Origin of the sequence: Microbacterium sp. NPDC055988 (assembly GCF_042269505.1) — a bacterium.
In the GTDB taxonomy this organism is placed as follows: Bacteria; Actinomycetota; Actinomycetes; order Actinomycetales; family Microbacteriaceae; genus Microbacterium.
In genome coordinates, this window is sequence record NZ_JBHJXY010000001.1 from 2,435,289 (window position 1) to 2,663,279 (window position 227,991).

At 68.6% G+C, this 227,991-nt stretch carries 206 protein-coding genes, 2 tRNA genes, 1 pseudogene and 1 riboswitch (2 of these 210 running past the window's edge); of the genes and pseudogenes, 130 read left to right on the top strand and 79 right to left on the bottom strand.

From position 1 onward, the window contains the following. From ACFC14_RS11670 to ACFC14_RS11725, 12 genes are all read left to right on the top strand, one after another. On the top strand, positions 1-545 hold the 3' portion of the coding sequence (locus ACFC14_RS11670; RefSeq protein ID WP_376104483.1) for an ABC transporter permease. The gene continues 451 nt to the left of window position 1, outside the view; the window shows 545 of its 996 coding nt (coding positions 452-996); its start codon lies off the left edge, out of view; its stop codon occupies positions 543-545. Beyond that, the gene (locus ACFC14_RS11675; protein WP_376104486.1) at positions 538-1,524 is read left to right on the top strand and encodes an ABC transporter permease; all 987 of its coding nucleotides are present in this window, start codon (positions 538-540) and stop codon (positions 1,522-1,524) included. Before ACFC14_RS11670 ends, ACFC14_RS11675 begins: the two co-directional genes overlap by 8 nt. After that, positions 1,521-2,372 (top strand): ABC transporter ATP-binding protein, encoded by an 852-nt coding sequence (locus tag ACFC14_RS11680; protein WP_376104489.1) that lies wholly within the window; start codon positions 1,521-1,523, stop codon positions 2,370-2,372. The genes ACFC14_RS11675 and ACFC14_RS11680 overlap by 4 nt, the downstream gene beginning before the upstream one ends. Next, the gene (locus tag ACFC14_RS11685; RefSeq protein ID WP_376104492.1) at positions 2,369-3,247 is read left to right on the top strand and encodes an ABC transporter ATP-binding protein; all 879 of its coding nucleotides are present in this window, start codon (positions 2,369-2,371) and stop codon (positions 3,245-3,247) included. The genes ACFC14_RS11680 and ACFC14_RS11685 overlap by 4 nt, the downstream gene beginning before the upstream one ends. Before the next feature lie 74 nt (positions 3,248-3,321). Next, positions 3,322-3,416, top strand: a riboswitch (glycine riboswitch). A 154-nt stretch (positions 3,417-3,570) separates the two neighbouring features. Next, positions 3,571-4,770, top strand: coding sequence for a glycine cleavage system aminomethyltransferase GcvT (locus ACFC14_RS11690; protein WP_376104495.1), 1,200 nt, complete (start codon positions 3,571-3,573; stop codon positions 4,768-4,770). After that, positions 4,767-5,144: a glycine cleavage system protein GcvH gene (gcvH, locus tag ACFC14_RS11695; RefSeq protein ID WP_136043559.1), complete on the top strand. Its 378-nt coding sequence runs from the start codon at positions 4,767-4,769 to the stop codon at positions 5,142-5,144. The genes ACFC14_RS11690 and gcvH overlap by 4 nt, the downstream gene beginning before the upstream one ends. 61 nt (positions 5,145-5,205) lie before the next feature. Beyond that, complete coding sequence (gene gcvP / locus ACFC14_RS11700) at positions 5,206-8,061, top strand: aminomethyl-transferring glycine dehydrogenase (protein WP_376107183.1); 2,856 nt, start codon at positions 5,206-5,208, stop codon at positions 8,059-8,061. A 219-nt stretch (positions 8,062-8,280) separates the two neighbouring features. Next, positions 8,281-9,915, top strand: a complete 1,635-nt coding sequence (locus ACFC14_RS11705; RefSeq protein WP_376104498.1) for an ABC transporter substrate-binding protein — start codon at positions 8,281-8,283, stop codon at positions 9,913-9,915. Between the two features lie 99 nt (positions 9,916-10,014). Continuing rightward, positions 10,015-10,941: an ABC transporter permease gene (locus ACFC14_RS11710; protein WP_136043562.1), complete on the top strand. Its 927-nt coding sequence runs from the start codon at positions 10,015-10,017 to the stop codon at positions 10,939-10,941. Further along, a complete protein-coding gene (locus tag ACFC14_RS11715; RefSeq protein WP_136043563.1) occupies positions 10,934-11,878 on the top strand; it encodes an ABC transporter permease in 945 nt (314 codons plus the stop codon). The genes ACFC14_RS11710 and ACFC14_RS11715 overlap by 8 nt, the downstream gene beginning before the upstream one ends. Next, the gene (locus ACFC14_RS11720) at positions 11,875-13,548 is read left to right on the top strand and encodes a dipeptide ABC transporter ATP-binding protein (RefSeq protein ID WP_376104502.1); all 1,674 of its coding nucleotides are present in this window, start codon (positions 11,875-11,877) and stop codon (positions 13,546-13,548) included. The genes ACFC14_RS11715 and ACFC14_RS11720 overlap by 4 nt, the downstream gene beginning before the upstream one ends. A gap of 2 nt (positions 13,549-13,550) precedes the next feature. Then, complete coding sequence (locus ACFC14_RS11725) at positions 13,551-14,117, top strand: PH domain-containing protein (protein ID WP_136043565.1); 567 nt, start codon at positions 13,551-13,553, stop codon at positions 14,115-14,117. A gap of 14 nt (positions 14,118-14,131) precedes the next feature. On the opposite strand, the gene ACFC14_RS11730 is transcribed toward ACFC14_RS11725, so the two are convergent. Next, a complete protein-coding gene (locus ACFC14_RS11730) occupies positions 14,132-14,938 on the bottom strand; it encodes a CPBP family intramembrane glutamic endopeptidase (RefSeq protein ID WP_376104505.1) in 807 nt (268 codons plus the stop codon). A gap of 102 nt (positions 14,939-15,040) precedes the next feature. Between ACFC14_RS11730 and typA the strand changes: the two genes are divergently transcribed. The 4 genes and pseudogenes from typA to ACFC14_RS11750 all read left to right on the top strand — a co-directional run bounded on the left by typA (position 15,041) and on the right by ACFC14_RS11750 (position 20,816). Continuing rightward, complete coding sequence (gene typA / locus ACFC14_RS11735; protein WP_136043567.1) at positions 15,041-16,954, top strand: translational GTPase TypA; 1,914 nt, start codon at positions 15,041-15,043, stop codon at positions 16,952-16,954. A 189-nt stretch (positions 16,955-17,143) separates the two neighbouring features. Then, complete coding sequence (locus ACFC14_RS11740) at positions 17,144-18,049, top strand: phospholipase (RefSeq protein ID WP_376104509.1); 906 nt, start codon at positions 17,144-17,146, stop codon at positions 18,047-18,049. A gap of 97 nt (positions 18,050-18,146) precedes the next feature. Next, positions 18,147-19,194, top strand: a pseudogene (gene glsA, locus ACFC14_RS11745) (glutaminase A). Beyond that, positions 19,191-20,816 carry an MFS transporter gene (locus tag ACFC14_RS11750; protein ID WP_376104512.1) on the top strand — a complete coding sequence of 542 codons (1,626 nt, stop codon included), beginning with the start codon at positions 19,191-19,193 and terminating at the stop codon, positions 20,814-20,816. Before glsA ends, ACFC14_RS11750 begins: the two are co-directional and overlap by 4 nt. A 3-nt stretch (positions 20,817-20,819) precedes the next feature. On the opposite strand, the gene ACFC14_RS11755 is transcribed toward ACFC14_RS11750, so the two are convergent. After that, on the bottom strand, positions 20,820-21,368 hold the full coding sequence (locus ACFC14_RS11755; RefSeq protein WP_376104514.1) for a helix-turn-helix domain-containing protein: 549 nt from the start codon (positions 21,366-21,368) through the stop codon (positions 20,820-20,822). Between the two features lie 104 nt (positions 21,369-21,472). Here ACFC14_RS11755 and ACFC14_RS11760 point away from each other — a divergent pair, with 104 nt between their 5' ends. The 6 genes from ACFC14_RS11760 (at position 21,473) to ACFC14_RS11785 (ending at position 25,889) form a co-directional block, all read left to right on the top strand. After that, positions 21,473-22,195: an AzlC family ABC transporter permease gene (locus ACFC14_RS11760; RefSeq protein ID WP_376104517.1), complete on the top strand. Its 723-nt coding sequence runs from the start codon at positions 21,473-21,475 to the stop codon at positions 22,193-22,195. Beyond that, positions 22,192-22,506: an AzlD domain-containing protein gene (locus tag ACFC14_RS11765; RefSeq protein ID WP_029262903.1), complete on the top strand. Its 315-nt coding sequence runs from the start codon at positions 22,192-22,194 to the stop codon at positions 22,504-22,506. Before ACFC14_RS11760 ends, ACFC14_RS11765 begins: the two co-directional genes overlap by 4 nt. A 40-nt stretch (positions 22,507-22,546) precedes the next feature. After that, positions 22,547-22,957: a hypothetical protein gene (locus ACFC14_RS11770; protein ID WP_029262902.1), complete on the top strand. Its 411-nt coding sequence runs from the start codon at positions 22,547-22,549 to the stop codon at positions 22,955-22,957. A gap of 9 nt (positions 22,958-22,966) precedes the next feature. Then, positions 22,967-23,287, top strand: coding sequence for a ferredoxin (fdxA, locus tag ACFC14_RS11775; protein ID WP_136043573.1), 321 nt, complete (start codon positions 22,967-22,969; stop codon positions 23,285-23,287). 9 nt (positions 23,288-23,296) lie between these two features. Beyond that, complete coding sequence (gene dapC / locus ACFC14_RS11780; protein WP_376104521.1) at positions 23,297-24,409, top strand: succinyldiaminopimelate transaminase; 1,113 nt, start codon at positions 23,297-23,299, stop codon at positions 24,407-24,409. Between the two features lie 190 nt (positions 24,410-24,599). After that, on the top strand, positions 24,600-25,889 hold the full coding sequence (locus tag ACFC14_RS11785) for a citrate synthase (RefSeq protein WP_081859847.1): 1,290 nt from the start codon (positions 24,600-24,602) through the stop codon (positions 25,887-25,889). A gap of 70 nt (positions 25,890-25,959) precedes the next feature. Here ACFC14_RS11785 and ACFC14_RS11790 read toward each other — a convergent pair whose 3' ends face one another. Next, positions 25,960-27,360 carry a DEAD/DEAH box helicase gene (locus ACFC14_RS11790; RefSeq protein WP_376104524.1) on the bottom strand — a complete coding sequence of 467 codons (1,401 nt, stop codon included), beginning with the start codon at positions 27,358-27,360 and terminating at the stop codon, positions 25,960-25,962. Positions 27,361-27,633: 273 nt separating this feature from the next. Continuing rightward, positions 27,634-28,581 carry a 2,3,4,5-tetrahydropyridine-2,6-dicarboxylate N-succinyltransferase gene (gene dapD, locus ACFC14_RS11795; protein WP_376104526.1) on the bottom strand — a complete coding sequence of 316 codons (948 nt, stop codon included), beginning with the start codon at positions 28,579-28,581 and terminating at the stop codon, positions 27,634-27,636. Positions 28,582-28,645: 64 nt separating this feature from the next. Between dapD and dapE the strand changes: the two genes are divergently transcribed. The 3 genes from dapE (at position 28,646) to ACFC14_RS11810 (ending at position 31,186) form a co-directional block, all read left to right on the top strand. Continuing rightward, a complete protein-coding gene (gene dapE, locus ACFC14_RS11800; RefSeq protein WP_376104529.1) occupies positions 28,646-29,719 on the top strand; it encodes a succinyl-diaminopimelate desuccinylase in 1,074 nt (357 codons plus the stop codon). Then, complete coding sequence (locus ACFC14_RS11805; protein WP_376104532.1) at positions 29,701-30,918, top strand: hypothetical protein; 1,218 nt, start codon at positions 29,701-29,703, stop codon at positions 30,916-30,918. Before dapE ends, ACFC14_RS11805 begins: the two co-directional genes overlap by 19 nt. A 94-nt stretch (positions 30,919-31,012) precedes the next feature. Further along, a complete protein-coding gene (locus ACFC14_RS11810) occupies positions 31,013-31,186 on the top strand; it encodes a DUF3117 domain-containing protein (RefSeq protein WP_017203323.1) in 174 nt (57 codons plus the stop codon). 98 nt (positions 31,187-31,284) lie between these two features. Here the strand turns inward: ACFC14_RS11810 and ACFC14_RS11815 are convergent, their stop codons facing one another. Next, positions 31,285-31,923, bottom strand: a complete 639-nt coding sequence (locus ACFC14_RS11815) for an O-methyltransferase (RefSeq protein ID WP_376104537.1) — start codon at positions 31,921-31,923, stop codon at positions 31,285-31,287. Positions 31,924-32,013: 90 nt separating this feature from the next. Here ACFC14_RS11815 and ACFC14_RS11820 point away from each other — a divergent pair, with 90 nt between their 5' ends. Both ACFC14_RS11820 and ACFC14_RS11825 read left to right on the top strand, forming a co-directional pair. Next, entirely contained in the window at positions 32,014-32,388 is a 375-nt protein-coding gene (locus ACFC14_RS11820; protein ID WP_376104539.1) for a Sec-independent protein translocase TatB, read from the top strand. Beyond that, on the top strand, positions 32,385-33,026 hold the full coding sequence (locus tag ACFC14_RS11825; RefSeq protein WP_376104542.1) for a hypothetical protein: 642 nt from the start codon (positions 32,385-32,387) through the stop codon (positions 33,024-33,026). Before ACFC14_RS11820 ends, ACFC14_RS11825 begins: the two co-directional genes overlap by 4 nt. A gap of 13 nt (positions 33,027-33,039) precedes the next feature. Here ACFC14_RS11825 and ACFC14_RS11830 read toward each other — a convergent pair whose 3' ends face one another. Genes ACFC14_RS11830 through ACFC14_RS11840 form a run of 3 tightly spaced genes read right to left on the bottom strand, consistent with a single transcriptional unit; the run spans position 33,040 to position 35,938 of the window. Then, positions 33,040-34,161 carry an Mrp/NBP35 family ATP-binding protein gene (locus tag ACFC14_RS11830; RefSeq protein ID WP_376104545.1) on the bottom strand — a complete coding sequence of 374 codons (1,122 nt, stop codon included), beginning with the start codon at positions 34,159-34,161 and terminating at the stop codon, positions 33,040-33,042. Further along, a complete protein-coding gene (locus ACFC14_RS11835) occupies positions 34,158-34,670 on the bottom strand; it encodes a DUF1003 domain-containing protein (RefSeq protein WP_136043583.1) in 513 nt (170 codons plus the stop codon). Before ACFC14_RS11835 ends, ACFC14_RS11830 begins: the two co-directional genes overlap by 4 nt. After that, positions 34,670-35,938, bottom strand: coding sequence for a magnesium transporter MgtE N-terminal domain-containing protein (locus ACFC14_RS11840; RefSeq protein WP_376104549.1), 1,269 nt, complete (start codon positions 35,936-35,938; stop codon positions 34,670-34,672). Before ACFC14_RS11840 ends, ACFC14_RS11835 begins: the two co-directional genes overlap by 1 nt. A gap of 85 nt (positions 35,939-36,023) precedes the next feature. On the opposite strand from ACFC14_RS11840, the gene ACFC14_RS11845 reads away from it, so the two are divergent. Then, complete coding sequence (locus tag ACFC14_RS11845; RefSeq protein ID WP_376104552.1) at positions 36,024-36,743, top strand: general stress protein; 720 nt, start codon at positions 36,024-36,026, stop codon at positions 36,741-36,743. A gap of 25 nt (positions 36,744-36,768) precedes the next feature. Then, positions 36,769-37,419, top strand: coding sequence for an alpha/beta family hydrolase (locus ACFC14_RS11850; protein WP_376104555.1), 651 nt, complete (start codon positions 36,769-36,771; stop codon positions 37,417-37,419). Here ACFC14_RS11850 and ACFC14_RS11855 read toward each other — a convergent pair. Genes ACFC14_RS11855 through ACFC14_RS11870 form a run of 4 tightly spaced genes read right to left on the bottom strand, consistent with a single transcriptional unit; the run spans position 37,416 to position 40,966 of the window. Further along, positions 37,416-38,321 carry a phosphotransferase gene (locus tag ACFC14_RS11855; RefSeq protein ID WP_376104558.1) on the bottom strand — a complete coding sequence of 302 codons (906 nt, stop codon included), beginning with the start codon at positions 38,319-38,321 and terminating at the stop codon, positions 37,416-37,418. The two genes, ACFC14_RS11850 and ACFC14_RS11855, sit on opposite strands and share 4 nt — an antisense overlap. Before the next feature lie 3 nt (positions 38,322-38,324). After that, positions 38,325-38,480: a hypothetical protein gene (locus ACFC14_RS11860; protein WP_167381614.1), complete on the bottom strand. Its 156-nt coding sequence runs from the start codon at positions 38,478-38,480 to the stop codon at positions 38,325-38,327. Positions 38,481-38,484: 4 nt separating this feature from the next. Then, positions 38,485-39,906 carry an aminopeptidase P family protein gene (locus ACFC14_RS11865; protein ID WP_376104561.1) on the bottom strand — a complete coding sequence of 474 codons (1,422 nt, stop codon included), beginning with the start codon at positions 39,904-39,906 and terminating at the stop codon, positions 38,485-38,487. A gap of 37 nt (positions 39,907-39,943) precedes the next feature. After that, positions 39,944-40,966, bottom strand: coding sequence for an endonuclease/exonuclease/phosphatase family protein (locus ACFC14_RS11870; RefSeq protein WP_136043586.1), 1,023 nt, complete (start codon positions 40,964-40,966; stop codon positions 39,944-39,946). A 99-nt stretch (positions 40,967-41,065) separates the two neighbouring features. Here ACFC14_RS11870 and ACFC14_RS11875 point away from each other — a divergent pair, with 99 nt between their 5' ends. Together ACFC14_RS11875 and ACFC14_RS11880 are read left to right on the top strand one after the other, a co-directional pair. Beyond that, positions 41,066-41,938 (top strand): PHP domain-containing protein, encoded by an 873-nt coding sequence (locus ACFC14_RS11875; protein WP_376104565.1) that lies wholly within the window; start codon positions 41,066-41,068, stop codon positions 41,936-41,938. A 63-nt stretch (positions 41,939-42,001) separates the two neighbouring features. Continuing rightward, positions 42,002-42,889 (top strand): DUF817 domain-containing protein, encoded by an 888-nt coding sequence (locus ACFC14_RS11880; protein ID WP_376104568.1) that lies wholly within the window; start codon positions 42,002-42,004, stop codon positions 42,887-42,889. A 77-nt stretch (positions 42,890-42,966) separates the two neighbouring features. Here ACFC14_RS11880 and ACFC14_RS11885 read toward each other — a convergent pair whose 3' ends face one another. Then, positions 42,967-44,487 carry a DEAD/DEAH box helicase gene (locus ACFC14_RS11885; protein WP_376104571.1) on the bottom strand — a complete coding sequence of 507 codons (1,521 nt, stop codon included), beginning with the start codon at positions 44,485-44,487 and terminating at the stop codon, positions 42,967-42,969. Positions 44,488-44,683: 196 nt separating this feature from the next. Between ACFC14_RS11885 and ACFC14_RS11890 the strand changes: the two genes are divergently transcribed. Then, on the top strand, positions 44,684-45,397 hold the full coding sequence (locus ACFC14_RS11890) for a ferritin-like fold-containing protein (protein WP_376104574.1): 714 nt from the start codon (positions 44,684-44,686) through the stop codon (positions 45,395-45,397). A gap of 33 nt (positions 45,398-45,430) precedes the next feature. Here ACFC14_RS11890 and ACFC14_RS11895 read toward each other — a convergent pair whose 3' ends face one another. Then, positions 45,431-45,718 carry a hypothetical protein gene (locus ACFC14_RS11895; RefSeq protein ID WP_376104577.1) on the bottom strand — a complete coding sequence of 96 codons (288 nt, stop codon included), beginning with the start codon at positions 45,716-45,718 and terminating at the stop codon, positions 45,431-45,433. 7 nt (positions 45,719-45,725) lie between these two features. Further along, positions 45,726-45,950, bottom strand: coding sequence for a DUF3107 domain-containing protein (locus tag ACFC14_RS11900; RefSeq protein ID WP_136043592.1), 225 nt, complete (start codon positions 45,948-45,950; stop codon positions 45,726-45,728). A 140-nt stretch (positions 45,951-46,090) separates the two neighbouring features. Here ACFC14_RS11900 and ACFC14_RS11905 point away from each other — a divergent pair, with 140 nt between their 5' ends. After that, a complete protein-coding gene (locus ACFC14_RS11905; RefSeq protein WP_376104580.1) occupies positions 46,091-49,312 on the top strand; it encodes an ATP-dependent helicase in 3,222 nt (1,073 codons plus the stop codon). Further along, positions 49,276-52,803 carry a UvrD-helicase domain-containing protein gene (locus ACFC14_RS11910; RefSeq protein ID WP_376104583.1) on the top strand — a complete coding sequence of 1,176 codons (3,528 nt, stop codon included), beginning with the start codon at positions 49,276-49,278 and terminating at the stop codon, positions 52,801-52,803. The genes ACFC14_RS11905 and ACFC14_RS11910 overlap by 37 nt, the downstream gene beginning before the upstream one ends. Here the strand turns inward: ACFC14_RS11910 and ACFC14_RS11915 are convergent. Continuing rightward, a complete protein-coding gene (locus tag ACFC14_RS11915) occupies positions 52,749-54,113 on the bottom strand; it encodes a hypothetical protein (RefSeq protein ID WP_376104586.1) in 1,365 nt (454 codons plus the stop codon). The genes ACFC14_RS11910 and ACFC14_RS11915 overlap by 55 nt on opposite strands. Positions 54,114-54,177: 64 nt before the next feature. Between ACFC14_RS11915 and nudC the strand changes: the two genes are divergently transcribed. Together nudC and ACFC14_RS11925 are read left to right on the top strand one after the other, a co-directional pair. Next, positions 54,178-55,059 (top strand): NAD(+) diphosphatase, encoded by an 882-nt coding sequence (gene nudC, locus ACFC14_RS11920; protein WP_376104589.1) that lies wholly within the window; start codon positions 54,178-54,180, stop codon positions 55,057-55,059. Then, positions 55,056-56,777, top strand: a complete 1,722-nt coding sequence (locus tag ACFC14_RS11925) for an ATP-dependent helicase (RefSeq protein ID WP_376104591.1) — start codon at positions 55,056-55,058, stop codon at positions 56,775-56,777. Before nudC ends, ACFC14_RS11925 begins: the two co-directional genes overlap by 4 nt. An 832-nt stretch (positions 56,778-57,609) precedes the next feature. Here the strand turns inward: ACFC14_RS11925 and ACFC14_RS11930 are convergent. Next, positions 57,610-59,052 carry a zinc-dependent metalloprotease gene (locus tag ACFC14_RS11930; RefSeq protein ID WP_376104594.1) on the bottom strand — a complete coding sequence of 481 codons (1,443 nt, stop codon included), beginning with the start codon at positions 59,050-59,052 and terminating at the stop codon, positions 57,610-57,612. Between the two features lie 117 nt (positions 59,053-59,169). Here ACFC14_RS11930 and ACFC14_RS11935 point away from each other — a divergent pair, with 117 nt between their 5' ends. Then, positions 59,170-60,261: a PDZ domain-containing protein gene (locus ACFC14_RS11935; RefSeq protein WP_376104597.1), complete on the top strand. Its 1,092-nt coding sequence runs from the start codon at positions 59,170-59,172 to the stop codon at positions 60,259-60,261. Between the two features lie 75 nt (positions 60,262-60,336). Further along, a complete protein-coding gene (locus ACFC14_RS11940; protein WP_376104599.1) occupies positions 60,337-63,246 on the top strand; it encodes a UPF0182 family protein in 2,910 nt (969 codons plus the stop codon). Positions 63,247-63,410: 164 nt separating this feature from the next. Here ACFC14_RS11940 and ACFC14_RS11945 read toward each other — a convergent pair. Next, positions 63,411-63,484 (bottom strand) — tRNA-Met (locus tag ACFC14_RS11945). A gap of 94 nt (positions 63,485-63,578) precedes the next feature. Between ACFC14_RS11945 and ACFC14_RS11950 the strand changes: the two genes are divergently transcribed. Then, on the top strand, positions 63,579-64,388 hold the full coding sequence (locus ACFC14_RS11950; RefSeq protein ID WP_376104602.1) for a carbon-nitrogen hydrolase family protein: 810 nt from the start codon (positions 63,579-63,581) through the stop codon (positions 64,386-64,388). Positions 64,389-64,413: 25 nt separating this feature from the next. On the opposite strand, the gene ACFC14_RS11955 is transcribed toward ACFC14_RS11950, so the two are convergent. Next, positions 64,414-65,616 (bottom strand): aminotransferase class I/II-fold pyridoxal phosphate-dependent enzyme, encoded by a 1,203-nt coding sequence (locus tag ACFC14_RS11955; protein ID WP_376104605.1) that lies wholly within the window; start codon positions 65,614-65,616, stop codon positions 64,414-64,416. 96 nt (positions 65,617-65,712) lie between these two features. Here ACFC14_RS11955 and ACFC14_RS11960 point away from each other — a divergent pair, with 96 nt between their 5' ends. From ACFC14_RS11960 to ACFC14_RS11970, 3 genes are read left to right on the top strand one after another with little or no spacing between them, the layout of a single operon-like run. Further along, complete coding sequence (locus ACFC14_RS11960; protein WP_376104608.1) at positions 65,713-67,302, top strand: trypsin-like peptidase domain-containing protein; 1,590 nt, start codon at positions 65,713-65,715, stop codon at positions 67,300-67,302. Between the two features lie 47 nt (positions 67,303-67,349). Continuing rightward, positions 67,350-68,603: a CDP-glycerol glycerophosphotransferase family protein gene (locus tag ACFC14_RS11965; protein ID WP_376104611.1), complete on the top strand. Its 1,254-nt coding sequence runs from the start codon at positions 67,350-67,352 to the stop codon at positions 68,601-68,603. Continuing rightward, positions 68,600-70,036, top strand: coding sequence for a CDP-glycerol glycerophosphotransferase family protein (locus tag ACFC14_RS11970; protein ID WP_376104614.1), 1,437 nt, complete (start codon positions 68,600-68,602; stop codon positions 70,034-70,036). The genes ACFC14_RS11965 and ACFC14_RS11970 overlap by 4 nt, the downstream gene beginning before the upstream one ends. A 27-nt stretch (positions 70,037-70,063) precedes the next feature. On the opposite strand, the gene ACFC14_RS11975 is transcribed toward ACFC14_RS11970, so the two are convergent. Then, positions 70,064-71,089 (bottom strand): glycosyltransferase family 2 protein, encoded by a 1,026-nt coding sequence (locus tag ACFC14_RS11975; protein WP_376107185.1) that lies wholly within the window; start codon positions 71,087-71,089, stop codon positions 70,064-70,066. A 170-nt stretch (positions 71,090-71,259) separates the two neighbouring features. Between ACFC14_RS11975 and ACFC14_RS11980 the strand changes: the two genes are divergently transcribed. The 6 genes from ACFC14_RS11980 to ACFC14_RS12005 all read left to right on the top strand — a co-directional run bounded on the left by ACFC14_RS11980 (position 71,260) and on the right by ACFC14_RS12005 (position 77,213). Further along, positions 71,260-72,543, top strand: a complete 1,284-nt coding sequence (locus ACFC14_RS11980) for a CDP-glycerol glycerophosphotransferase family protein (protein WP_376104617.1) — start codon at positions 71,260-71,262, stop codon at positions 72,541-72,543. Next, on the top strand, positions 72,540-73,316 hold the full coding sequence (locus ACFC14_RS11985) for a biotin--[acetyl-CoA-carboxylase] ligase (protein ID WP_376104620.1): 777 nt from the start codon (positions 72,540-72,542) through the stop codon (positions 73,314-73,316). The genes ACFC14_RS11980 and ACFC14_RS11985 overlap by 4 nt, the downstream gene beginning before the upstream one ends. 86 nt (positions 73,317-73,402) lie before the next feature. Continuing rightward, the gene (locus ACFC14_RS11990; RefSeq protein WP_376107188.1) at positions 73,403-73,921 is read left to right on the top strand and encodes a PH domain-containing protein; all 519 of its coding nucleotides are present in this window, start codon (positions 73,403-73,405) and stop codon (positions 73,919-73,921) included. 104 nt (positions 73,922-74,025) lie between these two features. Further along, positions 74,026-75,150: a 5-(carboxyamino)imidazole ribonucleotide synthase gene (locus ACFC14_RS11995; protein ID WP_376104623.1), complete on the top strand. Its 1,125-nt coding sequence runs from the start codon at positions 74,026-74,028 to the stop codon at positions 75,148-75,150. Positions 75,151-75,294: 144 nt separating this feature from the next. Next, positions 75,295-75,762 carry a 5-(carboxyamino)imidazole ribonucleotide mutase gene (gene purE, locus ACFC14_RS12000; RefSeq protein ID WP_376107190.1) on the top strand — a complete coding sequence of 156 codons (468 nt, stop codon included), beginning with the start codon at positions 75,295-75,297 and terminating at the stop codon, positions 75,760-75,762. Then, the gene (locus tag ACFC14_RS12005) at positions 75,759-77,213 is read left to right on the top strand and encodes an LCP family protein (protein ID WP_376104626.1); all 1,455 of its coding nucleotides are present in this window, start codon (positions 75,759-75,761) and stop codon (positions 77,211-77,213) included. The genes purE and ACFC14_RS12005 overlap by 4 nt, the downstream gene beginning before the upstream one ends. A 202-nt stretch (positions 77,214-77,415) precedes the next feature. Here ACFC14_RS12005 and ACFC14_RS12010 read toward each other — a convergent pair whose 3' ends face one another. Then, positions 77,416-78,003, bottom strand: a complete 588-nt coding sequence (locus ACFC14_RS12010) for a hypothetical protein (RefSeq protein ID WP_376104628.1) — start codon at positions 78,001-78,003, stop codon at positions 77,416-77,418. A gap of 143 nt (positions 78,004-78,146) precedes the next feature. Beyond that, a complete protein-coding gene (locus ACFC14_RS12015) occupies positions 78,147-79,910 on the bottom strand; it encodes a DUF4012 domain-containing protein (protein ID WP_376104631.1) in 1,764 nt (587 codons plus the stop codon). Positions 79,911-80,031: 121 nt separating this feature from the next. Here ACFC14_RS12015 and ACFC14_RS12020 point away from each other — a divergent pair, with 121 nt between their 5' ends. The 5 genes from ACFC14_RS12020 (at position 80,032) to ACFC14_RS12040 (ending at position 86,918) form a co-directional block, all read left to right on the top strand. After that, complete coding sequence (locus ACFC14_RS12020) at positions 80,032-81,105, top strand: glycosyltransferase (protein WP_376104634.1); 1,074 nt, start codon at positions 80,032-80,034, stop codon at positions 81,103-81,105. A 100-nt stretch (positions 81,106-81,205) separates the two neighbouring features. Then, positions 81,206-83,278 carry a cell wall-binding repeat-containing protein gene (locus ACFC14_RS12025; RefSeq protein WP_376104637.1) on the top strand — a complete coding sequence of 691 codons (2,073 nt, stop codon included), beginning with the start codon at positions 81,206-81,208 and terminating at the stop codon, positions 83,276-83,278. An 81-nt stretch (positions 83,279-83,359) separates the two neighbouring features. Continuing rightward, positions 83,360-84,298, top strand: a complete 939-nt coding sequence (locus ACFC14_RS12030) for an ABC transporter permease (RefSeq protein ID WP_376104640.1) — start codon at positions 83,360-83,362, stop codon at positions 84,296-84,298. Next, positions 84,295-85,032, top strand: a complete 738-nt coding sequence (locus ACFC14_RS12035; protein ID WP_372467203.1) for an ABC transporter ATP-binding protein — start codon at positions 84,295-84,297, stop codon at positions 85,030-85,032. Before ACFC14_RS12030 ends, ACFC14_RS12035 begins: the two co-directional genes overlap by 4 nt. Further along, a complete protein-coding gene (locus ACFC14_RS12040) occupies positions 85,029-86,918 on the top strand; it encodes a DUF6541 family protein (RefSeq protein WP_376104644.1) in 1,890 nt (629 codons plus the stop codon). The genes ACFC14_RS12035 and ACFC14_RS12040 overlap by 4 nt, the downstream gene beginning before the upstream one ends. Here ACFC14_RS12040 and ACFC14_RS12045 read toward each other — a convergent pair. Together ACFC14_RS12045 and ACFC14_RS12050 are read right to left on the bottom strand one after the other, a co-directional pair. Then, positions 86,902-87,255 (bottom strand): DUF2304 domain-containing protein, encoded by a 354-nt coding sequence (locus ACFC14_RS12045; RefSeq protein WP_376104647.1) that lies wholly within the window; start codon positions 87,253-87,255, stop codon positions 86,902-86,904. The two genes, ACFC14_RS12040 and ACFC14_RS12045, sit on opposite strands and share 17 nt — an antisense overlap. Before the next feature lie 3 nt (positions 87,256-87,258). Beyond that, positions 87,259-87,957, bottom strand: coding sequence for a glycosyltransferase family 2 protein (locus tag ACFC14_RS12050; RefSeq protein ID WP_376104650.1), 699 nt, complete (start codon positions 87,955-87,957; stop codon positions 87,259-87,261). A gap of 129 nt (positions 87,958-88,086) precedes the next feature. On the opposite strand from ACFC14_RS12050, the gene ACFC14_RS12055 reads away from it, so the two are divergent. Genes ACFC14_RS12055 through wecB form a run of 11 tightly spaced genes read left to right on the top strand, consistent with a single transcriptional unit; the run spans position 88,087 to position 100,443 of the window. Further along, positions 88,087-89,193, top strand: coding sequence for a glycosyltransferase (locus ACFC14_RS12055; RefSeq protein WP_376104652.1), 1,107 nt, complete (start codon positions 88,087-88,089; stop codon positions 89,191-89,193). A gap of 47 nt (positions 89,194-89,240) precedes the next feature. After that, on the top strand, positions 89,241-89,852 hold the full coding sequence (locus ACFC14_RS12060) for a DapH/DapD/GlmU-related protein (RefSeq protein WP_376104655.1): 612 nt from the start codon (positions 89,241-89,243) through the stop codon (positions 89,850-89,852). Next, entirely contained in the window at positions 89,849-90,946 is a 1,098-nt protein-coding gene (locus ACFC14_RS12065; RefSeq protein WP_376104658.1) for a DegT/DnrJ/EryC1/StrS family aminotransferase, read from the top strand. The genes ACFC14_RS12060 and ACFC14_RS12065 overlap by 4 nt, the downstream gene beginning before the upstream one ends. Continuing rightward, the gene (locus ACFC14_RS12070; RefSeq protein WP_376104660.1) at positions 90,943-91,929 is read left to right on the top strand and encodes a Gfo/Idh/MocA family oxidoreductase; all 987 of its coding nucleotides are present in this window, start codon (positions 90,943-90,945) and stop codon (positions 91,927-91,929) included. Before ACFC14_RS12065 ends, ACFC14_RS12070 begins: the two co-directional genes overlap by 4 nt. 49 nt (positions 91,930-91,978) lie before the next feature. Then, complete coding sequence (locus tag ACFC14_RS12075; protein ID WP_376104663.1) at positions 91,979-93,187, top strand: glycosyltransferase; 1,209 nt, start codon at positions 91,979-91,981, stop codon at positions 93,185-93,187. Then, positions 93,184-94,980 (top strand): ABC transporter ATP-binding protein, encoded by a 1,797-nt coding sequence (locus ACFC14_RS12080; protein ID WP_376104666.1) that lies wholly within the window; start codon positions 93,184-93,186, stop codon positions 94,978-94,980. The genes ACFC14_RS12075 and ACFC14_RS12080 overlap by 4 nt, the downstream gene beginning before the upstream one ends. Beyond that, positions 94,973-96,106 (top strand): glycosyltransferase family 1 protein, encoded by a 1,134-nt coding sequence (locus ACFC14_RS12085; RefSeq protein ID WP_376104669.1) that lies wholly within the window; start codon positions 94,973-94,975, stop codon positions 96,104-96,106. The genes ACFC14_RS12080 and ACFC14_RS12085 overlap by 8 nt, the downstream gene beginning before the upstream one ends. Before the next feature lies 1 nt (position 96,107). Then, a complete protein-coding gene (locus ACFC14_RS12090) occupies positions 96,108-97,169 on the top strand; it encodes a glycosyltransferase family 4 protein (protein WP_376104672.1) in 1,062 nt (353 codons plus the stop codon). After that, on the top strand, positions 97,166-98,281 hold the full coding sequence (locus ACFC14_RS12095) for a glycosyltransferase family 1 protein (RefSeq protein ID WP_376104675.1): 1,116 nt from the start codon (positions 97,166-97,168) through the stop codon (positions 98,279-98,281). Before ACFC14_RS12090 ends, ACFC14_RS12095 begins: the two co-directional genes overlap by 4 nt. A 2-nt stretch (positions 98,282-98,283) precedes the next feature. Then, on the top strand, positions 98,284-99,372 hold the full coding sequence (locus tag ACFC14_RS12100; protein WP_376104678.1) for a glycosyltransferase family A protein: 1,089 nt from the start codon (positions 98,284-98,286) through the stop codon (positions 99,370-99,372). A 9-nt stretch (positions 99,373-99,381) separates the two neighbouring features. Further along, a complete protein-coding gene (gene wecB, locus ACFC14_RS12105; protein ID WP_376104681.1) occupies positions 99,382-100,443 on the top strand; it encodes a non-hydrolyzing UDP-N-acetylglucosamine 2-epimerase in 1,062 nt (353 codons plus the stop codon). Here wecB and ACFC14_RS12110 read toward each other — a convergent pair. Continuing rightward, complete coding sequence (locus tag ACFC14_RS12110; protein ID WP_376104684.1) at positions 100,389-101,681, bottom strand: hypothetical protein; 1,293 nt, start codon at positions 101,679-101,681, stop codon at positions 100,389-100,391. The two genes, wecB and ACFC14_RS12110, sit on opposite strands and share 55 nt — an antisense overlap. Before the next feature lie 84 nt (positions 101,682-101,765). On the opposite strand from ACFC14_RS12110, the gene ACFC14_RS12115 reads away from it, so the two are divergent. Together ACFC14_RS12115 and ACFC14_RS12120 are read left to right on the top strand one after the other, a co-directional pair. Continuing rightward, positions 101,766-102,839 carry an acyltransferase gene (locus ACFC14_RS12115; protein ID WP_376104685.1) on the top strand — a complete coding sequence of 358 codons (1,074 nt, stop codon included), beginning with the start codon at positions 101,766-101,768 and terminating at the stop codon, positions 102,837-102,839. 60 nt (positions 102,840-102,899) lie between these two features. After that, entirely contained in the window at positions 102,900-104,195 is a 1,296-nt protein-coding gene (locus ACFC14_RS12120) for a nucleotide sugar dehydrogenase (protein WP_376104688.1), read from the top strand. A gap of 50 nt (positions 104,196-104,245) precedes the next feature. Here the strand turns inward: ACFC14_RS12120 and ACFC14_RS12125 are convergent, their stop codons facing one another. Both ACFC14_RS12125 and ACFC14_RS12130 read right to left on the bottom strand, forming a co-directional pair. Next, positions 104,246-105,211 carry a glycosyltransferase family 2 protein gene (locus ACFC14_RS12125; protein WP_376104691.1) on the bottom strand — a complete coding sequence of 322 codons (966 nt, stop codon included), beginning with the start codon at positions 105,209-105,211 and terminating at the stop codon, positions 104,246-104,248. Then, on the bottom strand, positions 105,204-105,632 hold the full coding sequence (locus ACFC14_RS12130) for a GtrA family protein (protein ID WP_376104693.1): 429 nt from the start codon (positions 105,630-105,632) through the stop codon (positions 105,204-105,206). The genes ACFC14_RS12125 and ACFC14_RS12130 overlap by 8 nt, the downstream gene beginning before the upstream one ends. Before the next feature lie 61 nt (positions 105,633-105,693). Here ACFC14_RS12130 and glf point away from each other — a divergent pair, with 61 nt between their 5' ends. From glf to ACFC14_RS12145, 3 genes are read left to right on the top strand one after another with little or no spacing between them, the layout of a single operon-like run. Further along, entirely contained in the window at positions 105,694-106,830 is a 1,137-nt protein-coding gene (gene glf / locus ACFC14_RS12135) for a UDP-galactopyranose mutase (protein ID WP_376104696.1), read from the top strand. A gap of 10 nt (positions 106,831-106,840) precedes the next feature. Then, positions 106,841-107,659, top strand: coding sequence for an ABC transporter permease (locus ACFC14_RS12140; RefSeq protein WP_376104699.1), 819 nt, complete (start codon positions 106,841-106,843; stop codon positions 107,657-107,659). Then, positions 107,659-108,393 (top strand): ABC transporter ATP-binding protein, encoded by a 735-nt coding sequence (locus ACFC14_RS12145; protein ID WP_376104702.1) that lies wholly within the window; start codon positions 107,659-107,661, stop codon positions 108,391-108,393. Before ACFC14_RS12140 ends, ACFC14_RS12145 begins: the two co-directional genes overlap by 1 nt. A 34-nt stretch (positions 108,394-108,427) precedes the next feature. On the opposite strand, the gene ACFC14_RS12150 is transcribed toward ACFC14_RS12145, so the two are convergent. From ACFC14_RS12150 to ACFC14_RS12160, 3 genes are read right to left on the bottom strand one after another with little or no spacing between them, the layout of a single operon-like run. After that, positions 108,428-109,033, bottom strand: coding sequence for a hypothetical protein (locus tag ACFC14_RS12150; protein WP_376104704.1), 606 nt, complete (start codon positions 109,031-109,033; stop codon positions 108,428-108,430). Positions 109,034-109,035: 2 nt separating this feature from the next. Continuing rightward, positions 109,036-109,998 (bottom strand): glycosyltransferase, encoded by a 963-nt coding sequence (locus ACFC14_RS12155; protein ID WP_376104707.1) that lies wholly within the window; start codon positions 109,996-109,998, stop codon positions 109,036-109,038. Next, complete coding sequence (locus ACFC14_RS12160; protein ID WP_376104709.1) at positions 109,995-111,905, bottom strand: glycosyltransferase; 1,911 nt, start codon at positions 111,903-111,905, stop codon at positions 109,995-109,997. Before ACFC14_RS12160 ends, ACFC14_RS12155 begins: the two co-directional genes overlap by 4 nt. Before the next feature lie 148 nt (positions 111,906-112,053). Between ACFC14_RS12160 and galE the strand changes: the two genes are divergently transcribed. Further along, positions 112,054-113,043 carry a UDP-glucose 4-epimerase GalE gene (gene galE / locus ACFC14_RS12165; protein ID WP_376104712.1) on the top strand — a complete coding sequence of 330 codons (990 nt, stop codon included), beginning with the start codon at positions 112,054-112,056 and terminating at the stop codon, positions 113,041-113,043. A 21-nt stretch (positions 113,044-113,064) separates the two neighbouring features. Here galE and ACFC14_RS12170 read toward each other — a convergent pair whose 3' ends face one another. Both ACFC14_RS12170 and ACFC14_RS12175 read right to left on the bottom strand, forming a co-directional pair. Beyond that, on the bottom strand, positions 113,065-114,363 hold the full coding sequence (locus tag ACFC14_RS12170) for an O-antigen ligase family protein (protein WP_376104715.1): 1,299 nt from the start codon (positions 114,361-114,363) through the stop codon (positions 113,065-113,067). Further along, complete coding sequence (locus ACFC14_RS12175) at positions 114,360-115,775, bottom strand: O-antigen ligase family protein (RefSeq protein ID WP_376104718.1); 1,416 nt, start codon at positions 115,773-115,775, stop codon at positions 114,360-114,362. Before ACFC14_RS12175 ends, ACFC14_RS12170 begins: the two co-directional genes overlap by 4 nt. 68 nt (positions 115,776-115,843) lie before the next feature. Here ACFC14_RS12175 and manA point away from each other — a divergent pair, with 68 nt between their 5' ends. From manA to ACFC14_RS12195, 4 genes are all read left to right on the top strand, one after another. Continuing rightward, a complete protein-coding gene (manA, locus tag ACFC14_RS12180) occupies positions 115,844-116,974 on the top strand; it encodes a mannose-6-phosphate isomerase, class I (protein ID WP_376104721.1) in 1,131 nt (376 codons plus the stop codon). A 162-nt stretch (positions 116,975-117,136) separates the two neighbouring features. Beyond that, complete coding sequence (locus ACFC14_RS12185; RefSeq protein ID WP_136043639.1) at positions 117,137-117,457, top strand: WhiB family transcriptional regulator; 321 nt, start codon at positions 117,137-117,139, stop codon at positions 117,455-117,457. Between the two features lie 106 nt (positions 117,458-117,563). After that, positions 117,564-120,599, top strand: a complete 3,036-nt coding sequence (locus ACFC14_RS12190) for a glycosyltransferase (RefSeq protein ID WP_376104724.1) — start codon at positions 117,564-117,566, stop codon at positions 120,597-120,599. After that, a complete protein-coding gene (locus ACFC14_RS12195; protein ID WP_376104727.1) occupies positions 120,596-121,978 on the top strand; it encodes a DUF5719 family protein in 1,383 nt (460 codons plus the stop codon). The genes ACFC14_RS12190 and ACFC14_RS12195 overlap by 4 nt, the downstream gene beginning before the upstream one ends. Before the next feature lie 29 nt (positions 121,979-122,007). On the opposite strand, the gene ACFC14_RS12200 is transcribed toward ACFC14_RS12195, so the two are convergent. After that, positions 122,008-122,436, bottom strand: coding sequence for a hypothetical protein (locus tag ACFC14_RS12200; protein WP_240745172.1), 429 nt, complete (start codon positions 122,434-122,436; stop codon positions 122,008-122,010). Between the two features lie 78 nt (positions 122,437-122,514). Between ACFC14_RS12200 and ACFC14_RS12205 the strand changes: the two genes are divergently transcribed. From ACFC14_RS12205 to ahcY, 5 genes are all read left to right on the top strand, one after another. Then, the gene (locus ACFC14_RS12205) at positions 122,515-122,721 is read left to right on the top strand and encodes a DUF3499 family protein (protein WP_029261978.1); all 207 of its coding nucleotides are present in this window, start codon (positions 122,515-122,517) and stop codon (positions 122,719-122,721) included. Positions 122,722-122,820: 99 nt separating this feature from the next. After that, positions 122,821-123,747, top strand: a complete 927-nt coding sequence (locus ACFC14_RS12210; RefSeq protein WP_376104731.1) for an efflux RND transporter periplasmic adaptor subunit — start codon at positions 122,821-122,823, stop codon at positions 123,745-123,747. Continuing rightward, positions 123,744-124,544 (top strand): ABC transporter ATP-binding protein, encoded by an 801-nt coding sequence (locus tag ACFC14_RS12215; RefSeq protein WP_376104734.1) that lies wholly within the window; start codon positions 123,744-123,746, stop codon positions 124,542-124,544. Before ACFC14_RS12210 ends, ACFC14_RS12215 begins: the two co-directional genes overlap by 4 nt. Continuing rightward, complete coding sequence (locus ACFC14_RS12220) at positions 124,544-125,758, top strand: ABC transporter permease (RefSeq protein ID WP_376104737.1); 1,215 nt, start codon at positions 124,544-124,546, stop codon at positions 125,756-125,758. The genes ACFC14_RS12215 and ACFC14_RS12220 overlap by 1 nt, the downstream gene beginning before the upstream one ends. A 43-nt stretch (positions 125,759-125,801) precedes the next feature. After that, positions 125,802-127,247 (top strand): adenosylhomocysteinase, encoded by a 1,446-nt coding sequence (ahcY, locus tag ACFC14_RS12225; protein WP_376104740.1) that lies wholly within the window; start codon positions 125,802-125,804, stop codon positions 127,245-127,247. Between the two features lie 34 nt (positions 127,248-127,281). Here ahcY and ACFC14_RS12230 read toward each other — a convergent pair whose 3' ends face one another. Continuing rightward, positions 127,282-128,091 (bottom strand): RDD family protein, encoded by an 810-nt coding sequence (locus ACFC14_RS12230; protein WP_376104743.1) that lies wholly within the window; start codon positions 128,089-128,091, stop codon positions 127,282-127,284. Between the two features lie 16 nt (positions 128,092-128,107). On the opposite strand from ACFC14_RS12230, the gene ACFC14_RS12235 reads away from it, so the two are divergent. Beyond that, positions 128,108-129,100, top strand: coding sequence for a stage II sporulation protein M (locus tag ACFC14_RS12235; protein WP_376107193.1), 993 nt, complete (start codon positions 128,108-128,110; stop codon positions 129,098-129,100). 37 nt (positions 129,101-129,137) lie between these two features. Here ACFC14_RS12235 and ACFC14_RS12240 read toward each other — a convergent pair whose 3' ends face one another. From ACFC14_RS12240 to ACFC14_RS12260, 5 genes are read right to left on the bottom strand one after another with little or no spacing between them, the layout of a single operon-like run. Then, the gene (locus ACFC14_RS12240) at positions 129,138-130,445 is read right to left on the bottom strand and encodes a DUF58 domain-containing protein (RefSeq protein WP_376104746.1); all 1,308 of its coding nucleotides are present in this window, start codon (positions 130,443-130,445) and stop codon (positions 129,138-129,140) included. Continuing rightward, positions 130,446-131,369, bottom strand: coding sequence for a MoxR family ATPase (locus ACFC14_RS12245; protein ID WP_240745165.1), 924 nt, complete (start codon positions 131,367-131,369; stop codon positions 130,446-130,448). Positions 131,370-131,413: 44 nt separating this feature from the next. Then, a complete protein-coding gene (locus ACFC14_RS12250; RefSeq protein WP_376104749.1) occupies positions 131,414-132,622 on the bottom strand; it encodes a DUF4350 domain-containing protein in 1,209 nt (402 codons plus the stop codon). Beyond that, positions 132,619-133,260: a DUF4129 domain-containing protein gene (locus ACFC14_RS12255; RefSeq protein WP_376104752.1), complete on the bottom strand. Its 642-nt coding sequence runs from the start codon at positions 133,258-133,260 to the stop codon at positions 132,619-132,621. Before ACFC14_RS12255 ends, ACFC14_RS12250 begins: the two co-directional genes overlap by 4 nt. Continuing rightward, positions 133,257-134,666 (bottom strand): hypothetical protein, encoded by a 1,410-nt coding sequence (locus ACFC14_RS12260; RefSeq protein WP_376104755.1) that lies wholly within the window; start codon positions 134,664-134,666, stop codon positions 133,257-133,259. Before ACFC14_RS12260 ends, ACFC14_RS12255 begins: the two co-directional genes overlap by 4 nt. 79 nt (positions 134,667-134,745) lie before the next feature. Here ACFC14_RS12260 and mtrA point away from each other — a divergent pair, with 79 nt between their 5' ends. From mtrA to hpf, 5 genes are all read left to right on the top strand, one after another. Continuing rightward, positions 134,746-135,426 (top strand): MtrAB system response regulator MtrA, encoded by a 681-nt coding sequence (gene mtrA / locus ACFC14_RS12265; protein ID WP_376104758.1) that lies wholly within the window; start codon positions 134,746-134,748, stop codon positions 135,424-135,426. A 7-nt stretch (positions 135,427-135,433) separates the two neighbouring features. Continuing rightward, positions 135,434-137,116 carry an MtrAB system histidine kinase MtrB gene (gene mtrB, locus ACFC14_RS12270; protein ID WP_376104761.1) on the top strand — a complete coding sequence of 561 codons (1,683 nt, stop codon included), beginning with the start codon at positions 135,434-135,436 and terminating at the stop codon, positions 137,114-137,116. Then, entirely contained in the window at positions 137,113-138,831 is a 1,719-nt protein-coding gene (locus ACFC14_RS12275; protein WP_376104764.1) for a GerMN domain-containing protein, read from the top strand. The genes mtrB and ACFC14_RS12275 overlap by 4 nt, the downstream gene beginning before the upstream one ends. 266 nt (positions 138,832-139,097) lie before the next feature. Beyond that, a complete protein-coding gene (locus ACFC14_RS12280) occupies positions 139,098-139,577 on the top strand; it encodes a ComF family protein (protein ID WP_376104766.1) in 480 nt (159 codons plus the stop codon). A gap of 135 nt (positions 139,578-139,712) precedes the next feature. Beyond that, positions 139,713-140,369: a ribosome hibernation-promoting factor, HPF/YfiA family gene (gene hpf / locus ACFC14_RS12285; RefSeq protein WP_376104769.1), complete on the top strand. Its 657-nt coding sequence runs from the start codon at positions 139,713-139,715 to the stop codon at positions 140,367-140,369. Positions 140,370-140,442: 73 nt separating this feature from the next. On the opposite strand, the gene ACFC14_RS12290 is transcribed toward hpf, so the two are convergent. Beyond that, a complete protein-coding gene (locus ACFC14_RS12290) occupies positions 140,443-141,768 on the bottom strand; it encodes a hypothetical protein (RefSeq protein WP_376104771.1) in 1,326 nt (441 codons plus the stop codon). Positions 141,769-141,923: 155 nt separating this feature from the next. Beyond that, on the bottom strand, positions 141,924-142,544 hold the full coding sequence (locus ACFC14_RS12295; RefSeq protein WP_376104774.1) for a PadR family transcriptional regulator: 621 nt from the start codon (positions 142,542-142,544) through the stop codon (positions 141,924-141,926). A 189-nt stretch (positions 142,545-142,733) separates the two neighbouring features. On the opposite strand from ACFC14_RS12295, the gene secA reads away from it, so the two are divergent. Together secA and ACFC14_RS12305 are read left to right on the top strand one after the other, a co-directional pair. Beyond that, entirely contained in the window at positions 142,734-145,532 is a 2,799-nt protein-coding gene (secA, locus tag ACFC14_RS12300; protein ID WP_376104777.1) for a preprotein translocase subunit SecA, read from the top strand. Between the two features lie 65 nt (positions 145,533-145,597). Beyond that, positions 145,598-146,824, top strand: coding sequence for a pyridoxal phosphate-dependent aminotransferase (locus ACFC14_RS12305; protein WP_136043422.1), 1,227 nt, complete (start codon positions 145,598-145,600; stop codon positions 146,822-146,824). Here the strand turns inward: ACFC14_RS12305 and ACFC14_RS12310 are convergent. Then, the gene (locus ACFC14_RS12310; protein ID WP_376104781.1) at positions 146,748-147,995 is read right to left on the bottom strand and encodes a CpaE family protein; all 1,248 of its coding nucleotides are present in this window, start codon (positions 147,993-147,995) and stop codon (positions 146,748-146,750) included. The two genes, ACFC14_RS12305 and ACFC14_RS12310, sit on opposite strands and share 77 nt — an antisense overlap. Next, positions 147,992-148,615, bottom strand: coding sequence for an SAF domain-containing protein (locus ACFC14_RS12315; protein WP_376104784.1), 624 nt, complete (start codon positions 148,613-148,615; stop codon positions 147,992-147,994). The genes ACFC14_RS12310 and ACFC14_RS12315 overlap by 4 nt, the downstream gene beginning before the upstream one ends. A 98-nt stretch (positions 148,616-148,713) precedes the next feature. Between ACFC14_RS12315 and ACFC14_RS12320 the strand changes: the two genes are divergently transcribed. Beyond that, positions 148,714-148,992, top strand: coding sequence for a helix-turn-helix domain-containing protein (locus ACFC14_RS12320; protein ID WP_376104787.1), 279 nt, complete (start codon positions 148,714-148,716; stop codon positions 148,990-148,992). Here ACFC14_RS12320 and ACFC14_RS12325 read toward each other — a convergent pair. Then, positions 148,980-149,603, bottom strand: coding sequence for a hypothetical protein (locus ACFC14_RS12325; RefSeq protein WP_376104790.1), 624 nt, complete (start codon positions 149,601-149,603; stop codon positions 148,980-148,982). The two genes, ACFC14_RS12320 and ACFC14_RS12325, sit on opposite strands and share 13 nt — an antisense overlap. A 129-nt stretch (positions 149,604-149,732) precedes the next feature. Between ACFC14_RS12325 and ACFC14_RS12330 the strand changes: the two genes are divergently transcribed. Beyond that, positions 149,733-150,119 (top strand): Rv3235 family protein, encoded by a 387-nt coding sequence (locus ACFC14_RS12330; RefSeq protein ID WP_136043417.1) that lies wholly within the window; start codon positions 149,733-149,735, stop codon positions 150,117-150,119. Between the two features lie 24 nt (positions 150,120-150,143). Beyond that, positions 150,144-151,628, top strand: a complete 1,485-nt coding sequence (locus tag ACFC14_RS12335; protein WP_376104794.1) for a sensor histidine kinase — start codon at positions 150,144-150,146, stop codon at positions 151,626-151,628. A gap of 66 nt (positions 151,629-151,694) precedes the next feature. On the opposite strand, the gene ACFC14_RS12340 is transcribed toward ACFC14_RS12335, so the two are convergent. Continuing rightward, positions 151,695-151,943, bottom strand: a complete 249-nt coding sequence (locus tag ACFC14_RS12340) for a WhiB family transcriptional regulator (protein ID WP_017203224.1) — start codon at positions 151,941-151,943, stop codon at positions 151,695-151,697. A gap of 228 nt (positions 151,944-152,171) precedes the next feature. Between ACFC14_RS12340 and ACFC14_RS12345 the strand changes: the two genes are divergently transcribed. Further along, positions 152,172-152,558 carry a hypothetical protein gene (locus tag ACFC14_RS12345; RefSeq protein ID WP_136043415.1) on the top strand — a complete coding sequence of 129 codons (387 nt, stop codon included), beginning with the start codon at positions 152,172-152,174 and terminating at the stop codon, positions 152,556-152,558. A 34-nt stretch (positions 152,559-152,592) separates the two neighbouring features. Here the strand turns inward: ACFC14_RS12345 and bcp are convergent, their stop codons facing one another. Genes bcp through aroA form a run of 3 tightly spaced genes read right to left on the bottom strand, consistent with a single transcriptional unit; the run spans position 152,593 to position 155,465 of the window. Next, positions 152,593-153,066 carry a thioredoxin-dependent thiol peroxidase gene (bcp, locus tag ACFC14_RS12350; RefSeq protein ID WP_376104800.1) on the bottom strand — a complete coding sequence of 158 codons (474 nt, stop codon included), beginning with the start codon at positions 153,064-153,066 and terminating at the stop codon, positions 152,593-152,595. 9 nt (positions 153,067-153,075) lie between these two features. Further along, entirely contained in the window at positions 153,076-154,146 is a 1,071-nt protein-coding gene (gene rsgA / locus ACFC14_RS12355; RefSeq protein ID WP_376107196.1) for a ribosome small subunit-dependent GTPase A, read from the bottom strand. 2 nt (positions 154,147-154,148) lie between these two features. Continuing rightward, entirely contained in the window at positions 154,149-155,465 is a 1,317-nt protein-coding gene (gene aroA / locus ACFC14_RS12360) for a 3-phosphoshikimate 1-carboxyvinyltransferase (protein ID WP_376104803.1), read from the bottom strand. Positions 155,466-155,535: 70 nt separating this feature from the next. Between aroA and ACFC14_RS12365 the strand changes: the two genes are divergently transcribed. The 3 genes from ACFC14_RS12365 to ACFC14_RS12375 are packed head-to-tail and all read left to right on the top strand — an operon-like array spanning position 155,536 to position 157,777. Beyond that, positions 155,536-156,198, top strand: coding sequence for a sigma-70 family RNA polymerase sigma factor (locus tag ACFC14_RS12365; RefSeq protein ID WP_136043411.1), 663 nt, complete (start codon positions 155,536-155,538; stop codon positions 156,196-156,198). Then, positions 156,195-156,440 (top strand): zf-HC2 domain-containing protein, encoded by a 246-nt coding sequence (locus tag ACFC14_RS12370; RefSeq protein ID WP_136043410.1) that lies wholly within the window; start codon positions 156,195-156,197, stop codon positions 156,438-156,440. Before ACFC14_RS12365 ends, ACFC14_RS12370 begins: the two co-directional genes overlap by 4 nt. A gap of 32 nt (positions 156,441-156,472) precedes the next feature. Beyond that, the gene (locus ACFC14_RS12375; RefSeq protein ID WP_376104807.1) at positions 156,473-157,777 is read left to right on the top strand and encodes a GNAT family N-acetyltransferase; all 1,305 of its coding nucleotides are present in this window, start codon (positions 156,473-156,475) and stop codon (positions 157,775-157,777) included. A gap of 55 nt (positions 157,778-157,832) precedes the next feature. On the opposite strand, the gene ACFC14_RS12380 is transcribed toward ACFC14_RS12375, so the two are convergent. Beyond that, positions 157,833-161,507: a multifunctional oxoglutarate decarboxylase/oxoglutarate dehydrogenase thiamine pyrophosphate-binding subunit/dihydrolipoyllysine-residue succinyltransferase subunit gene (locus tag ACFC14_RS12380; RefSeq protein ID WP_376104810.1), complete on the bottom strand. Its 3,675-nt coding sequence runs from the start codon at positions 161,505-161,507 to the stop codon at positions 157,833-157,835. A gap of 161 nt (positions 161,508-161,668) precedes the next feature. On the opposite strand from ACFC14_RS12380, the gene ACFC14_RS12385 reads away from it, so the two are divergent. From ACFC14_RS12385 to ACFC14_RS12395, 3 genes are all read left to right on the top strand, one after another. After that, entirely contained in the window at positions 161,669-163,123 is a 1,455-nt protein-coding gene (locus ACFC14_RS12385) for a GuaB1 family IMP dehydrogenase-related protein (RefSeq protein WP_376104812.1), read from the top strand. Positions 163,124-163,235: 112 nt separating this feature from the next. After that, positions 163,236-164,552: a hemolysin family protein gene (locus tag ACFC14_RS12390; RefSeq protein ID WP_091033878.1), complete on the top strand. Its 1,317-nt coding sequence runs from the start codon at positions 163,236-163,238 to the stop codon at positions 164,550-164,552. Next, positions 164,549-165,610 carry a hemolysin family protein gene (locus ACFC14_RS12395; protein WP_376104815.1) on the top strand — a complete coding sequence of 354 codons (1,062 nt, stop codon included), beginning with the start codon at positions 164,549-164,551 and terminating at the stop codon, positions 165,608-165,610. The genes ACFC14_RS12390 and ACFC14_RS12395 overlap by 4 nt, the downstream gene beginning before the upstream one ends. A 61-nt stretch (positions 165,611-165,671) precedes the next feature. On the opposite strand, the gene ACFC14_RS12400 is transcribed toward ACFC14_RS12395, so the two are convergent. Beyond that, entirely contained in the window at positions 165,672-166,739 is a 1,068-nt protein-coding gene (locus tag ACFC14_RS12400) for an NADH:flavin oxidoreductase/NADH oxidase (protein ID WP_376104817.1), read from the bottom strand. 56 nt (positions 166,740-166,795) lie between these two features. Here ACFC14_RS12400 and ACFC14_RS12405 point away from each other — a divergent pair, with 56 nt between their 5' ends. Genes ACFC14_RS12405 through ACFC14_RS12430 form a run of 6 tightly spaced genes read left to right on the top strand, consistent with a single transcriptional unit; the run spans position 166,796 to position 171,533 of the window. Continuing rightward, on the top strand, positions 166,796-167,635 hold the full coding sequence (locus tag ACFC14_RS12405; protein ID WP_376104820.1) for an NAD(P)H-hydrate dehydratase: 840 nt from the start codon (positions 166,796-166,798) through the stop codon (positions 167,633-167,635). Then, positions 167,632-168,870 (top strand): hypothetical protein, encoded by a 1,239-nt coding sequence (locus tag ACFC14_RS12410; protein WP_376104822.1) that lies wholly within the window; start codon positions 167,632-167,634, stop codon positions 168,868-168,870. The genes ACFC14_RS12405 and ACFC14_RS12410 overlap by 4 nt, the downstream gene beginning before the upstream one ends. 4 nt (positions 168,871-168,874) lie before the next feature. After that, the gene (locus ACFC14_RS12415; RefSeq protein WP_136043402.1) at positions 168,875-169,204 is read left to right on the top strand and encodes a thiamine-binding protein; all 330 of its coding nucleotides are present in this window, start codon (positions 168,875-168,877) and stop codon (positions 169,202-169,204) included. Next, positions 169,197-169,673 carry a GNAT family N-acetyltransferase gene (locus ACFC14_RS12420; RefSeq protein ID WP_376104825.1) on the top strand — a complete coding sequence of 159 codons (477 nt, stop codon included), beginning with the start codon at positions 169,197-169,199 and terminating at the stop codon, positions 169,671-169,673. Before ACFC14_RS12415 ends, ACFC14_RS12420 begins: the two co-directional genes overlap by 8 nt. 9 nt (positions 169,674-169,682) lie before the next feature. After that, positions 169,683-170,912 (top strand): MFS transporter, encoded by a 1,230-nt coding sequence (locus tag ACFC14_RS12425; protein WP_376104828.1) that lies wholly within the window; start codon positions 169,683-169,685, stop codon positions 170,910-170,912. Positions 170,913-170,921: 9 nt separating this feature from the next. Then, complete coding sequence (locus ACFC14_RS12430) at positions 170,922-171,533, top strand: NUDIX domain-containing protein (RefSeq protein WP_376104831.1); 612 nt, start codon at positions 170,922-170,924, stop codon at positions 171,531-171,533. A gap of 10 nt (positions 171,534-171,543) precedes the next feature. On the opposite strand, the gene ACFC14_RS12435 is transcribed toward ACFC14_RS12430, so the two are convergent. The 3 genes from ACFC14_RS12435 to ACFC14_RS12445 all read right to left on the bottom strand — a co-directional run bounded on the left by ACFC14_RS12435 (position 171,544) and on the right by ACFC14_RS12445 (position 175,231). After that, positions 171,544-172,749, bottom strand: coding sequence for a homoserine O-acetyltransferase (locus ACFC14_RS12435; protein WP_376104833.1), 1,206 nt, complete (start codon positions 172,747-172,749; stop codon positions 171,544-171,546). A gap of 97 nt (positions 172,750-172,846) precedes the next feature. After that, complete coding sequence (locus tag ACFC14_RS12440) at positions 172,847-173,779, bottom strand: endonuclease/exonuclease/phosphatase family protein (RefSeq protein WP_376104835.1); 933 nt, start codon at positions 173,777-173,779, stop codon at positions 172,847-172,849. A 129-nt stretch (positions 173,780-173,908) separates the two neighbouring features. After that, positions 173,909-175,231 (bottom strand): bifunctional o-acetylhomoserine/o-acetylserine sulfhydrylase, encoded by a 1,323-nt coding sequence (locus tag ACFC14_RS12445; protein WP_376104838.1) that lies wholly within the window; start codon positions 175,229-175,231, stop codon positions 173,909-173,911. A 195-nt stretch (positions 175,232-175,426) separates the two neighbouring features. Between ACFC14_RS12445 and ACFC14_RS12450 the strand changes: the two genes are divergently transcribed. The 5 genes from ACFC14_RS12450 (at position 175,427) to ACFC14_RS12470 (ending at position 178,640) form a co-directional block, all read left to right on the top strand. Continuing rightward, positions 175,427-176,209 (top strand): SDR family oxidoreductase, encoded by a 783-nt coding sequence (locus tag ACFC14_RS12450; RefSeq protein ID WP_376104841.1) that lies wholly within the window; start codon positions 175,427-175,429, stop codon positions 176,207-176,209. 1 nt (position 176,210) lies between these two features. Further along, positions 176,211-176,930 carry a uracil-DNA glycosylase gene (locus ACFC14_RS12455; RefSeq protein WP_376104844.1) on the top strand — a complete coding sequence of 240 codons (720 nt, stop codon included), beginning with the start codon at positions 176,211-176,213 and terminating at the stop codon, positions 176,928-176,930. Between the two features lie 39 nt (positions 176,931-176,969). Continuing rightward, entirely contained in the window at positions 176,970-177,536 is a 567-nt protein-coding gene (locus tag ACFC14_RS12460; protein ID WP_376104847.1) for a hypothetical protein, read from the top strand. A gap of 148 nt (positions 177,537-177,684) precedes the next feature. After that, positions 177,685-177,957, top strand: coding sequence for a hypothetical protein (locus ACFC14_RS12465; RefSeq protein ID WP_376104849.1), 273 nt, complete (start codon positions 177,685-177,687; stop codon positions 177,955-177,957). A 71-nt stretch (positions 177,958-178,028) separates the two neighbouring features. Beyond that, on the top strand, positions 178,029-178,640 hold the full coding sequence (locus ACFC14_RS12470) for a GNAT family N-acetyltransferase (RefSeq protein WP_376104852.1): 612 nt from the start codon (positions 178,029-178,031) through the stop codon (positions 178,638-178,640). A 121-nt stretch (positions 178,641-178,761) separates the two neighbouring features. Here ACFC14_RS12470 and ACFC14_RS12475 read toward each other — a convergent pair whose 3' ends face one another. The 6 genes from ACFC14_RS12475 to ACFC14_RS12500 all read right to left on the bottom strand — a co-directional run bounded on the left by ACFC14_RS12475 (position 178,762) and on the right by ACFC14_RS12500 (position 184,784). Then, on the bottom strand, positions 178,762-179,571 hold the full coding sequence (locus ACFC14_RS12475) for an ABC transporter ATP-binding protein (RefSeq protein WP_376104855.1): 810 nt from the start codon (positions 179,569-179,571) through the stop codon (positions 178,762-178,764). Then, positions 179,568-180,359, bottom strand: a complete 792-nt coding sequence (locus tag ACFC14_RS12480; RefSeq protein WP_376104858.1) for an ABC transporter ATP-binding protein — start codon at positions 180,357-180,359, stop codon at positions 179,568-179,570. The genes ACFC14_RS12475 and ACFC14_RS12480 overlap by 4 nt, the downstream gene beginning before the upstream one ends. Next, a complete protein-coding gene (locus tag ACFC14_RS12485; protein ID WP_136043389.1) occupies positions 180,356-181,225 on the bottom strand; it encodes an ABC transporter permease in 870 nt (289 codons plus the stop codon). The genes ACFC14_RS12480 and ACFC14_RS12485 overlap by 4 nt, the downstream gene beginning before the upstream one ends. Beyond that, complete coding sequence (locus ACFC14_RS12490) at positions 181,222-182,172, bottom strand: ABC transporter permease (RefSeq protein WP_376104862.1); 951 nt, start codon at positions 182,170-182,172, stop codon at positions 181,222-181,224. The genes ACFC14_RS12485 and ACFC14_RS12490 overlap by 4 nt, the downstream gene beginning before the upstream one ends. A gap of 17 nt (positions 182,173-182,189) precedes the next feature. After that, positions 182,190-183,710, bottom strand: a complete 1,521-nt coding sequence (locus tag ACFC14_RS12495; RefSeq protein ID WP_376104865.1) for an ABC transporter substrate-binding protein — start codon at positions 183,708-183,710, stop codon at positions 182,190-182,192. Positions 183,711-183,803: 93 nt separating this feature from the next. Beyond that, the gene (locus ACFC14_RS12500) at positions 183,804-184,784 is read right to left on the bottom strand and encodes an alpha/beta fold hydrolase (RefSeq protein WP_376104868.1); all 981 of its coding nucleotides are present in this window, start codon (positions 184,782-184,784) and stop codon (positions 183,804-183,806) included. 117 nt (positions 184,785-184,901) lie between these two features. Here ACFC14_RS12500 and ACFC14_RS12505 point away from each other — a divergent pair, with 117 nt between their 5' ends. The 3 genes from ACFC14_RS12505 to ACFC14_RS12515 all read left to right on the top strand — a co-directional run bounded on the left by ACFC14_RS12505 (position 184,902) and on the right by ACFC14_RS12515 (position 186,633). Continuing rightward, positions 184,902-185,378 (top strand): carboxymuconolactone decarboxylase family protein, encoded by a 477-nt coding sequence (locus ACFC14_RS12505; RefSeq protein ID WP_136043385.1) that lies wholly within the window; start codon positions 184,902-184,904, stop codon positions 185,376-185,378. Continuing rightward, the gene (locus ACFC14_RS12510) at positions 185,375-186,088 is read left to right on the top strand and encodes a tyrosine-protein phosphatase (protein ID WP_376104872.1); all 714 of its coding nucleotides are present in this window, start codon (positions 185,375-185,377) and stop codon (positions 186,086-186,088) included. The genes ACFC14_RS12505 and ACFC14_RS12510 overlap by 4 nt, the downstream gene beginning before the upstream one ends. 74 nt (positions 186,089-186,162) lie before the next feature. Continuing rightward, complete coding sequence (locus tag ACFC14_RS12515) at positions 186,163-186,633, top strand: SIP domain-containing protein (RefSeq protein WP_136043383.1); 471 nt, start codon at positions 186,163-186,165, stop codon at positions 186,631-186,633. A 16-nt stretch (positions 186,634-186,649) separates the two neighbouring features. Here ACFC14_RS12515 and ACFC14_RS12520 read toward each other — a convergent pair whose 3' ends face one another. The 4 genes from ACFC14_RS12520 to ACFC14_RS12535 all read right to left on the bottom strand — a co-directional run bounded on the left by ACFC14_RS12520 (position 186,650) and on the right by ACFC14_RS12535 (position 190,797). Beyond that, entirely contained in the window at positions 186,650-187,093 is a 444-nt protein-coding gene (locus ACFC14_RS12520) for a Fe-S oxidoreductase (protein ID WP_376104875.1), read from the bottom strand. Continuing rightward, positions 187,090-187,893, bottom strand: a complete 804-nt coding sequence (locus ACFC14_RS12525; RefSeq protein ID WP_376104878.1) for an arginase family protein — start codon at positions 187,891-187,893, stop codon at positions 187,090-187,092. Before ACFC14_RS12525 ends, ACFC14_RS12520 begins: the two co-directional genes overlap by 4 nt. A gap of 65 nt (positions 187,894-187,958) precedes the next feature. Beyond that, positions 187,959-188,702, bottom strand: coding sequence for a PspA/IM30 family protein (locus tag ACFC14_RS12530; RefSeq protein ID WP_029261911.1), 744 nt, complete (start codon positions 188,700-188,702; stop codon positions 187,959-187,961). A gap of 58 nt (positions 188,703-188,760) precedes the next feature. Further along, the gene (locus ACFC14_RS12535; RefSeq protein WP_376104881.1) at positions 188,761-190,797 is read right to left on the bottom strand and encodes a TPM domain-containing protein; all 2,037 of its coding nucleotides are present in this window, start codon (positions 190,795-190,797) and stop codon (positions 188,761-188,763) included. A gap of 122 nt (positions 190,798-190,919) precedes the next feature. Here ACFC14_RS12535 and ACFC14_RS12540 point away from each other — a divergent pair, with 122 nt between their 5' ends. From ACFC14_RS12540 to ACFC14_RS12560, 5 genes are all read left to right on the top strand, one after another. Continuing rightward, a complete protein-coding gene (locus tag ACFC14_RS12540; RefSeq protein ID WP_376104884.1) occupies positions 190,920-191,759 on the top strand; it encodes a DUF3097 domain-containing protein in 840 nt (279 codons plus the stop codon). Between the two features lie 55 nt (positions 191,760-191,814). Next, a complete protein-coding gene (trmB, locus tag ACFC14_RS12545) occupies positions 191,815-192,540 on the top strand; it encodes a tRNA (guanosine(46)-N7)-methyltransferase TrmB (RefSeq protein WP_376104887.1) in 726 nt (241 codons plus the stop codon). Beyond that, positions 192,537-193,427 (top strand): CPBP family intramembrane glutamic endopeptidase, encoded by an 891-nt coding sequence (locus tag ACFC14_RS12550; RefSeq protein ID WP_376104890.1) that lies wholly within the window; start codon positions 192,537-192,539, stop codon positions 193,425-193,427. Before trmB ends, ACFC14_RS12550 begins: the two co-directional genes overlap by 4 nt. Positions 193,428-193,439: 12 nt before the next feature. Next, on the top strand, positions 193,440-193,832 hold the full coding sequence (locus tag ACFC14_RS12555; RefSeq protein ID WP_376104893.1) for a DUF1304 domain-containing protein: 393 nt from the start codon (positions 193,440-193,442) through the stop codon (positions 193,830-193,832). Between the two features lie 64 nt (positions 193,833-193,896). Continuing rightward, positions 193,897-194,973, top strand: coding sequence for a DNA polymerase IV (locus tag ACFC14_RS12560; protein WP_376104896.1), 1,077 nt, complete (start codon positions 193,897-193,899; stop codon positions 194,971-194,973). Positions 194,974-195,007: 34 nt separating this feature from the next. Here the strand turns inward: ACFC14_RS12560 and ACFC14_RS12565 are convergent, their stop codons facing one another. From ACFC14_RS12565 to ACFC14_RS12575, 3 genes are read right to left on the bottom strand one after another with little or no spacing between them, the layout of a single operon-like run. Then, positions 195,008-195,409 carry a RidA family protein gene (locus ACFC14_RS12565; RefSeq protein WP_376104898.1) on the bottom strand — a complete coding sequence of 134 codons (402 nt, stop codon included), beginning with the start codon at positions 195,407-195,409 and terminating at the stop codon, positions 195,008-195,010. Between the two features lie 55 nt (positions 195,410-195,464). Then, a complete protein-coding gene (locus ACFC14_RS12570) occupies positions 195,465-196,442 on the bottom strand; it encodes a zinc-binding dehydrogenase (RefSeq protein WP_376104900.1) in 978 nt (325 codons plus the stop codon). Positions 196,443-196,467: 25 nt separating this feature from the next. Continuing rightward, positions 196,468-196,935: a MarR family winged helix-turn-helix transcriptional regulator gene (locus tag ACFC14_RS12575; RefSeq protein WP_376104902.1), complete on the bottom strand. Its 468-nt coding sequence runs from the start codon at positions 196,933-196,935 to the stop codon at positions 196,468-196,470. A gap of 168 nt (positions 196,936-197,103) precedes the next feature. Between ACFC14_RS12575 and ACFC14_RS12580 the strand changes: the two genes are divergently transcribed. From ACFC14_RS12580 to ACFC14_RS12590, 3 genes are all read left to right on the top strand, one after another. Next, positions 197,104-198,777 (top strand): SulP family inorganic anion transporter, encoded by a 1,674-nt coding sequence (locus tag ACFC14_RS12580; protein ID WP_376104905.1) that lies wholly within the window; start codon positions 197,104-197,106, stop codon positions 198,775-198,777. 124 nt (positions 198,778-198,901) lie between these two features. Next, on the top strand, positions 198,902-199,882 hold the full coding sequence (locus ACFC14_RS12585; RefSeq protein ID WP_376104907.1) for an FUSC family protein: 981 nt from the start codon (positions 198,902-198,904) through the stop codon (positions 199,880-199,882). A gap of 98 nt (positions 199,883-199,980) precedes the next feature. Further along, entirely contained in the window at positions 199,981-202,572 is a 2,592-nt protein-coding gene (locus ACFC14_RS12590) for a LuxR C-terminal-related transcriptional regulator (RefSeq protein WP_376104909.1), read from the top strand. A 26-nt stretch (positions 202,573-202,598) separates the two neighbouring features. On the opposite strand, the gene ACFC14_RS12595 is transcribed toward ACFC14_RS12590, so the two are convergent. The 6 genes from ACFC14_RS12595 to ACFC14_RS12620 all read right to left on the bottom strand — a co-directional run bounded on the left by ACFC14_RS12595 (position 202,599) and on the right by ACFC14_RS12620 (position 210,376). After that, a complete protein-coding gene (locus ACFC14_RS12595) occupies positions 202,599-204,941 on the bottom strand; it encodes an arylsulfatase (protein ID WP_376104912.1) in 2,343 nt (780 codons plus the stop codon). Positions 204,942-205,089: 148 nt separating this feature from the next. After that, positions 205,090-205,806, bottom strand: coding sequence for a GAP family protein (locus tag ACFC14_RS12600; RefSeq protein ID WP_376104915.1), 717 nt, complete (start codon positions 205,804-205,806; stop codon positions 205,090-205,092). Positions 205,807-205,841: 35 nt separating this feature from the next. Beyond that, complete coding sequence (locus ACFC14_RS12605; protein ID WP_376104918.1) at positions 205,842-206,513, bottom strand: GAP family protein; 672 nt, start codon at positions 206,511-206,513, stop codon at positions 205,842-205,844. Then, the gene (locus tag ACFC14_RS12610) at positions 206,513-208,192 is read right to left on the bottom strand and encodes a SulP family inorganic anion transporter (protein ID WP_376104920.1); all 1,680 of its coding nucleotides are present in this window, start codon (positions 208,190-208,192) and stop codon (positions 206,513-206,515) included. The genes ACFC14_RS12605 and ACFC14_RS12610 overlap by 1 nt, the downstream gene beginning before the upstream one ends. 118 nt (positions 208,193-208,310) lie before the next feature. Next, positions 208,311-209,471, bottom strand: coding sequence for an AI-2E family transporter (locus tag ACFC14_RS12615; RefSeq protein ID WP_376104923.1), 1,161 nt, complete (start codon positions 209,469-209,471; stop codon positions 208,311-208,313). A 71-nt stretch (positions 209,472-209,542) separates the two neighbouring features. Then, positions 209,543-210,376 (bottom strand): mechanosensitive ion channel family protein, encoded by an 834-nt coding sequence (locus ACFC14_RS12620; protein ID WP_376104925.1) that lies wholly within the window; start codon positions 210,374-210,376, stop codon positions 209,543-209,545. A 146-nt stretch (positions 210,377-210,522) separates the two neighbouring features. Between ACFC14_RS12620 and ACFC14_RS12625 the strand changes: the two genes are divergently transcribed. The 3 genes from ACFC14_RS12625 (at position 210,523) to ACFC14_RS12635 (ending at position 214,894) form a co-directional block, all read left to right on the top strand. Next, positions 210,523-211,152, top strand: a complete 630-nt coding sequence (locus ACFC14_RS12625) for a hypothetical protein (RefSeq protein WP_376104927.1) — start codon at positions 210,523-210,525, stop codon at positions 211,150-211,152. Positions 211,153-211,224: 72 nt separating this feature from the next. Beyond that, positions 211,225-212,292 (top strand): DUF998 domain-containing protein, encoded by a 1,068-nt coding sequence (locus ACFC14_RS12630; protein WP_376104930.1) that lies wholly within the window; start codon positions 211,225-211,227, stop codon positions 212,290-212,292. Positions 212,293-212,440: 148 nt separating this feature from the next. Next, positions 212,441-214,894, top strand: coding sequence for a LuxR C-terminal-related transcriptional regulator (locus ACFC14_RS12635; RefSeq protein ID WP_376104933.1), 2,454 nt, complete (start codon positions 212,441-212,443; stop codon positions 214,892-214,894). A 37-nt stretch (positions 214,895-214,931) separates the two neighbouring features. Here the strand turns inward: ACFC14_RS12635 and ACFC14_RS12640 are convergent, their stop codons facing one another. Both ACFC14_RS12640 and ACFC14_RS12645 read right to left on the bottom strand, forming a co-directional pair. Then, positions 214,932-215,375: a DUF6325 family protein gene (locus ACFC14_RS12640; protein ID WP_376104936.1), complete on the bottom strand. Its 444-nt coding sequence runs from the start codon at positions 215,373-215,375 to the stop codon at positions 214,932-214,934. A 4-nt stretch (positions 215,376-215,379) separates the two neighbouring features. Continuing rightward, a complete protein-coding gene (locus ACFC14_RS12645) occupies positions 215,380-215,766 on the bottom strand; it encodes a PLDc N-terminal domain-containing protein (protein WP_376104939.1) in 387 nt (128 codons plus the stop codon). Between the two features lie 175 nt (positions 215,767-215,941). Between ACFC14_RS12645 and ACFC14_RS12650 the strand changes: the two genes are divergently transcribed. From ACFC14_RS12650 to ACFC14_RS12670, 5 genes are all read left to right on the top strand, one after another. Further along, the gene (locus ACFC14_RS12650; protein WP_376104942.1) at positions 215,942-217,084 is read left to right on the top strand and encodes an AI-2E family transporter; all 1,143 of its coding nucleotides are present in this window, start codon (positions 215,942-215,944) and stop codon (positions 217,082-217,084) included. 87 nt (positions 217,085-217,171) lie between these two features. After that, the gene (locus ACFC14_RS12655; protein WP_136043360.1) at positions 217,172-217,606 is read left to right on the top strand and encodes a DUF6325 family protein; all 435 of its coding nucleotides are present in this window, start codon (positions 217,172-217,174) and stop codon (positions 217,604-217,606) included. 1 nt (position 217,607) lies between these two features. Next, a complete protein-coding gene (locus ACFC14_RS12660; protein ID WP_376104944.1) occupies positions 217,608-217,955 on the top strand; it encodes an SHOCT domain-containing protein in 348 nt (115 codons plus the stop codon). Positions 217,956-218,013: 58 nt separating this feature from the next. Further along, positions 218,014-219,399, top strand: coding sequence for a hypothetical protein (locus ACFC14_RS12665; protein WP_376104947.1), 1,386 nt, complete (start codon positions 218,014-218,016; stop codon positions 219,397-219,399). Positions 219,400-219,514: 115 nt separating this feature from the next. Further along, positions 219,515-221,848: an arylsulfatase gene (locus ACFC14_RS12670; RefSeq protein WP_376104950.1), complete on the top strand. Its 2,334-nt coding sequence runs from the start codon at positions 219,515-219,517 to the stop codon at positions 221,846-221,848. A gap of 52 nt (positions 221,849-221,900) precedes the next feature. On the opposite strand, the gene ACFC14_RS12675 is transcribed toward ACFC14_RS12670, so the two are convergent. Further along, entirely contained in the window at positions 221,901-222,854 is a 954-nt protein-coding gene (locus tag ACFC14_RS12675; RefSeq protein WP_376104952.1) for an HAD family hydrolase, read from the bottom strand. Between the two features lie 288 nt (positions 222,855-223,142). On the opposite strand from ACFC14_RS12675, the gene ACFC14_RS12680 reads away from it, so the two are divergent. After that, positions 223,143-223,487, top strand: a complete 345-nt coding sequence (locus ACFC14_RS12680; protein ID WP_376104955.1) for a hypothetical protein — start codon at positions 223,143-223,145, stop codon at positions 223,485-223,487. Between the two features lie 132 nt (positions 223,488-223,619). On the opposite strand, the gene ACFC14_RS12685 is transcribed toward ACFC14_RS12680, so the two are convergent. Together ACFC14_RS12685 and ACFC14_RS12690 are read right to left on the bottom strand one after the other, a co-directional pair. Continuing rightward, positions 223,620-223,692 (bottom strand) — tRNA-Arg (locus ACFC14_RS12685). Positions 223,693-223,708: 16 nt separating this feature from the next. Next, positions 223,709-224,524 (bottom strand): SGNH/GDSL hydrolase family protein, encoded by an 816-nt coding sequence (locus ACFC14_RS12690; protein ID WP_376104957.1) that lies wholly within the window; start codon positions 224,522-224,524, stop codon positions 223,709-223,711. A 92-nt stretch (positions 224,525-224,616) separates the two neighbouring features. On the opposite strand from ACFC14_RS12690, the gene argS reads away from it, so the two are divergent. Together argS and ACFC14_RS12700 are read left to right on the top strand one after the other, a co-directional pair. Beyond that, positions 224,617-226,281, top strand: a complete 1,665-nt coding sequence (argS, locus tag ACFC14_RS12695; protein ID WP_376104959.1) for an arginine--tRNA ligase — start codon at positions 224,617-224,619, stop codon at positions 226,279-226,281. A 40-nt stretch (positions 226,282-226,321) separates the two neighbouring features. Further along, entirely contained in the window at positions 226,322-227,170 is an 849-nt protein-coding gene (locus tag ACFC14_RS12700) for a DUF2993 domain-containing protein (RefSeq protein WP_376104962.1), read from the top strand. 18 nt (positions 227,171-227,188) lie between these two features. On the opposite strand, the gene ACFC14_RS12705 is transcribed toward ACFC14_RS12700, so the two are convergent. Further along, the gene (locus ACFC14_RS12705) at positions 227,189-227,926 is read right to left on the bottom strand and encodes an alpha/beta fold hydrolase (protein ID WP_376104965.1); all 738 of its coding nucleotides are present in this window, start codon (positions 227,924-227,926) and stop codon (positions 227,189-227,191) included. Beyond that, positions 227,923-227,991 carry the end of a TetR/AcrR family transcriptional regulator gene (locus ACFC14_RS12710; RefSeq protein WP_376104968.1) on the bottom strand. Its footprint extends 516 nt past the window's final position, so 69 of the gene's 585 nt are visible here — the last part of the coding sequence; its start codon lies off the right edge, out of view — the gene reads right to left on this strand; its stop codon occupies positions 227,923-227,925. The genes ACFC14_RS12705 and ACFC14_RS12710 overlap by 4 nt, the downstream gene beginning before the upstream one ends.

The window sequence follows — 227,991 nt, forward strand, 5'->3', positions numbered from 1 at the left end:
TCTGGCTGGCGTTGATCCTGGTCTCGATCTTCGCGGTGGGTCTCGGCTGGTTCCCGATCTTCGGGGGCTACGACGTGTTCGACTTCCCCGACGGGCCGGAGCCCACCTGGGCCTTCTTCTCCGACGCGCTCGCGCACTCGCTCCTCCCGGCGATCACGATCGTGATCAGCTCCGTGGGCGGCTGGCTGTTCGGCATGCGCAACATGATGGTGGCCACCCTCGCCGAGGACTACGTCCTCACCGCCGAGGCCAAGGGGCTCCGGCATCGCCGCATCATGACGACCTACGCCGCGAGGAACGCGGCCATCCCGTCGATCGCCGGATTCTCGATCACGCTCGGCTTCGTCGTCTCCGGCTCCATCGTCATGGAGCAGGTGTTCACGTATCCCGGCATCGGCAAGCTGATGTTCCAGGCCGTCACGAACAACGACTATGCACTCATGCAGGGCCTGTTCCTGGTGATCACCATCACGGTGCTCGCCGCCAACTTCTTCATGGACCTCGTCTATGGCTTCATCGACCCGAGGGCGCGCCAGAATGTCTGATCCGCAGAACACCGCCGGTCTCCTGACCGTGGAAGACGCGCCCATGACGGCGCCGGCCAGCACCGTCTCACTCGCCACTCAGAGCCGAGGCCGCAAACGGCGCATCCTGCCGAGCACATCGCCGAAGTTCATCGTCGGCTCGCTCCTCGTGCTCGCGATCGTGCTGTTCGCGATCATCGCGCCGTTCTTCACGCAGAACCCGCGCAGCACGGCCAACCCCGCACTGCAGCCGCCGTCGGCGGAGCACTGGTTGGGCACCACCAAGCTCGGCAACGACATGTTCGCCCAGCTCGCGATCGGTGCTCAGGGATCGCTCATGGTCGGGTTGATCGCCAGCGTGATCGCGATCGTGCTGTCGCTCGTCTTCGGTGTCCTCGCCGGATACCTCGGCGGCTGGCGCGAAGACGGACTCGCCCTCATCACCAACGTGATGATCGTCATCCCCGCCCTGCCGCTGGTCATGGTGATCGCCTCCTTCGTGCCGCAGCGCACCTGGCAGCTGGTCGCGATCTTCCTCGGCATCACCTCCTGGGCCGGGGCCGCCTACGTCCTGCGCCTGCAGACCCGTTCCCTCCGCACCCGCGACTATGTCTACGCCTCGAAGGTGGCAGGCGAGCGATCGCTGCGTGTGATCCTCGTCGAGATCATGCCCAACCTCCTGCCGCTGCTCACGGCGCAGTTCCTCTTCGCCCTGATCTTCGCGATCCTCGGCGAGGCCGGGCTGTCGTACCTGGGACTCGGGCCGACGGACTCGATCACCTGGGGGACCATCCTCAACGATGCGCAGTCCGGTCAGGCTCTCGGACGCGGAGCGTGGTGGTGGTTCGTCCCGCCGGGAATCATGATCGCCATCCTCGGCGCCGGTCTCGCACTGATCAACTTCGCGATCGACGAGGTCATCAACCCGAAGCTGCGCAACGCGCCCGATGCCGCGCGCCGGCTGCGCAAGGCCGCGAAGACCAAGGGGGTCACCGCATGAGCGAGCCGGTGCTGACGGCGCGGAACGTGTCGATCGAATACGAGGTCGACCCGCCGGTGAAGGCCGTGCGCGACGTATCGCTGACGCTGAACCGGGGCGAGATCCTGGGTCTCGCCGGGGAGTCCGGCTGCGGCAAGACGACACTGGCCTATGGCATGAACCGACTCCTGAAGGCGCCTGCGCTGATGACGGGCGGGGAGATCGTCTTCCATGACCGCGATGGTCATGACATCGACATCGTCGGTCTCGACGGCGAGGGCCTGCGGGCATTCCGATGGGACAAGATCTCGATGGTGTTCCAGGGCGCGATGAACTCGCTGAACCCGGTGATCTCCGTCAAGGCGCAGATCTTCGACATCTTCGACACGCACCGTCCCGGCATGAGCAAGAAGGCGAAGACCGCGCGGGCGGAGGAGCTGCTCACCCTGGTCGGTGTCGACCCCAACCGCCTGACGAGCTTCCCTCATGAGCTCTCTGGTGGGATGCGCCAGCGGATGATGATCGCGATGGCACTCGCCCTGGATCCGCAGGTGATGATCATGGACGAGCCCACGACCGCGCTCGACGTGGTCGTGCAGCGAGGGATCATCCGCGAGATCATGCGGCTGCGCGAGAAGCTCGGGTTCGCGGTGATCTTCATCACCCACGACCTGCCCATGCTGATCGAGATCAGTGATCGGATCGCGATCATGCTGCAGGGGCAGATCGTCGAAGAGGGCACGGCGGAGGAGATCTACCGGGCGCCGCAGCACGAATACACGAAGCGACTGCTGTCGAGCTTCCCCTCGCTCAAGGGCGAGCGGGGCGATTTCGTCCGCACCGGTGTCAGCCAGGAGGGCGTCCGATGAGCGCGAACACCACGACCACCACCGGGACGGGCGTGTCGGAGCCGGCGCGGTTGGAGGCACGGAACCTGGTGAAGGACTTCCACCTGCGCTCCGGCTTCAAGTCGAGCGTCCTGCACGCGGTGAAAGACGTGTCCTTCACGATCGAGGCGGGCAAGACGGTCGCCCTGGTCGGCGAATCGGGATCCGGGAAGTCGACCATCGCGCGCATGCTCATGAAGCTGGAGACCCCGACATCCGGGGAGATCCTGCTGGACGGGAAGCCGTCCGGGACCCGCGGTCGCGCCCTGGAGCGCTACCGGGCGGATGTGCAGATGGTGTTCCAGGACCCGTTCGCGTCGCTGAACCCCTTCCACACGATCGTGCATCACCTGGAGCGGCCGATCCGTCTGCACCACCCGGAGCTGTCTCGTGGCGAGGTGCGCGAGCGCGCAGTCGAGCTGCTGGAGCGCGTCCGTCTCATCCCGGGGGAGAGCTACGCGGATCGTCGCCCGCATGAGTTGTCCGGTGGGCAGCGTCAGCGGGTCGCGATCGCGCGGGCACTGGCTCCGGGGGCCCGGTTCATCGTCGCGGACGAGCCGGTATCGATGTTGGATGTGTCGATCCGTCTCGGGGTGTTGAACCTGCTCGCGGATCTGCAGCGCGAAGAGAACCTCGGTGTGCTCTACATCACGCACGACCTGGCGACGGCCCGACACTTCTCGGACGAGATCATGGTGCTCTACAAGGGCGATGTCGTGGAGCGCGGTCCTGCGGACGAGGTCATCCTCAACCCGCAGCACGAGTACACCAAGACGCTCCTCGGAGCCGCACCCGAACCCGACAACCTCGGCCGCCTCCGCGACGAGGTGCGGGCCGAGCTCGGCATCGCGCACTGACGGACCGATCCACCGTCGTCTCGGTGCGCAGGAGGGGACCGGCTAGACTTGCAGCACAACTGAAGACAGGCCGAATGAACCACGCGGGAGAGCCCCGGCGAACGCAGCCGGGCACCGAAGGAGCAAGCCTCCCCGCCAATCTCTCAGGTACGCGTACCGCGCGGTTCCGGCCACTCTGAAAAGCGATCCCGCGAGACTGCGGATCCGCCGACGGTGAAAACCCCGCCTCCGTGCACGGGTGAAGCTCTCAGGCCTATGACAGAGGGGGAGTTCCGAGGAGCGGCGATGCCGCCGTTCCGCCCGTCACCGCCCGGGAGAACTCCATGTCCGACCCCCGCTACACTCCGCTGCGTGAGCGCCATGAGGCGCTCGGCGCGTCGTTCACAGACTTCGGCGGCTGGCAGATGCCGGTGCGCTACACCTCCGACCTCGCCGAGCACCACGCCGTACGGCAGGCCGCCGGCCTCTTCGACATCTCGCACATGGCGGAATTCCTCGTCACGGGCGAGAAGGCCGCCGAATTCCTCGATTTCGCACTCGCCGGCCGCATCTCCGCGATGCCGGTGGGTAAAGCGAAGTACTCGCTGATGCTGGCCGCGAACGGCGGCATCGTCGACGACGTGATCGCGTACCGGCTGGCGGACGACCGCTACCTCGTGATCGCGAACGCCGGCAACCGGGGCTTCGTGGATTCCGCGTTCGCGAAGCGCGTGCGCGACTTCCCTTCGCTCGTCGAGCGCGAGCAGCCGCCGCTCACGCCGGGGGAGGACCGCACCTTCGCCGGTTTCCTCGGTGATCGCGGCGTCGATGTGGAAGATGTATCGGACTCGTACGCGCTGCTCGCCGTGCAGGGTCCCGCTGCGGAGACGATCCTCGAAGCGACCTCCGGCATCACCGAGCTGAGCACGCCCTGGCCAGATCAGAAGTATTACGCCTGGGCCGACGGACGCTTCCTCGGTGAGTCCCTGCTCATCGCCCGCACGGGATACACGGGCGAGGACGGCTTCGAACTGCTCGTCTCGGCGGCGGACGCGCCCGCACTGTGGGATGCGCTGATCGCGGCCGGCGAACCGCACGGTCTCGTGCCCGCCGGCCTCGCGGCGCGCGACACCCTCCGTCTCGAGGCGGGCATGCCGCTGTACGGGCACGAGCTGAGCCTCGACACGCTGCCGGCACAGGCCGGACTCGGACGCGTGGTCGTCACCGCGAAGGACGAGTTCGTCGGCAAGGAGGCGCTCGTCGCCGGCGAGCAGGCCGGAGTCTCTGCTGCCCCCGTGCTGGTCGGCCTCGTCGCCGAGGGCAAGCGCGCCGGCCGTGCCGGCTACGCCGTCGTCGACGCGGAGGGGGAGAAGCTCGGCGAGATCACCAGCGGAGCCCTCAGCCCGACTCTCGGCCATCCGATCGCGATGGCCTACGTGCATCCTTCTTCCGCTGAAGAGGGAACCGCAGTATTCCTTGATGTGCGGGGGACGAAGATCCCCGCGACCGTGACCGCCCTGCCTTTCTATCGGAGGACCAAATGACCGACCTCGCCGCCCTCAGCTACACCGAAGAGCACGAGTGGATCGCCGCCGACGGCGACACCGTGACCATCGGCATCACCGACTACGCCGCCGAGAAGCTGGGTGACGTCGTGTTCGTCGAGCTCCCCGCCGTCGGCACCGAGGTCACCGCCGGCTCGGTTGTGGGAGAGATCGAGTCCACGAAGTCGGTGGGCGAGCTCTACGCGCCGGTCACCGGCACGGTCGTCGAGATCAACGACGCGGCCGTCGACGACCCGTCGCTCGTCAACGCGGCACCGTTCGAGGGCGGCTGGCTGCTCAAGGTCTCCGTCGCCGCCGGTGCGCTTGACGGACTGCTCGACCGCGACGCCTACGTCGCGCTGACGGAGGGCTGATCCACCAGTGGTCACTTTCGCCGATCGTCACATCGGACCCACGGATGCCGCGCAGCGCACGATGCTCGACGCCCTCGGTCTCGACACCGCCGGAGCGGACGACGCGCTGAGCCCGGTCGAGGCGCTGATGCGTCAGGCCGTGCCGGCGTCGATCTACACCGGCCCGTCTCCCGAGGCCGATGGGGCGACGCCGTCGCGCATCCCTGCGGCAGCGAGCGAGACCGAAGCGCTCGCGGAGCTGCGGACCCTCGCGTCGCGCAATGCCGTGAACCGCCCGATGATCGGCCTCGGCTACTACGGGACCATCACGCCGCAGGTGATCCAGCGCAACGTGCTGGAGAACCCGTCCTGGTACACGGCGTACACGCCCTACCAGCCGGAGATCTCGCAGGGCCGCCTCGAGGCGCTCATCAACTTCCAGACCATGGTCGCCGAGCTCACCGGACTCACCACGGCCAATGCGTCGATGCTCGACGAGTCCACCGCGGTCGTCGAGGGCATGCTGCTCGCACGCCGCGCCTCGAAGTCGTCCTCGAACGTGTTCGCCGTCGACGCCGACGCCCTGCCGCAGACGAGGGCGATGCTCGCGACCCGCGCGGAAGCCCTCGGGATCGAGCTCGTGTCCGTCGACTTCGCCGCGGGAGAGGAGCTGCCCGGGGATCTCTTCGGTGTCTTCGTCCAGTACCCGGGCGCATCGGGTCGGGTCTGGGACCCGTCGGCCGTCTTCGACGCCGTGCACCTCGCTGGCGGACTGGCCGTCGCGGCGGCCGACCTGCTCGCGCTCACACTGATCTCCTCGCCCGGCTCGCTCGGCGCCGATGTGGCGGTCGGCACGACGCAGCGCTTCGGTGTGCCGATGGGCTTCGGAGGACCGCACGCCGGCTACATGGCCGTCCGCTCGGGCCTCGAGCGGCAGCTGCCCGGGCGTCTCGTCGGGGTGTCGGTGGATGCCGACGGCAAGCCCGCGTACCGCCTCTCGCTGCAGACGCGCGAACAGCACATCCGCCGTGAGAAGGCCACGTCGAACATCTGCACCGCCCAGGTGCTGCTGGCGGTGATGGCATCGATGTACGCGGTCTATCACGGCCCCGACGGGCTCCGCGAGATCGCGACCCAGACGACCGCGAAGGCCGCGCTGCTGCGCGACTGGCTGACCGAGGCCGGCGTCGAGATCGTGCACGCGAACTTCTTCGACACCCTGCAGGTGCGCGTGCCCGGCCGTGCCGTCGAGTACGCCGCGCAGGCACACGACGGCTACGGCATCCTGCTGCACGTCGCAGACGCCGACACGGTCGGCATCGCGGTGGACGAGACCACCACGCTCGGCGAACTGCACCAGGTCGCCATGGTCTTCGGCGGCAAGAACGAGCGGGCGTTCGGCCTCTTCGGCAACGAGAAGCTGCGGGCGCTCCCTGAAGACCTGCGGCGCCAGGACGAGTACCTCACACACCCCGTGTTCCAAGCGCACCGCTCGGAGACCGCCATGATGCGGTACCTGAAGAGCCTCGCCGACCGCGACTACGCGCTCGACCGCGGCATGATCCCGCTGGGTTCCTGCACGATGAAGCTCAACGCGGCCACCGAGATGGCGGCGATCACGTGGCCCGAGTTCGCGGGCATCCACCCGTTCGCTCCGGCGGCCGATGTGCAGGGTTACCTCGAGCTCATCGATCAGCTCGAGGGCTGGCTCGCCGAGGTCACCGGGTACGACGCGGTTTCGCTGCAGCCGAACGCAGGCTCGCAGGGTGAGCTCGCGGGTCTGCTCGCGATCCGCGGCTACCACCACGCGAACGGCGATCAGCACCGCACGGTCTGCCTGATCCCGTCTTCGGCGCACGGCACGAACGCCGCATCGGCCGTCCTCGCCGGCATGAAGGTCGTGGTCGTCGCGACCGATGAACTCGGCAACGTCGACCTCGACGATCTGCGCGCGAAGATCGACCAGCATGCCGACGATCTGTCCGCTTTGATGATCACGTACCCCTCCACGCACGGCGTGTACGAGGAGCAGGTGGTCGAGATCACCGCGGCCGTGCACGACGCGGGCGGGCAGGTCTACGTCGACGGCGCGAACCTCAACGCTCTGCTCGGCTACGCGCGCTTCGGCGACCTGGGCGGCGACGTCTCGCACCTCAACCTGCACAAGACGTTCGCGATCCCGCACGGCGGCGGCGGCCCCGGCATCGGTCCGGTGGCGGCGAAGTCGCACCTCGCCCCGTTCCTGCCCTCGCACCCGCTCGCCCAGAGCACGGAGCACTTCGGCGGGTACACGTTCGAGGGCGGTGTGATCTCCGCTGCTCCCTACGGCTCTGCCGGGATCCTGCCGATCTCATGGGCGTACGTGCGGATGATGGGCGCCGACGGACTCCGCCGCGCCACCGCGGCAGCTGTCCTCTCCGCGAACTACATGGCAGAGCGGCTCGGCTCCCACTTCCCGGTGCTCTACACGGGCGAGAACGGGCGGGTGGCGCACGAGTGCATCCTCGACCTGCGTCCACTCAAGGAGGCGACCGGCATCACGGTCGACGACGTGGCCAAGCGCCTCATCGATTACGGCTTCCATGCCCCGACCATGTCGTTCCCGGTCGCGGGCACGCTCATGGTCGAGCCGACCGAGTCGGAGGACCTCGACGAGATCGAGCGCTTCATCGAAGCCATGGTGATGATCAAGGCCGAGGCGGAAGCCGTCGCCGCCGGTCGCTGGCCGGCCGACGACAACCCGCTCGTGCACGCGCCCCACACGGCGGTCTCGCTGATCGCGGGGGAGTGGAACCACGCGTACTCGCGAGAAGAGGCCGCGTACCCGGTGCGCGCCCTCGTCGCGGGCAAGTACTGGCCGCCGGTGCGTCGCATCGACCAGGCGTACGGAGACCGCAACCTGGTCTGTGCGTGCCCTCCGGTGGAGGCATTCGCCTGAGCCTCGTGCTCATGTGAGCAGACGGTGCTGCGCCCCTGTTGAGGGGCGCAGCACCGTCTCGTATTTCCCGGTGTTTCAGCCTTGTTACGTATGGTCACCACTCAGTAACAGTTCGTTAGCTGAGGGCGGGCGCGACGCGGGTGCGGGTTACTCTCGACTATCCCTACGCGTTCAACGATGAGCGCGCAGTCTGAGTAATAGTCCACAGGAGGACACAAAGTGAAGCGCAACAAGATCGCCCTTGCGGGCTCCGCGTTGTTCGTGATCGGCGCCCTGACGCTCGCGGGCTGCGCGAGTGGTGGCGGCAACGAGGGCACGGAGGAAACCCCTTCCGGTGACCCGACGGCAGTGATCTCGGTCAACAACACCGAGCCCCAGAACCCGCTGATCCCGACGAACACCAACGAGGTCGGTGGCGGCCTCGTCCTCCAGAGCATCTTCGCCGGTCTCGTGTACTACGACGCCGAGGGCGCCGTGCACAACGACCTCGCAGAGTCGATCGAGACCGACGACGCGCAGACCTACACGATCAAGATCAAGGCCGACCAGAAGTTCGCGAACGGCGACCCGGTCGACGCCGAGTCGTTCGTCAAGGCCTGGAACTACGGTTCGGCGCTCGACAACAAGCAGCTCTCGAGCTACTTCTTCGAGTCCATCGAGGGCTTCTCCTATGACGAGAACGTCCCGGAGCTCTCCGGCCTCGAGGTCGTCGACGACCTGACCTTCACGGTCAAGCTCAAGCAGCCGGAGTCCGACTTCCCGCTGCGTCTCGGCTACACCGCGTTCTTCCCGCTGCCGGCTTCGGCTTGGGAAGACCTTGCGGCCTTCGGCGAGAACCCGGTCGGCAACGGTCCGTACGTCTTCGCCGAAGAGGGCGCCTGGAAGCACAACGAGAGCATCGAGCTCGTCAAGAACGAGGACTACACCGGTCCTCGTGAGGCACAGAACGGTGGCGTCGACATGAAGCTCTACGCCAGCACCGAGGCGGCGTACGCCGACCTCCAGGGTGGCGACCTCGACATCATCCAGGAGATCCCGGACACGGCGCTCCAGACCTTCGAGACCGACTTCCCGGACCGCACGGTGAACCAGCCGGCCGCCGCGAACGCCACCATCACCATCCCGGAGCGCCTCGAGCACTTCAGCGGTGAAGAGGGCCAGCTGCGCCGTGCGGCGATCTCGCACGCGATCAACCGCGAAGAGATCACGGATGTGGTCTTCAGCGGCACGCGCACGCCGATGAAGGACTTCACCTCTCCGGTGATCGACGGCTACTCCGAGGACATCCCCGGATCCGAGGTGCTCGACTTCGACGCCGACAAGGCGAAGGAGCTGTGGGCCGAGGCCGACGCCATCGCCCCGTGGACCGGTTCGTTCCAGATCCAGTACAACGCCGACGGCCCCAACCAGGGCTGGGTCGACGCCATCGCCAACCAGCTGAAGAACAACCTCGGCATCGAGGCATCGGGCAACCCGATCCCGACCTTCGCCGAGCACCGGACGCTGATCACCGAGGACCAGACGCAGACCGCCTTCCGCACCGGATGGCAGTTCGACTACCCGTCGATGTTCAACGGTCTCGGCCCGATCTTCGGTACCGGCGCGGGCTCGAACGACGGCGACTACTCGAACCCCGAGTTCGACGCACTCCTCGATGAGGGCGCGGCAGCGGCGGATGTCGAAGAGGGCATCACGAAGTTCCAGGAGGCGCAGGAGATCCTCTTCCAGGACCTGCCCGCCATCCCGCTCTGGTACACCAACGCCATGGGCGCCTGGGGCGAGTCGGTCGAGAACGTCCAGTTCGGATGGGACACCTGGCCGATCCTCTACCAGGTCACGAAGGACGGCGAGTAAGCCTGACGGCACTCACCTGTGAGGCGGTGACGATTCTTCGTCACCGCCTCACAGGCTGTGTTCGTCACGCTCTACCGCCCTCTCGTTACAGGACTACCGATGTTCGGCTATATCGTCAGACGTCTCCTGCAGGTCATCCCGGTCTTCTTCGGGGCCACCCTGCTCATCTACTTCCTCGTCTTCGCCATGCCAGGCGACCCGATCCTCGCCCTGTTCGGCGACCGCACCCCGAACCCTGCGGTCGTGGAGCAGCTCCGTGAGCAATACCACCTGAACGACCCGTTCCTGGTGCAGTACTGGTACTACATCACGGGCGTGTTCCAGGGCGACCTCGGAAACACCTTCTCCGGCCGCCCGGTCTCGGAGGTGCTCGCAGAGACCCTTCCCGTCACGGGCCGTCTCGCGGTCATGGCGATCGCCATCGAGTTCGTGCTCGCGATCATCATCGGCACGATCTCGGCGCTGCGCAAGGGCAAGATCTTCGACCACACGATGCTCATGGTCGCGCTCATCGCGATCGCGATCCCGATCTTCGTCGTGGCATTCCTCGCGCAGTACTTCCTCGCGATCAAGCTCGGCTGGTTCAAGCCGACCGTGGGTGCCGACAACGACTGGGGCGGATTGTGGCTGCCCGCCCTGGTTCTCGGCTTCAGTCTCTATGCCGTGAGCATGCGACTCATGCGCAGCTCCGTGATCGACACGCTCAATCAGGACTGGGTGCGCACCGCGTACAGCAAGGGCCTCTCGCGAGGCCGGGTGATCCCGGTGCACGTGCTGCGCAACTCGCTGATCCCGGTCATCACGAACTCGGCCACCAACTTCGGTGTGCTGCTCGTGGGCGCGACCGTGACCGAGGGTATCTTCAACGTCCCCGGCGTCGGCAACACCCTCTATCAGGCCGCGATCCGCAACGAGGGCCCCACCGTGGTCTCCTTCGTCACCGTGTTCGTGATCCTGTACGTCCTGGTCAACCTCGTCATCGACCTGCTCTACGGTCTTCTCGACCCAAGGATCCGTTATGCCTGACCCCACTACGCACAATCACTTCGTCGCGCCGGTCGAGACGGAGACCATCGCCGTCGACGCCGTGCGCATCGCCGAGAAGCCGCGCAACCTCTGGCGCGACGCGTGGGCCGACCTGCGGCGTCGTCCGCTGTTCTGGTTCTCCGTCGTGCTCGCACTGGTCTTCATCCTGATGGCCGTGTGGCCCTCGCTGTTCACCTCGACTCCTCCGGACAGCAACTGCCAGCTGTCGAACAGCAACGGTGGTCCCACGGAGGGACACCCGCTGGGGTTCACGTTCCAGGGCTGCGACATCTACTCGCGGATCGTGTGGGGCGCCCAGACCTCGCTCTCCGTCGGTCTGCTGGCCACGGCGATCGGCTCGATCCTGGGGCTCATCATGGGGGCGCTCGCCGGGTTCTACGGCGGCTGGCTCGACTCGCTGCTGTCGCGCATCGGTGACATCTTCTTCGCCATTCCCTACATCCTCGCGGCCGTGGTCGTGATGACGGTCTTCTCGCAGTACCGGTCCGTCCCGGTGCTCGCACTGGCGATCGGAGGGTTCGCGTGGGCATCGACAGCGCGAGTCGTGCGTGCGGAGGTGTTGAGAGTCAGGCAATCCGACTTCGTCGTCGCCTCCCGGGCGCTCGGACGGTCCAAGTTCGGCACACTCGTCGGACACGTGATCCCCAACGCTCTCGCGCCGCTGCTCGTGGTGTCGACGTTGGCCCTCGCCGCCTCGATCGTCGCCGAGGCGACTCTGTCGTTCCTCGGCGTCGGGCTCGGTGGCACGGTGATGTCCTGGGGCAATGACATCAGTGCGGCGCAGTCGTCGCTCCGGGTGGCGCCCATGGCGCTCATCTATCCGTCGATCGCGCTCACGCTCGCCGTGCTCGCGTTCGTGACCCTCGGCGAGCTCATCCGAGACGCCATCGATCCGAGAGCGAGGGCACGGCGATGAACGAACGTGAAACCGCGCGAGTTCCACTCCTGAGCGTGCGCGACCTGAAGGTCGCGTTCCGTACGCAGGAGGGGGACCGCGAAGTCCTACACGGGGCGAACTTCGATATCTTCCCCGGGGAGACCGTCGCGATCGTGGGCGAGTCGGGGTCCGGTAAGTCCACGACGGCGAGCGCCATCGTGAACCTGCTGCCGGGCACGGGAACCATCACGGGCGGATCGATCACGCTCGACGGACGCGAGCTGACGACGCTCGGACGTCGGGAGATCGAGGCCATCCGTGGCCGCGAGATCGGCTTCGTCCCCCAGGACCCGATGTCGAACCTCAACCCGGTGTGGAGCATCGGCTTCCAGGTGAAGGAGGCGATCCGCGCCAACGGGATCGCGCGCGGCCGGGATGCCGTCAAGAAGCGGACCGTCGAGGTGCTGCAGCAGGCGGGTCTGGCCGACGCCGAGCGGCGCCTGCATCAGTTCCCGCATCAGTTCTCGGGCGGAATGCGTCAGCGCGCGCTGATCGGGATCGGCCTCGCGGCCGACCCGAAGCTCCTCATCGCGGACGAGCCGACCTCGGCACTCGATGTCACGGTGCAGCGCGTCATCCTCGACCACATGGCCACTCTCACGCGGGACAAGGGCACCTCGGTGCTCCTGATCACGCACGACCTCGGTCTCGCGGCCGAACGTGCGGAGAAGATCATCGTGATGAGCAACGGCAACATCGTCGAAGCCGGCCCGAGCAGGCAGATCCTCGAGAACCCGCAGCATCCGTACACCAAGCGCCTGGTGGGAGTGGCTCCCAGTGTGGCGTCGCAGCGCATTCAGGCCGTGGTCGAGGATCGCGGCATCGAGACGCTCGAGGACCTGGCCGACATCCCGCCCACCGTGCGGGTCGCGGGTCTGACGAAGGACTACAAGATCCGCCAGGGGAACTTCCGCAGTGAAGCGTTCCGTGCGGTGGACGATGTGACCTTCGACATCCCTCGCGGCAAGACCCTCGCCCTGGTCGGGGAGTCGGGATCGGGCAAGTCCACCGTCGCGAAGATGCTGCTGAAGCTCGAAGAGCCCACCAGCGGCACGATCGAGATCGACGGTCAGGATGTGTCGAAGCTGTCCAACGCCCAGGCGTTCGGACTGCGTCGCCGCATGCAGCCCGTGTTCCAGGATCCGTATGGGTCGCTCGATCCGCTCCGCAACATCGGGAACACCATCTCGCAGCCCCTGCAGATCCACAATGTGGGCGATCGCGCCTCGCAGCGCGCCCGCGTCGAGGAGCTCCTCGATCAGGTGGCTCTGCCGAGGGCGCTCGCCACCCGGTATCCGAACGAGCTCTCGGGTGGTCAGCGGCAGCGAGTCGCGATCGCGCGTGCGCTCGCGCTCAAGCCGGACATCGTCGTCCTCGACGAGGCCGTGTCGGCGCTCGACGTGCTGGTGCAGGACCAGATCCTGCAGCTGCTCGCCGACCTGCAGTCGGAGCTGAACCTCACGTATCTGTTCATCACCCACGACCTCGCGGTCGTTCGGGTGTCGAGCGACCTCGTGTGCGTCATGGAGCGCGGAAGGGTCGTCGAGCAGGGCACTGTCGACGAGATCTTCGCCAATCCGCAGCAGGAGTACACCGATCGCCTCCTCAAGGCGATCCCGGGAGCATCGATCCCGCTCGGCGGACGCTGACAGTGTCGAACGACTCAGGGCCGGGAGCCGCACGGACGTTCCGTGCGGCTTCCGGTCCCGTGTTCCTGATCGGCTGCGGGCTGCTGGCGCTGTTCCTGCTCGGCGATGCCGTGCTGCGCGCCGGCTGGGGGCAGACGCTGCTGCTCGCCCCCTGGATCCTTCTCGCGCTCTGGGTCGTCTACGAGGTCGCTTTCGTCTCCTTCGTCCGCATCGACGACGCGGGTGGCACCGTGCAGAACATGCTGCGGCGCACGACCTTCGGGTGGAGCCGCGTGCGGGATGTCGACCTGAAGTGGCAGCTCGTGTTCTCGCTCGATGACGGCTCCGACATCACCTGCTACGGAGGTCCCGCTCGCGCGCGACAACCGCGTGCCCGCGCCGGCAGGGATGAGGAGCCGAAGGCCCCGACGGGTCTGCGGGACATGACCGCGATCCGCGACCGGTGGGAGAGTGCCTCCGCCACGGCGGACGCCCCGATCCGCCGCAGTTGGGACCTTCCTGCCCTCATCGCGCTCGGTGCGATCGTCGTGTGGGCCGTGCTGGCCGTGCTCGTGGCCAACGCGGGCTGACCGCGAACCTCCGCTCAGCCCGGCAGCCCGAACAGGTCGGGCCACATCGCCGCCGCCCACGGGTAGCCCACGAACGCGGCGGCATCGATCAGGAAGTGCGCCACCAGGAACGGCATCAGGCGTCCTGATCGCTGATACAGCCAGCCGAACAGCAGCCCCATGGCGAGATTCCCGAAGAACGCGGGATAGCCCTGGTAGAGGTGGTAGCTGGCGCGCAGAACAGATGTGCCGATGATGATCGACCACGGTCCCCAGCCGAGTTGCTTCAGCCGGGTGAAGAGATAGCCGAGCAGGACGAACTCCTCTTGCAGGGAGGCGCGTGCCGCGGCGAGCAGCAGCACGGGCACCGTCCACCAGTACGCGTCGATGCCGGCGGGGTCGATCGCGACGGTCATCCCGAGCGCGCGGCCGGCGAGGTAGAGACCGATTCCGGGCACACCGATCGCCAGGACCAGCAGGATGCCGCGGCCGACATCGCGCCCCGTCCGGGTGCCGTCGAGCCCCAGACGTCCTAGATGTGGACGATGTGACTGCCAGAGCAGGAAGCACACCAGCAGCACGGGGACGAGGGAGAACCCGATCGCGAGCACCTGGTAGATGAGGTCGAAGACCTCCCGGTCGCTGCGGGAGGGATTCAGCTTCGCGACCTGATCGGCGATCGGGATCTCGTCCGTGAGGCGGTAGGCGAGCTGCACGATCGCGTACACGGCGGACTGGCCGAGCCCGAGCGCCAGGACGATCGCGATCTCCCACCACAGCCGTGCGCGGGAGGGCGCGGGGGAGAGGTCGGGAAGTTCTCCGGAGGCCTGCGGTCGGGTCACGATCTCGATGCTACGACCTGTTTTCAGGAACACGCCCTGAGCTTGCGTTATCCTGGAACGTCGGCTTCCCGGCGAAACCCCACACTCTTTTAGGACACCTGCATGGCGCACGCCCTTCGCTCTGACCTCCGCAACGTCGCAATCGTCGCCCACGTCGACCACGGCAAGACGACTCTCGTCGACGCCATGCTGCGTCAGACGGGCTCCTTCGGCGAGCACGCCCACGTCGATGAGCGCGCCATGGACTCCAACGACCTGGAGCGTGAGAAGGGCATCACGATCCTCGCCAAGAACACGGCGATCACGTACAAGGGCAAGCACGCCGGCGGCAAGGAGATCACGATCAACGTGATCGACACCCCCGGCCACGCCGACTTCGGTGGCGAGGTCGAGCGCGGGCTGTCCATGGTCGACGGCGTCGTGCTGCTGGTCGACGCCAGTGAGGGCCCGCTGCCGCAGACCCGCTTCGTGCTGCGCAAGGCGCTTGAGTCGAAGCTGCCGGTCATCCTGCTGGTCAACAAGACCGACCGTCCCGACGCGCGCATCGCCGAGGTCGAGGAGGAGGCGCACGACCTGCTGCTGGGTCTCGCCTCCGACCTGGTCGACGACGTGCCCGACCTCGACGTCGACGCACTTCTCGACGTGCCGGTGGTATACGCCTCCGGTCGTGCCGGCGCCGCATCGCAGAACCGTCCTGCGGACGGCTCGCTGCCCGACAACGACGACCTCGAGCCGCTGTTCGAAGCGATCCTCGAGCACGTGCCTGCTCCGGCCTACGACGACGAGCACCCGCTGCAGGCCTGGGTCACGAACCTCGACTCCAGCCCGTTCCTCGGCCGTCTCGCACTGCTGCGCGTCTTCAACGGCACGCTCAAGAAGGGCCAGACCGTGGCCTGGGTCCGCGCCGACGGCACGCACCAGAACGCGCGCATCACCGAGCTCCTGAAGACCCGTGCCCTGGAGCGCTACCCGGCCGACTCCGCCGGCCCCGGTGACATCGTCGCCATCGCCGGCTTCGAGAACATCACGATCGGCGAGACCATCGCCGACCCCGAGGACGTGCGTCCGCTGCCGGCCATCACGGTCGACGACCCCGCCATCTCGATGACGATCGGCACCAACACCTCGCCGCTGATGGGCAAGGTCAAGGGCCACAAGCTCACCGCTCGCATGGTCAAGGACCGCCTCGACAAGGAGCTCATCGGCAACGTCTCGCTCAAGGTCGTCGACATCGGACGTCCGGATGCCTGGGAGGTGCAGGGCCGCGGAGAGCTCGCCCTCGCCATCCTCGTCGAGAACATGCGCCGCGAGGGCTTCGAACTCACCGTCGGCAAGCCGCAGGTGGTCACGAAGAAGATCGACGGCAAGACCTACGAGCCGTTCGAGCATCTCACGATCGATACGCCGGAGGAGCACCTCGGCGCGATCACCCAGCTGCTGGCGAACCGCAAGGGCCGCATGGAGAACATGACGAACCACGGCACCGGCTGGGTGCGCATGGAGTTCATCGTGCCGTCGCGCGGTCTGATCGGCTTCCGCAGCGAATTCCTCACCACCACCCGCGGCACCGGCATCGCGAACGCGATCTCGCACGGTTACGAGCCGTGGGCCGGCTCCATCACCACGCGACAGAACGGATCGATCGTCGCCGACCGCCAGGGCGTCGTCACCCCGTTCGCGATGATCGCCCTGCAGGAGCGCATGTCGTTCTTCGTGCAGCCGACGCAGGAGGTCTACGAGGGCATGGTCATCGGCGAGAACTCGCGCGCCGACGACATGGACGTGAACATCACCAAGGAGAAGAAGCTCACCAACATGCGTGCGGCGAGCTCCGACACCTTCGAGTCGATGACGCCTCCGCGCCAGCTGACGCTCGAGGAGAGCCTCGAGTTCGCGCGTGACGACGAATGCGTCGAGGTCACGCCCGAGGTCGTCCGCATCCGCAAGGTCAACCTCGACGCGAACACCCGCGCCCGCGAGACCGCGCGGCTGAAGCGCCAGGACGCCAGCGCCTGAGTCCGAGTCTGCTCCGAGAAGAGGGCCTCGTGCCGCCGAAAGGCGTGCACGAGGCCCTCTTCTCATGTAAATCCCAGGTCAGGGATGGTTTTCACTCAGGTTGATGGTGCAGACTCGTTGGCTTGCGCCCGGGACGAGCTCCCGATGAGTCTCCTGCAAGGGCGTACGACAACCCGAAAGTCGAACCCGATGCTTCAGAAAACCCGTGCGCTTCGGCGCGCCTCGGACGCGGCGTCCGCCCGCGCCGCCGTCACCGCCCGCCGCCCGATGACCATCCTCGGAGTGACCGCGGCCACCCTGGTCGGTATCACGCTCAGCGTGGGGCTGGCATCCACCTCTGCTGCGGCCGCCATGAGTCCGGCCATCGCCGTCGCCGCGCCCGCACTGTCGGGTGCCGAGCCCCTGGCACAGATCACCCGAGACGCCTCGTCCACGCGCGTGGAGGCTCGGAGCGCTGTCGCGGCAGCCGAGGCGGTGACTGCCGACGTCGCGGCATCCGGCCTCGACGTCGGCGCCTCGACGTCGGTGGAAACGGCCGAGCTGGAGCGCGGCATCGACAAGCTCGCCGACAGCGAGGTGACGCCGTTGCTCCTCGTGGGCATCGTCACCGACGACGTGGAGACGGAACTGGCGAAGGTCGTCTCGGACACGGAGGATCTCCGCAGCGCGCTGACCGCGGCACAGGAGAAGCGAGCTGCGGAGGAAGCTGCCGCAGCGGCAGCCAAAGCTGCGGCAGAGCATGCGGCCGCCGAGCGCGCAGCCGCCGCGGCGCTCGCGTCCGCGAACACCGTCGAGGGCGCGAAGGCCTCCGCTCAGCAGCAGATGTCGAGTCGGTACGGCTGGGGCGGGGATCAGTTCTCGTGCCTGGACTCGCTGTGGACCAAGGAATCCGGCTGGAACTACCAGGCGTACAACGCCGACGGCGGGGCCACCGGCATTCCGCAGGCTCTTCCCGGCAGCAAGATGGCATCGGCGGGAGCCGACTGGCAGACCAGCGCCGCTACGCAGATCGCCTGGGGGCTCGAGTACATCTCGGCAGCGTACGGAACCCCGTGCAGCGCCTGGTCGCACTCGCAGGCGATGAACTGGTATTGATGACGGTCGAGCATCCGAGGATCCTCTAGGCGGAGGTGACGGTCGAGCGCTACGGTGACTCTGACGGCTGGGGCGTCACCGATCCGTGGAGGAAGATGTGCTCGACCCGACCGCATGGCGAGATGTCCCGCAGATCGCCTCGACCGGCACCCTGCCGGCGTGGGATCGCGTGGAAGAGATCGTGCGGGATGCCCACTCCCGTTATGTGCAGGAGCGTGGGGGCCGGGTCGCCGATTACATCCCCGTGCTCGCGGAGGTCGACCCCGAGCTCTTCGGCCTGGCGGTGATCGAAGTCGGCGGCGGGTTGCATGATGCCGGTGACGCCCTGCACCCCTTCTCCATCCAGTCGATCTCGAAGATGTTCGTCTACGCTCTCGCGATCCAGGAGCACGGGCACGAGCGTGTGCGCGAGATCGTCGGCGTGAACAACACCGGGCTTGCCTTCAACTCCGTGATGGCGGTGGAGCTCAACGACGGCCACCCGATGAACCCGATGGTCAATGCGGGAGCCATCGCCACCACCGCGCTCGTGCCGGGGAGCACCTCGGTCGAGCAGTGGGAACGTGTCCGGGAGGGACTGTCGGCGTTCGCAGGTCGTCCGCTGAAGCTCGACGGCGTCGGTGTACGCGTCGGAAGCGCAGACGAACGACCGCAATCGTGCGCTCGGTCGTCTGCTGCGAAGCTACGGGCGGCTGACGGGCGACCCGGACGAGGTGGTCGACGTCTACACCCGCCAATGCGCCCTCAGCGTGGCCGCCCATGACCTGGCGGTGATGGGAGCGACGCTCGCCGACGGGGGAGTGAACCCGGTCACCGGGGAGCGCGTGGTCTCGGCGGAGGTGTGCCGCGACACGCTCGCGGTCGTCGCATCGACAGGCCTGTACGAACGCTCCGGCGACTGGCTGTTCGAGATCGGGCTGCCCGCGAAGTCCGGCGTCTCCGGAGGCATCGTCGCCGTCGCCCCGGGCAAGGGCGCTGCGGCCGGGTTCTCCCCGCGTCTCGACGAGGCCGGCAACTCCATCCGATCGCAGATGGCCATCGGCTACCTGTCGCGCGTGCTCGGGCTCAACCTGTTCGCCTCCGCACCGGCGCAGAGCAACCCCGCCACGATCGCAGCCTCATCCGCAACTCGGGAGCAACCATGACCCAGACGCAGCACAGCCCGACGAAGACCTCGTGGTTGCCGATGGTCAGCCTGTTCCTCGCGCAGGTGCTGATGTCGTTCAACGTCGCGGCGCTGCCGATCTCGCTCGGCGGCATGGTGAGCGAGTTCGGCGTTCCGCCGACGGTGGCGAGCACGACCATCGTCATGTACGGTCTCGCCGTCGCCGCGCTCGTGATGACCGGCGCGAAACTCGGACAGCGAATCGGCTGGGTCGTCATCTTCCGGATCGTGATCGCGCTGTTCGCGGCCTCGTCCGTGATGATGATCCTCGCACCCACGGTGTGGTGGGCCATCGCCGGGCAGGCGGTCGCGGGAGCGGCGGCGGCGATCATCGTCCCGTCGATCGTCGCGCTCATCGCCGAGAACTACCGCGGCGCGCAGCAGGCGACCGCCATCGGGGCGATCGGCTCGGCGCGCGCGATCTCCGGTGTCAGCGCCTTCCTGATCGGCGGCACCCTGGGAACGCTGGTGGGCTGGCGGCCGATGTTCTTCATCGTGTTCGGGATCGCCGTCGTCGTGTTCGCGCTGAGCTTCACCCTGCGCGGCGACCATGGTGACGCGTCGATCCGGATCGATCTCGTGGCGTCGCTGCTCATCGGTGCCGGCATCGTCCTCCTGACCCTCGGATTCAACAACCTGAACTCCTGGGGTGCGGTCGCGGCGACCGCCGATGCCCCCTTCTCCGTGTTGGGGCTCTCTCCGGCGCCGATCTTCATCGTGGTGGGACTGGTCCTCGGGCAGGCGTTCTTCCTCTGGACCAGGAAGCGGATGGCAGAGGGGAAGGTGCCGCTCATTGACCTGAGCGTCCTCGGCTCCTCACGGGAACGGGCAGCCGTGTACGCGATGTTCATCGTGGTCGCCCTGGAAGCGTGCGTGAACTTCACGATCCCGCTCTACATCCAGATCGTGCAGGGACGCACTCCGTTCGACACCTCCATCGCGATGATGCCGTTCAATCTCACGGTGTTCGTCACGGCCACCCTCGTGGTGCGGCTGTACAAGCGCTTCCCTCCTCGCACGATCGGCGTCGCCGGCTTCATCCTCACCACGGTGGCACTCGTGTGGCTGTCGTTCGTCGTGACCAACAACTGGGAGACCGTCCCCACGATCGCAGGCCTCATCGTCTTCGGAATCGGACAGGGCGCACTCGTCACGCTGGTCTTCAACGTGCTCGTGACCGCAGTGCCCGCCGAGCTCGCCGGCGATGTCGGATCGTTGCGCGGCACCACGCAGAACCTCGCCTCGGCAGTCGGCACGGCCCTCGCCGGCGCGCTTCTGGTCTCGCTCCTCGGGCTCAGCATCGGCCGGGCCGTGGTGGAGCACCCCGAACTGCCGCCGTCGCTCATCGCCCAGGTCGACATGGACAACCTCAACTTCGTCAGCAATGACGACCTCCGCGCCGCCCTCGAGAACACCGATGCGACACCGGCTCAGGTCGACGCCGCTGTCGCCATCAACGAGGAGTCTCGGCTGGGGACGCTCAAGCTCGGCCTGCTCCTCCTCGCCGGGATCAGTGCGCTGGCGATCCTCCCGGCCTCGCGGCTGCCGCAGTACCGACCGCACGAGATCCCCGACCCGTCGCCTGCGCCCGGCGGGGAGTGAGACTCAGCGGAGTTCGGAGATGAGCACGGCGCTCGTGCCGGGGGCGGCCGCCTCGAAGATGTGCGGGTCGTCGCCCGCGTACGTCAGATAGTCGCCGGGGTTGAGGAGTACCGGCTCGTCGACCGGTCCGATCCGGGCCTGGCCGGAGATCAGGATGACGTGCTCGATCGTGCCGGGGTGGTGCGGGTCGGAGCGTCGGGCGTCGCCCGGTTCGGCCTGGATCAGGTAGACGTCGCGACGGGCGCCGGGAGGGCTGGCCGACAGCAGCGTGGCGCTGTATGCGGCTGCGGAGGAGGGGACGCCGGCGAGGTCGTCGGCGCGGATCAGAGTAGGAGCGTTCGTCTGCTGGTCGACGAGCACGGCGAACGGTACTCCGAGCGCGACGCCGAGCGCCCACAGAGTCTCGACACTCGGATTGCCTGCGCCGCTCTCGAGCTGCGACACCGTCGCCTTGGACACGTCGGCGCGACGCGCAAGCTCGGAGATCGAAAGGCCGACGGCCTCTCGTTCTCGGCGCAGAGTGCGAGCGATGCGCGTGCGGAGGTCTTCCATGCGTTCATCATGCCAAACGTTCGTTCGCTTGACTATCCTTACCTCGGTGTTCAGAATTATCATCATGTGTTCAGCGAAGCGAACAAAGGCCGGCCGGGTGGGCGATGACCGCCGAGCGTGAGGTCTGGCGCGAGGCGCTCGGTGTCGTGCTCGCGACCAGCGCCTATGGCGTCTCCTTCGGCGCGTTGGCCGTGGCGTCCGGGCTCGATGTCTGGCAGACCTGCGTCCTCAGTCTCTTGATGTTCACCGGGGGATCCCAGTTCGCCTTCGTCGGCGTCTTCACCGCCGGCGGTCTGGCCGCGCTGCCATCCGCAGTCGCATCCGCCGCCCTGCTCGGCGTGCGCAACGTCGCCTACGGAATGCGCATGTCGCCGATCGTGGGCGGGGGACCGGTGCGCAAGGCCGCCGCCGCGCACTTCACGATCGACGAGTCGACGGCCGTGGCGATCTCGCAAGGGGACCCGCGACTGCGGCAGGTGGGTTTCTGGGTGACCGGCATCGGCATCTTCGTGGGCTGGAACATCACGACCCTCGTCGGCGCGCTCGTCGGTGACGTGCTCGGCGACCCCCGGACCTGGGGATTGGATGCCGCGGCCGCAGCCGCCTTCCTGGCACTGCTGTGGCCGCGGCTCCGGCGGCGGCAGGCCATCGCGGTGGGGGTGGCGGCCGCCGTGGTCGCCGCGGCGTTCACTCCGCTCCTCATGCCCGGCCTCCCGGTGTTGGTCGCGGCCGTCGTCGCGATCGCCGTCGGCTGGTTCAACTGGCTGGGCGGGCGCGGGACGCCGCCGGATGATCGCGCCCGGGTCGGATCGGAGGGAGCGCCATGAGTCTGTGGAGTGCGATCCTCCTCGCGGCCCTCATCTGCGTCGCGCTCAAAGCCGCCGGGTACCTGGTGCCGCCCAAGGTCCTCGAAGCACCTCGCACTGCTCGCATCTCCGACCTGCTCACCGTCGCGCTGCTGGCAGCGCTCGTCGCGGTGCAGACCCTCGGCGACGGGCAGGCGATCACGGTGGACGCGCGCGTGCCCGCCCTGCTGGTCGCGGGAGGGCTCCTGTGGCTCCGGCAATCGTTCCTCGTGGTCGTGGCAGCGGCCGCACTGGTCGCGGCGCTTCTGCGGCTCTTCGGCCTCGCCTCGTGACGGACTGCTCCGTCACAGGGGGCGCCGGTAGGATCGACGGGTGCGCGTGAGCTGGGTGTCGAGAGTGTTGTCGTGGGTTGCTGCAGCTCTGGTGGGCGGCGTCTACGGCATCGCCGGCACGATCGCGCACAGCGTGATGTGGGGGCCGATCCCGGTGGGGCTCATCGTCGCCGCCATCGCCTGCGCGGCGATCCTGGTCGCTGTGCGCGCACTCACCCACGACCGGGGAGCGGCGGTCGCAGCCGGCCTCGGCATGATCGGCATGCTGGTGCTGATCTCGGGCGTGGGGCCTGGCGGATCCGTCGTCGTCCCGGACTCGCTCAGCGGACAGATCTGGACCTACCTGGTCGCGGGAATCGTGCTGCTCGTGATCGCCTGGCCTTCCTTCTCACGCGTGCCCGTGCGCACGGTCGCGCCTGCCGCGCAGGAACCCGAGCGCCACGAGTCGTAGACTGGAGGGGTGACGTATGTGATCGCCCTCCCGTGCGTCGATGTCAAGGACCGCGCCTGCATCGACGAGTGCCCCGTTGACTGCATCTACGAGGGTGAACGCTCGTTGTACATCCATCCCGATGAGTGTGTGGACTGCGGCGCCTGCGAGCCGGTGTGCCCGGTCGAGGCCATCTACTACGAAGACGACCTGCCCGACGAGTGGCAGGACTACTACAAGGCCAACGTCGAGTTCTTCGACGAGATCGGCTCGCCCGGCGGCGCCGCCAAGGTCGGCGTCTACGACTTCGATCATCCGATCATCGCCGCGCTCCCGCCCCAGGGCGAGTAGGCGTCTTCTGTGAGCGTCCGCGACCTCGCCGACTACCCGTGGGATGCCGTCGTCCCGTTCCGTGAGCGTGCCGCGCAGCATCCGGAGGGTCTCGTGGATCTCTCCGTGGGGTCGCCGGTGGATCCGACGCCGGAACTCATCCGCCGTGCTCTGGCCGAGGCCACCGATGCACACGCCTATCCGCAGACGGTCGGCACGCCGACGCTGCGCGAGGCCATCGTCGACTGGTACGCGCGGCGCAGGGGAGTGCCCGATCTCCGGGTCGACAACGTCCTGCCGACGATCGGCTCCAAGGAGCTCGTCGCCCTGCTGCCCACGCTCCTCGGCCTCGGCGAGGGCGACATCGTCGTCCACCCGCGAGTGGCCTACCCGACCTACGAGGTCGGCGCGCGAGTGGTCGGCGCGACGCCCCTGCCGGCCGACGACCCCGCGGAGTGGCCGGAGGGCACCAAGCTCATCTGGATCAACACCCCGGGCAATCCGGACGGCCGCACCTGGACGGTCGATGAGCTCGCTGCAGCCGTGCGCCGTGCGCGTGAGCTGGGGGCCGTCCTCGCGAGCGACGAGTGCTACGCCGAGCTGGGATGGGCCGGAATCTGGGCGACCGAGCCGATTCCCTCGATCCTCGACCCGCGGGTGACCGGTGGCAGCAGGGCGAACTTGCTCAGCGTGTACTCGCTGAGCAAGCAGTCGAATCTCGCCGGCTATCGCGCCGCGTTCGTCGCCGGCTGCGCGCGCGTCGTCGGAGAGCTGCTCACCGCGCGCAAGCACCTCGGACTCATGCCGCCCGCCCCCGTGCAGCACGCCATGGCGGTCGCGCTCGGCGACGACGAGCACGTCGCCGTCCAGAAGGAGCTGTACCGCACCAGGCGCGAAGCACTGCGCCCGGCGCTCGAGGCCGCCGGCTTCCGCATCGACGGTTCGGAGGCCGGGCTGTATCTCTGGGCGACGGAAGGGCGCGATGCCTGGGAGTCGATGGGCCGCCTCGCCGATCTCGGCATCCTCGCCGGCCCCGGTCCGTTCTACGGTGCGGACTCCTCGCAGCACGTGCGCCTCGCGCTGACCGCTCCCACCGAGCGGGTGCGAGAAGGCGCGCGCCGGCTCACCGCCTCGGCTCTGTAGGTTTTCTCCGTGAAGAGGGCATCTGTTTGGCGGATGTCACAGTAGGCCTGTGTGCCTACTAGGCTGTAAAGGCGATTCGGTCGTGTCTCGACCTGGTGCCACAGCGCCGTGAGATCGCCAGTTCCGACTTGATCAAGATCTTGTCCGATACACCGCGACCAGCGGGGTCGGACGCCAGGAGGAGGACCGCGTGAGCGCAGCGGCAGAGCAGACGGCGAAGCTGACGATCGGCGATACGACCGCCGAATTCCCGGTACTGCGCGGCACGGCAGGGCACGACAGCATCGACTTCTCGACGCTGACCCGGCAGACCGGCTACACGGGCCTCGACTACGGCTTCGTCAACACCGCGTCCACGAAGTCCGACATCACCTTCATCGACGGTGACAAGGGGATCCTCCGCTACCGCGGATATCCGATCGAGCAGCTGGCAGGGTCCACGAGCTACCTCGAGGTCGCGTGGCTCCTGATCTACGGCGAACTGCCCTCGGCCTCCGAGCTCGCGGAGTTCGACGAGAAGATCCGTCGTCACACGCTGCTGCACGAAGACCTCAAGCGCTTCTTCTCGGCGCTGCCGCACACCGCGCACCCCATGTCGGTGCTCTCGTCGGCCGTCGCCGCCCTCTCGACGTACTACGAGGGGCAGACCGACCCGCACAACCCCGAGCACGTCGAGCTCAACATGGTGCGCATGCTCGCCAAGCTGCCTGTGATCGCGGCGTACGCGCACAAGAAGAGCGTCGGTCAGGCCTTCCTGTACCCCGACAACTCGCTGAGCTTCGTCGACAACTTCCTCAAGCTCAACTTCGGCGTGCACAGCGAGGAGTACGAGGTCAACCCGGTCATGTCGAAGGCTCTCGAGCTTCTCCTGATTCTCCACGAAGACCACGAGCAGAACGCCTCCACCTCGACCGTCCGCCTGGTGGGCTCCACCGGCGCGAACCAGTTCGCCTCGGTCTCCGCCGGCATCCAGGCGCTCTCCGGTCCGCTGCACGGCGGTGCGAACGAGGCCGTCCTGACGATGTTGGGGCAGATCCGCGACTCCGGCCAGAGCGTCTCGCGCTTCGTGGAGCGGGTGAAGAACAAGGAAGAGGGCGTGAAGCTCATGGGCTTCGGGCACCGCGTCTACAAGAACTACGACCCGCGCGCCAAGCTGGTCAAGGATGCTGCCGATGAGGTGCTTTCGTCTCTCGGCGTCACCGACCCGCTCCTTGACCTCGCGAAGGAGCTCGAGGAGCTCGCCCTCGCCGACGACTACTTCCGCGAGCGTCGCCTGTACCCCAACGTCGACTTCTACACGGGCGTCATCTACAAGGCGATGGGCTTCCCGACCCGGATGTTCACGGTGCTGTTCGCCATCGGTCGTCTGCCCGGCTGGCTGGCGCAGTGGCGCGAGCTGCAGCTCGACCCGCAGACCAAGATCGGCCGCCCGCAGCAGCTGTACACGGGGTCTCCCGAGCGGTCCTTCCCGACTCGCTGAGCGCAGAACGAGAAAGCGCCCCTTCCGCCGAAGCGGAAGGGGCGCTTTTCTGTCTAGTGGAGTCGGCGGGTCAGCGACCCTGCGAGCTGCGGCCGCCGCCCTGACGGGACTGGCCGCTCTGCGTGGAGTAGCCACCACCCTGGTAGCCGCCGCCCTGGCCGCCGCTGCCACCGGCGCGGGGACGGCGACGACGACGTGCGGGCGGGTTCGCCGCGCCGCTCTTCTCGCCGCCGGCGGGACGCTGCTTGGAGGACTGGCGCTGCTGCTGCTGCGGAGCCTGCACCGGGGCCGGGCGCACGTGCGGTGCGCGCTCGGGAACCAGCGCGGTGATCGCCGCCGTGGTGACGTCTTCGAGGGGAGCGGTGATCGCGGCCTTGCGGAGCAGGTCCTTCACATCGCGGCGCTGCTCGGGCAGCACGACGGTCACGACGGTGCCGGCGGCACCGGCACGGGCCGTGCGTCCGGAACGGTGCAGGTACGCCTTGTGCTCGACGGGCGGGTCGACATGGACGACCAGGTCGACGTTGTCGACGTGCACGCCGCGAGCCGCGACGTCGGTCGCGACCAGGACGCGCACTCCGCCGTCTTCCGGGGCGGCCGAGAACGCGCCGAGGTTGCGCTCACGAGCGTTCTGCGACAGGTTTCCGTGCAGGTCGACGGCCGGGATGCCGGCTGCCGTGAGCTGCTTCGCGAGCTTCTTCGCCTGGTGCTTGGTGCGGGTGAAGAGGATGCGGCGACCGGTGCCGGAGGCGAGCTCCTTCACGAGGGCGGTCTTGTTGTCGGTGGAGTCGACGACCAGCACGCGGTGGGTCATCTCGCCGACGGGTACGCTCTCCTCGTCGACCTCGTGGCTGACCGCGTTCGAGAGGAAGCGGCGGGCGAGGGTGTCGATGCCGCGGTCCAGCGTCGCGCTGAACAGGAGGCGCTGGCCACCGGCCGGCGTCGCGGTGAGGATGCGGGTGACTCCGGGGAGGAAGCCGAGGTCGGCCATGTGGTCGGCCTCGTCGAGCACGGTGACCTCGATCGCGCTGAGGCGCACGACCTGCTGCTTCATGAGGTCTTCGAGTCGACCGGGGCAGGCCACGACGATGTCGACGCCGCCGCGCAGCGCCTGCTCCTGCGGACGCTGGCTGACGCCGCCGAAGACGGTCGTGACGCGCAGGCCGGCGGCCTCGGCGAGCGGGGCGATGGTTGCGGCGATCTGCGTCGCGAGCTCGCGGGTCGGTGCGAGGACGAGCCCGCGCGGGAGACCTGCGCGGCGCTGTCCGCCGGAAGCGGCGAGGCGCGCCACGAGCGGCAGGGCGAAGGCGATGGTCTTGCCGCTGCCCGTGCGTCCGCGACCGAGGAGGTCGCGTCCTGCGAGGGAGTCGGGAAGGGTGTCGCGCTGGATCGCGAAGGCCTCGGTCTTGCCGGAATCGGCGAGAACGGCGGCGAGCTCGGCGGGAACGCCGAGTTCAAGGAAAGTAGACATGCAGAAACTCCGTCAGCGCACGAGTGATCGGCGCGAGATAAGGGGTGAGGTGGGCGACGGCGCAGGAATTGCGCATCGGTTCGCCGTTCGAAATGCCAGCTCATGCTGGTGGTGGGAGCAGCTTCTGCTCGCTTCGGTCCTCGGAGACCCCATGACGACGACGATGTTGCAGCACCGGCGGTGCAGACAACGGTGTCAGTCTAACAGTGCGCGTATGTGATCAGCTGCATGTCGACTGCGGACGCGGGTCGAACCTGCCAGCTGAGGCGGCTCTCAGGCGTGGAGAGCCTCGTTGAGCGTCACCCCCACGCCGGCGCGGCGCACGGCCTCGACGGCGCCGCTGAGGGAGTTCCGGCGGAAGAGCAGCCCGTCCTGGCCGGAGAGGTCTCCGCCCTTCACGGTCTTCCGTCCACCGTCCGGTGTCACCGGGCCGTCGACCAGCACGATCTTCGTCCCGGCGGTCACGTAGAGGCCGGCTTCCACGACGCAGTCGTCGCCGAGCGAGATGCCGATGCCCGCGTTGGCCCCGAGCAGGGTGCGCGCGCCGATCGACACCCGATGCGTGCCGCCGCCCGAGAGCGTGCCCATGATCGAGGAACCGCCGCCGATGTCGCTGCCGTCGCCGACGACGACCCCCTGCGAGATGCGGCCCTCGACCATGGAGGAGCCGAGCGTGCCGGCGTTGAAGTTGACGAAGCCCTCGTGCATGACGGTGGTGCCGGGGGAGAGGTGTGCGCCGAGCCGAACGCGCGAGGCGTCGGCGATCCGGACGCCCGCGGGCTGCACGTAGTCGGTCAGCCGGGGGAACTTGTCCAGGCCCTGCACCTGGATGCCGGCACGCTGGAGGTGCGGTCGCAGGCGGGCGGCGTCGACGGGGAGCACCGGGCCGGCGTTCGTCCAGGCGACGTTCGGCAGATGGCCGAAGATGCCGTCCAGGTTCAACTCGTTGGGGCGCACGACGAGGTGCGAGAGAGCGTGCAGGCGCAGGTATGCGTCGGCCGTGGAAGCGGGAGCCTCGTCGAGGTCGATCTGGAGCTGGATGATCTCCACGGTCACGTTCCGTCGCACATCGGCACCGACGAGGGGCTCGAGGGCCGAGACCGCGGCATCGTCTGCCGTGAGGATTCCCGCCCGTACGTCCGGGAACCACGCATCGAGAACCGTGCCATCGCCGGCGATCGTGGTCAGGCCGATACCCCATACAGTGCGTGCGTCGCTCATGCCTCCACGCTATCGCGCCGTGGGGTGGGGACTTCACGCATGACGGGGTAAGTAGGCTTGACCCATGGTGCTCGATCTGACCGCGTCCTCCGTCGACCTCACTCGTGCGATCTGCGACATCCCGAGCGTGTCCGGCGACGAGAAGACACTCGCCGACGCGATCGAGGCGGCGATCACCCCGCTGTCCCACCTCGAGGTGTTCCGCCACGGGAACACGATCGTCGCCCGCACCGATCTCGGTCGTGCCCAGCGCGTCGCCATCGCCGGACACATCGACACCGTACCGATCAACGCGAACCTGCCGACTCGGGACATGGAGATCGACGGCGTGCCCTACCTCTGGGGGCGCGGAACCGTCGACATGAAGGCGGGCACGGCCGTGCAGCTCAAGCTCGCGGCAGAGCTCACCGATCCCGCGATCGACATCACCTGGATGTGGTACGACAACGAAGAGATCGAGGCGTCCAAGAACGGCCTCGGCCTGCTCGCCGCCGTACGACCGGACCTGTTCCAGGCGGACTTCGCGATCCTCGGCGAACCTTCCAACGGCGAGGTCGAGGGCGGATGCAACGGCACGCTGCGCGCGATCGTGCGCACCACCGGTGTTCGCGCGCACAGCGCACGCGCCTGGATCGGCGAGAACGCGATCCACCGTGCAGCGCCGATCCTGACCCGGCTCGCGGAGTACCGGGCCAAAGAGGTGCCGGTCGAGGGACTGCTGTACCGGGAGAGCCTGAGCGCCGTGCGCATCGCCGGTGGTGTCGCGGGCAACGTCATCCCCGATGCGTGCGAGGTCGAGGTCAACTACCGCTTCGCTCCGAGCAAGTCCGCTGCAGACGCCGAAGCGCACCTCCGCGGGGTTCTCGCCGGCTTCGATGTCGAGATCACCGATGCCGCCGAGGGGGCGCGCCCCGGACTCGACGCCGAGATCGCGAAGCAGTTCGTGGCGGCTGTCGGCGCCGAGCCCCGCCCGAAGTACGGCTGGACCGACGTCGCCCGGTTCTCGGCGCTCGGCATCCCGGCGGTGAACTACGGCCCAGGTGACCCGCACCTCGCGCACCACGACGAGGAGCGGGTGCCGCTCGCGCAGATCGACGCCGTGGAGCGAGGCCTGCGCGCATGGCTCACCTCGCGCTGAGCGCGGTTCGACGGTGGGCGCAGACGCCTGTCGCGCTGAGAATCGCGGTCATCTACCTCGCCGCGCGGGCGACGACCACGATCTTCCTGTTCATCGCCGCGTCGCTGTCGACGTCGTTCTCGCGCTTCGGGGCCGACGCTGGACTCGATGACTTCGTCCTCGGGTGGGACGCCCAGTGGTACTGGCTGGTTGCCGAGACCGGGTATCCCACCGAGCTTCCCCGGACGGAGTCGGGCGAGGTCGCCGAGAATGCCTGGGCTTTCATGCCGGTGTTCGCATTTGCGGCGAAGGCGGTGGGCTTCGTCTTCGGATCGTGGGGAGTCGGCGCTCTCCTGATCTCGTTGGCGGCCGGATACCTGGCCTGTCTCGCTCTTCATCGTCTGCTCCGTGACCGTATCGGCGCGTCCGCCGCTCTCTGGGCGGTCGTGTTCTTCGCTGCCGGGCCCATCGCCGCGATGTTTCAGGTCGGCTATGCCGAGACCCTCTTCCTGCTTCTGCTGTTCCTCGCGCTCGACGCGACGATCAGACACGAGTACGGCCGGCTCTACCTGCTGATCCCGGTGATGGCCTTCACACGCCCGGGTATCCTCGCGTTCGCCCTCTACCTCGGGTTGCACGGTGTCGTGCGCTGGTTCCGTCGCAGAGAGGAACCGCTCTCCGCACGGGCGATCGGGCACATCATCGCGCTCGGGGCGCTCGCGACCGCGGCGGGCTTCGCCTGGCAAGTGATCGCGGGCATCGTCACGGGCGATCCCGGCGCCTACCTCGCAACCGAACTCGCGTGGCGCCGGCATTGGGTCACCGGAGGCGTCGACGGGTTCGTTCCGTTCGAGGGATGGCTTCAGGCTTCGGAGTTCTGGTTCGCCCTCTGGGGCCTGCCGCAGTGGTGGGGGCCGGTGGCGCTCGTGCTGCTGGTCGCGGCTGTCGGAGTCGCCCTCCTCCGCTCGCCGCAGGTGCGTGCACTCGGCAGCGACTTGCGTCTGTGGAGCGCGAGTTATCTTCTGTACCTTCTGGCGGTGTTCTTCCCGCAGTCGAGCACCTTCCGTCTGCTGCTACCGCTCAGTCCGCTCTGGGGGGCCGTCGCGGTTCCGCGATCGCGGTGGTGGCGGGTGGGAGTGGTGGCCCTCTGCCTCCTGGGTCAATGGTTCTGGATCTACCACGTCTATGCGCTCGGGAGCACGTTCTGGCAGGTGCCCTGAGGCCGCCGGGCGACCCAATTGTTGCCCGGTGACCTCCAGGTCCCGGTGACACCCGATAAACTCATTCCATACCACCGGAGGAAAGGGAGCCACGATGGCAGCGATGAAGCCGAGGACCGGAGACGGACCTATGGAGGCCGTGAAAGAAGGACGACTCATCATCGTGCGCGTTCCGCTCGAAGGCGGCGGCCGTCTGGTCGTCTCCGTGAACGACGCCGAGGCCAAGGAGCTTCACGACGTGCTTGCCGCCGTCGTGGCACCGGCCTGATCGATCTGGGGTCCGCATCCGCGGATCCGGAAGGGCGGCGGATCTTCGGATCCGCCGCCCTTCGTCGATTCCGGGGCACACCCGGAGCGAGGTTCTCGTCAGTCGCTGTCGGCGAGTCTGATCAGCTGAAGCAGTCCTTCACCCGCGGGTGACACGGTCGCCAGGACGGCCGAGGACTCCTGGGTCTCCTGCACCAGCGAGCGGTAGGCCGACGTGACCTCGTCGCGCTGTACGGGGTCGGCGACGCGGCCGCCGCCGAGGATCCGCGGGACCAGGACCATGCCGCCGGTGCGGGCGAGGCGGAGTCCGTGCTCGACGTACTCGATGATGTGGTCGGGGTCGGCGTCGACGAGCACGATGTCGTACGAGGACTCATTCATGCGGGGGAGCACGTCGATCGCGCGACCGGTGATGAACCGCACCTTGGTGGACGGCACCTTCGCGTCGGTGAAAGCCTGTCGTGCAGCCGCGAGATGCTCGGGCTCGTTGTCGATGGAGGTGAGCACGGCCTGCGGTGCTCCGCGCAGCAGCCAGAGTCCGGAGACTCCGGCTCCCGTGCCGATCTCGACGATCGAGCGTGCACTGGTCGCTGCCGCGAGCACGGCGATCTGGGAACCGACGACGGTGCTGATCGGCATCGCGCCGAGCTCGACCGCGTGTGCGCGCGCCCGTGCGATGGAGTCGGGTTCCACGATGGACTCGCGAAGGAATCGCGCGTTCGCGTCGTGCTCGCTCATGACCTGTCTCTCCCTGCCTGCCCGGTGATTCCCTCCAGAGTATTCGCTCGGTGTACCTGCGGACCGCAGGCGCGACGGTAGCCTGTAGAGATGACGTTCGGGCTCACCTTCGAGAAGCTGTTGCTGATCGGTCTCATCGCGGTGCTCATCATCGGCCCTGAGCGTCTTCCGCGAGCAGCCGAGGGCTTCTCCCGCATGGTCCGCAAGGCCGGCGAGTACCTTCGCTCGACCAAGTCCCGCATGCGCGAGGAGATGGGCCCGGAGCTCGACGACGTGGACTGGCGCAAGCTCGATCCGCGTCAGTACGATCCCCGACGGATCATCCGCGACGCGCTCTTCGAGGAGCCGCAACCGGCGACTCCCGCCCAGGCGAAGGAGACGATCGCCGAGCCCATCTCTCCCCGTGCGCTTCCGCAGGAGTTCAGCGCGAGCAACCGGCCTCCGTTCGATCCCGAAGCCACGTGACCCGAGGGCGGCTCGCCGATCGCGACGCCGTGGCATTCGGATTCTCCGCTCTGTGCGCGTGCATCGGCGTCCTGATCTGGACGCTGTGGGTGATGCCTGTCGCAGCATCCGTGGGAGAGGCGGACCCGCTTCCGCTCGGACGAGGGCAGACGGTCGAGCTGAATGCGGGCGAACGCGTCGGCATCTGGGGAAGCGGTGTCTCCGCGATGCTCGGGACGCTGGAGTGCTCGGTGTCGGGTCCGGGTGGAGACTCGCTCGCTCAGCGCGGAGGCCCCTCGCTGTCCTGGGATGACACGCTCTGGTGGATGACCCCGAAGCGCGGGTTCGAACAGCACACCCAGTTCACAAGCATGGATGCGGGTGTTCACACCGTCACCTGCACCGACTCGCTCGACACCTACGACGGCGAGTTCCTCATTGCCGGAGACGTTTTCGGAAGCGGCTCCATCGGGCTCGGCCGCACCGGCGGGAGCGACTTCGCCACGGGGACGCTCCTGGCGTTCGGCGCGGTGTTCTGTCTCCCCGTCGCCGTGCTGCTGCCCGTCGTGATCCTGATCCGACGACTGGTCACCAGACGCAGGAGCGCACGGAATGCGCAGCGCGCCGGCGCATCCTGGGCAGCGCCGCCGGGGTCTTAGATCACCCGCACCCTCAGCCGATCGTCATCGGCAGTGAGCGGCCGGAAAGGCCCCGCCCCTGCCGAGCGAGCGTGCGTGCGAGGGCGCGGATCGTCGCGGCTGCGGAATCCGTCGTCTCACCGGCGACGATCGGGAGGCCGGCATCGCCACCCTCGCGGAGCGCGGGGCTCAGTGGGATCGAGGCCAGCAGCGGGACCGTCGTTCCCGGCTCGGAGAGAGCCTCGGCGACCGCGGCGCCTCCACCCGAGCCGAACAGATCGATGACCGTGCCGTCGGGGAGCGTGTATGCCGCCATGTTCTCGATGACGCCGATCACCCGCTGCCCCGTCTGCCGTGCGACGAGTCCGCTGCGGATGGCCACCTCTGCGGCAGCGGTCTGCGGGGTCGTCACGACCAGCACCTCCGCATGCGGGAGGAGCTGGCCGATCGAGATGGCGATGTCGCCGGTGCCGGGCGGCATGTCGATGAGCAGCACATCGAGGTCGCCGAAGAACACATCGGTGAGGAACTGCTGCACCGTGCGGTGCAGCATCGGTCCGCGCCATGCCACCACGGACTCGCCGTCTCGGAGGAACATGCCGATCGAGATGGTCTTCACGCCGTGCGCCACCGGGGGCAGCATGAGATCGTCGATACGTGTCGGCTGCGTGCCAGCCGGGATGCCGAGGAGCCCCGGGATCGAGAATCCGTGCACGTCGGCGTCGACGAGGCCGACCGACAGACCCTGGTCGGCGAGAGCCACGGCGAGATTCGCGGTCACCGTCGACTTGCCGACGCCGCCCTTGCCGCTGGAGACGAGGATCACGCGGGTGAGCGAGTCCGGGCCGAACGGCATGTGGCGGGCCGGCCTGCCGTCGCGGAGCTTCTCGGTGAGGGCCTTGCGCTCTGCCGGAGTCATCACGCCCACCTCGACGTCGACCGACGTGATGCCGGGCACGGAGGCGGCAGCCTCGCGCACGTCGGACTCGATGCGCGTCGCGGCCGGGCAGCCCACGATGGTCAGCACGATGCCGACCTGAGCCCGGTCGCCGTCCACAGCGATCTCGCGGACCATGTCGAGCTCGCCGATCGGGCGGCGCAGCTCCGGATCCGTCACCGCGGAGACGGCGGCGCGGACGAGGTCGGCCTCGGTCACGAGGCGGCGCCTGCGGTCGGTTTGTCCCCGTCGTCCTCGAGCTCGGCGAGGAGGGCCTTCAGCTCCTGCCGCAGCACGTCGCGCGTCACGGCCTGCGCGTTGCGTTCCTCGAGCGCCATGCGCAGCGCCACGATCTCACGGGCGAGGTACTCGGTGTCGGCGAGGTTGCGCTCCGCGCGCTGCCGGTCCTGCTCGATCTGCACCCGGTCGCGGTCGTCCTGGCGGTTCTGCGCGAGGAGGATGAGCGGTGCGGCGTACGAGGCCTGCAGCGAGAGCATGAGCGTCAGGGCGGTGAAGCCGAGGGCCGCATCGTCGAAGCGCAGGTTCTCGGGCATCAGCGTGTTCCAGACGATCCAGACCACGCAGAACAGGCTGAGGATGACCAGGAACGCCGGGGTGCCCATCGCCCGGGCGACCCACTCGGTGAAGCGGCCGAACCGGTCGCGCGAGGTCGCCCGGGGCCGTGTCGTGGTGCGGCCCGGCGCATCGAGGCGCGGGGAGCGGGGCATCAGCGTGCCTCCTTCGCGGGAGACGGTGTGTCGTCGCTGTCGTGCGATCGCCAGTCGTCGGGGAGCAGGTAGTCGAGCACGTCGTCGATGCTGATCGCACCCACCAGGCGGTGGGCTGCGTCGATCACCGGCAGCGAGACGAGGTCGTAGCTCGCCAGCAACCGCGCCACCTCGGCGGCGGATGCGGTGACGGGAACGGGTTCGAGGCTGTCGTCGAGGATCGCGCCGAGTCGCTCGTGCGGCGGGTAGCGCAGCATCCGCTGGAAATGCACGAGGCCGAGCAGACGTCCGGTCGGTGTCTCGAACGGAGGCAGGGTCACGAAGACTGCGGCGGCCAGCGCGGGGTGCAGCTCGTGGCGGCGGATCAGGGCCAGCGCCTCCGCGACGGTCGCGTCGGCGGAGAGGATGATCGGCTCCGGGGTCATCAGACCGCCCGCCGTGTCGGGACCGTACCGCAGCAGCATCCGGACGTCTTCGGCCTCTTCGGGCTCCATCAGCTCGAGCAGCTGCTCGAGCCGGTCCGGGGCGAGCTGGGCGAGCAGGTCGGCGGCGTCGTCCGGTTCCATCTGATCGAGGATGTCGGCCGCGCGCTCGTCACCCAGTCGATCGAGGATGTGCACCTGCTCGTCCTCGGGCATCTCCTCGAGGGCGTCGGCGAGACGGTCGTCCGACAGCTCTTCGGCCACTTCGATCATGCGCTGCTGCGGAAGATCGAGCAGGGTGTTGGCGAGGTCGGCGGCGTGCAGCTCGGAGTACGAGGCGACGAGCTGCTCGGCGGACTGCGATTCACCCGGTGCGCGCTGCTCGGCCACCTCGCTCCAGCCGGCGAACGTGGTCGGGCCCTTCGCGAACGGCGAGGCACTGGTCTTCGGGCGGCGGAGGAACAGCTGGCTGATCGCCCATTCGCCGAGGCGGTTGGGCTCGATCGCGACGTCTTCGATCACGGCTGTGCCGCTGCCGTCCACGAAGCTCACGCGTCGTCCGAGCATCTCGGCGAGCACACGCACCTCGCCGGCACGGGGAGAGAAGCGGCGCACGTTGATCAGGCCGGTGGTGATGACCTGTCCCGACCGGATCGAGGTGACCCGGCCGATCGAGAGGAACACATGGCGTCGTCCCGGGATCTCCACGACCAGACCGATCACGCGGGGCGCCGCCGTACTTCGGTACACGACGACGACATCCCGGACTTTGCCGAGCCGGTCGCCGAGGGGGTCGAAGACGGCGCACCCGGCGAGGCGCGCGGCGAAAACCCGTTGTGTGCTCACTTCTCCAGAGTAGTCGGCGGGTCCGCTCGGCGGCGGGATGGTCGCGTCTCGGGCCCCCGGACGATGCGCATGGAAGAATAGCCGGATGAGCATGCTGAACCGCCCCGCGAGCGGCACCGAGACCGGCGAGATGGTCGCTTCGACGCGCGACTACGAGAGCGCGCAGAAGACGGTGTCGAAGCTGATCGCGGGGGAGGTGCCAGCACGGGACATCGCGATCGTCGGGCAGAGCGTTCGCACGGTCGAGCGCGTGACCGGGAAGCTCGGGTATGCGGCGGCCGCGCGTTCGGGTGCAATCAACGGGGTCCTGATCGGTCTGTTCCTCTCGGCCATCCTCGTGATCGGCAACCCCGAGGTGCCGATCCAGCTCTTCGTCGGGTTCGTCTTCATCGGCGTCGCACTCGGCATGCTCCTGAGCCTCGTCACCTATGCGATCGTGCGCCGCCGGCGCGATTTCGCGAGTGTCACGCAGTTCGCTGCCGACCACTATGAGGTCACGGTGCAGGCGGCATCGCTCGCCAAGGCCCGACAGGTGCTCGGATCGACGAAGGTCGCGCCGGTGCGTCCCCCGGTGAACCTCGACGAGCCGCCGCGCTACGGCGAGCGGATCACCCCCGGCGCGGCAGCACCCGTGCCGACCCCCGCGCCTGAGGAGCCGGCCATCCCGCCGCGTCCAGCCGACCCGCAGCCAGGGGCCGACACCATGCCGGAGCCCGATGCCACGCCGGAAGAGCCCCTGTCGCCCCCGGCCGCCGAGCCGGACAGTGCTCCCGGCGCTGAAGGCCTCGAGGGCGGACGAGCGTGACGCTCCGGTCGCCGCTCGACGACTGATGGTCCAGATCCCGGTCGATCTGCCCACGGGGGCCACGACGGTCTCGGCAGACTGGACAACCGGCGGGAACCGGACGGTCATCGCCATCGCGCACGGTGCGGGCACGGGCAAGGACCATCCGTTCCTCACCGGCTTCGCGGCAGCACTCGGCGAACTCGGTTTCTCGACGCTGCGCTTCAACTTTCCCTACGTCGAGCAGGGCAGGAAGATGCCGGGCCCCGCGGCACACGCCATCGCGACGTGGAACGCCGTCGTGGAGTTCGCGCGGGCGAACGAGCCGTCCGCGAGCGTCTGGGTGGCCGGCAAGTCCTACGGGGGACGCATGGCGTCCATGGCCGTCGCTGACGGTCTCGTCGTCGACGGGCTGGCGTACCTCGGCTATCCGCTGCACCCACCAGGACGGCCGGAGAAGCCACGAGCGGAGCATCTGCCCGCCATCTCGGTTCCGCAGCTGTTCGTCGAGGGGACGAACGACCCCTTCATCCAACCGATCTCGCAGTTCGAAGAAGCGGTCGCCAGCTGCCAGGATGCCCGAGTCGTGTGGGTCGAGGGCGGAGGCCACACCTTCGAGGTGAAGGGACACAAGCGTCCCGCTTCCGAGATCGGCTCATCCCTCGCGCCGCTCGTGGCCGAGTTCGCCCGCCGCTAGGTGAAGGCCGACAGCTCCTCGTCGGTGAGCAGCCGGCGCAGCGTCGAGAGACCCAGGGCGCTCATCGTGGGGTTCGACTCCTCGTAGTACCAGGCGAGTCCTATCGCCTGTTGGAACGCCCACGCGGCGCCCCGCAGCCACTCCACGTCCTCGGCACCGACGCTGGAGCGGAGAACCTGTCGTGCGGGAGCGTCGAAGTGGTGCCACGCGGCGACCAGATCGAGCCCGGGATCGGCTGGTCCGAAGCTGCCGCCGTCGAGCACGCCCGAGAGTCGGGTCTCGCCGGCCCGAACGTCGATGAGCAGGTTGAACGGTGTCAGGTCACGGTGGCTCATGACATCGGGCCCCGACCGAGGGAGCACCCGCAGTGCCTGCCACAGCCTGGCCGCTTCGGGAACGTCGAGCAGGTGTGCGCCTCTGTCCAAGCACTCGGCGACCCACTCGTCATGGTCCGGGAGGATGCCTCCTCGCCCCCGGCCGTCGAAGACACGTCCAGCGGGATCGACGGCGCGCAGCGCCCGGACCAGCGCGGCCAGATCCTGTGCGAGTGACACCGAACCCGCGTGCGCATCGAAATGCGCGGTGATTCCGGGCAACCAGGTCTGCATCGACCATGCCGACGAGTACGTCTCTCCGCCATGCGCGAGACCGTACGGCAGCGGCGCCCGGACCGGACATGCGTCCGCCAGCGCCGTCATGGCCGCTGCTTCCCTCTGCAGCTCCTCGTACGAGGCCGGGAGGAGAGGGAACCGTGCGACCAGGTCGTTTCCGACGCGAACGATCGAGTTCACCGTGGCGGCGGTGCGGACCCGGCGCAGTTCTCGCTCGTCGAGCTCCGGGAACGACTCGGTGACCAGCGCCCGTGCGAGCGCATCGTCGACTGCGAACTCGCCGTCGTGCATACGTCAGAAGGGCCGGGACCGGCCTGGTTTCCCCTGGTCCACCCAGCGCGTGTGCGACTTGAGTGCGAGCAGCACGGCGAAGTAGATCACCGCGCCCGCGATGAGTGCCGCGACGGCGTAGATCAGGACGATGGCGAAGAAGCTGACGACTCCGAACACGGCGTCAGCCCTGCAGTCGGGCGATCCAGGCCTCGACCTCGTCGGCCGTGCGCGGGATGTCCGCCGACAGGTTCACCGGGCCGTCCTCGGTCATCAGGATGTCGTCCTCGATGCGCACACCGATCCCGCGGAGTTCTGCCGGGACCGTCAGATCGTCGATCTGGAAGTACAGGCCGGGCTCGATCGTGAACACCATGCCGGGGGCGAGGATGCCGTCGTAGTACATCTCCCGGCGGGCCTGCGCACAGTCGTGCACGTCGATGCCGAGGTGATGCGAGGTGCCGTGCACCATGTACCGGCGGTGCTGGCCGCCCTTGTCGGCGTCGAGGGCCTCGTCGGCTGTGACGGGCAACAGGCCCCACTCGGCCGTGCGCTCGGCGATGACCTTCATGGCGGCGCCGTGCACGTCGCGGAACCGCACGCCGGTCCGCGCCGCCGCGAAGGCCGCATCCGCTGCTTCGCGCACCGTCTCGTAGACACGGCGCTGCACCTCGGTGAACGTGCCGGAGACGGGGAGAGTGCGGGTGATGTCGGCCGTGTACAGGCTGTCGGCTTCGACACCGGCATCGACCAGGATCAGGTCGCCGGGAACGACCGTGCCATCGTTGCGCGTCCAGTGCAGGTAGCAGGCGTGCGGGCCGGAGGCCGCGATCGTGTCGTAGCCCTCGCCGTTGCCGTCTTCGCGTGCCCGGCGGTGGAAGACCCCCTCCACGACGCGCTCGCCGCGGGCATGGGTGACGGCGGCGGGAAGCTCGCGGATGATGTCGTCGAACCCGTCGGCCGTGATCTCGACCGCACGGCGCATCTCGGCGATCTCGAACTCGTCCTTGATGAGACGCAGTTCGGAGACGAAGCGGGTCAGCGCGTCGTCGTCGTCGAGCACCAGTTCGCCCTCGACGGCCTCGAGCTCGTCGAGGTGGGCGGTCGCGATGTCGAGGTCGGCGGCAACACCGGCCAGCGACGGGCGGGGCCCGATCCAGAACTCGCCGACCGTGGCGTCGGCGTAGAACTCGGTCGTCGTCCGGTCGGCGCGCTCGCGGAAGAAGAGCGTGATGTCGTGTCCCGCGTCGGTCGGTGCGAAGACCAGTACCGAATCGGGCTCCGCATCCGACGCCCATCCGGTGAGGTGCGCGAAGGCGGAGTGCGCGCGGAACACGTAGTCCGTGTCGTTGCTGCGCTGCTTGAGCGACCCGGCGGGGATCACCAGGCGCTTGCCGGGGAATGCGGCCGAGACGGCAGCGCGTCGGACGGCGGCGTAGGCGGCCTGCTCGCGCGGACTCGGAAGAGTCTCCGGACGCTCGGCCCAGCCGGTCGAGATGGTGTCGAGGAAGCCCTGGGGGAACGGCTGCTTGCGGTTCGTGGTGCTGTTCTCGGCCGATGCTTCGACGGTGGGTTCTGCGATCGTGTCGCGCTCTCCGGTGCTCATCCCTCCAGTCTGTCATCTGGAGAGGATGCACGGGAGCTCAGCCGGCCGGCTCGAGCTGCACGACCAGCGCGCGGTGGTCGCTGCCGCCGGCATCGTCGAGCACGACGGAGCCGGTCGGCGTCCAGTTCTGCGATGCCATGACGTGGTCGATCGGTGCGCCCGCGAGCGTCGGGAGCGAGCTCGGCCAGGTGCCGGTGACACCGTTGCCGGTGCGCGCCGCCACGTCACGGCAGTAGCCGATGTCGCCGCCCTCCACACCGAGACCGGCCATGTGGTCGATCGTCGCGTTGAAATCACCGGCCAGGATGAAGTCGCCTTGCGGGCACTGGTCGGCGATCCACTGCAGGTCGCTCTGCCACTGCTGCATCTCTTCCATACGCGGTGCGACCGCGTGCACGGCCACGATCGTGGGGCCTTCGCCGTCGATCGGCATGAGGACGACGCTGGGAACGGAACCCGTGTTGCTGGTGCCGTCCTTCGCCGACTCGATCACCGAGTACTCGCCGAGGTCGGGGGCGACCAGGACGGTGGTCTGCCAGGACTGCGGACCGTCCTGCACGTCGGGACGGAACTGCACGTGGTGCACCCACATCGGGTGGCCCTGCTCCCGAAGCATGATCGCGATGCGCTCGCCGACCTCCTCGGTGGTCTCGGGAAGTGCGACCACGTCGGCGCCCTGGTCGAGGATGCGCTGCGCGATCACGTCGGCGGACACGGCCTCGCCCGCGGTGTTCCAGGTGAGCACCCGCACGCTGCTCTCGGTCTTCTCCGGAAGGGCGGTAGCCCCGAAGCCCCTGCTCGCTCCGATCAGTGCGGTGGCGCCGGCGCCCAGCAGTGCGACGATCAGCACCGAGGCGGCGAACCCGCGAAGCGGCCGCGCGAAAAGCAGCAGGAGGGCGAGCACGACGACGATGAGGAACCCGCCGAGGACCAGGCCTCGCACCGAGACGAGCTGCGCGAAGGGATAGGTCTGCTCGAGGTGGAAGAACTGCGGCCACACCACGATCGCCGTCGCGATCGCGAGCAGGACGGTGAAGAGGATCCCCAGTAGTCGAAACATCCCCTCCAGCCTAGAAGCGGCTCCTGTGAAGTCCCTGCCCCGACATCCCCTCCGTGCGCCTCCGCGCCCGGTGCGGGTGACGCTGGGTACGCTCGGAGGATGGCCACTCCGTCCACCGGGTTCGCCGGTCCCGCCGACCTGCACCTGCACTCCAATCAGTCCGACGGTACTGAGTCCCCGGCCGAGGTGATGCGGCAGGTCCACGCGCACGGAATTCGCACGGCCGCCCTCACCGACCACGACCGCTCCACGGGGTGGGGCGAAGCCGGCGACGCGGCCGTCGCGCTCGGCATGACGTTCATCCCCGGTATGGAGCTCTCGGCGAAGCACGAATGGCGCAGCGTGCACGTGCTGGGCTATCTCTTCGACCCCGAGGATGAAGCCCTGCGCGCCGAGACCGATCGCATCCGCGGCGACCGGATCGGCCGCGCCGAGCGGATCGTGCGCAACATCGGGCGGGACTACGACCTGGACTGGGCCGATGTCGTCGCGCAGACGACTCTGGATGCCACGGTGGGGCGCCCCCACATCGCCGACGCACTCATCGCTCGCGGCATCGTGCGCGACCGGACAGAGGCGTTCGACGGCATCCTGCACCCGCGCGAGGGGTACTACGAGCCGCATTACGCGCCGGACCCCCTCACTGCCGTGCGGTTGATCACCGAGGCCGGGGGAGTGGCCGTCATCGCGCATCCCGTGACATCGGGCCGCGACCGGATGATGCCTCTGCCGTTCATCGAGCGGTTGATCGCCGCCGGTCTCGGCGGCTTCGAGATCGACCATCGCGAGAACACGGAATCGGGCAAGCGGAAGCTGCGCGAGATCGCCGCCGAGCACGATCTCATCGTCACGGGCTCCAGCGACTACCACGGCAGCGGCAAGCCGAACCTTCCCGGCGAGAACACCACGTCCGACGAGATGGTCGCGCGGCTCATAGCACGCGCCACCGGCAGTTCTCCGCGGTATCCCTGATCCTCGGCATTCTGTCGGTCATCTCCCGGCGGGCTGTCGACGGCGACCGATACCGTCCGAGGCATGCAGCGAGCGACTTCTCTGGAGCAGCGGGTCGATGCGGTCGCGCACCGCGTGCTGCTCGGTGCCCCGGCGAACGGCATCCGCGCGGGCCTGATCGAGTTCGCGGTGTTCGTGCTCAAGCAGGCATGGGCGTGCATCTTCGGGGCGGCGTTGCTCGTCGTGATCGTCGCAGCGCGTCTCTGGTATCCCGATGATGCGGTGCTCGCCCGCAACGATGCGCTCACGATCGCCGCGGTGCTCATCCAGCTCGCGATGCTGGCCTTTCGACTGGAGAGCGGTCGTGAGCTCTGGGTCATCGTGCTGTTCCACATCACCGGCACCGTGATGGAGCTGTTCAAGACCGATGTCGGATCGTGGGCCTATGCCGCGGACGGATTCCTGCGCATCGGCGGGGTGCCGCTGTTCAGCGGGTTCATGTACGCGGCCGTCGGGTCATACATGGTGCGCGTCTACCGGCTGTTCGATCTCGGCTTCGAGAGGTATCCGCGACGTTGGTTGACGGCGATCCTCGCGGTGGCGATCTATGCCAACTTCTTCACGCACCACTGGTGGTGGGACGCGCGATGGGTGCTGCTGGCCGGCGTCGTGATGCTGTGGCTGCCCACGGTCATGCATGCCCGCATCTGGAGGCGCACGATCAGACTTCCTCTTCTGGCGGTGTTCGTCGGCGTCGCCGTGTTCATCTATCTCGCCGAGAACATCGGCACCTGGGCGGGCGCCTGGGCTTATCCCGACCAGGCCGAGGGCTGGCAGCCGGTGTCGTCGAGCAAGCTGACCTCGTGGTTCCTCTTGATGATCATCTCGGTCGTGCTCGTCGCGTGGGTGTATCCGCCGCAGGTCCCGGCAGCGTTGCTGCAACGGGTGCAAGCCGCTCAGGCGCCGCTCTGACCACGCGTGCGCGACGAAGGGCGCGAGATGCAGACGATCGTCCGCTTCTCGCGCCCTTCGTGAGGTGCTGAGGTCTGTCAGGCCCCGGCGACCGGAGCCGCTCCCGCGCCGGAACCGCCGCGGCGACGCCGGCGACGACGTGCGGGGGCCGGCTTGCCGTCGTGGTGCTCCTTGCCCGCACCGTCGTGCGTGCCGGCGCCCTCGGCGCTGCGGTCGGCTGCCGGAGCGGACTGGCCCTCGGCGGAGGCCGTCTCGGCAGCACCTTCGGCGAAGGTCGAACCGACCGGGGTCGTACTGTTGCGGCGACGGCGGCGACGGCGCGTGCCGCCCTCGTCGGTGCCTTCAGCCGCGGCATCCGCCGCACGCTCGGGACGACGCGCGCGCTCGGTCTTGACCGACTCCGTCTTCGGTGCCGATACCAGACGGCCCTTGGTGCCCTGCGGGATGTCGAGGTCCTCGAACAGGTGCGGGCTCGACGAATAGGTCTCGATGGGCTCCGGCTGACCGAACTCGAGGGCGCGGTTGATGAGGGCCCACTTGTGCAGGTCCTCCCAGTCGACGAAGGTGACCGCGATACCGGTCTTGCCGGCGCGACCGGTGCGGCCCGCGCGGTGCAGATACGTCTTGTCCTCGTCCGGGATCGTGTGGTTGATCACGTGCGTGACATCGTCGACGTCGATGCCGCGGGCGGCGACGTCGGTCGCGACCAGCACGTCGCGCTTTCCGGCCTTGAACGCCGCCATCGAGCGTTCGCGCTGATCCTGTCCCATGTCGCCGTGCACGCCGCCGACGTTGAAGCCGCGGTCGCTCAGCTCGTCGACGAGGCGCTGGGCTGCACGCTTCGTGCGGGTGAAGATCACGGTCTTGCCGCGGCCCTCGGCCTGCAGGATGCGGGCGATGATCTCGTCCTTGTCCATCGAGTGCGCGCGGTAGACCAGGTGCTTGATGTTCGCCTGCGTGAGGCCCTCATCGGGGTCGTTCGCCCGGATGTGGATCGGGTTGGACATGAACCGGCGGGCGAGCGCAACGATCGGGCCGGGCATGGTCGCCGAGAACAGCTGCGTGTGGCGGACGGCCGGGACCTTCTGGAAGATCTTCTCGATGTCGGCGAGGAAGCCGAGGTCGAGCATCTTGTCGGCCTCGTCGAGCACGACCTCGGTCGCGTTCGAGAGGTCGAGCAGCCGCTGGCCCGCGAGGTCGATCAGACGCCCGGGGGTTCCGACGACGATCTGCGCGCCGGCCTTGAGCTGGTCGATCTGCCCCTCGTACGCCTTGCCGCCGTAGATGGCGACGACGCTGGTGGAACGGTTGCTGGTGAGCAGGTCGATGTCTTCGTAGACCTGCACTGCGAGCTCGCGAGTCGGCACCACGATGAGGGCCTTGACCCCGTGCTCCGGGTCTTTGCCGAGGCGCTGGACGACGGGGATGCCGAAGCCGAAGGTCTTGCCGGTTCCCGTCTTGGCCTGACCGATGATGTCCTGGCCGGGAAGGCCGAGGGGAATGGTCTGCTCTTGGATGGGGAACGCGTCGACGATGCCTTTGGCGGCGAGTGCGTCGACGATGTCCTGGTCGATGCCGAGATCGGCGAAAGTTGTCACTTTATTCAGATTGCCTGTCCGGCGAGCCTGGGGGATCGCCACGTTAACGGATCCACGCCGTCTCTTGTGCCACAGGCGCGGGGCCCCGCTCCGACGGCGGGGACACGCCCAGCCTACCCGAGGGGCCGTCGAGACCCGGAAGGAGGTCCGGGCGCGGGTATTGTGAACGACGTGGCGGACTCGGGAGGAAGACCTCGTGGTTAAGTGGTTCTGGCAGCGCGAAGATGCGCCGCGGCGTACCCTCGCCCTGCGCAGTCGAGGGGAACAGGGCGATGCCACGCGCATCGACTTCGCCGAACTCGCGCCCGAACTCGATCGCTTCCTCGGCCAGGCGGCCTACCTGCAACTGGGGTATTTCGAGACGCTCACCCGACTCATCCGAGCGACGCCGGAGCTGTCCGAGAAGGAGTCGCTGTCACGCGCCGCCGGGGCAGCACTGACCAAGCACCGCGGCATCGTCGAGGTCATCGCCGAGCGCGGCGGGGATCCGACGCAGGTGATGCTGCCGTTCCGCGAGCACCTCGATGCGTTCCGGCGCAAGACGATCGGTGCGCGTCCGCGCGAGACCCTGCTGGCGGTCTACATCACCGCGGGGATGCTCGACGACTTCTATCTCGCGCTCGCCTCGAGCTATGGGGACACCGGCCGTCGGGTCGCGCAGATCCTGCGGGAGGATGACGCCGGCCACGAGATCGTCGCGATCATCCAGGAGACGATCGAGAGCGACGAGGAGTGGCGTTCGCTGCTGTCGATGTGGGCTCGCCGACTGGTCGGAGACACGATTCTCGTCTGCCGTTTCGCCCTGCGGCCCGAGCTGCTCGACGTCGACGACGCGCGCATCGAGCCGGTGTACACCGAGCTGATGGGCGCGCACGCGCGACGCATGGATGCGATGGGCCTCGCGTCGTAGACGCTGATGCCGAGGTGGCCCGGGCCGCTTCGGTCAGATGCCCAGTGCGGTTCTGGCCGCCGCGTCCGAGCGCTTGCGCAGTGTCGTGACGGCCACGGTCGCGCCGGCCGCGATCACGGCGGCGCCCGGAACGCTCGCGAGCCACAGCCAGATGCTGTCCTCGCCGACGCCCAGCCACTGCAGTCCCGTGTAGAGGATCGCCGACATGGCCGTCGCGATGGCAGGTGCGAGGGCGACCCCGCGCAGCTCGCGGTCGGCGATCAGGAAGTGCACCGCGATTCCCAGCGCGCACGCCCCGACGAGTGCGAGGAGGATGTACATCGTCGGATCAGGCGACGAAGCCGACGCGGCGCGATTCCTCGGAGCCCAGCTCGATGTAGGCGAGGTTCGCGGTCGGGACGATGTAGGAGTTGCCCTTCACATCGGCGAAGCTCACGTGCGTCGCGTTCTGCTCCAGCGCCGTGGCGACCTGGGTGCGGACCTCGTCTGCGCTCGCGCCGGTGTCGAAGCTCAGTTCACGGCCGGTGTTGATGATGCCGATGCGGATTTCCACGCGTGCTCCTTGAAGTTCGGGGACTGGCCCAACTCTACCCCGCGCGCCTCGTGCCGGATCGGCCTGCCGCCGCCGTTTCGCCCTGAGCGCACAGGCGGCGACGCACGCCGATGTCCGCGCGTCCGGATAGCGTGGATGACATGACATCGGATGCCGCGCAGCGAGCTGTGATCGCCGCAGAGTCGTCGGCATCCGGCATCATCATCGGAGCACCGGGAACGGGGAAGACCCGTACCCTCGTCGACCGCGTCGTGCATCTGCTGGACGCGCAGGGGCTGCGACCGGAAGAGGTGCTCGCGCTCACTCCGAGTCGACAGGCGGCTACGGCGCTGCGAGATCGGATCGGCGTGCGCATCGGTCAGGCCACACCCGGGCCCCTGGCGCGATCCCTCGGATCCTTCGCCTTCCAGCTCGTGCGCGGGGCGATGGTGCGACAGGGGTCGGAGCCGCCCGCGCTGCTCACCGGTGCGGATCAGGACCGGATCATCGCCGAACTGCTCGCCGGTGACGCGGAAGACGGGCGTATTCCGTGGCCGGACGCTCTCAGCGCCTCCGTTCGCGCCTCGAAGGGATTCCGTTCCGAGCTCCGAGCCTTCCTGGCGGAGTGCACCGAGAGCGGCGTCCATCCCGACGAGCTCCGCGCGTCGGGCAACGATGTGTGGGCCGCAACGGCGGAGTTCCTCGTCGAGTATCGAACGGTGCTCGATGCGCTGCGATCCGCACACCGCGATGCCGCAGATCTGCTGAGTGAGGCGAGCACGATCCTGCAGGAGGCGGACGCGGCGACCCTCGGCCCTCTGGCGCCCCTACGGGCGGTGCTGATCGACGACGCGCAGGAGCTCACACGCGGCGGGATCGCGATGGTCCGGGGTCTGCGTGAGCGAGGCATCGCCGTCTTGGCCTTCGGCGACCCCGACATCTCGTCCGGTTCCTTCCGCGGGGCGAGCCCGGAGCTGTTCGCCCAGCTCGCAGGCGCGCTCGGGGAGGTGCATGTGCTCGACGGTGCACATCGCCAACAGCCGGCGCTCACCGCTCTCACCAGGACGGTCACGCAGGCGATCGGCGTCTCCGGTCGGGTGGAGCACCGGCGTGCTCCCGTGCCGGTGCCATCGGAGGAGATCGAGGCCCGGGTCTCGACCTTCATCGCTCCATCGCCCTACGAAGAGCTCGATCGCATCGCCGGCGTGATGCGGGAATGGCATCTCTCCGAGGGGATCCGCTGGGATCGGATGGCTGTCGTCGCGCACGACACGCGACAGGTGACCACGCTGGAGACCGAGCTCGCGGCCCGCGAGATCCCCACGCGGGCCGCCGGAGTGCAGCGCCCGCTCGGGAGCGAGGGTATCGTGCGCGACATCGTCGGCATCGTGCGCCTCGCGCTGACCCCGACCCAGGAACGCACATCCGACGCGCTCGAAGAAGCCATGCGCACCCCGTTCGGAGGGATGGACGCGATCGGACTGCGCCGCCTCCGTGCCCGGCTCCGGCACATCGAGCTCGAGCAGGGCGGCGCGACGCCCGCACGAGAGCTGCTGCGGCAGGCCATGGCCAACCCTGCCCACCTGACCCTCATCGACGCCCCGGAGTCGCGTACGGCCGAGCGCTTCGCCGAGACGATCGAAGCCACGGCCAGAGCGGCCGCCGAAGGGGAGACGATTCACGACCTGCTGTGGCGGGTGTGGGATCAGGCCCGCGCCGTGGACGGTCGCCGACTCCAGGTCGCCTGGCGCGAGATCTCGCAGCTGCCCACCGGTGCCGAGACGGCCCGCGCACTCGATGCTCTCGTCGCCCTCTTCGACGCCGCGAAGAGGTTCGTCGAGCGCACCCCCAACGAGAAGCCGCATACTTTCGTGCGCGACATCCTCGACAGCGAGGTCCCCGAGGATTCGCTGTCGACTCCTGATCGCCCGGGCAAGGTCACGCTCCTGACTCCCGCCACCGCCCTCGGCACGGAGTTCGACGCGGTCGTCGTCGCGGGGGTGCAGGAGGGCATCTGGCCGAACGTTCGCCTGCGCGGCGGGCTGCTGCAGACCTGGCGGCTGGCAGATGCGATCCACGCGTCGCGCACCGGCATCAGCACTGAACCTCCGGGCGTGCTGGATCGGCGGCGGGCGGCGCTGCACGACGAGCTCCGGCTGTTCGTCCGGGCGGTCTCGCGTGCGCGTGACCGCCTGCTGATCACGGCGGTCGACGATGACGACCTCACGCCGAGTCCCTTCTTCGGGTTCCTGCCCGCTCCGGAACCGCCCGAACGGCACGCGTCCGCCGAGCATCCCCTCACCCTGCGCGGACTGGTCGCCCGGCATCGTCGCGCCCTCACCGCCGCGCATGCGGAGCCGATCAGACGCGACGCCGCCGGGCAGCTCGCCGTGCTCGCCCGGGAGGGTGTGCCCGGCGCAGATCCGGCCGAGTGGTACGGGGTGACCCCGACCTCGACCGATGCGCCGCTGCGAGACCTCGCGGTCACCGGCGCAAGGGTCTCGCCATCGAAGATGGAGTCCTATGAGGAGTGCGGTCTCAACTGGGTCGTCTCCGCGCTCGGCGGCGACACCGTGATGCCCCCGACCGCCGGCATCGGCACGATCGTGCACGAGGCGATGGAGCGCGTTCCCGACGGTGACCTGGAGCGCATGCGCGCGATCGTCGCCGAGCACTGGCCGGAACTCGACTTCGAGACCGAGTGGATCGGCCGCAAGGAGCGGCGGCGGGCCGACGTGCTGGTGGATCGCCTGCACACCTATCTCGGCGACGTGCGCCGCGAGGGCGGTCGGGTGATCGGCAGCGAGATGGAGTTCCGCTTCGCCGTCGACGTGGCCCCCGACGCGGAGCTCGAGACCGTGCCGACGGTGCATCCGGTCGGGGAAGACCGGGCGAACAAGGCGATCATCCACGGGTACATCGACCGGGTCGAGGCGTATCCGCCCGAAGCCGGTGAACACTCCCACGCCCGGGGCCGGGGATGGGAGCGGATGTCGGGCGGAACGGAAGGGCCCGTGGTCGTCGTCGACTTGAAGACCGGAAAGAACGACCCGGAATCCGACTCCGGCGTCGCCGAGCACGCGCAGCTGGCCGCCTATCAGGTCGCCGTCCAGGAGGGCCTCGTCGAGGGAGCCCCGCCGACGTCGCTGGCGGGGGCGCGGCTGGTGATCGTCTCGAAGACGCTCTCGAAGAGCGACTATCGCATCGCGCATCAGCACACGCTGAGCGACGAGTCGCGCTCCGCCTTCCTCCGGCGGGTGTCGGATGCGGCGCGCGGCATGTCGGCATCGAGCTTCACCGCGCAGGTGGAGTCGCACTGCGCAGACACGCAGCGCCGCGTGCATCCGTGTCGCATCCACACGGTGCCGGCGGTGAGCTCGTGACGGGGTGGAGCGGTGGCGAGGGTATCTCCGCCACAGACATCGCCGCCGCCCTCGGCCAGCCGTCGCCCACAGCCGCCCAGCAGCGCGTGATCGAGGCCCCACCGGAGCCGGCCCTGGTCGTTGCCGGCGCCGGCAGCGGCAAGACCGAGACGATGTCGGGGCGCGTGGTGTGGCTGGTCGCGAACGGACACGTGCGCAGAGATGAGATCCTCGGCCTGACGTTCACGCGGAAGGCGGCGGGCGAGCTCGCAGAGCGGATCGGTCATCGGCTCGCGGTCATCGACGAGTACGGACGCCGGGGGCTTCTGCCGCATCTGCCCGAGATCGTGCGGACCGGTGCGCTTCGTCGTGTCGACGAGGCGGTGCCGGGCCGCCAGCGCGAGCTCGTGCGCACGCATGTGCTCGATGAGCTGGCAGCGCGCGTCGGCACCGGGTGGGATCCGGCGACGCCGCGATCGGCGGAAGACCTCATGGTCCGGCCGCGCGTCTCGACGTACAACGCGTTCGCCGACGGCATCGTCCGCGAACACGCGGCACGGATCGGGCGGGATCCCGATGTCGCGATGCTCAGTCAGGCAGCCTCCTGGATGCTCGCGCGGGAAGTCGTGCTCCGCAGCGATCTGCCGGAGCTCGAGAACATCGACTACGCGCTCGGGACGATCATCGACGCCGTGCAGCGGCTCGCGGGTGACGCCCTCGACCATCGTGTCGACCTCGATTCGGCCGAGCGGATCGCGCGGGAGCAGGCGCTCGCCTTCGAGCCTTATCGCAGCAACGCCGATGTCGAGAAGGCGGCGGTCAACCTGCTCAGTCTGCCCACCCTCGCACGCCTGGTGCGCGACTACATCGACGCGAAGGAACGCCGTGGCGTACTTGACTTCGCCGATCAGGTCAGCGGGGCCTACGACATCGTCGAGTCCGCGCCCGATGTCCGCGCGGAGCTCCGTGAGCAGCACCGCGTCGTGCTCCTCGACGAGTATCAGGACACCTCGGTGATCCAGACGCGGTTCCTCGCCGAGCTCTTCCGTGATTCCGCAGTGATGGCGGTCGGCGACCCCCATCAGTCCATCTACGGCTGGCGGGGCGCGAGCGCCGACAACCTGTACGCCTTCGCGGCCACGTTCTCGGGCACGGGAACAGCGACGACCTACAGCCTCATGACGAGCTGGCGGAACGATCGGGGCATTCTCGGCATCGCGAACCGTGTGCTCGAACCGTTGCAGCGGCCAGGACTCGACGTGCCGCCGCTCGAACCTCGCCCTGGAGCCGGAGAAGGCACGGTCGCCGTGCGATTCCCGTTCACGGTCGACGAGGAGGCCGCGGCCGTCGCGGACTGGTTCGCCGATAGGCGGGCGGAGCACGATGCCCGTGCGGCCGGTGCGGGGCAGGCTCAGACGCCCCACACCGGCGCGATCCTCTTCCGCTCCAAGCGGCATATGCAGACCTTCGCGGCTGCACTCGCCGGCCGAGGCATCCCGCACCGCATCCTCGGCCTCGGCGGACTCCTGGCGACACCGGAGGTCGTCGACGTCGTCTCGACCCTTCGTGTCGTGCACGACCCGACGGCCGGGTCTGCACTGATCCGGCTGCTCACCGGTCCCCGATTCGGCGTCGGTGTCGCCGACATGGCTGCCCTCTACGACCTCGGCCGCACCCTGTCGGAGCGTGACACCGCGATGGCGCCGCTGCCGGAGGAGGTGCGGGCACGGCTGCGCTCTTCCCGCGGCGCGGACGAGGCGGTGTCGATCATCGACGCGGTCGACGTGGTGCGAGCAGTGCGCGACGACTACCGGCTGCTCGAATCGATCACCCCTGACGGGCGCGCGCGGGTCAGAGCAGCGGGGGAGATGCTGGAACGGCTCCGACGCGCCTCGTCGCAGCCGATCCCGGAGCTGATCCGGCTCATCGAGCTCGAACTCCGCCTGGATATCGAGCTCGCGGCCAACGAGACCCGCGGCCCGGCACGCATCGCGGCCACGCAGCTGCGCGCCTTCGCCGACGAGGTTCGTGCGTTCCTCGCCGCCGACGAGCGGGGGAGCATCGGCAGCCTGCTCGCCTGGCTCGACAAAGCCGAGAGCACGGATGAGCTGATGCCGCGTCCGGAGCCGCCGGAGGCCGGTGTCGTCCAGCTGCTGACCATCCATGGCTCGAAGGGACTGGAGTGGGATGCGGTCGCCGTGGTCAGACTGGTTGCCGATGAGCTCCCGAGCAGGGTCTCCGACACATCCGGGTGGTTCGGGTTCGGCGTCGTGCCGTTCGCGCTTCGGGGTGACCAGGACGCGTTGCCGCACTTCGAGTGGGACCCCGTCGAGGCCATGGGCGGCGAGGCCGACTCCGCGAAGCGGCAGAAGCTCGCGCAGGCGTCGCTCTCGGGCGGCGCGACGAAGGCGAATCCGCACGGGGGCGCGCTCAAGCGGTTCAAGGACGCCTACCGCGCCTACCAGCAGCAGGAGGAGCGACGCCTCGCCTACGTCGCAGTCACCCGAGCGCGGACGGATCTGCTCCTCAGCGGTGCGCACTGGGCCGGGCAGAAAGCCCCTCGCACGCCGAGCCCTTTCCTGGTCGAGGCGATCGAGGTGCGCGGCCTCGAGCCGATCGAGGCGGTGGACCCGGAAGACAACCCCTACGACGGTCCAGGGTCCACCCTTCGATGGCCCCTCGATCCGCTGGGCGCCCGGAGGCACGTCGTCACCGCGGCAGCCGTAGCCGTCGACGACGCGATTCACGCCGGGACCGCCCGGCCGACGATCGAGCTCGAACGCCTGCTCGCCGAGCGTGCCGCGCGCCAGCGCGGGACGGATGCCGAGGCCCCGACACGCGTGCCCGCTTCGCGATTCAAGGACTACGTGACCGATTTCTCGGGAACACTGTCGTCGATCGTGCGCCCCATGCCGGAGCGACCCTATCGGCAGACGCGCCTCGGCACCCTGTTCCACGCCTGGGTGGAGCAGCGGTCCGAAACCGTCGGAGTCGGCAGCCGCGTCGACGAGGCACTCTGGGAGATCGACGAGGACGAAGCCGCGTCAGATCTCGTGCGAGAAGGGTCGGGCGCTGCCGCTGACGCCGCCGACCTCGACGCCCTGCAGAAGACGTTCGAGCGCAGCGAATGGGGCGGGTTGAAGCCGATCGCCGTGGAGATCGAGATCGACTTCGCGCTCGGGGCCGGCCTGCCCGGGGCGGACGAGCGCGGAGGGGCACACATCGTGATCTGCAAGCTCGACGCGGTGTACCGGCGTGCCGACCGCGGCGACCGCATCGAGATCGTGGACTGGAAGACCGGCCGGGCACCGCGCACAGCGCAGGAGCGCGACGAGCGGATGCTGCAGCTCGCGCTCTACCGCCTGGCCTATCACCGGCGCTTCGAGGTGCCGCTCGACGACATCGACGTGGCGTTGTACTACGTGGCCGACGATCTGATCATCCGCGGCGACCGCGTCTATTCGGAGGAAGAGCTCTTCCACCGCTGGAGCGCCGCTCGCGCGGCGCGCTGAGCCTCGTCGGAATCGTCCCCGTCGTCGTCGGTGTGCTCGCGAGGGGCGAGCGGATGCGAATCCTCGCGCGCTCCGGCGGCTCCGCTGGTTCCCGCGAACAGGCTCGCGACACCCGAGAGGTCCTCGGTCTCGATGTTCAACATCTGGGCCCGGTGCGCGCTCTCATCGGTGCGACGGTCGGCGCCGGTGCCCGGGACCGGGTCGTGGGGCGCCGTCTCGCTCTGCGCGGGGTCCGACTCGTCGTGGGTGGTCGCCCACAGTTCTTCCGGGTTGTACGCGTCGGTGTGCATCGACGTGTCGATCTCGGCGGCGGCGTCCTGGGGAACACGGTCGAGCGCCTCGAGGGCGGAGTCGACAGCGTCCCCACGGGCATCGACGATGTTCAGGTCGTCGTCGCGGATGCCTTCGGCGAGTGCATCGAGCAGGGCGGCGGCGTCGTCGACGATGTCCGGTCGGTGCATCGAATCGCCGTGGACCAGCCACCGGGCGAACTCGAGCTCGGCGAGCAGGCGCGCTCGTACTTCCAGCCCGCCGTCGGGAGCGCGATCGACCGCGCGCGCGTATGCCGCGTGCACGTCGGAAGCGGCATCGGGAGCGGCCGAAAGCCAGGAGAGGTCGAGGGCCGGATCGCCGACGGAGAGTCCGTGCCATCCGACCAGTGCGACCACTTCCGGGCCGCGCTCGGCATCGTCCTCGAACAGGAACGAGGTCGCCTGGGCGCCGCCCAGGATGACGGTAGACTCGAAACGCCACAGCTCGTCGTCGGCGACGGCATCGCGCCAGCGGACCGTGAGGCGGGCGGGCACGCGACCGGTGGCGGCGGCGGTGTCGATCAGGCGTTCCAGCTCGGCGCGGCTCTCTTCGGCGCTGCGCGTGGCGAGCCCTGCGCCGCGGACGACCGAGGTCGGAAGACCGTGTACGGCGGCGATCGACGCCCCCATCGATTCGGCGGCGCCACGCCCGGCCGGCACCAGGGCGGCCTCGATCTGGAATCCGGGGAGGAGCTCGGTGACGAGGGCGCGTGCGTCGCCGAGACGCGTCTCCCCGACGTAGGCCGGGGCGCGGAACGGGAGCATCGCCCGTGCGCCGTCGGTCAGTGCGCGCAGCGCGAGCGCCTCGGCAGCGAGTTCACGCGCGGTCTCGTCGTCGTCTGCCACGCGGATCGCGAGCTCGCGACCGTCGGCGAGCGAGGCCACCGCAGAGTCGAACCGCGCGTCGCCATCCGCGCTCAAGCGGCGGGCGCCCGTGACCTCCGCCCCGGGCAGAGCAGCGGTCACTGCCGCGGCTAGAGTGAAAGGAGAGCGTCCCATGCCCCCAGGGTAGGTCGGCTCAGGGGCGGTCCCGCCTCCGCCACGCCCGTGAAAGAGGGAGTCGATGACCATTCAGCGCCCGTCCCTCGACCGCGCAGCCGAACTCCGCGATGAGCCGGACGTCATCGGTCGCCTCCGTGACGACCCGGCCACCCGGGCGATCGTCGTCCGCGAAGGGCGTGTCAGAGTCGTCGATTCGGCGCTCCTCCGGGTGACCACGGAGACCGTTGTCGAGGCGACCTGGGCTCTCCTCGGACGCGACGTCGACGGCACCGTGCTTCTCCTGGCCGCCGCGCCGCCTGAAACCGACGCGCTCGACACCGCGCCCGACGAGGTCTGGCTCGGGCTGCGCGATCTCGGCGGCCGCATCGACGGTCAGGAATCGGAGTTGCTCACCGGTGCTATCGCACTCGCCGGGTGGCTCCGCGATGCGCCGTTCTGTCCCACGTGCGGCGGGGGTACCGAACTGCGCAACGCCGGGTGGTCGCGACGCTGCCTGGTGTGCCGGCGCGAGCACTTCCCGCGTACGGATCCGGCCGTGATCGTCGCGGTGGAGAGCCGTGACGGGGAGCGCCTGCTGCTCGGCGCCAATGCGAACTGGGGCGGCCGCATGTACTCGTGCTTCGCCGGCTTCACCGAGGCGGGGGAGTCGCTGGAGTCGACCGTCCACCGCGAGATCGAGGAGGAGTCCGGCGTGCGCCTGTCGTCGCTGCGCTACATCTCGTCGCAGGCCTGGCCGTTCCCGCGGTCGCTCATGGTGGGGTTCCGCGCCGTCGTCGACGATGAGTCCGCAGCGCTCGCAGACGGCGAGGAGATCGTCGATGTGCGCTGGTTCACCCGTGCGGAGATCGGATCCGCGCTCGCCGGGGACGGCCCGGTCGGGCTCCCGGGGCACGCGTCGATCGCCCGCGCACTGATCGTCGACTGGTACGAGGAGCGCGCGTGAGCGCACTCGATGCCCTCGACGAGCGGCAGCGGGCGGCAGCATCCGTTCTTCGCGGTCCCGTCGTCGTGCTGGCCGGAGCCGGTACCGGGAAGACACGTGTCATCACGCATCGCATCGCGCACGGCGTCGACACCGGCGCCTACTCGCCCTCGCGCGTCATGGCGGTCACCTTCACCGCCAAGGCGGCGGGGGAGTTGCGGGGGCGACTGCGGGCGCTCGGGGTCGATGGGGTCGCTGCTCGAACCTTCCACGCGACCGCGCTCGCGCAGCTCAACTTCTTCTGGCCGACGCTCGCCGGCTCGCCGGCGCCGTCGATCATCGACAACAAGGTGCGGATGCTCGGTCAGGCCGCCGACGCGATCCGGCTCCGCCCGAGCACGGCCACCCTTCGCGACATCGCATCCGAGATCGAGTGGCGCAAGGTCTCGATGCTGTCGATCGACCAGTACGCGGCGCTCGGGCGTCCGATCAGCGGTGTCGACGCCGGTCAGCTGGTCGAGCTCATGCGCGGCTACGAAGCACTGAAGGACGACCGTCGGCAGCTCGACTTCGAAGACGTGCTGCTCGCATGCGCGGGCATGCTGGAGGCGGAGCCGCGGGTCGCGGCATCCGTCCATGAGCAGTACCGTCACTTCACGGTCGACGAGTTCCAAGACGTCTCGCCGCTGCAGAACAGGCTCCTGGAGCTGTGGCTCGGCGACCGGCACGACATCTGCGTCGTCGGCGACGCCAGCCAGACCATCTACTCCTTCGCCGGGGCGGAGCAGCGGTTCCTGCTCGAGTTCGAACGCCGTCACCCCGATGCCACCGTCGTACGGCTCGAGACCAACTACCGATCCCAGCCGCCGATCCTCACGGTCGCCAATGCGCTCATGCAGGGCCGTCCCGGAGCGCTGGAGCTCGTACCGGCGCGCGAGCAGTTCACCGCCGACGCCCCCACCGTCACCGCCTACGACACCGAGGGCGAAGAGGCCGCGGGCATCGCTGCCGCCATCTCCGCTCAGATCGCGGCGGGAGCGTCGCCCTCGGAGATCGCCGTGCTCTACCGTGCCCATGCGCAGTCCGCGATGCTGCAGCAGGCGCTCGCCGCGGAGGGCATCGCGACGACGGTGCTGGGCGGGACCCGCTTCTTCGCGATGCCTGAGGTGCGACAGGCGATCCTGGCTCTGCGTGCGGCGGCGGTCGCACCCACGGAGCAGGGCTTCCTTCCCGGTGTGCAGCGAGTGCTGCGCGAGCTCGGACTCACCGACGAGCCGCCCGCGGCAGGCGGGGCGCAGCGCGGCGGCTGGGAGGCGCGGCGCGCGATTCTCCGGCTCGCCGAGGAGGCGGGGCCCGACGCGAACCTGCGCAGCTTCAGCGACGCACTGATGGCGCGAGCGAAGGACCAGCACGAGCCCACGATGCGCACGGTGACTCTCTCGACCCTTCACGCGGCGAAGGGCCTCGAATGGCCTCATGTGCATCTCGCCGGCTGGGCCGAGGGCTCCCTCCCGATCTCCTACGCGACGAGCTTCGAGTCGATCGATGAAGAGCGGCGTCTGGCCTACGTGGGGGTTACGCGGGCCGCGCGAACGCTCTCGCTGTCCTGGTCGAGATCGGCAGGACGGGGGGAGCGTGCTCCGTCGAGGTTCCTCGCTGAGATGGGGACCACGGGCCGCGGCACCGGCATTCTTCGTGAAACGTCACCGAACGCCACACGCGGGAACCGCCCTCGCTGACACGCACGACGCGGCCCTCAGCGCCGCCGTCGTCGGCGAGGAGCGCGGCGGCGAGCCGTCCGGCCTCGGCGACCTGCGCGGCGCGGATCGGGCCGGGGTCGCGCCCGATCATCTGGGTGTGCAGCAGCGGCCACGCCGGGTCGAGGGCGGTCGCATGCGCATCACGGCAGGCGAGGCAGGCGGTTTCGCCGGGGATCACGAGCGGCCCGAGGGTCACCCTGCCCGGCTCGAAGGAGACGGGCAGATGCGGGGTGTCTTCGCGCAGGTGGCGTGCGAACTGCAGGGCCGCCGCGGCACCTCGCACGAGCACGACGCTCACGCCCGGTCGCCGGCCCGGATCGACGAGGGAGACGCCCTCATCGGCGAGAGCCTCGCGGATGCGGTATTCGCTGCGCCCGTCGTCGATGCCGATGCTCTCGATCCACGCCGGGCGGGGCGTGGTGGGCTCGTCGACAAGAACCGGCTCCAGGCGCGCGAGCAGATCTCTGGCCGCCTCGCGCGGTGCTCCGGCGGCGTGTGCGATCACGTCGAACGCCCCCCGGCGGAAACCCGTGCGCAGGCGGCTGAGCAGGAGCTCCACCCAGGCGGCATCCGCCTCGATGCGCAGTCCGTCGTCGTCGCCGAGCTGCAGTGTGCGCTCGTCGCGCCACAGCAGGGGCGCACTCGGATCGAGGCGCGTGAGGATCGGCGGTGTGAGGGGCATCTCTCCGATTCTGGAGGGACACCGGAGTCCGCGGGGTGCTCTCGGACCATCCGTGGACAACTGCCGGCCATGCCCCCGACGGGGGAGGAGAGGTGTGGACCTCCTCCCGCTCCGGCCGACGGCGGATCCTCAGACGGGGCGGTCGCCTTCCGGGGCGCCACCGTCGTCCGCGGTCCCACCGTCGTCCCCGGTCCCACCGTCGTCCCCGGTCCCACCGTCGGCTCCATCGGCAGGCGTCTCTTCCGAGAAGTCGTCGCCGTCGAGCAACCGGGCGAGCGCCTCGTCGAACTCGTCCGCGACGGGCTGTTCGCCGCGCTCCACGGCCTGCAGGCGGGCGACGAGTGCGCTCGGATCGTCGATGTCCTCGGCCGTCGGCATCAGGTCGGGGTAGTCCCAGAGCGAGTCGCGGGCGCTGATGCCCACGGCATCGGTCACCGCCTGCCACATCGCAGATGCTTCGCGCATGCGCCGCGGTCGCAGCTTGAGCCCGACCAGCGCACCGAGCGCGTCCTCGGCGGGACCGCCGACGGCTCGGCGTCGACGGGCGGCCTCGGCGATCCGCGCGCCGTCGGGGAGGCGGGAGGTCGCCTGTGCGGTCACCACGTCGACCCAGCCGTCGATCGTCGCGATGAGGTTCTCGAGTCGGGTCAGGGCCTCGCGCTGCGCTTCGCTCTGCACGGGCAGGAGCGCGCCTCCTTCGATGGCCGCGCGCAGCTCCTCAGGGTTGGAGGGATCCAGCCGGCTCGCGACATCTTCGAGCGCGTCCACGTCGACGGTCACGCCGCGGGCGAAGTCGGTGATCTGCGCCATCACGTGCAGGTGCAGCCACTTCGCGTGCCGGTAGAGCCGGGCGTAGGCGAGCTCCCGGGTGGCGAGATAGAGCGCGATCTGGTCTTCCGGGATCTCGAGGCCCTCGCCGAACGCCGTGAGGTTCTGCGGGATGACGGCGGCTGTGCCCGCGGGCAGCACGGGGATCCCGACGTCGCCGCCGGAGACCACCTCGAGCGACAGGTTGCCGAGCACCTGGCCGAATTGAGCGGCGAACACCGATCCGCCGAGGCCGCGCATGAGCTTGCCCGCACCTTGGACGACGTCGCGCATCTCCTCGGGGACCTGCGTATCGAGCGCGGAGGTGAGCGCGTCGGCGATGCTGGTCGACACCGGATCGGCGATCTCCTTCCACACCGGCAGCGTCTTCTCGACCCATTCCCCGCGGGTCATCGCGGTGGGCGTCTCGGCGAGCTCGGAGATCGTGGTGGCCTCGCCGAGCCACAGATTCGCGAGGGCGAAGGAATCGGCGAGCGATGTGCGGGAGCCGTCGGTGATGCCCTGGCCGTCGCGGTTGGCGATGAACAGGGCCTGCCGCAGCGCGTTCTCCCACGGGTCGCCGCCGAAGGCTCCCTGGAGCTGCGACATGATCGTCTGCATCATCGCGGGGTCGAGGGTGAAGCCGTCCATGCCTTCGAAGGCGCCTCGAAGCGCCTCGGGATCGATGTCACCGCCGCCCTGATTCGCGAGCATCCTTCGCAGGAACTCCTGGAAGTCCTCGGGGGTGGGGTCGTTGTCTGCCATGTCGCTCGCCTCTCAGCAGGTCTGAAGCCGTGGCCTCTACGCTAGTCACAGGTTTCTGCGCGCGAACCCGATGCGGGCAGATCGGTGTACGCCGCCCGCGAACGACGGAGGAATGCAGTGGATCGAACGCGGTCTGGAAAGCTCGGACTCGGAGTCTGGGCGCTGATCGTCGCACTCGTCGCCCTGGTCGTGCTGACGTTCCTGCCTTCGCCGTACGTGATCCAGCGGCCGGGTCCGGTCTACGACACCCTCGGCACCGCGACGGACAAGGACGGCGATGAGGTTCCTCTGATCAAGGTCGAGGGCGCTGAGACCTTCGAGACGGCGGGCACGCTCGACCTCACCACGGTGCAGGTCGTCGGCAACCGTGAGCGTACCCCGAGCTGGTTCGAGCTGGCGCTGGCATGGATGGACTCCTCGCGCGCGGTCGTGCCGCTCGACTCGGTCTTCCCCGAGGGCGTCACGACCGAGCAGCGCGATGAGCGCAACGCCACGCTGATGGTCGACTCGCAGCACGAGGCGACGGCGGCCGCCCTGAACGAACTCGGCTACGACACGGGCGCAGAGGTCGTGGTCGTGGAGGCGGTCGAGGACTCACCGGCCGACGGTGCGCTGGAAGCCGATGACGTGATCACGGCGATCGACGGCACGGCAGTCGAGTCGGCGACCGAGCTTCGCGCCGCGATTCAAGAGGCCGCGGGCGACCCGGTGACCCTCACGGTGCGCCGCGACGGCGAGGAGCAGGCCGTCGTAGTGACGCCGGAAGAGCACACCGAGGGCGGGGTGACGACCTGGCTCATCGGCGTCACCCTCCGAACCGGCTACGACTTCGAGATCGACGTGACGATCCAGCTGGACAACGTCGGCGGTCCGAGCGCCGGGATGATGTTCGCCCTCGGAATCATCGACACCCTCACCGAGGGCGAGCTCAACGGCGGGGAGAACGTTGCCGGTACCGGGACGATCGATGCCGCCGGCACGGTCGGGCCGATCGGGGGGATCCGACAGAAGCTGTACGGCGCGCGTGACGCCGGAGCGGAGTATTTCCTCGCTCCGGAGGCAAACTGCGACGAGGTCGTCGGGCATGTCCCCGACGGGCTGCAGGTGATCCGCACGGGAACGCTCGACGAGTCGCTCGACGCGCTCGAGGTCATCGCCGACGACGGTGACGTCGCCTCGCTGCCCACCTGCGAATCCGCCGCCCGCTGATCCGCGGAGCGGCCGTGACCTCGCCGTGATCGGGATGACAGCCTGCGCACAGTGAGCGATGCCTAGGATGGAAGGGTGACCTCACCCTCAGCTCCGAATCCGGCCACGCCTCGAACATCCCGACGTATTCTCGGCATCTCCCTGGTGATCATCGCCGCCCTGATCGCGGTGTTCTTCGTGTTCGCCTCCCTGTACACCGAATTCCTCTGGTTCGACCAGGTGGGCTTCACCGGCGTTCTCACGACGCAGTGGATCGCCACGGCGGTGATGTTCGTCGTCGGTTTCCTCGGCATGGCCGTCCCGCTGTTCGTCGCCATCCAGCTCGCGTACCGGCTGCGCCCGGTGTACGTGCGGCTCAGCTCCCAGCTGGACCGGTACCAGGAGGTCATCGAGCCCCTGCGCCGCCTCGCGATGTGGGGCATGCCGATCTTCTTCGGCCTGTTCGCCGGATTCGCCGCTGCGGGGCAGTGGAAGACCGTGTGGCTCTGGGCCAACGGCGTCGCCACCTCGAGTGTCGACCCGCAGTTCGGCATCGACACCGGCTTCTACATGTTCGCGATGCCGTTCTACTCGATCCTCCTCGCGTTCGTGTCGGCCGTCCTCCTGCTGGCGCTGCTGGTCACGGCGCTCGTGTCGTACCTGTACGGATCGGTGCGCATCGGCCAGGGTGAGCTCCGCATCTCGAAGCCCGCGCGCATCCAGCTCGCCGTCATCGCCGGTCTCTATCTGCTCGTGCAGGCGGCCAGCCTGTGGCTCGACCAGTACAAGACGCTGGTGCAGCCGGACGACCGCATCACCGGTGCGGCGTACACGGGTGTGAACGCCACGATCCCGGGTCTCGCGATCCTCGCGATCATCGCCGCCGTCGTGGCGATCCTCTTCTTCGTCACCGCGGTCATCGGTCGCTGGCGCTTCCCGCTCGCGGCCACGGCGCTGCTGATCGTCGCCGCACTGGTCGTGGGCGTCGGCTACCCCTGGGTGGTCACCACCTTCCAGGTGAAGCCGAACCAGAACGCCTACCAGGCCGAGTACTACCAGCGGAACATCGACGGCACGAAGGAGGCGTACGGGGTCGCGAACCTCGAGACGACGCCGTTCGCCGCCAAGACCGACGCCGAAGCCGGCCAGCTGCGCGCCGACGCAGAGACCACGGCGTCCACTCGCATCATGGACCCGAAGGTCATCCCGCCGACGGTCCGCCAGCTCGAGCAGTACCGCGGGTACTACCAGTTCCAGAAGACGATGGACGTCGACCGGTACGAGATCGACGGGAAGATGCAGGACACCGTGGTGTCGGTGCGCGACCTCGACATGTCGGGCCTCGGCGACGGAGACAACTGGAACAACCGCGTCGCGGTGTACACCCACGGCTACGGCCTCGTCGCGGCCGCGGGTAACCAGCGCACCACCGACGGTGAGCCTGTGTTCCTCGAGCGCGGCATCCCCACATCCGGCTTCCTGTCGGATCGGGAGAACTTCGAGCCGCGGGTCTACTTCGGTGAGAACTCGCCCGAGTACTCGATCGTGGGCGCCCCCGACGGTGCCGAGCCGGCGGAGATCGACTACCCGCGCGGCAAGGACGGCTCGAGCGAGACGAAGACGACGTTCGAGGGGAGCGGCGGTCCGAAGATCGGCGACACGTTCACCAAGCTGCTCTACGCGCTGAAGTTCCAGTCGGAGCAGATCCTGTTCTCCAACCTGGTGAACGAGGACTCGCAGATCCTGTACGACCGCGATCCCAAGACGCGCGTGCAGAAGGTCGCTCCGTACCTCGAGCTCGACAGCGACCCGTACCCGAGCGTCGTGGACGGTCGGATCGTGTGGATCGTCGACGGTTACACGACCAGCTCGACCTACCCCTACTCGACGAGCGTCAGCCTGTCCGACGCGATCGCGGATTCCAACGTCCCGTCGCCGACGCTCGCCATCGACGACATCAACTACATCCGCAACTCGGTCAAGGCCACGGTCGACGCCTACGACGGCTCCGTCACGTTGTATGCGTGGGACGACGAAGACCCGGTGCTCAAGACCTGGCAGAAGATCTACCCGTCGACCCTGAAGCCGATCAGCGACATGTCGGGCGAGCTCATGAGCCACGTGCGCTACCCGACCGACCTGTTCAAGGTGCAGCGCGATGTGCTCGGCGTCTACCACGTCGACAAGGCCGGCTCCTTCGCTCAGCAGGACAACCGCTGGCAGACACCGAACGACCCGCGCAGTGAGTCGATGCTGCAGCCGCCGTACTACCTGACCATGCAGATGCCCGGCCAGGATTCGCCACGGTTCTCGATGTTCTCGACGTTCATCCCGAACTCGCAGGGTGCAGGCGGAAGCCGTGACGTGCTGATGGGCTACCTCGCGGTGGATTCGGATGCCGGCTCAGAGAAGGGCAAGAAGGCAGAGGGCTACGGCCAGCTGCGCATGCTCGAGATCGACACCGATACGACGGTGCCCGGACCCGGCCAGGTGCAGAACACCTACAACTCGGATACGGCCGTCGTGCCGCAGCTCAACCTGCTGCAGCAGGGTGAGTCCGAGGTGATCTACGGCAACCTGCTGACGCTGCCCGTCGGTGGTGGTCTGCTGTATGTGCAGCCCGTGTACGTGCAGTCGTCCGAGGGGACGCAGCTGCCGCGTCTGCAGAAGGTGCTCGTCGCCTTCGGTGACCGGGTCGCCTTCGAGAACACACTCACCGAGGCACTCGACACCCTGTTCGGAGGCGACTCCGGTGCGACCGGTGGTGACGACGAGGTCGAACCCACCGAGCCGGGCACGGAGGATCCGGACTCGGGAGAGACGCCGACAGAGCCCACGCAGCCTACGGATGCTCAGGCGGACGCCCTGGCCTCCGCACAGGAGGCCCTGATCGATCGTGAGACGGCGCTGAAGGCCGGTGACCTCGCCAAGTTCGCCGAGGCCGACGAGCGCCTCACCGCAGCGGTCGAGAAGCTGCTGCAGCTGGAGTCCGCGGCGGGGGACTGATCACCCCTTCTCCACGATGAACAGAATGGGCGCCCCCTCGGGGGCGCCCATTCTGCTTCGTGCTCGACGTCCATCGACCAACTCGTCGGGGAAATCGACAGCGTCGTGGCAAAGCGAAAGGCCCTCTGACCTGGATTTCTCCGAGTCAGAGGGCCTTTCATTTGTTGCGGGGACAGGATTTGAACCTGCGACCTCCGGGTTATGAGCCCGGCGAGCTACCGAACTGCTCCACCCCGCGGCACAAGAAGTAACTTATCACGGATCTCAGGACTCGGCCAATCGGGGCCGCCCCTCGCGATGCCCCGGGCGTGTCGATGCGAGAGGATGGGGATATGCCCGAAACCCCTGCCGTCGCCGTCGCCGTGTGCCAGTTCGCGCCGACGGCGTCCCGTGCCGACAACCTCGCGCAGATCGCGGAGCTGACCGCCGATGCCGCCGCGCGGGGCGCGAAGCTGATCGTCTTCCCCGAGTACTCGAGCTACTTCGTCGACCCGATGGACGACACCCTGGCCGCGAACGCAGAAGACCTCGACGGCGACTTCGTCGAAGCTCTGACCGCGCTGGCCGCCGACCGTGCGGTGGTGATCGTCGCCGGCCTCGTCGAGCGCGCCTCCGACGGGCATCGCGTGCGGAACACGGTGGTGGCGGTGCGGGGCGACGGGATCCTCGCCGTCTATCGCAAACAGCATCTCTACGATGCGTTCGGGCAGACCGAGTCCGACTGGATCGAGCCCGGAGAAGTGGGGGAGGCGTCGACGTTCGAGCTCGCGGGTCTCCGGTTCGGGCTCATGACCTGCTACGACCTGAGGTTCCCCGAGGTCGCCCGCTCGCTCGTCGATGCGCAGGCCGACGCCCTGGTCGTCCCCGCCGAATGGGTGAGGGGGCCGCTCAAGGAGCACCACTGGACGACGCTGCTCGCCGCGCGGGCGATCGAGAACACCGTCTACGTGGTCGCGGCCGATCACCCCACGCCGATCGGCGTCGGCCACTCGCAGATCATCGACCCGCAGGGCGTGGTCCTGGCGGGGGTCGGGACAGCCCCCGGCATGGCGGTCGCGGTCGTGGAGGCTGCGGCGATCGAGCGGGTGCGACGGAGCAACCCCTCGCTGCGTGCGCGCAGGTACGCGGTCGTCCCGCGCTGAGGGCGAGGCGGTGCGAGCCGAACCGTCAGGCGGAGAACCGCGCCAGGCGTGATGCCGCCTCCTCGAGAACATCGACGCGCTTGCACGCGGCGAAGCGCACCAGCCCGGCGTACTCGTGCCGGCGGGCCTCGGAGACGAACGCGCTCAGGGGGATCGCCACGACGCCGGCGCGCTCCGGCAGGGTGCGACAGAATGCCGCGGCATCCGTGCCTGCGAGCGCCGTCGCATCCGCGACCGTGAAGTAGCCACCCTGCGGGGCGAACACCGTGAATCCGGCCGTGCGCAGTCCGTCGCCGAGGATCTCGTGCTTGTGCGCGAGCGTCTCCGCGGCATCCGTGAAGTACGAATCGGGCAGCCGCAGGCCGACGGCGACAGCGGGTTGGAAGGCGGAACCGTTCACGTACGTGAGGTACTGCTTCACGGTGAGGACAGCCGTGATGAGGGCGGCTGGTCCGTGCACCCAGCCGATCTTCCATCCCGTCGCGGAGAAGGTCTTGCCCGCCGAGGAGATCGTGAGCGTGCGCTCGGCTGCTCCGGGGAGCGTGGCGATCGGCGTATGGGGAGCATGGAAGGCGAGGTGCTCGTATACCTCGTCGGTGACGATGACGGCATCATGTCGTGCGGCCAGCCGGACGACCTCCTCGAGCACGTCGCGTCCGAAGACCGCGCCGGTCGGATTGTGCGGATCGTTGACCAGGATGATGCGGGTGCGGTCGGTCACGCTCGCGGCGAGCTGATCGAGGTCGGGCTGGAAGTCGGGAGCGCGAAGGGGGACCGTACGCAGCCGGGCGCCGGCCAGTGCCACCGCCGCGGCGTACGAGTCGTAGTACGGCTCGAAGACGACCACCTCGTCGTCGGGGCCGTCGATCAGCGCGAGCAGTGTCGCCGTCAGAGCCTCGGTGGCGCCGGCCGTCACGATCACTTCGCTGGCCGGGTCCACCTCCAGGCTGTAGAAGCGCCGCTGGTGCTCGCTGATGGCGTCGAGCAGGTCCGGGATGCCGCGTCCAGGCGGATACTGATTGGCGCCGTGCGCGATCGCGCTGCGGGCGGCCTCGAGCACCTCCGACGGTCCGTCCTCGTCGGGGAAGCCCTGTCCGAGATTGATCGCCCCGGTACGGGCTGCTGCTGCGGACATCTCTGCGAAGATGGTGGGCGCGACGGTTCCGTCTGCGGCGAGCAGGCCTGCACCGGCCGCCGTGCGCCGCCATGCGCCGGGAATGACACTCATGAAGAACAGGCTAAGGCCATAGCGGAAACTCATCCTCGACATAAGGAACACACAGACACAGGCGTCATTCTGAAGTGGTCGTTGAAGGAGCACACCATGAACGAGAACGAACCCCAGGACCACTCGGCACCCGCGTCGAACGACGCCGTGCCGTCCACCGAGGCTGCAGAGGTCGCCGCTCAGCCGGCGACGGCTGCCGCCGCTGACACGACCGAGTCGGCATCCGCCGGGCCCGTCGCGCCCGCCGCGCCGACGTCCGGTGCGCCGGTGCAGGGCCATGAGGTGCCGTCGACGTTCACGTCGCACGTGCCACCCGCTCCGCAGGTCGGGCCGGTGCCGCATGCGTTCACCGCGCCGGTCGCGCCGGCCGTCGGCACCGCTTCGGGCGCCGCTTTCGGCATCCCGTCGGCGGCGCCGCACGCACAGCCGACCCAGCCGCTCGGTTCTGAGCCGCTCGCGGGTGCCGGCGTCAAGGCCAAGGAGCAGAAGACACGAGGCGGCACGAAGTTCGCGGCCCTCATCGTCGCGGCCGCGCTCGTCGGCGGCGTCGCCGGATTCGGCGGCGGTGCGCTGCTGAACGGACTCCAGGACACCCCGTCATCCGGTACGGCGACCGGGCCGCAGACCGTGACGGTCAACAACCCCGGCTCGGTCAACGAGACCACCGCGGTCGCGACCTCCGCCCTGCCGTCCGTCGTCACGATCGAGGTCGCCGGCTCGCAGGAGGCCGGCAGCGGCTCCGGCGTGATCATCAGCGAAGACGGCTACGTGCTCACCAACACGCACGTGGTGACGCTCGGCGGCGCCGCGGCCGATCCCACCATCCGCGTGACGGCGTCCGACGGAAAGATCTACGAGGCCACGATCGTCGGCACCGATCCGATCTACGATCTCGCCGTGATCAAGCTGAAGGACGCGGAAGGGCTCACGCCCATCGACTTCGCCGACTCGTCGAAGCTCAACGTCGGTGACACGACGGTCGCGCTCGGTGCTCCGCTGGGCCTGGCGAACTCGGTGACCACCGGCATCGTGAGCGCGCTCAACCGGAGCATCCAGATCGCCTCCTCCGCTTTGCCCGATTCGTCCACCGAAGACGCTCCGCAGGAGCAGTCTCCCGAGGAGGGTCAGGGCCAGGGGCCGTTCCAGTTCGACATCCCCGGCAGCGGCCAGCAGCAGACCTCGGAATCGATCTCCATCGCCGTCATCCAGACGGATGCCGCGATCAACCACGGCAACTCGGGCGGCGCGCTCGTGAACAGCAAGGGCGAGCTGATCGGCATCAACGTGGCGATCGCGAGCTCGGGCAACTCCGAGGAGTCCGGATCGATCGGAATCGGCTTCGCCATTCCCTCGAACATCGCCAAGCGCGTCTCCGAGGAGATCATCGCCGACGGCGCGGCCACGCACGGTCTGCTCAACGCCTCCGTCCAGGACGCATCGAGCATCGAGGGCGCGACCGTCGCCGGTGCCTACATCGCCAAGGCCAACGAGGGCGGGGCTGCTGCCGCCGCAGGTATCGAGAAGGGCGACATCGTCACCTCCTTCAACGGAGTGCCGATCACCAGCGCCACCGACCTCACCGCGCAGGTACGGGCGGCGGCGGCCGGCAGCGAGGCCAAGGTCACGTATGTCCGCAACGGCAAGGACTACGACGTCGAGGTGACGCTCGGCGAACTGGCCGGCTGACCCCGAGCGTCACAGAGAAGGACGCCACCCCGCGATAGGCTCGCGGGGTGGCGTCCTTCTCTTTCGGCACCGGCAACGCGGCCAAACTGCTCCGGATCCCGCTGTATGCCGTCGGACGCATCGGTACGCTCCTCGTCCCGCGAGGGCGACGCTGGGTGTTCGGCTGCGGTGCGGGGATCGGCGACGGGGCGCTCGCGTTGCGACAGCATGCCGCGGCCGCAGGACATGACACGCTCTGGCTCACTTCCTCCGCACGGGAGGACCGAGAGGCCGCCGCCCGCGGCATCCGATTCGTGCGCAAGAGCGGTCTGCGCGGCTGGTGGGCGACCGCCAGAGCCGGCGCCCTGGTGGTCACTCACGGCCTGGGCGACGTCAACCGCTACGCGAACGGCGGCGCGTTCGTCGTCCAGCTCTGGCATGGCATCCCGCTCAAGCGGATCGGACTGGACTCGCCCGCGACGACCGAGGTGCCGAACGTCCCCGGTGCACCGCTGCTGCGTCATGCGATCGCGGTGCTCTACCGCTCCGCCGCGCAGCGGATCCGCGTGCTGCCCGCCGCCTCCCATCGCGCGCGGGGAAGGCTGGAGTCTGCGTTCGGTCTCGGCGACGACCGGGTCGTGGTGACCGGTGAGCCTCGCGTCGATGTCCTCTCCGCAGGTTCGCCGGGGGAGCGTCGCGGCGCTGCGTCCGAGCTTCTCCGGGAAGCTGTCGGTGACCTCCCCGCGTCGGCACGCACGATCCTGTACGCCCCGACCTGGCGGGACGGGGCTCCCGACCCCGCGGTTCCGACTGCGACGGAGTGGATCAAGATCATCCGCCTCCTCGAAGCACAGGATGCGGTCCTCCTGGTGCGCTCGCACCCGCTGGGGGAAGGCGGCTACGCGCCTCCGCTGCCGAGCAGGCGGGTTCGCGCGCTGGGCTCGTCCGTCATCACCGACGTCACACCGGTGCTCGCGGCGGTGGACGTGCTCATCACCGACTACTCCTCCCTCGCATACGACGTCGGGCTCCTGTCGATGCCGGTGCTCTTCCTGGCACCGGATGCGCAGCAGTACGCGCGCACGCGAGGCTTCTACGGCCGGTACGAGGAGGTCGCGGGCCCCGATGCGGCAGCTGATTGGGCCGGGTTGCTCGTGCAGCTGGAGCATCTGCTCTCCGACCGCCGCGTGTACGACGCGGCGTCCGAGCGGTCCGCTACGCTCAGCGCGGGGATGCACGCGTATCGGGACGGACGCAACACCGAACGTGTCTACGACGTGATCCGCGCACGGGGGATTCCCGCGCCGAAGGGAGCAGCATGACAACGGCCCGAATCGACGACGCGGCAGAGGCGCTGGTCGTCGCAGGGACCGGAGCGCGACCGGCGGATGCTGCGCTGGTCGGACCGCGCGCACGGGTCGAGGGCCGCATCAGCGGCGGTGGCAAGACGTGGAAGGCCACCTTCCCGCTGCAGGCGTCGCGCTGGGGTGGTCCGTCGCTTCCGCTGCCGACCGGAACGTACGAGCTGCGGATCCCGGATGCGGACCTGCAGGAGGTGAGGATCGATCCTGTCGTCCTGACCGGTGTGCGCATCGCCGTCGACGGCGGCACGGTCCGCATCGCCGCGCCGATCGAGCCGGTGTACGAGACGGCGGAGGGCAGGTCGACGCTCGAGGAGCGCTACGTCGCTCAGAGCGGTGGCACCGAGAACGCGGTCTTCTTCGAGAGCTTCTACGGCCGCACCGTCGGCTGCAATCCTCGCGCGATCGACCGTGAGCTGGCGGCTCGTGCTCCGCAGGTGCGTCGCTATTGGAGCGTCGTCGATCTCTCGGTCGAGGTTCCGGAAGGCGCGATCGCCGTCGTCGAGGGGAGTCCCCAGTGGTGGCACGCGCGAGGAGCATCGCGTCTGCTCGTCGTGAACGACTGGCTACGGCGTCGGTTCGCCCGCAAGCCGGGGCAGAAGGTGCTGCAGACGTGGCACGGCACCCCGTTGAAGAGGCTCGCGCTGCACCGTCCCGGTTTCGATCCGCGACGCATGGCGGCCGTGGTGAAGGAATCCCGCCGATGGGACGTGCTGCTGGCGCAGAACACGTACTCCGAGCGCATCCTGCGGAAGGCCTACGCGTTCTTCGGGCGGCCGATCTGGGTGGAGGGCTACCCGCGGAATGACACGCTGATCACCGGAGACGCGGCCGCGATCCGTCGTTCTCTGGGCATCGGGGCCGAGGAGCGGGTGCTCCTGTACGCCCCGACGTGGCGAGACGACCGCGCGGAGATGGTCGACTTCGTCGACCCCGAGCTCCTGGCGCGGCAGGCCAACGCCGTGGTGCTCGTGCGCGGTCACTCCCGCACGCTGGAGCAGGGTCGCGACCGCGACGGCGCGCGTGTCATCGATGTGACGGGGTATCCGGAGACCGCGCGGCTGCTGCTCGCCGCCGACGCGCTGATCACGGACTACTCCTCCGTCATGTTCGATTTCAGCGTCACGGGCAAGCCGATGTACTTCCTGGTGCCCGACCTCGACCATTACCGCGGCCAGTTGCGCGGCTTCTACTTCGATCTCGCCGAACGCGCCCCGGGGCCCCTGGTGCGCACTCAGGAGGAGCTCACCGCCGCCCTCGACGACCGAGGCCACGAGGCCGCATACGCCGAGCGCTACGCCGCATGGCGCCGGCAGTTCAACTCCCGAGAAGACGGCCATGCTGCTCAGCGCGTGGTCGACCGCATCCTCGATCTCGGCTTCGTCACGCTCTGACGTCGCTGCCCGCGCCGCCGGTTCGGTTCAGGGGAGCGGGGTGTTGCGAGTGCCGAGGCGAGACGCGTCGACGGTGTCGCGAGCCCCTCGGAGGACACCGCCGATGAAGCCGATGCCCCAGGAGAGGTGCATCGTCGGCAGGACGAGCATGGTCCACAACCGTTGGCGCACGCCGCCGCCTCCCGGTGCCAGAGCGACTCCCAGCACCAGGAGCACATACAGCGCGAGGGGCCCGTACACGATGATCGAGACGATCAGCGAGACTGCGCCGCCGAGCACTCCGGTGAGCTGGAGGATCCCCACCACGAGGGCGAGCAGGACCAGGACCACGAGCGCAGGCGGTGCGAAGTAGCGGATGCCGTTGCGGCGACCGAACCGCCGGACGAGCTCACCGCGCCAGGCGCCGGTCGCGCGGAACTGACGCGCGAGCCGAATCCAGCTCTCGCGGGGCCAGTAGGTGACGGCGAGTTCGGGGTCGAACCAGACGCGGTGCCCCGCCTGGCGGATGCGCAGGTTGAGCTCCCAGTCCTCACCTCGCCGGATCGACTCGTCGAAATGTCCGACCTCGTCCAGCACTGCGCGGCGCATCACGCCCAGATAGGCGGACTCGGCCTCACCCTCCTGGGAGCTTCCGTGGTAGGCGCCACCGCCGAGGCCGACCGGGGAGTTGTACAGGCGAGCGACGGCCTTCTGGAACGGCGTGCGCCCCTCGGCATGCATGACGCCGCCGACGTTGGCCGAATCGGTGCGCTCGAGCGTTCGCAGCGCCCGGGCGGCGTAGCCGGGGGAGAGCTCCGAATGCGCGTCGACCCGCACGATCGTCGAATAGCGGCTCGCGCGGATCGCCGCATTGAGCCCGACGGGGATGTGCGCTGCAGGGTTGTCGACCAGTCGGATGCGCTCGTCGTTCTCCGCCAGCCGCCGAGCGAGCTCCGTCGTCCCGTCGTTGGACGGCCCCAATGCGAGGACGAGCTCGGTGGGGACATCGACGTCCTGGGCGAGGACGGATTCGACCGCGTGTTCGAGGTACGCGCGCTCGTTGAGCACCGGCATCACGAAGGACACCCCGGATAGGGGAGCGGCGGTTTCGTCGGCTGGCACATGACGATCATGTCACGGTGGCTCTCGGTGATCCTGAGCAGGACGCGGACTATCGGCCTTCCGGCGCCGGATCCGTCGTCGAGGCGCCGGATGATGCCGCCTCGACGAACTATTCTGGAGGGATGGGTGCACTGTCTGATGCGAAGAAGGCGTACCGACTGCTGAAGCGGGCGCTCGCATCCCGCACGGCCGTGCAGCGCGTGCGTCGACGGCTCTCCGAACGCGAACCGCTCCCGACCGACCACTTCCAGGTGGCGGTCTACTTCGCCGACGGTGCCGTGAACATGTACCAGATGCGCCAGTGGTACCGCCCGCTCGCCGAGCTCTCGAAGCGGTGGCCCGTCGTCGTGCTCTCGCGACAGGCGACCGGCACCGAGCGGCTGCTGGACGAGGATTCCCCTCCGGTCGCGTTCGTGCCGAAGGTCCGAGACCTCGAACGGTTCATCGCGACGCAGGACATCCGCGTGGTGCTGTACGTGAACCAGAACACCCGCAACTTCCAGATGTTCCGCTACGGCCGGCGGTGGCACGTGTTCATCAACCACGGCGAGTCCGACAAGATGTATATGACCACGAATCAGTACAAGGCGTACGACTATGCCTTCGTCGCCGGACAAGCTGCCCGCGATCGGCTGTCGCGCACGCTGTGGGATTACGACGTGGATCGCCGCACGATCGAGATCGGCCGGCCGCAGGCGGATCACTACTCCGGAACGCTCCCTTTCGTGCCGGACGAGCGGACCGTCGTGCTCTATGCCCCCACGTGGGAAGGGGATCGGCCGAGTGCCCACTACGGCTCGATCGCCACCCACGGCGAGACGCTGGTCGCGCGACTGCTGGCGACCGGTGCGCATCGGGTGATCTACCGCCCGCATCCCCGCAGCGGGGTGGTGGACGAGGCTTATGGCGCCGCCCACAGGCGGATCATCGCGGCGATCAACGCCGCGAACGCGGCGGACCCGACCGCCCAGCACGTCTACGATCATGCGCCGGAGCTCGGCTGGCAGCTGACGGCCGCCGACGTCGCCGTCGTGGACATCTCCGCGATGGTCTACGACCGTCTCGCGGCGGGGAAGCCGCTCATGATCACGCGTCCGACAGACGAACGTGCCGCCATCGACATGCAGGGCTACCTGGCGGATTGCGAATGGCTGACGGCCGAGGGCGCGAACGACATCGTCGCCGAGGTCGAACGTGTGCGAGCGGATGAGGCGGCCATCGCTCGTCTGCGGATGTGGGTGCAGCACTACTTCGGCGACACCACGCAGGGCGTGGCCACCGAGAAGTTCCACGCGGCGGTCGACGGACTCATGCAGGAGTGGGAGCGGTGGCAGGCCCACGAGGTGGGCGCGATCCGCGAGGACGAGGACGACGACGACGAGGAAGTCGACGACGAGGAGGCATGACGGTGGAATTTCCGCTGGCTCAGACCACGGTCCCCCGCCTGGAGGCGCTGGCACGCACCGGGTCGACGAACGCTGATCTTCGTGCGCACGTGGAGGATGCTGTCGGCTGGCCGCATCTGTCGACGATCGTGACGCGCGACCAGACCGCAGGTCGCGGCCGCCTCGACCGCAGCTGGGTCGCCCCGGAGGGCAGCGCCTTGGCCGTCTCCGTGCTTCTGCGCACGCTGCCGGTCGATCCGGCAGTCCGAGGGTGGGTTCCGCTCGCCGCAGGAGTGGCGATGTCCGAAGCGGTCGCGGCGCAGCTGCCGGAACACGACGTCACGGTGAAATGGCCGAACGACGTGCTGGTCGACGGCCGCAAGATCTGCGGCATCCTCGCCGAGGCGACCGCGGATGCCGTGATCGTCGGCGCCGGCGTGAACACGGCGATGACGACCGAGCAGCTTCCGGTGCCGACGGCCACCTCGTTCGCGGTGCTCGACGTCGACGTCGACGAGGACCGCCTCCTGGCCGACTATCTCTCCGCGCTGGATCGTCTGCTCTCGAGGCTCGTCTCGACGAGTGACGCGGGCAGCAGCGGGCTGCACGCGGCGGTGACCGACCGATGCGCGACGATCGGACAGTCGGTCCGCGTGTCTCTGCCGGCTGGTCGGATACTGGAGGGCGTGGCCACAGCGCTCGATCCGGAGGGGCGCCTTCTGGTGTCCGTCGACGGTGAACAGCAGACGATTTCGGCGGGCGACGTCGTGCACGTCCGCCCCGCGGGATACTGACACGCCGTCGCCCAGACGACGATGTCGCAGATCACAGGCACAATGGTGGGGTGACCCAGCCTGTGACGCTCGGCGGGCGGCCCCTGATGCCGCCGCCCGGTACACCCTCGGAGGAGTTGCTGATCGCGCGCTTCCGGGGTCACGCGCGTCGGCTGTTCTGGTCGGCTCTCGTCCTCATCGCTACTTTCGGTGCGACCGCGTACTTCTATGGCAACCTGCCCGCCGGCCTCGAGGATTGGATGCTGCTCGCAGCGGCAGGCCTCGTGGTGCTCGTCGCGGTCGTCATCCCGTTCGTGGTCTGGTATTCGCGGAGTACCACGGTCACGACCAGGCGCGTCATCGCACACCACGGCATCGGCGCTCGCGGGCGTCGGGAGATGTCGCACGCGCGCGGGTACACGATCGCGGTTCGCCGTGGTCCGCTGCAGCGGCTGTGGGGTTCGGGGAACATCACTCTCTCGAACGGTGTCGATGCACCACTACGTCTCGCGAACGTCCCGAACGTGACGCTCGTGCACGAGACGCTCGCCGACCAGATCGAGGTCGGGCAGATCCTGGCGCATCGCGACGCACAGGCCGGCGGAGACGAATCGTCCCCCTCGTGAGTCCGCGGCGAGCAGCACGGCGGAGCCTCGTCCGCTGACGCGGAGAGTGTCGAACCAGTCCGTCCCGGTGCGCGAGAATGGGGGCAGACGAATGGAGACGGCACATGGCGTTGCGTGTTGGTGTGATCGGCGGAGGACAGCTGGCTCGGATGATGATCGCGCCCGCGGTGGAGCTCGGTCTCGACCTGCGAGTGCTCGCAGAAGACGAAGGCATGTCCGCCGCGCTCGCGGCGACCGCGATCGGTGACTACCGCGATCTCGACACGGTGCGTGCTTTCGTGGCGGATGTCGACGTCGTGACTTTCGACCACGAGCACGTGCCGCAAGAGATCCTGCGTGCGCTCGTCGCCGACGGCGTGGTGGTGCATCCAGGACCCGATGCCCTGCAGTTCGCCCAGGACAAGCTCGTCATGCGCGCGCGTCTCACCGAACTCGGCGTACCGCAGCCGGACTGGGCAGCGGTACGGAGCACCGCCGAGCTGCAGGACTTCCTCGATGCCCACGCCGGTGCGGGCGTCGTGAAGACACCCCGCGGCGGGTACGACGGGAAGGGCGTGCGGGTCGTCCGTGCGGCCTCCGAGGCTCAGGACTGGCTGGATGCGCTGGCCGGAGACGATGCGCTCCTCGTCGAAGAGCTCGTCCCCTTCGTGCGAGAACTCGCGCAGCAGGTGGCGCGCCGTCCGAGCGGGCAGATCGTCGCGTACCCCGTGGTGGAGACGGTGCAGCGCGACGGAGTGTGCGCCGAAGTCATCGCCCCTGCCCCCGCCGCCGCCGACCGCCTCGTCGAGGTCGCGGAGGAGATCGGTCGCACGATCGCGGAGGGGCTCGGCGTCACGGGCATGCTCGCCGTGGAGCTGTTCGAGACCGACGACGAGCGGATCCTCGTCAACGAGCTCGCGATGCGCCCCCACAACAGTGGGCACTGGAGTCAGGACGGCGCCGTCACCGGACAGTTCGAGCAGCATCTGCGGGCGGTCGCCGATCTTCCGCTGGGAAGCACCGCGCCCCGCTCTGCCTGGTCCGTCATGGTGAACATCCTGGGCGGTCCCGAGGGGGGCACGCTCGATGAGCGCTTCGGTGCGGCGATGGCCGAGCACCCGCAGGCGAAGATCCACACCTACGGCAAGGCTCCGCGACCCGGCCGGAAGGTCGGTCATGTGAACGTCGTCGACGATGACCTCGACGATGCCGTGTACGTGGCGCGGGCGGCTGCCGCGCACTTCGACTGAACAGTGCCCGCTGTCGGCGCCATCACACCGGAGACATGCGCGCGAAGAGGCGCGGCGTTCGGGGTTTCTCCCAGCGGCAGACCGTAGCCTGATCTGGTGACCGAGCCACTGCACTCCTCCGCCGCTCCTCTCGTCGGCGTCGTCATGGGATCCGACTCCGATTGGCGCGTGATGAGCGACGCGTCCGGGGCGCTGACGGATTTCGGGATCCCGCACGAGGTCGAGGTCGTCTCGGCGCATCGCACCCCCGACAAGCTCATGTCTTACGCTCGTGACGCGCGGTCTCGGGGAGTCCGCGTCATCATCGCGGGCGCCGGTGGAGCTGCCCACCTTCCGGGCATGCTCGCCTCGATGACTCCGCTTCCCGTCGTGGGCGTCCCGGTGCCGCTCGCCTACCTCGACGGCATGGACTCGCTGCTCTCGATCGTGCAGATGCCTGCCGGGATCCCGGTCGCCACGGTGTCCATCGGCGGCGCACGCAACGCGGGGCTCCTCGCCGCGCGGATCCTCGGGACGGCAGACCCCGAACTCGCCGATCGGGTCGAGGCGTACGCACGCGAACTCGAGGCCCAGGTCGAGCAGAAGAACGAACGGCTGAAGGGATCGCTGTGACCCTTGCGCCTCCGCGCGCATCAGGGCGCCCGTTGATCGAGACCCGGCCGCTGCGGCACCCGGATGTCTCCGATCAAGGCACCATGGCGAAGCGCGGCTGGTGGCTCGTCGCGATGAATGTCCTGCTGCCGGGCTCGGCTCAAGTGCTCGCCGGCAATCGTCGGCTCGGTCGCTTCGGTCTCGGCGCGACCCTCCTCGCCTGGTTCTTGGCGATCGTCGCTGCCGGCCTCGCGCTGTTCGCACGCCCTGTCCTGCTGTGGATCACGATCGGCGGCGGTTTCTTCTCGGCGGCGGTCCTGACGATCGTGCAGGTGCTGCTCGTCGGATACGTCGTGCTCTGGATCGTGTTGACGTTCGACGCGCTCCGCCTCGTGCGACTCGTGAAGGTTCCGGGGTTGTCGCGCCTCGCCATTCCCGTCGTCGCGCTCGTGCTGCTCGGTCTCGTCGGGGGCGGAGCTGCGTATGCGGCAACGGCAGTGGGCTCGGTCCGGAGCACGATCGGCTCGATCTTCGGGCAGAGCGGCCCGAGTGTGGAGCCGAGCGACGGCTACTACAACATCCTCCTGCTCGGCGCCGACAGCGGTGACGGACGCGACTCGATGCGGTTCGACAGCATCTCGGTCGTGTCGGTCAATGCCGACACCGGCGCCGTGACCATCACCGGCATCCCGCGCGAGCTCCCGAACGCCCCGTTCAGCGAGGGCAGCCCGATGCAGGAGCTGTATCCGAACGGCTTCGAAGGGCACAGTTCATCGTCCTGCGGCTGGAACGGGTGGATGAATCACGTGCGGAACGCGGCCGAGGTCTGCCGCGAAGACGGGGGAGCCGGGCTCTATCCCGACGCCGTCGCCCACGGCTCGGAGCCGGGTGTCGAGGCGACCAAGGACGCGGCGGAAGGTGTCCTCGGCATCGAGATCCCGTACTACGTTTTCGTGGACATGCACGGTTTCGCAGAACTCGTCGATGCTCTGGGTGGTGTCGAGATCGACGTGACCGAGCGCTTGCCCAAGGGTGGACCACCCGAGGGCTGGTCGGGCACCGACGTGAACGAGTGGGCCATCGGCTGGATCGAGCCGGGGAAGCAGCGGATGGACGGCGACACCGCCCAGTGGTACGCCCGATCGCGCTACACGACCAGCGACTGGGATCGCATGAAGCGTCAGCGCGAGCTCCAGGAGGCGATCCTCGCGCAGTTCACCCCGCAGACCGTGCTCACCCGGTTCAACGAGGTTGCAGCGGCGGGCACGGCACTGATCAGCACCGATCTGCCCTCGGACAAGCTGCCGGAGTTCTTCGATCTGATGCTGAAGGCGAAGGAGCAGCCGGTGACGTCGATCGAGCTCACGCCCGACTTCGGTGTGGACGAGCATCAGCCGGACTACGGCTTCATCCACGACCTGATCACACAGTCACTGCATCCGCCGACTCAGACGCCGACACCCACTCCCTGAGAGCGAGTCCGCGTCGACCGGATGGTCCCGGACGGTGGTGCGACGTTCCTCGCGGGCGCGTCAATGCCCACGGCCGTCCCCTCCCAGAAGGGGGCGTGCCGTGGGCTTCCGGTGGGTGCCACCGGATGCACCAGACGACGGTGATCGGAGGGGGAGGGATCACCGTCGTCCAGTCGACCACCGCGCGAGGCGGCAGCCGGACCTAGGCGCGCTTGCGGCGAGAGGCTCCGACCGCGACGAGAGCACCACCGGCGACGAGCGCTGCAGCGCCGCCTCCGAGGACCCACGGCGAGACGCTTCCGCCGGTGAGGGCGAGTTCGAATCCGTCGCCCGTGAGCGGCATCTCGGCGCCCGCCGGTGCGACCGCAGGATCGTGGTCGCACGTCGAAGCTGCATCGTGACCGTGCGCGACGGTGATCGTCGCGGTGTACGACCGCGAGCCGCCGAACGAGACGGCGTAGGAGCCCTCTCCGTCAGACGGCGGGCGGAAGGTGAGCGTCAGGCTGCCGTCGGTTGCAGCGGTGTTGCCCGAGACAGCAGAGTTGCCCGCGTTGAGGCCGGAGACGGAGACATTCACGTTCTCGGACGGCAGGAAGTAGCCCGGGCCGAACACGATGGTCGAGACTTCGCAGATGTCGATGACCGGGTCGCCGACCTTGACCCCGGGAGGTGTCGTGTACGAGTCGGAGGACGCGGTTGGAACAGACGATGGCGCAGCGGTTGCGACGGCGGGCGCCACGAGTACGAGCGCGCCGGCAGTGAGGCTGATGGCAGCCAGTTTTTTCAGCATGATTTCTCCCCAGAATTTCACGCGGAATCGCCTTCGGACACACCCCTGCGTCCGACTGCGTGGAGTCATCTTGCCCCCACGGCAAGATTGCAGACTCCAGATATTCCCCAGTGAGTCGACACTACCCTATCGAGCCCAGAATGTCACGACGCGCAGCTGAGTGGTTCTCGCGTGATGTCCGGAGCCTCGATGAGCGGCGTGTGCCGCACCTCGGTGAAACGCGCGCCGGCACCGGTGCCCTCGAACTCGATCGTGATCGTCGTCGATTCGCCGGGCGCGAGGGACACCTCGTGCTGCACCACGGAGCGGTCGCCGAGCATGGCTGTCTGCACGCCCTCTTTCTTGCCGTCCCGGTCGACATGAGCGGGTGTCGCGCCCTCCGGTCCGTAGACCGCGATCAGCGTGCGCACCGTGCCGGCGGGGACGCCGTAGAAGCCGTCGGCCGTGACATAGGCGGGCAGCGACGTGGCGGCGTCCGCCGGGGCCGTGCTCGTCCACGTGATGCGCACCTGCGTGGTCGGGGAGCCCTGGCACGTGCCGATCGAAGTCACGATGGATGCCCGGGTGTAGTAGTCCATCTTCCCGCCGGTGGTGTCATTCATCAGCACGCCGACGTAGGTCGCGTCGTCGCTGTCCGTGGGGATCGTTCCGCCCAGTTCGGAGGCGGCGAGCACGGCCTCCTCCTCCGGATGTGCGCTCCAGATGCGGATCCGACCCTCGTCTGCCGATGTCGCCAGCGCGCCGATGAGAGCCCGGGGATCGCCGCCGGACAGCGCGGCGCTGAAGAGGCCGCCCGCTGCCTGGGCGAAGATCGCGTCCTGCGCGGCGGGGTCGGGGACGGCGGCGTAGATCTGCGACAGCAGGATGTCGGTCACGGTATCCGCTGTGGCCGTGAAGGGGCCGAACGAGAGATCTCCGGTGGCTTTCATGAGGTGCTCCGCGACGACGGCGTCCACGGCGATGACGCCGTCGACGGTGCCGCCGAAGCGACCCGTCCACCGCGCCGCGATGATCTCGCCCGCTTCGGCGAAGTCCGGGATGGCGGTGATGTTCTGGAGGTAGCGTCCGGGGCGGTCCTCGAACAGGGCGATCGTGGAATCGCTGAGCGGCAGAGCGGTGTCCAGAGGCGGGAAGTCCCGAGTCGACGCCTGCCTCTGCAACGTGATCGTGCCATTCTCGGCGTGGAGGAGAGCGATGGACCCGATGATCCCGCCGGAGGATCGCAACTCGGCGTTGTTCTGCATGGCCAGCACGTAATTGCGCGGGCCTTCGCCACCGAGCATCGTCGGCAGCAGCACGGAGGCGCCGTGCAGGGCTCCGACCGCTGTCGCTGCTCCGGTGACCGCGGATCGCAACTCGCCGACGGCATCGGCGAGGGGCGGGAGCGTCGCGTCCGCGTCGATCCGCTTGGCCTGCAGTTCGGCAGCGGAGAGCGCAGTGCTCGCCGTCTCGAGCGGCTCCTGGATCTCGGCGAAGGGGGCGAGGTCGATCGTGCCACCTGTGACGCCCAGGCCCGCCAGATCGAGTCCGCCGGCCACGTCGAGCAATGGGGTGAGCGCGTCCGTCGAGACGTCGTGCGCTATCTCCGCCATCTCGCTCACCGCGCGGAAGTTGGGTCCCAGCCACGGCACGGCGCCGAAGGCCTGCCAGACGATATCGGAGGTGAGGTCGTCCGCAGATGCCGCGTTGCGCGCGATGCTCCCCGAGATCCGCTCCGCCTCGTCGAGATCCCCCGCGGCGATCGAAGCCTTCAGCTGCGTGGCGCCCTTGGCCACCTGCTGAAGATCGTTGACCGCGCCGATCCCGCGGATCGCCACCCAGCCGATCGCGATGAGCAGTATCGCCAGCAGAACGCCGACGGTCCACCCGATCCATCGGCGCCGGACGGGAAGACGACCATCGCTCACCCGAGCATTCAAGCACGAACCGCTGGGGCGGCGGTGGGGAAAACTGTGGGAACGCTGACATTCGCGCGGCGCGGTCGGTGCGCTCCACGGGGGAGCGGTGCGGCGAGGATAGCCTGATCACATGGGTGCTCGGCTGCGTGTTGTTCTGGATCAGCTCGTGCATGTCGTCGACCCCGACCAGGCCTCCGCGGCCGTCGATCTCGCGCGCGGCCTGATCGCCACGGCACCCTCGGGGTGCGCGGTCGACGCCATCGTGCCTGCCGGGGCGGAGGTGCCGATCGCCGGCGTCGGCGAGGTGCGCACTCTCGCGCTCGGGCGTCGCGAGCTGGCCGCCTCCTGGCAGCTGGGTATCGCCCCGGGCGTCGGAGGGGGAATGATCCACTCGCCGACGCTGATGGCCCCGCTCGTGCGTCATGACCGCGTGCACGACAACGACCAGACCACGGTCACGCTGTGGGACCTGCGTGCGTGGGATGCGCCGGAGGAACTGCCCAAGACTGTCGTCGGCTGGCAGCGTGGGATGCTGCGACGTGCGGTGAAGCACGCCGACGCCGTGGTCGTTCCCTCGCATGCGGTCGCCGAGCGATTGTCGGAACTCGCCCGCCTCGGCGATCGGGTCCGCGTGGTAGCGGGCGCTCCGCCGCACGGGTTCGCGGTGCCGTCTGACGCCGCCGAGCGCCGCGCGGCATTGTCGTTGCCCGCGCAGTACGTGGTGTTGGCGGGGTGTGCGGCAGATCTGCAGGAGGGTTTCCGCGGCGCCGTCGCAGCGGGAGTCGATGCGGTCGTCGTGGGGGTTGCCGAGGGCGCGGAGCCCCGTTACGCCGAGCTCGCCTCGGCCGCAGGGCTCCCCGAGCGCCGTGCGCACATCAGAGGTGCCCTGGATACCGCGGACCGCGCGGCGGTGCTGGCGGGGGCGTCGGTGTTCGCCGCAACCGGTGGGTCCGCCGGCTGGCCGTGGCGAGCGGTCGAGGCGATGGCTCTCGGAATCCCTGTCGTCGCGGTCGACAGCGGATCGCATCGGGACGTGATCGCCGACGGCGGCATGCTGGTCGCCGCCGATGAGATCGCGGATGCCGTGGCAGAGGCGACGGAAGCGGCGGCGAAGCGGTTGCGCGTCCTGGCTGCGGATCGCTCCCGGGCCTTCTCCTGGGCGAGTTCGGCGGAACGGCTCTGGGGTTTGCACGCCGACCTCTGAGTGCTGGGAGCCACCTGCACATCGGTGCGACACGCCGGGGTGTTGTGGCCAAAAGGGTGCAACAGTGGCATCATCCTGCAACTTCCGTCACACTGGTCACATGTCTCGACGTGCCCCACGCTCGCGAAACACCCTGAGGACCGCCCCACTCCTCACCTGTTTCCTCGCTGTCTCCGCCCTTGTTCTCGGAACGGTCGTTCCCGCCGCCGCTGCTCAGGCGACGGTCGCGTCGCCCGTGGCGACAGCTGCCAGCGCATCCGCCGCCCCCGTCGACACGGGTATCGCGAAGAGCAGCCTCACCGGCTTCACGCCCGGCAACCTCATCAGCGACGCGGTCTTCACCAACAAGAGCACGATGACCGAGGCGCAGATCCAGACGTTCTTCAACGGCAAGGTTGCGCGCTGCCTGGGTGGTCGCGACGAGAACAACGAGCCGATCGTCTGCCTCAAGGACTTCAAGATGACCACGGTCACCCGTCCCGCAGACGCCTATTGCTCCGGATACAAGGGAGCCGCGAACGAGTCGGCCGCACGCATCATCTATCGCGTCGCGCAGGCCTGCAACATCAACCCGCAAGTGCTGATCGTGATGCTCCAGAAGGAGCAGGGACTGATCACCCACACGTGGCCGAGCGCCTGGCGCTATCGGATCGCGCTCGGGCAGGGATGCCCGGACACCGCGCCGTGCGACCCGAACTTCATCGGCTTCTTCCACCAGATCTACGGCGCGGCCCGCCAGATGCAGATCTACATGGAAGGCAAGTGGTTCCAGTGGTATGCGCCGGGGAAGACGTGGAACATCCTCTACAACCCCAAGGCGTCCTGCGGCTCCGCGCCGGTGTACGTCGCGAACAAGGCGACGTCGGCTCTCTACTACTACACGCCGTACCAGCCCAACGCGGCTGCCCTGCGAGCCGGCTACGGCGAGGGTGACGGCTGCTCGGCCTACGGCAACCGCAACTTCTACAACTACTTCACCGACTGGTTCGGCCCGACGCGGACGCTGACCTTCACAGCGGGCAAGCCGCTCGTCAACGGCTACGTGATCCCCGGTCAGACCCTCACGGCGACGGGTGTGTTCACGCCCGCGCCCACCACGACCGTCTACCAGTGGTTCCGCAACGGGACGGCGATCCCCGGTGCCACGGGGCGGTCGTACAACCTGACAGTCGCCGACAGCGGCACGAAGCTCGAGGTCAAGCTGACGGCGAAGCGTGCCGGCTACGTCGATGCGACGGCACAGTCCGCCGCCTACACCGCGACGACGGTGAAGGTCGATCGGATCTCCGGGAACAGCCGAGAGCAGACCGCGGTCGAAGCCTCCCGCGCCGCATGGCCGACCGGGACCAGAACGGTCTTCCTCGCGACGAGCCTCGACTTCCCCGACGCGCTGTCGGCGGTGGCGGCAGCGAGCAAGGCGCAGGCATCGCTCCTGCTGACGACCCCCGGAGCGGTCCCGGCGAACGTCGCGGCGGAGCTCAAGAGGCTGGCGCCGACCCGGGTGGTCCTCGTCGGCGGAGTGGGCGTGATCTCGGACGCCGTGGCGGCGCAGACGAAGGCGGCGGTCCCGGCTGCCAAGATCGAGCGGATCAGCGGCGCCGACCGATACTCGACCTCGCGCGCCATCGTCGAGAGCTCCGGCGCGAGTGCGAACGTGCTCCTGGCGACCGGTGCCGACTTCCCGGATGCCCTCAGCGCGGCTGCCGCCGGTGGCGCAGGACGCATCCCGGTGCTGCTCGTGGACGGACTCGCCAACAGTGCCGATGCCGCGACGATCGCGACGCTCCGCAAGATCGGGGCCACGAACATCACGGTCGTCGGCGGTGCCGGCGTGGTCAAGGATTCCGTGGTCGCCCAGCTGCAAGGCCAGGGGTTCAAGATGAACCGTCTCTCCGGCACGGATCGCTACCTGACCAACATCGCCGTGAACAACGCGTACTTCCCCTCGACGGCACTGCGTGTGCTCGTCGCCACCGGCGACGGGTTCCCGGATGCCCTCACCGGATCGGCGCTCGCGGGCAGGCTCGGGGTTCCGCTCGTGCTGTCCCAGAGCACCTGCATGTTCCCGCAGGCGGCGGAGTTCCTGCGCACCAGGGGAGCGACGACCGTCACTCTGGTCGGAGGGACGGGAGTGCTCTCCGCGGAGGGCATCGGCCAGCTGCGTCGATGCTGAGATCGTCTGCGCGTGGGCAGCGCAGATCCTCAGCATGCCCCGGCTAGTATGAAGGCTGCTCCTTTCCCGGATGGAACACCTGTGACGATCAAACCCGATCCTTACGCCATCATCCCGCGAGCCGACTTCGACATCCCCGGCAAAAGCCATGGGCTCATCGACGTGGTGCGGTGGCGCTATCTGCTGAACCTTCTCGTCCGCACGGGCGTCACGACGCGGTACCGCAACTCGGTGCTCGGATGGACCTGGTCCTACGTGCGACCCGCGGCGCAGTTCCTCGTGTTCTGGGTGGTCCTCGGCATCTTCATGAAGCTCGACCACGGGATCCCGAACTACGCGGTCTACCTGTTCTCGGGGATCGTGGTGATCAACCTGTTCTCGGAGGGATTCAAGAACGCCACCACCTCGATCGTCGGCAACGCCCCGCTGGTGCGCAAGGTGTTCCTTCCTCGCCAGCTGTTCGCCGTCTCGGCCGTCATCGTCGCCTTCGTGCACTTCCTCCCGCAGGTCGGGCTGCTGCTGGTGGTCTGCCTCCTGATGGGATGGATCGCGCACATCTCGGTGCTGAGCATCCTCGCCGTGCTCGCGGGAATGATCATCGTCATGGTGTTCAGCCTCGGCCTCGGGCTCTTCTTCGGCGCCGTCAACGTGCGCTTCCGCGATGCCGAGAACATCGTGGAGCTGATGCTGCTGCTCGCCACGTGGGCGTCGCCCGTGCTGTACGCGTGGACCATGGTGCAAGAGGCGGTCGTCGACCGGCTGCACTGGCCGTCCTGGCTCGTGGAGCTGTACCTGCTCAATCCGATCACGCAGGGCGTGGAGCTCTTCCACTACGCCTTCTGGCGTCCGGCGACCGAGGGCATGGTCTCGGCCGCGGGATACGCGGGTACGGAACTCGTGGCGCTCCCGCCGAACCTGGGCTGGAACACGCTGTGGACGTTCCTCATCGCCGTCGCCACCCTGCTGCTCGGGCAGTTCGTCTTCCGCCGCCTCGAGGGAAAGTTCGCACAGGACCTATGAGTGAACAGACGGCGATCAGGCCGAGCATCATCATCGACGACGTGCGCAAGCGGTTCACGCTCAACCACGCCTTCTCCCTCAAGGACACCGTCGTCGCCTGGATCAAGCGGCAGAAGCTCACCAGTCAGTTCGAAGCGCTGAAAGGGGTGGACCTCGTCATCGGCGAGGGGGAGTCCGTCGCCATCCTCGGGCTCAACGGATCGGGCAAGTCCACTCTTCTCAAGCTGGTGTCCGGAGTCATGGAGCCCGATGAGGGTCAGGTGCTGACCCGCGGTCGGGTCGCCGGTCTCATCGAGGTCGGCGCCGGCTTCCACCCCGAACTCTCCGGGCGCGAGAACGTCTTCCTCAACGCCGCGATCCTCGGGATGAAGCGCCACGAGATCGAGGCGCGCTACGACGAGATCGTGGCGTTCAGCGAGATCGAGCAGTTCATCGACCAGGAGGTCAAGCACTACTCCTCCGGGATGTTCATGCGGCTGGCCTTCTCGGTCGCAATCCACGTCGAGCTCGACGTGCTCCTCGTCGACGAGATCCTCTCCGTCGGCGATGCGCCGTTCCGGGAGAAGTGCCGACTCAAGTTCGAAGAGCTCATCGCCGCGGGCAAGACCCTCGTGGTCGTCAGCCACGACATGGAGATGGTCCGCGAACTCTGCACCCGCGGCATCGTGATCAACAAGGGCGAGGTCGTCTACGACGGTGAGGTCGAGGGCGCCATCGCCCTGGTGGACGCGTGAGCGACTGGATCGGCCAGATCCCTGCGCTGCTCGTCGCGGCCGCCCTTCTGATCGTCCCGGGACTGCCTGTCGCGCTCTGCCTTCGCGGCGTGCAGGGAATCGTGCGTCTCGGAGTGGCGATCGCCGTCTCCCTCGGCGTGATCGCCGCTGCCTCTCTCTTCGCGCCGTTGCTGGGGATGCGTTGGGGACTGATTCCCGTCGCCCTCGTCGCCGTCGTCATCTGGATCGCCGCCGCCGCGCTCCGCTTCTTCGACCGTCGCGCGGTCGACGCCGCACCCCGCGCGGGGAGGGCCGCATGGATCGCGCTGGCCGCGGCCGGTGTCGCGTGGATCGCTATCGTCGCGTTCGGCATCGGTGCCCCCGGCAACCCCACCCAGCTCTACGACGGCCTCTTCCACCTGAACGCCGTGGAGTTCATCGCCGAGACGGGTGACGCCTCCCCGCTGCACATGACGATGGTGGTGCCCGGCGCCGCATCGTCGTTCTATCCCACTCTCTGGCACGCGCTGGTCAGTCTCGTCGTGCCGGCCGCGGGCAGCATCGTCGCGGCGACCAACGTCACCACCGTCGCGGTGATCGCGCTGGTGTGGCCCGTCGCCCTCGCCTGCCTGGCCGCTGTGGCCTTCCCGGGCCGCCCGGCCGCCACCACGTGGGCCCCACTCGTGGGCCTGGGCTTCAGCGTCTTCCCGCTCGGCTTCCTCAACTGGGGCGTCCTCTATCCCAACCTCCTCGGCACCGCGCTGATCCCGATCTTCCTGGCGGTCGTGCTGATCGCCTTCGCGCCGGCGCTGTCATGGCCCGGGAGGACGCTGCGTATCCTCGTCGCGCTCGCCGCTGCGGGTGCCGTCGCCCTTGCGCACCCCTCCGCACTCCTCGGCGCGGTGGTGCTGCTCGTGCCCTACTTCCTCTGGTTGGCATGGCGCATGGCGCGCACGGGTGGAACCACGACCCGGATCGTCGTCGCGCTCGCGGTGCTGCTGGGGGCGGCAGCACTCGCCGCGGTCTGGATCGTCGCCAACGTGACGACACACGAGTGGCTTCCGACCTCCTCGCTGGGGCAGGCTCTCGGCGAGGTCGCATTCCTCAGTCCGGTCGGGAGGTCGACGGGCCTCCTGCTCGGCCCGCTGGCGGCGATCGGCATCTGGCGCGTGGTCAAGGACCGGACGTGGTGGATCCTCGGCTCGTACGCTGTGAGCATCTTCTTCTTCCTGATGGCGACCTGGTTCCCGGTCGAGTGGATCCGCAGTGCATTCGTCGGTGTCTGGTACGACGACACGACCCGCGTCGGCGCCCTCATCGCGATCTGGGGTCTGCCCCTCGCCGCGCTGGGTGCGTCCGTCGTCGTCGAGTGGATCCGTGGCTGGTGGCGCGCAGGGCGCAAGGGCCTCGTCGTCGCGGTCATCGCCGTGGGCGCCGTCGCCGCGGCGACCCACCTCGTCGGGCTTCGTAACGACGTGGGCTACATGCGCAGCGTGAGCTTCCAGTTCAGCGAGGAGTCGCAGGGTCTGTCACCGGACGAGGCGGCGCTGTTCGATGAGCTCGAGGATGAGCTGCCCGACGACGCCGTCGTGATCGGCGACCCGCTGACCGGAGCCGGTCTCTTGTTCGCATTCACCGGGCACGACGTGGTCTTCCCCCATGTGACCGGGCGATACGGCGACGATGCGTCGACCCTCGCTCGGTATCTGGTGGAGGGCGGACCCGCCGTATGCGACGCGATCGAGAGACTCGGCGTCACACACGCCCTCGACTTCGGCGACCGCGTGCTGTTCGAGAACCACTACACGACCTTCGACGGCCTGCACGGCCTCGACGGTGCCTCGATCCTCACGGAGGTGGACCGCGTCGGTGATGCCGTCCTCTACGAGGTCACGGGTTGTGAGTAGGGTGCTTCTCGTTCTCTGACGCCTCGAGCAGGGCGATCTTGCGGGCGAGCAGGGTGAGCTGCCGCTGTAGCGCGACGTTGCGGCGGTACTGCGAGTACACGAACGCCAGGAACATCACGATCAGCGCGTAGAGCACCAGGTCGGTGCCGCGACCGACGCCGACGAGCTGCGCGAGCCAGCTCAACCATTGCGGGAAGAGTACCGAGAGCACCGCGGCGATCACGAACAGTCCCATGAGCAGTCGACGGATCGCCAAGTGACTGTCTGCGCCGGTCCGGCGCATCATGAACACGGCGAGCACCACGATCGCGGAGATCAGGAGAATCTGGATCCACATGGTCTACCTCACCACCAGGTCGACGAGGATGTTGACGGAGTTGAGCACGCTCTGGCCCTTCGCCTTCGAATAGTCCGTGTACAGGAGCTCCACCGGATACTCCTTCCACGAGAGGTGGGTGCGCCCGAGTTCCAGCACGATCTCGGTGGCGTGTGCCATCCGATCCTGACGGAGGTCGATCGCGGCTGCGGCATCGCGACGGATGACGCGGAGGCCGTTGTGGGCGTCGGTGAGCTTGAGGCTCGTGGTGAGGTTGGTGACCCACACGGCCGTCTTGAGGATCACCTTCTTGATCCAGCCCGGATTCGTGCGGTCGTCGAGGAATCGAGATCCGAAGACGATGGCGACATCTTCGTCGCGTGCGAGCTGCAGCATCCCGATCGCATCCTCGATGCGGTGCTGGCCGTCGGCGTCGAAGGTGACGATGTACTCGCACTCGGGGTGCGCCAGCGCGAAGTCGAATCCGGTCTGCAGCGCCGCCCCCTGTCCCAGGTTCACCGGATGCTGCACGAGGATGGCCCCCGCCTTCACGGCCTCCTGCGCGGATCCGTCTCGAGAGCCGTCGTCGACGCAGACGATGTGCGCGAAGAACGGCTTCAGGCTCTCCACCACGCCGCCGATCACGCTCGCCTCGTTGTAGAGGGGGATGACGACCCAGGCGCTGCGGTCGGGGGAGGGAGGCGCGGGGACGCTCGAGGACATGGTTCTATTGTGTCAGGTGTCCGAACGGACCTTCATCAACCGAGCTACAGGGGCAGGATGCCGAGGAGAAGACGAGTCGTCGTCGCGACGCGGCTGTACACGCCGGAAGTCACAGCCGCCAGCTTCCGGATGGACGCACTCGTCCGGGCGCTAGCACCCGACTCCGACGTCGTCGTGCTCACCACGAAGCCGCCCCGCGGGATGACGATCACCGATGCGCCCGGCGCGACCGTTCGGCGTGCCCCGGTCCTTCGTGATCGCACCGGTGCCATCCGCGGTTACGTGCAGTACCTCTCCTTCGACATCCCGTTGTTCTTCCGGCTGCTGTTTCGCCGCGCAGACGTGATCGTCGCGGAGGCACCGCCCACGACCGGTCTCGTCGCCGCGCTCGTCTCGCTGCTCACCGGGCGTGTCCTGGTGTACTACCCCGGCGACGTCTGGACCGACGCCGTCGCGTCCATGGAAGCTCCTCGACCGGTGATCGCGGTCATGCGCGCCGTCGAGAGCTTCGTCCTGCGACGAGCGGCATCTGCCGTCGCCGTGTCGCCGGAGGTCGCGGAGCGACTGGCGGAGATCGGCGGCCATCCCGAGCGCGTGATCAGCGTCGGCAACGGGATCGACACCGACGTCTTCTCTCCCGACGTGCCGGCTCCGTCGGTGGACGTCCCGTATTTCGTCTACACGGGAACCATGTCGGAGTGGCAGCAGCCCGAGGTGTTCATCCGCGCGCTGGCGGAACTCTCCGAGGTCGACGTCCACATCAGGTTCTTCGGGCAGGGGTCCGTGGAGCCCGAACTCAAGGTGCTCGCAGAGAAGATCGCGCCCGGCCGCGTGCATTTCGGCGGTCTCGTCGGACCCGCGGAGTCCGCCTCATGGCTCCGGGGCGCGGTGGCAGCGCTCGTGAGCATCGTCCCCGGCATCGGCTACGACTTCGCGCGACCGACCAAGACGTATGCGGCCGCAGCGGTCGGCACGCCCGTCCTCTTCGCCGGCGCGGAGACCGGCGGAGAGGTCGTGCGTTCGGGAGGACTCGGGGAAGCGGTCGGTTTCGACGCGCATGACGTCGCCTCCGCGATGCGGGGGCTGATCGCCGAGTGGGCGGACGGGAGCACCGAGCGGGCGAGGCCGGCGCGCGTGGCCTGGGCCGTCGACAACGCGTCGTTGCGCACGGTCGGTGCTCGGGCCGCGGAGGTCGTTCGCGGCGCGCGTCGAGGTTCGCGACGCAGCGCCAAGTAGAATCTCGTTCAGTGCTGCCAGTTCTCGGCGGCGTGCTAGGAGCCCCCGTGACTGAAACCCCTCGCGTGCGGATCGTCGATTCCGCAGATGTGTCCCCTGACGCCGTCATCGGCGACGGTTCCGCCGTCTGGCACCTCGCGCAGGTGCGAGAGGGTGTCCGGATGGGGGAGAACTGCATCGTCGGACGCGGCGCATACATCGGCACGGGCGTCGAGATGGGCGACAACTGCAAGGTGCAGAACTACGCCCTCGTCTACGAGCCGGCGAAGCTCGGAGACGGCGTGTTCATCGGACCCGCCGTGGTGCTCACCAACGACACCTACCCGCGGGCGATCAACCCCGATGGATCGATCAAGAGCGCGCACGACTGGGAGCCGGTCGGCGTGACCATCGAGAAGGGCGCATCCATCGGCGCCCGAGCGACCTGCGTGGCTCCGGTCACGATCGGCGCGTGGGCGACCGTCGCCGCCGGTGCGGTAGTCGTCAAGGATGTCCCGGCGCACGCCCTCGTGGTCGGCGTGCCGGCGAAGCGAATCGGATGGGTGGGCGAAGCGGGTATCCCGCTCGAACCCGGCGACGCCGCAGACGTCTGGGTCTGCCCGAGCACCGGTGACACATACATCGAATCTGAAGGCACATTGAGCAAGGAGACCGTGTGAGCGAGTTCATTCCCCCCGCGAAGCCCATCATCGGCGACGACGAGCGTGAGGCAGTCGACCGAGTCCTGCGCAGCGGCATGGTCGCTCAGGGACCCGAGGTCGCCGCGTTCGAGCAGGAGTTCTCGGCGCACTTCGTGCCCGGGCGTCCATCCGTAGCGGTGAACTCCGGTACCGCGGGCCTGCACCTCGGCCTGCTGGCGGCTGGCGTCGGCGCCGGCGACGAGGTCATCGTGCCGTCGTTCACGTTCGCGGCGACGGGGAACTCGGTCGCTCTCACCGGCGGTACACCGGTGTTCGTCGACATCGAGCCCGAGACGTTCTCGCTCGACCCCGAGGCGGTCGCGGCCGCGATCACGCCGAAGACCAAGGGCATCCTGCCCGTGCACCTGTACGGCCACCCCGCGCGCATGCGGGAGCTAGAGGCACTGGCTGCCGAGCGCGGGATCGCACTCTACGAGGATGCGGCTCAGGCTCACGGCGCCTCACTCGACGGGCGACCGGTGGGGTCGTTCGGCGAGTTCGCGATGTTCAGCCTCTACCCGACGAAGAACATGACCAGCGGCGAGGGCGGCATGGTCACCACGGCGACCGACGAGATCGCCCGCCGGGTCAAGCTTCTGCGCAACCAGGGCATGGAGCGTCAGTACGAGAACGAGGTCATCGGCTTCAACGCCCGCATGACGGACATCCACGCCGCGATCGGACGTGTGCAGCTCACCAAGGTCGATGCCTGGACGAAGACCCGGCAGTCCAACGCCGCGTTCCTCGACGCCAACCTCGAGGGCGTCGTGGTTCCGCCGGTCGCAGACGGTGCCGTGCACGTCTACCACCAGTACACGATCCGCGTTCCCGAGGACCGCGACGGTTTCGTCGCGGCGCTCAAGAGCGAGTACAACGTCGGCGCCGGGGTCTACTACCCGATCCCGAATCACCGCCTGCCTTCGCTGACCCACTTCGCTCCGGGCCTCGACCTCCCGGAGACCGAACGTGCCGCCCGGGAAGTGGCCTCTCTGCCGGTCCACCCGTCCCTGACCCAGGACGACCTCGAACGCATCGTCGCCGCCGTGAACGCGCTCGCGAAGGCGGGTGCGTGATGACACTGCGCGCTGGCCTGCTCGGCGTGGGGATGATGGGGCGTCATCACGCCCGCGTCCTGCGCGAGATCGACGGCGTTGAATTGGTGGCGATCGCCGATCCCGGGGGTGACCCGCACGGGGTCGCCGGTGATCTGCAGATCCTCCCCGACATCGAGTCCCTGATCGCCACGGGCATCGACATCGCGGTGGTCGCGGTCCCGACGCGGTTCCATGAGGACGCAGCACTGAAACTCGCCGCCGCGGGTGTGCACACGCTGGTGGAGAAGCCGATCGCGCACAGTGTCGACGCCGGTCAGCGCATGGTCGATGCATTCGCGTCGGCCGGTCTCGTCGGGGCCGTCGGTCACATAGAGCGTTTCAACCCCGCTGTCCAGGAAATGCGGCGCCGGATCGAAGCCGGCGAACTCGGAGCCGTGTATCAGGTCGTCACACGCCGGCAGGGGCCGTTCCCTTCGCGCATCGCCGATGTCGGCGTCGCGAAGGATCTCGCATCGCACGACGTCGACTTGACGGCGTGGGTCGTGCAGAGCGATTACGAGCGCGTCTTCGCGCAGACGGCGTTCAAGAGCGGGCGCGAGCATGAGGACATGATCACCATCACGGGACGCACATCGTCGGGCGTCATCGTCAACAACATCGTGAACTGGCTCAGCCCGATGAAGGAGCGGCTGACGGTCGTCACGGGGGAGAAGGGCGCGTTCCTCGCCGACACCTCCACCGGTGATCTGACCTTCTACGCGAACGGGACGATCCCGCTCGAGTGGGAGTCCGTCTCCTCGTTCCGGGGCGTCTCCGAGGGTGACGTCACGCGTTTCGCCTTCGCGAAGCGCGAGCCGCTTCGCGTCGAGCACGAGGCATTCCGCGACGCGGTCCTCGGTCAGCAGACCGACGTGGTCACCATGGAGCAGGGCCTTCGCACGCTGGTGGTCGTCGAGGCCGCACTCGAGTCGGCGCGCGACGGCGACTCCGTGAGGCTGTGAGTCGGCGGACCATGCTGCGGGGCCAGACGCCTTCCGATCCGGTGGCACGATGAGCGGCTCCTTCGTTCGTCGAAGCGCCGGCCGCATCTTCGACGCGCTACCGGAGGGGGTCCGGCTCCGCATCGCCGGTTCTCGCTACGGCTTCGACGCCTCCGAGGTTCCCGCACCGGTGGTCGCGCCCGTCGGGGACGTCCGGCTGTACATCGCACCGGTGAACTTCGCGGGGCAGGCGTATCGCTGGGCACGAGCCGCCGAGCTCCTCCCGGGTGTGGGGGCGGTGAACATGCAGTATCGCAACCCGACCGGCGACTTCGGTTTCCCCGCCGACTACGCCCTGCCCACGGCCGTGTTCCTGAAGAGTCGGCGGTGGCAGCGTGCGCAGTTCGACGCCGTCGTGCACGGCTTCTCCCACGTGCTCGTGGAAGCCGTCCGCCCGATCTTCGGGGAGCTCTTCGACGGCGACGTCCGCCGGGAGGTCGCCGCGATGAAGGATGCGGGCCTGCAGGTGGGGCTCATCGCCCACGGCACGGACGTGCGGGTTCCGAGCGTCCATCGCTCCGACAACCCCTACTCGCCGTTCCACGGAGACGAATGGGACCAGACGCCCCTGCTGGAGCAGAGCGCTCAGGTCCGCAGCGCCCTCGCGACGTCGCTGGCCCTCCCGACGTTCTATTCGACGGCCACCCTCGCGCGACACCTGCCGCCCGCTCACTGGCTCCCCGTCGTGGTGGATCCGGATCGCTGGGCGAGCACCGAACCTCCGTTGACCGGCGCGAAGCCGGTCGTGATGCACGTGCCCAGCAGCGGAATCGTCAAGGGCACGGCGGCCGTGCGCGAAGCTGCCGCACGTCTCGAGGCCGAAGGACTGATCGAGTACCGGGAGGCGCACTCGGTGCCGGCGGACGAGATGCCTGATCTGTACCGCTCGGCGGACATCGTCATCGATGCGCTGCGCATGGGGAACTACGGCGTCGCCGCCGTCGAGGCCATGGCGGCCGGACGCGTCGTCGTGACCTACCTCACCGACCTCGCGGTCAGCGAGGCGGAGGCGGCCGGCGCGGTACCGCCGTGCGTCTTCGCGAACCCCGAGACGCTCGAAGACGTGCTGCGTGAGATCTGCGCGGATCCCGACCGCTTCCGCACGCTCGCAGAACAAGGTCCCGCGTTCGTGCGCCGAGTCCATGACGGGCGGCGCTCAGCGCTCGCTCTCGCCGGTTTCCTCGGCGTGACCGCTCCCTGGAGCGAGGAAGTCCTATGAAAGCGATCTTCTCCACCTATCGCGACATCATGCCGAATCTCCCAGAGTCGGCCCGTCGCTACATCAACACCTTCGTGCTGCTCTCTGCGCTGCTCGCCGCGCTGGATGTCGCAGCGCTCATGATCCTGGCCGTTTCCCTGTCGTCGATGCTCGCCGGGTCGCCGGTTCAGCTGCCGGTGGTCGGGGCCATCGGACCCGACGGTTACATCTGGATCATCGTGTTCGTCTCCGGACTCATCATCCTCAAGTCGACGGCGTCGCTGATCATGCAGTGGTTCGCGACCAGACGGCTCGCCAGTTTCGAGCTCGAGATCGGCGACCAGCTCTTCCAGAGCTACATCCACGCGCCGTGGATCGACAGGCTCCAGCGGAACACGACGCATCTCGTCCGCCTCGCGGATGTCGGGATCGCCAACGTCACGTCGGGCTTCCTGCTGCCGTTCATGAGTCTGCCCGCTCTGCTCACGACGTCGCTTCTCGTGGTGGTGGTCATCGTCATCATGCAGCCGCTGACAGCGCTCGTGACCGTGTGCTATCTCGGACTCATCGCCCTGCTGCTGTACGTGGTGCTCTCGCGCCGCACCGTGACAGCCGGGCGGGTGAACCGCGACTACTCGTTCCGGGTGGCCGCGCTGATGACGGACATGGTGTCCGCCCTCAAGGAGATCACGCTGCGCAACAAGTCCGACGAGGTCGCTCGCGTCGTGCAGGCGGACCGCAGCGTGTCGGCAAAGGCACGCGCGAATCTGAACTTCCTCTCCTCGGTGCCGCGCTTCGTCCTCGACGCGGGAATCGTCGGCGGCTTCCTGCTCGTGGGCGGCGCCGCGATGCTCTTCTCGGGATTCGAAGCCGCCGTCTCGGCCATCGCCCTCTTCGGCGTCGCCGGGTTCCGTCTCGTGCCCTCGCTGACCGGGTTCCAGTCGCTCGTCTCGATGATGACCGCGAACATCCCTCATGTGGAGGCCGTGCTCCGCGACATCGAGTCGTCGCGGCGCTATCGCGACAACTCCGAGCACATCGGTCACGACCCCATCGTCGGCACTCCGACAGAGCTGAGCTTCCACGGTGTGGGGTTCACCTTCCCCAACGCGCCTCGCCCGGCCCTGGCCGGTGTGACCGGATCGATCCCGTTCGGCACCAGAGTCGGGATCGTCGGGGCATCCGGGGCCGGGAAGTCGACGCTCGTCGATCTGCTCCTCGGACTCCTGACCCCGACAGCAGGACACATGTCGCTGGGGGACCAGGACCTCACGGACGTGATGGCCGCGTGGCGCGGACGCGTGGGATACGTGCCGCAGGACGTGGCGCTCTTCGACGCCACGATCGCACAGAACGTCGCTCTGACCTGGACCGACGACTTCGATGAGACCCGCGTCCGCGAAGCGCTGCGCAAGGCGCAGCTGCTCGACGTCGTCGAAGCCAGAGCGGACGGGATCCACGGACGCGTGGGCGATCGAGGACTGCAGCTCTCGGGTGGCCAGCGCCAGCGTCTCGGGATCGCCCGCGCCCTCTACGCGGAGCCGCTCGTCCTCGTCCTCGATGAGGCGACCAGCGCGCTCGACACGCGTACGGAAGCCGCGGTGACGGCCTCTATCGATGCGCTCGGCGCAGAGATCACCGTGATCTCGGTCGCGCACCGACTGTCGACGATCCGGCACTCCGACCAGGTGTGGTTCCTCCGGGAAGGAGAGGTCCGCGCTCGCGGCACCTTCGCCGAGGTCATCGCGCAGGAGCCGGAGTTCGCCCACCAGGCCGCTCTGGCCGGTCTGACGAAGGACGCGTCGGATGACTAAGCCGCGCCTGCTGCTGATCTCGTTCTCGCCGATCGTCTCGGATGCGCGAGTGCTCAAGCAGGTGGTGGCCTTCCGAGACGACTTCGAGTTGACCACCGTGGGCTACGGCCCTGCGCCCGAGGGGGTGGCCGCCCACTGGGAGGTGCCGCGGTCTGCCGACTATCAGGACTACAACGGGCGTCTGATCACTCTCCATGCCTACCGTGCCGTCTACTGGCGGATCTCGGCGGTGAAGTGGGTCCGCGAGCACCTGCCCCGCGGCGAGTACGACATCATCCTCGCGAACGAACCCGAAGCGGTCGGCGTCGCGCAGTGGCTCCGGCCACGTCTCGGCATCCATGCCGACCTCCACGAGTACACCCCGCGTCTGAACGAGGAGCATGCGGCGTGGGCTCGGCGCATCAAGCCGTACCACGAGTGGATCTGCCGGACCTACGTGTCGAAGGCCGTGAGCTGGACGACCGTGAGCAACGGCCTGATCCGTGAGTACGAGAAGGAGTTTGGCTTCCGTCCGGAGCTCGTCACGAACGCCGCCCCCTTCGCGGACCTGACTCCGACGCCGGTCGCGGGGCCGTTGCGCCTGGTGCACAGCGGAGCGTGTCTGCGCAATCGCAACCTCGACGAGATGATCCAGGCGGTCGAAGCGTCCCGCGTGGACGCGACGCTGGATCTGTATCTGACTCCCAACCACCCGGACTACCTCGAGGAGTTGCGCGCCCTCACGGCCGGGAGCACGCGGGTGAGGATCCTCGACCCCGTGCCGTATGCAGACCTGATCCGCACGATCAACGCCTACGACATCGGCATCCATCTGCTTCCGCCGACGAACTTCAACAACACCTGGGCCCTGCCGAACAAGCTCTTCGACTATGTGCAGGCGCGTCTCGGCGTCCTGATCGGTCCCTCACCCGAGATGCGCGAGTACGTCGAGCAGTACGGATTCGGCGCAGTCGCCGACGGTTTCGACGCGGCCGACCTCACGCGAACGATCGATGCGCTGACCGTCGAAGACGTTCGCGGGTACAAGGAGCGTGCGCATGCCAGCGCCCACGCGTTGGGCGCGCAGGAGCAGGTCCAGGTCTGGCGGCGCAACCTCGATGCGATCGCCGGGCGCGAGAGAAGCTGAGATGCGGATCCTCATCGTCACCCCGTGGTACCCCACCGTCGAGAACCCGCAGACCGGCGTCTTCGTGCAACGCGACGTCGAGACTCTCCGACGATCGCACGAGGTGTCGGTGCTGCATCTGAGCACGTCGACCGACCGGCCGCTCGACGGCGCGGGCGTCGAACGCATCCCGTACGCCGCGGCGTCGCTCCGGGGGATCCGTCGCGCGCGTCGAGCCATCCGAGAACGTGCCGCGGGCGTCGACATCGTGCACAGTCATGCCATCTCCGCGTTGCCCGCCGTCCCTCGAAGACTGTCCGTCCCGTGGGTGCACACGGAGCACTGGTCCGGCCTGCTCAGCCCGCGCACCGCGCCTCTCCCGGTGCGCGTGGTCGGGGGCTGGATGGCGCGACTGCTCGAGTATCCGGCCGTGGTGATCGCTGTCAGTGAGCAGCTCGCCAGCGCCGTCCGTCGCACACGCACGGGTCCGACGGTCGTCGTGCCAAACGCCGTGTCAGCGCCGGTGGAGCCGCCACGCGACACCGCCGACCTGGTGATGGTGGGCGTCGGCGGACTCATCGGCCGCAAGCGCCCCGTGCTCGCCGTCGAAACCGTCGCGGCGCTGGTGGGAAGGGGCCTGGAACCCCGCCTCATCTGGGCCGGCGACGGCCCCGAGCGTGATCGTGTGCTCGCGCGGGCCTCCGAATTGGGGGTACGAGACAGGGTGGAGCTGCGGGGCAACGTCGCTCCCGCCGACATCTCGGTCCTGCTCGGCTCGGCTCGCGTCTTCCTCCTCCCCACCGAGGGGGAGACCTTCGGAGTGGCGATCGCAGAAGCGCTCCGTCATGGACTCCCCGTCGTCGTCGGCGATGAAGGTGGCCACACCGAGTTCGTCCGCGCCGAGGACGGGGCACTCGTCGGTACGACGGACGCGATGGACTGGGCGGCCGCCGTCGAAGACGTTCTGGATCGAGACCGCGATGAGATCCGCCGCAGTGCAGAGCTCCGTTTCTCGGACGACGCGCGCCGTGCCGCCTTCGATGCCGTCTACGAGACGGCGCTGGACAGGAAGGGACAAAGATGAAGCTGCTCGTCCTCTCGTTCTCCCGAATCGAGTCGGACCCGCGAGTGCGGCGACAGATCGAGCTGTTCCGAGACGACTGGGAGATCGTCACCTGCGGTTACGGCCCGAAACCCGAGGGCAGCAGCGAGCATTTCGAGGTTCCGGAAGAGCTCGCGGTCTGGCGTTATCCCCGCGCGGCGATGATCGCCCGGCAGTACCGCCGCGCGTACTGGGGAAACCGTGCCCTGGCGTGGGCGCGCGACCATCTCGCCGGCCATCGATTCGACGTGATCCTCGCCAACGAGGTGGAGTCCGCCGGTGTGGCCGCCGGCCTCGCGCCGACCAAGGGCTTCCACGTCGATCTGCACGAGTACGCGCCCACGTTGCACACGGAGAAGTTGACCTTCCGGCTCTTCGTCGCCCCGTTCCTGCGCTGGCAGCTGCGGAAGTTCGTCTCGAAAGCCGCGTCCACCACGACCGTCGGTCGAGCCATCGCCGATCGGTATCGCCTCGAGTTCGCCTTCGACACGAAGCTCGTGATGAACGCGCCTGCCTATTCCGAACGGGCACCTCACCCGACAACGTCGCCGATCCGCGTCGTCCACGCCGGTGCCGCGCTGCGCAACCGCGGACTCGGTACCCTGATCGAGGCGATGGAGCGCACCTCCGCCGATGTCACGCTCGACCTGTATCTCCCGCCCAACGATCCGGCGTATCTGGAAGAGCTCCGGGCGGCGGCAGCACGGGTGCCGGGGGTCCGGATGCATGACCCGGTACCTTTCGACTCGTTGATCGACACCCTCGCCGGCTACGACGTCGGCATCCACATCCTCGCGCCCACGAACTACAACAACGCGTATGCGATGCCGAACAAGTTCTTCGAATACGTGCAGGCGCGGCTCGGGCTCGTGATCGGACCGTCGCCGGAGATGGCTGCGACTCTGACGCGACACGGGCTCGGTGTCGTCTCAGATGACTTCTCGGCCGATGCCGTGGCACGTGCGCTCGATGCCCTCACCCCGGAGCGGGTCGACGGATTCAAGGCGGCGGCCGCGGACGCGGCGCGCGAGCTGTCCGCCGAAGCACAGATGCCGGTCTGGAAGAGCGCCATCGACACGATCGCGAGCCGATGACGATGGCTACGCCCGCACAGGTCGATGTGCTCGTCCCGGTGCACTCCGAATCGCGGCCGGTGGCCAGACTCGCGCAGAGCGTTCTCGAGCACACGAGCGTTCCGGTGCGTGTTCTCGTCGTGGCGCACAACATCGGTGAGGATCGAATCCGAGCAGCACTCGGGTCGTACGCCGAGGACGCCAGGGTGGAAGTCGTCGGGTTCCGTGACGGGATCCCCTCGCCGGCCGGGCCGATGAGCTTCGCCCTCGACCGGGTGAGTGCTCCCTGGTTCACGAAGATCGACTCGGATGATCGGCTCAGCCCCGGCGCACTGGACGGTTGGGTCCGCCGCGCCGAGACGCGAGGCGCGGATGCGGTCCTGCCGTCGATGCTGATCCCCGCCGTCGGTGAGGGATTTCCCACGCCGCCGCGCCGTCCCGCCCGCGTCGTGCTGGACCCCGTGCGCGATCGTCTGAGCTACCGCACGAGCACGATGGGCCTGTTCTCCGCCGACCTGCGCGAGCACGCACGCCCCGTGGAGGGACTGGAGACGGGGGAGGACATCGCACCGAGCATCCGGCTGTGGTTCGGTGCGCGCAAGGTGGTCGCCGCACGCGAGGGCGATGCCTATCTCGTCGGCGATGACGCCGTCGACCGCGTCACGGAGTCCGCTCGCACGCTCGCGACCGAGCTCGCCTTCGCGCCGCTGCTGGTCGCCGAGGAGACCTGGGGTGCGCTCGGTGCGGCAGCGCGGGCGGCAGTGACCCGCAAACTCATCCGCGTGCATGTGCTCGGGGCGCTGGGGCGACGTGAGCTCGATGCCGCCGCGGTGGACCACGCGGCGATCGCGCTGGAGACGCTCCTGGAGTCGGCGCCGTCCGCGCTGCGCTCGCTCTCCCGCCTCGACGGCGAACTCATCGATCGGCTGCGGGCGCGGGCTGCGGTGGACGACGTCGCAGCCCTGGTCGAACGGCGAAGGCGCTACGCGCAGCCGAGCGCGATGCTCACGCCGTCGCTCCATCGTGCGCTCGACCGCGATGCCCCGCTGCGTTTCCTCGCGGCATCACTGCTCGCGCAGCGTCGAGCACGACGGGCAGCGCGCGCCGCATAGGATCGTAGGGTGAAGATCCTCAGCGTCGTCGGCGCCCGCCCGCAGTTCGTCAAGCTCGCCCCCATCGACCGTGCCGCGCGTGAGGCCGGTGTGGAGCACGTCATCGTGCACACCGGTCAGCACTACGATCCGATGCTCTCGGACATCTTCTTCTCCGAGCTCGGCATCTCGAGCCCCGACGTGCACCTCGGTGTCGGATCGGGGAGTCATGGTGTGCAGACCGGGGCGATGCTGGGGCAGCTCGACGCCGTCTTCGACGCCCACGCGCCGGACTGGGTGCTCGTCTACGGCGACACGAACTCGACGGTGGCTGCCGCGTTGAGCGCCGTCAAGATGCACATCCCCGTCGCGCACCTCGAGGCCGGGCTGCGGTCGTTCAACCGTCGCATGCCGGAGGAGCACAACCGCGTGCTCACAGACCACGCGGCGGACATCTTGCTCGCGCCGACCGAGGTCGCCATGGCGCACCTCGCTGACGAGGGGCTCGAGGCGCGTTCCGTCCTGGTCGGCGACGTGATGACGGACGTCCTCTACTCGACCAGGGACGAGCTCTCGGGTGAGCCCTCCGTGCTCATCGACGAGCTGGGACTCACCGCCGGCGAGTTCCAGGTCGCGACCATCCACCGCGCCGAGAACACCGACGATCCGGTACGCCTCGCGCAGATCGTCGAGGCGCTGGGGGCGCTCGCCACCCCGACCGTCCTCCTGGCCCACCCGCGTCTGGTCGCCAAGGCGGCGGAAGCCGACATCGATCTCGAGCAGGGCAACCTGCGCGTGCACCGTCCGCTCGCGTACCGAGACCTCATCGCGGCGGTGCTCAGCAGCGGACACGTGGTCACCGATTCGGGTGGACTCCAGAAGGAGGCCTTCCTGCTGCGCGTGCCGTGCACGACGGTGCGCACCGAGACCGAGTGGGTTGAAACGGTGCAGCTCGGCTGGAACGCACTGGTCTCCGACCCGTCCGTGCTGGCCGAGACCGTCGCACGTCCGGCTCCGTCGCCGACCGACGAGGCTCCCTACGGAGACGGCTCCGCAGCGCGTCGCGTCGTCGAGGTGCTCTCCGCGGGCTGAGACGCGTCGTCGGTCTGAGACGCGTCGTCGGTCTGAGGCGTGTCGCCCGGCTCGGCGGACTCGTGCGACTCGGGTGCGGCAGCCTCGGAGTCGTCCGGCGCACCGGGAAGGGCGGTCGGGTTGGTCCGTGATCGCTGCACCCAGGTCACCGTCGCGCTGACGAGCATGCCCGCGGCGAGAAGCCAGAAGATCAGTCCGGGTGTCGCGTATCGGAACTGGGTCGGCGTGCCGTTCGTGATGTTGTAGACCGCTGTCGCGGCGATGGCGCCCAACAGCAGGTGCGACTCCACACGTCGCCAGAAGATGATCATGCCGGCGACCGCGAGGCAGATGAGCACGAGCAGCGAACGATCGCCTCGCAGCATCGTCACGACATCGGCCCTGACGATGTCGAACGCCATGCGCGGAACGTTGAGGAGGGCTTCGCCCAGCGAGCTCGCGCCGGCCTGCATGAGGAACTGGTCCAGCTGCGAGAACGAGGGGAAGATCAGCGATTGCAGCACCTGGCAGCCGATCGTCGCCGCACCCACGATGATCGCGGGGAGCATCATGCGGCTGTTGCGACGCTCGATCAGTGAGCCGATGACCCACGCGGCGATGAAGGCGCCGGCCATGATGAGGGTCGCCTGGCGGGTGAAGGCCGAGAGTACCGTGACCGCGCCGATCGCGATCAGCATCCATGGTCTGGGCTTCTCCAGCCAACGCCACGCGAGCAGCAGGGCGACGGCGGTGAAGAGTGCCGAGAGGCCCTCCGTGAGCATCCCGGTTCCGATGGAGACGAGGAACATCGACGTGTTCAGGAGCAGGCCGATGAGAAGCGCGACGAGGGTGCCGAAGCGACGGCGGAGCATGATCACCGCGATGACCATGAGCGCGGCCGTCGCCAGCAGGGGGATGACGGCGAGGCCGGCCGGGCCGAAGAGCGCGATGAACGGGGCGCTCAGCGTCGGCAGGACGACGCGCGGCTGCACCAGGCCCCATCCGAACAGATCCTCCACGGGCGGGACGTCGATGTTGCGCGGAGCCGCGTAGTCCACGGTGAGTTGGCGCGCCGTCTCGGGATCGTTGCCGAGGAAGAGGTACGCCATGGCGAGGTAGTAACGCGAGTCCGGATAGAACATCCGGTACCACCTCACGTACGTGGCGTAGGTGAGGAGGAAGGTCGCGGCGAGGATCGTCCAGAGGAGGAGCGTGCTGCGGTGGCGCAGAAACCAGGTGAGCGCGGGAGAGTGTGCCATGGCGGTATCACGCTAGCACGGAGGTTTCGCGGTGACGGCTCGGCGGTTTCGATGCGCGGGTCGTGGACGGGATAGCGTACGGGGGTGACATCGCATCCAGGTACCCTCGCCCACCGACGCTGGGGACTCGACATCCTCCGCATCGTGGCGATCATCGGCGTGGTGAGCATCCACACCTTCGGAGCGCTGCGCTCCTCACCCGAGCTGGAGGGCTCTCGCTCCTGGTGGGTCGCGGTCGCGCTGAACGCCGGATTCATCTGGGCGGTCCCGGTCTTCGTCATGATCAGCGGTGCCCTCCTGCTCGATGCGCGGCCCCACGCCGCCGGTCCCGCTGCGTTCTATCGTCAGCGTCTGGTCCGGCTCGCGCCCGCGTTCATCTTCTGGCAGATCTTCTATCTGATCGTCGTTCGGCAGTGGATGAGCGGCCTCGACGAGAGTGCGTCGACGATGCTCGCGCTCGTCCTGCGCGGGCAGCCGTACACGCACCTCTACTTCCTCTGGCTCATCGTCGGGCTCTACGCCATCGCGCCGGTTCTCCGCCCGTTCCTCAGAGACGGCGGTCGACGGCGTGCGCTCGTTTTCGCCGGGGTCCTGATCCTGGTCACCGTCGCGACGTACTCGACATCGGCGTTGCTGGCCTGGGCGGGGAGCCCCTCGCCGATCATCTTGAGCGCACTCACGCAGTGGCTGCCCTACGTCGGTTACTTCGTCGCGGGATATGCGCTTCGTGACCTGCATCTGACCGGTGCGCGCCTGTGGGCGTGCGGCGCGATCGCGGCGGTGGCGATCGCGTGGACGATCCTTCAGGCGGGTGCCGTCGATCCCGCGTCGCTGCTCGCAGCGCTGCTTCCGCAGAGTTACCTCGGCCCCGTGACGGTCGTGATCGCCCTCACCCTCTTCGTCTTCGTCAACAGCCTCTTCTCCGGCGATGTCGGCACCGGCGCGGGGCGGGTCATCCGAACCCTCTCGGATGCGACCTTCGGGGTCTACCTCGTGCATTTCGCCCTCCTGATCGCCGTGCGGTCGGTGCCCTGGTTCGCCGATGCCGCGACCACGTCCGTCCTGTCGGCCGTTCTCGTGTGGCTCATCGTGGTGGTGCTGTCGTTCGCGCTGGTCGTGCCGCTGCGTCGCGTGCCGGTGATCGGGCGCATCTTCTGACCGCGGTCGCGGAGTGCAGGGAGCGCTCCGGAACCTCTGCCGCCCCGTAGACTGGACCCCATGCGTATCGCCGTCGTGGCCCTCGGAAAGATCGGGCTTCCCCTCGCCGTCCAGTTCGCCTCATCCGGCCATGACGTCATCGGAGTCGACGTCAACCAGAGGGCGGTCGACACCATCAACGCCGGGCGCGAGCCGTTCCCCGGGGAGGCGCACCTCCAGGAGCGACTCGCCGAGCTCATCCCCGCCGGTCGGCTGCGTGCGACGACCGACTACGCCGAGGCGATCCCGAATGCGGATGCCGTCGTGCTGGTGGCTCCGGTCTTCGTGAACGACGAGACCTGGGAACCGGACTTCAAGTACATGGACGCGGCCACCGCGTCGCTCGCCGAGCATCTGACACCGGGGACGCTCGTGTCCTACGAGACCACTCTGCCCGTGGGGACGACGCGCAACCGGTGGAAGCCGATGCTGGAAGAGGGATCGGGCCTCACGGAGGGCGAGGACTTCTTCCTCGCCTACTCGCCGGAGCGCGTGCTCACCGGGCGCGTCTTCGAAGACCTCCGCAAGTACCCGAAGCTCATCGGTGCGCTCTCCGCCGAGGGAAACCGACGCGCGCGCGAGTTCTACGAGGCCGTCCTCCAGTTCGACGAGCGCACCGACCTGCCCCGCCCGAACGGCGTCTGGGACCTCGGGAGCACCGAGGCCTCCGAGATGGCGAAGCTCGCCGAGACCACCTACCGTGACGTGAACATCGGCCTGGCCAACCAGTTCGGCCTCTTCGCGGCATCCCACGGCATCGACGTCTACAAGGTCATCGAAGCCTGCAACTCTCAGCCGTACAGCCACATCCACCGGCCCGGCATCGCCGTCGGCGGACACTGCATCCCCGTCTACCCGCGGCTCTACCTGGCGACCGACCCCGACGCAGACATCGTGCGGGTCGCCCGCCAGCTCAACGCGTCGATGCCGGAGCGTCTCGTGGCGCAGGCGGAGGGGATCCTCGGCTCCCTCTCCGGACAGCGCGCGGTCGTCCTGGGCGCCGCCTACCGCGGAGGCGTCAAGGAGACGGCCTTCTCGGGAGTCTTCCCCACGGTGAAGGCGCTCCGTGACCGTGGAGCAGAGGTGCAGGTGCACGATCCGCTCTACACCGACGAAGAGCTGCGTGGCCTCGGCTTCGAGCCCTACGAGATCGGCGACGAGGTCGACCTCGCGATCCTGCAGACCGACCACGCCGACTACCGGGAGCTCGCTCCCGCCCAGCTGCCCGGAGTCAAGCTGCTCGTCGACGGCCGCGCCGCCACTGACGCCGAACGATGGACGGGCACGCCCCGCATCGTCGTCGGTACGGCGGCTTAGCGTCGAGAGGACAAGCGGGCGGCCGGCGCATCTGCGGGCCGCCCGCTTGTTCATTCCCTGGAGTCGAAGGGCGAGTAGGTCGGGGTCGAGGGCGTCGCCTGGATGTCCAGCTGCAGCGCGCTGATCAGCATCTGCGTCCCGATCATGAGCGGTAGCGCCGCGAGCATGACGGTGGCGGCGGTCGCCACGACGGAGCTCGCGATCTGGAACATCACCCAGACCGCGATGCCGAGCCCGACGACGAACAGCAGCAGGCCCATGAACAGCAGAAGCGCGATCGGGGAGAAGGACCACAGCACGTAGCGGTACCAGATCCGCGACCAGTAGCCGACCGTCAGCCGGTGCAGAAGCTCGGGGACGACCTTGCTCAAGCGGATGCTGGAGACCTCGTCGCCGTACACCGCGGGAATGGGCACATCGGTAGCCGGCACCTGGAGGATGTTCAGGTGGATGAGGAGGTCGTTCTCGAAGCTGTAGCGCTTCGCGACGCGCTCGAGCGGGACCCGGGCGAGGGCCTCGGTGCGAATCGCCGTGTACCCGTTCTGCGGATCGAAGAGGTTCCAGTAGCCGGACGCCAGTTTCGTGAAGAAGGAGAGCACGACGTTGCCGAACACCCGGTACCCGGGCATGCCGCGGAACGACTCGGGGGAGTAGAAGCGGTTCGCCTTGGCGAATCCGAACCCGCCGTCGGTGACCTTGTCCAGCAGCGTAGGCAGATAGTCGGGGTCCATCTGCGCGTCGCCCGCCATCACGACGTTGACGTCCGCCCCGAGATCCATCGCGGTCCGATGCGCCGTGATGATCGCACCGCCGACGCCCTGATTCTCCTCGTGGCGGATCAGGGTCACCCGGGGATCCTCGATCCCGCGGACGACGTCGCTGGTCCCGTCGGGGCTGCAGTCGTCGACGATCACGATGTGATCGACATAGTCCGGCATCGTCTGGATGACCTTCGCGATCATCTTCTCTTCTTTGTACGCGGGGACGACGGCCGCGATGACCGCATTCTTATACATCCGAACTCCGAGCCGGGGGATTGGTGAACACCCAGTAACGATAGGCGAAGTAGTTCCACACGGTGGTCGCGATCACCGCGATCACCTTGCCGACGAACCATCCACCGCCGAGCGAGTCGACGAACCACACGATCGCCGTCGTCGCGATCGTGTTGAAGATGACGAGCGCCGTGTAACGGGCGATGCTCGGGACGACCCTCGAATCGGAGGCGAACGCGACAACACGCTGCAGCGTGTAGGTGACGGCGAAAGACGCGAGGAAGGCGACGGGGGTGGCGATGGCGAGGGGGACGCCGAGGAGGTCGTGAGCGATCCAGAGCAATCCGGCATCGACCACGAAGCAGAATCCGCCGATGACGAGGTAGCGAACCGCGCTGTGACTCCAGATGCGGCGCACGGCACCGCCGACTCGATTCGGCATGGTTCCAGTCTCTCAGACGACACGCGCAGGTTCGGGCAGTCGCCGCCGATACGATTGGTGCATGGATCTTCTCGTCGTCGGGTCGGGTTTCTTCGGCCTCACCATCGCTGAGCGCGCCGCCGAAGCCGGCCGCAAGGTAACCGTCATCGACCGCCGCCCTCACATCGGCGGCAACGCCTACAGCGAGGCCGAGCCCGAGACGGGTATCGAGGTCCACCGCTACGGTGCGCACCTCTTCCACACCTCGAACGCCACGGTGTGGGAGTACGTCAACCGCTTCACCAGCTTCACGAACTACGTCCACCGCGTCTACACGACGCACAAGGGCACGGTCTTCCCGATGCCGGTGAACCTCGGCACGATCAACCAGTTCTTCCAGTCGGCCTACACGCCTGACCAGGCGCGCGCGCTGGTCAAGGAGCAGGCGGGCGAATTCGATGCCAAGACGGCCGCGAACTTCGAGGAGAAGGGCATCGCCCTCGTCGGGCGCCCCCTCTTCGAGGCCTTCTTCCGCGACTACACCGCGAAGCAGTGGCAGACGGATCCGCAGAAGCTCTCGGGCGACATCATCAGCCGCCTCCCCGTGCGCTACACGTACGACAACCGCTACTTCAACGACACCTGGGAGGGCCTTCCCACCGACGGCTACACCGCGTGGCTGGAGCGGATGGCGGACCACCCGAACATCGAGGTCAAACTCGGCGTGGACTACTTCGACGACGCGCAGCCGCTCAGCAAGAAGGCGACCGTCGGTCAGCTCCCGGTCGTCTACACCGGACCGGTCGACCGCTACTTCGATTACACCGAGGGCGCGCTCAGCTGGCGGACGCTCGACTTCGAGCAGGAAGTGCTGAACGTGGGCGACTTCCAGGGCACGAGCGTCATGAACTACCCGGACATGGACGTGCCGTACACCCGCATCCACGAGTTCAAGCACTTCCACCCGGAGCGCAAGGACGTCTACGAGCAGGACAAGACGGTGATCATGCGCGAGTTCTCGCGTTTCGCCGAGCGGGAGGACGAGCCGTACTACCCGGTGAACACCCCGGCCGACCGCGAGGGTCTGCTGGCCTACCGCGAGCTCGCCAAGGGGGAGAACGGCGTCCACTTCGGAGGCCGACTGGGTACTTACCAGTACCTCGACATGCACATGGCCATCGGCTCGGCGCTGTCGCTCTGGAACAACTCTCTCTCCTAGACTCGACATCGTGAGTCACGCTGCTGTCGGGGCGCCCGGGACGCCCCGGCGCTATCTGCATTCGCTGTGGCTGCTGTCGGCCCGCGACCTGAAGGTCCGCTATTCGACCAGCTTCCTCGGCTACCTCTGGTCGGTGCTGGATCCGCTGGTGATGAGCGCGATCTACTGGTTCGTCTTCACGCAGATCTTCCAGCGCGACGTCGGTGAAGAGCCGTACATCATCTTCCTGATCAGTGCGCTGCTCCCGTGGGTATGGTTCAACGCCTCCGTGTCGGACTTCACCCGGGCTTTCAAGAAGGATGCCCGGCTCGTGAGATCGACCTCGATCCCGCGGTCGATCTGGGTGAACCGGATCGTGCTCAGCAAGGGCATCGAGTACTTGTTCTCGTTGCCGGTTCTCGTGCTGTTCATCATCGTGAACCTCGTCGTGGAGCTCGATCCGAGCCAGACGGTGCACGTCGGCTGGGGGATCCTCTGGATGCCGGTGGCCGTGCTGCTGCAGACGATCCTGCTGGTCGGGCTGGGGCTCCTGGTGGCGCCCCTGTGCGTGCTCTTCGTCGACCTGGAACGCACGACCGCGCTGATCCTGCGAGCGATGTTCTATGCGACGCCGATCATCTACAACGTGACCGATCTCCCCGGCATCTTCCAGACGCTCGGAGCATTCAACCCGCTCGCGGGAATCTTCATGCTCTACCGGATGCCCTTCTTCCCCGACCAGTGGAACCCGTTCACGCTGACGATCAGCGTCCTGATGAGTCTGCTGATCCTCGCGCTCGGCATCTGGACCTTCCGCAGCCTGGAGCGACCCGTGCTGAAGGAGCTGTGATGTCCTCGGCGATCGAAGTGCAGAATCTCGGCGTCCACTTCCGTCGGAACAGGCGGGGAAGCCGCAGCTTCAAGGACCTCTTCGCCGGTGCCTCGAGGCGGTCGCGTCCCGGTGAGTTCTGGGCGCTGCGCAACGTATCCTTCTCTGTGCAGCCGGGGGAATCGATCGGGGTCGTCGGGCGAAACGGGCAGGGCAAGTCCACGCTTCTCCGCCTTGTAGCGAAGGTTCTCCTCCCAGACGAGGGTACGGTCACGGTGAACGGGGGCGTCGCCCCCCTGATCGAGATCACCGGGGGCTTCGTGGGAGACCTCACGGTGCGTGAGAACGTGCGCTTGACCTCGGGGCTTCACGGGATGTCGCGCGAGGAGGTCTCGCGCCGCTACGACGGCATCATCGAGTTCGCCGAGCTCGCCGGGTTCGAGGACACCCCCTACAAGCACCTCTCGAACGGGATGAAGGTCCGGCTCGCGTTCGCCGTCGTGTCCCAGCTCGATGAGCCGATCCTGCTGGTCGACGAGGTGCTCGCCGTCGGTGACAAGGCCTTCCGCGACAAGTGCTACAAGCGCATCGACGAACTGCTCGCCGAGGGGCGGACGCTGTTCTTCGTCAGCCACAACGAGCGCGACCTCCGACGGTTCTGCACCCGCGGGCTCTACCTCGACAAGGGCGCGCTCGCGCTCGATGCGCCGATCGCCGAGGTGCTCGACCGCTACAACGCCGACTACGCGGTGTAGCGGCCAGCACTCGACGAGCTGACGGAGGTGTCGCTCAGAGCCCGACCAGGCTCCGCAGCGCGTTGACCGATTTCCGTGCGGCATCGACGGCCGCAGCAACACCGGAATCGTTCGTGATCGCCGTACGGAGCTGCGTGAGGCGCTGTGCATAGTCCGTCACACCGTCGTACCACTTCGAAGCGATGGACGAGGGCGCCTGCGCATCCGAGAGCCGCTGCGCGTCCTGCTGCAGGGTGTCGACGACGGGAAGGGCATCCTGCCCGCTCGCACCCGCGATGATGTCGAGCCCGCGCGGTGCCGAGTTCAGCCACCCGCTCACCTGACTGCGGAACACCTCGACGGTGGGGTCGGTCGCGGGGGGAGGCGTGAGGGCCGGGGTCGGCTCCGGCTCCGGAGCGGTGGTGGCCGTCGGCGTCGGCGTGGGTGTGGGCGTCGACGTGGGAGTCGCCGATGCTGTCGGCGTCGGCGATGCGGACTCCGACGGGGTGGGGGAGTCGCCCCGCGGCAGGAGGAAGAAGAGCAGCAGACCCACGATCACGAGAGCGACGACGGAGAGACCGACGATGAGCCACACCCGTCCGGTCCGCTTCGGCTGCGGAGGCAGAGGTGCCCAGCGCAGTTCCTCCTGCGATTCGTCCATCCTCACCCCTCCAGAGGTGGCATCGGCTGCCAAGTGCGATCGCGACCGGCCTTGCCCCCGTCGCGGATGCCGCGGAAGAGGTTGCTCGTGCCGCGTACGGTCCGCTCGACGAACACGAGCCGGATGAGTTCCTTGAAGAACGTCGCCGCGGTGCCGAGGCCGAAGAGCACCGGGTTGTAGACGCCGTGGACGCGGTAGTACTGCTTGATGAATCCGCGGTTGCGCATGATGTAGTAGCGATACGCGTTGCTCGACGCGTTCATGTGGCGGATGCCCATGTCCCACTGCTTGATCTCACGGGTACGGCGCAGCACGAACTCGTCGACGATCACGGCGGTCGTCAGGCGCGAGGCCAGCCAGCCGTACATCTGGTCGTCCCAGTAGATGAAGAACCGGGGATCGGGCAGGCCGATCTGCTGCACGATCGAGCGATGGATGAACATGCCCTCGAAGCAGCCGCTGTTCATCTCCTTGTAGCCCGTCTCATCGAAGCCGGACGGAGCGAAGGGGATGGGGATGCCCATGCGCTCGGCGATACGGTACTGCCAGTAGAACTCGCTGCCGTCGTAGTCGAAGCGGCGCCCCTGGATGCTCTTGAATCGGCTGCTCCAGGCGCCCATCTTCGCGAGCCCCTCGGTGAGGACCTCGACGTCGTCGTCCATCATCCAGATCCACTCGGAGCCGAGCTCGTACGCGGTGCGCATGCCCTCGCTGAAGCCGCCGGAGCCGCCGGTGTTCTTCTCGAGCCGCCGGTACACGATCTCGGTGCCGATGTCCTCACGGAACGACTCGACGACGTCGGTGGTGTCGTCGGCCGAGGCGTTGTCGATGATCACGACATGGCCGGGCTTGGGGTCCATCGCGGTGATGCTCGTGAGCAGTCCCGAGAGCAGATGCGAGCGGTTGAAGGTGACGATGACGATCGTCGCGGCCGTGGGGTCGAATGCAGCGGGCGCCGCGGTCATGCCTTCTCCTCGAAGATCTGCTGCCAGGACTGGGGTGAGACGAGATCGGGCAGCGCCTCGCGGTACTGCCTCTGCAACTCCGGCCAGCGTCGGCGCAGTTCCGCATGCAGCCGCACGGTGTCACGCAGCATCCGCCGGTACTTCGCGCGATCACGCGTGTAGATGTTCTTCCCGGAGCCGTCCGCGGCACTCACCAGTGCACTGTCGAACCCCGGGACGCGCCACCAGTGCGCGTCCTCCTTGCCGAACTCGACCTCGGGCTGCGCGACGTTCGCCGGGGCCGGACGGTGCAGGAAGTGCGACGTCAGCGTGGAGAGGGTGAACCACCGCAGTCGCAGGCCTGTCGGATTGTCGAGGTCGTTCTTCGAGAGCTGTTTGTACACCTGGCGGCCGCGGCGAGAGTGCAGCACGGTGGACGGGTCGCGATGCACGACGGTCTCCGGGTACTCGGCGGCGAGGCCGCGAGCGGCAGGCATCGCCGTCGCCAGGTTGCGACGCATGTGGTCGGGGCCGGAGAGGACGTCGCGCAGCGCCTGTGCCCGCAGGGCCACCGGGTAGTACTGCATCATCATGAGGTGTTTGAGGTCGACGCGGCGACTGTGGACCAGGAGGCGACCGCCTCGCGGGGCGTTCGAGTGCAGCAGCCCGGCGACGATGCGGTTGCGAGCGTGGAAGTACGCCTGCCAGTCGATCGAGTCGTCCTTGTTCACCCAGGACACGTGCCAGAGGGCGACGCCCGGCATGGACACCGTGGGGAACCCCGCCTCGCCGGCGCGAAGGCAGAATTCGGCATCGTCCCACTTGATGAAGGCCGGCAGTGACAGGCCCACCTCGCGGATGGCATCGAGAGGGATGAGGCACATCCACCAGCCGTTGTAGTCGGCATCCATCCGCATGTGAAGCAGAGTGGACTGCCGCAGGTTCGAGACGCCGAAGTCGTGCGGCATCTTCTCCTGATACAGGTTGCGCCACATGAAGGGGCCTTCGTCGACGACCTCGGCCCAGCCGTGCAGCTTGGGGCGGTCGAGCAGGTCGAACATGTGACCGCCGACCAGCACCGGGTTCGTCGCGTACTGACCGAAGACGATGGAGCGGCGCAACGACTCCGGTTCGATCCGCACGTCGTCGTCGAGCAGCTGCACGAAGTCGCTCTCGGGACGCTGGAGCGTCTCGTGCATGGCCCGGGCGAACCCTCCGGATCCGCCGAGGTTGCCCTGGCGGATGACGTGCAGCGTGTCTCCCAGCTGCTGGGCGACGTCGTCGTAGCCCTCCTGATCGGCGACGAGCTGCGTCCCCTGATCGATCAGGAAGATGCGATCGACGAACTCCAGCGCATCCGGCGACGCTGCGAGTGCGCGAAGCGTCTCCACGCAGTAGTCGGGCTTGTTGTACGTGGTGATGCCGAGCGAGGCCTTGCCGGTGCGCGTCGGCTCCTGCTCCGTCGTCCACTCCGCGCCCTCGAGCACGGCCGGCTTGTCGTCGGCGACGATGTCGAACCAGATCCAGCCGCCGTCGCTGTACTGCGTGAGCTCGAGGTCGAACGACGTCGATGCCTCGCCCGTCACCTCGCGCGTGGCCACGCGCTGGCGGATTCCGGACCCGTTGGAGCGGTATACGAGGATCGTGGCGGGTCCCGTGGTGCGAACCGTGAGCCGCACCTGTCGAACGCTCGTCCAGTGCTGCCAGTAGGACGCGGGGAACGCGTTGAAATACGTGCCCATCGACACGCGCCTCCCGGCCACGATGCGAGCCCGGTGGCGGCCGAGGATGTTCCCGAGGTGGGCGCGGTTCGAGACTCGGACGGGTTCGTCCTCGATCACGGACCAGGTCTCCGGGTCGGCGTAGAGCGGAAGGAGGTCGGGGTCGCGATCAAGTGGGAAGACGACGTTCTGAAGGACGTGGGCCACTGGGAGGTTCTCCGATGTTGGTGCCGCAGGCCACTGTCAGAGGACAGTGCGGGACTCGACGAGCAGTGAGTAGCCTACCGTCGATGACCTTCGCATCTGCGGAGAGTCGCCCCGAGTCCCCTCGGACGCGCTGGGTAGACTGACCGCGATGAAGGTACTGATCACCGGCGGCGCCGGCTACATTGGCTCAACCGTCGCAACGGCGTGCATCGAGGCCGGGATCGATGTCGTCATCCTCGACGACCTCTCCACGGGGCTCCGGTCCTTCGGCGAAGGCCGCAACCTGTATGTCGGCGACATCGCCGACGGGTCCGCGGTGGAGGCACTGCTCACGGATCACCCCGACATCGACGCGGTGATCCACTGCGCTGCCCGCATCGTGGTTCCGGAGTCGGTCGCGGACCCCCTCGGGTACTACGACGCCAACGTGGGCAAGACGATCGTGTTGCTCCAGCGTCTGCGTGACGCGGGGATCCCGCGCATCGTGTTCAGCTCTTCGGCGTCCGTATATGCGGGTGAGACGGGCGACGGAGTGGACGAGGGCGGCAGGCTCGCGCCGTCGAGCCCCTACGCCAGGACGAAGGCGATGGTCGAGCAGATCCTCGACGACGCCGCGACGGCGGGCGACTTCCGGGCGATCGCGCTCCGCTACTTCAATCCGATCGGCGCAGACCCGCGACTTCGCACCGGTCTGCAGAATCCGACACCCTCGCATGCGCTGGGGAAGATCATGCAGGCGCGCGCGACCGGGGAGCCCTTCACGATCACGGGAACGGACTGGACGACGCGTGACGGCTCCGGTCTCCGCGACTACATCCACGTCTGGGACCTCGCTCTCGCGCACGTCGCGGCCGTGCAGAAGTTCGACGATGTCGCCACGCCCGAGGACCCGTATCAGGTGATCAACCTCGGCACGGGAGACGGCGTGACCGTGCGCGAGCTCGTCGCGGCGTTCGAGCGGGTGACGGGCGAACCGCTTGCGGTGACGGAGACCGACCGCCGCCCCGGGGATCAGGCCGGTGCGTTCGCGATCGTGGACCGCGCGGCAGCGGTCCTGCAGTGGCGCGCACAACGCTCGGTCGACGACGGGGTCCGCGACGCGATCGCCTGGGCGGAGAAGCTGCGCGCCACGCTCTGACCGCCGGGGTCCTCCGGCTGGTCACACCTCGGAGCGCAGCGTAGGGATCGTGCCCGTGTGGGCGGCGTCGATGTTCTCCCGCCAGGAGCGCGACTGCCCAGCGCGCAACGCGCACAGCACGAGCATGAACCACCCGGCGCCCACCAGGGTGAAGCTCTCGAACATCGAGTCGACGGCGAGCGTGACCAGGATGATCGGCGTCCACGCATAGACGACCGAGCGTCGCACGCTCGCGACCAGCCAGGACCGGATCAGCGCCACCCCGCCGAGGAGCAGGAAGAGAACCAGCCCGGCGGCCCCGAGTTGGAGCAGCACGTCGAAGAACGCGTTCAACGCGCTCTGGTGATGGTCCTCGAGCTGGAAGTTGATGTACGTGAACGGGTACTCGCCGCGCGCCCAGTCGCCGAACCAGCCCCACCCTTGGATCGGTTTGACGGCGACGAAGTCGAGGATCGTGTTCCAGAGCGACGCACGCATCGAGAAGTCCGAGCCGGCGTCGAGCAGCGCGATGATCTGATGGCGCAGTGCGAACGCGATCGTGAGTGCGAGCGCGACCAGGATGCCGAGCATCCACTGCACCAGATTGCGTCGCGCCGGCGACGTGTGCCGCACGATCGTGAGAGCGAGCGTGACGATTCCTACGGCGACGGCGAGCACGAGCACCGTGGGGGAGGCCGAGAGGAAGGCGAGCGACCCCGCGAGACCGATCGACACCACGGCGAGGGGAGAGTTCACAGACTGCGTCCGCCACTCGATCACGAAAGTGATCAGGGCGATCACGGCGACGAACCCGAGCATGTTGCGGCTGCCGAACAAGCCCTGCACCGGGCCGCCGGCGGCGAGGTTGCCCTGGATCGAGAGAAAAGTGAACGGCAGGTCGAGCAGCACCCCGGAGAGGATCTCCACGCCGAGCGAGACGGCTAGCAGCACGCGCAGTGTGTCGCCGATGGCACGCACGGTCTGCAGCGTGTCGCGGATGTGGCCGATCGTGATCGCGAGGAACGCGTAGCCGAACAACGACATCCACCCGAAGAACGTATCCGAGCGATCCGTGGTCCAGACCATGCTCACGAGCGCCCAACCGAGGAAGGCGAACAGCGACGAGGGAGCGATCCGCAACGGCGAGAGCTCGTCGCGTCGCACCCAGAGGATCGCCGCGCCCAGGACGCACAGCACCGCGATGATGGTGGCCAGAGTGACGGCCGAGGTCATCCGTCCGATCGCGTACGAGCCGAAGATGGCGGTGAGCGCAGCGAGGGCGAAGGCTCGCGCGAGTTCCACCGAACCGAGCAGCCGGACCAGCGGGCGGGCCGACGTCACGGCACCCGCCGTTGCCGCGTGCCGCGTTCGAAGACCAGATCCCGTTCCCCGACACCCACCAGGGGCACCGATTTCAGCTTGAAGGACAGGAGCACCAGGAGCATCCAGCCCCAGAGCATGATCGGCGTCGACTCCGAGAATCCCTGCACCAACAGCACCACGGTGAACAGACTCGGCAGCAGGGTCAGCGGGGAGAACGGCCGCTTGGCGTGGAGATCCCACCGGGGCCGGTCGACGGCGAAGAACCAGGAGCGCCACAGCAGGCTCAGGTACGCGATCCCCATCAGGATCACGCCCAGCACGCCGAGCTGGAACAGCACGTCGAGCCACATGTTGTGCGCGTGGAACACGGTGATGCCGTGATCGACGATCCAGCGGTCGAACGCCGGGTCCGTCGGGATCCAAGGGCTGGAGAACCCGTTGCCGAAGAGGGGGTGTTCTCGCACCCGCTCGAGCACCTTCGCCCAGATCAGATCGGAGCGCCCGGTGAGGTCGGAGCTGCGCCCGACGAGTCCGAGCAGCGGCTCGCGCAGCAGCCAGACCGCGGCGGCGGCCAGCGCCGAGCCGCCGATCGCCGTCACATAGATCCGCGTGCGCGCCCCCGGAGTGCGGGCACGGCGCATCAGCAGGGCGACCAGGAGCACGAGTGCGGCGGCAGCCGCGCACGCGAGCGCGGTCACCGACGACGTGCGCAGCAGGAAGTATGCCGCGAGCACCATCCACAGAGCCAGCGTGGTGCGCCAGCGCGCGCGAGCGGCGAACAGCACGCCGAAGGTGATGATCGCGAAGAGGGAGATGATCGCGAGGAGGTTGGCATTGCCGACGATCCCCTGGATCCTTCCGCCGTCGAACAGGTTGTCTCGGACCCAGTACCACTGGGGGTCGATCTCGCCGTCCGGCAGCGTCGCGAAGTTCGGCAGCAGCGGCCCGTGCAGGACGAGCGAGACCCACAGCTCGATCGCCAGCGACAACCCGAGGATCCACTTGAAGGCGGAGGACAGTGCCCGGATGATCTCGTGCCAGGTGAGCACGTGGGCGATGAACAGACCGTTCACGGTGACGGCGGCCAGGAGTACCCAGGTGATCAGGGTCGGTCCTCGCCATTGGGACCACGCGACCGAGACCAGGGCAAGGGTGGTGTATCCCATCGCCGTCCACGGCAGGCGGCGCCAGCGGAACGGCTGCGGGCGGTTGCGCGCGAGCATCGGGACACCGATGCCGAGCGTCGCGAGAGTGAAGACGACGAGGGTGACCGCGGCGCCCTCCATGCCGACCAGGTTGTACACCGCGGTGTGCGCGAAGGTCACGATGAGAACGAGGATCACGTAGCCGCGCAGCAGAAGGTGCCCCGTCGACTCGCGCTCCGGCGCCGTGGGCGGGGCTGTCACCGGGTGCTTGGTGTACTGGGCCATCGCGTTCAGGCTACCGCGCCGCGCTCGGCGCGTGCCTGAACGCCGCAGTGCGGCTCTACGCTGGTGGCATGCTGCTGAGCCTCACGAACGCACCCCGCGACTACGCCTGGGGATCCGACTCTCTCCTCGCCGGACTCGAAGGGCGCACGCCGACCGGCGCTCCCGAAGCGGAGGTGTGGTTCGGGGATCATCCCGGTGACCCCGCAGACGTGGAGGGTGGCGGCACCCTCGATCAGATCACCGGTGGCACCCTCCCGTATCTGCTGAAGCTCCTCGCCGCGGGGCGGCCGCTCTCGATCCAGGTGCACCCGACCATCACGCAGGCGCGCGAGGGATGGGCGAGAGAGAGTGCACTCGCCGCGGACGATCCGCAGCGCAACTACCGCGACGACAACCACAAGCCCGAGCTCATCGTGGCGCTCAGCGAGCGGTTCGAATCGCTCAGCGGCCTGCGTCCGGTGGCGGACACGCTCGAGCTGCTGGACCTGGTGGACGACAGCGACGGCGTCGTGCAGCTCCGCGCGCGGCTCGCGGGCGGAGCCGATGCGCTGCGGGACACCATCGGCTGGCTGCTCGGCGGTGACGCGCAGCACGAAGTCGACGAGATCATCGCCGCGGTGGTGCGCGCAGCGGAGCGCACCGATACGGGGGAGCGGGGCGCGACGCTGCGCGCGATCTCGGGAGTGGCCGCGAACTATCCGGGGGATCCCGGCGTCGTCGTCGCGCTGCTCATGAACCACGTCGTGCTGCGACGTGGGGAGGGCGTGTTCCTGCGCGCCGGTCTTCTGCATGCCTACCTCGCGGGCCTCGGCGTCGAGATCATGGCGGCGAGTGACAACGTGCTCCGCGGTGGACTGACCCCCAAGCGCATCGACGTCCCCGAACTTCTCGCGATCCTCGACCCGACGCCCGGCGAGGTGCCGGTGCTGCGGCCGGAGGATGCAGACGCGGTCACGGCCTATCCCGTTCCCGTCTCCGACTTCGCGCTCAGCAGGATCGCGGTGGATGGGGCTCCGGTCACGGTGGAGATCTCGGGACCGACGATGGTGCTCGCGACCGCCGGGACCATCACGGTCCGCTCCTCCTCCGGAGCGGAAGTGCAGGTCCCCGTGGGAACCGTGGCGTTCGCCGGCGGCGACGAGCGCACGCTCACCGTGTCCGGCGAGGGCGAGGCGTTCGTGGCCGGCCCGGGGTTCTGAGCGCGTCGCGTTCGCCGCACCGCGACACGCCGAAGGATCGCCATGAACCTTCAAGAGTCGCTTGAGGGTTTACGATCCGCGACTTGACCGGAGCGAATGACACGGGTGTAATTAGTCATGCGCACGGCCCGCCGGGGGGCGGAGACAGGGTTGGAGATCGAGATGACGGGATACCGTTCCGACGTACCGGAGAACTGGTTCGTCGATCCGATCAACCTCGGTGTTCCCGGGGTGCGGCGCACGGACGCCGCCGACGATGACAACGCCCTCGCCTGGCAGGCGGATGCGCTCTGCTCGCAGACCGATCCCGAGGCCTTCTTCCCGGAGAAGGGCGGATCGACCAGAGACGCCAAGCGGATCTGCACCACCTGCGACGTCCGCAGCGAATGCCTCGAGTACGCGCTCAACAACGATGAGCGCTTCGGCATCTGGGGCGGACTCTCCGAGCGCGAGCGCCGCAAGCTCAAGCGCCGCGCCAGCTGATCGGCCGAGGCGGTCACGCGCGCTGAGGTCGTTGGCGCATCGCTTCGCAGGCGCGCCGCATCCACTGCTCCAGCGCCGGTCCCGACGCGCATAGGCTGACGACGTCATGCCAGCCCGAGTTCACGCCATCATCGTCGCGCGCCCCGGATCCTCATCCCGCGCGCAACTCCTCCGCACTCTCGACGCCGTGCGCTCCCAGACTTCACCCGCAGAGGCCGTGACGCTCGTCATGTGCGGAGATGCTTCCACCCTGCGCGAGAGTGAAGCCGTCGGAGCCGTCGTCGAGGGGATCATCGAAGCCCGCGCGACGACATCGTTCGCCGAAGCGGTCGAACTCGCGCGCCCGCGCGTGAGCGAGGGGTCGGCGATCTGGCTGCTCGCACAGGACACGGCTCCGCATCCGCGGGCACTCGAGCGTCTCCGCGGCACGCTGGAGCGGTCGCCGTCCGCGGCGATCGTCGCTCCCAAACTCGTCGCGACCGACAACGATCGGGAGATCGTCTCGCTCGGAGTCAGCATGACGACTTTCGGACGATCGGTCGAACTCGCGGCAGGGGAACTCGACCAGGGACAGCACGATCGCATCGACGACGCGCTCGGCTCCGACGTGCGCGGCATCCTCATCCGCGGCGAGGTCCGCGACGCGTTGCGGCCCGACCCGGCGCTCGCCGGCGCCGACGAGGGGCTCGACCTCGGCGTCCGCGCACGCCTCGGCGGGGGGCGGCTCGTGCTCTCGCCGAGTGCGCGGATATCCGCAGCACCCGACGGTCCGGCCGCGCTGCCCTCCGGCCGATCCCGACGCGCCTACGTCACCCGGCTGGCACAACTGCACCGGCGACTGGCATATGCTCCGGCGGCCGCCGTGCCGCTGCACTGGCTCAGCCTGCTCCCGCTCGCGCTGTGGCGCTCGATCACGCACCTGGTCGGCAAGCGGCCGGAAGCGGTCCTCCCCGAGTGGGGGGCCGCCCTCACCGCGATGCTGCGGATCGGCGCTGTCGCGCGGTCCCGGTCGCGCATCCGCGCCTTCCGCTCATCCACCTGGGCGAGCATCGCACCGCTGCGGGTGACGTCGTCCGATCTGCGGCGGCGTCTCGATGACGGGCACGGCAGCGAAGGCGGCGCCGTCAGCGAACTGCGATTCTTCTCCGGCGGCGGTGCCTGGGCCGTGCTCGCGGCGCTCGTCGTGAGCATCGCCTCCTTCACGACTCTGCTCGCGTGGCCGGCACTCGGCGGCGGCGCGCTTCTGCCACTGCGTCAGACCGTCTCGGCGCTCTGGAGCGACGCGGCGTGGGGTGCGCGCGGCACGGCGATCGGCCTGGTCGGCCCTGCCGATCCTTTCGCCGCGGTCGTGGCCGTGCTGGGCTCGCTGTGGCCGGCGGGGCCGTCCTTCGCGATGGTGCTGCTGTGGATTCTCGCGCTTCCGCTCGCGGTGCTCGGCGGGTGGTTCGCGGCGACCCGAGTGACCGACCGGGCGGGGCTGCGCATTTTCGCGGGCGTCGCCTGGGCACTGGCTCCCACCTTCCTGACGGCGCTCGTCGACGGCCGCCCGAGTGCGGTGCTGGCGCACCTCCTGTTGCCGTGGCTCTTCCATTCCGCTGTGGTGGCGCACCGATCCTGGGGAGCGGCGGGAAGTGCCTCTCTCCTTCTCGCCGCCGTGGTCGCCTGTGCTCCGTCACTGGCGCCGGCGCTCGCGCTGCTGTGGGTCGTGGCAGTGGGCATCGTCCTGGGCACCGGACAGTTCCGTGGCGTCGGCCGTCTGCTCTGGCTGCTCGTGCCGACGGCGGCGCTCTTCGCTCCTCTCGTCTTCTGGCAGCTCGCACACGGGACACCGTTGGCGCTCCTGGGAGACCCCGGTCTCGTGTGGGCGGGCCCGCAGGCGGCCGCGGACGCCGCAGGCAGGCTGGCGCTCGCGATCGGATTCCCCACCACGGATCTCGCTGGCTGGGCGTCGCTCGTTCCCGCACCGATCGCCGCGTGGGCACCGCTGCTGTGTGCGCCGATGGCTCTGCTCGCCCTCGGAGCGGCCGTCGCCCCTCGGTGGCGCGCGGGGATCACGCTGCTCGTCGTCGCTCTGGCCGGTCTCGCGACGGCGTTCTTCGCTGTCGGCATCACGGTGAGCTTCGCCCAGGGTGCGGGCGTGGCGATCTGGCCGGGGGCGGGGCTCAGCCTGGCCTGGGTCGGGGTGGTGGGTGCGGCGCTCGTCACTCTGGACACCGCCATCACGCTTCCGAGGCTCCGGGTCCTCTCCGCGGTCGCTGCAGCGGTCGCGCTGGGGATCTGCGCCGTGCCGGCGCTCACAGCATTCCACGCACAGCGGTCCGTCCTCACGAACGGCCCCGAATCGACTCTGCCTGCCTATGTCGCCGCCCAGGCGGCCGGGGACCGTCCGCTCGCGACGCTCGTGATGACGCCGCAGAACGACGGAGGACTCGCGGTCGAGGTGGTCTGGGGAGCGAGCGAGACGCTCGGATCCCAGACGACGATGGTCTCGACCGCCGTGGAGCCGCAGGGGGACGACGTCGCGACGCTCGCCGTCGATCTCCTCTCCGCCCGCGATTTCGACGCCCCGGGCGAACTGGCGGCGAAGGGGATCAGCTACGTACTGCTCGCGGAGCTGCCCGGAGATGAAGGAGACAAGGCTCGCACGCTCCGCGCCGCGGCCGTCGCCTCGATCGATCAGCGTGCCGGGCTGGTGCATGCGGGGGAGAGCGATCGCGGGGTGCTCTGGCGTCTGGAAGCCGAGGTCGCTGCGCCGCCGACCCTGACGTCCGCTCAGGAGGGAAGCGCTCGCCTCGTGTTGACGATCCAACTGCTGGCGGTCTTCGTGGCACTGCTGCTGTCGATCCCGACTCGCGCATCGCGGCGCGCGGCACGAGCCCAGTCGCGCATCGTCGGACGCGCGCCGGATGAGCCGATGATCCTGCCCCGGCACGCGGAGGACCGGTCTCCGCTCGAGGAGCAGACTCCGGTCGGCGCGATCGAGGAGCCGCAGGACGAGGCTGCTCTGACAGACGAGGCGCTGGTGCCGATCGCCGAGCCCGAGCCCGTCGGCGAAGAGCCGGCTGAGCCGTCCGAGCCCGCCGACGCGCCGACGGTCGCCGACGATGAGAGATCCGAGACGGCAGGGGAGAGGGACCGATGAGCGGTTCGCGCGCATTCAAGGTGGCCGCGACGGGCGCTCGCCTCGCCACCGGAGTCGCCGTGATCGCGGCGTGCGTCGTCGGCGTCGTCGCCGCGGTGCACGCACCGTGGCCGGTCATCCGGCATGATGCCGCCCACGTCGACGTCACGCCGCTCCCCGGAGACAGCGTCCTGGTGTGCAACGGAGACCTGCGCGCGCTCGGTCGCGAGGCCATGGACCCGCTGGCGCTGAGCTCTGCGGGGTCGCCGACCCTCACCGCAGGCGGCACGTCGGGTGAGCCGTCCTCGGCCGCTCTGGCGGTGCAGGATCTTCCGGATGCGGGCGAGGTGCGCGTGCTCACGGGCGCCGTCGAAGGACGCTCGGCGCCGCTCATCGCCGCCGCCGAGTCGATCGCTCTCACGACGGACGACCTCGCCGGGTACGCGGCCGCCCCCTGTGGCGTTCCCCGGCTGAACTCCTGGCTCGTCGGCGGGAGCACCGCCACGGGGACCGAGGACATCGTGATCCTGACCAATGCCGCGGAGGTCCCTTCGACCGTGACGCTGACGGTCTACGGAGAGGCCAGAAGCACACGCACGGTCATCGTGCCCGCGCGCACGCAGACCGCGCTGCCGCTCACCTCGATCGCCGCCGGCGACACGGCGCCCGTCGTCCGCGTCGATGCGACCGGGGCTCCGGTCCGTGCGGTGCTGCAGTCGTCGCTCACGCAGGTGCTGGATCCCGCAGGCCTGGACCTCCAGGATGCGGTGCCCGGCCCGCAGCAGAAGATGGTCCTCACGGGGGTGGAGGTCTTCGGCTCCGACGGCGACGACGACGAGATGGCGGTGCTGCGGCTGCTCTCACCCGGCGCGGACGCGCGCGTGCAGGTCCGGGTCGTCGCGGAGGGGCCCGGCTCGGCAGCCGATGAGTTCACGGTTCCGCTCGAGCCCGATCTCCCGGCGCAGGTCGCGCTCAGCGGTCTCGAACCCGGCCGCTACACCGTCGAGGTGGAGGCGGACGCTCCTGTCCTGGCGGCACTGCGACAGCAGGACGGCTTCGGGCGCGATGCCGACTTCGCATGGGTCACGCCGGCACCGTCGATCGACGGCGAGGTGGTGTTCGCGGTACCGTCGGGTCCGCCGGGCCGACTTCAGCTGGCGAACTCGTCGGAGGAGGACACCACGGTGACGATCGAGCCGCTCGACGGGGGCGCGTCCCAGGATGTCGTCGTCGCCGCAGGCGCGACGGTCGGGGTCGATGTGGAGACCGGGACGACCTATCGGATGCAGTCGACGGGCGCGGTGCACGCGGCTGTCGCGCTCACCGCTTCGGGCGCACTCGCGGTGCTGCCGGTGCAGGCGAGTGCCGGCGTCGAGAAGGCCATCACCGTCTACCCCTGATCGATCCTCCGGACGGGAGATCGGCGGGTTCAGTGTTCGTGGCCGAGATCCCACGGTTCGCGGCCGACGTACTCCGCAGCCGCCCGGAACACCGCGCTCTCGATCGCCATGCGGCGGTGCGCGGCATCGTCGTGCCCCGGCGGCAGGAGGCGCTCGATGGGCAGCCGGAACAGCACGATGCGCCGGTTCTCCCGATCGAGATGCCAACGCGGAACCGCATCGGTCGTTTCGAACGCCGGTATCGCGCCGATCTCGAACCGGACGTCCTGGAGTTCCGGCCAGGTCCCGCGCAAGAACTCGACGGCGGTTCCGACGGTCAGATCGAAACGATCGAGACGGCCGTCGAGCGGCGCGAGAGGGGGACGTACGACCTCGCTGCGGCCCAGACGTCCGTGGCGGCCGTGCCGCGCACCGCGCCGTGGTGCGGCAGAGGCGTGAGCGGCGCGGCGACGGGGCATGTCGAAAGTCTAGGCGGTGCCGACGTGCGCGGCGCGGCATCCCCGGCTCGGATGCGTGCGAGCCGTACGCTGACGGAGATGGACGGACGACTGTGCTCGAAGGTCGGCTGCGCGCGAGAAGCCGTGGCCACCCTCACCTACGACTATGGGGACAAGATGGCGGCACTCGGTCCGCTCGGTGCAGCGAACGACCCGCAGGCGCATGACCTGTGCTCGCCGCATGCCGATCGACTCTCGGTGCCGGCGGGTTGGCTCGTCGTGAGGCACGAAGCACTTCGAGCCTGAGGGCGCGCCGACACGCGGTCGCCTTCGCGATAGCGGGAAAACTGTTTCTGGATACGCTGACTCCAGGCGTGCCAGGGCGGCGCTGCCGGAAAGGCATTCGTGATCGTCTGGCGTCGCTGGATCTTCCCCCTGCTTCTCGTCGTGGTCATCGGCGCGTGCGCTGCAGCACTCGTCAAGATCGCTTTCTTCCCCGACCGAGCCGAGAGCATGGTCAGCCCGGAAGCGGCGATCACCGATCCGGTCGTGGCCGTCGAGCGCGGATCCGTCGTGAACGCGTTGAGCCTGACGGGCAACGTCGCGCGCGATGAGATCTTCGGGGTGCGCAGCGAGATCGACGGCACGGTCACCGCCGTACACGTGAGTGAGGGCGCGGCGGTATCAGCCGGCCAGAAGCTGTTCACCATCCGCCAGGAAGATCCCCGCAAGGACATCGATGTGCTCGCGTCAGAGGCCGGCGACGTGTCCGAGATCGCGCTCGTGAAGGGGCAGCCGACATCGGTGGGCACCGAGATCTTCAGCCTCACGCCCGCGCGGTACCACCTGCTCGCGACCGTCGACCCCGTGCAGCTGTATCGGCTCGTCAACGCTCCGAGTGAGGCCACGGTCACCATCACCGGTGGTCCGGCGCCGTTCGCCTGCACAGGCGTCCGTGTGCAGGTCACCGCAGAGGGCACGGCGAGTGTGCGCTGCGCGATCCCCGCCGGGCAGACCGTCTTCGCCGGGCTCCCCGCGACCATGGATCTGGCCCTCGGTCAGGTCGAGGATGCACTCGTGATCCCGGTCACCGCGGTCCAGGGCGGCGCGGGCTCAGGGAACGTCTGGGTCGATGCAGCCGACGGTGCGGAGCCCGAGGAGCGCGCGGTGAAGCTCGGGGTGAACGACGGGACGATCGTCGAGGTCACCGAGGGCCTGGAGGAGGGCGAGAGCATCCGCCAGTTCGTGCCGGGCTTCGTAGCCCCGGTCGAGGAGTTCTGCTACGAGGTCTCCCCGGGCGTGGAGCAGTGCGACAGCGGGATGAGCTGGTGACTCTGGTCGCTCTGGAGGACGTCACCAAGAGCGTCCTCCTCGCCGACGACTCGCAGCTCGAGATCCTCCGCGGCATCACTCTCGAGGTCGGCGCGGGTGACCACGTCTCGATCGTCGGCCGCTCCGGCTCGGGCAAGTCGACGCTGCTCAACATCCTCGGGATGCTGGACTCGCCGACGTCCGGCTCGGTCTCGTTCGAGGGGCGAGAGGTTCGTCGCATGCGGTCGGGGCGCCTGGATCGGCTGCGCGGCGACAACGTCGGCTTCGTCTTCCAGCAGTTCAACCTGCTGCCGGGGCGAACCGCACTCGACAACGTGATGATGCCTCTCGGCCATGCGAAGGGGAAGACGTTCTGGAACCGACGGCAGATCGCCGCGGACATGCTCGAGCGGGTGGGACTCGGCCACAGGGTCGGCCAGATCGCCGACAAGCTCTCCGGTGGTGAGCAGCAGCGTGTCGCGATCGCCAGGGCGCTGGTGCGCAGACCCGTCCTGATCCTCGCCGACGAGCCCACCGGCGCGCTCGACATCGACACCGGCGCATCGGTCATGTCGCTCCTCGACGAGGTCGCCACCGAGACGGACGCCGCCCTGGTCACCATCACGCACGACCTCCACGTCGCGGCCCGCGCGCGCCGGCACTACCGACTGGACGCGGGGCGTCTGGAGACCGCGGACCTCAGCCGTGCCTTCGAGGCCTCGACGCTCGCAGCGCCCGTGCCCGCCGCTCCGGCGCAGCCCGCGGCCCCCGCTCCGGCACCGCCTGTGGCCGTGCCCGCTGCGTCCGAGGTCGTCTGATGACGGGCTTCCTCGGCGCGCTCTCCGACGCGTGGGCCGAGATCCGCGTCCACAAGCTCCGTGTGCTGCTCAGCCTGATCGGCATCGCCGTGTCGGTCGGAGCACTCACGGCGGTCGTGGCGATCTCGGAGTACCAGCGTCAGTTCCAGGCCGAGCAGTCCGACCGCTGGGGAGGGCGTGTGGCCACCCTCGTCGTCGCGGCGAGCACTGGCGACGGCTCTCCCGTGGATCCCGATGACTTCGATGCTCGTTTCACTCGCGTCTCGGAACGATTCGGCTTCAGCCACACGGCGCGCATCGCGCAGGGGATCATGATGGACGCGCAGCTTCCGGAGGGCATCACCCCGGTCCCGGCGCGCGTGATGGATCCGGCCTTCTCGCAGATCCACCGCGAGCAGCTTCTCGAGGGACGCTGGTTCCTCGATACCGACGTCGAGGCCCTGGCCCCACCGGTGGTCATCACAGAAGCGCTGTGGGACCGGCTCGGACGGGTGCCGCTGGCGCAGCATCCGACCGTCGTGTTCGGTGGTCCGGCCGGTGGCACCTACCAGGTGATCGGCATCGTCCCGCGGCAGGGGTTCGGCGACGAGGAACTGCGGGTCGATCTGCTCTACGACGTGTATCGCGCTCGCGTAGATGCGTTGCCGCCCGATGCGATGACGCAGTACGAGGTCTGGGTGGGAGCCCAGCAGGCCGACGAGATCGGCCCGGTGCTGGCGATGGACCTGCGCGCCGGACTGCCCGAGGGCCAGACGGTCTCGGTGAGCCGCACCGACTGGGCGGCGCAACCGGGAGCGATGGACGTCCAGGCCACATTCGAGATGATCACGGGCGGGATCGCCGCTCTCATCCTCGCGCTCGGTGCGCTGAGCCTGATCAACATCCAGCTCGTGGCGATGCGCCAGCGCGTCCGCGAGATCGGAGTCCGCCGTGCGTTCGGTGCGAGCTCGGGGCGCGTGTTCTTCGCGGTGTTCCTGGAGAGTCTCGTCGCCACGACGGTCGCCGGTGTGATCGGGATCGCTATCGTCGTCGCGGTGCTGCGCTCCGACTGGGTCGTCACCTCGATGTTCTACGGCATCCAGGACGTGCCGCCGTTCCCGATGCGGGCAGCCCTCGTCGGGCTCGTCGCCTCCGTGATCGTCGGTGCGGTGTCGGGGTTCATCCCCGCACTCGTCGCGCTGCGCGTGAAGGTGATCGACGCCATCCGCTTCTGACGCACACGCTGTGCCGGCTTGATCGTGATGGAAGAATACGAAAATGCCTGAGCTCGAGTACCGCGTCGCCGACCTGTCGCTCGCCGAAGCCGGCCGTCACCAGCTGCGGCTCGCCGAGAACGAGATGCCGGGGCTGATGTCCCTCCGGGAGGAGTTCGGTGCCGGGCAGCCGCTGAGGGGCGCCAGGATCGCGGGTTCGCTGCACATGACGGTGCAGACGGCCGTGCTCATCGAGACGCTCGTGGCGCTCGGCGCCCAGGTGCGGTGGGCGAGCTGCAACATCTTCTCGACCCAGGACGAAGCAGCCGCCGCCGTCGTGGTCGGACCTGACGGCACGGCCGACGCCCCGGCGGGGGTGCCGGTCTTCGCCTGGAAGGGGGAGACGCTCGACGAGTACTGGGCGTGCACCGAGCGCATCTTCGACTGGTCGTCGACGGGATTCGACGGGCCGAACCTCATCCTCGACGACGGCGGCGACGCCACGCTACTCGTGCACAAGGGCGTCGAGTTCGAGAAGGCGGGCGTTGTCCCGGCGACGACGGACTCCGACTCGCACGAGTACTCGGTCATCCTCGATCTGCTGCGCCGTTCGCTCGCGTCGTCGACCGATCGCTGGACGAAGCTCGCGGCCGGACTCATCGGGGTGACGGAGGAGACCACCACGGGCGTGCATCGTCTCTATGAGCTCGCCGCCTCCGGGGAGCTGCTCTTCCCGGCCATCAACGTCAACGACTCGGTGACCAAGAGCAAGTTCGACAACAAGTACGGCATCCGGCACTCCCTCCCGGATGGGCTGAACCGCGCGACCGATGTGCTCATGGGCGGCAAAGTCGCCTTCGTGTGCGGGTACGGCGACGTGGGCAAGGGGGCAGCCGAGGCTCTGCGCGGACAGGGCGCCCGGGTGATCGTCAGCGAGGTCGATCCGATCTGCGCGCTGCAGGCGGCGATGGATGGGTTCCAGGTGGCACGCCTGATCGACGTCGCGGGTGAGGTCGACATCGTGGTGACCGGCACCGGCAACCGTGATGTCGTCACGACCGAGCATCTTCAGGCCCTCAAGCATCTTGCGATCGTCGCCAATGTCGGCCACTTCGACAACGAGATCGACATGGCGGGCCTCGAAGCCATCGAGGGCGCCGAGAAGATCGAGATCAAGCCGCAGGTGCACGAATGGCGTCTGCCGAGCGGACGCAGCGTCCTCGTGCTCAGCGAGGGGCGCCTGATGAACCTGGGCAACGCCACCGGGCATCCGTCGTTCGTCATGAGCGCCTCGTTCACCAACCAGGTGCTCGCGCAGCTCGAGCTCTTCACGAACATCGTCGCCTATCCCACCGGCGTCTACGTCCTCCCGAAGGCGCTTGACGAGAAGGTCGCCCGCCTCCACCTCGACGCACTGGGAGTGCGGCTCACCACTCTCAGCGATGAGCAGGCGGCGTACATCGGCGTACCGGTGGACGGACCGTACAAGCTCGAGCACTACCGCTACTGAGCGTTCCCGCGACCGAGGGTCGCGCTGCGACGGATCAGACCCCGACGCGTCGGCCGGTGAGGCGCTCGGCTCGACGGTCGGCATTCTCCAGCGCGCGCCGTTCCCGCTCCCGCCGGAGGACGGTGATGCCCACCAGCACCTGCTCCGGCGGGGCTGAGGGCATCGGCGAGACGAAGGGCGTGGCCTCGGTGAGCAGATCGTGCGCCACCCGCGCTCGAGCGACGGGGACCATCCGCGGCGCGCTCACGAGGAACTGCGAGATCCGGCGCGCGAGGCGGTCCGGCATGCGCGCCACGTCGGCGATCTGCGCCCAGCCGGCCAGAGCCGGGGGCAGTACCGGCATGTGCGAGGGGAGTGCAGGAGTGCGGACGCGCTGGCTGTACGTGCCGGCGACCAGGTCGCCCAGGCGCTGCGATCGCGCCGTGAAAGCGCCGGTGAGCACCGCGATGCCGCCGAAGGTCATGTAGATCTCGAGGACTCCGAGAAGCGCGCGGATGAACGCGTGCCGGAACCCGGCGGCACCGCCGTCCACGCGGACGATCCGCCCTCCGACGGCGAGCTTGCCGAGGCTGCGGCCCTTGAGGGCGACCTCCATCGTGATGGGGAGCACCACGAAGCTCACGACGATCGCGGCGACCGTGGCGATGCGGTCGGTGGCATCGTCGAGCACGCCGGCATCGAGCAGCCAGATGCGCAGGAAGAGCCAGAGGATGAACACCGCGTATCCGAGGAGCATGTCGATCGCGGCGCCCAGAGCGCGGAGCAGGAAGCCGACCGGCTGCACGTCGATCGCGACGGCTTCGCCGGAGAGCACCTCGTCGGAGACGTCGATCGGGACGGACATGAGTACAGTAAATCAGGTGGATGCCGATGCGCTGACCGATGCTCGCCGTGCGGAATGGGAACGGCTCGAGGAACTCAGCCGAGCCCGGCTCGACGGCAGCGGCGTGGACGAACTGATCGTGCGGTACCGCGCAGCCTCCGCCGATCTCGCCGAGCTGAAGACGTCGGTCGGCGACTCCCCGCAAGGCGCCTACCTCTCCACGATCCTGGTCCGCGCCCGACTGCGCCTCACCGGAGCATCCGACAGCATCCTCACCCAGACCGCTCGGTTCTTCCGACTGCAGCTTCCGGCCGCCCTGTACCGGCTGCGGTGGACGACCCTGGTCATCGCTCTCGCCTTCATCGCCGTCGCGGTCGGCACGGCGGCGTGGATCGCGAGCGACCCGGCGCTCATCGCAACTCTCGGACCGCCCGACCAGCTCGAACAGTATGCCGACGAGAGCTTCACGGGCTATTACACCGAGAACCCCGCTGCCGAGTTCATGGGCATGGTCTGGACGAACAACGCCTGGATCGCCATGCAATGCGTGCTCTTCGGCGTCACGGGGATCTGGCCGGTGTACATGCTCGTGCAGAACGCCATGGGCCTCGGAACCTCCGGCGCGGTCATGGCCGCGCACGACAAGGCCGACCTGATGGTGCTCTACATCCTCCCGCACGGCATGCTCGAGATGACCTGCATCTTCGTCGCGGCCGCCGCCGGTCTGCACGTGTTCTGGGCCTGGGTGGCTCCGGGACACCGCACCCGCGGGGAGGCGCTGGCCGAAGAGGGGCGATCGCTCGCGACGGTCGCACTCGGTCTCGTGTTCGCCCTTTTCCTCGCCGGGCTCGTGGAGGGCTTCGTGACCGGCTGGGGACTGCCGTGGCCGGTGAAGATCGGCATCGGCGCTGCCGCGCTGGCGGTGTTCCTCATCTACATGCTCGTCATCGGGGGGCGGGCGCATCGACGCGGCGAGACCGGCGACCTCGTCGAGTACGAAGCGGGCACGCCTCGACTCATCGCCGGCTGATGACCGGCTGATCGCGAACCGTCAGAGCCGGCAGCGGTCAGAGCCGGCCGGCCGCCTTCAGCTCCAGATAGCGGTCGGCGATGCGGGGCGGGAGTTCTTCCGGATCGGCGGCGATCGCCTCGCCACCCGCTCTGCGGATCGCATCCGCGACGTTCTCGGCGTCGCGAAGCGTGCGTTCCGCCGCAGCGGCGAGATAGACCTCTTCGCGAGAGTCGCGTTCACGCGCGAGCGCGGCGATGCCGTCGTCGGTGACGGACCCGACGAGAACGGTGGTCGCACGCGACGCGGTCGGGAAGGCGCCGAGGAAGCCGCGAGCGGATTCGGCTGCGTCCTGTGCCGTGAGCACGACGATCAAGGAGGGTCGCGTGGTGAGCGTGCGCACGGCGGCGAAGGCGCCGTGCCAGTCGGTGTCCACCAGACGCGCGTGCACGGGCGCCATGGCGTCGCTCATCGCCGGCAGGAGTGCCGAGCCGTCGACGCCGGTGACCCGGCCGCGCACGACGCGGTCGTACATCAGCAGGTGCACGTGGTCGCCCGCCCGAGAGGCGAGGGCTGCCAGCAGGAGTGCCGCTTCGAGGGCTGCATCGACCCGGGTGCCGTCGCCCACGCGTGCGGCTGCCGTCCGACCGGTGTCGATGATGATGACGACATGCCGGTCGCGTTCGGGTCGCCAGGTGCGCAGCATCGTCGTGCCGGCGCGCGCGGTCGCGCGCCAGTCGATCGAACGCACGTCGTCGCCGCGGACGTACTCGCGCAACGAGTCGAACTCGGTTCCCTGGCCTCGGACCTGGATGCTCGTGTTGCCGTCCAGCTCGCGCAGCCGAGCCAGCCTCGACGGGAGGTGCTTTCGCGAGGTGAAGGCGGGAAGCACACGGATCGCTCCTCGGACCGGATGCCGTGCCTGTCGACCGGCGAGACCGAGGGGCCCGCGCGAACGGACCATAACGAACTCGCTCACGAGCTCTCCGCGTCGGCGCGGAGTGAGCGGGATGGCCACGCGACCGCGCTCGCCCGGGCCCACCCGCAGCTGCTGTCTCTCGGCGGGGGCGCCGGCCGTGGGCTGCCAGGCGTCGCGGATCACCGCGTGCAGCGCCCTGGCACCGTGGTTGTGGACGGCGACGCTCACCGGAACCTGTTCGCCGAGCCGTGCGCGCTTGGGCAACCGGCGGCTGACCGTCACCGACCGGGCGCTCGCGGCGAGGGCGAGATCCACGACGACCAGAAGGATGCATAGGCCGATCCAGGCGCCCAGCACCGGGTACGGCGGATAGCCCGCGAGCCCGGCGAGGACCAGCGGGACGACGCCGACGGCGAGGGCGACGGCGAGACGACCGGTGATGAACACCTAGATCGGAACCCTGGTCTGCTGCACGACCGAGGTGAGCACGGCGTCTGCGGAGACGCCCTCCATCTGGGCGTCCGGCCGCAGCTGGAGGCGGTGACGCCACACCGGCACGAGCATCGTCTGCACGTGATCGGGTGTCACCGCGGTGGAGGCGTTTAACCACGCCCAGGCCTTGGCGGCGGCCAGGAGGCCGGTCGAGGCGCGGGGGCTGGCGCCGAGTTCGACGGAGGGGGACTGCCGCGTCGCGCGCGCCAGATCGACGACGTATCCCAGCACGTCATCGGTGACGTCGACCGAGGCGGCGGCCTGCTGCGCGGCTCGGATCTCGTCTGCGGAGACGACGGCCTCGACGCCCGTCAGCTCGCGCGGGGAGAAGCCCTCGGCGTGCCGGCGGAGCACCGACACCTCGGCGTCGCGCTCCGGCATGCCGACGACGAGCTTCATCAGGAAGCGATCCAGCTGCGCTTCGGGCAGCGAGTACGTGCCCTCGTGCTCGATCGGATTCTGGGTCGCCGCGACGAGGAAGGGATCGGGCAGCGGGCGGCTGACACCATCGGCCGACACCTGGCGCTCCTCCATGGCTTCGAGGAGGGCGGCCTGCGTCTTCGGCGGCGTCCGGTTGATCTCATCCGCGAGCAGGATGTTGGTGAACACCGGGCCGGCGCGGAAGTCGAACTCGCCCGTGCGAGCGTCATACACGAGGGAACCCGTGACGTCGCCCGGCATCAGGTCCGGCGTGAACTGCACGCGTTTCGTGTCGAGGCCGAGGGCACGTGCGAACGACCGGACCACCAGCGTCTTGGCGACGCCGGGCACTCCTTCCAGGAGCACATGGCCGCGCGCGAGCAGCGAGACGAGGAGGCCGGTGACGGTGCCGGCCTGGCCGATGACCGCCTTGTCGACCTCGGTGCGCACCCGGTGCATGGCCTGACGAAGCGCGGCGTCGTCGGTGGAGTGGTTCTCAACGGTCACGTGGTTCCCTCGGCTTCTGTGGGATGGATGGTCGGTCGACGGGTGCTGGTCTCCACGGCCGCCTCGAGCTCGTCGAGACGTCGAGCGAGGTCGACCAGGGTGGCGTCGTCTGTGGGAAGAGGCCCCGACAACAGCGTCTGCAGGGTTCCCCGGGGGATCCGGAGCCTGTCGGACGCGGCGTCGGCGACCTCGTCCGCGCCGGCATGCACGGCCAGGCCGAGTCGGCGGGCGAGGCGCCGCTGCGCGCCGTCGCGAAGGGCCTCGGCAGCGTGCGCGGCATCAGCGGCCCTGGCGGTGAGACGTGCGCGGCCGTGCATCGTCTCGGACGCGCGGACCGTCACCGGCAACGTCTCGGCGACGAGGGGCCCGAAACGCTGACCGCGCCAGATCGACGCGGCGACTCCGGCGAGCAGCAGCAGGAGGATCGCCGGTGTGACCCACGGGGGAGTGAGGCTCCCCAACGTGTCGACCGACTTGCCCTCGATGTCGGAATCGCCGAGGCTCGGCACGTACCAGACGACCCGTTCGGTCTGCCCGAGCAGTGCCAGCGCGAGCGCGGCGTTGCCGTTCTCCGCCAGGTACGCGTTGCTGAAGAGCCGGGTACCCTCCACGACGACGCGGCGGTCTCCGGCGCGGTCATCGACGAGCACGGCGGCGCCGTCGGCATCTCCGAAGCACCCCTCGACCTCAGCGGCGGGGGAGAAGAGACGGTCGGCGCGGATCGTGCCAACCTCCGCGAACTCCGGGACATCGCACGCCGCCTCCACGGCCGAGCGCGTGCCCGGGGCGTTCTCGCCGATGCGCAGCGTGTTCAGCAGGTGCGAGCTCGTCGAGAGGAAGACCACGCGGTCGGCCGGTTCCATCAGCGTCTCCACGGCGCCATCGGTGAGCGTGTACGGATTCGCCATGACCAGCGTGGCTCCCTCGCCGACGGCGGCACGTGCCTCCACCCGCGATCGTCGGACGTCGACCTCGACGCCCTGGTCGCGAAGGATCTCCGCGAGGGCGAGGGCACCGGAGTCATCACGCCCTTCGGGGTCGAGAGCTCCGTGTTCCGCCGGTGGCGAGGCGCTGACGCGCACGGCGACGAACACGGCGACGAGGACGAGGACGACGATGATGCCCCAGCCCAGGACGGTGTTCCTTCTGCGTGGTCGACGCTCGGCCGTCGCCGCGGCAGTCCCGCTCTGCTCGGTCACGGTCATGCCGGCACCGCCTCGAGGCGACGGGTGCGGAGACGTTCGTCCGTTGCCGCGAGGTCCTGGTAGGTCTCCACCGTCGCCGGGTGCCCGAGGTAACGGACGTCGTCGAACGCCACGGCTGCGCGGCGCAGCGCTGAGGCCTCATCCGGGAAGACGGCGCCGGCATCGCGCGCGATCGACTGCGCGGTGGCGCCGGGGGCGGGATCGATCAGATCGCGTTCGAGGAGGCTGCGGGCGATCGCGCGATAGCGGAGGATCGTCGCGGTGCTCCAGTCGGCCGCGCGGGCGCTGCGCTCGGCATCGGCTCGGAGCTGTGCCGCCGTGCGGTCATCGGACTCGCCGAGGAGGTCGCCCCGTGCACGTCGCACGGCACGCGAGCTGCGCGGCCGACCCCAGATGACGAGGGCTGCGATGAGAGCGGCGGCGATGATGACCGTCACGATGATGAGAGCGGACGGTCCGATGTTCGCGCCGTTGTCCGAGCTGAACAGATCGGCGAGGAAGCGGCCGATGTCCCGCGCGACCAGATCGAACCACGTCGGTTTCGCATCCGCGTACCGCGGGTTGGCGAGCTCGTCCTCCGCCCATCGGCGTGCCTCATCCCCGTCGGGGATGAACAGGTCGTCGAACCGGGAGATCATGCCGTGTCGTCGCTGCCGGGAGCAGCCCAGCCTCCGTCAGCCGGTCCGGGTGCGTGAGTCGGGTTCGATGCGGCAGCAGCTGCCGCAGGTGGCGGAGGCGGCGGGAACGCCCCGGGAGCGCTCGTGACCGGCGCGGTCGCTGGCGTCGTCGGCGCGCTGCTCTGCTGCGGTGCATACGCCTGTGGCGCGTAGGGCTGCTGCCCGTACGGCTGCGGCTGCTGAGCATACGGCTGTCCGGGGTACGGCTGTCCGGGGTATGGCTGCGGGGAGGCGCCCTGTGTCATCAGTACGTGGTCCGGCACCTGCCGGGGCGGAGGCGCGGAGGTGACGGCTCTCGCCGGATCGACGATGAACGGATCGCCGAGCTGATCTTCCGTCCCGCCCAGATCACGGTGCTCGACATAGGCGATGAGCGTCTGGTCCAGCCCCTCGTACCGCATCCGGCAGTCGAGGTAGACGAGTGCCGACCCCGTGCTCTGCACCACGAGAGTGATCGCCTGGATGACGAGGAGCAGGATCTGGGGTGCGAGGAAGGCGAGGACAAAGCCCACGATGGCGCTCGGATCCTCGGCGCCCGTCGGCGCGATGACCGAGCCGAGCAGGCTGCTCAGCAGCGTGGCCGGGATGCTCACCACCTGCGCCGCGATGCCCATGATGGCGCTGATGAGGAAGGTCACGCCGAACGCGACCCAGAAACGGCCGCGGGTGAGTCGCCAGGAGCGCACGAAGGCGTCGCGGAACCGTGCGTGCTCGAGGACGAGGATCGACGGCACCAGCAGCAGCTTCGTCGTCAGCCAGACGAACAGGGGGATCGCGGCGAGTGCGAGGAGGACCACGACGAGGACGACGACTCCGATGAGCTCGACGCTTCCGCCCGCACCACCGGCGACGAAGGCGGCGATGATGCTCACGACGATGGCGAGGATGCCGAACAGGGCGATCACCGAGAGCGACGCGAAACCGGCGAGACGCCAGAAAGCCGGTGCCATCCGGCGCCAGAGCATCCGCAGCGTGGCCTTGACCCCGACGGCTGCGTAGCCGATCTCCGCGGCGACCACGCCCTGCATCGTCGCCGTGAAGGCGGTCGACGCCAGTCCGACGCCGAGGCCGGCGATGAGGTTGATCCCGATGGTCCCGGCCAGCACCGCCTCGAAGTCGGGGGAGGAGGGTGAGACGGTCTCCAGGCGGGAGAAGGTCGTGAACAGGACGACTCCCATCACGGACGCCGTGACGACGGTCGCGACGAGCTGAATCACGACGGCGAAGCCGAACAGTACCTTCGGGTTGTGTCGCAGGGCCGCGAAGGCCCGGCCCAGCAGCATCCCGAACGTCAGCGGATGGAGGGGGATGACCCCCTTCTTCGGCGCGGGCGTCCACATCTGGCCACTCACAGGCACTCCCTCCATGGTGGCTCCATCGTGTCACACCGCACACGTGGTGCGCAGACCTGGGGTCGGCGGGACTCGGTGCCATAAGGTAACAGTTATGACCTCACGCATTCTCGTGGTCGACGATGACACAGCGCTCGCCGAGATGATCGGCATCGTGCTGCGCACCGAGGGATTCGAGCCGGTGTTCTGCGCGGACGGTGCGCGTGCCGTCGACGAGTGGCGCTCGCAGCGGCCCGATCTCGTGCTGCTCGACCTCATGCTGCCCGGCATGGACGGGATCGAGATCTGCACCCGCATACGTGCGGAATCGGGCGTCCCGATCATCATGCTCACGGCGCGCAGCGACACCGCAGACGTCGTTCGCGGACTCGAGGTGGGCGCAGATGACTACATGGTCAAGCCCTTCAACCCGAAAGAGCTCGTCGCGCGCATCCGCACCCGTCTGCGTCCGACACCGCAGGCCACCAGCGAGCAGCTGCGGGTGGGCGACCTCACGGTCGATGTCGATGCCCACGAGGTGCGTCGTGGTACCGCGCCGATCGCGCTCACGCCGCTGGAGTTCCAGCTGCTGGTCGCGCTCGCCTCCAAACCGCAGCAGGTGTTCTCCCGCGAGATGCTCCTGGAGCAGGTGTGGGGCTACCACTACAAGGCCGACACCCGCCTGGTGAATGTGCACGTGCAGCGCCTCCGCGCCAAGGTCGAACTCGACCCGGACAATCCGAAGATCGTGATGACGGTGCGTGGCGTCGGCTACCGTGCCGGGAGCGTCGGCTAGGAGCACGATGGCCGCGACGACAGCGACCACGACGACGGTCGCTGTCCTGCGCGACTGGCGCGGCTGGCCGACGATGCTCGGCACCCTGTGGCGACGATCGCTGCGGTTCCGTACCCTCTCGATCACGTTGCTCGCGACCTCGCTGGCGATCTTCATCACCTGCGTGACGATGGCGCTCGTGATCCAGAACGACCTCTTCATCTCGCGCAAGACCGTCGCTCTCGAAGACGCCCGCCGCGCGGTGGACCAGGCCCAGCGCATCCTCGATGTGGCCGAGGTGGGAGACGACCCCGCGGCGCTCTCGAGTCTCTGGGCCGGAATCCAGGACACGCTCGCCCGCACCTCGAGCACCGATCAGCTCGCCGGCTACAAGATCGACACCGGCGCGGACACCGCGCGACTGAACGGTTTCGAAGCGGGGTTGAACGAGAGCCTGCTGAGCCCGAATCTCCGCGCACGCGTGGTCAAGCTCGACGATCGCCAGGCCTGGCAGTCGGTGGCGCTTCCGGTGGAGGACGGCCCGGCCGTCCCCGGGATCGTCGTGGGGCAGCAGCTGCAGGTGCCAGAAGCTGGGCCGTTCGAGATCTACTTCGCCTACGACCTCGGCGATGCCGATCAGACGCTCGTGTTCGTGCAGCGAACCCTGTGGATCGCCGGGATCGGGCTGGTGGCCATCGTCGCGGCCATCTCCTGGATCGTCCTGCGGGCGGTGTCGTCCCCGATCGTGCAGGCCGCCGAGACGAGCGCGCGACTCGCGGCGGGCGAACTCGGAGTGCGCATCGATGTGCACGGAGAAGACGAGCTCGCCGTGCTCGGTCGATCCTTCAATGCGATGGCCGACAGCATCGAGGCGCAGATCAAGGAGCTCGGCGAGCTGTCGATGGTGCAGCAGCGGTTCGTCTCGGATGTCTCGCACGAGCTTCGCACTCCGCTCACGACCATCCGGCTCGCCGCGGACATGCTCAACGACCAGCGCGACGAGTTCGATCCCACCACCGCGCGCACCGCCGAACTGCTGCACACACAGGTGCAGCGGTTCGAGACGCTGCTGTCCGACCTCCTGGAGATCAGCCGGTACGACGCAGGGTCGGTGCAGCTCGAGCTGGAGGCGACGAGCCTCGCGCATCTGGCGGAGGACATCATCGATCAGATGCGACCGCTCGCCGACGGGCACGGCACGGAGCTGCGACTGGTCGCCCCCGGCGGATACTCGCCCGTCGACATGGACCCTCGCCGCGTGCGGCGGGTCCTGCGCAACCTGATCGGCAACGCCATCGAACACGGCGAGGGGCGCCCGGTCGTCATCACCATCGACAGTAACCAGCATGCGGTGGCGGCGGGTGTCCGGGACTTCGGCCTGGGAATGGAGCCGGACGACGCGGAGCGGGTGTTCGACCGGTTCTGGCGCGCCGATCCCTCTCGTCAGCGGACGATCGGAGGGACCGGGCTGGGACTGTCCATCGCTCTCGGTGACGCCACGCTGCACGGCGGCACGCTCGCCGTATGGTCGGAACTGGGCGTCGGCACGAACTTCGTCCTCACTATTCCTCGTCACGACGGCGTGCTGGACGGACCGAGCCCGATCCCGATCGAACCGCAGGAGCCGCTCGCGGAACTCGGTGACGCGACGCAGCCGATCTCCCTCACCGACCCTCCCCCCGGACTCTTCGACGAGAGCGACAGGTCATGAATCAGACCGGATGGACGAGGACGCTGCGCGGTGGGGCGGTGGCCCTCGTGGTGCTCCTGCTCACGGCCTGCGCCGGACTTCCGACCAGCGGCGGGGTCTCGGTGGGGCTCGAACTCGGCGAATCCACGCAGGATGTCGACTTCCTTCCCGTGGCCTCCGGGCCGATCAAGGGTGCCGGACCCGAGGAGATCGTCGAGGGGTTCCTCGAAGCGGGGATCACGACGTCAGACAACTGGGCCACGGCGCGGGAGTTCCTCGCTCCCGACCTGCAGCGCACGTGGCGGCCGGCGGCAGGGGTGTCCGTCGACGTCGGCACCGACACGCGCACGATCACCTCCACCGTTCCGCAGGCGGAGGTCGAGAACGCGGACTCGGCCGACGTCCAGGTCCTGCTCGACCTGGTCGCGAGTGTCGACGACGCGAACACGTACTCGGAAGCACTCGGCGCGTCCACCATGCCGTTCACACTCCAGCGCATGGAGGACGGCGAGTGGCGCATCACGGAGGCGCTCGACGGGATCGTGATCGATGAGCCTCGATTCGAGAACGTCTTCGAGGGCTACCCGCTGCAGTACTTCGATCTCAGCTGGTCGCGCCTGGTCCCCGACATGCGTTGGTTCCCGCGGAGGCAGAGTCCGGCGACGACGGTGACGCAGGCCCTGATCGGCGGTGCTCCCAGCGACTGGCTCGACCCTGCCGTGCAGAACGCCTTCCCGGCCGACGTGCAGCTGGCCCAGGACGCCGTCCTCATCACCGGGCAGGTGGCCGATGTCGCCCTCACCCGCCCGGCGGCCGCGCTCGACGAGACGACGCTCTCCCGGATGCGCACGCAGTTGCAGGCCACTCTCCGGGCTGCGGGGGTCGCCGTCACCAGGGTGCAGTTCACCGTCGACGGCCGCAGCGTCGACGCCGGGGTCGTCGATGTCGTGGAGCCGTCGGCGGAGATCGGCACTCTCGTGCTGCAGAACGGCGTGTTCGGTCGGATCGTGGGGGACGAGATCTCCCCGGTCGCGGGAATTAGCGACGAGATCGCTGCGATGCCTCAGCCCATCGCGTCGATCGATGTGGCTCTGGACGACTCGATCGCGGCCGTCCAACTCGGCGACGGGCGGGTGTATCGGGTCGGCGACGGGAGCCGCAACGAGTTCGACGCGCCGCCGGGACTGATCGAGCCGTCCCTCGATCCATACGGGTACACGTGGACCGTCCCCGAAGGAGACCCGGCGGCCCTTCAGGCGTGGGGGAGCGATATCGCAGCGCACGCGATCGGGAATGCGTGGCCGACGGCGTCGGCGGTCTCCGACCTGCGCGTCGCCGGCGACGGCAGCCGGGTGGCCGCGGTGGTCACCGTCGGCAAGCAGCGCTGGGTCGTCGTGGCCGCGGTCGTCCGCGATTCGACGGGACTTCCGGTCGAGCTCGGCGATGCCAAGCAGCTGGTGCAGATCGACGAGCCCGCAACGGGTCTGGTGTGGTTGGGGCCGGATCGGCTCGGTGTGCTGGTGGATCCGGTGAGCCCCCGGCTCATCACCCAGATGGTGGGCGGCCCCGGCACGTCGGAGGCGGCTCCGGGAGATTCCGTCTCGGCCGCAGGTGCGCGGACCGCTGCCGGTGTCCGCATCCTCGGCGCGGGCGGACAGTTGTTCGCACATGCGGGGTCGGCATGGCGCGAGGTCGCGTCCGACATCTCGGTGCTCGCCACTCGGGTCGGGGAGTGACTCCTCCTGCACGGCAGGGGCAGTAGTCCCCGTTGTCGGTGGCAGCAGCGGTAGCGGCGGCGTCATCGGTGGAGTCGAGCGCACGGCGTCAGAATCGTCAGATGCAGCGATCCTCCCTTCTTCCCGGTGTCGGCGCGGAGCTGGCGGCGTTCCTGCTGGCGGCGACATGCGCAGGGTGCGATGAACCCGGGACGCTGTTGTGTTCCCGGTGTCGCGGCGACCTGACGCCGCGTCCGCGATCGTCGGTGACCCCGGGAGGACTGCCGGTGCACGCAGCTCTCGAGTTCGGGGGAGTAGCGGCCCGCTGCATCCGTCGGCTCAAGGGCGAGGGCGATACCTTTCTCGCCCGTCCGCTCGCCGCGGCACTCGCGACGGTGCTCTCCCCCCTCGTGACGCCGATGACCTGGATCGTTCCGGTCCCCACCACGCGGAGGGCGTTCCGCCGCCGCGGCTATCGAGTGCCCGAGCTGCTGATCCGTCGCGCGCGCGCCGAACCGCGACCCGTGCTGTCGGTCGCGGCCACCGGCATCGATCAGCGTGGCCTGGGCGCGCGTGAGCGTGAGGAGAACGTCCGTGGCACGATGCGTGCGCGGCGCCGGGGGGCGGGCGCCGAGGCCGTGATCGTCGACGACGTGGTCACGACCGGGGCGACGCTCGACGAAGCATCCCGCGTGCTCGAAGCGGCCGGCTTCCGCATCGTGGCAGCAGTCGCGCTCGCCGCCACGCCGCATCGATCGGGATTCTGAGGAACCTCATCGAGGATGCACCGCCGACACAGGGGCGCAACCCCGTGACATCCGTCGGCGGTCGGACTACGGTGGGGTGACACAAGGCGACCACGGTCCGCCCTTGGCCGGGAGGACCGGGACAAGGAGGCAGCAATGGAAACAAGCATCGTTGGCGTCGGAGTGGGTATCACCGATCGCTTCCGAACCGTTGTCGAAGAGAAGATCGCCAAGGTCCAGATGTTCGCGTCACGGGCGCAACGACTGGATGTCAAGGTCACCCACCGCGTGTATCGCAACGGCCGTATCCCGGACGAGACAGTCGAGCTGACGCTGGTCGGCAAGGGGCCCGTCGTCCGCGCGGAGGCGACGGACGGTGACAAGTTCGTGGCTCTCGACCTCGCCATCGACAAGATGTCCGAGCAGCTTCGTCGTGCGAAGGAGAAGCGTGTCGACGGCCGACAGCACCCGCGCGGCGCTCACTTCGAGAAGGGCAGCGGGTCGCTGGAGGGCATCGACGTCCAGCCGGCATCCGTGGACGTGCTCCATGCCGTCGCGACGGGCAGCGTCCCCGTGCAGCAGTCCGAGGAAGAGACCTACTCGCCCGTCGTCATCCGCACGAAGAGCTTCGACGCCGAGTGGATGACTGTGGAAGAGGCGGTCGATCGGATGGAATTGGTCGGGCACGACTTCTTCCTCTTCGTCGACGTCCGCACCGACCACCCGAGCGTCGTCTACCGGCGCAAGGGCTGGGACTACGGTGTGATCGCGTTGAGCACGCAGGCGCCGCCCTCTGAGGCTCTCGCCTCCTGACAGAGTTGCAGAACGGCCCGGTCCCTCAAGGGGCCGGGCCGTTCTGGCGTCGTGGTGCCGCGGGCGTCGATCGTCAGTCGAAGATTCCGTCGAGGAGGCTTCCGATCACGAGGCCGCCGAGGATGCCGGATGCGATGTCGCCGCCACCACCGCCGCGCCGCGGTCCGCCTCCCCAACCGCCACCGCCGCCCCAGTCCTGATCCCGAGGACGGGAAGAGTCGATGTCGCGCTGTGCGAGCTGGAGCGCCTCGGAGGCGAGATGCGCGACGCGTCGTGCCTGCACGAGGGCCGCTTCGCGCGTGTCCTCCGCCGGGAGGAGGTCGGAGACATCGACGCGGAGTCGCTCGGCCTCGGCGAGGCGCGTGCGGGCGTCGGCGCCGATCCAGCCGCGATGACCGGCGATGAGGCCGCGCGCGACGCCGAGCTGGCGGTCGGCATCGTCGATCGCATGCTGGACCTGCGCGATGCTCGGGAGGGGGTTCTCGGCGCGGTGACGGGCTTTGGCGATGGCTTCGTCGAGCGCGGAGTTGGCGTCGCGCAACTGGGAGAGTTCGGCGAACGGATCGTTGGGCTGGCCCGACGGCGTGAGGGCGGCCAGCGCGGCCTGGAGTGCGGCGACGGCTTCGGCGACGGCAGGTGCCGCGGGGGCATTGCGCGCCGCGATGAGGTCACCGCGGGAGTCGGCCACGACCTCGGCGAGGGTGGACTCCGCGCGGAGGGCCTCGATCTCGAAGTCTTCGACCGCATCGAGGAGCGCGGATGCGCGCCGCGTGGCCTCGGTGGCCGTTTCGAGGGCGACGTTCGCCTCTTCGTTCTGCTTGGCCGCACGACGGCGCTCGGAGATGTCGGCGCTGTGGGTGGCGAAGCGGATGAGTTGCTCGGCCTCGGCCGCGCTGGCGGTGATCTGGTGCATCGCGGAATCGGCGTAGCGGGCCGAGAGGCGTGCGACGGCTTCGTTGGTCTGGGGGATGCGTGTGCTGAGCTCGGCGGCCTCCGCCCGGACCTGCGCGATGATCTCGGGAGCGCGGCGCACCTTGGCCACGGACTCCGCGAGGACGGAGGTCTTCTCGTCGAGAAGATCCTGGGCCCAGTCGCACAGCTGCAGGATGCGCGCGTTCCGTGTGCGCAGCTCCTCGGCCGTGTCAGGGATCTCATCATGGTTCAGCTGGTGCAGCTGGAACGCCTCGCGCAGGTGGGTACGCACCGCGGTGAGAGCCTTGCGCAGATCGGCGGTCAGCGACTCGCCGAGCTCGGCCTCGGCGAAGGAGAGCTCGTCCGACGTCGTGCGAATCCGCTCGTCCGCGCCGACCAGTGCCTGCTCGGCGCGACGCGCCAGATCGGCGTCCTGTGCGGCGAGCTCTTCCTGTTCGCGTTTGCGTCTGCCCCAAAATCCAGCCATGGATCGATCCTAGTTTCTTGGGCACCGGCGGTGGCTGAGCATCCGCTTCGGGGCGGCGCTGTTCGCTCAGGGCACGTCACGCGATCGTCGCGCGCCGGATGAGCTCCGCACGTCGGGGGACGAGTCGGCTCCCAGGCGTAGGACCGTCTCGTCGCTCACAGCGAGGGTGCGGCACCCGCGAGTGCGGTTCCGGCCTTCGCAGGCCGCCCGCGCTTGGGTCGCTCGGTCGCGAGTTCGAGCGCCATCGCGTGTCGCGGGTGCGAGCCGAGACGTTGTTCCGCGTGGTCGAGCCAGCGCACCTCGGCCTCAGCGGCGAAGATCATCGAATCGACGACCAGGGCCCAGGAGAGCTCCTCCGGACCGTCCGCCTCACCGCCGGCGTACTTCGCCCGCTGCAGGGACTGCAGTTGACGCAGTGAGGCCGTGCGCTGCGATTGGATGACCGCCGCGACGTCGACCCCGGGCATCGTCGCCGCGACCGCGAGCTTGATCGCGAGCTCATCCCGGGTCGCCTGCGTCCGCACCACGGGGGAGGAGAGCCACTGTGCGACCGCGGCCGAACCGGCATCAGTGATCTGCCAGTACACGTGGCCGTGCTCGTCGGCGTCGCCCCGCTCCACGAGAGCGTCACGCTCGAGCCTCTCGAGTGTGTTGTAGATCTGTCCGACGTTCAGTGGCCAGGTGGAGCCGGTGCGTCGGTCGAATTCGTGCCGCAGTTGGTAGCCGTAACAGGGGCCCTGCTCGAGGATCGCGAGCAGGCTCTGACGTACCGACATGGTGTGTGCCCCCTGGTTGTCGCTCGAATGCGTTACCGAGTATATGCATACTCGGTAACTGCCCGAATCCTCCCGCGGGAGTCCCGTGCAGGCGACGTGCAGGTCACAGACCGGTAACATGGCAAAGTATGCCTGGCGTCGGGTTCACCGATGGCCGGCGATTTACCCACTGACAGGGAGATGACATCCGTGGCCAATCCTCTTGAGAAGCTGCTGCGCGCTGGCGAGGGGCGGGTCATCCGCCGTCTGAATCAGGTCGTCAAGGCAGTGGGAGCGCTGGAAGAGGACATCTCCAAGCTCACCGACGACGAGCTGCGCAACGAGACCGTCGAGCTGCGCGCGCGCTTCGAGAAGGGCGAGACGCTCGACCAGCTGATGCCCGAGGCCTTCGCCGCGGTACGGGAGGCTGCGAAGCGCACCCTCGGCATGCGTGCCTACGACGTGCAGGTCATGGGCGGCGCCGCCCTTCACCTCGGCAACATCGCCGAGATGAAGACCGGTGAAGGCAAGACCCTCGTCGCGACCCTGCCCGCGTACCTGAACGCGATCGCCGGCAAGGGCGTGCACGTGATCACGGTCAACGACTTCCTCGCGAGCTACCAGGCCGAGTTGATGGGACGCGTGTTCCGCGCACTCGGCATGACCACCGGCATCATCGTCTCCGGTCAGACCCCTGCGGTGCGCCGTGAGCAGTATGGGGCCGACATCACCTACGGCACGAACAACGAGTTCGGCTTCGACTACCTGCGCGACAACATGGCCTGGCGCAAGGAAGACCTCGTCCAGCGCGAGCACTTCTTCGCGATCGTCGACGAGGTCGACTCGATCCTCATCGACGAGGCACGCACCCCGCTCATCATCTCGGGCCCCTCCTCGGGGGAGGCCAACCGCTGGTTCGCCGAGTTCGCGAAGATCGCCCGCACCCTCGAGGTCGGCGTGGATTACGAGGTCGACGAGAAGAAGCGCACCGTCGGCGTGCTCGAGCCCGGTATCGAGAAGGTCGAGGACTACCTCGGAATCGACAACCTGTACGAGTCGGCCAACACTCCGCTCATCTCCTTCCTCAACAACTCGATCAAGGCGCTCGCCCTGTTCAAGAAGGACACCGACTACGTCGTCATGAACGACGAGGTCATGATCGTCGACGAGCACACGGGCCGAATCCTGGTCGGTCGTCGCTACAACGAGGGCATCCACCAGGCGATCGAGGCCAAGGAGGGTGTGCCGGTCAAGGCCGAGAACCAGACTCTCGCGACGGTCACGCTGCAGAACTACTTCCGTCTCTACGACAAGCTCGCCGGCATGACGGGTACGGCCGAGACCGAGGCCGCGGAGTTCATGTCGACCTACAAGCTCGGTGTCATCCCGATCCCGACGAACCGGCCGATGATCCGCAAGGACCAGTCGGACCTCGTCTACAAGAACGAGACGGCGAAGTTCGAGCAGGTCGTCGAGGACATCGCTGAACGCCATGCCGCCGGGCAGCCGGTGCTGGTCGGAACCGTGAGCGTCGAGAAGAGCGAGTACCTGTCGCGCCTGCTCGCGAAGAAGGGCGTCAAGCACGAGGTCCTCAACGCGAAGAACCACGCGCGTGAGGCCGAGATCGTCGCCCGCGCCGGCCGCCTGGGGGCCGTCACCGTCGCCACGAACATGGCCGGTCGAGGCACTGACATCATGCTCGGCGGAAACGCCGAGTTCCTCGCGGTCCAGGAGCTCAAGGGCAAGGGGCTCGACCCCGTCGAGACGCCCGAGGAGTACGAGGTCGCGTGGGATGAGACCTACGAGGCGATGAAGGCTGTCGTCGCAGAGGAAGCCGAGAAGGTCATCGAGGCCGGGGGTCTCTACGTTCTGGGGACCGAACGTCACGAGTCGCGTCGCATCGACAACCAGCTCCGCGGTCGTTCCGGGCGTCAGGGCGATCCCGGCGAGAGTCGCTTCTACCTGAGCCTCACCGACGACCTGATGCGTCTGTTCCAGTCGGGTGCCGCCGAGGCGATCCTCGCCCGCACGAACTTCCCGGACGATGTTCCGATCGAGTCGGGACTCGTATCCCGCGCGATCCGCAGCGCCCAGTCCCAGGTCGAGTCGCGCAACGCCGAGATGCGCAAGAACGTCCTCAAGTACGACGACGTCCTGAACCGTCAGCGCGAGGCCATCTACGCCGACCGTCGACACATCCTGCAGGGCGATGACATCGCCGACCGCGTCCAGCACTTCATCGAGGATGCGATCAGCGGCGTGGTCCGCGACCACACCGGCGAGGGCCACAACGAGAGCTGGGACTTCGACGCGCTCTGGACCGAGCTCAAGACGCTCTACCCGGTGGGCGTGACGATCGACGAGGTCGTCTCGGAAGCAGCGGGGCGCAAGGGCGGCATCACGGCAGACGGACTCACCCGCGAGCTGCTCTCCGACGCGAAGATCGCGTACGAGGCGCGCGAGGAGGCGCTCGGCGAGGCGGCCACGCGTGAACTGGAGCGTCGCGTGGTGCTCCAGGTGCTCGACCGCCGCTGGCGCGACCACCTCTACGAGATGGACTACCTCAAGGACGGCATCGGGCTGCGCGCGATGGCTCAGCGCGATCCACTCATCGAGTACCAGCGCGAGGGCTACGCGATGTTCCAGTCGATGATGGGCCAGATCAAGGAGGAATCCGTCGGATACCTCTACAACCTCGAGGTCGAGGTGCGGCGTGCCGGCGACTCTCAGACCGCCGAGGTCGAGGCCAAGGGTCTCGCCACGGACGGGGGAGAGCAGCGTCTCGAGTACTCCGCGGCGAACGACGCGGGCGAGGTCGAGGTCCGCAACGATCGTGGTCAGGTCCAGCAGGCGGCGACCGATCGTGTCCGTCAGGCGGCGGCTCGCGCTCAGGCCCCGCAGGCCGAGCCGGAAGAAGCACCGCGAGGCGCCTTCGGCCAGCGCACGGATGCCGAGGCTCCGGCCGGCAACCGTGAGCAGCGTCGCGCCCAGGGTAAGAAGAAGAAGTAGCTCCAGCGCAGAGGAGGGCCAGTCCACGTGGATTGGCCCTCCTCTCGTCGCTGTAGGCTTGGCCGATGACCCCAACGCGCAACTTCGACCAGTCGTCGAAGCTCAAGAACGTCCTATACGAGATCCGCGGAAACGCCCTCGTGGAGGCTGCGCGTCTGGAGGCCGAGGGGCACAAGATCCTCAAGCTGAACACCGGGAATCCCGCGATCTTCGGCTTCGACGCTCCCCACCAGATCGTCCATGACATGCTCGCGGCGCTCCCGTCCGCGCACGGTTACAGCGATAGCAAGGGCATCATCTCGGCCCGCCGTGCGGTCGTGAGCCGCTACGAGCAGATCGAGGGCTTCCCCCGCTTCGACCCGGATGACGTCTATCTCGGCAACGGCGTCTCCGAGCTCATCACCATGACCATGCAGGCGCTGCTCGACGAGGGCGACGAAGTGCTCATCCCGGCCCCGGACTATCCGCTGTGGACGGCGATGACCAGCCTCGCCGGCGGTACGCCCGTGCATTACCTGTGCGACGAGGATGACGAGTGGCAGCCCGACCTCGAGGACATCCGCTCGAAGATCACGCCGCGCACCAAGGCTCTCGTGATCATCAACCCGAACAACCCCACCGGCGTCGTGTACTCGCGCAAGATCCTCGAAGGGCTCGTGCAGATCGCTCGGGAACATGAGCTGCTGCTCCTGTCGGATGAGATCTACGATCGCATTCTGTTCGACGGTGCCGTCCACATCCCGACCGCGACGCTTGCTCCCGATCTGCTGTGCCTGACGTTCAACGGCTTGTCCAAGACCTACCGAGTCGCGGGCTATCGATCGGGGTGGATGGTCATCACGGGGCCGCAGGGCCACGCCAAGGGATTCCTCGAGGGGATCACGCTGCTGGCATCGACGCGACTGTGCCCGAACGTTCCCGCCCAGCACGCGGTGCAGGCGGCGCTCTCGGGTGTGCAGTCCATCGACGCGCTGATCGCCCCGACCGGTCGACTGCACGAGCAGCGCGACATCGCGTGGGAGGGGCTCGAGTCGATTCCGGGGGTCTCGTGCGTCAAACCGCAGGGGGCGCTGTACGCCTTCCCTCGGCTCGACCCCAACGTGCACGAGATCAGAGACGACGCGCGCCTGGTCTACGATCTGCTCGTCTCCGAGCACATCCTCCTGGTGCAGGGGACCGGTTTCAACTGGGCGACTCCGGACCACCTCCGGCTCGTCACGCTCCCCGAGCCCCGAGTACTGAGCGAAGCCGTCGAGCGACTCGGGAACTTCCTCGCAAGCTACCGTCAGTAGCGGGCTCCGCATCGGCGGGAGACAGCGCCGCCGCGAGCCCTCGGATACCCGACACGAGTGTCGAGCGCGGTGTGACATCCGTGATCGGACGGGCATGCAGCAATGCGGCATCGGCTGCACGCTGGTCGAATGGCAGGAACGTGACCTCCGTGATGCCGGCGAAGCGCTCGAGCGTGCGCCGCACCTGCCCGCGGGCGTCGATCCCGAGCGGCCCCGGCCGCACCTGGTTGATCACGACCGACACCGGCGTCGGGGCGGTGAGGCGCCGCACTTCCGCGTAGTCCCGGAGGAAGCGGCTGATCCCCAGTGGGTCCGCCGCTGCCACGGCGACGATCAGATCCGCTTCGCTCAGCGTCGCCGTCGTCGCGGCGTGACGGCGGGGCCCGGCGATGTCGAAGGTCACCTCGTCGTCCGCATCGAAGGCTGCAGCCACATCGACGACCGTTTCCTCCATCCATTCACGGCAGGCGCTCAACGCCATTCGAAGACGCGCCGAACCCAGCTCGGGCCATCGGCTCGGGCGGTTAATGCCGGCGAGCACTTCCACGGCCTCGCCGCTGCCGCTCTGCAAAGTGGTGGCGAGCCGCGTCAACTCCGTCGAGTCGAGGGCGCCGCGCTCGGCGCGACGGCAGGCAGCCGCGATGCCGGGGGCGTCGTCGCTGAGCCCCAGCCGCAGCGCGAGCGATGGAGCCACGGTGTCGGCATCGACGAGGGCGGCGCTGCGCCCGGACCGCGCGAGCTCCACGGCGAGCTCGACGGCGATCGTGGAGCGCCCCGGTGCCCCGTGTGGCCCCCACACGGCGATGATGCGGTGCGGATGGGGTGATCGTCGTACGGGCTCGGGGGAGATGTCGGCGCCCAGCGCCGCCGCGACCTCCCAGCCGGCTGCCTCGGGAGGCAGCGCGGCGGACAATCCGAGCCGTCCGAGCAGTCGGCTGTCGGCACCTCCGAGCGGGAGGATCCGGACCCCCGCTCGATCGCAGGTGGACACCAGCTCGGCCGACAGCACTGCGCGTGCAGCCGTGACGATGATTGCCTCGGCATCACGTGGAAGGTCGATCTCGCCGGTGGGCACGGGGAGGACGGCGAGGACCCGGATTCCTTCGAGCTCCAGCTCTGCGGCCAGTTCACTGGCGCGGGGCTCCGGGATCGCCACGACGACAGCTGTCACGAGCCGGCGCCGACCGGGAGGACGGAGAGCGATGCCCCTCCGGTGATGGCGGCGAGCACATCGGCCGCATCGCTCGTGTCGATCACGAGTTCGAGCCGGGCCGACACGGCGTCGGCAAGCATGCCGTCGGGCTCGATCACGTCGCGGACGGTCACATCGGTGACGAGGATTCGTGGAGCGTCGTAGGTGCGACCGTCGTCGAGCAGAGCCGCGGACCAGACGTCGACCACCGTCCCGGCCTGTACTTCTCCGGGGACCCCGGTGCTGCTCTCGATCACGATGGTGGTGCTGCGGGTCTGATCGGCATCCGCCAGCGCGGTTGCCGGCAGGATCTCACCCTCCGTGAGCGTGCGCGCGGCGATCTGACCGGGCTGCAGATCTTCGGGGCCGAGGTAGTCCTCGGCGGCCAGGCCCAGCCCCACCTCGATCACCTGGAAGTCGTCGGATGTCAGCGTCTCGCCCTGCACGATCGTGCGGTCGGCTCGGAGCACCGGCCGCGCATGGTCGGATGTGGTGATGATGAGCCAGACCGCGGTGATGGAGAGCGCCACCAGGGCGATACCGACGAGGAATCGGGTGTCGCCCCAGAACGCGCGCCGAGGGCGGGAATGGGTAGCCATGGCGATATCGTCACAGAAATCCCGGACCGGCACCGTCGGTTATCCACAGGACAGCAGAGCGCCGGATCCCCCGCGATGCCGTCATGGAGAATGGGGGGATGGCACCCCCGACCCGGCCCGCGTCGCGATTCCTCGCCCCTGCCCAGGTGGCTGAACTCCTGAGCATCGGTGTGGACGAGGTGATCGCCCTCCTCCACGAAGGAAGGCTCCGCGGCGCACAGCTCGGGTCGCCTCCGCGCTGGCGTGTGGAGGAGTCGTGTCTCGATGGATACCTGGCGGAGGAATCGGAGATCGCCCGCCGTATGGCGTTGTGGAGACAGTCGCAGGTCGCGAGCTTCCCCGAGGTCTGGGGCACCTCCTCCGCTCACCGCAGCTGATCTCCGGGTGTGCGTACGGCGACGAGCGTCGAGAACGGGATGATGCGGAAGCCGCGCACAGCTCCGGCGAGGCGCGCCTGCCCCGGATCGTGCAGCGCCAGATCGAGGTGATCCGCCGCCGCGCGATCGATCGTGCCGTGCACGTCGTCGCCGACGCGCACGCTGATGTGAACGGGAATCCGTCGTCGAGCGAGATCCCGTAGGACGAATCCGAGCGTCATCCGCTCGCGAAGCGGGTGCGCCTCGGTCGCAGAGTCATCGAGGCTCGCCAGGACCATGCCATGGTCAGTCGTGATCCCGGCGACGGCGTGCAGGGGGAGGATCAGCGCCGATGCTGTCGTGCCCGACGCGTGGGCGGCACCGCCGATATCGCGTGAGGCCACGGCGAGCCAGTCTGCTCCGAGTGCCTGGAGCGTGACAGGCAGCCGTCGTCCGTCCACCAGGTCGATCATCGCTTCGGTGCTGGCGCCGCACAACGTCCGGAGGCGGGCCCGCAGGTCCAGTTTCGCGATGCGTAGTCGCTCGGACTCGGCGTCGAGCACGGCGCGCTCCGCCTCCCAATCCGACGCGAGCTGGCCTTCGAGGTCTTCGAACAGACGGTCCCAGTGCACCCGACAGAGCGTAGGCGACGGCCAGGTGCCACGTACGAGTTATCCACATACTTCCCCGAAACGGCACCTTCGCCGGGCGCCGCGGTGCTGTACTGACGAACTTCAGACCTCCCCGACCGAGAGTTCGACATGATGCCCCACGAGTATTTCGCCGCCCAGCCCACACCGACAAGCGAGCTTCCCGACCCCGCGCCGCTTCTGCGCAGCCTCACCACCGGCGTCCTCGAGGCGCTCGCCGGGGTCAGGGAGGTCGAGCAGCTCGCCCGGTGGTTCAGTGAGGACGCCTATCGGAGTCTGGTCACCAGGGCCAATCTCTCGGCGAGGGCACGCAGTGCGCGGGGTGTCGCTCCGGCACGACCGACGTTCGCGATCAGATCGCTGCGAGTGGCCGAGCCGACCGACGGCGTGATCGAGGCCGTCGTCGTGGTGGCGGGACCGGGGCGCACGCGTGCGGTCGCAATCCGCCTCGACGGCATCGATCGGCGCTGGCGCGCGACGTCCTTGGCGGTTCTCTGAAGGATCTGACCGTAGGCTGGTCAGGTGTCAACCCTCAGCGACCTCGCCCATGCCCAGGGCCTCCTGACCGACAGCGACGTCGAGTGGCTGCACCGACTTGCCGGTGACGGTCAACTCCTCGCCGATCTCGCGTCAGCGGACATCGTCATCTGGATCCAGACGGAGGACGGTTCCTTCATCGCGGTCGCTCACGCGCGGCCGAGCGGCGCGGCGACGCTGTTCTACCGCGATATCGTCGGCGAGCGGGTGCGACCGCAGTGGCGAACGCAGGTCCAGGGAGCTTTCGAGTCAGCGGAGATCGTCGACTCGTCGTCCCCGGACTGGTTCGAAGAGACCCCCACCCGGGTTCGCGCCGTTCCGATCGTGAGCGAACGACGCAGCGCGGATGCGGGAGCCACGGTGATCGGTGTGGTGACCAGACACACCAACCTGGGCGAGTTGCGCACTCCGTCTCGCCAGCAGATCACGTTCGACGAGTGTGCGAACGACCTCTTCCGGATGATCGCGGACGGCAGCTTCCCCGATCTCACCGCTCCGACCTCACCGCGCCGTGGCGCTCCGCGCGCGTCGGACGGCCTCATCCGGATCGACGTCGACGGGATCAGCACGTTCGCCAGCCCGAACGCCCTGTCGGCGTTCAATCGCATGGGGTTCGATGACGAGCTCGAGGGCGAGTCCCTCGCCGAGGTCACCACCCGACTCGTCCCGCCCTCCAGACAGGTCGACGAATCCCTGCCTGTCGTGGTGACCGGTCGCGCTCCGTGGCGCACCGACATCGAGGCGCGCGGCGTGACGGTGTCGTTGCGTGCGATCCCGTTGAAGGACCATGGAACGCGGATCGGCGCGATCGTGCTCTGCCGCGACGTGTCGGAACTGCGCCATCAGGAGCAGGAGCTCATCACCAAGGACGCGACGATCCGCGAGATCCACCACCGCGTGAAGAACAACCTCCAGACGGTGGCGTCGCTTCTGCGTATCCAGGCGCGTCGGACGCACTCCGACGAAGCCCGCGATGCGCTCACGCAGGCCATGCGCCGCGTCGACGCGATCGCGGTCGTGCACGACACCCTGGCCCAGGGGCTCACGCAGAAGGTCGACTTCGATGAGGTCTTCCATCGCGTGCTCAAGCTGGTGGCCGAGGTCGCGTCTGCGCCGAACACGCGCGCTCGCACGCAGTCGACCGGTCGGTTCGGGGTGCTCCCGAGCGAGTATGCGACACCTCTCGCCCTCGCGCTCACCGAGGTCGTCACGAACGCCGTCGAGCACGGCCTCGCCGGCCAGGAGGGCATCGTCACCATCGATGCCGCCCGGACCGAGGAGAACCTCCGCGTGACCGTGCGCGACACCGGTCTGGGTCTCCCCGAGGGGCGGATCGGCCAGGGCCTCGGCACTCAGATCATCCGCACCCTCATCCAGGGGGAGCTGGGCGGCACCATCGAGTGGCATGGAAGCGATGGCGAGGGCACAGAGGTGGTCATCGACATCCCCTTGCGCTGGCTCGACCGCTGATCGGGCCGAAGCCGAGGCAGACGAAAGCGGCCTGAGAACCTGATCTCAGGCCGCTTTCGTGCAGGCTCAGGAGGCGCGGCGGGCGCGTGCGGCGCGACGCTTCAGAGCACGGCGCTCGTCTTCGGAGAGTCCGCCCCAGACGCCGGAGTCCTGACTGGTCTCCAGTGCGTACTGCAGGCAGATCTCCGTGACCGTGCAGGTGGCGCAGACGGTCTTCGCCTTCTCGATCTGATCGACGGCCGGGCCGGTGTTCCCCACGGGGAAGAACAGCTCGGGGTCTACAGTCAGGCAGGCGGCCTTATCGCGCCAGTCCATGGGGGCTCCTCGGTGTGGATTTCAAGAGATGTCGCGATGCGACCTCTCGGATTCGGGTAGCAGTTCGGGTTCGGCTACCCTGGTGATGTGCGGACGGATGCCCGCGATTTGTGATGCGAGCGTGATTGCTCGCCCCACGCCGCTGTGGGAGCACATGACTTTCTCTATTCTGTTACATGAAAACCCCGAAATCAAGGGTTTTCTCCGCTTCGATGCTTAGGAGATGCTGTGCGCGCACCGGGGATCGCACTCGCGGCAGCGGCGGTGCTCGCCGCCGAAGCAGCGGCGCTCATCGTGTTCGCAGTGATCGAATTGGTGGGCCTCGGCGCCGGCGACGCGGCCTCGCTGCCGACCGCTGTGGCGCTGATCGCGCTCACTCTGGTCGGCGCAGCTGCCCTCGTGGCCTTCTCCATCGGCACCCGTGTGGGCAAGTCGTGGGCGCGATCCGGGGGAGTGGTGTTCCAGGTGCTCGCGATCGCCCTCGCGCTGGCCTCCCTCACACTGCAGCCGGTCTCGTGGGCTTTCACCGTCGGGGTCGGACTCCCCGGGCTGGTGGGCTTCGTGCTGCTGATCTCTAGCGCACGACGCGAGGGCGAGCAGCGCGCGGCCGAGTGACCTCCGCGCGCCCGCTGCGCTCCGGGCCGACGGGTCAGGCGTCGATGCCGAGCTGCTTGCGCAGCCGTGCCACGTGACCTGTGGCCTTCACGTTGTACTGCGCGAGAGTGATCTTTCCGTCCTCGTCGAGGACGAAGGTGGAGCGGATGACACCCTCGACGAGCTTGCCGTAGTTCATCTTCTCGCCCCACGCGCCGTAGGCGGTGTGGGTCGCGTGGTCGGGGTCGCTCAGCAGCGGAAAGGTGAGACCGTCGCGTTCGCGGAACTCGGTGAGCGTGGCCGGCTCATCGCGCGAGATGCCGATGACCCGGTAGCCGGCGCCCTGGAGCGACGAGATGCTGTCGCGGAAGTCGCAAGCCTCGGTGGTGCAACCGGGGGTCATCGCGGCGGGGTAGAAGTACAGCACCGTCTTCTGGCCGCGCAGGTCGGCGAGGCGAACGGTCTTCCCATCCTGGTCGAGGAGGGAGAAGTCAGGGGCTGCGGTTCCGGATTCCAGGCGCTGAGTCACGCCTCCAGCCTAACGGCCGGGGGCCTGCTCCGCTTTGTCCGCGAACGTCTGGAGCAGTCGCTGCAGGGAGTCGAGTCGCGCCCGGCCGGTCTCGCCCAGCTCGCCGCGTTCTGCCGCTTCGATCAGAGCGCAGTCGGGGGCATCCGCGAGGTGTGTGCACCCGCGGGGACAGTCCTGAGCGATCCCGGCGAGTTCGGTGAACGCGGCCAGGATGTTGGCGGGGTCGACGTGACCGAGACCGAACGAGCGGACGCCGGGGGTGTCGATCACCCAACCGGTGCCCTTCGTTCCCTCGTAGCGCAGCGAGACGGTCGAGGAGGAGGTGTGGCGGCCGCGGCCGGTGACCTGGTTCACGTGTCCGGTGGCGCGCAGAGCCGTGGGCACGAGCGCGTTGACGAGCGTGGACTTGCCGACGCCCGAGTGTCCGACGAAGACCGTGGAGTGTCCGACGAGCGCTTCGCCGATCTCTTCGACGGGCATCTCGTCCTGCGCGCTGGTGAACACCCGCAGGTCGAGGCCGTCGAAGTGGGTGAGGAACTCCGTCGGATCGGCGATGTCGGTCTTCGTGACGACCAGCAGAGGGCGAATGCCCGCATCCAGCGCTGCGACGAGATATCGGTCGACCAGGCGGGCCCGCGGCTCGGGGTCGGCCGCGGCGACGACGACGAGCATCTGATCGGCGTTGGCGACGATGACGCGCTCGACCTGGTCGGTGTCGTCGGCACTGCGTCGCAGAAGCGAGGTGCGCTCGACGATGCCGACGATGCGGGCGAGCGTTCCCTCGTCACCTGAGGTGTCGCCGACCACGCGCGCCTGATCGCCCGTGACGATCGGCATGCGTCGCAGCTCCCGGGCCCTGGTGGTCGTGATCATGCGTTCCTCGGCCGTGTCCTCGCCGAGAAGCACCGAATACCGACCGCGGTCGACACCGAGAACCCTGCCCACCTGGGCATCCTCGTGCGCGGGACGGCGCTTGGTGCGCGGGCGGTTCGCCTTGGGGTTCGGTCGCGTCCGGATGCTGCTCTCGTCGAAGTCCTCGAAGTCGTCATCGAGGTCGTCGCTGTCGTCCAGCCAGCTCACCATCAACCTCGCAGCATCCGCTCCCAGAGCATCGTGAACTCCGGGAGGGTCTTCGCGGTGGTTCCGATGTCGTCGATCTCGACACCGGGCACGCGCAGGCCGATCAGCGCACCGGTCGTGGCCATCCGGTGGTCGTGGTGAGCAGCCCAGCTGCCACCGCGCAGCGGGCGGGGGATGATGCGGAGCCCGTCCGGAAGCTCCTCGGCCTCCCCGCCGAGTGCGCGGAGGTTGCCTATGAGCGCCGCGATCCGATCGGTCTCGTGGAGGCGGATGTGGCCGATGCCACGGATGGTCGTCGGGGAGTCGGCGAACGCGGCGAGGCCGACGAGAGTCGGAGTCAGCTCGCTCGCCGCCGAGAGATCGAGATCGAGACCGCGTATTCCGGAGCCGGCGCGCACCGTGAGGGTGCCGCCGTGACGCCCGACGTGCGCTCCGGCGGCCTGCAGAATGTCCGGGAGCAGCGCGCCCGGCTGTGTGGAGTGCGCCGGCCAGCCGGTGACCGAGACGGAACCGCCGGTCACGAGAGCTGCGGCGAGGAACGGAGCAGCGTTGGAGAGATCCGGTTCGATCGCGATCTCCTTCGCCCGTGGCACACCGGCTTCGACGAGCCACTCGCCCACCGCCGGACGCTCGATGCGGATACCGCGGCGACTCAGAGCCTCGATGGTCATATCGATGTGCGGAAGGCTCGGCAGGTGCTCGCCGACGTGGACGAGGTGGAGTCCGACGTCGAATCGGGGTGCGGCGAGCAGCAGCCCGGAGACGAACTGGCTCGAGGCCGATGCGTCGATCTCGACTCGACCGCCGCGGATGCGCCCGTGACCGCGAATGGTGAAAGGGAGCGCCCAGGTGCCCTCGTCGTCGATGTCGACTCCGAGGTCGCGCAGTGCGCTGATCAATCCGCCCATCGGTCGGTGGAGTGCGGTCTCATGCGCTGTGAGGTGCACATCGTGCTCGGCGAGGCCTGCCAGCGGGGCGATGAAGCGCATCACGGTGCCCGCCTGGCCGCAGTCGATGGTCGTACCGCCGCGGAGCTTCGCCGGGGTGACCACGAGGTCGGGGCCGAACTCGTGACCGGCATCCACCTCCTCGATACCCACCCCAAGCGCACGCAGCGCGTCGACCATCCGGGCGGAGTCGTCGGAGTGGAGAGGGGCGATCAGCCGGCCGGGGCCGTCGGCGATCGCGGCGATCATCAGCTCCCGATTCGTCAGCGATTTCGAGCCGGGGATCGTGAGCTCGGCATGCACGGGCACGTCGGTGGTGGGCGCAGGATAGGTGCCCTGCACCCGGGCGGGGGAATACCTGTTGGCGCTCATCGGTTCTCACCTTAGTGAACGCAGGGAGGATCGTCGTGAAAGACAGGCTCCCTGAAGCGAAGGAGAGAGAATGACGGCGACCTTGGAGCGCGAGGTGATCGACCTCAGCGGCCTAGACTGGCCGGTGATGGATGACACCGCAACCGCAGACATCGTCGGCGACCCTCGACGCGAGTTCGAAGAGCAGGCGATCCCTTTCATGGATCAGCTCTACGCCGCCGCGATGCGCATGACGCGCAACCCCGCTGACGCCGCCGACCTCGTGCAGGAGACGTTCGTGAAAGCGTACGGCTCCTGGTCGACGTTCTCGCAGGGGACCAACCTCAAGGCGTGGTTGTACCGCATCCTCACGAACACGTACATCAACATCTACCGCAAGCGTCAGCGCGAGCCGTTCCAGGGCACGATCGACGAGCTCGAGGACTGGCAGCTCGGTGGGGCGGAGTCCACCACGGCGTCGCACAGCCGCTCTGCCGAGGCGGAGGCCATCGACCGGATGCCGGCTTCGGTGGTCAAGGACGCGCTGCAGGCCGTGCCGGAGGACTTCCGGCTTGCGGTGTACCTCGCGGATGTCGAGGGCTTCGCGTACCAGGAGATCGCCGACATCATGAAGACCCCCATCGGCACCGTCATGAGCCGTCTGCATCGTGGCAGGCGGATGCTGCGGGAGCTGCTGGCAGATTACGCCGCCGAGCGGGGCATCGCCGCGGCTGAGACGAGGAGCAAGGAATGAGCGACTGCGGCTGCGACAAAGCGCGTCAGGATCTGGAGGAATACCTCCGCAACGAGGTGTGCAAGACCGAGCACACCGAGATCCGTGAGCATCTCGAGCACTGCCCGTCCTGCCGTGACGAGGCCCTCGTGGCGACGACCCTCACCGAGGTCATCGCCCGTGCCTGCAAGGAGACGGCTCCCGAACAGCTGCGCGACCAGGTGTTCGCCCGGCTGCGGGAAGTCCAGGCCGCCCAGCACTGACCTCCGTCCGAGGCCGTCGGTAGTGTGGATGGATGAGCTCCATCGATGCGCGGGACGTGCCCGCAGACACCACCTCGGTTGAACGGCTGGCGAACGCCGGACTCGAGTATCGCGTCGTCGATCTGACCGACGACGCGAGCGCCGCGGCCTTCCAGCGCGCGGTCGACCGCGGGTTCCTCGGCGCCGAACCGAGCACGGACATGCTCGCCCAGATCACGAAGACCTTCGCCGCACGACGCAACATCGGCGTGTTCGAGAAGGTGGCGCCGGAAGCCGCGTTGCCGGTCGCGACCACCAATGCCTGGGTGACTCCGCTCACGCTTCCCGGCGGCGGCGAGGTCAGCATGTGGGCGATCAGCGTCGTCACGGTCGCGGCGACGCACCGGCGCCGGGGCATCGCCAGAGCCCTTCTGGAGGGTGAGCTGCGAGCCGCAGCATCCGCCGGCGTCGCTGTCGCCGGGCTCACGGTGACGGAAGCGACGATCTACGGGCGCTACGGCTTCGGCTCTGCCGTCCCCGTCGCACGCCTGACCGTGGACACACGACGCGCGGGGTGGGGCGGCGCGACCCCGCCGGGTCGCCTGGAGTACATCGACCGCGAGACGCTGGCTGCCGACCTCGGGGCGGTCCACGAACGCGCGCGGCGACGGGCAGCCGGACAGATCCCCGGTTGGCGCGGCCGCTGGGAAGGTTATGCCGGTGTCGCACCGACCGCCGACCGCGACAAGGCCCGCGGCGTGCGGTATCTCGACGAGGACGGTGTGCTCCGAGGTGTCCTGGCCTACACGGTGTCCGAGGCGGGCGGCCCGCTGCGGTTCCGGATGGACGTCCGACTTCTCGCCGCCGAGACCGCCGACGCGCGCACCGCGCTGTGGCGTTTCGCCCTGCAGCACGACCTCGTCGCGGAGGTCGAGGCCGACCTCCGCCCACTGGACGACCCGCTGCCGTGGCTCGTCGCCGACGCCCGCGGCGTGAAGCAGGAGGTGCATGACCACGGGTGGCTGCGCATCCTCGATCTGCCCGCCGCACTCACCGCACGACGCTACTCGGCGCCGCTCGACACCGTGCTGCGCGTCGAGGACGCCCTCGGATTCGCGGACGGTGACTGGCGGCTGCGGGTCGACGAATCCGGCGTCGCGACGGTCGAGGTCGCAGCCGAGGGCAGCGAGGCCGACATCGTGCTCGATGTTTCGGCGCTGTCGTCGCTGTACGCCGGGGGAGTCCGCGCGGCGTCGCTGCACGGAGCAGGGCGTATCTCGGGTGACGCGGTGGCCGTGGAGGCTCTCGATCGGGCGTTGATCGCCTTCCCCGCGCCCTCCCTGGACATCTGGTACTGAAGCCGGACGAAAAGGGCGCCTCGACCGAAGTCGAGGCGCCCTTTTCGTCGATCGATCAGCCGAGTGTGACGGCCGCGCGGATCAGAGCGGCCTGTTCGGCGGCGTGCACCTTGGACGATCCTGTTGCGGGCGACGCGGAAGCCGAGCGTGCGACGGGGCGGAAGGACCGGTCACCGGGGACGTCGGCGAAGGCCAGCGCGAGGAACGGCCAGGCGCCCTGGTTCTCCGGCTCCTCCTGGACCCACACCAGCTCGGCGTTCGGGTAGGAGTCGGTGATCGCCTTGAGCTCGTCGATCGGCGTCGGGTAGAGCTGCTCGAGCCGGACCAGCGCGACCTCGGGGTTGGGGTTCTTCTCGAGTTCGGAGCGCAGGTCCCAGTGCACCTTGCCCGAGTGCACGAGCACGCGCTTCACGGCGGAGCGATCGAGACCGCGGTCGTCATCGATCACCGGCTCGAACCGACCCTGTGTGAAGGCCTCGACCGGGCTCGTCGCTCCGCGCAGACGCAGCATCGCCTTCGGGGTGAAAACGATGAGCGGCTTGCGAGGACGGGCGTAGGCCTGGCGGCGCAGCAGGTGGAAGTACGACGCCGGGGTCGAAGGACGGGAGACGATCATGTTCTCCTGTGCGCACAGCTGCAGGAAACGCTCGATGCGTGCCGACGAGTGGTCGGGTCCCTGGCCCTCGTAGCCGTGGGGGAGGAGCAGCGTCACGCTGGACTGCTGGCCCCACTTCTGCTCAGCCGCCGAGATGTACTCGTCGATGACGGACTGGGCGCCGTTGACGAAGTCGCCGAACTGCGCCTCCCAGAGCACGAGAGCTTCGGGAGCCTCGACCGAGTAGCCGTACTCGAAGCCGAGAGCGGCGTACTCGCTGAGCAGCGAGTCGTAGACGAAGAAGCGGCCCTGCGCGTCGGACAGGTTCGACAGCGGCAGCCATTCCTGGCCGTTCGCGCGATCGTGAAGGGTCGCGTGACGCTGCACGAAGGTGCCGCGGCGGGCATCCTGCCCCGCGAGACGCACCGGGGTGCCCTCGACAAGGAGCGAGCCGAATGCGAGCAGCTCGCCGAAGCCCCAGTCGATACCGCCGTTGCGGCTCATGTCGAGACGCTTGTCCAGCAGCTGCTGGATCTTCGGGTGCACCGTGAAGCCCTCGGGCTTGTTGACGAACGCGTCGCCGATGAGCTGGATGACCTCGCCCGGCACACCGGTGACCTCGGGTGCTCCGACCTGGTCCTCCACCGGAGGCAGGTCCGGCGCGATCGGTGTCGCCCCGGTCTCCGCGGCATGGGTCTCGGCGAATGCGATCTCGAGGCGGTTCTGGAAGTCGGCCTTGGCTTCGTCGTACTCCTGCTCCGTGATGTCGCCACGGCCGACGAGCGACTCGGTGTACAGGCGGCGGACCGACCGCTTCGCCTGGATCAGGTCGGTCATCAGCGGCTGCGTCATCGAAGGGTCATCGCCCTCGTTGTGACCGCGTCGGCGGTAGCAGACGAGGTCGATCACGACGTCGCGGTGGAAGCGCTCGCGGTACTCGAACGCGAGCTGCGCGACGTGGATGACGGCCTCGGGGTCATCGCCGTTCACGTGGAACACCGGCGCCTGGATGGTCTTCGCCACGTCGGTGGAGTACACCGAGGTGCGACCGTCGTTCGGTGTCGTCGTGAAGCCGACCTGGTTGTTCACCACGACGTGGATGGTGCCGCCGGTGCGGTAGCCGCGCAGCTGCGACATCTGCAGCGTCTCGACCACGACGCCCTGGCCCGCAAAGGCGGCGTCGCCGTGGACGAGGATCGGCAGCCAGGCGAACGTGCCGATCGGCTTGCGGTCCTGCTTCGCCCGGACGATGCCTTCCAGCACGCCGTCGACCGTCTCGAGGTGCGAGGGGTTGGCGGCGAGGTAGACGGGCAGCTCGGACTTGTCGTCGGCGACGAAGGTGCCCTCGGTGCCGAGGTGGTACTTCACATCGCCGGAGCCGCGCTGGTTGCCGGGGGTCTGGGTGCCCTCGAACTCACGGAACACCTGACCATAGGTCTTCCCTGCGATGTTCGTGAGCACGTTGAGGCGGCCGCGGTGGGCCATGCCGATCGCGGCACCCTCGAGGCCTGCGGTCGCGGCGCCCTGGAGGATCTCGTCGAGCAGGGGGATCAGCGATTCGCCGCCTTCGAGCGAGAAGCGCTTCTGGCCGACGAACTTGGTCTGCAGGAAGGTCTCGAACGCCTCAGCCTCGTTGAGCTTGCGGAGGACGCGCAGCTGCTCGTCGTGGCCGGGCTTCTGGTACTTGACCTCGACCTTCTCCTGGAACCAGCGGCGCTGCTCCGGGTCCTGGATGTGCATGTACTCGATGCCCAGCGTGCGGCAGTACGAGTCGCGGAGCACCCCGAGGATGTCACGGAGCTTGGCGATGCGCCGACCGCCGAAGCCGCCGGTGACGAACTCGCGGTCGAGGTCCCAGAACGTGAGCCCATGGCTCTCGATCTCGAGGTCGGGGTGCGAGCGCTGCTGGTACTCGAGAGGGTCGATGTCGGCCATCAGATGGCCGCGCACGCGGAAGGAGTTGATGAGCTCCTGCACACGGGACTGCTTGTCGACGCGCTCCGCGAGGTCGACCGCGATGTCGGGGTTCCACCGGATGGGGGCGTACGGGATGCGGAGTGCCGCGAAGATGTCGTCGTAGAAGCCGCGCTGGCCGATGAGCAGCTCGTGCACCTTCTTGAGGAACTCGCCCGAGCCTGCACCCTGGATGACGCGGTGGTCGTAGGTGCTGGTGAGGGTGATCGTCTTGCCGATCGCCAGCTCGTTGAGCGTCTTGTCGCTCGCGCCCTGGAACTCCGCGGGGTACTCGAGCGCGCCGGCGCCGATGATGCACCCCTGGCCCTTCATGAGTCGCGGCACCGAGTGCACGGTGCCGATGCCGCCCGGGTTGGTGAGCGAGACGGTGGTGCCCTGGAAATCTGCGGCAGTGAGCTTATTGCCGCGAGCACGGGTGACCAGGTCTTCGTACGCGCTGAGGTACTCGGTGAAGGACAGCGTGTCGGCGCGCTTGATGCTCGGAACCATGAGGGCGCGCGTGCCGTCGGGCTTGGGCAGGTCGATCGCGATGCCGAGGTTGACGTGCGCGGGCGCGACGACCGAGGGCTTGCCGTCGATCTCGGCGTAGAACACGTTCTGGCTGCGGAACTCGTCGAGCGTGCGGATGAGCGCCCACCCGATGAGGTGGGTGAAGCTGATCTTGCCGCCGCGGGTGCGCGCCATGTGGTTGTTGATGACGATGCGGTTGTCGATCATCAGCTTCGCGGGCACGGTGCGCACGCTGGTCGCGGTCGGGACGGTCAGCGACTCGTCCATGTTCGCGGCGAGGGTCTTCGGCAGGCCGCGGAGAGGCGTGACCTTGTCTTCCTCGACCGGCTCGGCGGCTTCCTTCGACTCGGGCTTGGGCGCGGGCTTCGGTGCCTGAGCCGGGATCGGCGCGGCGGCCGCCGGCTTCGCGGTCGTGCGGGCGACCGGCTGCGAGCCGATCACCGGGATCGGGGCCGTCACCGGATGTGCGGATGTGTCCGCAGCAGCGGGCGAGGACGAGGCCGTCTCCGAGTGGTACTTCTCGAGGATCGGCCACCACTCCTTGTCGACGGAGTCGCGGTTCACCTTGAACTGCTCGTAGAGCTCTTCGACGAGCCAGGAATTGGCTCCGAACCCCCCGTCGCCGTTGACGCCGGTCACCTGGTTCGACACTCTCGATCGCCCTCTTTCATCGCTGAAGCTCTCTGGTGCGGACGTCGTCGCAGGATGCGTTCGGGCCCGCACACTCTCGACCAACAAGCCTAACGTGTTTCGCTCGGGGAATCGTCGGAAGCCACGCGCCCACGGGGCTGCGATCTGGGTACCGTGGAGACATGGAGTTCTCTGGAGAGCAGCCGACCGTCGACCTGACCTACTCGGACGTCTTCCTGGTGCCGCGGCGATCCGGGGTCACCAGCCGTCTGCAGGTCGATCTGGCACCGCTGGACGGCACCCCGGCGACCCTTCCGATCGTCGCCGCGAACATGAACTCGGTGACCGGACCGCGCATCGCGGCGGTGCTCGCACGCCGAGGCGCGCTCGGCGTGCTTCCTCAAGACCTGCCGCTGCAGGATCTCGATTCCGCGATCCGTGACGTGAAGGACCAGCCGGTGCTCTGGGACACGCCGATCGTGCTCCCGCCGGAGGCTTCCGTCGCGGACGCGCTCCGCCTGCTTCCGGCCGCCGTGGGTCACGGCATCGTCGTCGCGCAGGGCGCCGCGCCGATCGAGGTCGGCCGGATCCTCGGGGTGCTCCCGGCGACCAGGCTCGCCACCGCGCTGCCGGATGCGCAGCTCGGGGATCTCGTGCATCGCGGGACGCCGTCGATCGACGCCGACGACATCGGCTCGGAGCGGCACGCCTTCGACGTCATCACGGACGCCGACGTCGAGATGGTGACGGTGGTCCACCACGGACATCTCGTGGGTACTCTGAGCGCGCGGAGCGCACTCCGCTCGACCCTGTACCGCCCGGCCGTCGATGCGCACGGGAGGCTGGCTGTGGCCGCGGCCGTCGGCATCAACGGCGACGTCGCGGCGAAGGCCAAGGCGCTCGCCGCAGCCGGAGTCGACGTGCTGGTCGTGGACACCGCGCACGGTCACCAGGAGGGGATGCTGCGGGCGCTGCGTGCCGTCGCCGAGCTCGACCTCGGGCTGCCGATCGTCGCCGGCAACATCGTCACCGCCGACGGCGTCGGCGACCTCGTCGACGCGGGCGCCACGATCCTCAAGGTGGGGGTGGGGCCGGGGGCGATGTGCACGACGCGCATGATGACCGCGGTCGGCCGCCCGCAGTTCTCCGCCGTGCTCGAGACCGCTCAGGCCGCTAGGGAACTCGGTGCCCATGTGTGGGCGGACGGCGGCGTGCGCTACCCCCGCGATGTCGCACTCGCGCTCGCGGCCGGCGCCGCGTCCGTCATGGTCGGATCCTGGTTCGCCGGCACGATCGAGGCACCGGGGGAGCTGCAGCGCGACGGCGACGGACGTCTGTTCAAGGAATCCTGGGGCATGGCGTCGACCAAGGCGGTGCAGGCGCGCTTCGGCCGACTCGACGCCTACGAGCGGGCTCGCAAGGAGCTCTTCGCTGAGGGCATCTCCTCTTCCAAGATCTACCTCGACCCGCTGCGACCCGGTGTGGAAGACCTGCTGGACATGATCACCTCGGGCGTGCGCTCGTCGTTCACGTACGCCGGTGCCTCGTCGGTGCCGGAGTTCCACGATCGCGCGCTGGTCGGACTCCAGTCGGCGGCCGGTTACGAAGAGGGGAAGGCCCTGCCCGTCAGCTGGTGAGCGCGAGCGCGGGCACAGTCGTCTTCTGTACAATCGTCCGCATAATGGACGACCCTCCCAGTTGCAGAACATCGCCCCACTGTCCGCCTCTCTCGCAGGAGAGGAACCGCTGATGGACTACATCATGTTGGGCGTGGGGCTCCTTCTCACGGTCGGCACCGGCCTCTTCGTCGCAAGCGAGTTCGCACTGGTCAACCTCGACCGCGCCGAACTCGAGGCGCGACAGGCTCGAGGTGAATCCCGGCTCTCGCTCACGATCGGCGCCCTCCGGCATACGTCGACGCATCTCTCCGCCGCCCAGCTCGGCATCACGCTGACGACGCTGCTCACCGGTTACACGATGGAGCCGGCGCTGTCGAACCTGCTTCGTCCGACGCTCGTCGCCTGGAGCATCCCGGAGGCGGCGGTCGCACCCATCGCGACGATCGTGGCCATGCTCGTCGCCACCGTGCTCTCGATGATCCTCGGCGAACTCGTCCCCAAGAACTTCGCGCTCGCCCTGCCACTGGCCACGGCGAAGCTCGTCATCCCCTTCCAGGTCGCCTTCACCACCGTCTTCAAACCGGCGGTGGTCGTGCTCAACGGCAGCGCCAACGGCGTGCTGCGGAGCATGGGGATCGAGCCGAAGGAGGAGCTCTCCGGCGCCCGCAGTGCGGAGGAGCTGTCCTCGCTCGTCCGACGCTCCGCCAGTGCGGGTCTGCTCGAGGCCGACACCGCGACGCTGCTCGACCGCACCCTGATGTTCTCCCGACTGACCGCCGCCGATGTGATGACGGCGCGGCCGAGCATGCACGCGATCGCCGCGGGCGACTCGGTGGACGACGTCATCCAGCTCGCGCGCCGCACCGGACACAGCCGCTTCCCCGTGTACGACGACGACCTCGACGACATCACGGGCGTCGTGCACCTCAAGGCGGCCATCTCCGTGCCTCGTGACCGTCGGACCGAGGTCCCCGTCGGTGCTCTGGCGACCGAGCCGTTGCGTGTGCCCGAGACCGTGCACGTCGACGCCCTGATCTCCGAGCTCCGCGCCCGCGGGTACCAGCTCGCCGTCGTCGTCGACGAGTACGGCGGGACGGCCGGGCTCGTCACGCTCGAAGACCTCGTCGAGGAGCTGGTCGGCGAGGTCGCCGACGAGCACGACCGCACGAGGGCGGGAGTCATCCGCAACCGGGAGGGCGTGACCTTCCCCGGCGAGCTGCGGCCCGATGAGCTGCGCCGTCGCGCGGGCGTCGAGGTGCCGGAGGGCGATGTGTACGACACGGTCGGCGGCTACGTCATGAGCGTGCTCGAGCGTGTGCCCTCGGTCGGTGACGAGGTGCCGCTGGACAGCGGCATCCTCCAGGTCGTCCGGATGGACGGCCGGCGCGTCGACCGCGTCCGCTACGTGCCGAGTCCGCTCGACGGGGGAGAGGAGGCCACCCGATGAACGATTGGGGAGGACTCGCCTGGCTCGTCGTGCTCCTGGTCGCGAACGCCTTCTTCGTCGGAGGGGAGTTCGCGGTCATCTCGGCTCGACGGTCGCAGATCGAGCCCCGTGCGGACCAGGGCTCTCGTGCGGCGAAGACGGCACTGTACGCGATGGAGCACGCGACGCTGATGCTCGCGACCTCGCAGCTCGGGATCACGATCTGCTCGCTGCTGATCCTGAACGTCTCCGAACCCGCGATCCACCACCTGCTCGCCGTGCCGCTGCATGCGCTCGGCTGGCCGGACGGCGCAGTGGACGCTGTCTCGTTCGCGATCGCGCTGCTGATCGTCTCGTTCCTGCACGTCGTGTTCGGCGAGATGGTGCCCAAGAACCTCGCTTTCTCTGTGCCGGATCGTGCCGTGCTGATCCTGGCTCCGCCGCTCGTGTGGGTGTCGAAGGTGTTCATGCCGGTGATCTGGGTGCTCAACGCGGCAGCCAACGGTGTGCTGCGCCTCTTCCGGGTGGAGCCGAAGAACGAGGCCGCCTCCACGTTCACGCTCGACGAGGTCGCGACCATCGTGAGCCAGTCGCGACGTGAGGGCGTGCTGATGGACACCGCAGGAACCGTGGCCGCCGCCGTCGAGTTCACCGACAAGAAGGCGCGCGACGTCGCCGTGCCTCTCGGTGATCTGGTGACTCTGCCGCAGTCGACCACGCCGGACGACATCGAGAAGGCCGTCGCCCGCTACGGGTTCTCCCGCTACGTGATCGTGGACGACGAGGCCGTGCCGATCGGGTACGTCCACCTGAAGGACATCCTGCGGGCGTCCGAAGGGCCGGACGCGGAGACGAAGATGATCCAGCCGGTCCCGGCAAAGCGCATCCACCACATGGTGCCGGTTCAGGAGGACACTGATCTGGAGGACGCCCTCGCGGTCATGCGCCGCGCGGGTCGCCACCTGGCGAAGGTGCGCGACGCGCAGGGCAACACGACCGCCGTGCTGTTCCTGGAGGACATCCTGGAGGAGCTGGTCGGCGAGGTGCAGGACGCGACGCGTCGCTTCCGCGGACGCTGATCCCAATGACGCGAAGGCCGCCGACCCGGGAGGATCGGCGGCCTTCGTGGCGTGCGCGCGGTCAGCGCCAGTGCGCGCGCTCGTACTGCGGCGGCCAGGCGACCTCCGCACCGAGTTCGTGGGCGGCCCGGAGGGCGAAGTGCGGGTCACGCAACCACTCCCGTCCCGCGAAGATCACGTCCGCCGCGCCGTCGGCGAGTACCTGCTCGGCCTGGGCCGACGCGGTGATGAGCCCGACCGCGGACACCGGGATGCGGCCGCGCTGGCGCACCGTCTCGGCGAGAGGCACCTGGTAGCCGGGGAACACGTCGATGCGCTGATGCGCCACGAGACCGCCGCTGGAGACGTCGATCAGGTCGGCCCCGTGCTGTTCCGCCCAGTCGCCGACGATCGTCGCCTCCTCCGGGGTGAAACCGCCGTCCGCATGGTCGGTGGCCGAGATGCGCACGAGCAGCGGCACCTCGGCGCCCGCGGCGGCGCGAACGGCGTCCACCACGCGCAGCAGCAGCCGGGCACGGTTCTCGAGCGAGCCCCCGTACTCGTCGTCGCGCAGGTTCGACAGCGGCGACAGGAACTGGTGCAGAAGGTACCCGTGCGCTCCGTGGATCTCGATGACGTCGAAGCCGGCGTCGAGCGCGCGGCGCGTGGCGGATGCGAAGGCATCGACCACGCGGTCGATGCCCGCCAGGTCCAGAGCCACCGGTTCCTCGAAGCGGTCGAACGCCACCGCCGAGGGCGCCGTGGTGGTCCAGCCGCCGTCCTCGTGCGGGACGGAGCCGCGCAGGGGAGCCCAGGGCCACCAGGTCGATGCCTTGCGTCCCGCGTGCGCGAGCTGGATGCCGGCGTGCGCTCCGCGGTCGTGGATCGCCTGGACGATCGGCGCGAGTGCGTCGCGCTGCTCGTCGTTCCAGAGACCGAGATCACGTGGCGAGATCCGGCCCTCCGGGACGACCGCGGTGGCCTCGGCGACGATCAGCCCGGCGCCGCCCGAGGCGAACTGGGCGAGGTGGGCATGGTGCCACTCCTGAGCGACGCCGTCGACGGCGCTGTACATGCACATGGGTGAGACCCAGAGGCGATTGCGGAAGGTGACGGATCGGATGCTCAGCGGGGAGAAAAGAAGACTCACCGTTCGACGCTACCTCCGCGGGCGTGCACCGCGGGCCGTCGCACTAACGTGGAGTCATGGTCGAGGTGCGGGAGTGGTCACGCAGCGATACCGCACGGCTTTTCCGTGCGCCGACGGCGGACGACGACAAGTACGCCCGAGGGGTCGTGGCGCTGCGCACCGGATCTCCCGCCTACCCGGGCGCCGCGGTGCTCGGAGTCGAGGCGGCGTGGCGGTCCGGGGCGGGGTTCGTGCGCTACGTGGGCGCGGATCGGGTGGCGGATGCCGTCCTGGCTCGGCGACCCGAGACCGTCGTCGGAGCGGACACCGGTGGTTCGCGCATCGGAGCCTGGGTGATCGGCTCCGGCACGGATCCGACGCATCGCACCGAAGCGGAAACCGTCGCGCTCCGCGAGATCCTCGCCGGCGCGGTTCCCGTGGTCATCGACGCCGGCGCGTTGGACCTCGCGCCGGGTGCGCGGGCGCCGTTCCTCGTCACCCCGCACGCGCGCGAGTTCGCACGTCTGCAGGAGCGTCTTCGCGTGCAGACTCAGGACGAAGACCACGATCGGGCGGATGCGGCACGACAGCTGGCCGCGAAGATCGGCGGCACCGTGCTGCTCAAGGGCGCGCGGACGCTGGTCGCCGACCCGGGCGGAGCCGTCATCGCCGTGGAAGCGGGAACGGGGTGGCTGGCGACAGCGGGTACCGGAGACGTGCTCGCCGGCGTTCTCGGAGCGGTGATGGCTGCGAATCCCGGAGCCGCGCTCGCCGAGGTCGCAGCCGCGGGCGCCTGGCTGCATGGTCATGCCGCGCGGATCGCCGCCGGGGCGCTCGCCGACGGCCCGGGTCACCCGATCGTCGCGATGGATGTGGCCGAGGCGCTTCCGCGCGCGATCCAGGACGTCCTGGGGTGAGCCGCGACTCGACGACGAGACTGCTCGTCCTGTGGTGCGCGTTCCTCCTCGTGCACCTGCTCACCGCTCTGCTGGGCTGGGTGTATCCGAGCCAGCCCATGGGTGATGTCGTGCTCGTGTACGAGCCATGGGCGTCGGCGGCTCTCGGGGGCGGGCCGATCGTCGGCATCAGCGAGACCTGGGTCTATCCGCAGCTCGCCCTGCTGCCGATGCTGCTGGCGGCCGGACTCGCTGCACCGCTGGTGCCCGTGCTCGGTGTCTCGAGCGCCTACCTCGTCGGCTGGGCGGTGCTGGTGATCGTGCTCGATGCGATCGCGTTCGGCGTGCTCGTCGGTCGCTCGCCCTCGCACGCACGGCGGGTCGCTGCCTGGTTCTGGTGCGGTGCCGTCCTGCTGCTCGGGCCGATCGCGCTGTATCGGATCGACGCGATCACCGTGCCCCTCGCCGTGATGGGCGGGCTCTGGCTCGTCACGCGACCGATGGTCGCCGCCGCGCTGCTCACCGCCGGCGCCTGGATCAAGATCTGGCCCGGCGCACTCGTGCTGGCCGCCGTCGTGTCCGTCCGCGCGCGGCTGCGGGTGCTGCTCGGGGCGGTGGTCGTCACGGGCGGCGTGCTTGCGCTGCTGCTCCTGCTCGGCGCCGACACGGAGATCCTCGGTTTCCTGACGGAGCAGACCGGTCGCGGCCTGCAGATCGAGGCGGCGGCGGCGACGCCGTTCCTCTGGCTCGCCGTCGCGGGGGCTGCGCGCATCGAGTACAGCTTCGAGATCCTCACGTTCCAGGTGACGGCGCCGGGGGTGGATGCCGTCGCCGCGGCGCTCACCCCGCTGATGGTGGTCTGCGTGGGGGTGGTCACCGCGATCGGCGCGGTGAAGGCGATGCGCAGTGCCGCATTCCCTCGGCTCTTCCCGCCACTCGCGCTCACCCTCGTGGCGCTGCTCATCGTCACCAACAAGGTCGGTTCTCCCCAGTTCCAGACCTGGCTGATCGCGCCGGTGATCTTGTGGATCGTCCTCGACCGGGCCAGAGCGCGCACGCCCGCGGTCATCGTTCTCGCGCTCTGTTTGCTCACCTGCCTGGTCTATCCGCTCGGCTACGACGCCCTGCTGCGCGCTGAAGCGCTCGCCGTGGCGGTGCTCACCGTGCGGAATGTCCTCCTCATCGTCCTGCTCGTCCTCGGCCTCCGCGCGCTCCTGCGCGTACCCGCCGCCCGTCATCCGAAACCCCGGGAGTGAAACCATGCTGATCGCCTTCTCCGTCGCCCCGAGCGGCACGCCCGCCGAAGGAGCCGAGCGAACCGACGCTTCCGTGCACGACGCGGTGGCCGCGGCCGTCCGCGTGGTGCGCGAGTCCGGCCTGCCGCATCGCACGACGAGCATGTTCACCGAGATCGAAGGTCCCGACTGGGACTCGGTGATGGACGTCGTCAAGCGCGCCACCGAGGCGGTCATGCCGTTCGGCTCACGGGTGTCGTTGGTGCTCAAGGCCGACATCCGCCCCGGATACTCGGGCGAGCTCGATGCGAAGATCGAGCGCCTCGAGGCGGCGATCGAGGAGTCGGATGACTGATCGCCGCGCTCTCGCGGTGGTCCATACGCGTCCGGCCCTCGCGGGCGACGTCGAGTGGATCGCAGAACTGCGGGCGGTGGTGCTCCGGGCGGACCTGACGCGGCTCAGTCGCTACGACGACGCGCGTGTGCGGCAGCGGTTCCGAGACGCGTTCGAGCCGACCCAGACCCGGATCATCGTCGTGGACGACCAGGAGGTCGGCTCCGTCGCGCTCCGCGACGAAGGCGGGTCGCGCTGGCTGGAGCACTTCTACATCGCTCCCTCGCATCAGGGGGCCGGCGTCGGCGGACGCATCCTGACGATGCTCCTGGACGATGAGGTGACCCATCGGCTCAACGTGCTCCAGGGCAGTCCTGCCCAGGCGCTCTATGAGCGGCACGGCTTCGTCGTCGAGAGGCAGGACGAGGTCGACGTCTTCCTGCTGCGTGAGCGGAGGAGCGAGCGCGACACCCTGTCGGACGGCCGCTAAGCTGTACCGGTGAATCCCTCGACTGAATCGAGGGGTGCGGCGAAGTGGGCGCTCCTCTCTCTCGCCATCGGCAGCTTCGGCATCGGCATGACCGAATTCGTGGTCATGGGCCTGCTGCCCAACATCGCCGCCGACCTGCTGCCCTCGCTCTGGGCCACGAGCCAGGAGGAGGCGCTCAGCCAGGCCGGCTGGCTGATCTCGCTGTACGCGCTGGGCGTCGTGGTCGGTGCGCCGACCATCGCCGGCTTCGTCGCTCGCTTCCCGCGGCACCGGGTCATGATCGTCCTGGCTCTCGCTCTGACCGTCTTCAACGCGCTCACCGTGGTCCTGCCCACGTTCGAACTCGTCGCCGCCTCCCGGTTCCTGGCAGGGCTCCCGCACGGCGCGTACTTCGGCATCGGCGCCCTGGTCGCGGCCGACGTCATGGGTCCGGGCAACCGTGCCAAGGGCGTGGCATTCATCCTCACGGGGTTGACGGTCGCCAACGTCGTCGGTGTGCCGCTCGGCACGTTCCTCGGGCAGCAGTGGGGCTGGCGCGCCGCGTTCGCGGTCGTCGCACTGGTGTTCGCCGTGGCGACACTCTTCATCGCGCTGTTCGTGCCGCAGCATCCCGGTGACCCCGGACGCACGATGCGTCAGGAGCTCCGGGTTTTCCGCATCCCGCAGGTGTGGTTCACGCTCGGCGTGGGGGCGATCGGTTTCGGCGGCTTCTTCGCCGTCTACAGCTACATCGCGCCGCTGGTGACCGAGGTCGCCGGCTCGCCGGAATGGGCCGTGCCGATCGTCCTGGTGCTCATGGGTCTCGGGATGACCGCAGGAAACCTCGTCGGCGGCCACCTCGCCGACATCGACCTGCGCCGCACGCTGCTCTTCGGGCTCGCCGCGATGGCCGTGGTGTTCGCCCTGCTCGCCGTGCTGTCGTTCTGGATCGTGAGTCTGGGGCTTCTCGTGTTCGTGGTCGGGTTCGTGTCGTCGGTGCTGAGCCCGACGATCCAGACGCGTCTGATGGATGTGGCGGAAGACAACCAGTCGATCGCCGCGGCGATGAACCACTCCGCCCTCAACATCGGGAACAGCCTGGGTGCCTTCCTCGGTGGCCTCGTGATCGCGGCAGGGTGGGGCTTCACGGCGCCGGCGTGGACCGGAGCCGCCCTTGCTGTGGCAGGGCTGCTGATCGCACTGCTGTCGTACCGCGCGGAAGCGCGTCGTCCCAAAGTCGTGGAGCGGGTCGCGTCGTAGAGTGACGGGGTGAGCACGCTCCCGCATTCCCTGCCCGTCGCCGGCACGGTCGTCCTGCTGCGCGCAGCCGATCCCGGCTTCGAGGTGCTGCTGATGCGTCGGCCCGATCGTGGATCGTTCGCCGGTGCGTGGGTCTTTCCCGGCGGCAAGGTCGAACCGGCCGATCGACGCGGCGGCGACGAGGAGGTCGAGGACGCGCGTCGTGCGGCGATCCGGGAGACCTACGAAGAGGTCGGGGTCGTCGTCGAAGAGCTGGTGGCGTTCTCCGAATGGCATCCGCCGGTCGAGGTGCCCACGCGCATCCATACCTGGTTCTTCCTCGCTGCGGCCCCGGCGGCTGACCCCTCACCCTCGGAGGACGAGGTGGCGGAGCTCGTGTGGGTCCTTCCCGCCGAAGCTCTGGCGCGGCACGGTGCAGGGGAGTGGATGCTCTACCCGCCGACCTGGATGACGCTGCATCAGCTGTCGGCCTTCACCGACGCGGCATCCGCTCTCTCTTCGGGCGGTGCCGTGCAGCTGTTCCGGACGCGCGTCGTGGGCTCGGGTGCCGCGCAGGCGTTCGCGTGGGAGCAGGGGCGTCTCGAGGCGGCCGAGCTGCCGTGGCGGTTCCTCCCGGCGTGAGCCGAGCGGATCAGCTCTCGAGCAGCCGCCGCAGGTTCGCGCCGACGATGTCGGTCTCGATGAGGAAGCCGTCGTGCCCGAAGTCGCTGGACACCACCACCGCCTCTCCGTCGATCACGTTCGGGATGCTGCGGGCGATGCGCTGCTGTCCGTCGACGGGGAACAGCCGGTCGCTGTCGATGCCCAGGACGAGGGTGGTGGCGGTGACGGCGTGCAGCGCCTCTTCGACTCCGCCGCGCTCGCGACCGACGTCGTGCGAGTTCATGGCCTCGACGAGCGTGATGTAGCTGTTCGCGTCGAAGCGACGGGTGAACTTGTTGCCGTGGAAATCGAGGTACGACTCCACGGCGAAGCGTCCGCCGTGACCGAGAGGTGAGACATCCGACTGCCACGACCGCTGGAAGCGCTGGTTCAGCTCGATGGGGCTGCGATAGTTCAGCAGCGCCATCCGCCGTGCCAGCGCCAGTCCACGGTGCGGGCCGTCGCCGTCTCCGAGGTCGTAGTACTCGCCGCCCTGGAACCGCGGGTCCATGCGGATCGTCTCGAGTTGCACCGTGTTCAGCGCGATCTGGTCGGCGGTGGTCACCGGGGGAGAGGAGAGCACGGCGAGGCGCTCGACGCGCTCCGGATGTGTGACTGCCCATTCGAGGGCGTGCATGCCGCCCATGGATCCGCCGATGACCGCGGCCCAGCTGTCGATGCCGAGCGCATCGGCGAGCCGCACCTGCGCCGCCACCTGGTCGCGGATCGTCAGGTACGGGAACCGCGATGCCCATTCGTAGCCGTCGGGGGCGACGCTCGCCGGACCGGTCGATCCCTGGCAGCCGCCCAGCATGTTCGGAGCGATGACGAACCAACGGTCGGTGTCGAGCGGCGCACCGGGACCGGTGATGTCCTCCCACCACCCCACGGTCGGATGCCCGGATCCTGCGGGCCCCCGCACATGGCTGTCGCCCGTGAGCGCATGCAGCACGAGGATCGCATTGTCGCGAGCGGCATTCAGCTCACCCCACGACTCGTACGCGATGCGGATGCCCGGCAGCTCCTGACCGCTCTCGGTGGAGAAGGCGCCGAACGCGGCGAAACGCCTGCCGCCGACCGGGTCGCCGTCGCGCCAGGCGCCGGTCGCCGGTGGGCGGGCACGGAGCAGCCGGACGTCGGCCTCCGTCACGGGTGCCGACGGCACCGTGTCCTCGGAGGTCGTCTGCCAGTCCATCCCTCCATTGTCGCCTGGTCGAGCACCCGTCGGCGGCAGGTTACGACCCGGTGTCGCGCCATCCGCGGCGCCGCGGCTCGGGCCAGGGGCGCAGGACTCAGCGCACGCGCGTCATCGTGGCGAGGTGGTCGCTGTTCCCGGTGCGCAGCGTGCCCGAGGCGACGACGTCCACTCCGCGGACGAACACCTGGTCGATCCGGACGAGCGGGAACGCGGCCGGCCAGGTGAATCCGAGCGTTCCGTCGGTTGGCCGTGCCCAGTCGGCCTCCGCACGCAGCGCGGCGAGGGCCGGGTCCGTCGACGGGGCGTTGAAGTCTCCGACGACGACGAGTGCCGTGGCCTCGTCGGAGGCGACCTGCTCGGCGATGCCGTGCAGCATGGTGTCGCGGTCCTGCTGCTGCCCTGGACGCACGGATGCGGCGTGCAGCACGTAGACGGCGACCGGGCCCGCGGGGCTCTGCACCTCGACGCGGAGCGCGCGCTTCCAGCTGAGCCCGAGCGTGAGCGGTTCGGCACTCGTCAGGGGGTATCGACTCCACAGGGCAACCGTGCCGACCGTGTAGGAGTGCGGGTAGGCGTCGGCGAGCACCCCGCTCGCGGCGGAGAGGCTGTCGCCGTCGAGTTCGGTGAGGGCGATCACATCCGCCTCGCTCTGCGCGAGTTCTGTGGCGGAGGCGGCGGCGCTCCCGGAGTGCGCGCGCACGTTCTGGCTGACGATCGTGAGCTCCTCCTCCGCACTGGCCGGTGCCGGGAGGGCGGGGAGCGCAGGAACCATCGCGAGGATCCAGAGGAGTGCCGGCACCAGGAGGAGCACGCTCACGCGCCGCGCGAGGAAGAACGCGGTGACGAGGAGTGCGAGGATGACGAGCCCGAGCCAGGGGAGTACGGCGGCGACAGCGGTACCGATCACGCCGGGGATCCAGCCGCACGCGACCAGGATCAGCACGATGATGCCGGCGATCGCGAGACGGCGGGCACGGCGCGTCGTGGTTCGGCGGGCGAGCGGTGCTCGGTGTGCGACGTCGATCATGCAATCCTCACGGTGGGGATCCCATTCTCGACGGAGCCGCCTGTGGTTCGGCCGGATGGTGACCCTGCCGCGAACGTGAGGATGCCCCGGACCGCGCGGTCCGGGGCATCCTCAGTACTGTGCTGTGCGTCAGGCGCGAGCAGCCTCCGACACGGCGCGTGCCGCAGCGAGAGCCTGGTCGAGGTCGGCCTTCAGGTCCTCGATGTTCTCGATACCCACGGAGAGGCGGACGAGGCCCGGCGTGACGCCCGCGGTGAGCTGCTGCTCGGGGGTGAGCTGCGCGTGGGTCGTCGACGCGGGGTGGATGACGAGCGAGCGCACGTCGCCGATGTTGGCGAGGTGGCTGAACAGCGACAGGCTGTTCACGAACTCGCGTCCGGCCTCGACTCCGCCCTTGAGCTCGAACGACAGCACGGCGCCGACGCCCTTGGGGGCGTACTCGTTCGCCTTGGCGTACCAGGGCGAGGAGGGCAGACCCGAGTAGTTGACGGACGCGACGTCGTCACGGCTGTCGAGCCACTCCGCGATCTCCTGCGCGTTCTGCACGTGACGCTCGATGCGCAGCGACAGGGTCTCGATGCCCTGGATCAGGTTCCAGGCACTCTGCGGTGCGATGGCCGAGCCGAGGTCGCGCAGCAGCTGCACGCGGGCCTTGATGATGTAGGCCAGCGGGTCGCCGACCGCGGCGGTGTAGCTGGCGCCGTGGTACGAGGGGTCCGGAACCGTGAGGCCCGGGAACTTGTCGACGTTCTTCGACCACTCGAACGTTCCGCCGTCGATGATGGCGCCGCCGATGGTGGTGCCGTGTCCGCCGAGGAACTTCGTGACGGAGTGCACGACGATGTCGGCGCCGAACTCGAACGGACGGATCAGGTACGGGGTCGCGATCGTGTTGTCGACGATCAGCGGGACGCCGGATTCGTGCGCGATGTCGGCGACGGCGCGGATGTCGAGGATGTTGATCTGCGGGTTGCCGATGGTCTCCGCGAAGAACAGCTTGGTGTTCGGGCGGACCGCGCGGCGCCATTCCTCGGCGTCGTCCTGGTTCTCGACGAAGGTGACCTCGATGCCGAGCTTGGCGAGCGTGTACTTGAAGAGGTTGTACGTGCCGCCGTAGATCGAGCTCGAGGCGACGAAGTGGTCGCCGGCCTGCGCGATGTTGAGGATCGCGAAGGTCGAGGCAGCCTGGCCGCTGGCGAGCACGAGCGCGCCGGTGCCGCCCTCGAGAGCGGCGAGGCGCTGCTCGAGCACGTCCTGCGTCGGGTTCTGGATGCGGGTGTAGATGTTGCCGAACTCCGCGAGGGCGAAGAGGTTCGCCGCATGGTCTGCGCTGTCGAACACGTAGGAGGTGGTCTGGTAGATCGGCGTGGCGCGGGCCTTCGTGACCGGGTCGGGGGCAGCGCCGGAGTGGACCTGCTTGGTCTCGAAGCGCCAGGACTCAGGTGCGGACATGTTTTCCCCCAGGAGTGGTCGGAAGGTCGGATGGCGAATGCCGTTGCAGCGAGAGTACGGAAGATCGGTCCGTGTCAACAACAAGCGGGAAATGTGACGTAACACGGTGGAGGCCCGGAATCACGCGGGAGAAGGGTTCCGCGACAGCCCCGTGCGGGTCTGCGCATTCCCGGCGGAACATCGTACGGTGGAGGCATGGTGAACAGACGTGCAGTGGTGACAGGTGCGAGTTCGGGAATCGGCGCAGCAACGGTGCGCGCACTCCGGGCGCGGGGATGGGATGTCGTCGGGGTCGCCCGGCGCGAGGACCGTCTGTCCGCGCTCGCCGCAGAGACCGGGGCCTCGGCCGTCGCGTGCGACCTGACCGACTCGGCCGCCGTCGATGCGCTGGTCGCGGAGCTCGCGACGTCGGGCCCGGTGCACGCGCTCGTGCAGGTGGCCGGCGGGGCCCGGGGCACGGACCGCATCGAGGACGCGTCGGTCGACGACTGGCAGTGGATGTTCGATGCCAACGTGCTGGCGACGCAGCGCCTCGTCGCCGGACTGCTTCCGCTGCTGCGTCGGGCTGCGGCGGCAGACGGCCACGCCGACACGATCTTCGTCACCTCGACCGCTGCGCAGTCGGCGTATGCGGGCGGCGCCGGGTACAACGCCGCGAAGGCCGCCGAGGGCATGCTGGTGAAGGTCCTTCGTCAGGAGCTCAACGGCGAGCCGATCCGCGTCGTCGAGGTCGCGCCCGGCATGGTCCACACCGAGGAGTTCACGCTGAACCGCCTGGGGGGAGATGTCGCCGCCGCCGAGGCCGTGTACTCCGGCGTCGAAGCGCCTCTTCTCGCCGAAGACGTCGCCGACGTGATCGCCTATGCGTTGGAGTCGCCGGGACACGTCAACCTCGACCTGATCACGATGCGCCCGGTTGCGCAGTCCGCGCAGCACCTGCTCGCGCGCGGTCCGCTGCGCGTGCGCTCCATCGACTGACGTGGCGCCGTCTCTCGCCGAGCTCGCTGCCGACGGGCGGATCGACGCGGGGTGGGCGGAGGCGCTCGCTCCGGTACAGGACACCATCACGGAGATCGGCGAGCGACTCCGCGCCGAGCAGGCGGCCGGGCACGGGTACCTGCCGTCCGGTGAGAACGTGCTCCGGGCCTTCCAGCGGCCACTCGCCGATGTGCGGGTGCTGATCACCGGACAGGATCCCTATCCGACCTCCGGTCACCCGATCGGTCTGTCGTTCGCGGTCGATCGTGACGTGCGGCCGCTGCCGCGCAGCCTCGCCAACATCTACAAGGAGCGCGAGAGCGATCTCGGCATCCCGCCGGCACCCCACGGCGACCTGACCGCGTGGAGCGATCAAGGCGTGCTCCTCCTCAACCGTGTGCTCACCGTGCGCCCGGGTGCCGCCGCCTCGCACCGCGGGTGGGGGTGGGAGAAGGTCACCGAACTCGCGATCCGGACGCTCGTCGCCCGCGATCAGCCGCTCGTCGCCGTGCTGTGGGGAAAGGATGCCGCGAGCCTGCAGCCGATGCTGGGTTCGACGCCGATCATCGCCTCGGCCCACCCGTCTCCGCTGTCTGCCAGCCGCGGCTTCTTCGGCTCCCGCCCGTTCTCCCGCGTGAATGCGCTCCTCGCGGAGCAGGGTGCGGAGGCGATCGACTGGCGGGTGGGCGGCGAGCCTGCGGAGGCTGAGCGCTTGATCTAGCTCGGAGCGCAGGAGAAGCACTGGAAAAATTGTCCGCGCGTGGATAGAACATCCAACCGTGGCATCTTCATTGAGAGCATGGCAAGGGAGCCTCAGGTGCAATCCGATGGGCAGGACAGTATGGAAGCAGGGGAGGTGGATGAGATGACTGTCGCGCGTTCAAACCAAGATATAGCTTCACTCCTGGCGTCGATGATTGAGGGGGAGCAGAATGTCGACGCCGTTGTTATGGCGGACGAGACAGCGGCGAGGCTTTGGCTAAGATCGCGCCTCGGTGGCGATCGCGTCGCCTGCATCGCCCGAATTGCGAGCAATCTATATTCCTTGAGTCTTGACGACACTTACTTCCTGGACGAGATCGACGAGGATGTCTTGTCGGCTGATGACGAACATGAACTTCGACAGTCATTGGCGGATGAGGAGGAGCAACTGCGGCGCCGAGTCGCGATCGGATTGCAGTATGTCCGAGCGGGCGGACACGGTGGACGTACTCGTTTTCTGCGGACGCCGTTTGTGGATGTCACAGTGAGAGGCGAACAGGTACGCCTGTATCGCGGATATGGCGCCGGACGCGAGATCGCGCCGCCCTGGCGGCCTAGCTCGTGAGGAATGGGCCGCGCGCTAGGTCGATACGCGAGCAGGCTCTCGCCGAGAGAGCGAGGAGACTCGGGCCGGCCACGTTCTTCTTATCCTCGCTGGTGGTGCCATCGGTTTTTCTCGCAGTGCGGACTGGGGGCCTTTCTACCTGAAGTTCGTGACCGAGTCGCGGTCGCAAGACGTCTTGATCGAGGTGACGTTCAACCCGGAGCTCGCCGTGCTCGATCCACCGCATCCGACTGATGTCCTGGTGTTCTGGGGCGATCGAACCGAAGTGAGCGAGCGGGTATCTGCGCTTCTGGCGGAGTTCGTCGTGGAACTGTGCCCCCTGCCGCAAGAGAAAGAGGCTGATTCGTATCTCTTCCGAACCGGTGAAGATGAGGTGCAAGTCATCGACCCCGAGTCGCCGTGGCGGTTCACACATCATTAGCGTGATCGCGCCTGCGGCACCCAGAAGTCCGGATCTTCCGCCGCGGAACGTGCTCCCAATAGGCTGAGCGCATGCAGTTCGAACCGGGGGATCGCCGCCGTGTCCTCCCGCGCCACCTCCGCCCCGAGGTCGCGCCCGAGGTCTTCTCGTACACGATCCGTGCAGCGCGTCCGGCTGACCTGCCTCACGTCCGCGAGATCTACAACCATTTCGTGAGCAACTCGGCGGTGACGCTCGATGAGCGGCGCAGCAGCATCCCGTACTGGCGTGACAAGTACGCGCTGCTCACTCGCCTGGAACTGCCGTTCCTCGTCGCCGTGTCGCCGGCCGGCGTGGTCATGGGATACGCGCTCGCGCAGCCCTGGGCCGGCAAGAACGCCTACAAGTACACGGTCGAGGACTCGATCTACCTCGGACCGGGCGCGGGCGGGAAGGGGCTCGGCGCGGCGCTCCTGCAGGCATTGATCGACGCCTGCGAGCAGATCGGCCTCCGCGAGATGGTCGCGGTGATCAGCGACAGCGGTGCGGAGGCGTCGATCCGACTGCACGAGAAGCTGGGCTTCGTCGAAGCCGGCCGCATGGGCCGGGTCGGCTACAAGTTCGGCCGCGACCTCGGCACGGTGTACATGCGGCGCGTGCTCAAGCCGACCGGACGCCGTCGTAGGCTCTTCGGCGCGCGCTGACGACGCATCCTCTCACCGATCCCCGACTCACCCCTTTCTGTGCGAACCACCCCTTTCCGTGCGCACGCAAGGGGGCTGTTCGCACGCAAGAGGGTGGCTCGACCTCGCGGGTCGCGGCGGCTCAGTCGCGGGAGGCGCGAGGGGGTGCGGCCGGGATCACCGGGATCGCCGCGAGCAGCGTCTTCGTGTAGTCCTCCGTGGGGTGCAGCAGCACATCCTGAGTCGAACCCCGCTCGACGATGTGGCCGTCCTTCATCACGACGACCGCGTCGCACAGGTTCTGGACCACGCCGATGTCGTGCGACACCAGCAGCAGCGTGAGGTCGGTCGTGCGACGGAGCTCGATCAGCAGCTCGAGGATCTGCGCGCGCACCGTCACGTCGAGGGCGGAGAGCGGCTCGTCGCCGACCAGGATGCGAGGGCGGTGCACGATCGCCCGTGCGAGCGCGATCCGCTGGCGCTGGCCGCCGGAGAACTCGTGCGGATAGCGGTCGCCCATCTCGGGCTCGAGCCCGACCTGCGCCAGCACTTCGCGTACTCGCGCCCGGTGGTCTCCCTCGATGCCGAGCGCCCACAGCGGCTCCCGCACGATCTGACCGGCGGTCATCCGCGGGTCGAGCGACGCGTACGGATCCTGGAAGACCAGCCCCGTCTCCCGCCGCAGCCAATGCAGCGACTTCGCAGATGCCGCAGCGTCGACGGCGCGTCCGTCGATTGACACGGTCCCGGACGTGGGGCGGTCGAGACCGAGCAGCAGCCGCACGAGCGTGGACTTCCCCGATCCCGACTCGCCGATGATCCCCACCGACGAGCCCTCGACGACATCGAGGTCGGTCTCCGCCAGCGCCGTCTGCGTGCGGGTGCGCTCGAACGCGGTCCGCTTCGGGACGACGAAGTCGCGGCGGAGTCCCCGTGCCACGATCAGACTCATGCGGCACCGCCGTTCGGGCGCCAGAGAGTCGCAGTCGCATCCCGCAGCAGGCCCTGGGTGACCGGCGAGGCAGGAGTCGACAGCAGCGTCGAGACGGGGGCGGCCTCGACGACGCGTCCGTGCTCGAGCACCACGCCCTCGGTCGCGACCTGCGCGAGCACGGCGAGGTCGTGCGTGATGAACACGAGCGACATCCCCTCGTCGGCGACGAGCGCGAGCAGCAGGGAGAGGATCTCGGCCTGGATCGTGACGTCGAGCGCGGTGGTCGGCTCGTCGGCGATGAGCAGCCGCGGACGACAGGCGAGTGCCATGGCGATCGCGACGCGCTGGCGCTGACCGCCCGAGAGCTGGTGCGGGTACCGGTCCACGATCGACTCGGGATCGGGGAGCCGTACGCGTGCCGCTTCCGCGATCGCGCGTTCCCGGGCTTCCCGACGGCCGAGCCCCTCGTGGATGCGGATGGATTCGGCGATCTGCCTCCCCACCGTCCGGATGGGGTTGAGTGCAGTCCGGGGCTCCTGGAACACGATGCCGATGTCGTCCCCGCGGAGCTTCGCGAGCTCCCGATCCGGCATCCCGATCAGCTCGGTGCCGTTCCAGCGGATGCTGCCGCTCGCGGTCGCGCCGTCAGGGAGCAGCCCGAGGACCGCGAGGGCGGTGAGCGACTTGCCGGATCCGGATTCACCGATCAGCCCGAGCCGCGCGCCGTCGGGTACCTCGAACGAGATCCCGTCGACGACGCGGCGCCCGTCGATCTCGACCACCAGATCCCGCACGGACAGGCTCATGCGACCACTCCCGGGGTGTGGACCTCGGCGGCGCGGTGCCGCAGGGTCGGATCGGTCGCCTCGCGGAGCCCGTCTCCGAGCAGGTTGAGCGCGAGCACGGTGATCGTGATGGCGAGCCCCGGCCAGATGACGGACAGCGGGTGCACGCCGATGTAGCGCTGGAGGTCGGCGAGCAGCAGTCCCCAGCTCGGCTCGACCACCGATGCGCCGAATCCGAGGTAGGACAGACCGGCCTCGGCGAGCACGGCGACGGCCATCGACCAGGAGAGCTGCACGATGAAGACGGGGGCGACGTTCGGCAGCAGGTGCCGCACGAGACTCTGCGTCGGTGTGAGGCCAGCGGCACGGGCGGCGAGCACGAAGTCGCTCTGCTGCACCCGGCGCAGCTCGGGTCGGGTGACACGGGCGATGTTCACGCCGAAGCCGATCCCCACGGCCCAGATCACGACCCAGAGCGACCCGCCCCAGACGGACGAGATCATCATGGCGATCAGCAGCACGGGGAAGGCGATCAGGATGTCGACGAGCACCGCGACGGTCTCACGCATCCACCGCGCGGTGAGGGCGCCGAGGGCTGCCAGGGCGATGCCGACGAGCGTGGCCACGATTCCCGCGCCGACGCTGACGAAGACCGTCGTGCGCGCGCCCGCCATCAGCAGGCTCAGGATGTCGCGGCCGGTGTCGTCGGTGCCGAGCAGGTGCGGCCAGCTCGGCGGCAGCCAGCGGTCGCCGATGTCCGACGCCTGCGGGTCGAACGGGGTCCAGAACAGCGCCACGATCGCGGTCAGGGCGATCACGACGACGACGATGATCCCGAAGCGCCCCGTCGGGGTGCCCCAGAGTCGGCCGAGCCAGCGCGGCGTCATGCGGCCTCTCGCTGTCGAGGATCGATGGCGCGGTGCAGCAGGTCGACGACGAAGCCCACCACCAGCACGAAGCCGGTGAGGACGAGCAGTTCGCTCTGCACCTTGATGAGGTCGCGGGTGCCGACGTCGGCGACCAGCATCCGTCCGATGCCGGGGAGGGTGAACAGCTGCTCGATGACCACGGATCCGACGATGATCCCGGCGACCTGGAGTCCGAGCACCGTGATGATCGACAGTCCCACCGCAGGGATACCGTGCTGGATGAGCGCGCGCGTGCGGGTCAGCCCTTTCGCCGCTGCCGTGCGGACGAAGTCCTGTCCGGCGGCCTGCAGGGTCGCGCTGCGCACGAAGCGCATGAGCATGGCGCCCTCGACCACGCCGATCGTCAGCGCGGGGAGCAGCAGCGATTCGATCGCCCGCCCGGGCGTGGACCAGCCGGTGCGGGGGAATCCCTGCGGCGGAAGCCAGCCGAGCCAGACCGAGAACACGACGATGAGCATCATGCCGGCCCACACGACGGGCACGGCGGCCAGCGTCTGGGCGCCGACGCTGAGGGTGGTGCCGGTGCGGCGGCCGCGCAGGAGGGCGGCGAGGATCCCGAACGGCACCGCGATGAGCACGGCGATGAGCAGCGACATGATGCCGAGGGGCACGGTGACCTGGGCCTTGAGCAGCAGTTCCTCGCCCACCGAGGCGCCAGAGAGCAGCGAGGTGCCGAGGTCGCCCCGGAAGATGCCGCCGATCCAGTCGGTGTACTGCGCGAGCAGCGGCTGGTTCAGCCCGAGCGACTCCCGAAGGGCATCGACCTCGGCGGGGGAGGCCTGCGTGCCGGCGATCAGCTGAGCGACATCTCCCGGGAAGACCCGGAGGGTGAGGAAGATGAGCACGCTCGACACGAGGAGCCCTGCGATGAGCAGGGCTCCTCGGACGAGCGCGTAGCGGATCACGGAGGGGTGACCGCTTGCTACTTCTCTGCGGAGACGGTCACGCCGGCGAGGTTGATCCGGGAGTTGATCGAGTCCTCGGGGAATCCGGCGACGATCGGTGCCACGGCCGTGATGGTCTCGCCGTTGTACAGCCAGTCGGCAGCGTGGTCCTCCGACACGATGCGCGCGGCCTGAGCCAGCAGCTCGGCGGACTTGTCGGGGTCCACCTCGGCCAGAGCCTTGGAGTACAGGTCCTGCACCTCGGCGTTGTCGTAACCGAAGTAGTAGTCGGGGTTGGCGAAGTTGCCGAAGTCGCGCGGCTCGACGTGCAGCACGAAGCTGAGGTCGTAGTCCTTGTTCGTGTACACGTCTTCGAGCCAGGTCGGGAACTCGACCGAATTGACGTCGAGGGAGACGCCGACCTTCTTGAAGTCGGAGATCAGCACCTTGGGCACCGTCGTCCCGTAGAACGCGGGGATCGTGAGGGTGAGCTCCAGGTCTTCCTGGCCGGCCTCGGCGAGCAGCTCCTTGGCCTTCTCCGGGTCGTACGAGATCACGTCCGACAGGTCTTCGTAGCCGGGGTCGAGTTCGGGGATCGGACCGAACAGCGTCGTGCCGGCACCGACGGCCTCGATCAGCGCATCGTGGTCGATGGCGAGTCGGAGTGCCTCACGCACGCGGACGTCGTCGAGCGGCGCCTTCTTGTTGTTGAAGGCCAGAGTGGCCTTGTCGGTGGTGCGGCCCTTCGTGAGCGCGAAGTCGCCGGAGTCCTCGAGCTGCGGCGCGAGGTTGGGGTCGACCGCCGTGAGCACATCGACGTCGCCGGCGAGTGCGGCGTTGACGCCGGCCGTGAAGTCGGGGATGTACTGGAACTCGACCTGCGCGACGCCGGCCGGGTCTCCCCAGTAGTCGTCATTGCGGGCGAAGGTGATCGTGCTGCCCTTGTTCCAGCGGGTCAGCGTGAACGGCCCGGTGCCGTTCTCGGCCGACTTCAGGTCGGTGGTGTCGCCGGTCTTGAAGACCAGCCCCGCGGGGCCCGTCAGGGCGAACAGGAAGTTCTGGTTCGGCTCGGTGAGCCCGATCTGCACCGTGGTGGCATCCGGAGCCGTGATCGACGAGACCGCTGCGAAGTCGGCGTTCCCCTGCACGGTGGCGTCGGTGCGCACGGTCTCGTAGGAGGACACCACGTCGGCGGAGGTGAGCGGGGTGCCGTCGTGGAAGAGGATCCCCTCACCGAGGGTGAACGTGTACGTCAGGCCATCGTCGGAGACCTCGTAGTCCGAGGCGAGACGCCCTTCGATCTCGTTGTCCTGCGTGCGGGTGACCAGGCCCTCGTAGATGTTGTCGATGAGGATCTGCTCGAGAGCCGCGCCGCTGGTGTGCCGGATGTCGAGGTTGGTCGGTTCGAGGACCAGTCCCACGTGCAGGGTCGCGTCGGGGTCGGGCTCGCCGGCGCTCTCGGAAGGGCTGGGCGCGGGGGAGCCGGCGCAGGCGCTGAGGATGACGGCGGTGGCCGCGAGCGCGGAGATCAGCGCGAGACGTCGGGTGCGTCGGAACATGGGGCGATTCCTCTCGGTGCGGCAGTTGCTGTGTGCCGTTGGATCGAGCCTAGAGTTGCGTGGCGGGGTGCGGGTCGGGTGTGGAACGGAACGTCATATTCCGCGAGCGGCGGATGCTGTCGCGATGAGGCCGGCCAGCTCGACCGGGGCAGTCTCCTGCACGTTGTGCGTCGCGTCCAGGGTCACGACGCGGGCCGCGGGCACTCGCCGCTGGAAGTCCGCGGCGTCGGCCTCGCTGACGAAACCGCGGGCGGCGCGGACGAGGGTGATCGGGGCGCGGACTCCGGACAGGTCGTCCCATCCGGTCTCGTGCAGGACCGACGGCGCGGTGGCCGACCCGGGGTCGTGCGCGGCGAGGGCGTGTGCGGCGAGGTGTGCGAAGTGGTGCTTCCACTCCACGCGACCGTCGGGGCGCACGCGGGTGTTGAGGAACACACCGCGTTCGGTCTCGGGACGGCTGCCGCCGAAGCCGAGCAAGATCGCCTTGTCGACGAGCTCGTCCCGGGAGGCGAAGTCCGTGGGACCGGCGTAGAACTCGCGCAGCGCCGCCGGTCCGGCGGTGACATCGATCCCGGGGGTGATGTCGACGATCACGAGCTCGGCGACCAGATCAGGGCGAGAGGCCGCGAGGGCGGCACCCGTGAGTCCGCCGAGCGACTGCCCTACGACGACCTGCGGCTGCGTCGTCCACGCGTCGAGTGCCTCGGCGACATCGCGTGCGAGGGTGCGCGGGGTGTAGTCGACGTCGTCCCGCCAGGACGAGTCGCCGTGGCCGGCCAGGTCGATCGCGAGCAGCGGCAGCCCGAGCGCGAGAGACGTCGTGTCCCACGTGTGCGCGTTCAGGCCCGCGCCGTGCAGGAGTGTGACCCGGGGCGCGTCTCCGCCGAACCGCAGAGCGCTCAGGGAGCGTCCGTCGGAGAGGGGGAGGGTGAGACGCTCCACCTCCGGGAGGGGAACGCCGAGCGCTTCGGCCTGTGCGGGAAGATAGCTGAACTCGCTGATGTCGATCGCCACGTGGATATTCTGCTCCTCCGCGACGACGCAGGAGAAATGCGGGAGCAATGTGCCAAGCATCGTCCGAGTATCGAATGTCATTCTGGTGAAACTTTGCCTTTCGGTTCTGGCATTGTGCATTCCACGTCATCGAAGCCCGTCGAGACCGTGAGCGCGACCGCCGAATATCATGGAGTCATGAGTGAGACGCGTGTGCACCTTTCCAAGACCGAGCCGACCGCGTATCAGGCGCTCGATGCGTTCTCGAAGACCGTCGGGCAGATCTGCGCGGCGAACGGCATCGACGATCGTCTCAAAGAGATCGTCATGATCCACTGCTCCCAGCTCAACGGCTGCGCGTACTGCGCCCGTATCCACGTCGACCGGGCTGTCGCCGCCGGCATCGACACCGACACGCTCACCCAGATCCCGACCTGGCGCGAGAGCGGCGTGTTCAGCGAGCGGGAGCGCGCGGCGCTCGAACTCGCCGAGGCTTTCACCTTCATCTCCGAGGACGGGGTGTCCGACGAGGTGTACGACCTGGTCGGCAGCGTCTTCACCGAGAAGGAGTACGCGGCCCTCAGCTGGGCATGCGTCTCCATCAACGCGTTCAACCGTGTCGTGATCGCCGGACGCTACCCGGTTCCCCCGCGGACGCCACAGGCTCAGGCATGACGATCATCGAGGTCGACGGCGTCACCAACGTCCGAGATGTCGGCGGTATGCCGGCGTCGGGCGGCCGCATCCGCGCGGGTGTCCTGTTGCGGTCAGGCCAGCTCTCCGGGGCCACGACCAGAGGAGCGGCCGCGCTCCGCGCGAAGGTGCAGCACATCGTCGACCTCCGCGACGGCGAGGAGGTCGCAGCCGAGCCCACCGAGATCGAGGGGCCGGACACCACGCATCTCCCGCTGTTCCTGGGGTCGGTCCGTTCGTTCTTCGAAGCCGACACGAGCCTCGACGACCTCTATCTGCATCTGCTCGAGGAGAGTGGAGAGCGGCTGGTCGAGGCCATCCGCATCATCGCTGTGGGGGAGCCCACGCTGGTGCACTGCACGGTCGGAAAGGATCGCACCGGGGTGACAGTGGCGCTCGCGCTCTCCGCCGTCGGAGCTGATCGCGAAGCCGTGATCGCCGACTATGCGCTCACGGAGTCGCAGCTGCCGGCGGAACGCTCGCGGCGCATCGCCGCGTATCTGCGCGCCGAGCACCCCGAAGCGGTGCACGCGGTGGCTCTCGCGACGCAGTCGCCCGCCTCGGTGATGAGGAGTCTGCTGGAGCAGGTCGATGAGCGCTGGGGTTCGGCGGTGGGCTACCTGCGTGCCAACGGGATGACCGAGGCGGAGCTCGCCGCGTTGACGTCCGTGCTCGTCGAGCCGGTGGAGTAGCCCGCGTCACGCCTGCCTGCTCCTCGCGCGACGAAGGTTAGGCAAGCCTTCACTTGGTGTACGATGAGAGCATCATGAACACCTCGCTCGAGACTCGCAGCACGCGCGCAGCGCGCCGCGCGGCACGTCAGCGCGCGCACCATCTGGTGACGGCGGACGAACAGTCCCTCACCGAGCTCGAGGTGTTCCTGACGACGCTGCCGCTGTGCGCGTCCGGACGCATCTTCATCGAGGTGCCCTCGGTCGCCGACATCGGCGTGATCGAGGCTCCGGGACGGATGACGGTCACGTGGCTCGCGCGCGAGCAGCGCTCCGGTGCTCCCGGCAGCGGTCGTGCCTGTGCCCCCGGTCAGGCCCTGGCGCGTGCGACCTGCGCGTGGGCCGACGAGATGATGTGCGACGACGAGATCGAGACGCGTGTCACGCTGCTCGGCGGCTACCTCGGCACCGCCGACATCGTCGAGCACCTGACGAGCGCGCTGGAGATCTCGCCCGCACTCATCCACGCGCCCGAGCGCTTCGGTCTGCTTCCCGCCGACCGCTGATCACGCGAGCGCGGCGTCAGCGAGACCGGCGCACGTAGTTGCCGTCTTCCAGCCCCGCCTCGATCTCGAAGCGGTTGCGCAGCGGATCCCGGCCGGCGAACAGATACAGCACGGGCATCAGGAAGCCGTAGCGGAGCCACTGCTCCTTGTGCACGGCTTCGTGGCGTAGGACGGCATCACTCGGGCGGGCGTCACCGGTCAGGAAGCACCCGCCGACGCACACCCCACCGCGATTGAAGGTCCACGTCGGCATGCCCCGGAAGATCCACAGTCCGGCCCGTCGCTCGACGGGTCCGGTGCTCCACAGCGAGCCCCAGAGCCAGCCGACGGCCGTACCCCAGGCATAACCGAGGCGACTGATCGGCGAACGCAGGAGGAACGCGGGGATCCGGCGATCGAAGCGCCGCCCGCGGGCCAGCGCTTCGTCGGCGGCAGAGCGCCAGTCCGCAACCGTGCTCATGCGACGGCTCCGACCAACCGGAGCAGCGCCCCGAGGTCGTCGACGGCATCAGCCGGCGTTCGAGGAGCGAAGCCGGCGATCGTCGCACCGGCCAGTGGGATCTCGGCGCGCAGCGCGCGGATCGCGGTGCTCAGGGCCGCGGGGGAGAGCCCGAACGGCACGGAGGAAGACACACCGGCGAAGTCGGAGGGATCGAGCACATCCACGTCGATGTGGACCCAGACCCGTGATGCCCCGGTGGCTCTGACCGCGTCGAGCAGCGCATCGGGCCGTTCGAGGTCGTCGACGGAGAGGTTCGTCAGGCCCTCGAGCGGGGCGACCTCGGCGTCATCGAGATTGCGCACGCCCACGGTGACCACCCGGTCGGCGGAGATCGCGGGGGAGAGGACGAGCTGCTCCTCGCCCTCGCCGAGCAGAGCGCGCAACGCCATTCCGGAGAATGCTCCGGAAGGGGAGGTCTCGGGAGTGTGCAGGTCGGCATGGGCGTCGCACCACACGACGGCGAGGTCATCCGTGCCACCCGGGAGGGCACCGATCGCGGCGACAGTGACGCTGCAGTCGCCGCCGATCACGACCGTGTCCGCATCGATGTGCCCGTGCGTGAGCTCGCGTGTGCGGATGAGCGCGCTCAGGCGGCGGACCCCGGTGCCGAGGGACTCGCCGGCCTCGACCGGAACCTCCAGCATGGTCGTCGCCGCCCGGGGGAGGTCTCCGGCGATGGCTCCAGCACCGTCGACGAGGAGCATCGCGCGCGGTGCGGGTGAGCCCTGCCACTGCGGGATGACGAGGAATCGCACCATGGGTGCCTCCCAGAAGACGAGTGCGGATGCCCCGGGCGCACGGCCCGGGACATCCGCTGGTGGTGTCAGTTGCCTTCGATGGCCTGACGGGGAGCGCTGCCGCCGGCCTTGAGCTCAGCCAGACGTGCCTCGACCTCGGTCAGCTCGCCGAGATCTTCCAGGCTCTCGAACTGTGCGTCGAGGCTCGACGCCGCGAGCTCGATCTTTCCCTGGGCGATGGCCTCCTGGCGGCGGACCTTGTCTTCGAACCGACCCAGTTCGCTGGTGGGGTCGAGCACGTTGATCGAGCCCACAGCGTCCTGCACCTTGGTCTGCGCCTCGGCGACCTTGGCGCGCGCGAGAAGCTCGCTGCGCTTGTTCTTCAGCTCGACGAGCTTGTCCTTCATGCCGTTGAGGCCGCTCTTGAGCTTGTCGACGATCTCGGTCTGCGCCGCGATCTGCGGCTCGGCGCCGGTCGCCTCGCGCTCAGCGCTGATCTGGCGCTGCAGGGCGATCTTGGCGAGGTTGTCGAACTTGTCGGCATCCGTGGCGTCGCCGCTCTTGCGCATCTCGTCGGCCTTGCGGCTGGCGGCGAGGGCCTTGTTGCCCCACTCGGTTGCGGCCTGGACGTCTTCCTCGTGGTCACGCTCGAGGAGTCGCAGGTTTCCGATGGTCTCGGCGATCGCGGATTCGGCGTCGGCGATGCTGTTCGTGTAGTCGCGAACGAGCTGGTCGATCATCTTCTGCGGGTCTTCCGCGGAATCCAGGAGGGAGTTGATGTTCGCGCGGACGAGGGTCGAGATACGTCCGAAGATGGACTGCTTGGTCATGCGTGATTCCTTTCAGAGGGCGTCTTCGAGAGCTTGGCGTATGTGTCTGTGTGGGGGATCAGAAGCGTCTACCTCCGGATCGACCGCTGCGGCCGCCGCCGCGGGATCCTCCGCCGCCGAAACCGGAGCTGCGGAAACCCCCGCCCCCGGAGGAGCGCCAGCCGCTGCTGCCGCTCCGGCGCGATGAGCCGCCGCCGCCACCGGCGAGGAGCCCGCCGATGATGCCGCCGAGGATGTCGCCGCCGATTCCGGAGCCGCCGGAAGAAGAGCCGCCGCCGAACGGGCTGCCCCAGCCGCTGTCGTAGCCGGGAGGGTTGTATGCCTGGACATCGGATTGCGCGGCGGACGTGGCCTGGCCGGCGAGAGCGAGTGCGCGGTTGGCCTCGGCCAGAGACGCCTCGGGGTCGGTGGCGCGGAGGTTCAGGGCCTGCGTGAGGCTGGCCTCGGCGTTGGCGAGCCTGGTTCGTGCGGTCGAACCGACCGTGCCGCGGCGGGTCTCGATGAACTCGCGCGCCGCGCGGATCTCGGAATTCGCCTGCGCGAGCGTCTGCTCGAGCATCTGCTGCACGCGGCGGGAGCGCTCGACGCCTTCTCTGCCCTGGGCGATCGCCGCATCGATCTGCGCGTTCGCAGCGCTGAGCGCCTCGAGCACCCGCTGCGGATTGCGCTTCGTGCTCGCGAGGTCGGCCTGCGCCAGCTGCAGCTGCTGCACGGTCGCAGAGGAAGCCGACGCGATCGCGCCGGTCGCGTCGGGCAGCTGTTGTGCCGCGGCGAGGTCGGCCTGCAGCTCGGTGACGAGTGCCTGCGACTGGGTCTCGATGGCGGCCAGCTCGGCGCCCAGGGTCGAGACCGCCTGGGCGAGTTGGGCGGCCTGTGCGACCGACTGCTCGGCGGTGCGGATCGCGAAGGCGGCCTCGCCCGAGCGGCCCGCCGCGATCGCCTGCGCGGCCGCCTCGATCGAGCGGTCGGCAAGGTCGGCACGCTCCTGTGCCTGCGCGGGATTGTCGGCGACCGTGGTGAGGGCTGCCGGATCGTACGTCGCGGACAGAGTGGACAGCGCCGGCGCGGCAGAGGCGAGGACGGGGTTCAGTGCCGCGCGTTCACCGCGGACCCTCTCGAGTTCCTGCGGTGCGTTCTGCTCGAGCTTTCGGAGCGCGTCGAACGCCTCGGTGTTGTCGTCGAGCAGGTCATCGATCTCTTCGGCGATCCGGATGATGCGGATGTGCCAGGCCCGGCGATCGTGGATCGTGTCCTCGATCTCGTCGTCGAGCTTCTGCTTGAGGTCGAACGCCTCGGCGATCTTGGCCTTCGCCGCGTCGACGACGCGAGTGAACTCCTCGGTGGCGCCCTCGCCGAATTGCGCGACCGCGAACCCGAGCTCCTCTTTGCTCGAGGTGATGGCGTCATCGGCCTGCACGAGTGCGAGTCCTGCCTGCGTCTCGACCTGCTCGTCGGTGAGGGTGGAGAACGGATCAGCGGGGTCGGGTGTCTCCGGCATCGCGCCGCGCTTGCGGATCTCGGCGTTGCGCCGCGCGCGTCGCACCAGCGCGATGACGAGCCAGATGAGGAGAGCGGCGGCGATGACCGCCACGACGATCAGCACGGTGCGCAGCGCGCCCGCGCCGCCGTCTCCCTGGATCTCGTCGGCGGCGAGAGTGATCGCGCCGACCCAGTCGCCGTCGGCGGCAAACGGAACCATCTTGTCTTCGATCGTGTCGAGCTGGTCGAAGCTCACCGGCCCGTCGGGCGCTGCCGAGATGTAGTAGCTGCGGCCGTCCACGGCGATCGCGAGCAGGTACTGCTCGCTGCCGAGGTTGTTGCTGTCGGCGACGGCGTCGGCCCATTTGACGTTGTCGCTCGGGTTGGTGAAGTCGTCGACGAGCACCACGAACAGGTCGGCGTTCGAGTTGGCGGTCAGCTCCTCGAGCCGGGCCTCGACAGTGGCTTCCTCATCGGCGCTGAGCACGTCGGCCTGGTCGGTGACGTATCCGGAATCGAGAGTGAGCGGATCGGTGGCGGATGCGGCGGACGCGGTGAACGCTCCTGCCACGGCGGCCAGCGCGAGTGCGGCCAGCGTGAGCCACCGTTTCGTCATCGTGTTCCCTCCGACCGGCAGCCGAGCCCCATGCCATGAGTCTATGCACAGAGCCCGACACGCGACAGCACCAGCGGCGGGTTCGCCGTTCGCCCTCAGCGGAGGCACATACGCTGGAAGGCATGGACGACATGTACGGTTCGGATGTGCTGGCGACGGGCTGGCGCGACCGCGGCGCGAAGAAGGTGCCGCAGGTCGCGGCGGAGGCGGATCTGGTCGTCGAGGTCGCGGATGACGGCTTCTGCGGAGCGGTCACCCGCGTGCAGGGCGGCACCGTCGAGTTGGAGGACCGCCTCGGCCGCCGACGGCTGTTCCCGCTCGGCGGCGGCTTCCTCATCGACGGCGCTCCGGTGCGGCTCGTCGTTCCAGCCGCGAAGGAACAGGGGCCGCGGCGCACAGCATCCGGATCGTTCGTCGTCGCCGACCAGCGGGCGCGTGTCGCCCTGCCCAGCCGCATCCTCGTCGAGGGCCGGCACGATGCCGAGCTGGTGGAGAAGGTCTGGGGCGCCGATCTGCGCGTCGAAGGTGTGGTCGTCGAGTTCCTGCAGGGCGTCGACCTGCTCGACGAGTTGCTGACCGCCGAGCCGCCCAGCGCCACCCGCAGGTACGGCGTGCTCGTCGACCATCTCGTGCCGGGCTCCAAGGAGACCAGGATCGCGCAGGCCATCGCGCGCGGCCCGCACGGTCGACACCTCCGCATCGTCGGACACCCGTTCATCGATGTCTGGCAGTGCGTCACCCCGCGTGCTCTCGGCATCGCGAAATGGCCCGAGATCCCGCGCGGTATCGAATGGAAGGTCGGGATCTGCCGTGCCTTCGGGTGGCCCCACGAGACGCAGGCGGACATCGCTCGCGCGTGGCAGCACATCCTCTCGAAGGTGACCACCTATCGCGACCTGGAGCCTGCATTGCTCGGCCGCGTGGAGGAGCTCATCGACTTCGTCACGGCCCCGGCGGGCTGAACGCCGCCGCCACGGGGCGCAGGGAGCGCGGGGCGCCGACGACTACCCTGGAATCATGCCCGAACCCCGCACCTTCCGAGACGAGCCGGTGTCGTTCGTACGCCGCAGCGGCCGGATGTCCGAGGCGCAGGAGCGCGCCTTCACCGAGCTCGGCCCGCACTATCTGCTCGACGTCCCGCGCGACGTCGCCTGGACCTCGGTGCACCCGGAGGCCCGCCTCGACCCGGCGACCGAGTACGGCCGTGCCTCCGACCTCTACGTGGAGATCGGCTCTGGGCAGGGGCACGCGATCGTCGCGGCGGCCTCCTCCCGTCCGGATGACGACTTCCTCGCCGTCGAGGTGTTCCGCGCCGGCCTCGCCCGGACGATGCTCGATGCCGACAGGGAGGGCGCCCGAAACATCCGAGTCGTCGAGGCGAACGCACCGGAGGTGCTCTCGTCGTACCTTCCCGAGGCCGCGGCGCGCGAGGTCTGGATCTTCTTCCCCGACCCGTGGCACAAGAAGAAGCACACCAAGAGACGCCTGGTGCGGCCTGGATTCGGCGACACCGCGGCGAGGGCTCTGAAGGACGGCGGTCTGCTGCGGCTCGCGACGGACTGGGAGGACTACGCGCTGCAGATGCGTGAGGTGCTCGACGCCGAGCCGCTGTTCGAGCGTGCGTTCGACGGGGAATGGGCTGAGCGCTTCGACGGCCGGGTGATGACCGCGTTCGAGCGCAAGGGCATCGCGAAGGGACGCGACATCCGCGATCTGGTCTACCGGCGCAGGGCGCGCCCGTGACCGAGGTTCGACGCGAGACCACGCTGGGCCTCGGCATCGTGCCCGCGTTGCTCGTGTGCGCCGCCGCGCCGGCGTTCTTCGTGCTGGAGATCCCCTGGCTGGGCTGGGTGCTGCTCGCGCTGGGAATCGTGATCGCCTGGTTGCTCGAACGCGGCCGTCCGGTGGAGGACCAGGTCGTCAGCATGGGGGCACGGCGAGAGACCGCCAAGGTGATCGGCGTGCACCGACCGCCATCGCTCACGAGGGACCTCTCGCTGATCGCCGTGGGCCTGCTGATCGTCAGCATCATCCCGCTGGCGGCCGAACTCGACAACCTCGCGATGCTGCGATTCACGCTCGCGCTGGGCGGTGCGGTCGCGGTGCCCTACGTCATCTCGAGGTTCGTCTACCGGGACAGGGCCATCAGCTTCCCGTGGCGCACGCACCGGCGTTGGGGTCGCCTGCAGTGGGGGTGGCTCGTGGCGGTGCTGATCCTGGGGTGGCTGATCCTGCCCTTCTACTTCATCACCAGCGGGGTGTACCAGAACTGGCCGGTGGTGGACACTCCCGAGCTCATCGCCCGGCTCTTCGTCGGCGTGGGCGCCGTGGGCATCTGGGACGAGCTGTTCTTCATCTGCACGGTGTTCGCGCTGCTGCGACGCCACTTCCCGAACCTGGTCGCGAACCTGCTGCAGGCGATCGTGTTCGTCTCGTTCCTCTGGGAGCTCGGATACCGCGAGTGGGGTCCGTTGCTGACGATTCCGTTCGCGCTGCTGCAGGGCTACATCTTCCTGCGCACCCACTCGCTCGCCTACGTCGTCACTGTGCATCTGCTGTTCGACGCCGTGGTGTTCGCGGTGCTCGTGCACGCGCACAACCCCGGCCTCCTGCCGATCTTCCTCGTCTGACAGAATCAGCACATGCTCATCGTCGGTCTCGTCCTCGCCGCAGCCGCCGCTGCGTTCCACGTGTTCATCTTCGCGCTCGAGTCGCTGCGGTGGACCGACCCGGAGACGAGGAAGATCTTCGGCGTCGCGAGCGAGGCGGATGCCGTCACCATGAAGCAGCTCGCCTTCAACCAGGGCTTCTACAACCTCTTCCTGGCGCTGACGACCCTGCTCGGCATCGGCCTCGTGATCGTCGGAGCGGAGACCGTCGGTCTGACTCTCGTGTTCGCCGGTACCGCGACGATGCTCGCCGCCGCACTGGTGCTGATCCTCTCGGACCGCACGAAGGCGCGCGCCGCCGTGATGCAGGGGACGCTCCCGCTGCTGGCCGTCGTGGGCACAGCGATCGGTGTCGCGATCAGCTGAGCGCCGACCGACCAGATGCACGTCGCGGGGTGACAGCCGGGTCCGTAACCGTCACACTCGTTGCATGGCCGACTGGGTGCTGCACGTGGACATGGATCAGTTCATCGCCGCGGTAGAGGTGCTGCGCAGACCCGAGCTCGCCGGGCTCCCGGTGATCGTGGGCGGACGCGGTGACCCCACGGAGCGCGCCGTCGTGTCGACCGCCTCCTACGAAGCCCGCGCGTACGGCATCGGCTCTGGTATGCCGCTCAAGATCGCGGCGCGCAAAGCTCCGGAGAATGCCGTCTTCCTGCCCGTGGACCAGGAGGCCTATGCGGTCGCGTCCGGGGAGGTGATGGGTGCGCTCCGGTCACTGCCCGACGTGGTGCTCGAGGTCATCGGGTGGGACGAGTGCTTCCTCGGGGTGACGACGGATGACCCGGAACGGGTCGCGAGCGCGGCACAGGCTGCCGTGCTCGCCGCGACCGAGCTGCACTGCTCGGTGGGCATCGGCGACAACAAGGTGCGCGCGAAGATCGCGACCGAGTTCGGAAAGCCGCGGGGCGTCTTCCGGCTGACGGCGGAGAACTGGTTCGAGGTCATGGGCGACAAGCCGACGCGCGATCTCTGGGGAGTAGGCTCGAAGGTGCAGAAGCGACTGGCTGCGCACGGGGTAGAGACGGTCCGTGAACTCGCGGACGCCGATGAACAGACGCTGATCGCGGAGTTCGGCCCGCGGATGGGCGTCTGGTATCACGGGCTCGGCTCAGGGCTCGGACCGAGCGTCGTCGACGACACTCCGTGGGTCGCCCGCAGCCACAGCCGCGAGACGACCTACCAGCAGAACCTCACGACGAGCGAGCAGGTCGCCTCCGCCGTTCGGGAGCTGGCCGTCCAGGCCTTCGACGACTGCGCCGCCGAAGGCAGGCCCGTCGTGCGGGCGCACCTCAAAGTGCGATACGCCCCCTTCGAGACGAAGACCTTCGGCCGCAAACTCTCCGGGCCGACGAGCGATCGCGAGGAGTTCGTGTCAGCTGCCCTCGCGCTCGCCGAGACGCTCGATACCGAGCGCGAGGTTCGCCTCCTCGGCGTGCGGGCCGAGATGACGATGCCGGACGAGGGCGACGCTGCGGAGCGGACGCCGGTTCGCGGCAGGATCTGAGCCCGGCGGATGCGCCGGAGGCGGCGCGCAGAGATCACTCGCGGATGACGGCAGCTACGGCGCTGACCTCGATCAGCGCTCCGGGAACTCCGAGACCGGCCACGATCGCTGCGGTGACCAGAGGCGGTGCGCTTTCTCGCGCGAGCCTCGAGGCGACGGCTCCGTAGGCCGCGCGCAGGTCGGCGTCCTGATGGATCAAGACCGTCCAGCTGATCACATCGTCGAGTCCTGCGCCGGCGGACTCGAGGGCGATGCGGGCGTTCTCGACGGCGCGCAGCGATTGCTCGCCGGCATCGGCAGAGACGACCGCTCCGGTGGAGTCGACGCCGTTCTGGCCGCCGACGTAGATCGTGGTCGCGCCCGGGGGCACGACGGCGACGTGGCTGAATGCGGGGCTTACGACGAGGCCCTCAGGGCTGGCGAGTGTGATCTCCATGCCCATACTCTGCACCGGGGCTCCGACGTTCGGAACCCCGGTGTCGAGGAGCGGATCAGAAGCGCAGGAGCACCTTGCCGATGCGACCGGCGGTGTTGCTCGCCTGCACGGCCGCGCCGATGTCGGCGGCGTCGAAGACGCCGGCCACGGGAAGGGTCACGGTGCCGTCGGTGACGCGCTGGACGAGCTCTCCGAACAGCTCGCCCCGCGTGCCGGGGTCGAGGCTGGGCATCACCTTGCTGCCCCAGAAGCCCTTGACCGTGGCCTGCTTGAAGATGACGTCGGACGAGGCGATCTCCATGACGGGGGAGTCCATCGCTCCGAAGGCCACGAGCGTGCCGCCCTCGGCGAGGAGCGAGAGCACGTCGCCCGCCGACGAGCCGCCGACCGAGTCGACGCCCGCCACGATCGGGGCGCCACCGGTGACGCGTGCGACCTGCTCCCGCCAGTCGTCCTGATCCGTGGCGACGACGCCCTCGATGCCCTGCGTGCGGAGCTCGTCGACGCCCGCGGTGCGGCGGACGAGCCCGACGACGTTGATGCCGCGCGCGGCGCCGAGCTGCGCGAGCATCCGGCCCACGGCACCGTTCGCCGCGTTCTGCACGATCCATTCGCCCGGCTTCACGTCGAGGAAGCGCAGCAGGGTGATGGTGCTGAACGGCATCGAGACCAGCTGCGCGGCATCTTCATCGGAGAGCGCGTCGGGCACGGGGATCAGACCGGCGGCGTTCGCGAGGAAGTACTCCGACCACGCGCCGAACGTGCCACCCGTCGCGACGCGCTGACCGACGGTCAGGTGCTCGACGCCCGAGCCGAGGGCGTCGACGATACCGAGCGCCTCGGTGCCCGACGCAGCGGGGAGCTCGGGCTGGAAGCCGTAGGTGCCGCGGACGGTCCACAGATCGTGGTTGTGGATGGGGGAGAGGATCGTCCGTAGACGAACCTGCCCGGCACCGGGCTCCGGCAGGGGGCGGTCTTCGATCCGGAGGACCTGCTCGGGATCGCCGAACGTGGGGTGGATGAGTGCGCGCATGGGTTTCCTTTGCGGGTGGAGGGATTCAGGGGGTGTCGTCCGCGGGTGCTGGCGCGGCGAGGTCGGCTGTGAGGCGCTGGAGCCGTTCGGTGATGTCGTGCAGTTCGCTGATGAGCTCGCGGCGACGCTCGTCGTCGCTCAGCCCGGCGGCTTCGGCGACCGCGCTGTGGATCGGGGCGACTTCGGTGCGAAGCGCCTTCCCGTGCGCCGTGAGCTGCACAGTCACGACCCGTTCGTCCGCCTCGCCGCGGACCCGAGTGACGAGGCCGGCCTGTTCCAGTCGGCGGACGAGGGGCGAGAGCGTGCCGGAGTCGAGGTGCATCAGCGCGCCGAGCGAGCCGATCGTCTGATCGCCTTCGATCCACAGTGCTGCCAGCACCAGGTACTGCGGGTAGGTCAGCCCCCAGGGAGCCAACAAGGCGCGGTACGCCTGCGTGGTCGCCCGCGACGCGGAGTACAGCGAGAAGCACACCATCTCATCCGTCATGACCATCCGTCGAGTATCGCACACAATTCAGTTGTGCACAATTTAATCTCGATCACGAGACCGGTCGAGCTCAGGAGCGGTCGACCGGCCACCCCGGCCGGGTGAGATGTGCCGCACGGCGAGACCCGCCCGCAGTACGCTCGGCCAGACGACCATTCGGAAGCGGGGAATGCAATGACCAGACCGACCTGGCTGTTCAGCACACTCGCGGGCTACCGGAGCAAGTGGATCGTGCGAGACGTGATCGCCGGGCTCTCCGCCGGTGCCGTGGTGATCCCGCAGGCGATGGCATACGCGACGATCGCCAATCTTCCGGTTCAGGTGGGTCTGTACACATGCATCCTGCCGATGGTGGTCTACGCATTCCTCGGCGGCAGTCGGGCTATGAGTGTCTCGACCACCTCCACCATCGCTACGCTCACGGCGACGACCCTCGTGTCCGCCGGAATCGCCGCCGGCGCGGAGGACGCGATCGGCTCACTGATGATGCTGACGCTGCTGGTCGGGGTGATCCTGCTCCTCGCCCGGCTCTGCCGGCTGGGCTCCCTCGTCGAGAACATCAGCGGCGCCACCGTTCTCGGACTCAAGATCGGGGTCGGTGCGACGGTGGCCGTCGGGCAGCTGCCGAAGCTGCTGGGCGAGACCTACAATTTCTCGGGGCACGGGTTCTTCCGATCGTTGGCCGCCGTCGGGGAGGCGTTCGGCAGTGTCAACTGGCCGACAGTCGCGCTGTCGGCAGGCTCGGTGGTGCTGCTGGTCGTCCTGAAGCGCTGGGCGCCGAAGGCCCCCGGCACCCTCGTCGTCGTGGTCGGGGGCATTCTCCTGGTCTGGCTCGGCGGCATCGACCGACTCGGCGTGGGCCTCATCGCCGCCGTTCCGAGCGGCCTGCCCGTTCCCGGATTGCCCGACCTGACGCAGGCGACGGCGCTCGTTCCCGGCGCCCTCGCGATCGCGGTGATGGCGTTCCTCGAGTCCGCGGCGGTCGCTCGGAGCCTTCGCACCGCGGCCGAACCGCAGATCGACAGTGATCAGGAGCTCCTCGCCACCGGAGCGGCGAACTCGATCGGTGCCTTCTTCGGCACCATGCCCGCGGCGGGAGGATTCTCGCAGAGCGCGGTCAACCAGAGTGCTGGAGCGCGATCGCAGCTGGCAACCGTCGTCACGGTCGCGCTCGCCGTGCTCGTCGCCCTCTTCCTCGGCCCGGTGCTCAGCCTGATGCCGGAGGCCACTCTGGCCGCTATGGTCTTCGTCGCGGTCGCGGGTCTCATCAACATCCCGGAGCTGGTGCGCTGGGCCCGCATCAGTCGGATGGACTTCTGGATCGCGCTGTCGGTCGCGATCATCGGACTCACAGCAGGACTGCTGTCGGCCGTGGCCGTCGGAGTCGTGGTGACGCTGATCCTCGTGTTGCGTGAAGCGAACATCCCGAAGATCCGCGTGGTGGGACGGATCGGCGGGGTGCTCGGCGTCCACCTGGAGCGAGGGCTGTACACCGCGAACGCGCTGGTCAATGAGCGCAGGCTCCTCGAGATCGTCGACGGCGAGGAGGAGGTGATCGCCGCCCTCGTGCTCGGGATGAGGCAGCAGGACGTCATGACGATCACCGTGCTCGAGGCGCTCGAGAACCTCGACCGCGAGCTCTCCCAGCGCAACACGACGCTCCACCTGGCGGCTCTCCCTGCCCCGGCGGCAGAAGTCGCCGGGCGCACGGCGTGGTTCACCGCCCTGCGGTCCGCCGGCCGCGTGCATGACACGGTTCGGGAAGGGATGGATGTGGCCGTCGCCGCCCGCCGCGCAGAAGCGCCGGGAGGCGCCGTTCACCCTGGTGAAGTCGACGAAGCGCGCTGACGGCTGGTCACGGGGTGCCTAGGCTGAGCCGCGAGGGTGCGCGGCGCAGGCCGCCGTCGACATGGGCGAACAGGGGGACGGGCATGCGAACAGGCCTTCGGATGACGTCGGCGAGGCGGTCAGGGTGGACGACCGGGTCGGCCTGACCTGGCGGTGGGCGAGATTCGGTCTCGGCATCGCCTTCGCCCTGCCCGCCATGGCCGTCGCTCCCTTCAGTTCGACGCTCGGTCTCGCCCTCGCCGTCGGTGTGCTTCCCGCGGCGGCGTTCCGGCTTCCGCCGCGGCGACACAGTCGCGCGGTCATCCTCCTCGTCGGCGGTCTCAGTGCGGTCGGGCTGCTCGTGGGTTCAGTGCTCGCCACCGTCCCCGCCGTCGCGGTCGTCGCAGTCTTCGGCGCGGCCGTTCTCGCGTGCGTCAATGCGGTCCGCGGGCGACTGGCCCAGCTCGTACTGATCCTCGTCCTGCCGATGGTCGGCATCGGCCTGAGCTTCCCCTGGTCGCCGGCTGCTCTCGGACTCGCGGCGTGCATGGTGGTGGGCTCCCTGTACGCGTGGCTCATCTCGCTGTTCTGGCCGGAGCGAGATGACCCGCCGCCGCCCGCAGCACCTGTGCCTCGAGGCCGGGCGATGCTGGTCTACGGGCTCCTGCTCGGCGCTGCGGCCGCGATCGCCGCCGCGGTGGGCTTCCTCCTCGATCTGCAGCACGTCGGCTGGGCGACGGCGGCGGTGCTGCTGGTGATGCGTCCGGCGCGCGGGCAACTCATCTCGCGCAGCATCGGGCGTGCGATCTCGGTGCTCGTCGGTGCCTTCGCCGCTGCCGCTTTCGCGCTCCTCGCGCCGGGAGATCTCCTGATCGGCCTCGTGGTCGGCGTCGTCGTCGGTGCCCTGTGCGCGACCCAGGAGAGCCGCTGGTATGTCGCTCCGGGATTCACGACGTTCATCGCGCTGACTTTCATCCTCGTGAACTCCACGGGGTCGCCGGGAGCACGGTTCCTCGAGCGGGTAGTGGAGACGCTTCTCGGCGTCGGGCTGGCACTCTTCTTCGGCGCTGTGGTGCCGTCTCTGCTTTCGCTGCTCGCCCGGCGACGGAGGTCGACCACGGTCTAGACCTTCGTCCCCTCAGAAGTGCTTGAGGCCCTATCGGCGCGGTGCCATACTGCGGATATCTGCTGACCTGGCGTCGAGCGTTGGACCGGGGGGTTCCCATGACGGAGAGCATCGGCGACGACGATGCACCGAGGACGTTCGTCCCCGAGATCGTCGAAGAGGACGTGGTGCGCCCACGACTGCTCGACCGGCTGACCGCCGCGATGGACGAGCCGTGGACGTTGACGCTCGTCACCGCGTCAGCCGGAGCGGGCAAGACCAGGCTGCTCGCGCAGTGGGCGGAGGCGATCGGGAGCGAACCGGACACCGCGGTGGTGTGGCTTTCGTTCCAGCGGGACGACGTCGATCTCTCGCTTCTTCGTTCCGCTCTCGAACGGATCGATGACGGGCGTCTCGGCGAGACTCTCGCGAAGGTCCCTCGGGCGGAGACGGATGACACGGCTCGGTCGCTCGCTCGTGCGCTGCGAACGACCGTCCGAAGGATCGTGATCGTGTTCGACGATGTTCACCTGATCGGGAGTCCGGAGCTGGCCGACATGCTGTCGGCGTTCGTCCATGCGGTCCCCGGCAACGCGCATGTCGTCCTCTCCGGGCGCGGCACCCGGCTGATCCGCGTGGCGCGGCGTCGTATCGCCGGAATCGCGCTCGAGCTCGACAACGCCGACCTGGCGTTCACCCCCGCAGAGGTGCGGTCTCTCTTCCGTGCCAGCGGGATCACCGTCTCGCAGGGAGAGATCACGACGATTCTTCACCGGACCGAGGGATGGGCCGCGGGACTCCGTCTCGCGGTGCTCGCCGGGCTGGAGCACCGCGACACCACGGACGCCCCGCTCCGCGGGGACGCCCCTGCGCTTGTCGACTACTTCCTCGAGGAGGTCTTCGGCGATCTGGACGAGGAGTTGACGGAGTTCCTTCTCTTCACCTCTGTCCCGGAGGCGTTCTCGCTCGACCTCGCCTACCGACTGTCGCCCGGTGTTCCCGCCGCCGCCCTCGTCGAGAGACTCATCCAGCTCTGCGTGCTGATGGGCAGGCGCGGCACGGACCCGGTCTGGTACCACTATCACCCGCTGCTGCGGGAGTTCCTCGCCGCACGCCTGCGGGATCGGGGGCGCGCGATCGTCGAGCGTCTCGAGAAGGACGCCGCCGAGTGGTTCGCCGAACAGGAGGCGCATCTCCCAGCCCTGCGACACGCCGCGCAGAGTTCTGATCCGGCGTGCATGGCCGTGATCCTGCGTCGGTGCGGGATGCAGCTGATCCTGACGGGTCATGCGTGCGAGGTGACGGAGGCGATCAGGGTGATGCCCGCTCCGCTGCGAGCGGATCCCGCGGTGCAGATGCTGATCGCGGCAGCGGAGCTCGCGCGGGGCGATGCCTCCGCCGCCGCCACCGTCCTCGCGACGCTGCGCGACGAAGACGGATCGGCCGTGAGTCGTCAGTGGCTGACCGGCCTCGATCTGCACACCGCCGTGCGCCGCGGAGGCATCGCTCAGGCCCTCGACCGACTCGGACGCGCGTTCGACACCGTCACCGGGGAGTCGCAGCTCGACACCTACGCATTCCTGCAAGCGGCGATGGGGGAGCTGTACGTCGGTCACCTCGACCGCGCAGAGCGCTATGCACGGACGGCCGCAGATCAAGCTCGCGCGGTCGGAGCGGTCGCGGCAGAACTCCAGGCGTCCGCCGTCCTGAACACCAGCGCTCTCTTCCGGGGCAGGATGCGCGACGTCCTCGCCGCCGGGTCGCGACTGGACGCGAGGTGGCGCGAACTCGGTGAGCCCGACGACGCCTTCTACGAGGTGACGAGAGTGTGGCGGTGCTGGGTGCCGTATGAACGCCTGCAGGCGATCGACGCGGAGCAGACGATGCGCGCAGCAGCGGCGATCATCGACTCGGGTTCCGAACCCGCGATCTCGAGGGGGCTGAGCGGGCTGGTGGCGCTGCTCGACACCGACGGCGCCGCGGATGCGCGCGCGGCCGCCAGCATGCTGCTCGAGACGCTCGTCCCTCGCGATGACATGCCGCTTCCTCCGCACTGGTATGCGATGGTGGGCGTGTTCGCCGTGCACGCGTTCGACCGGCTGGGCGAGCCGAATCTCCGGGATCAGTTCATCGCCGACACCGAGCGGGCGCTCGGCACGAGTGGCGAGGTGGTCGTCCTCCGCGCGATCGCGGCCCTGCACGACCATCGGCACGCCGAGGCGCGCGAGACTCTCGCCCCCGTTCTCGACGGCTCGACGACGTGTGCGCTGCCGGCATCCCTGGTGGACGCCTGGCTGGTGGCGGCCGCGCTCGATGTGCACGGCGGTGACTCCGAGAGGGCTCAGGCCTCGCTCTCGCTGGCGCTGTCGCTGGCCGAACCGGAGGAACACGTCCGGCGCATCGCGGCAGCCGATCAGGCTGTGCTCCGGCTCCTGGGCGCACGGGCTACCGCCGGAACCCGGACCCGCTTCGCCGACACCGTCCGGGAGCGACTCGTCGCGGCGGGGCTGCTCGTGGACGAGCAGCTCACGCACCGCGAGCGCATCGTGCTGCTGGCGTTGAGCCGTAACGCGACGCTGCGTCAGATCGCTCAGCAGGAGTTCATCTCCCCGAACACCGTCAAGACGCACGTGCGGAACATCTACCGCAAGCTCGGCGTCTCGGACCGGGACAGCGTGACGGCGGCCGCTCACGCACTCGGGATCGAGTAGCGCTCGCGGCCGCCGTGGGCAGGTGATCAGTCGCGCGCCAGTGCCGCCGCCAGGTGCGCTTCGAGGTCGAGGTAGGCGTCGTCGGCGATGTCGAACACGACCTTCGTGATCTCACCGCCGGCGAAGTCGAACCCGTAGCCGTACAGGGACGAGACGGGGTCGGCACTGTCCCGACCGATCGTCAGTCCCTCGCCACAGAGTGAGAAGTGGCCGAGGACCGTGCGGATGCGCTTTTCGCCGACCACCTGGTCGTCGATGTACAGCTTCACCGGACCGACGCCCTCACGGTGCTCGCCCATGCCCTCCTTTGTGAACTCGACGCCGATGATGTGCGTGCCCGAGGTCGGCACCGGGGCCGAGACGCGGTCTTCGGGCGGGATGCCGAGGAAGTTGTACACGTAATGCACCTGGCCGTCCTTCACGACGAGCGCGTGCCCGCCGAACCGGGAACCGTGGGCGAAGATGACGCCCTCCGTCTCGGGGGTGAACTCGACCTCGGCGGCGATCTTGTACGAGACGCCGTGCGTGTTCGCGGCGGACCGCTCGGGTACCTCGCTCGTGCCCGGGTAGTAGACGAACTGTCCCGAAGGCGGTGCGGGCTGGTGGAACTCCATGCCGACGAACGTCTCGAAGTCCTTCGGGTTGCCGATGATCTGCAGGTCGTTCAGCGGAAGCACGTTGTTGGCCTTCGCCTCCTCCATCCAGAGTGCCTTGAGCTCTTCGAGCTTGTCGGGATGCTCCTCGGCGAGGTTCTTCGCTTCAGCTCGGTCGACGTCCGTGTGATAGAGCTCCCACTCGTCCTGGTCGAAGTTGCTGACGCCGCTCATGGGCCCGTGGACGGCGACGGCCTTCCAACCCTCATGCCAGATGCCGCGCTGACCGAGCATCTCGTAGTACTGCGTCTTCTTCTCGGTCGGACCTTCCGGTTCGGCGTCGAAGGAGTACGCCATCGACACACCGGAGAGAGGGGTCTGTGCGACGCCGTTGTAGACGTCGGGGAACTCCACCCCGCAGGCCTCGAGGATCGTCGGAACGATGTCGGTCGAGTGGTGGTACTGGTGACGCACTTCGCCGCGCGCCTTCATCCCCGCGGGCCAGTGGATCACGAGCGGGTCGCAGACGCCGCCCTGATAGGTGTAGCGCTTGAACATCTTGTAGGGCGTGGAGAACGCCGCCGCCCACCCCGTCGGATAGTGGTTGTAGGTGTCGGGCGAGCCGAGCTTGTCGACGAGGCGCAGGTTCTCCGCCTCGTCGTCCGGGTAGCCGCCGAAGATCTTGCCTTCGTTGACAGAGCCGTTCGGGCTGCCCTCACCCGAGGCGCCGTTGTCGGCGCAGTAGAGGATGAGCGTGTTGTCGAGCTGGCCCGATTCCTCGAGGTAGTCGACGATGCGTCCGACCTGCGAATCGGTGTACTCGCTGAAGCCTGCATAGACCTCGGCCATACGGGAGAACATCGCCTTCTCCTCGGCGTTCAGCGAGTCCCAGGGGCGCACCTCGTCCGTCGGGTTGAACGTGCCGTCGGGCATCGGATTCAGCGCCGTCAGGTCGGTGTCCGCCGGGACGATCCCCTTCTCGATCATCCGGCCCAGCACCCAGTCGCGGTATGCCTCGTAGCCGTCGTCGAACTGGCCCTTGTACTTGTCGATGTACTCCTGCGGGGCGTGGTGGGGCGCGTGATTCGCGCCCGGGCAGAACCAGAGGTACCACGGCTTGTCCGGCTCAGTCTGCTTGACGTCGCGGATCATCGTGAGCGCCTGGTCGGCGAGATCCTTCGACAGGTGATAGCCCTGCTCGGGGAGGTACGGCTGATCGATGTAGTGGTTGTCCTCGGCCAACGACGGGTACCAGTTGTTGGTTTCTCCGCCGATGAACCCGTAGAACCGGTCGTAGCCCTGCGCCAGCGGCCAGTGCTTCTTCGAGGCGCCTGCCGTCCATTCGTCGATCGGCACGTTGTGGTTCTTGCCGACCCAGAACGTCGACCATCCGGCGTCGCGCAGCACGTGCGCCATGGTCACGTTCGAATCGGGGATGTGGGAGTTGTAGCCCGGGAACCCGGTGGAGGATTCGGAGATCGTGGCGAAGCCGTTGAGGTGATGGTTTCGTCCGGTCAGGAATGTCGACCGCGTCGGCGAACACAGTGCCGTCGTGTGCCACTGCGAGTAGGTGAGGCCGTTCTGCGCGAGCCGATCCATGGTGGGCATACTGATCCGCCCACCGTACGGCGACCACGCCGCCATGCCCGTGTCGTCGTAGAGCACGACCAGCACGTTCGGTGCCCCGGCCGGTGGTGTCGACGCCCGGTAGGCGTCCCAATCCGCGACCGAGTCGCGCACGTCGAGTTCGATCTTGCCCTGGAAGTCGCGAGCCATTGCCGGTTCCCTTCACCTGTCGGAACGATGTCTATCCGCACAGTACTGCGGCGCGATGACTGCTGTCACCGGGGGAGTGCGACGTTCATCCGGGTGATCCCCGATGCTTCGCGGCAAGGGGTCTCGTCGGAGGGGCGACGTCGGTCACTCAGAGCAGACCCGCGAGTGCCTTCTGCAGCTGGAGAGCGCCGATCACGAGGAGCAGGGCCGCATTGAGGACGTGCGTGTTTCCGGCGATCCACGCTCGTACCCGGTCGAGCAGCGGCTCAGCATCGCGGCCGCGCACGACGACGTACACCACCGGAAGCGCGATCGGGAGAGTGCCCACCACGACGAACGCCGCAGCGATCCAGAGCCCCGCGGCCGCATCCACGTCGGACAGGGTGATGTCCAGGGCGGCGAGGATGGCGCACGACGCGTCGACCGGGTTGAGCACGAAGAGCCCGATGCCGAGGAGGAACGTGCGCCCAGGGCGGAACGACTCGACCGAGTGCAGCCAGCCGGGCAGCTGGGGCGACGCGGCGACGACATCGCGCGGGGTCGAAGCCGCCGCCATCCGCTGGACGTGTGCGCGGCCCTTCCGATACACCCAGACGGCAGCGACCACCAGGAAGAGGCCGACGAGCAGACGCACGAGGGGGACCCACAGGGGCGGCTCCCCGCGTTGATGCACCTCCAGCACAGGGAACAGCCAGAGGAACAAGGCCATGAGGCCGGCGAGCCCGAGGAACCAGCCGAACAGATACGCGATCCCGTTGGCGCGGGCATTCCGCGAGAGCAGGACGGCGACGAGCGCCATGATGGCGAGCGGACTCAGCACCACGCCGAGAGCGACGGGAACGAGGTCCAGGATCAGCTCGCCCATATCCTCGTTCCTCCTTCTGGTTCCCCGGTCCGGCCCTAGAAGCTCCCGATGCCCTTGCCGAGCATCGAGACACCGATCACCAGCAGCAGGACGGCCATGATGACGGCGTTCTCGGTGGCGAGCCAGCCGCGGAGGGCGTCGAGCGGACCGCGAAGGCGGTCGGCGGCGATGAGGTATCCGATGACAGGGACCAGCACGGTCGACGCGGCGATGAGTGTGTAGATGACGATCACCACGACGACGGATCCGGCAGGAAGCGATGCCGCGCCGATGTCGGTGCCGGCGCCCGCCGCCATGATCAGGTTCTTCGGGTTGACCGCAGACAGCAGGAAGCCGAGTCCGAGCGCGACCGGGAAGGTGATCGTGTCGATGGCCTTCATCCACTTCGGGAGGGCGGCCTCTTCCCCTGCCTTCGGCCGCTTGCGCCACTGTCCGAACGCGAGGAGGAAAAGCAGCAGGCCGAGGACGAGCTGCACCACGCCGCGGATCGGGTGGGAGACATCGGGATCGTCATCCGGCAGGATCGACGACAGCAACGTGAACACCGTGACCGCGACCACGATCCCGACGACCCAGCCGAGGAGGAAGCCGACGCTCGTCACCCGTGCTTTGGGTGAGAGCAGCATCAGGATCGCGGCGATGATCGGTATCGGGCTGATCGCGACGCCGAGAGCGAGCGGAAGAATGTCTCCGACGACGGTTCCCATCAGTGGCCTTCTCTCTCTGAACGCTGTGATCCCGAGGTCGTTCGGGTGAGGTCGCTGATCGCTGCGCGATTGGTCGCATAGACCTGCTCCGACTCGAGCAGACCGAGCCCCGTGAGTCGGTGCAGCGTATTCGGCCGGACTCGACTGAACGCGAGCGAGATAGAGCCGGCGGCGAGCCACTTCTTGAGCGAGTCGAACGACTCCGCCCCGGTGACGTCGACGTCGGTCACGGCCTCCATGTCGACCACGAGGTGCTGGACGGATCCCTCACCGGCCGAACGGATCGCGTCCTTGACCGCCGTCGAGAACACGGCCCCGTTGGCGAAGAACAGCGGAGCGGCTAGGCGGATGACGATCACGCCTGGTGCGGTCACGGTTCCTGCGGGTGCGTCCTCCAGCAGCGACTCGCCCGGATCGCCGCTGGATTCGAGGACGTCGATGGCGGGATTCGAGGCGCGGCGCGCGATGTTGATGAGCGCGAGCACGAACGCGACCAGGATGCCGGGGATGGAACCGACGAAGAGGGTGACCAGGAAGCAGGTGGCCCCGATGAGGAACTCGAACCGATCCTTTCGCCACAGATCGATGAAGTCGCGGATCCCGAGCAGGGGGATGATCGCCACCCCGACGATCGCGCCGATGGCGGGCGACGGGATGTCTGCCAGCAGCGCGGTGCCGAACAGGAGCAGCAGGAGTGTTCCGGCTGCGAGGATCAGGGCCGGGAACTGCGTGCGCGATCCCGCCTGATCCATTGCCGCCGTTCGCGAGGTCGATGATCCGACGGCGAAGCTGCCCTGGGCTCCCGCGGCGACGTTGGCGATGCCGAACGCGAAGAGATCGCGGTTCGCATGGAACGGGTAGCCGTGCTTCTCGGAGTACGAGCGCGAGACCAGGAGCCCTTCCGCGGTGGTGACCAGCGTCAGTGCGATCGCGGACGGCACCAGCGCGAGCCAGAGCGTCCAGTCGATCATCGGCCAGGTGAGCACGGGCGGGCCCGCCGGAACCTCACCCAGAACGTCGACACCACGTTGGTCGAGTCCCGTCAGCACGACCACGAGTGTCGTCGCCACGAGCACGATCAGCGCCCAGGGGACGGCGCGGAGGTAGCGGCGCCCCAGCAGCAGGACGGCCACCGAGCAGGCCGAGATCAGGACAGCCCAGCCGTTGAGGGTGGTGATGCCTCCGATGAGGTCGGCGACCTTGCCCGTGAACTCCTTGCCGGAGTCGATCTTGACGCCGAGCATCTTGGCGACCTGGCTGACCATGATGTCCAGCGCGAGGCCGCCGACGAATCCGACCAGGATCGGCTTGGAGAGGAAGTTCGCCAGGAATCCGAGCTTGAACACGGCCAGGAGTACGAACATGCCGCCGCAGATGATCGCCTGCGCGAGCGCGAGCGTTGCGTAGTCGGCACTGCCGGCCGCGGCGAGTCCACCGATCGAGGACGCGACCAGTGCGGCCGCGGCGGCGTCGGGGGATGCGACCAACTGCCGGGAGGACACGACCAGCGCATACACGATGGTCGGGACGATGAGGGCGTAGAGACCTGCGGTGGGCGGGAGCCCCGCGATCTGCGCGTAGCCGATGTTGAGGGGGATGGCGATGGCGAGCAGCGTGACGCCGGCGGTCAACTCCGTGACGAAGTTGCGCCTGGTCAGCCCCGCGAGCGGACGTTGCACGTCTTCTCCCTTCGGGCGCGCCCCGGCCGAGCGCGTCGACGTCCACGATCCCACCGAGGCGGATCCGGCGACCACGTCTGGATCGCAACCTCCCCCGGGTGATTTACGGTCGCCATGATCAGCCCTGCGCCTCGGGAGCTCGGCTTCCACGACGCCGCAGGAAGCCGCGGCCGCCGGTCACCGGCACAGGATCGGGCTCGGGCTCGGGCGGCACCGCGGTGCGGTCACCCGAGAGCCAGCGCAGCCACGTCGCCTCGGGGTCTCCTTCGAAGACGAGAGCGCGGGTGAGCAGCGTGAGCGGAATGGAGAGGATCGCACCGAGCGGGCCGATGATGAACGTCCAGAAGATCACGGAGAAGAAGCTCAGGGTGAGGCTGAGGTCCACGGCATCACTGACGAACTTCGGCTGCACGAGCACCTGGAGCACCACGTTCACGATGCTGTAGACGGCGATGACACCGAGCAGAAGCGGCCAGCCCCCGACCACGAAGGCGAGGATCGCCGGGGGGACGAGCCCGATGACGAAGCCGACGTTCGGGATGAAGTTCGTGACGAAGGCCAGGATCGCCCACACGACCGGAGCCGGGATGCCCATCCACCACAGGGCCAGGCCGTCGACGACGGCGACGATCGCCCCGAAGGTGGCATTGACGATGTAGTACCGGCGGATGCCCGAGTTGAGATGTGCGATCCTCGCCAGAACCGGTCCCTTTGTCGCGCCGAAGAGGGCGGGGGCCTGACGATAGCGCGCCGCGTCGATCGCCATGAAGATGATGTAGGCGCAGACGAAGAACAGGGCGGTCGCGACGCTGAGGACGGTGCCTCCCACGCTTCGCGCGACACCGAGCAGCGTCTCCGGATCGAGGATCGAGGTAGCGGCATCCGAGGCCTCTTCGTCCAGTCCGAGCGTCTGCAGCCATCCCACCAGCTCGGTGGCGGTGTTCTCGAGACCGCCCTGAGACACCAGGTCGCCGATGAGCCGCGCGAACTGCGTGCCGGCGAGCCAGAGCAGAGCGCCCATCGACAGCAGGATCAGATAGGCGACGACGATGACGGCGGTGGTGCTGGCCCACTGCGGCCAGCCGCGGCGATCGAGTGGGCGTCGGAGTGGCTCGCAGATGATCACGATCACGATCGCCAGCGCGATCGGACCGAAGAGATCCCGTGCGAAGTACACGCCGGCCAGCGTCAGCACGCTCGCGGCGAGCACGAGGAGCACCCGCAGGCTGGGGGAGAGCGAGCGGTCGGTGGTGCGCTCGGGCGCAGGCGAGGGGGTCACGCGGCCAGCGTAGCCCGCGGCTGGACGGGAGTCCGGTCGCCTCGCGGACGGCGCACCGGCGGCCCGGGCGCTCAGAACGGCTCCGGCGGGACGAGGGGAGGGGGCCCCTGCTCCGACACGACCACGGCACGCACTCCTGCCGTCTCGAGAGCCTCCGCGACGCCACGCACCGTGCCCGAGATCACGGCGCTGCCGTGCAACGGGTGATGCCAGATCTGGAGCGTCAGCGCCCACCGCTCGGGCGAGATCGCGGCGATTCGTACGTTCGGATGCTCGCGCGCGTGCACGCCGTCGACGTCGCCCGCCGCGGCGGTGATGGCCGTGATCACGTCGTCCAGGTCGAGTTCGGCCGATCGCGCGATGCGGATGTCGACGTCGCTCCGACGCGCGCCATGACGGGAGTCGTTCACCAGGACCCCGGTGAGGAGCGCGGCGTTCGGCACGTGCACCGTGAGGCCGTCGACGGTGGTGAGGATCACGGAACGTCCGTTGAGCTCCTGCACAGTCCCGCGGATCACGCCGTCCGGGCCTTCTATCCCGATCTCCTCGCCGATCTTCACCGATTGGCGGGATTGGATGAGCACGCCGGCGGCGAAATTGTCCGCGACGCCGCGCAGCACCAGGATCAGCACGACCACCGCGATCGCCGTCATCGCCAAGAGCGGCTGCACGTTCGCCCCGAGGAACGCCAGCCCGACGCCGATACCGACCAGGAGGAGGGCGTACTGCGTGAAACGGGCGGCCAACTGCGACACCGAGTCGGAGATCCCGGGCGTCCGAGCCGCCAGTTTGAGCACGCCCTTGCGGGCGAAGCGCGACAGCAGCCAGCCGATGAGCACCGACACGATCGCGAGCACGATCTGCCAGGCCGACAGCCCGTCGGGGAACAGGTCGCCCAGCGTCATGATCCTCGGCCCCTCGGGGGCAGCCTTCGGCTCGTCCGCCTCATACGACCAGGATGGGCCGCGCGGCTCCCCGGCGCTCCGGGAGGTCACCCCGCACGGGTGACCTCCACGCGACAGGCATCGTATGGCACCTCCAGCATTGCCGCATGGAAGATCGGCCCGCCCCCGCTCACGACCGCAAGTACGGAGTGCTCGAGGTCAGCACGGTGCTCCTGCTCTCCATCACAGCGGTCATCACCGCCTGGTGCGGCTTCGAGGCGTCGAAGTGGGGCGGTGAGATGTCGATCGCGTTCAGTCAGGCATCAAGCGCGCGGGTGCAGGCGGCCTCGGCCGAGTCGACTGCCCAGGCCGCCCGGCAATACGACCTGACCATCTACACCGAGTGGGTACTCGCAGAGCGGGAGGGGCAGGACGATCTCGTCGAGTTCATCGAGGCCCGCTTCACTCCGGAGTTCGCTGCGGCGTTCGACGCCTGGGACGACGCGGGGCGGGAGGCGGACGGTCCGTTCGCCATGGACGAATACGCCCCACCAGGTGAGTCGGAGGCCGTCGAGCTGAACGACCGTGCCGACGAGAAGTTCGACGAGGCACTCCGGAACAATCAACGCGGCGACGACTATTCGCTCCTGACCGTCCTCTTCGCACTCGTGCTGTTCTTCGCCGCCCTCTCCCAGAACCAGCGGGCTCGGTGGCGGCGCACCGTCTTCCTCTCCCTCAGCGGTGTGCTCGCCGTCGTGGGCATCGTCGTCCTGGCCACCTTTCCCATCAAGATCTGACCCGCGACCCGCATCGCCCCGCGCGGATGAGCCGCCGAAGCCGACGCCGAAGCGGAGAAGGAGACTGAGAGCATGTCCACGACGCCAGCAGGCCACGATCTCCTCACGGAAGCCCGCTCGCGCGGAGCCACTCGAGAGCGCGCTCGGGAGGCCATCGGGCTTCAGATCTCGATCGTCGCATTCGTGCTCGCGGCCCTCGTCGCGCTGCCCGTCTTCCGGTTGCAGTCGGCTCCCATCGCCGGCCCGGACTCCCTGGGACAGTTCGCGGCGCTGATGTCCGCGGTCACGGCGATCGTCGTCTTCGTGCTCGGACGCGTCATCGCAGCCGACCCCGCCCGGCGGAAGCGGCTCGGCGCGCTCGACGTCGTCGACATCGCCGCATTCGCCTTCGCTCACGCCATGATCGCCCTGCTCGGGTGGACCCTGGCCGCCACGATCGTCGAGGCAGGGCTGATCGGAGCCGTCGTGTTCCCGCTCCCGGCGCTGATGCTGGCCGGCGCCGCCGCCGCGCTCACCGCCTACGTGACGTACTACTCGGCGACGCACCTCGACCTGCAGCTGCTGGCCACCGTGCTCGCGGTGTTCCTCGTGCTGGGCGTGCTGGCGAGCATGCTCACAGCGAGCGATCCGCAGTGGTGGAAGGAGAATCTGAGCGCCCTCGGCATGACGGACGATCTCTCCGCCCGGGCCTTCAACCTCACGCTGATCATCGCGGGGATCCTCGTGACGACGTTGGCGCGCTACGCGACGAGGGGGATTCCGACGACCCACCCGCGCGGGGCTGCCTCCGTGCGCACGTGTCTCGTGATCGTCGGCATCTTCCTCGGTCTCGTCGGTGTCTTCCCGGTGGACGAGCACTTCGCCCTGCACACCGGCGTGGCGTCGGGGATGGTGGTCGCCTACGCGGTCCTCGTCGTCGCCGTCCGATGGTGGGTCCCCGGCGTCTCGCGCACCTTCCTGCTCGTCGGCTACGTGTTCACCCTCCTGATCCTGCTCCTTTCGGTGTTCTTCGCCGTCGGCTACTACACCCTGACCGCTGTCGAACTCGTGGCGGGAACCGTGGTGTTCACATGGATCATCCTGTTCATCCGCACCGCCGATGCGCTCAAACGCGACGAGGGGACCGGTGGTGCGGACTGAAATATCACCCGGGGGAGGCCCTTGAGGTCACCTGTGTGCCGCCACTAGCTTTGGTGCCATGTCGCCCCCCGTACGATCGACGACGCCGGGACCCGCAGTGCGCTATCGCCCACCGGGCCCCCAACCCGGTGCGATCCGCCGCGAACGGGTGAGCACCGCGATCGCCGATGCGGTGGGAGAATACCCGCTCACCGTCGTCACTGCCCCCAGCGGCTTCGGCAAGACGACCGCCGCCGCGGATTGGGCGTCCGGCCTCGAGCAGGTGGCCTGGCTCGGGCTGAGCTCCTTCGACTCCGACCCGTCGCGTCTGACGCAGGGCGTCGTGCACTCCCTGCTCGTCGGAGCCGAACGTGCGGGTCAGCCGCTCGCGCTGGCGCGTGACCTCGATGACCCAGAGCACGCTTACCAAGCGATCTGCGGTGCCCTCGAAGACCTCGACACCCGTGTGCACCTGATCGTCGACGACGCCCAGCGCGCGGGAGAAGACTGGCGCCGTGGGCTGCTCGGGATGCTCGCCGAACAGACGCCGGAGAATCTACGGGTCGTGCTGGTCGGCACGACGCTTCTCGAGGTCACTCTCTCCCGGCAGCGCATCATGCATCCGGACTCCTTCATCGGAGTGGAGACCCTCAGCTTCACCGCGCCGGAGGTGAAGCTCCTCCACGCAGGGGCGAAGGGGCTCGCCGCCGACACGATCTTCGACGAGACGCAGGGCTGGCCGATCGCGGTCCGGCTCATGATGATCGGCGGAGCCCGCCCTGACGCCCGCGCACAGAGTGCATCGAGCTTTCTCGGGAGCTACGTGCGCGAGCACGTGCTCGGGGCGCTGCCGGCGGAGATCGCAGATTTCGTACTCGACGGAAGCGTCTGCGGCGAGCTGACTCCTGAGCTCGCCGCCGCCGTGACGGGACGCCCGGACGCGGCGGAGCTGCTCGAGACCTGCGTGCGACTCGGCCTGTTCCTCGATCGGTTCGACGGCCAGCATGGCATCGTCTACCGCTGGCATGCGTCCTTCGCCAGGCAATGCGCGGAGATCGTCGCGCTCGATGCCGCGCGCGCCGCAGCCTGCCATCGTCGTGCGGCCGCGGCGCTCGAGACCACGGATCCCACCGCTTCGATCGCGCACTCGCTTCGTGCGGGAGATTCGGAGACCGCGCGCGACACTCTGCTTCGCCACTGGCTCGGGCTCGTGGTCGGGGCCGGGGCGGCAGAGGTCGAGCGCACCGCGACGGAGATGCTCCGACGCACGCCGGAAGACCCTCAGGTGCTCCTCGTCCGCGCGTGTGCGAGCGATGTGCTGGGCGACCATCGCGTCGCACGCGAGCTGTTCCGGCGTGCAGAGGGGACGATCTCGAGATCGGGCGGCGGGACCGAGCCCGCCGTGCTGCAGATCGCGCGTCTGTTCATCGCGGACGAGCGCGCGGAGGTCGCAGAGGCGAGCGCAAAGGTGCGACGGATGCTGCTCGACGCGGATTCGACCGAGCTCGGGGATCGTGCGGCACTCAATTACCTCCTCGGCTGGACAGAGATCCGGCATCGCGGCAACCCGATGATTCCGCTCGAGTACTTCTCGGCCGCGGCGAGGGAGGCGCAGAGCTCCGGCGACCGCGAACTCGCGAAGCGGACGCTGGGACATCTCGCCTTCGGACAGACCTGGGCCGGACGGCTCATCGATGCGCGGGAGTCGCTGGCCAGGGCACACGGCGAGGAGAACGTGAGCCTGCCCTGGAGCACCTATGCCGGAGGGAGCGCTGCGGCTGCCGCCGGGTACGTCGCATATTGGTCGGGAGAGTTCGCCGAGGCGAGCCGGGAGTTCGGGACGGTGATCGCCAACGGCGGCTCCGACCGCTCTTTCACGAGCATCGCGCGGATGATGATCGCGTACACGGCGTCCGAGACCGGTGATGTCGCGGCGTGTCGCCGCGCGGCGATCGGCGTTCAGGACATCCCGCTCGAGGTCGTCCATGGCGTCTCCTGGCCGGCGTTCCGCGAGTCGTCCGTCGCCCTGCTCGAGGAGGCGGTCGGCCGGCATGATCGCGCGATGAGGATCGCCCGGAAGTACATCAATTGCCCGGACCTGCCCGTCGTGAACGTCGCGCTCGCCGGTGTGCTGCGTCGCGCCGGCGACTACCCGGCAGCGTTGGAGATGCTGAGATCGCTGCGGGCATTCGGCGAGGTGTCGTACGTGAAGACCGCGACTTTGCTCACGGCTGCGGTCCTGCGCCGTCATGCCGGTCACCACGACGAGGCGCACGAGCTGTGCGAAGCGGCGGTCGCGGTCGCCGCCGGGGAGAACATCCGTCTTCCGTTCGGGCCGCGTGAGACGGCGGTGCGCAAGCTGCTGGGCGAGCATGTGCATTTCGGCACCCAGTTCGAGGACTTCATCGGGCGCTGTCTCGCCAATGATGCCGCAGGTTCGCTGGTGGAGACGCTCTCAGAACGGGAGCGCGATGTGTTCCAGCAGCTGCAGACGGCGCGCACGTTGCACGAGATCGCGCGGGAGTTGGCCGTGTCGATCAACACCGTGAAGACACATCAGCGCGCCATCTACCGCAAGCTCGGGGTGTCCTCCCGTCGCGAGGCGGTGCGGACCACCGTCTGACCCACCGTGGCGGACGGATGCACGCCCGACGGTGACGTCAGTGTTGGCGCAGCGCCGATGCGAGGACGGTGTTCGCGATCGCCGCGGGAATCGGCTGTGTCGCGAGGATACGGTCACCCCGACGGTCGACGTCTCGGGAGAAGCGCTCGCTCCATGTCGGCTCGAGCAGTATGAGCGCCGCGAGCGACCCGATCGGGAGCCCCGAGGCGAAGTAGCGGGCGTCGTCTTCGCAGACGAGGCCGGGGGTGTCCAGTCCGAGCCCGGCGAGTGTGAACTCATCGGCATCGACCTCGATGAGACGCCAGTCCTCCACTCCGAGCCGGTGGATGAGGAGGAAATCCAGGAGGCGGATGGCGCCGCTCTCCACCTGCCGGAGCAGGGCTTCGAGGATGTCGGGGCTGAGGCGGTCGTCCTCCAGGCGAACGACGACGAACTCGACGTCGCCGAGCGCCTGCAGGGTCATGTCGACCACCTCAGCCACGATCTCAGCTCAGCGCGCGCGTCTTGATGGCGGCGAACTCGTCCGGCGTGATGGTCCCCGCCGCGAGGAGCTTCGATGCCTTGTCGATCTCATCGCTGGGACTGGATCCGGCGACGCTGCGGATGTAGGAGTCGGCCGCGTGCTGCTGCTCCCGGTACGCCGAAGCGCTGCGTTCGCCCATTCCCTTGCCGCGTGCGATCAGGTAGATCAGCGCCGTGAGGAAGGGGACGAAGATGAGGAAGATGATCCACACGGCCTTCCACCACCCGTTGAGGGTGTGATCCCGGAACAGGTCGGCCACGATGTTGAAGAGCACCATCAGGTAGGAGATGAACACGAAGACCCAGAAGAACCACCAGATGATGTCCCAGAAGCTTTCCCAAATGGACACTTCGGACCCCTTTCGTTGAGTTACTGCGTACGGCGATAGTGACAGCGCGACCATGGCGGCGGGAAAGCCGCTCACCCCTAGCGGGCGACCCCGAATCGTCCGGCCCTGTGACGGTCACCACGAACGGGTGAGGTGGAGGCGTACTCCGAAGGGCCGCGCGCGTAGCGTGCACCCCGTGGACGCGAATCGGAACGAACAGCACGCCGAGGGCGACGGCGGGCGGCGGCGCGCAGGGCTTCTCCGTGTGCTGCCCGCGAAACCGCTGCTCTCCGGCTTCTCGGTCGCCGTCGGTGTCCTTCTCGCCATCGCACTCGCGGCCACGATCGCGGGTATCTCGACGGTGCTCATCTCGATCTTCCTCGGCATGTTCCTCGCCCTCGGCCTGGACCCGGCCGTTCGTGCGTTCGAGCGCCGAGGCATGAGCAGAGCGGCGGGCGTCACGATCGTGGCGATCATCTTCCTGGGTGTGGTCGCGCTGATCCTGCTGGTCCTGGTGCCGGCGACGGTCCGACAGATCGCTGCGGCGGTCGAGGCCGCCCCCGAGACGATCGCCGCCATTCAGCAGAGTGGGTGGTATCGAGACCTGGAGTCCGCTCTCGGTGTCGACCTCTCCGCCGTCGTGGCCGAGAGCATCCGCTCTCTGACATCGCTCTCCTCCTTCCTCGCGATCTCCGGAGGGGTTCTGAAAGCCGGATTCGGCGTCGTCGGTGCGATATCGAGTTTCGTGCTGGTCGTCGTTCTGACCCTCTACTTCGTCTCCTCCCTGCAGAGCATCAAAGGGGCGCTCACGAATCTCCTGCCGCGGTACCGACGGGCACGATTCGCCGGTGTCCTCGACGAGATCACGCAGTCCGTCGGGGGAGTGGTGGCCGGCGGCGTCACGCTGTCGGCGATCAACGCGAGCGTCGTCCTCGTGATCCAGCTGATCGTCGGCTCATCCATTCCCGCGGTCATGGCGATCGTCGCCTTCTTCGTCACGCTGGTACCGATGATCGGATCACTCGTGTTCCTCGTCATCGGCGGTATCGCGACGCTGCTCGTCAGCCCGACGGCCGCCTTGGTCTTCGTGGTCGCCTATCTGGTGTACATCCAGGTCGAGGCCTATGTCGTCACTCCGCGGATCATGGGAAAGGCGGCGGCGGTGCCCGGCGTTCTGGTGATCATCGGGGCGATGATCGGGGCCACCCTCCTGGGACTGCTGGGGGCTCTCGTCGCGATCCCGTTGACGGCCTCGATCCTGATCGTCATCCGGCAGGTGTGGATCCCGCGCCAGAATCGCCAGACCGAGCCCCCCGACGATGAGATGCTCACCCCGTAGGGGTGAGCGTGGGCATCACCCCGGGCGCCGCGATGCGAGCATGAGCGCACAGTCCCGGTACGTCGGCACCGTGAGAAAGGACAATCCATGAATGACTTCCGATTCGGCCCCGCCGAGTTCTACCTCGTCGGGTTCGAGGGCGAGCGTCCGGACCCGGCGACGTTCCGCGCGCTGACCGACCTCATCGACAGCGGTGTCGTGCGACTGCTCGACTTCGTTCTGCTGGCGAAGTCGGCCGCGGGTGAGGTCGAGATCGTCGAGCTCGATGCCGACGACGGTTCGCTGGGACTCGACGACTTCGCACCGATCGCTGCGGGCCTCGCCGGCGAAGAGGATGTGGAGGCTCTGGCGAGCGCCCTCGCTCCCGGGCAGTCCGCTGCCGTCGTCGTCCTCGAGCTCGCCTTCGCCCGCACTCTCGCGCAGAACCTCGCCGCCTCCGGTGGTCAGGTGCTCCGCAGCGAACGCGTGCCGGCTCCCGTCGTGAACGCCATGATGGACATCCTCGATCAGGAAGGTGAATGACATGCCCTTGAGAAGATTCGGTCGCCCCGGCCTGATCGGACTGGCCGCCAGGACCGCGGTGGTCGCGGGAACGGCTTCGGCTGTCGGCGGCGCGATGTCGCGGAATCAGCAGGAACGTGCGCAGGGTCAGTACGAGCAGCAGCAGTACGAGGCGGCGCAGCAGCAGGCGCAGGTCGATGCCGCTGCGCAGAACGCGGCAGCGCAGTACGCGGCCCCGTCGGCCCCGGCGAGCGCGCCGGCCGGAGGGGATGATCTGATCGCGAAGCTGCAGCAGCTGGCTTCGCTGAAGGACGCAGGCGTGCTCTCCGAGACGGAGTTCGCCGCGGCCAAGCAGAAGCTCCTGAGCTGAGGCGGACCGACTGCCGTCGGCGGAGACACCTGATGCGGCATTTGGAGGAGGAGAGCGAATGAGCGAACTGGATGATCTGCGAGCCCGGGTAACGCTCCTCGAACAGGAGAACCAGACGCTCAAGAGCGAGACGGGTGAGAAGCCGCGTCGCCGACCGGTGGGCCGAAGCATCGTCGCCGGAATCGTGCTCGCCGTGGCGGTACTGCTGGCACCGATCGCCGCGATGGGAACGTGGGCGCGCCTGCAGCTGGTGGATGCCGATCGGTTCGTCGCGACGTTCGCGCCCTTGGCCGAGGATCCCGCCGTGCAGGACTTCGTCGCCGCTCAGGCGAGTGCCGCGATCCACGAGCAGATCGACCTCACGGCGGTGGTCGGCGAGGTGTTCGACGGACTGCGCGAGCTCGACCTCCCGCCGCGCGCGGCGTCGGCCCTCACCCTCCTGGAGGCGCCGGCGGCGAACGGACTGACGTCCCTCGTGGACGGGGTGATCCATGACGTCGTCGCCTCGGACCAGTTCGCCGACATCTGGGCGCAGTCGTTGCGGTTCACCCATGAGCGAGCTGTCGCGATCATGCAGAACAGTCCGGACACCGCTCTGCAGCTCGCGGACGACGGGGTGCTGTCGATCGATCTCGGGCTCGTCGTCGACCGGGTCAAATCGGTGCTGACCGAACGGGGGGTCGGCTTCGCCGATCTGATCCCGGAGATCGACCGGTCCATCCCGATCGCCCAGGCGGATGCTCTCGTGCTCGTGCGGACCGTCTATCAGATCGCTGTCGCGGCGGGATTCTGGCTGCCCTGGGTCGTTCTCGGTCTCGTGGTCGCCGGCATCCTGATCGCCCGGAACCGCCCCCGAGCGCTCTTCTGGACCAGCGCCGCGTTCGCGGTCGCCTTCCTCCTGCTCTCCGCAGGCATGGGCATCGGGAGAACGTTCTTCATCGGGGCCGTGAGTCCGTCGATCATGCCGTCGGCCGCTGCCCAGGCGCTGTTCGACGAGGTCACCACGCTGTTGAGCTCGACGATCGTGGCGCTGGCGATGGTCGGCGTGCTCGTGGCGGTGTGGGCGTGGCTCGCCGGCTCGAGCCGCAGCGCGGTGGCCACGCGAGGCATCCTCGAGAGCGGATTCTCCGGGGCGCGCAGCACCTGGGAGCGACGGGGATTGTCCACCGGGCGATTCGGGCTCGCGGTCGACCGTTTCCACGGTCCGATCGTGATCGTCGGCATGGCGCTGGCTCTGCTCATCCTGATCGTGACGCGGCCCGTCTCCCTCGGGAGCGTGATCGGCGTGACGATCGGACTGCTCGTGTTCATGATCCTGGCCGAGCTGCTGCGGCGACCGACCGCGGCGTCTGAACCCCGTGACGCACAGGCGGACGCCGAAACGGATGACGCCGTCGTCGAGACGGCGGACCCAGAAGCTCCGGTCGTGACGGCCGCGTCGTGAGCGGCTCATCCCCGCAGGTCACCCTGCGGGGATGAGCGGCCTATCGCCTCTCCGTCGGCGAAGGCGATACTCGGGATGGGCAGGCAACCGGCAACCCGTGATCGAAGGAGAGAAGATGTCGGAATTCAATTCGGACTTCGCAGGGAAGATCTCGCTGGACGTGCGCGACTCGGTCCCGGACTGGTCGCCATACGAACTGAAATCGGCGCCCGAGGGTGCCCCCAACGTCCTCGTCGTCCTCTATGACGACACCGGCATGGCGTCCTGGTCGCCCTACGGCGGCCGGATCAACATGCCGACGATGGACCGGCTCGCCAAAGACGGGCTCACCTATACGCAGTGGCACACCACATCGCTGTGCTCGCCCACGCGATCGACCATGCTCACCGGGCGTAACCATCACGTCAACCGTGCCGGGGTCATCATGGAGGCCACGAACGGATTCCCCGGACTCGCGGGGCGGCTGCCGGCCGAGTGCGCGACGATCGGGCAGATCCTCCAGGAGAACGGGTATTCGACCTTCTGGGTCGGCAAGAACCACAACGTGCCGGAAGAGGACAACGCCCCAGGGGGTCACCGCTCGATGTGGCCGCTGCAGCTCGGCTTCGACCGCTTCTACGGCTTCCTCGGTGGAGAGACGAACAACTGGTACCCCGACCTGGTCGAGGACAACCACTTCATCGAGGCGCCGGCGACTCCCGAGGAGGGTTACCACCTCTCCAAGGACCTCGCCGACCAGGCGCTGAGCATGATCCGCAACCAGCAGGCATCGAACCCCTCCAAGCCCTGGTACATGTGGTTCTGTCCGGGTGCCAACCACGCTCCGCATCACGCGCCGCAGGAGTACATCGACAAGTACAAGGGCGCCTTCGACGACGGCTACGACGCCTACCGTGAATGGGTGCTCGCCCGCATGGTCGAGAAGGGCGTGGTGCCCGAGGGGACCGCGCTGACCCCGGTCAACCCGCTGCCGGAGGACGTCGCGAATCCCGCCGACTTCGTGCGCCCCTGGGACGAGCTGAACGACGACGAGAAACGGCTGTTCGCGCGGTTCGCCGAAGTGTTCGCGGGCTTCTCCGAATACACCGACGCGCAGGTCGGGCGGGTCATCGACTATCTCGAGGAGACCGGCCAGCTCGACAACACGCTCGTCTTCTACTGTGCGGACAACGGCGCTTCCGGTGAGGGATCGCCCAACGGATCCGTGAACGAGAACAAGTTCTTCAACGGCTACCCGGATGACCTCCAGGAGAACCTGGCGATGCTCGATCGTCTGGGCTCCGCCGATACGTACAACCACTATCCGACCGGATGGGCTGTGGCGTTCTCGACACCGTTCCAGATGTTCAAGCGGTACTCGCAGTACGCGGGCGGAACGTGCGACCCGATGGTGATCCACTGGCCCAAGGGTATTGCCGCCAAGGGCGAGATGCGCCACCAGTACCATCACTCCGTCGACGTGGTCGCGACGGTGCTCGACGTCGTCGGCGTCGAGATGCCCGAGACGTATCGCGGCGTGAAGCAGCAGCCGCTCAACGGCGTATCGATGAAGTACAGCTTCGATGCCTCGCCCGACGCGCCCACTCAGAAGAAGACCCAGTACTACGCGATGCTCGGCACCCGCGGCATCTGGAAGGACGGCTGGAAGGCTGCGGCCGTGCATGCGCCGCTCACCGGACGCGGGAACTTCGAGGCGGACGTGTGGGAGCTGTACAACGTCGAGGAGGATCGCTCCGAGTCGAACGACCTCGCCGCGAGCCATCCCGAGAAGCTTCAGGAGCTGATCGACGCGTGGTTCGAGGAGGCGGATGCGAACTTCGTGCTCCCGTTGGACGACCGTTCGGCGCGCGACCAGCTCACGGTCGAGCGCCCCCAGGCCGAGCCCCCGCGTGAGCGCTACATCTACTACCCGGGCTCGGCCGCGATCCCGGAGAGCGTGGCCGTGAACGTCCGCGGCCGGTCGTACAAGATCATCGCTGACGTCGTGCTCGACGAGGGCGCCCAGGGAGTGCTCTTCGCCCACGGCTCGCGTTTCGGGGGTCATTCGCTGTTCCTCAAGGACAACCGACTGACCTACGTCTATAACTTCCTCGGCATCCCGCCGGAACAGAGCTTCACGTCTGAGGAGTTGACGCCGGGGCCGCATACGCTCGGTGTGGAGTTCGTCCGTGAATCGGCGGGCGAGCACGGCGAGTCGCTCGGCACGGCGACGCTGTACGTCGACGACCGCGCGGTGGCATCCGGCCCGATGCGGGCGCAGATCGGCAAGTTCACCCTGTGCGGGGACGGACTGTGCATCGGCTGGGACAGTGCAGACCCGGTGAGTCGCCAATACAGCAACCCGTTCCCGTTCACCGGCGGCAAGCTGCTCGGTGTCGGGGTCGACGTGAGCGCGGAGCAGTATCGCGATCTCGAGCTCGAGGCGGCGGCCATGCTCTCGCGAGAGTAGCCGCACGAAAGAAGGCCCGGAGACTGAGGATCTCCGGGCCTTCTGCGTCGTCTCAGGCTCCGTCGACCTCTGAGGATGCCTCGGGGAAAACGGTCGCCCAGTCATCCTTGACGCTCACGACGGTGTACCCGGCGCCCGCGGCGGATGCGAGGGCCTTCTCAGCGCCCGCATCGTAGGGCGCGTCGCCGCGGTCGGTGTCGTCGTGGTGGATGAGGATCGCGAACCCGGGGCGCGGGCCCTTGCGGGCGAAGTCGAGCATCGCCATGTCACCGTTCGAATTCCCGCCGGCGAACAGCGGGCGCCGACCGATGCGGCTCCAGATGCGCACCGGCTTCTCGGGCCCGTCGTCGAAGAAGGCGAGGGAAGACGAGTACCGCACGGTGGCACCCGCGTCGTCCCAGCTGAGGCCGAAAGCTGAGCCCACCACGCGCTCGGGCGGGATGCCGTAGTTCGCCTGCGTCATCGGGCGCATGAAGTCGCGCTCGCCCCCCGACACGATGTAGCAGGTGAACCCGTGGTGCTCGAGGTAGCGGAGCAGCTCGATCATCGGCTGATACACCGCGTCGGCGTACGGGCGCTTCAGGAGCGGATGCTGAGCTGTGCGGTAGAACTCGGCGACGGAAGCGGCGTAGTCCTCCACGCTCATGCCGTCGGTGAGGCCGACGAGGGTCTGGATGATGGTCTTCAGGTCCGAGTCATCCCCTCCGTAGTGCTTGTCGATCGCTGTGCTCAGCCAGCCGAAGTCGCCGCTCACGGCCGCCAGATACGGCTGTCGCTCGGCGAGCTCCGGGTTGTGCTCGGCTGCGAGACGCCATTGCTCCACGACGTAGTGCAGTTGCGTGGGCATCGGCTTCTCCGACCACAGCGTCCCGTCGTTGTCGAACACGGCGATGCGCTCTTCGACGGGCACCGCGTCCGGTCCCGCGGTGACGGAGGCGATGAATGCCTCGATGGCACTGCGCGTGGGGGTGTCGCGCCAGGAGGGAAGGGAGCTGTGATCGATCATTTCGGGTCCTCGCTTCTCGATGACTGGGGCGGCGATGGCTTCCAGAGTCGCATCCGCGGTCTCCTCGTGCACCCCTCCGTCACCCGGTCAGGGCGATGCGGAAGACTCCGCACGCGCGGCCGTCGTCGGAGCAGAGCCACGGATGGGTGGGCCGCCGCGAAGCCGTACTGAATCACCGTGACGCCGAATCCGCAAGGGGGGTCACGTGCGGAAATGACTCGACCTAGTGTGAAAGCGCCGCCCCGGACCCGGTGGCGAGAAGCATCCGGACGAGTCCAGGGAGTGAGCATGAAGACACTCGTCACCCAGGTCGGAAGCTATCTGACCGGCGACGCGACGGCCGATGCGGTGGTGCAGTACTGGCTGGCGTTGACGGAGGAGCGGCGAACCGACGTCGTCGAGATCCCCGTCGTCGGATCGGGTGGAGAACGCTCGAACGTCCGCCTGGCGCTCGGCGCGATGCTCCCGATCGCCGTGGTCGAAGCAGACCTCGCACCGGAGATCGATGACGATGAAGCGTCGGCGAAACGACTCCTCGCGCGGGCACGTACCCTCACGCCGACGGCCGCACCCGCTTTCGACCCGGGCGAGGAGCCCGAGGGGCTGACCGGGTTCGAGTCCTCGCTGGTGTGAAGCCGCCTGCCCGATGCGACTGCGTCACTGCCGCGCCCGTCGCCCGGTCGACTGCGCTGGATCCCGCCCCCGGAAAGGACGAGACCCCGCCTGGATCAGGCGGGGTCTCGTCGTGCTGCAGTTGATCTGATGTGCCCCCGACAGGAGTCGAACCTGCGACCTACGGTACCGGAAACCGGCGCTCTATCCACTGAGCTACGGAGGCGTACCGATCGACAATATCACTCGTCGGGGGTCGTCTCCGACCCACCGGCTTCGGTGACCGGTGCGGCGCGCAGCTCTTCGAGCGCGGAGGCGAGCTTCTCGGCCAGATACCGGTGCCCGTCGGTGGACGGATGCTTGCGCCCGACCTCGACGTCGATCACGTCGAGGTAGTTCTGCTCCGTGATCCAGTTCTGGGCTATGGGAGAGATGTACCACCAGCCGCGGGCTCCGGCGAGCTCGCCGAGGTCAGCGTCGATCCGCGCGGTCGCGGTGCCGACCGGCAGCTCGTGCGGCGCCGGTCCCAGCACGACGATGACGGCATCCGGGTAGGTCGCGGCCAGGGCGTCCCAGGCGGCGGTCACGGCCTCGCGGTAGCCCTCGACGCCCTGAGCCCGGTCGTTGATCGAGCCCTGGATGATCACGAGGTCCGGTGCGAGTGCGGGGTCGAGCGCCGCGATGCGCTCCCCGAAGGCCGGGCCGTCGAGTCCGGGCTTCAGGTAGCCGCTCCCGCGGACGCCGTTGACGATGGTCTCGCCGCCGATCAGGTCGGCCAGGACGTAGGCATAGCCGAGCGTCGGATCAGTCGCGGCTGACCCGTAGGTCCACGAATCTCCGAACACCAGCACGGTCGGGTGATCGGGCAGTGCGAGCGGCGCGGGTGCGACCGCCTCGGAGGCTGCACCCGCAGCCGCGACCGGGGCTCCGACGGGCGCTGCGGAGGGTGGTGCTGTCCACGGCCGCCACATGCCCAAGACGCCTGCCGCGACGGCGAGGACGAGGGCGATGGCGACCCCTGCGGTGCGCAGTCGACGACGGGTGGCGGGGGCCTTCATGGGATGAGAGTAGATCACTGCGCGCCGATTACGAATTCCGCGCGCCCCGCGCCGTCGGATGGCCTGTCCCCGACCCGTAAACTGGGGAGGCTATGAACCCCGAAACCCTCGCTGCCGCCGTCCTCGCCGTCCTCGCTCCGATCGCCGAGGAACGACTTCCCGGCGAGCCTCTCGGGGTCTCCGCGGCCGACATCGTCCTGGAGCGTCCGCGCAACCGCGATCACGGCGACTGGGCATCGAACATCGCCATGCGGCTCGCGAAGCCCTTCGGCACGAATCCGCGTGAGCTCGCGCAGCAGATCGCCGACGGCCTCGCCGCCGTCGACGGCATCGCGAGCACCGAGGTCGCCGGTCCCGGGTTCATCAACATCCGTCTGGATGCCGCCGCAGCGGGTGCGCTGGCGAAGGTCATCGTCGATGCAGGCACCGCCTACGGCACCAACGCATCGCAAGCCGGCGTCAGCGTGAACGTCGAGTTCGTCTCCGCCAACCCGACCGGGCCGCTGCACATCGCTCACACCCGCTGGGCGGCGCTCGGCGACTCGATCGTGCGACTGCTGCTCGCCAGCGGAGCGCATGCGGTGCGCGAGTACTACATCAACGACGCCGGAGCACAGATGGACCGTTTCGCCGTCTCCGTGCTCGCGGCTGCCAAGGGCGAGCCGACTCCCGAGGGCGGCTACCCCGGTGCGTACATCGCGACGCTCGCCGGTCGGGTACTCGAGTCGCGTCCCGACCTGCTGCAGCTTCCCGACGCCGAGCAGCTGAGCGTCGCGATGGAGCTCGCGTACGAGTTCCAACTCGCCGAGATCAAGAGTTCGCTCGAGCGGTTCAACGTGCCGTTCGACGTCTGGTTCTCCGAGCGCACACTGCACGCGAAGGACGCATCGGGCACGAGCCTGATCGACCAGGCCGTCGATCGTCTGCGCGAGCAGGGTCACGTGTTCGACGAAGAGGGCGCCGTCTGGGTGCGCACGACCGACTTCGGCGACGACAAGGATCGCGTGATCCGCCGTTCGAACGGCGAGTACACCTACTTCGCCGCCGATGCCGCGTACTACCTGAACAAGGGCGATCGCGGGTTCCAGAACAAGATCTACCTGCTCGGCGCCGACCACCACGGCTACGTGCACCGCCTGAAGGCGGTCGCGGGAGCAGCGGGTGAAGACCCGGAGAAAAACGTCCAGGTGCTGATCGGGCAGATGGTGTCGATCAACGGCGCGCGCCTCAGCAAGCGGGCGGGCAACATCATCGAGATGGACGACCTGCTCGACTGGCTGGGCACCGACGCGCTGCGGTACTCGCTGGAGCGGTCGCCCGCCGACTCGCCGCTCGACCTGGATCCGGAGCTGCTGCAGAAGCGCACGAACGACAACCCCGTCTTCTACGTGCAGTACGCCCACGCCCGCACGCACAACGTCGGGCGGAATGCGGCTGATTCGGGCGTCGACCGCTCGGAGTTCGCCCCGGAGACGCTCACGCATGAGTCCGAGGCCGCGTTGTTGGGAGCGCTGCAGGAGTTCCCCCGCATCGTCGCGTTCGCCGCCGAGGTCCGCGAGCCGCACCGTGTCGCCCGCTACCTCGAGGAACTCGCGGGGCTCTACCACCGCTGGTACGACAACTGCCGTGTGATCCCCCAGGGTGACGACCCGATCGAGAGTGTGCACCGCACGCGTCTGTGGCTGAACGACGCCGCCGGTCAGGTGTTCCGCAACGGCCTCGATCTGCTCGGAGTGAGTGCGCCCGAGCGCATGTGATGTGCGCTGCCATCCGGTCGGGTACGGCAGGATGGCAGGCATGAGCGACGACAACCACACCCTGCCGTATCCGGACGCCTCGACCGAGCATCCGACGCTCGTGATCCCGGGGAACGCCGCCGGTCAGCAGGCCGATGCCGCGCCGCGGAAGCGCCGCCGCTGGCCGTGGGTGCTGCTGATCGTGGTGGTCGTGCTGGCGCTGCTCGTGGTCGCCGCCGAGTTCATCGCCCGCGCGGTGCTCCCCGCGACCGTGCGGTCGATCGTCATCGAGCAGCTGGATCTCCCTGCGGACCAGCAGCTCGAGGTGGAGACGCAGGGACTGCTGCTCCCGCAGCTCATCGGCGGATCCCTGGACACGCTGCACCTGTCGACGAACTCGGTGACGCTGGAGGGGATCACGGGCGCGGCCGATGTCACTGCGACCGCCGTCCCGCTGCGCGGCGGGGATCTGGGGGAAGCCGCGGGAACGATCCGCATCGATCAGGCGGAGTTCACCTCACTGCTCGCCGGCACCGAGCTGCCCGTCGAGTCGGTCGAGTTCGCCGCCCCCAACGCGACGGTGAGCGGGTCGATCACCGTGTTCGGGGCAGCCGTGCCGCTCTCCCTGACGCTCACGCCCGGCGCCGTGGAAGGGGACCTGGAGCTCACGCCGGTCGCCGCGAGCATCGGCGGACTCGACATCGACCTCGACGAGGTCGGCTCGACGCTGGGGTCGCTCGGCGAGGGGCTGACGAGGCCGCAGCGGGTGTGCATTGCCGATCAGCTGCCGGCCGGGCTCGCCCTCACCGGACTGGAGATCGTCGACGGCGCAGCCGTGATCGACATCGACGTGGACGGGGCGATCGTCACCGACACATCGCTGCAGGAGAAGGGCGTCTGCCCGAACTGATCGGTTCGGGCCGCGCTGTCATCGGCCGCGCGTTTCCTCGATGCGCCGCGCGAGCCACTCGGGGCGCTGCAGTGGGATGCCGTGGCCGCATCCGTCGACGACCTCGAGCGTGCTGTGGGGGAGTGCGGCGTGCAGCGCTGTGGCCGAGCGTCTCATGAGCTTCTTCTCCGCTGCCCCGACCAGGATCAGTGCCGTCCCGGGGAACGTCGACCATCCGGCGGGCGGCACGAACCGCAGATTCTCCTCGACCGAGGCGAGCAGCGACTCGCGGGAAAGGGACGACGACGTCTGGAGATAGTCGGCCAGATGAGACTCGGGTACGAAGAGCTCCCGCGCCTGCAACCGTGCGAACCTCTCGTTCCTCGCGAGCCCGGCGGTCGCCCCGAGCAGCGCCAGAGTCGGTCCGGTCATGCGCAGGGGCAGCGCCTGGGCGCTGATCACCACGGTTCTTTCGACGAGGTCGGGTCGCACAGCGGCGAGGAGTACGGCGAGTTGTGCTCCGAGGGAGAACCCGACGACGGTGGCCGGGCGTCCCTCCTCCTCGAGAGTGCGCGCGAGCAGGTCGACCGTCGCGCGATGCGAGGCGTACGACTCCGCCGCGCTGCGGCCGTGACCGGGGAGGTCCGGCACCAGCACCCTCGCGTGAGGAGGCAGGTGGGCCCGCATCGGCTCCCACATCCACCCGGCCACGCCACCGCCGTGCAGGAGCAGCAGTGGGGGTTCGCCCGTGCGCCCGAAGGTCTCCAGGTACATCATCTCTCCGTCTCGAAGGCCGCGGCCATCCGCCCGATGGTGTCGATCGTGCCCTCCAGCAGCGCCGG

Excerpts from the sequence above, each read along its gene's own strand:
- ACFC14_RS12485 (WP_136043389.1), bottom strand. The coding sequence starts at position 181,225 with ATGACGCCGCGCTGGCTCGGCCGACTCTGGGGCACCCCGACGGGGCGC.
- ACFC14_RS11850 (WP_376104555.1), top strand. The coding sequence starts at position 36,769 with ATGGTCCAGATCCCGGTCGATCTGCCCACGGGGGCCACGACGGTCTCG.
- ACFC14_RS12660 (WP_376104944.1), top strand. The coding sequence starts at position 217,608 with ATGCCCTTGAGAAGATTCGGTCGCCCCGGCCTGATCGGACTGGCCGCC.
- ACFC14_RS12530 (WP_029261911.1), bottom strand. The coding sequence starts at position 188,702 with ATGACCAAGCAGTCCATCTTCGGACGTATCTCGACCCTCGTCCGCGCG.
- ACFC14_RS11980 (WP_376104617.1), top strand. The coding sequence starts at position 71,260 with ATGGGTGCACTGTCTGATGCGAAGAAGGCGTACCGACTGCTGAAGCGG.
- ACFC14_RS12025 (WP_376104637.1), top strand. The coding sequence starts at position 81,206 with ATGTCTCGACGTGCCCCACGCTCGCGAAACACCCTGAGGACCGCCCCA.
- ACFC14_RS12370 (WP_136043410.1), top strand. The coding sequence starts at position 156,195 with ATGAGCGACTGCGGCTGCGACAAAGCGCGTCAGGATCTGGAGGAATAC.
- ACFC14_RS12010 (WP_376104628.1), bottom strand. The coding sequence starts at position 78,003 with ATGCTGAAAAAACTGGCTGCCATCAGCCTCACTGCCGGCGCGCTCGTA.
- ACFC14_RS11960 (WP_376104608.1), top strand. The coding sequence starts at position 65,713 with ATGAACGAGAACGAACCCCAGGACCACTCGGCACCCGCGTCGAACGAC.
- ACFC14_RS11975 (WP_376107185.1), bottom strand. The coding sequence starts at position 71,089 with ATGCCGGTGCTCAACGAGCGCGCGTACCTCGAACACGCGGTCGAATCC.
- ACFC14_RS12100 (WP_376104678.1), top strand. The coding sequence starts at position 98,284 with ATGGCTACGCCCGCACAGGTCGATGTGCTCGTCCCGGTGCACTCCGAA.
- ACFC14_RS12445 (WP_376104838.1), bottom strand. The coding sequence starts at position 175,231 with ATGTCCGCACCTGAGTCCTGGCGCTTCGAGACCAAGCAGGTCCACTCC.
- galE (WP_376104712.1), top strand. The coding sequence starts at position 112,054 with ATGAAGGTACTGATCACCGGCGGCGCCGGCTACATTGGCTCAACCGTC.
- ACFC14_RS12195 (WP_376104727.1), top strand. The coding sequence starts at position 120,596 with ATGAGCGGTTCGCGCGCATTCAAGGTGGCCGCGACGGGCGCTCGCCTC.
- ACFC14_RS12390 (WP_091033878.1), top strand. The coding sequence starts at position 163,236 with ATGGACTACATCATGTTGGGCGTGGGGCTCCTTCTCACGGTCGGCACC.
- ACFC14_RS11680 (WP_376104489.1), top strand. The coding sequence starts at position 1,521 with ATGAGCGAGCCGGTGCTGACGGCGCGGAACGTGTCGATCGAATACGAG.
- ACFC14_RS12190 (WP_376104724.1), top strand. The coding sequence starts at position 117,564 with ATGCCAGCCCGAGTTCACGCCATCATCGTCGCGCGCCCCGGATCCTCA.
- ACFC14_RS12405 (WP_376104820.1), top strand. The coding sequence starts at position 166,796 with ATGGTCGAGGTGCGGGAGTGGTCACGCAGCGATACCGCACGGCTTTTC.
- ACFC14_RS12150 (WP_376104704.1), bottom strand. The coding sequence starts at position 109,033 with ATGGACGAATCGCAGGAGGAACTGCGCTGGGCACCTCTGCCTCCGCAG.
- purE (WP_376107190.1), top strand. The coding sequence starts at position 75,295 with ATGGGATCCGACTCCGATTGGCGCGTGATGAGCGACGCGTCCGGGGCG.
- ACFC14_RS11815 (WP_376104537.1), bottom strand. The coding sequence starts at position 31,923 with ATGAGCGAGCACGACGCGAACGCGCGATTCCTTCGCGAGTCCATCGTG.
- ACFC14_RS11835 (WP_136043583.1), bottom strand. The coding sequence starts at position 34,670 with ATGCCCCGCTCCCCGCGCCTCGATGCGCCGGGCCGCACCACGACACGG.
- ACFC14_RS11820 (WP_376104539.1), top strand. The coding sequence starts at position 32,014 with ATGACGTTCGGGCTCACCTTCGAGAAGCTGTTGCTGATCGGTCTCATC.
- ACFC14_RS12245 (WP_240745165.1), bottom strand. The coding sequence starts at position 131,369 with ATGCACCGGGTGCGCACCGAGGTCGACAAGGCGGTCATCGGCCAGGCC.
- ACFC14_RS12540 (WP_376104884.1), top strand. The coding sequence starts at position 190,920 with ATGGACGACATGTACGGTTCGGATGTGCTGGCGACGGGCTGGCGCGAC.
- ACFC14_RS12110 (WP_376104684.1), bottom strand. The coding sequence starts at position 101,681 with ATGGCACACTCTCCCGCGCTCACCTGGTTTCTGCGCCACCGCAGCACG.
- ACFC14_RS11880 (WP_376104568.1), top strand. The coding sequence starts at position 42,002 with ATGCAGCGAGCGACTTCTCTGGAGCAGCGGGTCGATGCGGTCGCGCAC.
- ACFC14_RS12075 (WP_376104663.1), top strand. The coding sequence starts at position 91,979 with ATGAGCGGCTCCTTCGTTCGTCGAAGCGCCGGCCGCATCTTCGACGCG.
- ACFC14_RS12145 (WP_376104702.1), top strand. The coding sequence starts at position 107,659 with ATGTCCTCGGCGATCGAAGTGCAGAATCTCGGCGTCCACTTCCGTCGG.
- ACFC14_RS12525 (WP_376104878.1), bottom strand. The coding sequence starts at position 187,893 with ATGGTGCGATTCCTCGTCATCCCGCAGTGGCAGGGCTCACCCGCACCG.
- ACFC14_RS11690 (WP_376104495.1), top strand. The coding sequence starts at position 3,571 with ATGTCCGACCCCCGCTACACTCCGCTGCGTGAGCGCCATGAGGCGCTC.
- ACFC14_RS12050 (WP_376104650.1), bottom strand. The coding sequence starts at position 87,957 with ATGTCCTCGAGCGTCCCCGCGCCTCCCTCCCCCGACCGCAGCGCCTGG.
- ACFC14_RS12255 (WP_376104752.1), bottom strand. The coding sequence starts at position 133,260 with ATGATCTCCCGGTTCGACGACCTGTTCATCCCCGACGGGGATGAGGCA.
- ACFC14_RS12565 (WP_376104898.1), bottom strand. The coding sequence starts at position 195,409 with ATGGAGATCACACTCGCCAGCCCTGAGGGCCTCGTCGTAAGCCCCGCA.
- ACFC14_RS12340 (WP_017203224.1), bottom strand. The coding sequence starts at position 151,943 with ATGGACTGGCGCGATAAGGCCGCCTGCCTGACTGTAGACCCCGAGCTG.
- ACFC14_RS11875 (WP_376104565.1), top strand. The coding sequence starts at position 41,066 with ATGGCCACTCCGTCCACCGGGTTCGCCGGTCCCGCCGACCTGCACCTG.
- ACFC14_RS12085 (WP_376104669.1), top strand. The coding sequence starts at position 94,973 with ATGACTAAGCCGCGCCTGCTGCTGATCTCGTTCTCGCCGATCGTCTCG.
- ACFC14_RS12055 (WP_376104652.1), top strand. The coding sequence starts at position 88,087 with ATGGACGCACTCGTCCGGGCGCTAGCACCCGACTCCGACGTCGTCGTG.
- ACFC14_RS12020 (WP_376104634.1), top strand. The coding sequence starts at position 80,032 with ATGGGTGCTCGGCTGCGTGTTGTTCTGGATCAGCTCGTGCATGTCGTC.
- argS (WP_376104959.1), top strand. The coding sequence starts at position 224,617 with ATGAACCCCGAAACCCTCGCTGCCGCCGTCCTCGCCGTCCTCGCTCCG.
- ACFC14_RS11955 (WP_376104605.1), bottom strand. The coding sequence starts at position 65,616 with ATGAGTGTCATTCCCGGCGCATGGCGGCGCACGGCGGCCGGTGCAGGC.
- glf (WP_376104696.1), top strand. The coding sequence starts at position 105,694 with ATGGATCTTCTCGTCGTCGGGTCGGGTTTCTTCGGCCTCACCATCGCT.
- gcvH (WP_136043559.1), top strand. The coding sequence starts at position 4,767 with ATGACCGACCTCGCCGCCCTCAGCTACACCGAAGAGCACGAGTGGATC.
- ACFC14_RS12175 (WP_376104718.1), bottom strand. The coding sequence starts at position 115,775 with ATGGCCCAGTACACCAAGCACCCGGTGACAGCCCCGCCCACGGCGCCG.
- ACFC14_RS11685 (WP_376104492.1), top strand. The coding sequence starts at position 2,369 with ATGAGCGCGAACACCACGACCACCACCGGGACGGGCGTGTCGGAGCCG.
- ACFC14_RS12035 (WP_372467203.1), top strand. The coding sequence starts at position 84,295 with ATGAGTGAACAGACGGCGATCAGGCCGAGCATCATCATCGACGACGTG.
- ACFC14_RS12385 (WP_376104812.1), top strand. The coding sequence starts at position 161,669 with ATGGAGTTCTCTGGAGAGCAGCCGACCGTCGACCTGACCTACTCGGAC.
- ahcY (WP_376104740.1), top strand. The coding sequence starts at position 125,802 with ATGCCTGAGCTCGAGTACCGCGTCGCCGACCTGTCGCTCGCCGAAGCC.
- ACFC14_RS12330 (WP_136043417.1), top strand. The coding sequence starts at position 149,733 with ATGATGCCCCACGAGTATTTCGCCGCCCAGCCCACACCGACAAGCGAG.
- ACFC14_RS12250 (WP_376104749.1), bottom strand. The coding sequence starts at position 132,622 with ATGACCGTGACCGAGCAGAGCGGGACTGCCGCGGCGACGGCCGAGCGT.
- ACFC14_RS11790 (WP_376104524.1), bottom strand. The coding sequence starts at position 27,360 with ATGTCTACTTTCCTTGAACTCGGCGTTCCCGCCGAGCTCGCCGCCGTT.
- ACFC14_RS12555 (WP_376104893.1), top strand. The coding sequence starts at position 193,440 with ATGCTCATCGTCGGTCTCGTCCTCGCCGCAGCCGCCGCTGCGTTCCAC.
- ACFC14_RS12470 (WP_376104852.1), top strand. The coding sequence starts at position 178,029 with ATGCAGTTCGAACCGGGGGATCGCCGCCGTGTCCTCCCGCGCCACCTC.
- ACFC14_RS11715 (WP_136043563.1), top strand. The coding sequence starts at position 10,934 with ATGCCTGACCCCACTACGCACAATCACTTCGTCGCGCCGGTCGAGACG.
- ACFC14_RS12560 (WP_376104896.1), top strand. The coding sequence starts at position 193,897 with ATGGCCGACTGGGTGCTGCACGTGGACATGGATCAGTTCATCGCCGCG.
- ACFC14_RS12375 (WP_376104807.1), top strand. The coding sequence starts at position 156,473 with ATGAGCTCCATCGATGCGCGGGACGTGCCCGCAGACACCACCTCGGTT.
- ACFC14_RS12295 (WP_376104774.1), bottom strand. The coding sequence starts at position 142,544 with ATGTCGGTACGTCAGAGCCTGCTCGCGATCCTCGAGCAGGGCCCCTGT.
- hpf (WP_376104769.1), top strand. The coding sequence starts at position 139,713 with ATGGAAACAAGCATCGTTGGCGTCGGAGTGGGTATCACCGATCGCTTC.
- ACFC14_RS12130 (WP_376104693.1), bottom strand. The coding sequence starts at position 105,632 with ATGCCGAATCGAGTCGGCGGTGCCGTGCGCCGCATCTGGAGTCACAGC.
- ACFC14_RS11810 (WP_017203323.1), top strand. The coding sequence starts at position 31,013 with ATGGCAGCGATGAAGCCGAGGACCGGAGACGGACCTATGGAGGCCGTG.
- ACFC14_RS11990 (WP_376107188.1), top strand. The coding sequence starts at position 73,403 with ATGCCGCCGCCCGGTACACCCTCGGAGGAGTTGCTGATCGCGCGCTTC.
- ACFC14_RS12535 (WP_376104881.1), bottom strand. The coding sequence starts at position 190,797 with ATGACGAAACGGTGGCTCACGCTGGCCGCACTCGCGCTGGCCGCCGTG.
- ACFC14_RS12630 (WP_376104930.1), top strand. The coding sequence starts at position 211,225 with ATGTCCACGACGCCAGCAGGCCACGATCTCCTCACGGAAGCCCGCTCG.
- ACFC14_RS12625 (WP_376104927.1), top strand. The coding sequence starts at position 210,523 with ATGGAAGATCGGCCCGCCCCCGCTCACGACCGCAAGTACGGAGTGCTC.
- aroA (WP_376104803.1), bottom strand. The coding sequence starts at position 155,465 with ATGAGCGCCAACAGGTATTCCCCCGCCCGGGTGCAGGGCACCTATCCT.
- ACFC14_RS12080 (WP_376104666.1), top strand. The coding sequence starts at position 93,184 with ATGAAAGCGATCTTCTCCACCTATCGCGACATCATGCCGAATCTCCCA.
- manA (WP_376104721.1), top strand. The coding sequence starts at position 115,844 with ATGCTGCTGAGCCTCACGAACGCACCCCGCGACTACGCCTGGGGATCC.
- ACFC14_RS11755 (WP_376104514.1), bottom strand. The coding sequence starts at position 21,368 with ATGGAAGACCTCCGCACGCGCATCGCTCGCACTCTGCGCCGAGAACGA.
- ACFC14_RS11905 (WP_376104580.1), top strand. The coding sequence starts at position 46,091 with ATGACATCGGATGCCGCGCAGCGAGCTGTGATCGCCGCAGAGTCGTCG.
- mtrB (WP_376104761.1), top strand. The coding sequence starts at position 135,434 with ATGGCCGCGACGACAGCGACCACGACGACGGTCGCTGTCCTGCGCGAC.
- ACFC14_RS12670 (WP_376104950.1), top strand. The coding sequence starts at position 219,515 with ATGTCGGAATTCAATTCGGACTTCGCAGGGAAGATCTCGCTGGACGTG.
- ACFC14_RS12125 (WP_376104691.1), bottom strand. The coding sequence starts at position 105,211 with ATGTATAAGAATGCGGTCATCGCGGCCGTCGTCCCCGCGTACAAAGAA.
- ACFC14_RS12690 (WP_376104957.1), bottom strand. The coding sequence starts at position 224,524 with ATGAAGGCCCCCGCCACCCGTCGTCGACTGCGCACCGCAGGGGTCGCC.
- ACFC14_RS12600 (WP_376104915.1), bottom strand. The coding sequence starts at position 205,806 with ATGGGCGAGCTGATCCTGGACCTCGTTCCCGTCGCTCTCGGCGTGGTG.
- ACFC14_RS11720 (WP_376104502.1), top strand. The coding sequence starts at position 11,875 with ATGAACGAACGTGAAACCGCGCGAGTTCCACTCCTGAGCGTGCGCGAC.
- ACFC14_RS12220 (WP_376104737.1), top strand. The coding sequence starts at position 124,544 with ATGACGGGCTTCCTCGGCGCGCTCTCCGACGCGTGGGCCGAGATCCGC.
- ACFC14_RS11865 (WP_376104561.1), bottom strand. The coding sequence starts at position 39,906 with ATGAGCACCGGAGAGCGCGACACGATCGCAGAACCCACCGTCGAAGCA.
- ACFC14_RS12575 (WP_376104902.1), bottom strand. The coding sequence starts at position 196,935 with ATGGTCATGACGGATGAGATGGTGTGCTTCTCGCTGTACTCCGCGTCG.
- ACFC14_RS12320 (WP_376104787.1), top strand. The coding sequence starts at position 148,714 with ATGGCACCCCCGACCCGGCCCGCGTCGCGATTCCTCGCCCCTGCCCAG.
- ACFC14_RS12155 (WP_376104707.1), bottom strand. The coding sequence starts at position 109,998 with ATGACCGCGGCGCCCGCTGCATTCGACCCCACGGCCGCGACGATCGTC.
- ACFC14_RS12520 (WP_376104875.1), bottom strand. The coding sequence starts at position 187,093 with ATGAGCACGGTTGCGGACTGGCGCTCTGCCGCCGACGAAGCGCTGGCC.
- ACFC14_RS12590 (WP_376104909.1), top strand. The coding sequence starts at position 199,981 with ATGACGGAGAGCATCGGCGACGACGATGCACCGAGGACGTTCGTCCCC.
- ACFC14_RS12500 (WP_376104868.1), bottom strand. The coding sequence starts at position 184,784 with ATGCTTGGCACATTGCTCCCGCATTTCTCCTGCGTCGTCGCGGAGGAG.
- ACFC14_RS12620 (WP_376104925.1), bottom strand. The coding sequence starts at position 210,376 with ATGACGCTGGGCGACCTGTTCCCCGACGGGCTGTCGGCCTGGCAGATC.
- ACFC14_RS11845 (WP_376104552.1), top strand. The coding sequence starts at position 36,024 with ATGAGCATGCTGAACCGCCCCGCGAGCGGCACCGAGACCGGCGAGATG.
- ACFC14_RS12505 (WP_136043385.1), top strand. The coding sequence starts at position 184,902 with ATGAGTGAGACGCGTGTGCACCTTTCCAAGACCGAGCCGACCGCGTAT.
- ACFC14_RS12515 (WP_136043383.1), top strand. The coding sequence starts at position 186,163 with ATGAACACCTCGCTCGAGACTCGCAGCACGCGCGCAGCGCGCCGCGCG.
- ACFC14_RS11995 (WP_376104623.1), top strand. The coding sequence starts at position 74,026 with ATGGCGTTGCGTGTTGGTGTGATCGGCGGAGGACAGCTGGCTCGGATG.
- ACFC14_RS12595 (WP_376104912.1), bottom strand. The coding sequence starts at position 204,941 with ATGGCTCGCGACTTCCAGGGCAAGATCGAACTCGACGTGCGCGACTCG.
- ACFC14_RS12415 (WP_136043402.1), top strand. The coding sequence starts at position 168,875 with ATGCTGATCGCCTTCTCCGTCGCCCCGAGCGGCACGCCCGCCGAAGGA.
- ACFC14_RS11915 (WP_376104586.1), bottom strand. The coding sequence starts at position 54,113 with ATGGGACGCTCTCCTTTCACTCTAGCCGCGGCAGTGACCGCTGCTCTG.
- ACFC14_RS12510 (WP_376104872.1), top strand. The coding sequence starts at position 185,375 with ATGACGATCATCGAGGTCGACGGCGTCACCAACGTCCGAGATGTCGGC.
- ACFC14_RS12315 (WP_376104784.1), bottom strand. The coding sequence starts at position 148,615 with ATGGCTACCCATTCCCGCCCTCGGCGCGCGTTCTGGGGCGACACCCGA.
- ACFC14_RS12095 (WP_376104675.1), top strand. The coding sequence starts at position 97,166 with ATGAAGCTGCTCGTCCTCTCGTTCTCCCGAATCGAGTCGGACCCGCGA.
- ACFC14_RS12290 (WP_376104771.1), bottom strand. The coding sequence starts at position 141,768 with ATGGCTGGATTTTGGGGCAGACGCAAACGCGAACAGGAAGAGCTCGCC.
- dapD (WP_376104526.1), bottom strand. The coding sequence starts at position 28,581 with ATGAGCGACGCACGCACTGTATGGGGTATCGGCCTGACCACGATCGCC.
- ACFC14_RS12420 (WP_376104825.1), top strand. The coding sequence starts at position 169,197 with ATGACTGATCGCCGCGCTCTCGCGGTGGTCCATACGCGTCCGGCCCTC.
- ACFC14_RS12705 (WP_376104965.1), bottom strand. The coding sequence starts at position 227,926 with ATGATGTACCTGGAGACCTTCGGGCGCACGGGCGAACCCCCACTGCTG.
- ACFC14_RS12680 (WP_376104955.1), top strand. The coding sequence starts at position 223,143 with ATGAAGACACTCGTCACCCAGGTCGGAAGCTATCTGACCGGCGACGCG.
- ACFC14_RS11930 (WP_376104594.1), bottom strand. The coding sequence starts at position 59,052 with ATGGCAGACAACGACCCCACCCCCGAGGACTTCCAGGAGTTCCTGCGA.
- ACFC14_RS12675 (WP_376104952.1), bottom strand. The coding sequence starts at position 222,854 with ATGATCGATCACAGCTCCCTTCCCTCCTGGCGCGACACCCCCACGCGC.
- ACFC14_RS12205 (WP_029261978.1), top strand. The coding sequence starts at position 122,515 with ATGGACGGACGACTGTGCTCGAAGGTCGGCTGCGCGCGAGAAGCCGTG.
- ACFC14_RS11740 (WP_376104509.1), top strand. The coding sequence starts at position 17,144 with ATGCTTCAGAAAACCCGTGCGCTTCGGCGCGCCTCGGACGCGGCGTCC.
- ACFC14_RS11805 (WP_376104532.1), top strand. The coding sequence starts at position 29,701 with ATGGCTCACCTCGCGCTGAGCGCGGTTCGACGGTGGGCGCAGACGCCT.
- ACFC14_RS12450 (WP_376104841.1), top strand. The coding sequence starts at position 175,427 with ATGGTGAACAGACGTGCAGTGGTGACAGGTGCGAGTTCGGGAATCGGC.
- ACFC14_RS12200 (WP_240745172.1), bottom strand. The coding sequence starts at position 122,436 with ATGCCCCGTCGCCGCGCCGCTCACGCCTCTGCCGCACCACGGCGCGGT.
- nudC (WP_376104589.1), top strand. The coding sequence starts at position 54,178 with ATGACCATTCAGCGCCCGTCCCTCGACCGCGCAGCCGAACTCCGCGAT.
- ACFC14_RS12665 (WP_376104947.1), top strand. The coding sequence starts at position 218,014 with ATGAGCGAACTGGATGATCTGCGAGCCCGGGTAACGCTCCTCGAACAG.
- ACFC14_RS11675 (WP_376104486.1), top strand. The coding sequence starts at position 538 with ATGTCTGATCCGCAGAACACCGCCGGTCTCCTGACCGTGGAAGACGCG.
- ACFC14_RS12365 (WP_136043411.1), top strand. The coding sequence starts at position 155,536 with ATGACGGCGACCTTGGAGCGCGAGGTGATCGACCTCAGCGGCCTAGAC.
- ACFC14_RS12435 (WP_376104833.1), bottom strand. The coding sequence starts at position 172,749 with ATGGACTGGCAGACGACCTCCGAGGACACGGTGCCGTCGGCACCCGTG.
- ACFC14_RS12120 (WP_376104688.1), top strand. The coding sequence starts at position 102,900 with ATGCGTATCGCCGTCGTGGCCCTCGGAAAGATCGGGCTTCCCCTCGCC.
- ACFC14_RS12305 (WP_136043422.1), top strand. The coding sequence starts at position 145,598 with ATGACCCCAACGCGCAACTTCGACCAGTCGTCGAAGCTCAAGAACGTC.
- ACFC14_RS11765 (WP_029262903.1), top strand. The coding sequence starts at position 22,192 with ATGAGTCTGTGGAGTGCGATCCTCCTCGCGGCCCTCATCTGCGTCGCG.
- ACFC14_RS12440 (WP_376104835.1), bottom strand. The coding sequence starts at position 173,779 with ATGATCGACGTCGCACACCGAGCACCGCTCGCCCGCCGAACCACGACG.
- ACFC14_RS12275 (WP_376104764.1), top strand. The coding sequence starts at position 137,113 with ATGAATCAGACCGGATGGACGAGGACGCTGCGCGGTGGGGCGGTGGCC.
- ACFC14_RS11710 (WP_136043562.1), top strand. The coding sequence starts at position 10,015 with ATGTTCGGCTATATCGTCAGACGTCTCCTGCAGGTCATCCCGGTCTTC.
- ACFC14_RS12700 (WP_376104962.1), top strand. The coding sequence starts at position 226,322 with ATGAGCGACGACAACCACACCCTGCCGTATCCGGACGCCTCGACCGAG.
- ACFC14_RS12605 (WP_376104918.1), bottom strand. The coding sequence starts at position 206,513 with ATGGGAACCGTCGTCGGAGACATTCTTCCGCTCGCTCTCGGCGTCGCG.
- ACFC14_RS12230 (WP_376104743.1), bottom strand. The coding sequence starts at position 128,091 with ATGTCCGTCCCGATCGACGTCTCCGACGAGGTGCTCTCCGGCGAAGCC.
- ACFC14_RS12495 (WP_376104865.1), bottom strand. The coding sequence starts at position 183,710 with ATGTTCCGACGCACCCGACGTCTCGCGCTGATCTCCGCGCTCGCGGCC.
- ACFC14_RS12475 (WP_376104855.1), bottom strand. The coding sequence starts at position 179,571 with ATGAGTCTGATCGTGGCACGGGGACTCCGCCGCGACTTCGTCGTCCCG.
- mtrA (WP_376104758.1), top strand. The coding sequence starts at position 134,746 with ATGACCTCACGCATTCTCGTGGTCGACGATGACACAGCGCTCGCCGAG.
- ACFC14_RS12185 (WP_136043639.1), top strand. The coding sequence starts at position 117,137 with ATGACGGGATACCGTTCCGACGTACCGGAGAACTGGTTCGTCGATCCG.
- ACFC14_RS11970 (WP_376104614.1), top strand. The coding sequence starts at position 68,600 with ATGACAACGGCCCGAATCGACGACGCGGCAGAGGCGCTGGTCGTCGCA.
- ACFC14_RS11895 (WP_376104577.1), bottom strand. The coding sequence starts at position 45,718 with ATGTACATCCTCCTCGCACTCGTCGGGGCGTGCGCGCTGGGAATCGCG.
- ACFC14_RS12570 (WP_376104900.1), bottom strand. The coding sequence starts at position 196,442 with ATGCGCGCACTCATCCACCCCACGTTCGGCGATCCCGAGCAGGTCCTC.
- ACFC14_RS12260 (WP_376104755.1), bottom strand. The coding sequence starts at position 134,666 with ATGGAGGGAGTGCCTGTGAGTGGCCAGATGTGGACGCCCGCGCCGAAG.
- ACFC14_RS12090 (WP_376104672.1), top strand. The coding sequence starts at position 96,108 with ATGCGGATCCTCATCGTCACCCCGTGGTACCCCACCGTCGAGAACCCG.
- ACFC14_RS12480 (WP_376104858.1), bottom strand. The coding sequence starts at position 180,359 with ATGAGCCTGTCCGTGCGGGATCTGGTGGTCGAGATCGACGGGCGCCGC.
- ACFC14_RS11870 (WP_136043586.1), bottom strand. The coding sequence starts at position 40,966 with ATGTTTCGACTACTGGGGATCCTCTTCACCGTCCTGCTCGCGATCGCG.
- typA (WP_136043567.1), top strand. The coding sequence starts at position 15,041 with ATGGCGCACGCCCTTCGCTCTGACCTCCGCAACGTCGCAATCGTCGCC.
- ACFC14_RS12395 (WP_376104815.1), top strand. The coding sequence starts at position 164,549 with ATGAACGATTGGGGAGGACTCGCCTGGCTCGTCGTGCTCCTGGTCGCG.
- dapE (WP_376104529.1), top strand. The coding sequence starts at position 28,646 with ATGGTGCTCGATCTGACCGCGTCCTCCGTCGACCTCACTCGTGCGATC.
- ACFC14_RS11760 (WP_376104517.1), top strand. The coding sequence starts at position 21,473 with ATGACCGCCGAGCGTGAGGTCTGGCGCGAGGCGCTCGGTGTCGTGCTC.
- ACFC14_RS12655 (WP_136043360.1), top strand. The coding sequence starts at position 217,172 with ATGAATGACTTCCGATTCGGCCCCGCCGAGTTCTACCTCGTCGGGTTC.
- ACFC14_RS12580 (WP_376104905.1), top strand. The coding sequence starts at position 197,104 with ATGACCAGACCGACCTGGCTGTTCAGCACACTCGCGGGCTACCGGAGC.
- ACFC14_RS11985 (WP_376104620.1), top strand. The coding sequence starts at position 72,540 with ATGACGGTGGAATTTCCGCTGGCTCAGACCACGGTCCCCCGCCTGGAG.
- ACFC14_RS11855 (WP_376104558.1), bottom strand. The coding sequence starts at position 38,321 with ATGCACGACGGCGAGTTCGCAGTCGACGATGCGCTCGCACGGGCGCTG.
- ACFC14_RS11750 (WP_376104512.1), top strand. The coding sequence starts at position 19,191 with ATGACCCAGACGCAGCACAGCCCGACGAAGACCTCGTGGTTGCCGATG.
- trmB (WP_376104887.1), top strand. The coding sequence starts at position 191,815 with ATGCCCGAACCCCGCACCTTCCGAGACGAGCCGGTGTCGTTCGTACGC.
- gcvP (WP_376107183.1), top strand. The coding sequence starts at position 5,206 with ATGCTCGACGCCCTCGGTCTCGACACCGCCGGAGCGGACGACGCGCTG.
- ACFC14_RS12045 (WP_376104647.1), bottom strand. The coding sequence starts at position 87,255 with ATGTGGATCCAGATTCTCCTGATCTCCGCGATCGTGGTGCTCGCCGTG.
- ACFC14_RS11950 (WP_376104602.1), top strand. The coding sequence starts at position 63,579 with ATGCCCGAAACCCCTGCCGTCGCCGTCGCCGTGTGCCAGTTCGCGCCG.